The organism is Pseudomonas peli (genome assembly GCF_050563605.1).
GTDB lineage: Bacteria > Pseudomonadota > Gammaproteobacteria > Pseudomonadales > Pseudomonadaceae > Aquipseudomonas > Aquipseudomonas peli_A.
Map to the genome: position 1 here is coordinate 157 of NZ_JBNXUH010000007.1, position 226,454 is coordinate 226,610.

Here is a 226,454-nt window from a genome sequence, read left to right on the forward strand (position 1 = left end):
TTGGTACCCTGCTGATCAACAGCAACGGCAGCTTCACTTTCACCCCGGCCAGCAATTACAACGGTCCGGTGCCAACGGCGACTTATACCGTCACCGATGGCGACCTCACCGATACCGCTGAACTGAGCTTCGCCGATGTCGCACCGGTCAACGATGCACCAGTAAACACACTGCCTGCCAGCTACATCACCAACGAAGATACGTCGCTGAAGCTGACCGGCTTGTCGATCAACGATGTGGATGCGGGCACCGCCGCCATGTCAGTGACCCTTTCGGTCACCAGCGGTACACTGACTGCGGTTACTGCCGCTGGAGTAACCGTGACCGGTTCCGGGACCGGTAGCCTGGAGCTGAGTGGGTCTCAGTCGGCAATCAATGCGTATCTGGGAAACAGCAGTAATCAGCCGACTTATAATCCCTCTGCGAATGCCCATGGCACAGTTGGTTTGACTATGACCACTTCGGACAATGGCAACACCGGAGCTGGCGGAACATTAACTGACACTGACAGTGTCAACATTGTTATTACGCCCGTTAACGACGCCACTTCGCCGACTGTCACCTCTACACTGCTAGGCCAGTGGACGTTCAATGAGGCCGCGAACAGTACAACAACCACAAATCAATCTACAGGTGCCGCTGGCACACTGAGAGACACAGGTGTGGACGGTACAAACACGAACACGGCATTGCCAACTTTTAGTGCCACAGGCTCACGAAATACAGCTGCCGGCAATTACATCCAGTTTAATGATGCCGGTGATCGTGTCGATGTAGCAGCCTCAACGACGCAAGCGTTGATGGGTACTGCCAGCCTTGCTTTCTGGATCAACACCACTCAAACCGGTGGAAATGCAGGCAATGGTAACAGTTGGGATCTGCCAACTGTCTTGGGTAGTGAACAGTCCGGTGGCGGTAATGATATCCAGTGGGGTGCTATCAATAACACTGGCAAGATCGGTTTTGGCCTCGGCAATACAGCCGGGGTTTACAGCACCACCTCAGTCAACAATGGCCAGTGGCACCATGTAGTAATTACCCGAAATACGTCGACTAACCTTGTCGAAATTTATGTCAATGGTGTCCGTGAAAGTACCGGCAGCCCAACTGATTCAGCCTTTACTGGCGCGATCAATCAGCTGACCTCCATAGGGGCAAATAATCGCTTCCAAGGAAGCAACACTGATCTCAGTGACCAACAATTCTTTCAGGGCCGCCTTGACGACCTACGAATCTATAACCGTGTATTAACTGCTGACCAGATTCAAGCAGTTCGAAATGTTGAAAGCGGTTTTCAGGATACGGCATTAGCCAATGACGGCAATGCAATGTCATTTACTCTGGGAGGCAATAACTACACCGCAATTACCGTGAGCGGTTTGCTGGCGGGCATGACCATTAGTTCAGGCGCAAACATCATTACTGCAACAGGACCAGATCAAGTAATTAATCTGACCGGCTGGAACCTTAACAACCTGCAAGTAAGTGATGCTGGCACCAACTCCACCACGCTGTTGTTTACTGCGCAGAATACTCACGCTACCACTGGCGATATCGCCACCACTTACCATGCCATAACAATAGCCAATGGCACTTCAACCCTGCTTGAACTAACGACCGGGAATGATACGCGCACAGGAACAAACGCCGCTGACCTAATTCGCGGCGGGGCCGGTAACGATGTCATTAATGGTGGTGCCGGTCACGACAGGCTGGAAGGTGGCACGGGTAATGACACCTTAAACGGTGATGCCGGCAATGACCTGCTTATCGGCGACGCAGGTAATGACATCCTGTTTGGCGGTGCCGGCAACGACACGTTACTAGGCGGCTCAGGAAATGATGAACTGCGTGGCGGCAGCGGAAATGACATTTTAGTAGGTGGCACGGGGGCTGATACCTTCCTCTGGCAGAAAGACGACATTGGCAATGATGTTATCAAGGACTTTAGTTCAGCCGAGGGTGATCACATTGATCTCAGTGCGCTCCTGCAAAATGAGAACGATGGCAATATCCTTCAATACCTGCGGGTAAATACGACGAGCTCAACCCTAGAGATCAGTATCAATGGTGGGTTTGACGTAAATGGTAATGGCGCTGCCGACATGACCATCAAGCTGGAGAATGGCAGCGGCAGTAACTTCAATATCAACCCAGGTAACCTCAGCCAGGCTGATCTGGTCAACTCGCTGATTGCCGGTGCCGACCCACTGATCAAAATCGACCATAACTGATGACCACAACCCCGCTACCATAAGGAAGCGGGGTTGTTTATTCAGGGCGGCCAACAAGGCAAGGAGCGGTCGATGTTGTATGTAAAGCGCGATGCCTGGGGCAATTTGCAGCAGGTCGAGGCGGCGCCTTTCGAAGGCATGGATGGCGAGCTCCTAGCTGACAGCCAGGAAGCAGAAGCCTGGTATGCCAATCAGAGCGTAGAAAGCAGCCTGCTGCAGCTTAAGCAGAGTGACCTGGACATGATCCGGGTACTGGAAGACTTGATTACCGTGCTGATCCGCAAGGGCGTGGTGCGTATCACTGATCTACCGGAAGCGGCGCAGGGCAAGTTGGTCGGCCGTAGCAAGGCGCGGGATGCCTTGGGTGGCCTGCATCGACTGATCAACGACGACGAATCGAAACTGATCTGACCCCAGACCAGCGATACGTCAGGCTAGCAACAGCTCGCGGGCATGGCCCGCTTGTACAAAAGCGGCTCTCAGCGCCAAGGTCCCGGCTCACCGAATAGACGCCCCTGCACGCCGTTGATGCCCATGGCGCGCAGTACCTGCCACTCCCCTTCACTTTCCACACGCTCGGCAATCAGCGGTAGATCGATGCTGTTGGCTGCGCGCTGCATGGCTTCGATAAACAGGCGCTTGTCGTTTTCCTGATCGATATCGCGGATATAGCTGCCATCAACCTTGAGGTAACCAAGGCCAAGCTTGGCCAGATTGCCGATCATGCTGAAGCGTCCACCAAAGTGCTGCAAGCCGAGGCCAAAGCCCAGGCTGCGCAACCGTAAGGTCAGGTTTTCCAGCGCGGCCTGATCAGGTAATTGATCTTCATCCAGCTCCAGGGTCAGACGCGGCCCCAGTTGCCGGTGTTGCTGCAACTGGGCATACAACGCCGCCAGCGCCTGGGGATCGCGAATGCTAGTGCCGGACAGACTCAGCGCCACGGCAGCTGAATGACTGTGCAGCTGCGTCAACACCAGATTGAGCATGACTCGATCCAGTCGCGCCGCCCAGCCGAAACGCTCCACCCAAGGCAGAAAGCGCCCAGCGGGAATCACCTCGCCCTGCTCGTCAATCACCCGTGCCAGCACCTTGTGGTGCAGCACGCGTGCAGGTTCATCAGCAGCCACCACCGGCTGGAAGAACAATTGAATACGGCCCTGTTCCAGCGCTTGATCCAGCAGGTTGTACCAACTTTGCCCCTCGTCCACGGCCAGCGATTGCTCGGCCAGTTCATTAAAAGCCCAACTCGGCTGCGCCTGACTGGCGGCTAGCGCCAAGGCGGCATCCAGTGCGCGGTATAGCTCATCCTCCGCAGCGCCTGGGGCAAAGCTGGTCAGGCCGATGTGAGCCACTGGCAGGCAGTCACTGGCACCGGTCTGCTGCAGGCTGTGCAGGCTCTGCTCAAGCTGCTCGGCCAGTTGTTGCGCGTCGCTGCGGGCAAGCCCCGGTGCCAGCAGGGCAAACTCGCCACCACGGTTGCGCGCCAGAACAAAACGGCCCTGGCTGATGTGCTGCAACTGTTCGGCGATGCTGACCAGCAACTGATCCGTGCGCTGCCCGCCGAAACGCTGATTGAGGCCGCTCAGGTCATTAACCCGCAGCAACAGCAGGTAGCCACTGCAGGCCTGCTCCTCAACGTTGAGCCGTGCGTGCAGCTGCAAATCGAAATAACGTCGGTTGGCCAGCCCGGTCAGGCTGTCTTGATAGGCTTCGGCACGCAGCACTTCGCTGCGCGCGGCTTCCTCGGCAAACAATGCCTTGAGCTTGCCGACCATCTGATTCATGGCGTTGACCACCCGGCGAAACTCGGGGGTTTTCGGCAGCTCCGGCAGGCTGAGAAATTCGCGGCGGGCAATCGCATTGGACTGCGCAACCATATAGTCCAGCGGGCGCAGCTGACGTTTGAGCAGCAGCACACCCAGAGCAATACACAGCACGCCGCTCAGGGTCAGCCACAGCAGGTTGCCCAGGGTGCTCTGCCAGAGTTTGCTAACGGCAAACAGCGGATGGCTGATCACCTGCACCTCCGCGGCTTGCCGCCAGCCATCACTGACAATTGCATCGCCCTGCGCGGCTTCCAGATCGACCAGTTGGGCGAACCATTGCGGCGCTTCGCCGCTGACCGGCACGCCGCTGCGTTCGACCAGCAGCTCGCCGGTCGCAGGATCGGTCACACGAATGCTTTCAAAATAACCACTGTCGAAAATCGAGCTGACCATCAGCTCGATCATCGCGGTGTCGTTGACATGCGGGCTGAGCGACAAGCCCAGCGCCGTGGCGGCATCCTGGGCATGCGCGCGGAGCTGGTTGACCTGTTGCTCGCGCGAGCTCTCGACGCTGACCAGAAAACTGCCGGTGAAATTCACCAACATCAGCACGCAGATGGCGATAAACAACTGCTTGAACAACGACATCAACCACTCCTGTCGAGCCAACTGCAGAAAAATCCGGGCTCGATTACGCATCAACAATACAGATAGGTGCAGGCCCAAGCACTCGGCCGATACGGGGTGATACTCGGCAGCATCAGGTGCTTGGCAGATTTAGGCACGGCACTGGAAAAGTGCCGGCGGCACGACGGCCGTCATGGTGCGGGGCACGGGGACAAAACACAATGTCCACAGCAGCTGCGGGGGCAATTCGCCGATGGGGAGCAGGCTGTTTGCGATAACGGTCGCATTACCCGTTGCAGGTAAGCGACCGTTGATCGGGAGACAAAAGCAGCAATTTAGGCGCGACCCAAACCCTGCAAATGCACAAAGCCAAACAACAGCACCTGCACCCGCTGCAACCAGGGCTGTGGCTGACCAACCAGGCGGCCCTTGAACAGCAGCAGCTCGCCGAGATGCGCCAGCAGCATGCCGCCGGCAATCAGGTTGACCGCCAGGTACCAGCCCTCGCCCATGGGGTAGAGCAGGTTGAGCAGCGCCAGTAGCCAGAACGCGGCCAGTGCGCCTTTGGCGAATATCAGAACAGGCATACATCACTCCTTAATCAGCTAAGTCAGCCAGGTGAAAAACCTGATCAGTCTGCCCTGATAGCGCCTCAAGTACGTCCGCACTTTGGTCGGGTCGAGTGCCTCGGCGGCACTCAGCGCAGCGTCAGGGCAATCGGCTCATCGCTGAAATCGAAGCAGCCGAGGAAGGTCTTGATCTCCAGCAGACTGCCATCGACCTTCACGTCGCCCAGTAGCGCGCCCTTGAGCAGGCCGTTCTCGCCGCTCATCACAGTGTCCAGATACGTCTTATCGAGGGTCAGTTTAAGCGTGGTGCCTTCTGGAATGCCCTGGTGCAACTGCACCACACCGCGGCGCACTTCCAGCGCCCACTCCTCGCTGATATCCGGGAAACTGAAGCCCAGGGTCAGCTGCACATCATTGGCCTTGTCCGGGTCGACCCGGGTAATCCAGTTCTGCAGGAAGATCCGCGCCGGGAAGGTCTTCAGCATGTCCGCCGAGAGGAACGCGCTGCGCATGCTCAGCGCCATCTGCTGCACCTCGTCACCGGTAAATTTGCCTTCCAGCTCCATGGCGCTCATCAGGTACCAGTTGCGCCAGTTGATGTTCATGCTGGCGTAACCCAGTTTGCGAAAGCTGCGCGCCTTGATCTCTCGCGCCAACTTGTCTTCGTTGTCCACCTGAATGGCGTAGCTGGAAAGCTCGGCGGCCCATTGGTAATCGCCCTTGAGGTAGGCGTCACCGGCAGCCAGCAACAGTTTTTCCCGGCCACCCATCAAGGCGATCAGACGCTCGGCCTTGTCTTTCGGCGGCAGCGGATCGAGCGCCACCGGGTCGCCCTGGAACCAGCCCAGGTAGCCGTTGTAGATCTGCCGCACGCTGTGTTTCACCGTGCCGTAGTACTCGCGCAGGTAGGGTGTGTAGCCGGCCAGGTGCGGCGGCAGTTTGACCTTCTCGACCAACTCGTCCGGGGTCAGGCCCTTGTTCATCCAGCGCACGCTCTGGTCATGGATATAGGCGATGCCGTCGCGGGTCATGCGCAGCACTTCCTCGACCTGCGCCTGACCGCTGACCGGACGGCCGTGCAGCGGCACCATATGCTCCGCCTTATAGGCGCGCAGCTTGTCCAGGCTCTCAACCCACACCACCGGGTCGCGGAACTTGGTGCCGCGCAGGGTGTGGATATTTGGAAGGGTCGGGCCCTGCTCCACCTCGGCGCTGATCAGCACGCGATTATCCGGCAGGTAGACGGTGATCTCGTCCGGCGCCTCGCTGGGCACATGCAGGAACTGCAGGTCCAGACCAGCGATGCGCGTGTCGAGTTTGTCCTTGAAGGTCAGGGTCGGCGCGATAAAGGTCGAGGCCTCGACCTTGGCCAGCGGGCCAATGCCGGCGTTCATCTGCTCGTGGTCACTGTCCGGCAGGCCGGCACCAAAGCTGTAGCCGGAACGCACCGAGAGAATCGGCCCGACCAGCGCGCCCTGAGCCACCACATTGGCCAGCAGGGTTTCATGGGCGATGATCTGCACCTCGCCACTGCGCACCTGCTCTTCCGTGACGAAAGCCTTTACGCCGTTGATATGGTCCGGGTGGAAGTGGGTGTAGACCACGGCCTTGACCGGCTTGTCGCTGATCTTGCGGAACTCGGCCATGATCTTGCGTGACTCGCTGACCGCCTCGCCGGTGTCGATGATGATCAGCCCTTCCGGCGCCTCGATCATCGCCACGTTGCCCAGCTGCCAGCCGACGGCGGAATAGACGTTGCCGGCCACCTGGTAGACCTTCTGCGCGAAGTGCTTGGTGTGCTCAGCCAGCTCCGGGTGGATCGAGGCTTTGATCTGCTCTTCGGGCAAGGCCGCGTGGCCGGCCATGGGTAACGCCAGGCTCAGCAGCACGGCGGCGGTTCGGTTGAGTGAAAACATGCGAAGGCGCTCATTGTTAGTGGCAGTGCTGGAAGATTGGCCAAACGAAGTCAATAATTCCAATGCATTCCAAAACCAATAGCGATGCACAAAGCGCATGAATGATTTACGCCAGCTCCGCCACTTTGTCGCCCTCGCCGAACACGGCCATTTCGCCCGTGCCGCCGAAGCCGTGCACCTTAGCCAACCTGCCCTAAGCCGCAGTATTCAGGCGCTGGAGTCCAGTCTCGGCTGCAACCTGGTCGACCGGCACAGCCGCGGCATCAGCCTGACTACCCACGGTCAGCTGGTACTCGAGCACGCTCAGCGCCTGCTGGCCGGCAGCCGCGCATTGAAGAACGCCGTCAGCCAACTGGGTAATCTGCAAACCGGTGAACTGCGCCTGGGTACCGGCCCCTACCCAGCCGCACGCCTGGTGCCACGAGCACTGGGGCGCATGGCGCAGCGTTATCCACGGGTGCGGGTCAATCTGCAGATTGGCAACTGGCTGGAACTGCGCAGCAGCCTGCTGGATGACGCCCTGGAGCTGTTTGTCGCCGATAGCCGCGAGCTGCTCGACGATGCCTTGCTGTGCATCGAACCGTTGCAACGCCACAGTGGCGTGCTGTTCTGCCGCCCCGGGCATCCGCTGCTGGAACAACCGGCGCTGCGTATGCACGATCTGCTTGATTACCCCATTGCCGGCACCCAGCTACCGCAGACGGTCGAGCAAAACCTGCGCGCACTCAGCGGCCGTGAACAGCCGCTGAGTATTCAATGCGACAACTTTATGGTGCTCAAAGCCCTGGTGGCCGATAGCGACGTGCTGAGCATGGCGCCTTGGGATGTGGTGGCCGAGGATATCCAGACCGGACGCCTGGCCCGGCTGCCGCTGGAAGCAGGTGCGTTGACCGAGCAATCCGCTTACGCCCTGATCAGCCGCGCCGGGCATAGCCTGTCACCGGCGGCGCAGGCTATGCGGGAAGAGATACTGGCCGAAGATCGACTCTTCGGCCGTCAGCTTGAGGGCGCGCCGGATCCATAGCGCGCCTAGAAATGGTGGTCAGTTGCGCTGCCGCTCCCAACCCTTGCGCTCATCACGCCGGCCCTCGCGTCGATCATCACCACGACGATCAGCATTGCGCAGCACATCATGGCGCTGTGGGCGCTGCTGTTGATGGTTGCGCGAGTGGTCGCGATCACGGCGGCCATCCCAGCCAGCACGCGGTTGCGTTACGCGGTAGTCATGGCGCTTCTGGTATTTGTGCGTCTGATAGTGGCGCGGCTTTGGAGCCGGCACGTAATAACGCGGTGGGTGACGGTGATCATCGTAGCGCTGCGGTTGCGGCACCACGTAAACCGGGTAGCGTTGCACCTGATAATAGGTAGTCGAAGGCCCGCGATCATAGCCGCGGTGGCCATAACCACTGCCGCCGCCGTAGACCGCACAACCGCTTAAAGACAAAACCAACAACGCCAGCAGCATGGATTTGTATGACATAGCGGCCTCCTTCGACCGCGGGTGCGGCAGCGACCGTTGTCGCTGCCAGGGATTGCTCCCATTCAATAGACAACGTCACCCGCCTTTCAGTGCGTTGGCCCCCAGCGACAGATTCCATGACAAATTATTTCAAGACTGACACTGTCGTGCCGCGCAACACTCGCTTCGCCTGACCGCCGTTATAGGTCGTTTTAGCAGCGACCCTTCTTGGCCTGGCCGGGAGGACAATGAGGTGGGCCGCCACCCTCGTGACCATGGCCGCCATTGCCAATATCGACGCCGATGCCCGGCAATCGCAAGCTACAGGCTGGCAGCGAAATCAATAGAAAACCTGCCATCAACAAACCGATTAACGCTTTCATCGTAAAACCCACCTTCTTACTGTCACCACGGCAGACATGCTTGCCCGCCGTTACTGCTGCTCCAGCCACTCACACATCGAATGTGAATCGCCCGAAACATCAATATGAGCGTCATCGTCGATTCGACCTAGTAGATTCGCTGGAGTGGCAAATCGACGTTATGGCACGGTCTTCGCTTATGCGTTGCCGACGAATGGAATGCGTGTCGCTGCCCTGCTTACTAGCGGTTTGCAGCGTGAAAATTTGCAATGGCTGGCTAGGGTTCCGGTTCACGATTGATAGATCGCGAACGGCTGGTCCGAGAGCTGGCGACCTCATCCCAGCAATGCTGAGCCGGGGTTACACGGCGGGATAAAAGCCCGGGAGAACGATGCAGCGCGGCTGCACGCCTTCCTGCGCCATTTCCTGACCCCGAGGTTTCATATGCATCTTCCAGCTGTGCTCCTTCGCCGTATCTGCATCGGCCTGCTCGCCCTGACACTGACTGCCCCCGCTAGCGCAAGCGTCGAGCCGAAAACCTTCAAGCTGTGCTGGTCGATCTTCGCCGGCTGGATGCCCTGGGGCTATGCCGCCACTGAAGGCATCGTCAACAAGTGGGCCGAGCAGTACGGCATCCGCATCGAAGTCAGCGAAGTGCCAGATTACGTCGGCTCCATCGAGCGCTACAGCGCCGGGGAGTTCGATGCCTGCTCGATGACCAATATGGATGCGCTAACCATCCCAGCCGCCGCTGGCGTCGATTCCACCGCACTGATCATCGGCGACTTCTCCAACGGTGCGGATGCCATTCTGCTGCGCGGCCCGGGCCTGACGCTGAAAGACCTCAAGGGCAAGACCGTGCTGCTGGTGGAGAACTCGGTGTCGCACTACCTGCTCAGCCGCGCCCTGGAATGGGCCCTGCTCAAGCCTGAGGATGTGACCATCCAGCACGTCTCCGACACGCAGATTGCCGAGGCCTTTCTCGCGGGGCAAGGCGATGCGGTGATCACCTGGAACCCGATTCTGGCCAAGATCAAGCAGCAGACCCAGGTCAGCCAGGTGTTCAGCTCCAACCTGATTCCCGGCGAGATCGTCGACCTCACCGTGGTCAACAGCAAGGTCCTCGCTGCCCACCCAGAGCTGGGTAAGGCGCTGACCGGCGCCTGGTTCGAAACCCAGCGCCTGATGGGCATGCCCACCGACGCGGGGCGCGCAGCACGAGCGAAGATGGCCAGCGCCGCCGGCACCACGCCAGAGGATTTCAGCCAGCAACTCGACACCCTGCGCTCGTTCTACTCGCCGCGTTACGCCCTGGCCTTTGCCCGCGCCAACAAGATGCCCGAGCTGATGCAGCGGGTCGCCCAGTTCGCCGACCAGCAGAAGCTGCTCGGCAACGACGGCAAGGGCCTGGACAAGCTGGGCATCGCCTTCAGCGGCGAACGCAGCCTGGGCAATGCCGACAACATCCTGCTGCGCTTCGATGGCAGCTATATGCAGATGGCCGCAGAAAAAAATCTTTGATCAGACGCCCCGCAATGCAGCACGCAGGCACCGCTACGCACCGCCAGGGCGCACAACCCTGGCCTGGTGTCAGCAGAAACCGCGTGCCAGCGGGCTAGATCAAGCTGGCACGATGTTCGCAATACCTAGCTTGTGCAGGAACAACCCGCTTCGGCGGGATCGCGGCACCACAATTTGCAATAGCTGACTAGGGTTCCGATCCGCGATCAACAGATCTGCGGGTGACTGGTCCGAGAGTTGGCGACCTCCTTCGAGGTTACACGGCGGGATAAAAGCCCGGGAGAACGCGCCCCACCCGTGGGGAACCGCCGCGCACTCCTGCCCGTACTTTCTCGAACTGGAGGCTCCACCATGCGTAAGACCCATCTGTGTTCAGTACTCGCCGCCGGCCTGGCCGCCGCCATCAGCCTCAATAGCCACGCCGCGCCGAAATCCGACTTCAGCGTCTGCTGGACCATCTACGCCGGCTGGATGCCGTGGGAATACGGTGCCGCCGAAGGCATCGTCGACAAGTGGGCGAAAAAGTACGACATCAATATCGATGTGGTGCAGATCAACGATTACGTCGAGTCGATCAACCAGTACAGCGCCGGCCAGTTCGATGGCTGCACCATGACCAATATGGATGCCCTGACCATTCCGGCAGCTGGCGGCGTGGACAGCACCGCGCTGATCATCGGCGACTTCTCCAACGGCAACGACGGCGTCGTGCTCAAGGGCGAGAAAAAGACCCTGGGCGACCTCAAGGGCCAGAACGTCAACCTGGTCGAGCTGTCCGTTTCTCACTACCTGCTGGCCCGCGGCCTGGAAAAAGCCGGCCTCAGCGAGAAAGATCTGAAAGTGGTCAACACCTCCGACGCCGACATGGTCGCCGCCTTCTCCACCAGCGACGTCACCGCCGTGACCACCTGGAACCCGCTGCTGGCTGAGATCGAAGCCACGCCCAACGTGACCAAGGTGTTCGATTCCAGTCAGATCCCCGGTGAAATCATCGACCTGATGGTGGTCAACAGCGACACCCTCAAGGACAACCCGGCCTTCGGCAAAGCGCTGACCGGCGCCTGGTACGAAATCATGGCCACCATGAGCGCCGACACCCCAGCCGGCAAGGCCGCTCGCGAGCATATGGCCAAGGCTTCCGGCACTGACCTGGCTGGCTACGAAGCACAGCTTGCAGCGACCAAGATGTTCTATTCGGCCAAGGACGCCGTGGCCTTCGCTACCAGCCCGAAACTGCCGGCCACCATGACCAAGGTCGCGGAGTTCTCCTTCGGCCACGGCCTGCTCGGTGAAGGCGCGCAAAGTGCCGATGCCATCGGTATGGGCTTCGCCAAGGGCGTGACCACCGGCGACACCGGCAACCTCAAGCTGCGCTTCGACCCCAGCTATATGCAGATGGCGGCTGACGGCACGCTGTAACGCCTTCCCTACCTCTCCCGCTTGCGGGAGAGGCTTCGGGGGAGTGGGCCCAAGCCACACGAGAACACTCTATGCGCCTGATCAACCGCCACCCGGATCGCAGCGGTCGCCTGCTGCTGATCCTGCTGCCCTTCGCCCTGCTGCTGTTTGCCTATTTCGCAGGCTCGGCGCAGCGGCTGACGGAAAACCCCAACGACAAACTGCTGCCCAGCGCCAGCCAGATGGTGGCGGCGGTTGATCGCCTGGCCTTTACCGAGGACAAGCGCAGCGGCAACTACCTGTTCTGGCAGGACAGCGCCGCCAGCCTGTCACGCCTGGCCATGGGCATCGGCATCGCCGCCATCGCCGGGCTGTGCCTGGGCATCGCGGCGGGCATCATCCCGCTGTTTGGCGCGCCGTTGTCGCCCCTGCTCACGGTGCTGTCGATGGTGCCGCCACTGGCGATTCTGCCCATCCTGTTTATCGTTTTCGGCCTCGGCGAGTTGTCCAAGGTGATGCTGATCGTCATCGGCATCACCCCCTGCATTGCTCGCGATCTGGAACAACGCGCCCGCGAGATTCCCCAGGAAATCCTGATCAAGGCGCAGACCCTAGGCGCCAGCACCTGGACCCTGATTCTGCGTGTGGTGCTGCCGCAATTGCTGCCGCGCCTGCTGATCTCCCTGCGCCTGATGCTCGGCTCGGCCTGGCTGTTTCTGATCGCCGCCGAAGCCATCGCCAGCACCGATGGCCTGGGCTACCGGATCTTCCTGGTGCGCCGCTATATGGCCATGGACGTGATCCTGCCCTACGTGGTGTGGATCACCCTGCTCGCCTGGCTGATGGACCTGGGCCTGCGCCAGACCATCCGCGTGTGTTTCCCCTGGTACGAGGGGGCCAAGGCATGAGCGCCTTTATCGAAGTGAAGAACGTCTGGCAGGAGTACGGCGATCAGGTTGTTCTGGAGCGCCTGAACCTGAGCATCAACGAAGGTGAGTTCTGCACCTTGGTCGGTGCATCCGGCTGCGGCAAGTCGACCTTTCTGCGCCTGCTGCTCGGTCAGGAGCGCGCCAGCCGTGGCGAAATCCTGCTCGGTGGTGAGCCACTGGCTGCCGAGCCCGATAGCAGCCGTGGCGTGGTATTTCAGCGCTACTCGGTGTTCCCACACCTGACTGTGCTGGACAACGTCGCAATCGGCCTGGAGTTGCCGCGCTCGAAATTGCTCGGCCGGCTGTTCGGCGCCGCCAAGCGCGAAGCCCGCGAGCAGGCGGCGGTGATTCTGCAGAAAGTCGGCCTCGGCCACGCCTTGGACAAATACCCCAGCCAGCTCTCCGGCGGCATGCAGCAACGTTTAGCGATTGCCCAGGCGCTGATCATGCAACCGCGTGTGCTGCTGCTCGATGAGCCCTTCGGCGCCCTCGATCCCGGCATCCGCAAGGACATGCACGGCCTGTTGCTGGAGCTGTGGCACGAAACCAAGCTCACCGTATTTATGGTCACCCACGACCTGAGCGAGGGCTTCAGCCTCGGCACCCGTCTGCTGGTGTTCGACAAGACCCGCATTGACCCGCACGCGCCGAACGCTTTCGGCGCGCGCATCACCTACGACATTCCCCTTAACAGCGACCGCCGCGCCACCCGCGCCGCCGTCGAAGCGTTGCCCGCGCATATCGCCGGCAACCTGCAACCGGCCCTGTAGGAGCATCAGATGACTGCATCATTAAACCTACGCCCCACGCTCTACGAGGAACTCATTCCCGGTGGCGGCCATACCTCCTTTGTCCTCAAGCGCGGCCAATTGCTGCGCATTACCGACTTGCAAGGCGGCGCCAACGCCAGCCTGCTGCTACTCAACGCTGCCGAAAAAAGCGAACGGCTGAACCTGCCCGACAGCCTCAAATGCCAGCACACCGCCAAGCTCACCGCCGGGCACTGCCTGTATTCGGATATGGGTCGCGTGCTCGCTGCCATCACCGCTGATACCTGCGGCTGGCATGACAGCTTCGGCGGCGTGCTCAACGCCACCGAGGTGCAGGAGAAGTACGGCAACGGCAACTATCAGCAACTGCGCAACGGCTTCTTCCGCAACGGCGTGGACAACCTGCTGGTGGAAATGGGCAAGTGGAACCTCAATCTGCAAGACCTGCTGATGTGCCTCAACCTGTTCAGCAAGGTCACGGTCGACAGCGACGGCTGCTTCCACTTCCAGCCGGGCAACTCCAAGGCCGGCGACTACATCGAGCTGTACGCGCCAATGGACACCCTGGTGGTACTCACCGCCCTGCAGCACCCCATGGACCCCAACCCCGACTACGCGCCCAAGCCGCTGCAACTGAGCTGGCACAAGGTCGAAAGCGACGGCATCAGCGTGCTGTGCCGCACCTCGCGCCCGGAAAACGCCCGTGGCTTCCATAACACCGAACGTCTGTATATCTGAGGCCGGCCAGCATGACTCTTATTTCAAGCGACAAGCACCCGGAAGCTGCGGTGTACCGCGCCACCATCGCCGCTGGCGAACCCTTTCTCTGCGAAGTAAAAGCCGGCCAGACCCTGCGCCTGCTTGATCTGGAAGGCAATCAGGCGGTCGATACGCTGTTCTATTCGGCGCGCAACCCGCGCGAGCGCTATGACGTGCAACGCACCCTGCGCAAACAGAACCGCGTGTACCTGACCACCGGCAGCGTGCTGTATTCCAACCTGGGCCAGCCGATGCTGACCATCAGCGCCGACACCTGCGGCCGCCACGACACCCTCGGTGGCGCCTGCGCCCAGGAGAGCAACACCGTCAGGTACGCACTGGACAAGCGCTATATGCACAGCTGCCGCGACAACTTCCTGCGCGCCAGCCTGCACGACGGCCGCCTGAACAAAGCCGACATCAGCGCCAATATCAATTTCTTTATGAACGTGCCAGTCACCCCTGAAGGCGGCCTGACCTTTGAAGACGGCATCTCCGCCGCCGGCAAATACGTCGAGCTCAAGGCGCATATGGACGTGATCGTGCTGATCTCCAACTGCCCGCAACTGAACAACCCGTGCAACGGCTACAACCCGACCCCGGCTGAAGTGCTGGTGTGGGATTGATGGCCGCCCTTCGCCCCTGAGCGAAGGGCGAGTAAACGCCTTTCAACCACGGACGACCGTGGTGCAGACCGAATACCGCGGGACGGCCCGCCCACCCTTTCGAGGGCATCGCCATGTTCAACAAACTGCTGATCGCCAACCGTGGCGCCATCGCCTGCCGCATCCTGCGTACGCTACGCACCCTTGATGTACAGGGCGTAGCCGTCTACTCCGAAGCCGACGCCGCCAGCCTGCATATCCAGCAGGCGGACGAGGCGCACAGCCTGGGCGAAGGCCCGGCAGCCAACACCTATCTGGTGGTCGAGAAGATTCTCGCCGTGGCCAAACAGAGCGGTGCCACCGCGATCCACCCTGGTTACGGTTTTCTCTCGGAGAACGCCGCCTTTGCCGAAGCCTGCGAAGCCGCCGGTATTGCCTTTGTCGGCCCAACGCCGGAACAGCTGCGGGTATTCGGCCTCAAGCACACCGCCCGCGCCCTGGCCAAACAGCACGGCGTACCGATGCTCGAAGGCACCGAGCTGCTGGAAAACCTCGACGCCGCGTTGGTCGCAGGCGAACAGGTCGGCTACCCGGTGATGCTGAAAAGCACCGCCGGCGGCGGCGGTATCGGTATGCGCGTATGTAACAGCGCCGCCGAGCTGAGTGACGCCTTCGACGCAGTCAAACGCCTGGGGCAGAACAACTTCAGCGACAGCGGTGTGTTTATCGAGAAATACATCCAGCGCGCCCGCCATCTGGAAGTGCAGGTGTTTGGCGATGGTCGCGGCGAAGTGCTCGCCCTCGGCGTGCGCGATTGCTCGGTGCAGCGGCGCAACCAGAAGGTGCTGGAAGAAACCCCTGCGCCGAATCTGCCGGCCGGTATGGCCGATGAGCTGTGCGCCGCAGCGATCAAGCTGGCCAAGGCAGTCAGCTACCGCAGCGCTGGCACCGTGGAGTTTGTCTACGACAGCGAGGCGGCACGTTTCTATTTCCTTGAGGTGAACACCCGCCTGCAGGTCGAACACGGCGTCACCGAACAGGTATGGGGCGTCGACCTGGTGCGCTGGATGATCGAACTGGCGGCTGGTGATCTGCCTCCATTAAGCGAACTGGCGAAAGGTTTGAAACCCAGCGGCCACGCCATTCAGGCCCGCCTGTACGCAGAAGATCCGGGCCGCGACTTCCAGCCAAGCCCCGGCCTGCTCACCGCAGTCAGCTTCCCCAAGGCCGACGGCAAAGCGCTGCGTATCGATACCTGGGTCGAAGCCGGCTGCGAGATCCCACCCTACTTCGACCCGATGATCGCCAAGGTCATCACCTGGGCCGATAGCCGCGAAGCTGCCAGCGCCGCCCTCGGCCAGGCCCTGGCCGATACCCTGCTGTATGGCGTGGAAACCAATAGCCAGTACCTGCGGCAAATACTCACTGACGCGCCGTTCGCCAGCGGCAATCCCTGGACCCGCTGCCTGGAAAATTTGAATTACCAAGCCACGACCTTTGAAGTGCTAAGCGCCGGCACCCAGACCACCGTACAGGACTTCCCCGGCCGCCTCGGCTACTGGGCCGTCGGCGTACCGCCTTCCGGGCCAATGGACAGCCGCGCCCTGCGCCTGGGCAATCGTCTGCTGGGCAACGCGGCAGATGCCGCCGGCCTGGAAATCACCATGAGCGGCCCGACCCTGCGCTTTAACACCGATGCAGTGGTGGCGGTCACTGGCGCGCCTATTCCGCTAAGCGTCGATGGTATTGAGCAGCCACTGAATACCGCGCTGCTGATCAAAGCCGGCAGCACCCTGAGCCTTGGCACCATTGCCGGCGCGGGGGCACGTAGCTATCTAAGTCTGCGCGGCGGTGTGCAGTTGCCGGATTATCTCGGCAGCAAAAGCACCTTTACCCTCGGCCAGTTCGGCGGCCACGGCGGGCGCGCCCTACGGGCCGGTGACGTGCTGCATATCCCGGTGCTGAGCGACCGCCAAGCCGGTGCGCAACTGCCTGCCGAACTGTGCAGCGCCCTGCCCGCTGTGCGCGAAATTCGCGTGATCTACGGCCCCCACGGCGCGCCGGAATATTTCACTCCGGCCTATATCGAGACATTCTTCGCCACCGACTGGGAAGTGCACTTCAACTCCAGCCGCACCGGCGTGCGCCTGATCGGGCCCAAGCCCGAGTGGGTGCGCGATAGTGGCGGCGAAGCGGGTTTGCATCCGTCGAATATCCACGACAACCCCTACGCCATCGGCGCGGTGGACTTTACCGGTGATATGCCGGTGATCCTCGGCCCGGACGGCCCGAGCCTGGGCGGCTTTGTTTGCCCGGTGACGATTATCGAGGCGGATCTGTGGCAGCTGGGCCAGCTTAAGGCCGGTGACAAGGTGCGCTTTGCGCCGGTGGATATCGCCACCGCGCGGAAATTGGCCAAGGCCAGCAATGCAGAAACAAGTGACCTGGAAGCCCGGCTGCAATCCGGAGCCGATATGTCGCCGAGTTCCCCGAGTGCAGCCGAGCTACAAAGCCCCATCGTGCTCGATATCGGCGAAGCGGATAAACGCCTGGTGGCGCGTCTGTCTGGCGATACCCATCTGCTGCTGGAAATCGGCGCAGCGGAGCTGGATCTGGTGCTGCGTTTCCGTGGCCATGCGCTGATGCAGGCGCTGGAAGCCAAGCAGCTGGTTGGGGTGATCGACCTCACTCCGGGCATTCGCTCGCTGCAGGTGCATTACCAGCCGGAAACCCTCGCCCTGAGCGATCTGCTCGGCATAGTCGCCGGCGAATGGGACGCAGTGTGCGCCGCGCAGGACCTGCGCGTGCCGTCGCGCATCGTCCATCTGCCGCTGTCCTGGGATGACCCGGCCTGCCAGCTGGCGATCGAGAAATATATGACCACGGTGCGCAAGGACGCGCCCTGGTGCCCGAGCAACCTGGAATTTATTCGCCGCATCAACGACCTGCCCAATCTCGATGAGGTGTACAGAACGGTGTTTGAGGCCAGCTATCTGGTGATGGGCCTGGGCGACGTCTACCTCGGCGCACCGGTGGCCACCCCGCTGGACCCGCGCCATCGCCTGGTCACCACCAAGTACAACCCGGCGCGCACCTGGACCGCCGAGAACTCGGTGGGCATCGGCGGCGCCTATATGTGCGTGTACGGCATGGAAGGCCCCGGCGGTTATCAGTTCGTCGGCCGCACCCTGCAGATGTGGAACCGCTACCGCGAAGTGGCCGCGTTCGACGGCAAGCCCTGGCTGCTGCGCTTTTTCGACCAGATCCGTTTCTACCCGGTCAGTGCCGACGAGCTGCTGCGTATCCGCCGTGACTTCCCCCTGGGCCGCTATGACTTGCGTATCGAGCACAGTGAATTGGCCCTGGCTGATTACCAGACCTTTCTCGACCGCGAGGCTGAGGGCATCGACGCCTTCCGCAACCAGCAGCGCGCGGCCTTTGACGCCGAACGTCAGCGCTGGATCGCCTCCGGCCAGGCGCACTACGAGAGTGAGGAAGTCGCCGCCGACCTCGGCGAAGACGCCCCGCTCGGCGCCGGCCTGCATAGCATCGACAGCCATATCGCCGGCAACCTCTGGCAGGTGCAGGTGAATGAAGGCGACCAGGTCAAAGCCGGTGATACGCTGGTGATTCTGGAGTCGATGAAGATGGAAATCCCCCTGCTCGCCCCGCGTGATGGCGTGGTGCGCGAGGTGCGCGTGCAACCCGGCTCACCCGTGCGTGCGGGCCAGCGCGTAGTGGTGCTAGAGGAAGTCTAAGGGGCTAGCGCCGATAACTGAGGATGCGCCCCTTAAACGGCGCATCCGGGTTATCCAGCAGGTTCAGGCTATCGGCCAGCTGCAGATAGCCGTGCTCCAGCATATGCCGGGAAAACCGCGCGCTGTTGCCGCGACCCGGGTCGACAATCAGCACCGCCGCGTGGCGATTGCAATGGCGGTCGATAAACCCGGCCAGCAGGCTGGGGTGGTCGCGCTCGTAAAGCAGATCGCTACCAATCACCAGATCAAACAGACCCAGCTGCTGATAGTCCTCGGCCCAGTCGCAGCTCTGATAAGGCACCGGATCCAGTTGATTAAGCGCGGCATTGCGCAGCAAAAACTCGCCCGCCAGCGGGTGGTAGTCGCTGGCGGTGATATCCGCCCCCAGGCGCTGCAGCACCAGGCTGGTCAGCCCCAGACCGCAGCCCAGCTCAAGAATGCGCAGCCCATCCACCGCCATGCCGCTCAGGGTTTGCGCCAGCACTTCACCAGCCGGCCAGAGTTGGCCAAACAACGACCAGGTGGCCGAGGAGATTCCGGCTTTTTCCGCCAAGCCGTCGAGGTCAGCGAACTGCTGTTTGTCGCGCAGGGAACACAGGTGAAAATCCTCCAGCCCGATGCTCAGGGTGGAATATTTGATGCGATAGCTGGCAGGCGCGCTGGGCATGGGGGCTCGGTGTGCTGAAAGGACTGCGGTCAGGGGCAGATCAGCAAGGCGTACGAGCAGCGTACGGGTCACCAAGGAGACTCTTCGTGTTGCCGCACCTTAGCCCTCAAGACCTGGCGCAGCAAGCGCCATGGCTACTGGCAAATCAGCCAGGAACCGATGTTTCAGCAGCGCCGGCGGTTGCCGAACGCTACAATGCGGCGATTATTTAACCAGCAGAGCCTTGCATGCCTCATCCGTCCCCGCTGACCCGCCAATGGTCCTTGATTGCGCTGCTGCTGGTTCTGCTCGGTTGTGGCTTCCTTGCCACCTCCCTGGCCAGTTACTACACCGCTCTGGACTCGATCCGCGCCGGCATCATCAACACCGAACTGCCGCTGACCTCGGATAACGTCTATTCGGAAATCCAGAAGGACCTGGTTCGGCCCATCCTGATTTCCTCGATGATGTCCCGTGACACCTACGTGCGCGACTGGGTGTTGGGCGGCGAGAAGGACCCCGAGCAGATCACCCGCTACCTGCGCGAGGTGCAGGAGCATTACGCCACGGTCACCAGCTTCTTCGTCTCGGAGAAAACCCACACCTACTACCAGGCCAAGGGCGTACTCAAGCAGGTGCAGGAAGACGAGCCGCGCGATGACTGGTATTTCCGCGTGCGCGACATGCAGACCCCGTACGAGATCAATGTCGACGTCGACATGGCCAACGACGACCGCATGACTGTGTTTATCAACTACAAGGTGTTCGACTACGAGCAGCGCTTTATCGGCGCCACCGGTGTGGGCCTGACCGTGGATGCGGTGGTCAAACTGATCGACACCTACCAGCAGCGCTATGAGCGCAGCGTGTTCTTTGTCGACACCAATGGCCTGCTGGTGCTCACCGGCGCCAGCGGCGGGCCGATGGGCGCGCGGGTTGGCCAGTCACTCAGCGAAATCCCCGGCCTGGAAGAATTGCTGGCCAAGCTGCCGCATCCGCAAAGCGGCGACTTCGAGTATCAGGAACACGGCCGCGACCACTTCCTCAATGTGCGTTTTATCCCCGAGCTGAACTGGTACCTGTTTGTCGACAAGCATGAAGACGGCGCGGTCGCCGGCATCCGCAAGTCGCTGTACCTCAATCTGCTGATCTGCCTGGTGGTCACCGTTATCGTCATCAGCCTGGTCAGCCTGGTGCTGCGCCGCTATCAACGGCGCATCAGCGCCCTGGCCACCACCGACCTGCTGACCGAGCTGCCCAACCGTCGTGGCTTCGATCTGCTGGCCAACCAGGCCGTGCAGGAAGTGCGGCGCAGCCCAAGCGCGCTGTGCGCCCTGATGCTCGATCTGGACAACTTCAAACAGCTCAACGACAGCCACGGCCATATGGCCGGTGATGAAGTGCTGCGCCGCTTTGCCAGCAACCTGCGCAGCACCGTGCGCCAGTCCGACATCATCTGCCGCTGGGGTGGCGAGGAATTTATCCTGCTGCTCAAGGACACCACACCCGAGCAGGCCCGCGAGCTGGGCGAGAAGATCCGCCAGCAAACCGAGCAAAGCAGCATCAGCTTCAACGGCGCGCAGCTGCGCATCACCACCAGCATCGGCCTGGCGCAACTGCATGCCGATGAGTCGCTGGAGCAGCTGATCACCCGCGCTGACCGCGCCCTCTACCGGGCCAAACAGGGCGGCCGCAACCGCCTGTGTGAAGAAATCGCGTGAGTGATGACACCAGCCGCTGCCCCTGCTGCGGGCAGCTTAACCAGTGCGCCCAGGCTGGCGCCGACGCACCGGTGAGCGAATGCTGGTGTTTTAGCGTGCCGGTAGATGCCGAGCAGCTGGCCAAGCTGCCGCCCGAGCAGCGCAACCGCAGTTGCCTGTGTCCACGCTGCGCTCAGGGCCTGCCTGAAGCGTCTGCCGACTAGCCATGCGCCTCGACCGTTTTCTCAGCAACCTGCCCCAACTCAATCGCCAAGCCGCCCGCCAACTGTTGGCCAGCGGCCGCGTGCAAGTGGACGGCGCGGTGGTTTGCGATGGTCTGTGCGAAGTCAGCCAGTTCAGTCGTATCGAAGTCGATAACGAGCTGCTGCAAGCCGGCAAAGCCGCACGCTACTTTATGCTGCACAAACCCATCGGCGTGGTCAGCGCCACCGCGCATGAGCAGCACCGCACCGTGCTGGATTTGCTCGATGAGCCGGACAAAGTCGATCTGCACCTGGCCGGCCGCCTGGACCTGAATACCAGCGGCCTGCTGCTGATCACCAACGACGGCCAATGGTCACGCCGCCTCACCGAGCCGCGCAGCCGCCTGGGCAAGGTCTACCGCGTCGAGACCGAACAGCCGATCAGCCCGGAGTACATCGAGGTGTTCGCCCGCGGCCTGTACTTCGCCTATGAAGACCTCACCACCCTGCCCGCCGAACTGGTCATTCTAGATAGCCACAGCGCCCTGCTGACCCTGCACGAAGGCCGCTACCACCAGGTCAAGCGCATGTTTGGCCACTTCCAGAACAAGGTCATCGGCCTGCATCGCCTAAGCATGGGCGCCATCCAACTCGACCCGCAGCTAGCCCCCGGCCAATACCGCACCCTGACGGCAGCAGAAATCGCCTGCGCCTAACCCCCCTGCCCAAGTCACATACTTAGCTAGCTAACCGACAAACGGTTGTTCGATATTCCAATATTCACTTGCGCCAGCAGGAGCACGGCTGCTTAAATCAAACCATAAGGTCTTATCGTGACTGGACAGTCACGAAAGCCATCTAAGTGTTCCATCGGTTACTTGCGCACTGCGCGAAATGGGTTCCTGCCTGGTCAAAGACGCCGCTCCATACCTGCCAAAAGGTCGTGGACGGATGCTCTATTTCAGCCCTAACTGATTGAAAATAAATAACTTATAAAATCCTCCAGCCTGACATCTTGTTGTCACGTCCAGGCGCTTTCCTGATTGTCCTGCTTAGCCCGGTTTAACGGCACCGCCGTTTTGCCATGCCCACTTTTGCGCCAGGAGGAAACGACATGAAGCCAGCTACCGCTGTCGTCGATGTTCACGGAATCTACAAGATCTACACGGAGTTCTACGCCAATCCGAGCGCGCGCAAGACCATCATCCTGGTTAACGGCTCACTCTCCACCACCGCGGCCTTCGCGCAAACGGTTAAATACCTGCGTACCCAGTTCAATGTGGTGCTCTACGATCAGCCCTATGCCGGCCAGTCGAAGCCGCACAACCATCACCACCAGCCGATCACCAAGGAAGACGAGGCCAGCATCCTGCTCGAACTGATCGAACAGTTCCGCGCCCACCACCTGATGTCGTTCTCTTGGGGGGGCGTCGCCGCCATGCTCGCCCTGGCCCAGCGCCCGGCGCGTATTGAAAAGGCAGTGATCACCTCCTTCTCGCCGTTGCTCAACGAGCCGATGGTCGACTACCTGGAACAAGGCCTGGCCCATCTGCACGCCCTCGACGGCGACCAACTCGGTCACCTGGTCAACAGCACCATCGGGCGCTACCTGCCGTCGCTGTTCAAACGCTATAACCATCGCCATATCAGCAGCCTCGACAGCCACGAATACCAGCAGATGCATGCCCATGTGCACCAGGTACTGCACCTCGACGCCCATTGCCAGATGCAGTGCCTGGCAGGCATCGAGATCCCGCTGCTATTCGTCAACGGCGAACACGACGCCTATACCTCGCCAGCCGACGTGCGCCTGTTCGCCAAGCACCTGAACGACTGCCAGTTCGTCACCATCGACAACGCCGGGCACTTCCTCGACATGGAACACAAAGCCGCATGGCTGCAGAGCCAGGCCGCACTGCTGGGTTTCCTGCAGAGCAAGCCACTGCGCCAGACCCACTACCGCCCACAGATGGACGTGCTGCACGCGCTGGCCGTATGAAGCCTGTACACACCCGCGCCCGCACCGCGTTATTGCAGATAACCGGGGCGCGGACTTCATTTCAACCAAGACTTCCGGTATAAAGGCACCCGCTGCGGGCGTCGTATAGTGGTAATACCCTAGCTTCCCAAGCTAGAGCTGTGGGTTCGATTCCCATCGCCCGCTCCAAATCGCAGAATCTAAAGCCTCGAAACCAAATGGTTTCGAGGCTTTTTGCTTTCTGGGATAAACGACATAAGCGCTAAGTAGCGCGAGCATGCCACCAGGCATTTGAAACAACCTTGACGGACTGCAGTAGATGGCGTTCCCAACTGGATTCGAACCAGTATCTAGCCCTTAGGAGGGGCTTATTCTATCCATTGAACTATGGGAACCGAGGCTGGATAGACGGGCCACCAGCGGGCGGCATCTTAGGGTCTGTTGACGTTTTAGCGCAAGCCGCGTTGCCGCGCAAAATCTCGCCAGGCTAGGCGTAGGACGCAGGTAATGGTGTTCCCTTGCCAAGTCCTACAACAACGCATGGCGAGATTTTTCGCGCAACCCGAAGGGCCGGGCCTGTTTTAGCGCGATGCTGCGTTTCTCGACACTCATTTGGAACAACCAAACTTCGCGTCTCGTGCCTTGCCTCGCGCTAAAACAGGCTCCGGCGCGGTCGCGATGAAACGTCAACAGACCCTACAGGCTTGGCGGTTTTGTCATGCCGCTGCCATCATCTCGGCGCCATACTGCCAACTGACTGCCAACCGGCTGTCATAAGGAGAGGAGATCGCCATGCGCCCTGCTGCTTCGCATCATCTGCCGGATTCGCCTTTTGCCGATTTTCACCTGCGTGCGGTCAGCGTTAACGATGCTGCCGCCCTGGCGGCCTTGCTGCAACAATTGGCGCCCGATGAGCCGCGTGCCGATGCCAAGCTGTTGGCTTTGCGCCTGAGCGAGCTGCCGGTAAGCCGTGTGGTGTTGGTGGCCGAGCGTGACGGCAAGTTGCTTGGCACCTGCACGGTCAACCTGATCGAGCACCTGGCGCACAACTTTGCCCGCTCGGCGATTCTGGAAGATGTGGTGGTGGATACGGAGGCGCGCGGCTTGGGGATTGGCCAGGCGCTGATGGGCAAAGCCATCGAGCGCGCCCGCGCCTGGGGTTGTTACAAGGTTGCGCTGTCCAGCAGCCAGGGCCGTGAAGCTGCCCATGCGTTTTATGCCAACCTGGGGTTTAAGCCGCATGGGGTTAGTTTGGCGCTGATGTTGGATTAAGACGCTGTCAAAGGCTTTTGTAGGAGCGGGGGGGGACGCCTAGTCCATGCCCGCGAACCGAGGTAACCGGAAAAACATCGCGGGCAAGCCCGCTCCTACAGGTTTTGTAAAACGTACCAGTAGTGCGGGCTACGTTTAGCTGTTTTTAACGACCGAAGCGCTCTTCGGCTAGTTGATCGGCGATTTCTACGGTGGTTTTGCTCGCCGCATCGGCGCGCTGGAAGATCTGTTCCAGGGTCGCGCCGATGCCTTCGATATGCGCTTTGAGCTGTGCGGCGCTGCCACCGGTGCGTTCGTAGCAGACATCGATAATGCCGCCGGCATTGATCGCGTAATCCGGCGCGTACAGGCATTCGTTGCGGCGCAGGGTTTCCGCCAGGCTGGCATCGGCCAGCTGGTTGTTGGCGGCCCCGGCGATAATCGGCGCACGCAGGGCTTCCAGGGTTTGCTGGTTGATGATGCCGCCCATGGCGCAGGGCGCGAATACATCGACATCCAGGCCGAAAATCGCCTGCTGCGGCACAGCGGTTGCGCCCAGTTGCTCGACCGCGCGACGCACATTGGCTTCGACGATATCGGTAACCCACAGCTCGGCGCCGGCGGCTTTCAGCTGACGCGCCAGGTCGAAGCCCACCTGCCCTACCCCTTGGATTGCCACTTTCAGACCCTGCAGATCATCACGCCCCAGGCGGTGTTTGACCGCGGTCTGGATGCCGATAAACACCCCGTAGGCGGTGGACGGTGACGGGTCGCCATTGCGCGTACCGCCAGCAAAGGCTTCGCGCAGCTCGGCGCCGGATACGTGGCGCGTGCGCTCGGCCATGATCTGCATTTCCGCAACGCCGGTGCCGGAGTCGGCGGCAGTGACATAGCGGCCACCGAGGCTGTCGACAAAGTCACCCATGGCCTGGAACAGCGCCGCGCTCTTGCCGGTATGCGGGTCGCCAATGATCACCGCTTTGCCGCCACCCAGCGGCAGGTTGGCCAGGGCCGATTTGTAGGTCATGCCGCGCGACAGGCGCAGCACATCGCGCAGCGCTTCATCGTCATTGGCGTAGGGCCACATGCGGCAACCGCCGAGGGCCGGGCCGAGGTTGCTGTTGTGAATGGCGATAATCGCCCGCAGGCCGCTGGCCTTGTCGTGGCCGTAGACCACCTGTTCGTGGTGGTCGAAATCGATATGGGAAAACACGGACATAGGTGCCTCGTTTTTTTGTTGTAAGAGGTCGCCCTCTCCCGGTTAAGGGAGAGGGTGAAGGTTATAAGCGTCAGGGGTTTGTTATGCGGCCGGTTCGAACAGCTGCACCGCCTGGATTTCGCTGACCAACATGCGCGCCTTGAGCTGGCTGCTCTGCTCGCGCACCTTGGCCAGGCTGCGTTCCTTGACGTGGCCATAGCCGCGGATCTGCTCCGGCAACTCGGCCAGGGCCAATGCGGTGCGGTAGTTGTCGGCGTTGAGTTCCTTGAGCAGGTACTCCAGGTTCTGCTCGTAGTCGTCGATCAGGTCCAGCTCCAGTTTGCGCTCGGCGCTGTAGCCGAACAGGTCCAGAGGTGTGCCACGCAAAAACTTGAACTTGGCCAGTACGCCGAAAGCCTTGAGCATCCAGGCGCCAAACTGACGCTTACGCGGCTCGCCGGTGCTGGCATCCGGCTTGCTCAGCCAGGACGGAGCCAGGTGGAACTCCAGACGGTAGTCGCCGCTGAACTGCGCCTCCAGCTGACGGATAAAGCTGCCGTCGCTGTACAGCCGCGCCACTTCGTACTCGTCCTTGTAGGCCAAGAGCTTGAAGTAGTAGCGCGCCACGGCCTTGGTCAGCACTTGGTCAGCGCTCTTGTCGACCTGCTGCACCCGCGCAACCTGCTCACGGTAGCGCTCGGCGTAGGCGGCGTTCTGGTAGGCAGTCAGGCGCACAACGCGGTCAGCGACGATTTCTTCCAGGGTCTGGCAACGCGGTGCTTCGATCACTTCTGGCTTGGCCAGGCGCTCCACGGCAACCGCATCATGGGCGGCGCGACGGCCCCAGAGGAATGCCTGCTGATTGAGCTGCACGGCCACGCCGTTAAGCTCGATGGCCTTGTTGATGGCTTCGGCGGAAACCGGCACCAGGCCCTTCTGGTAAGCGAAACCGAGCATAAACAGGTTGGTGGCGATGCTGTCGCCGAGCAGGCGCGTAGCCAGGCGGCTGGCATCGACAAAGTGGGTTTTGCTCGCACCCACCGCCTCGATCAGCGCCTCACGCATAGCTGCGCCGGGCACCTGAGCATCGGGGTTGCGGGTGAATTCGGCGGTGGCCGCTTCATGGCTATTGACCACCGCATGGGCGATCTTGTCATTCAGTTTGGCCAGGGCCTCTTCACTGGCCGACACCACCAGATCGCAGCCGAGCAGCAGGTCGGTTTCCCCGGCGGCAATGCGCACGGCAAAGATATCGTCCTGTTTGGCGGCAACGCGGATATGAGTGATCACCGGGCCGAACTTCTGCGCCAGGCCAGCCTGATCGAGCACGCTGCAGCCTTTGCCTTCGATATGCGCCGCCATGCCGAGCAACGCGCCGACGGTGGTGACGCCGCTACCGCCGACACCCGGCAGGAGGATATTCCAGGGGCGATCCAGCGCCGGTTGGCGCGGCTCCGGCAAGGCGATAAATAGCGCGCCCAGGCCAACGGCCGTGGGTTTGCGCAGGCTGCCGCCGTGCACGGTGACAAAGCTTGGGCAGAAACCTTCGACGCAGCTGAAATCCTTGTTGCAGGAGTTCTGGTCGATCTCGCGCTTGCGCCCCAGTTCGGTTTCCAGCGGCAGCACTGAGAGGCAGTTGGATTTCACGCTGCAATCGCCACAGCCTTCGCACACTGCCGGGTTGATAAAGGCGCGCTTCTGCGGATCAACCAGCTTGCCGCGCTTGCGCCGACGGCGTTTCTCGGTGGCGCAGGTCTGGTCATAAATGATCACCGAACAACCCTGGAACTCGCGCAGCTCGCGCTGCACGGCATCCAGATCACGGCGATGGTGGAAGGTGACGATGGGCGCGAAAGTATTTCGGGTCGGGTATTTCTCCGGCTCGTCAGTAACCAGGGCAATGCGTTTCACCCCTTCGGCATACACCTGCTGGCTCAGTTGATCGACGCGCAGTTCGCCGTCGATGGGCTGGCCGCCGGTCATGGCCACGGCGTCGTTGTAGAGAATTTTGTAGGTGATATTCACCCCGGCGGCCACGGACGCACGCAGGGCCAGCTGGCCGGAGTGGAAGTAGGTGCCGTCGCCGAGGTTCTGGAAGATATGCGGGGTGTCGGTAAACGGCGCCTGGCCGATCCAGGTCGCGCCCTCGCCGCCCATCTGGGTAAAAGTGTCGGTGTTACGGTCCATCCACTGGGTCATGTAGTGGCAACCGATACCGCCCTGGGCGCGGCTGCCTTCCGGCAGTTTGGTCGAGGTGTTGTGCGGGCAACCGGAGCAGAAATGCGGGGTGCGCACGGTGGTGTGCTTGGGCGCGGCCAACGATGCTTCCTTGGCCGCGAGGAAGGCCAGGCGCTCTTCAATTTGCGGGCTGCTGTAGATCGGCGCAAGGCGCTTGGCGATGGCGCGGGCGATCATCGCCGGGGTTAGCTCGGAGAGGTTCGGCAGCAGCGAATGGCCAGCTTCGTCGAACTCGCCCACCACCACCGGACGCTTACCCACGGGCCAGTTGTACAGCTGACCGGTGAGTTGGTCTTCGATAATGCTGCGTTTTTCCTCGACCACCAGAATCTCGTCCAGACCTTCGGCAAATTCATGCACCGAGACTGGCTCCAACGGCCAGCTCATGCCGACCTTGAGCACACGCAAGCCCACCTGGGCGCACAGCGCTTCATCCAGGCCGAGGTCATCCAGAGCCTGACGCACGTCGAGGTAGGACTTGCCGGTGGTGATAATCCCTAAGCGCGGATTGGGCGAATCGAGCTTGATCTGGTTGAGGTTGTTGGCCAGCGCAAAAGCGCGGGCGGCGTAAATTTTGTAGGTGTTGAGGCGCGCTTCCTGGGCCAGGGGCGGGTCCGGCCAGCGGATATACACGCCGTCTTCCGGCAGCTGGAAGTCCTCGGGAATTTTCACCTGCATGCGCAGCGGATCGACGTCCACCACGGCGGATGAGTCGACGTTTTCCGCGATGGTTTTCAGCGCTACCCAGCAACCGCTGTAGCGCGACAGCTCCCAGCCGATGATGCCGTAATCGAGAATTTCCTGAACGTTGGCCGGGTTGAGCACCGGGATCGAGGCGGCGATAAACGCATGCTCGCTCTGGTTGGCGATGCTTGAGGATTTGCAGCCATGGTCGTCGCCGGCCAGTAGCAACACGCCGCCATGCTCGGAAACGCCGGCCGAGTTGCCGTGTTTGAACACATCACCGCAGCGGTCCACGCCCGGGCCCTTGCCGTACCACATGGCAAACACACCGTCGTAGCGCGCGCCGGGAAACAGGCTGGTCTGCTGGCTACCCCACACCGAGGTGGCGGCCAACTCTTCGTTGACGCCCGGCTGGAAGTGGATGTGATTTTCTTTGAGGTACTGCTTGGCGTCCCACAGGCTCTTGTCGAGGTTGCCCAGGGGCGAGCCACGGTAGCCGGAAATAAAGCACGCAGTATTCAGGCCATGAGCTGCGTCGCGTTGCTTCTGCAGCATGGGCAGGCGGGTCAGCGCCTGGGTGCCGGTCAGATAGAGGTGACCGGTAGCAAGGCGGTACTTGTCATCCAGGCGGATTTCGGCCAGAGACATGGTGGTGCTCCTGTTATTTTTATCGAGAGCTGGGTTAGCAACGGTTAATGCCACCCTTGTTAAGCCTAGTGCGGGATCACCACACAAGGCGCATGGCCAAGAATATGAACGGAGCGCGCGGCTTTTTTATTTCTTTTTGCTGGCCGTTTTGCAGATACTGCGCATGATTAATCCAACAAGAACAAAAAATTCGGAACAGTCATGCAAGAAAAACTCAGCCCCATCGACCGCAAGATTCTCCGCCTGCTGCAACACAATGCCGACCTCTCCGCCGCCGAGATCGCCGAGAAGGTGGAATTGTCACAATCGCCCTGCTGGCGGCGGATTCACCGCATGCAGGAAGAAGGCATTATCGAGCGCAAAGTTGCCCTGCTCAGCCACAAGCAACTGGGCTTCAGCATCACCGTGTTTGTCGATATCAAACTGTCGGCGCACGGGCGCAGCAACCTGGAAGAGTTCGAACAGGCGGTGGTCGGTTATCCCGAGGTGCTGGAGTGCTTCACCATGGCCGGCGGCTCGGATTACCTGCTCAAGGTGGTGGCCAAGGACATCGCCAGCTACGAACGCTTTCTGCGCGACCACCTGCTGCAACGCCCGCATGTGCACGAAGCGCACTCGCATATCGCCATGAGCGAGGTCAAACGCACCACCGAGTTGCCGCTAGATTGAAATAAACCGCGGCGGAATGGCTGGTTAAAACCGTGGGAAGGGCTTTAGCCGCGACAGCTCTAAAATCCACTGCATATCGCGGCTAAAGCCCCTCCCACAAAAGTGCTTAACTTCCTACACCGCCTCCGCACGCGGCTGTCGCAGGGCGCTTTCAGACCGCGCTTTGCCCGCCCACCAGAGCGCCAGCGGACCGAGCAGCAACATCACCCCCATCAGGGCAAACGCTGCCCACCAGCCGAGCAGGCTCTTGTCACCCAACAGATCCAGGCTGATACCAAACAGCAGTGGGCCGAGGAAGGCGCCGCTAAAACCGGTGCAGGAATACAGGGCCATGGCCGTTCCCCGATGACTGGCCGGCGCAGCGGCAATCAACCCCGCCGTCAGCGAGGCGGAATCAGCGGTGACGGTGATGCTGTAGAGCAACACCAGTACCAGCATCAGCCAGAACGGCAGGGCAGCACTCAGGCCGATAAACAGCGCCAGCATGGCCGAGCAGAGCATCACCGCGATCAGCCAGCGCTGGCGGCCGAAACGCAGCGCCAGCTCGTTGCCGAAGATGCTCGCGGGCATGCCGATCAGGGTTACCAGCATCGCCACCCAGGTGCCGGACAGCCAGGGATCGCTGCCCTGCAATTGCCCGGAGAACACCACAAAAGCCACCACCCAGGCACGCAGGGCAAACAGCTCAAGGTTATGCACCGCATAAGCCAAGCAGTAGGCGGCAACCGCGCGGTTTTTCAGCGGGGCCAGGTCCAGCAATTTGCGCGGCGCATGCTGCACCACCGCTTTTGGCTGCAAGCCCCAATAGACCATGGCCCAGGCCAGCAAGGCGCAGACGCCGCTGAGCAGAGTCGGCAGCTGCCAACCGCCGAACTTGGCCAACTCGCCGGCGAGGATAAACGACAGTGCCGTGCCCAAGCCGAAGCTCGCCGTATAGAACGCCACCGCGCGCGACTGCGCCGGCCCTTCGATACGCTCGGACAGCGCCTTAAGCCCCGGCATATAGGTGCCGGCCAAACCGACGCCCGCCAGCACTCGCCAGGCCAGGGCCGACCAGAAGCCATCGGCGAAAACAAAGCCGGCATTGGCCACAGCAGTCAGCAGCATCGCAGCCAAGTAGATCAGCCGCGCATCGTATTTGTCAGTCAGCCCGGTAAGGATCGGCACCGCAACCATATAGCCGAGAAAGAACCCGCCACCGATCCAGCCCGCCTGGGTATTACTCAGCCCCCACAGCGCCTGAAAGTCCGGCAGCAAGGCGGCAAACAGGGCAAAGCCAGCCATGCCTAGGGTTTCCGCGCCGCACAGCAGCAGAGTGATGCGGCGGGCGTTATTCATAACACCCGCCCGTCAAAGGCAAGGCTTACGCCAGCCGGTAAGGCGCCGGGGTTATCTAACAGCCAGGCGTCAAAGCTGTGGCCGATATGGGTCAGTACGGTTTCCCTTGGTTGCAGTTGCTCGACCACTTCCAGCGCACGGGTCAGGTCGTTGTGGTTGCGCGGGGCGATGGGCTGCGGTGCGGTGGAGCAGTCCAGCACCAACAGATCCAGCGGCTGCTGGCGCAGCACCTCGGCGCTGGCGGGCGGTACGCCGAGGGTGTCAGTGAGGTAGGCGATACGCCGCTGTTCGCCACTCGCCGTTAAGCCTTCCAGCAGATAGCCAAAGGTCGGTTTCGAGTGATTCAGCGGCAGCGCCGTCACGCTTAATTCACCCAGCTGCCGCCGCTCGAAGGCGGCAAACGGCTGGCTGAAATCGAGAATACCGGGGTGTTTGTACAGGTCGGCTAACCCTTCGGGATCATCCGGGCCATGCACCGGAATAATCAGCCCCTGGCCCCAGCGCAGGTGCAGCAAACCCTGGGCGTGATCAGCGTGGTAATGGGTTTGCAGAATGCCGCTCAGGCTATGGGGCGGGAAGCGCTCACACAGATCGCTCAGGCCCGAGTCGATCAGCCAGCGCTGCGCGCCGCATTCAATCAGCGCGCAACAGGGCCCACGACGACGTGCAGGATTCAGACGTGCGCTGTCGCAGGCCGCGCAGCTGCAGTTGTACACCGGCACCTGACGCGCATCGCCGGTGCCGAGCAGGGTCAGGCGCATGCGCGCGCATCGCTAAGCAGTTGCAGCAACTGGGTGACGGTTTGGTCGAGTGGGCCGGAGTTATTGAGTAGGTATTGCGAGTCGCCTTCGCCGCTATCCCCCGCCACCGAGGCGGAAGGAAGTTGCAGTTCGCGGCTGCGCGCCAGGCGTGCCTCGATCTGCTCGGTGCTTTCCCGGCCGCGCGCTTGCAGGCGCTGACGCAATGCCACTTCATCCACCTGCAGCAGGATTGCCAGCAGCTCGGGATAACGCTGGCGGGCCTGGGCCAGATGACCGCGCGAGCCATTGACCAGCACATCCCGCCCCGCTGCCAGCCAGTCATCGATCTGCCGTGGGATGCCATAAGCCAGGCCGTTGGCGCGCCAGCTCAGGGCAAAGGCGCCAGCGGCTTCCTGCTGGTCGAACTCGGCTGGCGACACGCCGATGGCGTCCTCGCCCACCGCTTCCGCCGAGCGGGTGATGACCCGGCGGGCGATCACACAATTTCCCTCGCCCAGGCGCTCGCGCGCGGCATTCAACAGGCTGTCCTTGCCCGAGCCCGAAGGCCCCATCAGATAGATCAACCGGCCTGTCATCAGAACACCCTTTTCGCTTGTCGCCATACTTGCTGGATCACCGCTTGGCCCGCATGCACCTGCGCCTGCACCAGGTCGGCACGCAGACCGACGCGGATTTCGCCGCGATCATGCAGCCCCGCCGCCTGTGCCGGCACGCGGCTGACGGTGGCAATCGCGCGCGGCAGATCATAGCCGTTATCCTGCCCGGCCAGCAGCAAAGCGGCCTGCAACAGGCTGGACGGGTAGTAGTCGCTGGAGAGGATATCCAGCACGCCATGCTGGGCCAGTTCGGCGGCGGCAATGTTGCCGGAGTGCGAACCGCCGCGCACGATATTCGGCGCGCCCATCAGCACCTTCAGGCCCAGCTCGTGGCTTGCCTTGGCCGCCTCTAGGGTGGTGGGGAATTCGGCGATGGACATGCCAAAGCTCGCCGACTCCTGCACATGGGCCAGGGTCGCGTCGTCGTGGCTGGCCACGGAAATACCACGAGCCTGGCAGTCGGCAACGATGCTGCGGCGCTGGCGGTCGCTGTACTGCCGCGAGTTGTCCACCTGCTCCACAATAAACGCATTCAGCTCCGCCTCGCTGAGGTGGTACTTGCCCATGTAGTACTCGCGGTATTTGTCTTCCTTGGCGAACTGGCGCTGGCCCGGCGCGTGGTCCATCACCGACACCAGTTGCACCAGCGGGTGCTCGACCAAATCGCGAAACACCGCGAGGGTCTCGGGGTGGCAGACCTCGCAGCGCAGGTGCAGACGGTGATCGGCGCGCATATAGCCGGCCGCTGCTGCTTCGGCAATCGCTTCGAGCATCGCCGGCAGTTGCTGCATGCGCTTGCCGCGCGGATTGACGTCGCCAATCGCCAGGGCATCGAACACCGTGGTTATGCCCGCCGAGGCGATCTGCGCATCGTGGGTCAGCACTGCCGAAGCCGATGGCCAATCCACCCCCGGCCGTGGGCTCATGTATTTTTCCAGGTTGTCGGTGTGCAGCTCGACCAGGCCGGGCAGCAGATAATCACCGCCAAGGTTCTGCGCCTGGGGCAAGCCGCTGACGCCCTCTTCCACCTGGGCAATCAGGCCGTCACGCAGCACCAGGGTGCCGACAAACTCCTGCTCGGCGGTGACGATCCGCGCGTTGGTAAGAATCTGTTCAACCGGCATATACATACTCCTGTTGCGCCGCAGCGCTCATGTCCTGACTCATATCAAGGTAACGATCAGCCACCGCCTCACGGGCAGCTCGATCGTGGAAGATGCCGATCAGCGCGCTGCCGGCGGCCTTGGCTTCATCGATCAGCTCCAGCACCACCTGGCGGTTGGCGTCGTCCAAGGAGGCGGTAGGTTCATCCAGCAGCATCAACGGCCAGGCGACCATAAAGCCACGGGCGATATTCACCCGCTGCTGCTCGCCGCCGGAGAAGGTGCCAGGGGCCAGCTGCCAGAGGGCTTGGGGGATATTCAGGCGGCTCAGCAGGCTCTTTGCCCGCGCCTCGGCGTCAGCTTTGCTCCAGCCACGGGCCAGGGCCGGTTCCATCACCACATCCAGGGTGGCGACACGGGGAATCACCCGCAGAAACTGGCTGACATAACCCAGGGTCTGCCGGCGTACCGCCAGCACCTGACGCGGTTCGGCGCCCACCAGCTCGACCCATGCGCCGTTGTGCAACACACGAATGCTGCCGCCAGCGGCCAGATAGTTGCCGTACAGGGTGCGCAGCAAGGTCGACTTGCCGGCGCCGGATTGCCCGTGCAGCACCAGGCACTCGCCGGCGCGCACACTGAAATGCAGCCCGCTCAATACATTCAGCACCACGCCGTGCTGCTGATGCAGGGTGAAGGTCTTGCTGAGGTCGGAGACCTCGATAAGCGTATTCATGGTTAACACTCTCTGCGTTTGTGGGAGGGGCTTTAGCCGCGATAACGCTGATCGCGGCTAAAGCCCCTCCCACATGACGGAACTAGGGCTGCAACACCGACGACACCAGCAACTGCGAATAGGGATGCTGCGGGTCATCGAGAATCTGGTCAGTGAGACCGGCCTCGACCACATGGGAGCGGCGCATCACCATCAGCCGATCCGCCAGCAAGCGCGCCACGGCCAGGTCGTGGGTGACGATCACCACCGCCAGGTCCAGCTCGCGCACCAGGCCGCGCAGCAGGTCGAGCAGGCGCGCCTGCACCGACACATCGAGGCCGCCGGTGGGCTCGTCCATAAAGATCAGCCGTGGGCTGGAAACCAGATTGCGAGCGATCTGCAAGCGCTGCTGCATGCCGCCGGAAAAGGTGCGCGGCAGGTCGTCGATACGCAGCGGGTCGATCTCCACCTGTTTCAGCCAGTCGATGCCGGCCGCGCGCAGCTCGCCGTAGTGGCGCACGCCCTGGGCCATCAGCCGTTCGCCGATATTGGCCCCGGCCGACACGCCCATACGCAGACCATCACGCGGGTTCTGCTCGACAAAGCCCCACTCGGTGCGCAGCAGCGTGCGCCGCTGCGCTTCGCTGGCGCTGTACAGGTCGACCCAGTTGCCGGCCGTATCGCGGTAACTGACGGAGCCGCGATCCGGCGGGCAGCGCCCGGAGAGCAGGCTAAGCAGGGTCGATTTACCCGAGCCGGATTCGCCGACGATACCGAGCACTTCGCCCGGATACAGATCGAACGACACGCCCTGACAGCCCTTCTCCAAGCCGTACAGGCGGGTCAGATCCCGCACGCTAAACAGCGGCTGCGCCGTGTCGGTGTGCAGGTGCAACTTTTCGGCAGCATTCATTGCTCGCCCTCCTCTAGCTCTTCGAGACTTAGGTCGTCACGGCGTTGCATGCAGTAGTCGGTGTCGGAGCAGACAAAACGTTTGCTGCCGGCGTCGTCGACGATCAGCTCGTCCAGGTAGGAATCCTGACTGCCGCAGAAGGCGCAGCACTCATCCCAGCGTTGGATCTCGAAGGGGTGATCTTCGAAGTCCAGACTCACCACGCGGGTGAACGGCGGTACGGCATACAGGCGCTTCTCACGGCCGGCACCGAACAGCATCAGCGCCGGACTCATGTGCAGCTTGGGGTTATCGAATTTGGGGATCGGTGATGGGTCCATCACGTAGCGCTCGTCCACCGTCACCGGGTAGGCGTAGCTGGTGGCGATATGGCCGAAGGTGGCGATGTCCTCGTACAGCTTGACGTGCATCACGCCGTAATCTTCCAGCGCATGCATGGTCCGGGTTTCGGTTTCCGAGGGTTCGATAAAGCGCAGCGGCTCGGGAATCGGCACCTGATAGACCATGATCTGGTCGCTATTGAGCGGCGTTTCCGGGATGCGGTGGCGGGTCTGGATCACCGTTGCTTCTGGCGTGCGGGTGGTGGTTTTAACCCCAGCCGTGCGGGCGAAGAAGCGACGGATCGACACCGCGTTGGTGGTGTCGTCTGCGCCCTGGTCGATCACCTTGAGTACATCGTCAGCGCCGAGAATTGCCGCCGTCAGTTGCATGCCGCCGGTGCCCCAGCCATAGGGCAGCGGCATCTCGCGCCCACCGAACGGCACCTGATAACCGGGAATCGCCACGGCCTTGAGCAGGCCACGGCGGATCATGCGTTTGGTCTGCTCATCGAGATAGGCAAAGTTATAGCCGACCTCAGTTGCATACTGTGTTTGGGCCTGGGCATTCATGCGCGTTGCTCCTCGGCGGCCGGCTGCTCGCAGGCCTGCTTGCGCAGTTTGCGGATCAGCTCCAGCTCGGATTGGAAGTCGACGTAGTGCGGCAATTTCAGGTGCGAGACAAAGCCGGCGGCCTCGACGTTGTCGCAGTGCATCAGCACAAACTCTTCCTGCTGCGCCGGGCCCTCCACTTCCTCGGCGTATTCGGCCGCGCGCAGCGAGCGGTCGACCAGGGCCATGCCCATGGCTTTACGCTCGGCATAACCGAAGGCCAGGCCGTAGCCACGGGTGAACTGCGCATCGATGCCCTTGCCGCCGACGAACTGGTTAACCATCTCGCACTCGGTCACTTCGATATCGCCCAGCGGTACGGCGAAACCGAGCTCTTCCGGCTCCAGCCAGACCTCGACCTCGCCGATGCGGATCTCCCCGGCAAAGGGGTGATTGCGCCCGTAGCCGCGCTGGGTGGAATAGCCCAGCGCCAGGAGAAAGCCTTCGTCGCCCCGAGCCAGGGCCTGCAGGCGCTGGGCGCGGCTGGCGGGAAAATCCAGCGGCTCGCGGGTGATATCCGGCACCGCAGCGCCGTCATCCGCCTCGCGGGCCATCAGGCCTTCGTCGGCGAGAAAGTCCAGCACCCGTGGGCACGGCGACAATTCAGCCTGTGGGTCGACCTGCGGCCCCGGCTGTTCACCCTCGGCCAACAGCGCGAAATCCAGCAAACGGTGGCTGTAGTCGAAGGTCGGGCCGAGCAGCTGGCCGCCGGGCAGGTCCTTGAAGGTTGCCGAGATACGCCGGGTCAGCTGCATCTGCGTGGTGTCCAGCGCGGCGCTGGCACCGAAGCGCGGCAACGTGGTGCGGTAGGCGCGCAGCAAGAAGATCGCCTCCATCAGGTCACCGGCCGCCTGCTTGATCGCCAGCGCCGCCAACTGCGGGTCATACAACGAGCCTTCGCTCATCACCCGCGCGACCGCCAGCGGCATCTGCTCGCGCACCTGCTCGACGCTGAGTTCAGGAATGGTGGTATCGCCACGGCGTTTCTTCGCCAGCAGCAAATGGGCATTGTCGATGGCGCGCTCGCCACCTTTGACGGCGACGTACATCAGGCAGCCTCCTCGGCATTCAGCAGCACGCGGGTGCTGCGCGGCAGGCCGATGACCTGCTCACCGGCAGCGAAGAAGGCATCCAGACCACGGGGAAAGGCACTGCGCGCCTGGCGCTGCTGCCAGAACGCTGCCGGCAGCGGCAGCTCGACACAGCGCACATCCTTGATGCCCGGCCCGCGCCAGCGCAGGGGCGCGCCATTGCGGAGGGCATCGAGCTGGATCAGCAAGGTGCAGGATTGGTCCGGATAGCGCTCGCTGCCATTGTCGAAGGCCGACAGGTCCGTCAGCTCGCTTTCATCGAGCAGGGCAAACAGCGCCAACTCACGCTCGGTGACAATCGGGCAACCGCAGTGGAACGCCAGGTTGGCGCGGATCGCCGGGGTGTCGAAACGCGGCGCCAGCCACAGCGGCGTGTCGCCATCGAGAAACGCCAGGCACAGGGCGTAGGTTGCCGGATGCAGGTTTTCCAGGGCCAGGGCGCGGTTCAGCGGTTGCGCCAGGCCTGGCTCGGACAGGGCCTTGAGGGCGCTGCGGAAGCTGGTCTGCGCATCCAGCACCGGGTCGTTGAAAGCCGGTTGCAGCCATTGCGAGCTATTCGCCGCGTTCATCAGTCTTCTCCTCTGACCAGGGTGAAGAATTCCACCTGGGTGGTTGCGGTTGCTGCGGCCTTGGCCGCCTGTTGGGCGTGCTGTGCAGCCGCCAGGGGTTCGATCAGTCGGATCAACCAGTGCGGCTGTTCGGCACCCTGCAAATGCGCGTCGGCCAGGGCCGCCAGTTCGGCGTGCTGCTTGTCGCGGCCAGCCACGTAGCTGTAACCGGTGCGGCCATCGGCCAAGCGCACCACGCAGCGGGTCACGCTCATCTCGCCGAGGTTGAACGGGCTGCCGGTGCCACCCATGCGTCCGCGCACCAGGGTCATGCCAATTTCCGGGGCACGGATCAGGCGGTACTCGGCTTCCTTCAACGCCGACTCGTAAGCCGCCAATTGGCCGCCGGCGCGGGCGAGTACGCCCATCCAGCGCTGGCGGGTGGCGATGTGCGGGTCGCTGTGCTGCATGTCGCTGTGCGGTCTATCGCGGTTCATCAACAAGCCTCCATCAAAGGGCGAGCTGGTACTGGAAGCGGTCGGCGCGGCTGGTCGATAACGACAGCTCCACCGGCCGTCCGGCCAGATCGCGGGAAAGGGTTTGCACGCTCAGCAGCGGCGCGTGCCGGGGCATCAACAGGCGCGCGGCCTCATCACGGCTGGGCAGGCGCGCGCCGATCAGGCTGAAAGTGCGGGTCAGCGGCATGCCGCGCTGACTGAGGTAATGGCGCAGCGAGCCGCCCTGGTAGTCGGCGAGCAGCTCGCTATGTTCGGTGCTGAAGGCATGCCGAATCAGGCTGACGGGTTGGCCTTCAATCAGGCGCAGGGTGCTCAGTTCCAGCAGTTGCGCACCGCTGGGCAGTTGCAGGTATTCACGCTCCTCACATCCGGCTGGGCGCAGGCGGCTTTCCAGCAATTGCGCCTCGACCTTGTGGCCGAGCGCCGAGAGCGAGGCGCTGTAGGCACTGCGGGCCTGCATCGGATAGATCAGCGGTTTGGCCAGCACCCGCGTGCCCTTGCCCTGCTGGCGCAGCAGGCGGCCTTCGAGCACCAGCTCATCCACCGCGCGGCGCAAGGTGTGGCGGTTGACCGCAAAACGCGCCGCCAGCTGCACCTCGGCCGGCAGGTAATCGCCGGGGCTCATGCGCTGCAGCTCATCGCGCAGCACGGCGGCCAGTTCGCGGTACAGCGGCTCGGGTTGTCTAGACAAGTGCATGGCTAATAAAGGGCATCCGCAGATGCCCGCTCTCCGTCAGATAAATTGTTTGCGCAGGCGCTGCGAGATGATGTCCAGCAGGCTGACCACCAGGATGATCACGATCAGCAAGGCGCAGGTCTGGGCGAACTGGAAGCCGCGAATCGCTTCCCAGAGAATCACCCCGATGCCGCCAGCGCCGACCATGCCGACCACCGTTGCTGAGCGCACGTTGGATTCGAAGCGGTACAGCGAGTAGGAAATCCACAGCGGCAGGACCTGCGGAATCACCCCGTAGATGACTTCCTGCAGCGCGCTGGCGCCGGTGGCGCGTACGCCTTCAACCGGGCCCGGATCGATGGCCTCGACCGCCTCGGCAAAGAGTTTGGCGAGCACCCCGGTGGTGCCGATAAACAGCGCCAGCACCCCAGCGAACGGGCCCAGGCCAACCGCCACCACGAAGAGCATGGCGAAGACCATTTCATTGATCGAACGGCAGGCGTCCATCACCCGACGGATCGGCTGGTAAACCCACCACGGCACGATGTTTTCCGAGCAGAGAATGCCCAGCGGGATAGCCAGAACAATCGCCAGCACCGTGCCCCATAGGGCGATCTGCACGGTGACGATCATCTCTTTGAGGTACAGCTCCCAGTTGCTGAAATCGGGCGGAAAGAAGTCCGCGGCAAAGGTCGCCATGTTGCTGGAGTCGCGGATCAGCGCCAGCGGATTCATCTCCGCGCCCTGCCAGGACCAGGCCAACACAACGAAGAACAGCCCCCAGCCGCTCAGCTGCAGCCAGGAACGCTTGGCAATCAGGTCGGGCGTGGGTGCGGTGGTCAAAGTGGTCATAACAACATCTCGAATCAAGCGGCAGAAAGAACCTGCCCGGCAGGTGTGCCGGGCAGGGAGCAGCTATTAACCGGCGCTGGCTGGGCTCTGCTTGGCGATTTCAGCCATGCGCTTTTCCAGCTTGGCCAGCTCGGCATCCAGCTCCTTGAGCTGAGCCTGCTTGTCAGCAGCATTGAGCTTTTCGTTGTTAGCCACTTCAGTGCGCTTCTTGAACAGTTCCAGCTGGCGGATCGGCAGCAGCTGATCGTCATCGGAAGCCTTGAACTTGGCCCACTGCAGACCTGCCAGAACTTTCTGCTCGGCCGGCTCGTCGCCGTAGGTCATAAAGAATTCACGCAGCTTGTTCTTAGTGGCGTCATCCAGGTTCTTGCGCCATACCATCGGGTCGGACGGGATCAACGGCGAGGTCCAGATCACTTTCAGTTGAGCGGCCTTGTCCGGCGCAGTCACTTCAAGACGCTCCATGCCTTCGCTGTTGAAGGTGCCGATATCGACCTGCTTGTTCGCCACCGACAGGGCGTTGACTTCATGGCTGCCGTTGAGCGCGCGCTTGAAGATCTTGTTGGCGTCGGCGTTGTTCTGCGCAAACACGTAGTAGCCCGGTACCAGATAGCCCGAGGTAGAGTTCGGGTCGCCGTTGGCGAAGGTCAGGGTCTTGGCGTTTTTCAGCATGTCCTCGATCGAATTGATCGGGCTGTCCTTGTGCGCCACCATCAGGCTGTAATAGCCCTGAGTGCCGTTAGCGGCGACGGTCTGGGCGAAGATCTGCCCATTGGCGCGGTCCACTGCTTCCATCGCGGCCTTGTTGCCGTACCAGGCCATGTCGACCTTGTCGAAACGCATGCCCTGGATGATCCCGGCGTAGTCAGGGGCGAAGAAGGCTTTGATCTTCAGGCCGGTCTGCTGGCTCATGTCCGCTAGGAAGGGGTCCCACATGCTTTTCAGGTTTTGCGACGACTCGGTGGAGATGATGCCGAAATTGATTTCCTGCTCAGCGGCTTGGGCGGCGCCCAGAACCGAACCGGCCAGCAGCGTGGACGCGGCGAGAACGCGACTGATACGTTTGAACATGCAAAGCACTCCTAGTGCAGATGGACATACAGGGGTTGGCATAACAGGGAAGCAGCTCAGGCCTTGGCCAGAGCCAGCGGGACTTTCGGCTTGCGCGCACGGCGCGGTTTCTCGGCGGTTTGCGGCTCAGCTAGCAGCTCGGCCCCGTAAAGATCGTTAAGGAAGTTGGGATGCAGCTCGGCGGCGGCGCCGTCGTAATGAATACGCCCCGCTTTCAACGCCACGGCGCGCTGGCAATAACGCATGGCGTAATCAACCTGATGCAGGGTGACCACCACGGTGGTGCCGTCTTCACGATTGATGTCGGCAAGAATCTGCATGACCTTGCGCGCGGACTCGGGGTCGAGCGAGGCAATCGGCTCGTCGGCCAGAATCACCTTGGCGCGCTGGCACAGGGCACGGGCAATCGCCACGCGCTGTTGCTGGCCGCCAGATAGAGTCGAGGCGCGCTGCTGCGCCAGATCCGCTAGGCCGACACGGGCCAGGGCCTGCAGTGCACGCTGCTTTTCTTCGGTATTGAACAGACCGAGGGTGCCGCGCCAGCGCGGCATGCGCCCCAGGCAACCAAGCAGCACGTTCTGCAGCACGCTGAGGCGGCCGACCAGATTGAACTGCTGGAAGATGTAACCGATGTCAGCGCGCAGACGACGCACTTCGCCATTCAGCCGGCCTGCGGCCTGCACTTCACGGCCCAGCACTTGAATGCTGCCACCGCCGCTGCGATCGCAGCAGGCCAGGCCGGCAACATGACGCAGCAAGGTCGACTTGCCGGAGCCCGAGGCTCCGATCAGCGCCACCATTTCACCGGGTTCTACGGACAGCGCCAGATCAAACAGCGCCTGCTTGCGGCCGAACGTTTTGTTCAGGCTCTCAACCCGGATCACTGCGTTCATGGAATGCCTCCTTTCTATTAGCGGTTACACCGCGGCGTGAAGCCGCCTTCTGGTGTAGACCAAGGTAGGCAAATCCTGTGTCAGACCGATTAATGGGCCGTGACACTTACGTGACCATTGCTTGAAGTTTTTCCTACGCGCAGCCGGTTTCCCTTGCTTTTTGCACAGTACGGCGCATTTCTGATGACTGGTGCTGGCATAACGCCTTTACCCATCGCAAAATGCGACACGCGATTGGCGTCAATTTACCGACCTCGCGACTGCAGAGTCATACTTGATCTAAGCGGCTTTCTGGCTGAACGGTTAGTGCTATAGGTGGTCAAACCGGTGACAATCCTATAGCCCATTGCCAGTATCGCTTTCCTAAACTAACCGGTTTAATGTACGCGCCCTATGAAACCAGCACTCTATTCCAGCCGCACCGCTGACAAATTCGTAGTTCGTCTGCCCGATGGCATGCGCGAACGTATTGCGGATGTCGCACGCAACCATCACCGCAGCATGAACTCGGAGATCATTGCTCGCCTCGAGCAAAGCATGCTCCAGGAAAGCTCTCTGGGTGATGACCTCAACATGCGCTTGGACAGCCCAGATCTGTCCTTGCACGAGCGTGAGCTGCTGCAACGCTTCCGCCAGCTATCACGCCGTCAGCAGAATGCCCTGGTGGCATTGATTGCTCACGACGCCGAGATGGCTGCCGAAGAAGCCTGACTGCGCTGCACAACGAAAAAACCGGCCTAGGCCGGTTTTTTTGCTGCCAATAAAAAATGGCCTGGTGCCATTTTTAACGTTGCACCGCAACGGCCTGCAAGGTGGCCGCAAGGAATGGCAGGCAATAAAAAACCGCCCTAAGGCGGTTTTTTATTGCCGTGTTAATCAGCCGACAAAGCTGAGCAGCACACCCGCCGCCACTGCCGAGCCGATCACCCCGGCCACGTTCGGACCCATGGCGTGCATCAACAGGAAGTTCTGCGGGTTGGCTTCCAGCCCAACCTTGTTCGACACCCGCGCCGCCATCGGCACCGCAGACACCCCGGCCGAACCAATCAGCGGGTTGATCTTGTTGCTGCTGAACATATTCATCAGCTTGGCCATCAACACCCCCGCAGCAGTACCGGCGCAGAACGCCAGCATGCCCAAACTGAGGATGCCCAGGGTTTTCAGCTGCAGGAAGGAGTCTGCCGACAACTTCGAACCCACGGTCAGACCTAGGAAGATGGTGACGATATTGATCAGCGCGTTGCGCGAGGTATCGGCCAGGCGCTCGACCACACCGGCCTCACGCAGCAGATTACCAAGAGCGAACATGCCGATCAGCGGCGCAGCATCGGGCAGCAGCATGCCGATCAGCAGGCACAGCACGATCGGGAAGATGATCTTCTCAGCCTGCCCAACAGGGCGCAGCTGCTGCATAACGATGGCGCGCTCTTCCTTGGTGGTCAGCGCGCGCATGATCGGCGGCTGAATCAGCGGCACCAGCGCCATATAGGCATAGGCCGCCACGGCAATCGGGCCGAGCAGATGCGGAGCCAGCTTGGAGGTCACGAAAATCGAGGTTGGGCCGTCGGCACCGCCGATGATGGCGATGGATGCAGCTTCCTTGAGGGTGAACTCAAGCCCAGGAATACCCAAGGCTGTCAGCGCCAGCGCGCCCATCAGCGTGCCGAAAATCCCGAACTGCGCCGCAGCCCCGAGCAGTAGGGTCTTGGGGTTGGCCAGCATCGGCCCGAAGTCGGTCATAGCGCCGACGCCGAGGAAGATCAGCAGCGGGAAGATACTGGTGGGCAGGCCCACCTCGTAGATCATGTGCAGGAAACCCGCACCCTCGGCCATATTGGCTACCGGGATGTTGGCCAGCAGACCGCCAAAACCAATCGGCAACAGCAGCAGCGGCTCGAAGCCCTTCTTGATCGCCAGATAGATCAGCAGGATGCACACCGCCATCATAAACAGCTGACCCGGCTCGACGTGGTACAGGCCGGTGCTCTGCCAAAGCTTGAGGAGCTTATCCATTACCGCGCTCCCTTAACCGATGGTCAGCAGGCTGTCGCCCACCGCCACCGCATCACCTACCTTGACGTTGACCGCACCAATGGTGCCGGCCTTGAACGCACGGATCTCGGTTTCCATCTTCATGGCTTCGAGGATGATCACCAGCTGCCCTTCTTCCACGGCATGACCTGGCTGCACCAGTACCTTGAAGATGTTGCCGGCCAGCGGGGCATTCTGCGGCTCGCCGGCACCAACTGGCGCAGCTACTGCTGCCGCGGAATTAGCGCCACCACCGACAGCCTTGAGCCCTTCGATATCGCCGCCTTCGTTGACTTGTACTACATAGGACTTGCCGCCCACTTCAACGGTGTAGATCTCGGGCTTGCCGGCTTCACGAGCAGGTGCTTCTTTGCCGGTCGGCGCCGGCTCGAAGGCCGCCGGGTTGCCGCGGTTTTCCAGAAACTTCAGGCCGATCTGCGGGAACAGGGCGTAGGTCAGCACGTCGTCGATTTCATCGGCGGCCAGCTTGATGCCCTTCTCTTTGGCAATGCCCTTGAGTTCGGCAGTCAGTTTGTCCATTTCGGCTTCGAGCAGATCGGCCGGGCGGCAGGTAACGGCTTCAGCACCATCCAGTACGCGCGCCTGCAACTCTTTATTGAAAGGCGCCGGCGCTGAACCGTATTCACCTTTCAAGATGCCGGCGGTTTCCTTGGTGATCGACTTGTAACGCTCACCGGTTAGCACGTTGATCACCGCCTGGGTACCAACGATCTGCGAGGTCGGGGTCACCAGCGGGATAAAGCCGAGGTCTTCACGCACGCGCGGGATCTCAGCGAGCACTTCGTCGAACTTGTCCTGGGCGCCCTGCTCTTTCAGCTGGCCTTCCATATTGGTCAACATGCCGCCCGGCACCTGGGCGACCAGAATGCGCGAATCGACACCCTTGAGGTTGCCCTCGAACTTGGCGTACTTTTTTCGCACTTCACGGAAGTAGGCGGCAATTTCTTCGAGCAGCTCCAGGTTAAGCCCGGTATCGCGCTCAGTGCCCTGGAACATCGCCACCACAGACTCAGTCGGCGAATGGCCATAGGTCATCGACAACGAGGAAATAGCGGTGTCGACATTGTCGATGCCAGCTTCCACGGCCTTAAGAATGGCCACAGACGACAGCCCAGCAGTAGCGTGGCACTGCATATGAATCGGGATTGACAGGGTCGCCTTCAGGCGCGTCACCAGTTCGAATGCGGTGTAGGGCGTCAGAATGCCGGCCATGTCCTTGATGGCCACCGAATCGGCGCCCATGTCTTCGATCTGCTTGGCCAGATCGACCCACATTTCCAGGGTATGCACCGGGCTGGTGGTGTAGGAGATGGTGCCCTGAGCATGCTTGCCCAGCTGCTTGACCGCTTTGAGCGCGGTCTGCAGGTTGCGCGGATCGTTCATCGCGTCAAACACGCGGAACACATCAACGCCATTGAACGCGGCGCGCTCGACGAACTTTTCCACCACGTCATCGGCGTAATGGCGATAGCCCAGCAGATTCTGCCCGCGCAGCAGCATTTGCTGACGGGTGTTAGGCATGGCCTTTTTCAGCTCGCGGATGCGGTGCCATGGGTCTTCGCCCAGGTAACGAATGCACGCATCGAAGGTCGCGCCACCCCAGGACTCGACGGACCAGAAGCCGACCTGATCAAGTTTGGGCGCGATTGGCAGCATGTCTTCCAGGCGCACGCGGGTGGCCAGGATCGACTGGTGGGCGTCACGCAGCACCACATCAGTAATTCCGAGTGCTTTCTTTACGGCAGTCATACAGATGCTCCCTGTCGAACCTGGCTCACCCGCGGCGGGCGCGGTGCTGGTGAATAGCGGATTGGATAGCGGCTAGCACATCAGCGCTCGGCTCGTCGGAGGCCGGCTTGACTGCCGATGGCACAGATACGGGAATTGGTGCTTTGACGGTAAAACGCTCGATAACCCACGACATCACGCGGATCATCAGCACCAATAGCATCAGAAAGAGAAATACGGTGCCCAGGCCGAACAGCATGAGCTCGACACCCTCGAGGAGGAGTTCACTAGGGGTCATCTTGGCTCCATTACCAGCTACGTGCGAGCTGCGTTAATTATTAGATAGGAGCGCCCGGGAGCTGATCCCGGGCAAAGCTGGCGAACCTTAGCGTGAAACGAGCGTTTGAAGCAAACCCAACCCTGGCTGATGAGACATTTTCTGTAGAGAAAGCGTCATCGAACTAGAGCAGGAACAGACTGGCCAAACCCAGGAAGATAAAGAAACCACCGCTATCGGTTACCGCAGTGATCATCACACTGGCGCCCAAGGCTGGATCACGGCCCATACGCACCAGCGTCATGGGGATCAACACCCCCATCAGCGCGGCCAGCAGCAGGTTGAGCACCATCGCGGCCGTCATCACCACGCCCAGCGACCAGCTGTCGTAGAGCAGGTAGGCCACCACGCCAATCACCCCACCCCAGACGATACCGTTAACCAGGCCCACGCCCAGTTCCTTGCGAATCAGGCGCGAGGTATTGCCGGTACTGACCTGATCCAGCGCCATGGCGCGCACGATCATGGTGATGGTCTGGTTACCCGAGTTGCCACCGATGCCCGCAACAATCGGCATCAGCGCCGCCAGGGCGACCAGCTTCTCGATGGAATCTTCGAACAGACCGATCACCCGCGACGCCATAAAGGCGGTGACCAGGTTGATCGCCAACCAGGCCCAGCGGTTGCGCAGGGATTTCCACACCGAGGCGAAGATGTCTTCTTCCTCGCGCAGACCGGCCATATTGAGGACTTCGCTTTCGCTCTCCTCACGGATCAGGTCGACCATCTCATCGATGGTCAAACGGCCGATCAGCTTGCCGTTCTTGTCCACCACCGGCGTAGAGATCAGGTCGTAACGCTCGAACGCCTGCGCGGCGTCGTAGCCATCCTCATCGGGATGAAAGCTCACCGGGTCGGTGGCCATGACTTCGCTGACCAGCTTCTCCGGGTCATTGACCAATAGGCGTTTGACCGGCAGCACGCCCTTAAGCACGCCGTCGTAATCGACCACAAACAGCTTGTCGGTATGCCCTGGCAGCTCCTTCAGCCGGCGCAGGTAGCGCAACACCACTTCCAGGCTGACATCTTCGCGGATGGTGACCATCTCGAAGTCCATCAGCGCACCGACCTGATCTTCCTCGTAGGACAACGCCGAGCGCACGCGCTCGCGCTGCTGCGCATCGAGGGTTTCCATCAGCTCATGCACAACATCGCGCGGCAACTCGGAGGCCAGGTCGGCCAGCTCGTCGGCGTCCATGTCCCTGGCGGCCGCGAGAATTTCGTGGTCGTCCATGTCCGCGAGCAGGGTTTCGCGCACTGCATCGGACACTTCGAGGAGGATGTCGCCGTCGCGCTCGACCTTGACCAGCTGCCAGACCGTCAGGCGGTCATCAAGCGGCAAGGCTTCGAGGATGTGGGCAACGTCGGCGGAGTGCAGCTCATCGAGCTTGCGTTGTAATTCGGCGAGGTTCTGCCGATGCACCAGGTTTTCCACCCGGTCGTGGTGCTGGCCTTCCTGACGATGAGTCAGGTCTTCGACCAGCTTGTGCCGATGCAACAGCTCGACCACCTGGGCCAGGCGATTTTGCAGGCTTTCTTGCGGCTTTTTTGCTTCTACTTCAGTCATGGCGCGCTCCACCCCCAGCGGCAGCGCACGCCACAGAGGGTCAATCAGTCAACACGTGATTGCACAATCGAGATTCAGAGTAACTACTGGGTAAGTCCATGGTGGTTTTCCACAAGCCCCGGCGGGGCTGACGCCGCGAATGATACCACCGCCCAGGCGCTTTGCATGTGACAAAAACAATCCTAGAACAAGCGCTTGCACGACAAACTTAAGCGCGCCTGCACATCTGTAACTGCGACGTGCCAGGCACTGGCAAAGGCACGCCTGGCGCGGACAAAGCCATCGACTACCCTTGCACATGGACCGTCACGGAGGACGCACCATGCATGGAATGCACTGCGCAGCTTTCTGCGCCATTCTGCTTTGCCCGCTGCCCACACTCAGCTCAACCGTATTTCGCTGCGAAGACGCCAAAGGCCACGTCACCTTCACCCGCCAGGGTTGCCCCAGCGAACACAGCCAAAGCCTGCAACAGGCCTATAACCCCACACCCGGCAGCGGTAAACCGGTGCCATTAGCCAAACCGCGCAAGGCCAGCCGCGAGAGCAAGAAGAAAGATGAACCTGAGCTGACAGTGATCGGCGTTAAGCAGCATGGCTGCGGCAACCACCTGAACAGCAGCGAACGGCGCGCCGCCATCATCAAGCAGCAGGTACGCCTGGGCATGAGCCGCAGCGATGTCGAGAGCAGCCTCGGCAAGCCTGACAAGGTCACCGAGCAGAACGGCCAGACGCGCTACGTTTATCAGGGCAAGAAAGGCAACAAGCGCAACGTCAGCTTCGATGAAGCCGGCTGCGTCAAAGGCAAGGCCAAACGAAAATCGGCGAATAAAAAATGATCGGAAGTCATTTTTAACGTCACACAGCGACGACCCGCCGGGTGGCCGCCATAAATGGCAGGCAATAAAAAAAGGGCCTGCATCGCTGCAGGCCCTTCTTGTTTGGTGCACTCAGGAGGATTCGAACCTCCGACCGCTCGGTTCGTAGCCGAGTACTCTATCCAGCTGAGCTATGAGTGCAATTGGCGCTTTTTAACCAGATCACCGCTGGTTGAAACAAAATGGCCTGCATCACTGCAAGCCATTTCGATTTGGTGCACTCAGGAGGATTCGAACCTCCGACCGCTCGGTTCGTAGCCGAGTACTCTATCCAGCTGAGCTATGAGTGCAATTGGCGCTTTTTAACCAGATCACCGCTGGCTGAAACAAAATGGCCTGCATCGCTGCAAGCCATTCCGATTTGGTGCACTCAGGAGGATTCGAACCTCCGACCGCTCGGTTCGTAGCCGAGTACTCTATCCAGCTGAGCTATGAGTGCATGTAACGCTTGCACTGTAGACTTCTAAATCAACGCCTACAGCACTAAATAATGGCGGAGAAGGGGGGATTCGAACCCCCGACACCCTTTTGAGATGTACTCCCTTAGCAGGGGAGCGCCTTCGGCCACTCGGCCACCTCTCCGCAACACGGGGCGCATGATAACCATGTTTTCCCCGTTTGCAAAGCCAAAATTTCGATAAAAATTAGTGGCTTGGTTCTTCGCCTTTCTCTTTCTGGATGCGCTGGTAAATTTCTTCGCGGTGCACGGCAACCTCTTTCGGCGCGTTAACGCCAATGCGCACCTGATTACCTTTAACGCCCAACACGGTGACAGTGACTTCGTCACCCACCATCAGGGTCTCTCCGACCCGGCGAGTCAGAATCAGCATTCCTTTCTCCTTACGGATTTCAGTTCAGGACAACAGCAGTCTGCAAAAAAGAAAATGGTGGCAGCCCCGAACATCTCAAGCAGAGCCTTCACCCAAGTATTGACTAGTGTGAGCAGAAAGAAAGTTCCTGCTCATGCCAACCAAAAAGACAAAAGGCGCGGGATAAACCGCGCCTTTCGGATAATGCCTCAGTCGCCCTGACGGGCCGGGGCATCCAGTTCAAAAGCAGTGTGCAGGGCGCGCACCGCCAACTCCAGATATTTCTCCTCGATTACCACCGAGACTTTGATCTCCGAGGTGGAGATCATCTGGATATTGATGTTTTCCTTGGCCAGCGCCTCGAACATACGACTCGCAACACCGGCGTGGGAACGCATGCCGACGCCAACGATGGACACCTTGGCAATCTTGGTGTCGCCGATCACTTCACGCGCGCCCAGCTCGCGAGCGGTGTTTTCCAGCACCTGCTGCGCCGCGGTGTAGTCATTGCGGTGCACGGTGAAGGTGAAATCGGTGGTGTTATCGTGCGCAACGTTCTGCACGATCATGTCCACTTCGATGTTCGCAGCACTAATAGGACCGAGAATTTTGAACGCCACGCCCGGGATGTCCGGTACGCCACGGATGGTCAGCTTGGCTTCGTCGCGGTTAAAAGCGATGCCGGAGATGATCGGCTGTTCCATGGATTCCTCTTCATCAAGGGTAATGAGGGTGCCCGGCCCCTCTTGGAAGCTGTGCAGCACGCGCAGCGGGACGTTGTACTTGCCGGCGAATTCCACCGAACGAATCTGCAGCACCTTGGAACCGAGGCTGGCCATTTCCAGCATCTCTTCAAAGGTGATTTTTTCCAGACGCTGGGCCTGCGGCACCACACGCGGGTCGGTGGTGTAGACACCATCAACGTCGGTGTAGATCTGGCACTCATCAGCCTTCAGCGCAGCAGCCAGCGCCACACCCGTGGTGTCGGAACCGCCGCGCCCGAGCGTGGTGATATTGCCGTGCTCGTCGACACCCTGGAAACCCGCCACCACCACCACACGACCGGCCTTGAGGTCGGCACGCAGCTTCTGGTCATCGATCTGCAGAATGCGCGCTTTGTTGTGCGCACTGTCAGTCAGGATGCGCACCTGGTTGCCGGTATAGGACACCGCCGGTACGCCAATCTTGATCAGCGCCATGGCCAGCAGGGCAATCGTCACCTGCTCGCCGGTAGAGACCATCACGTCGAGTTCACGCGGTACCGGCTGACCATCACTGACCTGTTTGGCCAGATCGATCAGGCGATTGGTTTCACCGCTCATGGCGGAAACCACAACCACAATGTCATCGCCGTTTTCGCGGAATTTCTTCACCTTCGCGGCTACCTGCTGAATACGCTCAACAGTGCCGACGGAGGTGCCGCCAAATTTCTGTACGATCAAAGCCATTTCAAAGCCGCCTCAGCCCGTGAAGGGCGCCCATTAAACATACAACTCAATACCCTGCCAAGGCCCGCCGGGCGTATACCGGGCCTTGGGCTGTAGATCTGAGGAATCAGGCGTTTACAGACCCTGCTCGGCGAAAGCCACCGCCAACGCCAGCGCACCATCGAGAGCCGCTGCATCAACGCCGCCGCCCTGAGCCATATCCGGACGACCGCCGCCTTTACCGCCAACAGCAGCAGCTGCCTGCTTCATCAGCTCACCGGCTTTCAGCTTGGCGGTCAGATCCTGGGTCACGCCGGCCACCAGCACGACCTTGTCGTCCTGCACGCCGCCAAGCAGGATCACTGCACTGCCGAGTTTGTTTTTCAACTGATCGACCATCGCAAGCAGCGCCTTGCCGTCCAGACCGTCGAGACGCGCCGTCAGCACCTTGATACCTTTGACGTCGACAGCCGAACCCGCCAGGTCATTGCCTGCCGCGCTAGCGGCCTTGGCCTTGAGCTGCTCCAGCTCTTTTTCCAGCTGACGGTTGCGTTCCAACACACCGGCAAGCTTGTCCAGCAGATTGTCGCGACTGCCTTTGACCAGCGCCGCGGCTTCTTTCAGCTGCTCTTCCGCGCCGTTCAGGTAAGCAAACGCCGCCGCACCGGTAACCGCTTCAATTCGACGCACGCCAGCCGCCACACCGCTTTCGCTGATGATCTTGAACAGGCCGATATCGCCGGTACGCTTGACGTGGGTACCGCCGCACAGTTCAACGGAGAAGTCACCGCCCATGCTCAACACGCGCACCTGATCACCGTACTTTTCACCGAACAGCGCCATGGCACCTTTGGCCTTGGCGGTTTCGATGTCGGTTTCCAGGGTTTCGACTTCGCTGTTACCGCGCACTTCACGGTTGACGATGGTTTCCAGCTCTTTCAGCTGCGCTGGAGTGATCGCCTCGAAGTGGCTGAAGTCAAAACGCAGACGCTGACTGTCGACCAGCGAGCCCTTCTGGGTCACGTGCTCGCCTAGTACCTGACGCAGCGCCGCATGCAGCAAGTGGGTAGCCGAGTGATTGAGCGCAGTGGCCTGACGCACGCTGGCATCGACTTCGGCCTTGACCGAGGTGCCGACGCTCAAACCGCCTTTGGCCGCAACGCCGTGGTGCAGGAATGCGCCGCCAGCCTTGGTGGTATCACGCACATCGAAACGCACGCCCGCGCCTTCAAGGAAGCCACAGTCACCGACCTGACCACCGGACTCGGCGTAGAACGGCGTCTGGTCGAGGACTACTACGCCCTCCTCGCCTTCGCCCAGACTGTCGACTGCCTGACCGGCCTTGAACAGGGCAATGATCTTGCCGCTGCCGCTGGTGCCCTGATAGCCGAGGAACGCGGTATCGCTGTCGACCTTGACCAGGCTGTTGTAGTCCATGCCGAACGCGCTGGCAGAACGGGCGCGCTCGCGCTGCGCCTGCATTTCGCGCTCGAAACCTTCTTCGTCCAGGGTCAACTCGCGCTCACGGGCGATGTCGCCGGTGAGGTCCATCGGGAAGCCGAAGGTGTCGTACAGTTTGAAGATCACATCGCCCGGAATCACCGTGCCTTTGAGCTCAGCCAGATCCTGCTCGAGAATCTTCAGGCCCTGCTCCAGGGTCTTGGCGAACTGCTCTTCTTCGGTTTTCAGCACGCGCTCGATATGCGCCTGCTGCTGTTTCAGTTCCGGGAAGGCATCGCCCATCTCGGCTACCAGCGCGGCAACGATCTGGTAGAAGAAGCTGCCCTTGGCGCCCAGCTTGTTACCGTGGCGGCAGGCGCGACGGATGATGCGGCGCAGCACGTAGCCACGGCCTTCGTTGGAAGGCGTCACACCGTCGGCGATCAGGAAGCCGCACGAGCGAATATGGTCAGCCACCACTTTCAGCGAAGCCTGGGCTTCATTGGCGCAGCCGATAGCCTTGGCTGCTGCATTCAGCAGGCTTTGGAACAGGTCGATCTCGTAGTTCGAGTTGACGTGCTGCAACACAGCGCTAACGCGCTCCAGGCCCATGCCGGTGTCCACACTCGGCGCCGGCAGCGGGTGCAATACGCCGTCTGCGGTGCGGTTGAACTGCATAAAGACGTTGTTCCAGATTTCGATATAGCGGTCACCATCTTCCTCTGGCGAACCGGGTGGGCCGCCCCAGATGTGCTCGCCGTGGTCGAAGAAAATCTCGGTGCACGGGCCGCACGGGCCGGTGTCGCCCATGGTCCAGAAGTTGTCGGATGCGTACGGCGCACCTTTGTTGTCGCCGATGCGGATCATGCGCTCGGCCGGGACGCCGATTTCCTTGTTCCAGATATCAAAAGCTTCATCGTCAGTGGCGTAGACAGTAACCCAGAGTTTCTCCTTGGGCAGGTTCAGCCAGTTTTCGCCGGTGAGGAATTCCCAGGCGAAGTGAATGGCATCGCGCTTGAAATAGTCGCCAAAGCTGAAGTTGCCGAGCATTTCGAAGAAGGTGTGGTGACGTGCGGTGTAACCGACGTTTTCCAGATCGTTGTGCTTGCCGCCTGCACGCACGCACTTCTGGCTGGTGGCGGCACGGGTGTAGGCGCGCTTTTCCAGGCCGAGGAAGCAATCCTTGAACTGGTTCATCCCCGCGTTGGTGAACAGCAGGGTCGGGTCATTGCCCGGAATCAGGGAGCTGGAGGCGACACGGGTGTGTCCCTTCTGTTCGAAGAAGCTGAGGAAGGCTTCACGGATTTCTGCGCTTTTCATAGGAATCTTCCAAAAACCAGCGGCCACGACAAAGCCGGCAAAGGGCCGCATTATATCGGGCCTGAGCTAGGGGGCTAGTGCCTTTATTGATAGAGAGCGACTATTCATCGCCCCAAGACAATCAATTCCGGCGAAATTCGGCGAAGGCTGCGACCACCTGATCAATATCCGCAGGGGCAATATCCAAGTGAGTGACCATGCGCAGCCGCGGCGCGGCGGTAAGCTTGATCCCGCGCTCGGCGCAGAAGGCTTTCAGCGCGTCGGCCTGCTCGCCCACCTGGGCGTAGACCATATTGGTCTGCACCGGCTCCACATCGTAACCCAGCTCGCGCAAGCCGGCAGCCAATCGCTCGGCATTGGCGTGATCCTCGGCCAGGCGCGCCACCTGATACTGCAGCGCATACAAACCTGCCGCAGCGAGCATACCGGCCTGACGCATACCGCCGCCGACCATTTTGCGCAGCCGCCGCGCCTTGCCGATCAGCTCGACCGAGCCGCACAGCACCGAGCCAATTGGTGCGCCGAGCCCCTTGGACAGGCACACCGAGACCGAATCGAAGTACTGGGTAATCTCCCGTGCCGGCACGCCCAGCTTGACCGCCGCGTTATACAAGCGCGCGCCATCCAGATGCAGGGCCAGGCCGCGTCGCGTGGTCAGTTCACGCGCCGCCTGCAGATACGCCTGCGGCAGCACCTTGCCCTGCATGGTGTTTTCCAGCGCGAGCAGGCGGGTGCGGGCGAAGTGGAAGTCATCCTGCTTAATAGCAGCTTCGACCTTGGCCAGGTCCAGCGAGCCATCGGCTTCGCCCTCAATCGGCTGCGGCTGGATCGAGCCAAGCACCGCTGCGCCGCCACCTTCGTATTTATAGGTGTGCGCCTGCTGACCGACTATATATTCGTCGCCGCGCGCGCAATGGGCCATTAGCCCGAGCAGATTACTCATGGTACCGGTGGGTACAAACAGCGCAGCTTCAAAACCGAGCTCGGCGGCCAGGTACTGCTCCAGACGGTTCACCGTAGGGTCTTCGCCATACACGTCATCGCCAAGCTCGGCGGCCTGCATGGCCTCGCGCATGCCTGGAGTCGGCTGAGTGACGGTGTCGCTGCGCAGGTCGATTACGGGCATGGCGGGCAGTCCTTAGACGGGGCTAAAGCCCGATGCTAAAGCGCGCCACTCAGGCAAACAAGGTACAGATCAGGCGAGAAAACGCAGGACAGATTGCACCAATAAATCGCTTTACGATCTCGCGAGCTAGAGCAATGCAAGGCGAAAACAGGCGAGGAAGCGGAGTGTACTGCTGTACATGAGCATTCCGAGCCTGCTTTCAACGCAGCAGGGCCGACGCGCAGCAGATCGTAACTGGCTCAGGCTAGTTGCACGTCTTCGGCGGGGACTATCAGGATGCCGGCGCGCAGGCCGTTCTTGACCTTGGGATTGGGGAAGATGATGCGTGCGCCAGGTTCATCCACCACCCAACGGGTATCAGCCAGGTCTTCAGCCAGCAGGTAGCCAAGCGGCAACTCACTGAAGTTCTCGATATCCGCTGGCAGGTGCAGTTTGAAGGCGTCGCTGTGCTTAATCACTTCGCGCGCTACGGCAAATAACTTGAGCTCGCCCAGATCATCAGTGGCACCTTCGAGCTCACGACCTTCGATCAGCGCCTGCAGGTGCAGTTCGAGCAGGTCGAGGTTGACCAGTTCGTTCTGCCCAAACGGCCGTGCCTTGCCCAGCTCCAGGGTGAAGGCTTCCGCCCCAAGCTGGGTATAGGTGTAGGCGCTGAAAGTGATCGAACTCTTGTTGTGCAGCAGCACCGCCTCAATCCCGGCAGCGCTCAAGCGCGCCAGTTCACGCTGGCTGCGCGGGCGGCCTTCCTGAAACGGGTAAAGGGCGAACTGCTCGATCTTCGACGCGCGAATCGCGGTGTGCAGGTCGTAATGCAGGCGGGTGCGCTCTGGCTTGCTGAAGAAGGTTGCGGCCAGATGTTCCAGATCACAGGCACGCAACGCTTCGGCACCGGTGTGCTGATCGTGACGACCGTTGAACAGACGGTTGATGTCCTGCTCGATATAACGCTCACCGCTGCGCATGGCAGCCGGGTTACCGAACAGAAAGAGAATGCGAGCGCGCGGTTTCAACTGGTTGCGGGCAATGCCCTGCAACAGGCGGTCGAGCAATTCAATCGGCGCGGTTTCGTTGCCATGGATGCCGGCAGACAGCAGCAGGTCCAGGCCATTGTCGCTGGCCACCGGCGGCGTTATTTCCAACGCGCCTTCGGCCAGCCAACGCAAACGCGTGCCCTCGGGGGTCAGCTGAATCTTCGCTGCCGGTTCGTGGCCGGCCAGGGTCAGTTCAAGCAGTTTGCCGAGGGCGAGCATAGGCGTTTCCTCAGAGCGTCAAAGAGCTCTTAGTGGTTGCAGTCAGGACCGTGCACGTGATCGTCGCCTTCGTCCAGGCCAGCGGCTTCCATTTCCAGCTCCAGGCTGACCAGGTTGGTGGCCAGCGGGCGCAGCAGCAGGTTAGCGTACTCAGCAGCGCCCTCCTCCACGTCCACACCGATCATCAGCTGGTTGTTGCCAACCTGCTGGAACCAGATTTCCTGGCCCTGCCAGATCACGGCAAAGCGCGTGCAGGAGGTTTCCAGCTGGGTGCCGTCAGTGTCTTCGAGGATCAGTTGCAGGGCGTCGGACATGGTAATAAGTACTCAATCAAGCTAATTGGAATGGATAAACCGCGCCCAGTTTAAGGATCTGCGTCAGTTCGTCCAAGGCCGCACGGCACTCGTTAAGCAATTGTGGGTCAGCCAGATCGTTTTCGCTCAGGCGATCACGGTAGTGCTTGTCGACCCAGACGTTGAGGCTGTCGTGCAGAGTTGGGGTCATGATCACGCCCTGATTGACCGCCGCCAGCTCGTGCTCCTTGAGCGCCACGCGCAGGCGCAGGCAAGCCGGGCCACCGCCGTTCTGCATGCTCTGCTTGAGGTCGAACACCTTGACCTCGCGAATCGGCCCATTACCGCTGGTCAGTTGCTCCAGGTAGCGCCAGACATTGCCGTTGTTGCGGCACTCTTCTGGCACGATCAGCAACATGCCGCCATCGGCGCGATTGAGCAGCTGGCTGTTGAACAGGTAAGACTTGACCGCATCCTCCACCGTCACCGCATCACGCGGCACACACACGGACTGGAAGTTGCCGCCACGGCGGGCAAGCTTGTCGCTCAGCTCGGCCAGCACCTTGTCGGTGTCGAGGAAGGCGTCCTGGTGATAGAACAGCACCTCGCCATTGCCTACCGCGATCACGTCGTTGTGAAACACGCCCTGATCGATCACCGCTGGCGCCTGCTGGGCGTAGACCACGCCGTCATCACTCAGACCATGCAGACGGGCAACCGCCTGCGAAGCTTCCAGAGTCTGCCGCGCCGGGTAGCGCTGCGGCGCCGGGAAGCGGCTGTCGAAGGCACTGCGGCCGAAGACGAAGAACTCCACACCGGCATCGCCGTAACCTTTGCAGAAGCGCGTGTGGTTGGCCGCGCCTTCATCACCGAACTGACCGACTGCCGGCAACGCCGCGTGGTGAGCGAAGTGCTGCTCGTTGGCGAACATTGCGCCGAGCACACGGCTGGTGGTCGGGTGTTCGATCGAGCGGTGGAATTTGCAGTTGAGGTTGGCGGCGGTGAAATGCACGCGACCATCCGCAGTATCAGCACTCGGGCTGACGGTGCAGGCGTTGGCCGTCCACATGCTGGAAGCCGAGCAACTGGCGACCAGCAGCGGCATGGCGTCTTTCGCGGCTTTCTGGATCACCTGCGCGTCGGTGCCGGGAAAGCCCAGGCTGCGCAGCACGGCGACATTCGGGCGTTCCTGCGGGGCCAGTACGCCCTGCTTGAAGCCCATTTCCATCAAGGCCTTCATCTTGGCCAGGCCCTGCTTGGCTGCTTCTTTCGGGTTGGACGCGGCCTGGCTGTTGCTCTGCGAGGCGACGTTGCCGTAGGACAGGCCACCATAGTTGTGAGTCGGCCCGACCAGACCGTCGAAATTCACTTCAAATGCATTGCTCACAGGCTAACTCCGGGTGTCAGGGTGGCGGGCAGGCTCAGGCTGTCGGATTCCAGCGAGGCCACCGGGTAGGCGCAATAATCGGCTGCGTAATAGGCACTGGCGCGGTGGTTGCCAGAGGCGCCCACACCGCCGAATGGCGCGGTGCTGGCGGCACCGGTCAGCTGTTTGTTCCAGTTGACGATACCGGCGCGGCTTTGCAGCCAGAACTGCTCATAGCGCGCCTTGGAGTCGGACAACAGGCCAGCGGCCAGGCCGTACTGGGTATTGTTGGCCTCAACGATGGCCGCATCGAAATCGGCGTAGCGAATCACCTGCAGCAGCGGGCCGAAGAACTCTTCATCCGGGCGATTGGCGACCTCAGTCACATCGATGATGCCCGGAGTAAGCAAGGCGGCACCGGCTAGCGGCTGAGTCATCTCCAGCAGCGGCTTGGCGCCCTGGGTCAGTAAATGCTGCTGCGCCTTGATCAGGTGCTGCGCGGCGGCCAGGGAAATCACCGAGCCCATAAAGGGCGCAGGCTGGGCGTCGAAACTGCCGACCTTGATGCTGGCGGCAACCTCCACCAGGCGCTCCAGCAGGCTGTCGCCCCAGGCGCCTTGCGGCACCAGCAGACGGCGGGCACAGGTGCAGCGCTGGCCGGCGGAGATAAAGGCCGACTGAATGATGGTGTACACGGCTGCATTGAGATCAGCGACCTGATCCACCACCAGCGGGTTGTTGCCGCCCATTTCCAGGGCAAGGATCTTGTCCGGGCGACCGGCGAACTGGTTGTGCAGCAGGTTGCCGGTACGGCTGGAGCCAGTGAAGAACAGGCCGTCGATGCCGTCATGCGCGGCCAGGGCCACACCGGTATCGCGCGCACCTTGCACCAGGTTGAGCACGCCCGCCGGCAGACCGGCTTCGATCCAGTACTTGACCGTCAGCTCGGCGACTTTCGGAGTCAGCTCGCTAGGCTTGAACACCACGCAGTTACCCGCCAGCAGCGCCGGCACGATATGGCCGTTAGGCAGGTGACCGGGGAAGTTGTACGGGCCAAACACAGCGACCACGCCATGCGGCTTGTGCCGCAGCACGGCGGTGGCGTCGGCCAGCGGGCCGCTCTTCTCACCGGTGCGCTCGCGGTAGCTCTGGATCGAGATGGCAACCTTGTTGACCATGCTGGTGACTTCAGTGGCGGTTTCCCACAGCGGCTTGCCGGTTTCTTCACCGATGCAGTGGCCCAAGGCGTCGGCATGGCTTTTCAGGGTGGCGGCAAACTGTTCGAGCACGGCGATGCGTTCATCCAGCGAGCGCGAGGCCCAGGCTGGGAATGCAGCACGCGCGGCCTGTACGGCAGCGTCAACCTGTGCGGCGCTGGCAGCAGAGCCTTGCCAAATGGCTTCCTGGCTGACCGGGTTGAGCGATTCCAGGGCTTCGCCCTGACCTGCGTGCCAGGCACCGGCAATGTAATGAGTGCTCATCTTGTTTTATCACTCCCAGCAAGGTGTAGACCCGGCCTGCGCCGGATCGGCAAATAGAGACAGCTGCGTCGCACTACTTGGGCAAGCAGCCTTTAGCCGCGGGCGGAAACCGCTACCGCACGCACCTGATCGCCCGCCGACATCTGCAGGCGCTTGGCGGTTTGCGCATCGACCACCAGGGTGCCGGCGGCCAGGCGCGCCGGCGCTGCGGTAATCCGGCAATCCTCGCGCTTGCGGTTGTGAATCAGGAAACGCGGCGCGTCATCGCCCGGGGTGCCGACGGCCAGCACCAGTACCTGGCTGTCCTGCACGGCGCGGATCTTCGCGGTCTGCGCTTCAATAGCCGGGCCGGCGTCGAAGATGTCGACATAGCCCTGATAGCTGAAACCCTCGCCCTTGAGCATGGCCAGCGCCGGCTCGGTATCCGGGTGAACGCGACCGATGATGTTGCGCGCATCCTCCGAGAGGAAGCAGGTATAGAGCGGAAACTTGGGCATCAGCTCGGCGATAAAGGCCTTGTTGCCCACGCCGGTGAGGTAGTCGGCCTGACTGAACTCCATCTTGAAGAAATGCCGACCGAGGCTTTCCCAGAATGGCGAACGGCCCTGCTCATCGGACATGCCGCGCATTTCGGCAATCACCTTGTCGCCGAACAGCTCGCGGAACTCGGCAATAAACAGAAAGCGTGCCTTCGACAGCAACCGGCCATTCAGGCCGCTGCGCTGGTCGCTGCGCAAAAACAGCGAGCACAGCTCGGAGTTGCCAGTCAGGTCGTTGGCGAGGAACAGCGTCGGCACCTGGCGGTGGATCTGCAGCTCCTGCGAGGCGCTGACGGTCAAGCCGACCCGGTAGTTGTACCAGGGCTCGCGCAGGCCAACGGCGCCAGCAACGGCGGAGATACCAACCACCTCGCCGTTGTCGTCTTCGAGCACGAACAGGTAGTCGGCATCGGCACGCGCGGCTTCGCCACGGAAGGTTTTCTCGGCCCAGCCAACGCGGTGCGCCAGGCGCTCCTCATTAGCGGGCAGCGTAGTCAGGCCAGCGCCGGTACTGCGCGCCAGCTGAAACAGGGCCGGCAGATCGGCGCTGCGGACGGGACGAACGATCATGCGCTAACTCCTTAAACCGCAACCAGGCGTACGCTGACGCCTTCGCCGACGCCCAGGGCCTCGGCGGCCGCCAAACTCAGGGTGACCGGCTTGCCAGGCACCCAATCAAGATCCACAACGATGGCGCGGAAATCCTGCAGCTGGCCGTTACTCACCAGATATGGCCGGCCGCCTTTGACCGGCTCACCGATGCGCAGCGGCACTACGCGGCTCTGGGCAATCGAACGGATGCCCGAGGTGCGCGCATGCAGAGTCGGGCCACCATCGAAGATATCGATGTAGTGGTCGGTCTCGAAGCCTTCACGCATCAGAATGTCGAAGCTGATCTGCGCCCGTGGATGCACTTGGCCCATGGCTTCTTGCGCCTCATCAGGCAGCAGCGGCACGTAGATCGGGTAATGCGGCATCAATTCGGCAAGGAAGGTGCGGCTCTTCAAACCACACAGGCGCTCGGCCTCGGTGTAGTTCATGTCGAAGAAGTTGCGCCCCACCGCATCCCAGAACGGCGAATCACCGGCCTCGTCGCTGTAACCGACGATTTCCACCACCAGCGCATCGGCAAAACGCTCCGGGTGGTTGGCGAGAAACAGCAGGCGACCACGCGAATTGAGTTCGGACCAGGCGGTGTTCACCAGCGGGCGCTCGACGTAGAAGCTGGTCAGCAGGCTGTTGCCAGTCAGGTCGTGGCACAGCGAGAGCACGTGGATCTTGTTATGGATCTTCAGCTCGCGGGAGTTGTGCACGAAAGTTTCATTACGAAAGCTGTAGAACGGCTCGGAGTAGCCGGCCGAAGCGACGATGCCGGAGCAACCGACCAGGCGACCGCTCTCAGTGTCTTCAAGAACGAAGAAGTAGCTTTCTTCACCGTTGAAGCTGACTTCGGCGGCAAACGAAGCCTCCGAGGCAGCAATCTTTTCGCGCAGACGATCAGCGTCGTCCGGCAGTGAAGTCACACCAACCGGGCTGTCCGCGGCGAGACGCTGCACTTCAGTGAGGTCGGCCATTTGCGCGGGGCGCATCACCAGCATGGTGCCACTCCTTTTGATAAAAGCTCCAAGCTGCCCAAATCGGGCGGCCTAGAGAAAACCGCAACAAACGCTGCGGCACACACAGAGACGGGCTTCCTTGCTGTTAGCTCAACCCATCCATGGGTCGAGCGGGCGCAGCCTGATCCGCCGCGTTAACGACGGATCGGGCCGGCAATCAGGCTTGAGCCAGCTTGGCCACGGCACGTTCGAAACGCGCCAGACCTTCATCGATATCGGCGTCTTCCACCACCAGGCTTGGGGCGAAACGCACCACATCCGGGCTGGCCTGCAGCACCATCACGCCTTCCACCGCAGCGGCGTCGAGAATCGCCTTGGCTTTGCCTTTCCAGGCATCGGACAGCACCGCACCGATCAGCAGGCCGAGACCGCGCACTTCGCTGAATACGCCGTACTGCTGGCCGATCTGCTCCAGCTTGGTTTTGAAACGCTGATGCTTGGCTTTAACGCCTGCCAGCACCTCAGGGGTGTTGATGGTGTCGATCACCGCCTCACCCACCGCGCAGGCCAGCGGGTTGCCACCGTAAGTGGTGCCGTGGGTGCCGACGGCCAGGTGTTTGGCCAGCTCGCTGGTGGTGAGCATCGCGCCAATTGGGAAACCGCCGCCCAGGCTCTTGGCGCTGGAGAGGATGTCCGGAGTGACGCCGTAGTGCATATAGGCGAACAGCTCGCCGCTACGGCCCATGCCGCTCTGCACTTCGTCGAACACCAGCAGCGCATTGTGCTTGTCGCACAGCTCGCGGGCCGCTTGCAGGTAAGCCAGGTCAGCCGGCAGCACGCCGCCCTCACCCTGAATCGGCTCCAGCACCACGGCGCAGGTCTTGTCGGATACCGCGGCTTTCAGCGCCTCGATATCGTTATAAGGGATGTGGCTGATGCCCTGGATCTTCGGACCGAAACCGTCGGAATACTTCGGCTGACCGCCGACGCTGACGGTAAATAGGGTGCGACCGTGGAAGCTGTTGGTCGCGGCGATGATTTCGCATTTGTCTTCGCCGAACTTATCGAAGGCTACGCGACGGGCCAGCTTGAACGCGGCCTCGTTGGCTTCGGCGCCGGAGTTACAGAAGAACACGCGCTCGGCGAAGGTGGCGTCGATCAGCTTCTTGGCCAGGCGCAAGGCCGGCTCGTTGGTAAATACGTTGGATACGTGCCAAAGGTTGCCGGCCTGCTCGGTGAGCGCTTTGACCAGCGCCGGATGGGCGTGGCCCAGCACGTTGACGGCAATGCCGCCGGCAAAGTCGATCAGCTCGCGACCGCTTTGATCCCACACGCGCGAACCGGCGCCACGTACTGGAATAAAGGCAGCGGGTGCGTAGTTGGGCACCATCACCTGGTCGAAATCGGCGCGTTGCACCGGGTCGTGCTGAACGGACATCTGAGCTCTCCTAACGAGGAACACCTGCATTCAATAGCAGGCGATGTGAAGGATTGTAGGGACTGATCCGGGGCCGGCATTGCCGCCATGCGACAACTTCTTATAGCGCCAACCCGAGGAAAACCGCAGCTTTCGCAAATGCGACAGAAAGCATCGGGAAGGCGCAGTTTAAATGCAGCCACCCGCCTTGGCGCGTTTTTATCGGCAGCGCGGAAAAGGATTTTTATGGCCTGCCATCCATGACGGCCACCCTTCGGGCCGTCGCTACGCGACGTTAAAAATAACTCCCGGTTATTTTTTATGGCCCGCCATCCATGCGGCCACCCGGTTTTAAGCAGGCACGGGGATTACCGCCGGCACCGGCGGGCTGTCCAGACAGAGAAACTCGATCAGACGGGCTTTCTGCGCCATGGCGTCCTGGTAACCCAGCTCGATCAGCTCGTTGCAGTACCCGGGCTCGAACAGCAGATAACTCAGCACCCCGGCGCCGCTGGCCTTGGTCGCCCCCGGCCCACGCAGAAACAGACGCAACGCCTTGGGCAGTTCATGCCGATGGCGCGCGGCGATCAGGTCCAGCGGCTGGCTGGGGGAAATCACCAGCACATCCACTGGCTTGAGTCCCAGGCCACGCGGGTGATTTTCGGCGGGAATCAGCCGCCCCATCTGGTTAAGCCGCTCAAGCAGCTCGATATCGCTTTCCAGGCTGTCGATAAAGGTGCTGTTGAGCATATGCCCGCTGATCTGCGCCAGGCTCGGCGGCCGACTGTGCTGCGGCCGCACCACCGGCACCGGCGCTTGCGCACCGGCCGGATTGCCACTGACCCCAACCACCAGCACCCGCGTCGCCCCCAAATGCAGAGCCGGACTGATCGGTGCGGACTGGCGCACGGCACCATCGCCGAAGTATTCACGGTTGATCTTTACCGGCGGAAATATCAGCGGAATCGAGGCGCTGGCCAGCAGATGTTCAAGGGCCAGGCGGGTTGGTACACCGACCCGACGATGACGAAACCAGGGATCGATAGTGGCGCGGCCTTGATAGAAGGTCACCGCCTGGCCGGTTTCATAACCGAATGCAGTCACCGCCACGGCGCGCAGCTGGCGGTGGCGCACAGCTGCGGCAATCCCGCTGAAATCCAGCTCCCGCCCGAGCAGATCGGCAAGCGGCGAACTGTCGAGCAGCGCCACCGGCACCTGACCGCCCAGCCCGAGCATGCTGTGGCCAATAAAGCGACTGGCCTGGCGCAGCACGCCCGGCCAATCGCTGCGATATACCTGATGAGTATGAAAGCCCTGCCAGACGCTGGTCAGCCGGCGCACGGCTTCAGTGAAGTGCAACGCCCCACAGGCCAGACCCACTGCATTGATGGCCCCTGCCGAGGTGCCGACGATAACCGGAAAAGGATTGTGCGCCGCATTGGGCAGCAGGTCGGCAATCGCCGCCAGCACCCCCACCTGATAGGCCGCCCGTGCGCCACCGCCGGAGAGAATCAGCCCGGTAACCGGCTGACTGGTTGGAGCAGTGTGCGACATAGACTACTTCCACTGTTTTTTAGCCAGTATAGGAGCCTGTCAGGCGCACACGGAACCATCAGGTGCCAAGAAAACCAACTTCAACCGAACAACCCGCCAATTGGATGGCGGGCCAAGCCAGAAGCTAACGTCTCTTTTTATAGAGCTTCGGCTCGCCTTCGGGGCGAGTCTTGAAGCGCCGATGCGCCCACAGGTATTGCTCGGGGCAGACACTGATGGCTTGCTCGATCCACTGATTGACCCGCAGGCAATCCGTCTCTTCGCTCTCAGTGGGGAAATCCGCCAGCGGCGGATGGATCACCAGGCGATAACCCTGACCATCGGGCAAACGCTGCTGGGTAAAGGGAATCACCCGGGCACGGCCCATGCGGGCGAACTTGCTGGTGGCGGTGACGGTGGCTGCCTGGGTGCCGAACAAGGGTACGAACACGCTGCGCTGAGCACCGTAGTCTTGATCAGGGGCGTACCAGACCACGCCACCGGCACGCAGCAGCTTGAGCATGCCGCGCACATCATCACGACCAATCACCCCGAGCAGGCGCTGCTCGCGACCGCGACGCTGCACGTAGTCGAACAGCGGATTCTTGTGCGGGCGGTACATGCCGTACATGTTCTGAGCCATGCCGAGCAGGCCGCCGCCCATTTCCAGGGTGGTGAAATGCAGCGCCATAAGGATCACGCCCTGGCCATCGGCCTCGGCCTGGCGCAGATGCTCCAGCCCTTCGATGCTGCCCAGGCGGCGCAGGCGCTCGGCGGGCCACCACCAGGCAATGGCCATTTCAAAGAAGGTAATCCCGGTAGAAGCGAAGTTTTCCTTGAGCAGCGCCTCGCGCTCGGCGGCTGGCATCTGCGGGAAACACAGTTCCAGGTTACGCGCGGCGATCTTGCGCCGCGAACTGGCCAGGCGGTACATCACACGACCCAGGCAGCGACCCAGCCACAACAGCACCTTATAAGGCAGCTGGGCGATCAGCCACAGCAGGCCCAGACCCAGCCACAACAGCCAGAAACGTGGATGCAGGAAATAAGCGCGAAATACAGGGCGATCCATAAAACAGGTCCGAGGCACGCAATAAAGCGCGGCATTCTATCAGGAGTTTGTTCGCCGCCTGGTTTCGCGGCGCGCAACTTGCGAGCGCGCGGCGTTCTCGCTATAAGTCCGGCTTACTTTTCCCCCAGTTTCTAAATAAGGGCCGTATCAGGCAGACCATGAGCCAAGCCGATCTCCTCGAGCAAGACCCCGTATTCCAGCTTAAAGGCAGCATGCTGGCGATCACCGTGATGGAGCTGGCGCACAACGACCTCGCCCGCCTCGACCAGCAGCTCAGCGAAAAAGTCGCCCAGGCCCCGGCCTTCTTCAGCAATACCCCGCTGGTGCTGGCCCTGGACAAGCTGCCGGAAGGCGAAGGTGTGCTCGATCTGGCCGAGCTGATGGCGGTATGCCGCAAGCATGGCCTGCGCACCCTGGCGATCCGCGCCAACCGCGAAGCCGATATCGCCGCCGCCGAAGCGCTGGATTTGCCCGTACTGCCGCCGTCCGGCGCCCGCGAGCGGCCTATCGACCTGGCACCACCGAAGCCGGAAAAACCCGCAGAACCCGAGTTCAAACCGAGCAAAATCATCACCAGCCCAGTGCGCGGCGGCCAACAGGTGTATGCCCAGGGCGGCGACCTGATCGTCCTGGCCCCGGTCAGCGCCGGCGCGGAACTTCTCGCCGATGGCAACATCCATGTTTACGCACCGATGCGCGGCCGGGCACTGGCCGGCATCAAGGGCAATCTCAAGGCGCGGATTTTCTGCCAGCAGATGGGCGCAGAACTGCTCTCCATCGCCGGCCAGTACAAGGTGGCCGAAGACTTGCGCCGCGACCCACTCTGGGGCGAAGCGGTGCATGTCAGCCTGTCGGGTGACGTGTTGAACATCACCCGCCTTTAACGGATACTGCCGCCACTTTTCAAGGACACAGACAGGGCACCCGGAAGCCTGAGATAGGCCACGGAAACCTGCGTTTTTTCTACATTTTGGGGTGAATCACCTTGGCCAAGATCCTCGTTGTTACGTCCGGCAAAGGTGGCGTCGGTAAAACCACCACCAGCGCTGCCATCGGTACCGGCCTCGCCCTGCGCGGGCACAAGACTGTCATCGTCGACTTCGACGTCGGCCTGCGCAACCTCGACCTGATCATGGGCTGCGAACGCCGCGTGGTGTACGACTTCGTCAACGTGGTCAACGGCGAAGCGACCCTCTCGCAAGCGCTGATCAAAGACAAGCGCCTGGAAAATCTCTACGTGCTGGCTGCCAGCCAGACCCGTGACAAAGACGCGCTGACTCAGGAAGGCGTCGAGAAAATCATCAACGAACTGCGTGAAACCTTCGAATACGTGGTCTGCGACTCGCCGGCCGGTATCGAAAAAGGCGCGCACCTGGCCATGTACTTCGCCGATGAAGCGATTGTCGTGACCAACCCGGAAGTCTCCTCGGTACGTGACTCGGACCGCATGCTCGGCCTGTTGGCGAGCAAATCGCGCCGCGCCGAGAAAGGCGAAGAGCCGATCAAGGAACACCTGCTGCTGACCCGCTACAACCCTGAGCGCGTGGTAAAAGGCGAAATGCTCGGTGTGGAAGACGTCGAGGAAATCCTCGCCATCCGTCTGCTCGGCGTGATCCCTGAGTCGCAAGCCGTACTCAAAGCCTCGAACCAGGGCGTACCGGTCATCCTCGATGACCAGAGCGACGCAGGCCAGGCCTACAGCGACGCGGTTGACCGCCTGCTGGGCAAGGAAGTGGCACATCGGTTCCTCGATGTGCAGAAGAAGGGATTCATGCAACGCCTGTTTGGAGGTCGTGAATGAACATTTTTGACTTCTTTCGTGAGCGCAAGAAAGAAACCACAGCGTCCATTGCGAAAGAGCGTCTGCAAATCATCGTCGCCCACGAGCGCGGCCAGCGCAGCCAGCCGGACTACCTGCCGGCCCTGCAGCAAGAACTGGTCGAGGTGATCCGCAAGTACGTGAATATCGACTCGGATCAAGTACAGGTTGCACTGGAAAACCAGGGCAGCTGTTCCATTCTGGAACTCAACATCACGCTCCCCGACCGTTAATTGGTTGAGAGCATGCAACGGCGGCCCAGGCCGCCGTTTCTATTTGTGGAAAGCCCATGCCGCTGTCGAATGTCGAAATTCTCCACCAGGACGCCGCCCTGCTGGTGATCAACAAGCCCACCCTGCTGCTCTCGGTGCCCGGCCGCGCCGAGGACAACCGCGATTGCCTGGTTACCCGCCTGCAGGAAAACGGTTACCCGGAAGCGCGTATCGTCCATCGCCTGGACTGGGAAACCTCAGGGATCATCGTCCTGGCCCGCGACCCCGACAGCCATCGTGAGCTGTCCCGCCAGTTCCACGACCGCGAAACCGAGAAGGCCTACACCGCGCTGTGCTGGGGCCAACCCGAGCTGGACAGTGGCAGCATCGACCTGCCGCTGCGCTACGACCCGCCCACCAAACCGCGCCACGTGGTCGACCATGAGCAAGGCAAACACGCGCTGACCTACTGGAAAGTGCTGGAACGCCACGCTGAACATTGCCGCGTCGAGCTGACACCGATCACCGGCCGCTCGCACCAGTTGCGCGTGCATATGCTGTCGATCGGCCACCCGCTGCTGGGCGACGGCCTCTACGCCCACGAACAAGCCCTGTCCGCCTACCCGCGCCTATGCCTGCACGCCAGCATGCTGAGCCTGACACACCCACAAACGGGCGAGCGGATGCGTTTCGAGTGCCCGGCACCGTTCTAAGGACAGACCACGTGGATAAGAACCGCTTCTACGCTGCTACCCAAGGAGCTCCTGCCCAGCCCACCTTGCTGCGTGCCCTCGACTGCTGGCAACAGCCCCCCGGCTTGGCGCTGGATCTTGGCTGCGGTGCAGGGCGCGACACCCTCGAACTACTGCGCCGTGGCTGGCAGGTAGTGGCGATTGACAATGAACCCCAGGCCCTTGAATGCCTGCATGCGCAAGTACCGGCCGAGCACCGGGAAGCGCTGGAATCCCATTGCGCAGAGTTTGAAAACTTCAAGCTCCCCGCTGCCAGCTTGATCAACAGCAGCTTCGCCCTACCGTTCTGCCCACCAGAGGCCTTCGGGCAGCTCTGGCAGCGCATAAGCGATACGCTTCTCGACGGAGGTTTGTTTGCCGGGCACTTCTTTGGCGAACGCGATGACTGGGCCAACAGCCCCAAATTGACCATCCACAGCCGCGCACACTTGCAAAACCTGCTGCACGACTGGGAAATCATTGAGCTGGAAGAAATCGACCGAAGCGGAAAAACCGCAGTCGGCCGCAGCAAACACTGGCATCTGTTTTCTGTAGTCGCCCGCCGCTAACCCATCGCCCAACAGCGTGCTGACGACTAGCCCTGCTTGCGCGGCCAGATCAGACTAAAACAGGCACCGCCCAGCTCTTCGCTGCGACTGATCTGCGCGCGACCGCCGTGCCAATAAGTAATACGCCGCACGATGGACAGGCCCAGACCATGCCCACCAGAAGCGCGGGTGCGGCTGTCGTCCAGCCGCAGGAACGGCGTGAAGATCCGCTCCCAGGCTTCTTCCGGCACGCCGGGGCCGTCATCTTCGACATCCAGCCGGCAACGCTGCTGTCCCACCTGATAACTCACCCGCACCCGTGATTCGGCATGGCGCATGGCGTTGCTCACCAGGTTCTGCAGGGCGCGGTGCAGGTAGCGCAGCTCGGCTTCAACGCAAGCACCGCCGCCATCCAGGGCATCGCGTGAAGGGCCGTGCTCGACCCGCACGCTGGCGCGCAGCGGCGCCAGCTCGGTGATCACCTGATCGATCAGCTCACCCAGGTCGACCTGCTGGAAGTTCAGCGCCGGCGCCCCCTGCTCCAGGCGCGCGTAGGTGAGCATCTCGTCGACCAGCTTGTCGAGGTCCTGGATATCGCTGTCCATGCCCTCCATATATTTGCGCCGCGCCGCATCGGTTTCCGCGTCGCCGATCATTTCCAGGCCAAAGCGCAGGCGCGCCACCGGCGTGCGCAGCTCATGGGAAACCGCGCGGACCATCTCACGCTGAATACTCAGGGAGCGCTGCAAGTGCTCGGCCATGGCGTTAAAGGCCGCTGCCAGACGCCCCACCGAGTCGCTGCCACGGGTCGGCACGCGGGCATCCAGGCGGCCGCTGGCAATATGCGTGGCGGCGCCTTCCAGATCGCTCAGACGCTGCTCCAGCGGCCGTACCAGCAGATAAACCATCAGCCCAATCAGGCTCAGACCCAGCGCGCCGATAAGCACCAGCCACTGCGCGGGGTACGGATTCATCTGATACAGCGGGCCGATTTCCAGCACCCAGGGCGTGTCGACGATGCCGGAGAACACATGAATGCTGTCGCCGCCACGACCCAAGGCCATCACCGTGTCGCCTTCGTCCACGCGGCGGCGCTGATCGGGGTCGAGGTCGGCCTGATCGAGACGCACCAGGCGCAGGTCGAAACCGAACTGTTTGTCCTGCTTCAACGCCGCCAGTCGGCGCGGCTGTTCATCCCAGGGATAGCGCACCAGCTCATCGATCAACAGAAAGCTGGTGGCGCGGGCCAGCTGTTCGCTGACCTGCTGCACATCGGCAATCAGCAGCAACGGCTGTTCATCCAACTGACTGAAGATGCGCGCCTCGTGCGGGCCGGTCTGCTGCACCAGCACCTGACCGCGACGCAGGCTATTGCGCGCACCGCTGTCCAATCCGGCACTTTCCAGCGTCTCGACGCGCAGCGGAATGCCGAGCAAGCGCCCCCACACCGTAACCGCGCGGCGCCGCTCGATATCCACCATCGGCGAGAGGTTATCGGCCATCAGGCGGAAGGTGCCCTGAGCCAGACGCTCACGGTATTGATCCACCCGCACCTCATTAAGCAGTTGCAGCGCGCCAACGCCGAGCAGCGCCACCAGCACCAGCACGGCGAGCATGCCGCCATAGATGCGCAGGAAGATCGAGTTCACGTGAGTGCTTCAGCCGCTTCGGCAACAAACAGATAGCCCTTGCTTCGCACGGTCTTGATCAGCCGGGGGTGCATCGGGTCGTCGCCGATTTTCGGGCGGATGCGCGAAATGCGCACGTCGATGGAACGGTCCTGGCCGTCGTATTCGATGCCGCGCAGGGCGTTGAAGATTTCCTCGCGAGAGAGAATCCGCCCGGCGTTGGAGGTCAGTAGCCACAGCAGGTCGAATTCGGCACTGGTCAGCTCGATACCCTGCTCGCCCAGCCAGGCTTCACGCATGGCACTGTCGATCACCAGCGGGCCGAACTGCAGACGTCGGCGCTCACCGGGCACCTGCGCCTCGCTGCCCTCATGGCGGCGCAGCAGCGCACGGATGCGCGCCAGCAGCACGCGTGGGCGCACCGGTTTGCACACATAGTCGTCCGCGCCCATCTCCAGGCCCAACACCTGGTCCATATCGTCGGTACGCGCGGTGAGCATCAGGATCGGCCCATCGTATTGCCCGCGCACCTTGCGGCAGATCGACAGGCCGTCTTCGCCCGGCAGCATCAGGTCGAGAATTACCAGGTCAGGCTGCTCCTGCAGAATCCGCACGGCGGCCTGCGCGCCGTCCATCTCGATGGACACGTTGAGGCCATTGCCCTGCAGGTACTCACGGGTCAACTCGGCCAGGCGCTGGTCGTCTTCGACAATAAGAATGTGCCACGACTGCTGCTCCACAACGGACTCCCAGACAACACGAAAACGGCCGGCATTGTAGCAACGCGGCCCGAACAGCGCTGCCTTCAGACTGCGGTTTACGGCTCAGGCTGCCACGCCGGAAAACTCGCTTAAAACGCCGCAATAGAGCGGGCCAACCACACCAGCAAAAAGACTACATATTGTGTTTATCTGATTGACTAAAAAACCACCTTAAGGGTGGCTAAAAAAGCCAAAGTCATGACGACGAACGGTTTAGCAGGGACAACACCAGTAACTACGGGGCCTTGCGAAAGTTACCCCAAAGTAACCCACAGCCTTATCCACAAGCGCGAATAATTTATCGACTTGCCTTCACCCCTACACCGCACTATCTTGTATCCCCAGCGCGATAAACACCTACATATTGGGTTTTAGCACACAGAACCACACAAGCACATTTGCCCCAAAACAGTCCAGACACCGGACTAAAAAAGTGCAAAAAAACAGCTTAGATGGGCGCTTGAGCTTTACCGATCCAGATCAGGCAGCTAAACCGCCAGAAGAGCGAGGACGCATTGGTCAGAGCAGGCCGCATTACGCGACATGCCACAACATCTAGTGGTACAGGCACAGCGCCTGTACAAGACTTGAAGAGCCAGGGAGGCACTTAGTCGTACCTTACCTGCCCTGCTTGCAAGTCCCGCACGAACGGCCTCAATGCTGTTCGCGCGGCGTTGTTGAAATGGAATGAACCAAGGTACGGCGCCCTGATCAACTGCTCAGCGCCCATCTAAAATCAAGAAAAACGGAGACTTTCATGCACACCGACACCTCCCGCGAGAACCCGCAGGCCAATGCGCCGCAGGCCACCGATGACAACCAGAGCCTGAGCGCCACCGCGCCGGGTCAACTGCGTGTGATCAAGCGTAACGGCACCGTAGTGCCGTACACCGATGACAAGATCACCGTTGCCATCACCAAGGCCTTTCTCGCTGTTGAAGGCGGCACCGCAGCCGCCTCGTCGCGTATCCATGAAACCGTTGCGCGTCTGACCGAACAGGTCAGCGCCACTTTCAAGCGCCGCATGCCGTCCGGCGGCACCATCCATATCGAAGAAATCCAGGATCAGGTCGAACTGGCCCTGATGCGTTCCGGCGAGCAGAAAGTTGCCCGCGACTACGTGATCTACCGTGAGTCGCGCAGCCAGGCGCGCAAGACCGGCGCCGCCGATATTGCCGAGCCGCACCCAAGCATTCGCGTCACCCACCTCGACGGCACTGTTGCGCCGCTAGACATGGGCCGCCTCAACACCATCGTTACCGAAGCCTGCGAAGGCCTGGCCGAAGTCGATGGCGAGCTGATCCAGAAAGAAACCCTGAAGAACCTCTACGACGGCGTAGCGCAAAGCGACGTCAGCACCGCCCTGGTGATGACCGCGCGCACCCTGGTTGAGCGTGAGCCGAACTACAGCTACGTCACCGCGCGCCTGTTGATGGACAACATCCGCGCCGAAGGCCTGGGCTTCCTCGGCGTCGCCACCAGCGCCACCCACCACGAAATGAGCGAGCTGTACGCCAAGGCCCTGCCGGCCTACATCGCCAAGGGTATCGAGTACGAATTGCTCAACCCGGTGCTGGCCAGCTTCGACCTGGAAAAACTCGGCAAGGCGATCAACCACGAGCGCGATCAGCAGTTCACCTACCTGGGCCTGCAGACCCTCTACGACCGTTACTTCATCCACAAGGACGGCACCCGCTTCGAACTGCCGCAAGTGTTCTTCATGCGTGTGGCCATGGGCCTGGCGATTGAAGAGAAGCAGAAAGAAGACCGCGCCATCGAGTTCTACAACCTGTTGTCGTCCTTCGACTACATGGCCTCGACGCCGACCCTGTTCAACGCCGGCACCCTGCGTCCGCAGCTGTCGTCGTGCTACCTGACCACCGTGCCGGATGACCTGTCGGGCATCTACAACGCCATCCACGACAACGCCATGCTGTCCAAGTTTGCCGGCGGTCTGGGCAACGACTGGACCCCAGTACGCGCTCTGGGCGCCTACATCAAGGGCACCAACGGCAAGTCGCAAGGCGTTGTGCCGTTCCTCAAAGTGGTCAACGACACCGCAGTAGCAGTTAACCAGGGCGGCAAGCGCAAGGGCGCGGTCTGCGCCTACCTGGAAACCTGGCACATGGACATCGAAGAGTTCATCGAACTGCGCAAGAACACCGGTGACGACCGTCGCCGCACCCACGACATGAACACCGCTAACTGGATTCCAGACCTGTTTATGAAGCGCGTGTTCGACGATGGCCAGTGGACCCTGTTCAGCCCATCCGAAGTGCCAGACCTGCACGACCTGACCGGTAAAGCCTTCGAAGAGCGCTACGAGTACTACGAAGCCCTGACCCAGTACGGCGGCAAGATCAAGCTGTTCAAGACCATCCAGGCCAAAGACCTGTGGCGCAAGATGCTCTCGATGCTGTTCGAAACCGGCCACCCATGGCTGACCTTCAAAGACCCATGCAACCTGCGCAGCCCGCAGCAGCACGTGGGCGTGGTACACAGCTCGAACCTGTGCACCGAGATCACCCTGAACACCAACGCCGACGAAATCGCCGTGTGCAACCTGGGTTCCGTGAACCTGCCGAACCACATCGTCGACGGCAAGCTGGACACCGCCAAGCTGGAAAAGACCATCAAGGTCGCCGTGCGCATGCTCGATAACGTTATCGACATCAACTACTACTCGGTACCGCAGGCGCGTAACTCCAACTTCAAGCACCGCCCAGTCGGCCTCGGCATCATGGGCTTCCAGGACGCCCTGTACCTGCAGCACATCCCGTACGGTTCCGATGCCGCCGTGGAATTTGCCGACAAGTCGATGGAAGCGGTCAGCTACTACGCCATCCAGGCCTCCTGTGACCTGGCCGACGAGCGCGGCGCCTACTCCACCTTCGACGGTTCGCTGTGGAGCAAGGGCATTCTGCCGCTCGACTCGCAGCAGATCCTCATCGAGTCCCGTGGCCAGAAGTACATCGACGTCGACCTGACCGAGTCCCTGGACTGGGCTCCGGTACGTGCCCGTGTGCAGAAAGGCATCCGTAACTCGAACATCATGGCCATCGCACCGACCGCCACCATCGCCAACATCACCGGCGTATCGCAGTCGATCGAACCGACCTACCAGAACCTCTATGTGAAATCGAACCTCTCCGGCGAATTCACCGTGATCAACCCGTACCTGGTTCGCGACCTCAAGGCTCGCGGTCTGTGGGACTCGGTGATGATCAACGACCTCAAGTACTACGACGGTTCGGTGCAGCAGATCGAGCGCATCCCGCAGGAACTCAAAGACCTGTACGCCACCGCGTTCGAAGTCGACACCAAGTGGATCGTCGATGCCGCCAGCCGCCGCCAGAAGTGGATCGACCAGGCGCAGTCGCTGAACCTCTACATCGCCGGTGCATCGGGCAAGAAGCTCGACGTGACCTACCGCATGGCTTGGTACCGTGGCCTGAAAACCACCTACTACCTCCGTGCCCTGGCCGCGACCAGCACCGAGAAGTCCACCATCAACACCGGCAAGCTGAATGCCGTGTCCAGTGGTGGCAACGATGGCCTGAGCGCAGCACCGGCCAAGGCCCCGGAAGTGGAAATGAGCGCAGGCCCAGCTCCAGTACCAAAAGCCTGTGCCATCGATGAACCAGACTGCGAAGCCTGCCAGTAAGGTGTTCGGCAGCGCGCGGATCTGAGCGGCATTCGCGGCGTTACCTGCCGGAGCGGCCCCCATCACGTACATGCGTACGCTCAGGGGCTCCACTCCAGCAGGTGCCTTGCGACTACTCGCTCAGCTACACGCTTGAATGTCGAGCGAAGAGCACAAGCAACACAGTCAATCCCCTCGCCCGCTTGCGGGAGAGGGTTAGGGAGAGGGCAAAAGTTCTCCCACTCATTACCTGCCCCTGCCCTTACGGGCGTGGGCATCGGGGCAACGGCCAGTCACTAGAGCCGCCCCGACCAGCGGTACCCGTTTTGCCCTTGCGCGCTGTACGCAACGGAACACAATAAAGACTGTATATCCACACAGGTCGGTTATTTCACCGGCCCGCAAGCAGGAGCCAAGCCATGCTGAGCTGGGATGAATTTGACAAGGAAGACGGCGCCGACGCCGTAGTAGCCAACAAAGCCTCTGCCCAACTGGCAGACATGAGCATCGACAAACTCGACCAGGTGGGCGGTGCTGCCGCCGTTGAAGCCCGCGCCGTAGCCGCTGACGACAGCGACGCCGTCGCCCGCGCCAAAGCCTCGCTCGACCAACTCGACATCGCCGAAGGCCTGGCCGAGCTGGAAGGCACCGCCGCGCGCGTAGCCGTCGACGAAAAACGCATGATCAACTGCCGCGCCGACCTCAACCAGCTCGTACCCTTCAAGTACGACTGGGCCTGGCAGAAGTATCTGGATGGTTGCGCCAACCACTGGATGCCGCAAGAAGTGAACATGAACGCGGACATCGCGTTGTGGAAAACCCCGGACGGCCTGACCGACGACGAGCGCCGCATCGTTATGCGCAACCTCGGCTTCTTCTCCACCGCCGACAGCCTGGTTGCCAACAACCTGGCCCTGGCCGTGTACCGCCTGATCACCAACCCGGAGTGCCGCCAGTACATCCTGCGCCAAACCTTCGAAGAGGCGATCCACACCCACGCCTACCAGTACTGCATCGAATCGCTGGGCATGGATGAAGGCGCGATCTTCAACATGTACCACGAGATTCCATCGGTCGCGAAGAAAGCCAGCTGGGGCCTCAAGTACACCCGCTCGATCTCCGACCCGACCTTCAACACCGGCACGGTCGAGACCGACAAAGAACTGCTGCGCAACCTGATCGCCTACTACTGCGTACTGGAAGGCATCTTCTTCTATTGCGGCTTCACCCAGATCCTCTCCATGGGTCGCCGCAACAAGATGACCGGCGTGGCCGAGCAGTTCCAATACATCCTGCGTGACGAGTCCATGCACTTGAACTTCGGCATCGACGTGATCAACCAGATCAAGATCGAAAACCCACACCTGTGGGATGCCCAGCTCAAAGACGAAGCCACCCAGATGATCCTCCAGGGCACCCAACTGGAAATCGAATACGCACGCGACACCATGCCGCGCGGTGTACTGGGCATGAACGCGGCGATGATGGAGGACTACCTCAAATTTATCGCCAACCGTCGTTTGACGCAGATTGGTTTGAAGGAAGAGTACCCAGGTACGTCTAACCCATTCCCATGGATGTCGGAAATCATGGACCTGAAGAAGGAGAAGAACTTCTTCGAGACGCGGGTTATTGAGTATCAGACTGGTGGGGCGTTGAGCTGGGATTGATTCCAGTCACTCACTAAAGAGATTAAGAGCGCTTTACCTGAAATGGATGTTTGGGGTGGCGAGTTAAATTAAGAGCCCCGCCTAGTGCGGGGTTTTTTTTGAGGAAAAACCTTGCTTAATCAAGTATTCAACAACACCAACGACTGGCTTAAATTCGCAGAAGCGAAATGCGCGACACTGCTCGGAGGCAACATTGCCGTAATATTTGGAATAGCCCAAGTATCAAAAGACTATCAACTCAACACCTTCATTCAATTTTTCCTTGTCGCTGCAGTAGCACAGCTTGCTGCCAGCTCAATATTTTTACTTATATCACTAATCCCATCTCTTGAAATAATGGCATTTCAACCAAAACAGCAAAAAACTGAAAATTTAATATATTTCTCAAGCATAGTAAAATTTACACCATACGAATTTGTCAAAGCACTAAACAAAGCATCTTTTAATACACAAAAAGTCACTGACTACGAAATCATGCTTGCAGAACAGATAATAAATAACGCAAAAATCGCTGCTCGAAAATATGCAATATTCAAAGCAGCTATATGGCTAACCACATCAGCACTAGCCACGCCAATCTTAGCCGCCTTTATATTCATAAATAGAGGGCACAAGTAAAGTGAAATCAGACATTGAAACAAAAGTAAAAGAAATAATAGATAGTGAAATGGATGTAACTGACGTCACATATGTTCCCGACCTAGAAAACCCAAAGCTCACATTCGGAAACACAGGTCTAAGATTCGAAGCTACAACTTTATTCATTGACATGCGGGGCTCTACAAAAACACTTAACAAGCACAACCGCCGATCAGTAGCAAAAATACATAAAGCTTACTTCCACACAATTGTCACCATCGTAAAAAGCCTATCCGGAGAAGTTAGAAGTTTCAATGGCGACGGAATGTTATGTTTCTTTCAAGGCACCACAAAAATAACCCTAACAAACGCGGTCATCGCCGCCATGAAAATAAAATACATGCTCAGCAGCGATGACTCAAAAGTAAAAAAGAGTCTCGAAAAGTATTCACCCGTAGACTTCGGGATCGGTATTGACGACGGAAAAATAATTTGTTCAAAGGTAGGAATCAGCGGAACAAACAATAGAGATCTAGTATGGATAGGAAACGCCGTAAATAAATCAGTAAAAATCGGTGACACTCGAAGCTCTCCTGAGCACATTGGAATCTCAAGCCATGTTTACTCAAATCTACTAGACAGCGCCAAATACCACATTTCAAAAGACTATTGGGGAAACGACGTCAAAACTGACATGTGGACATTAGATTACATAAAATATAATGACCAAACAGAAGCATATTACAAAACTAACTACCACTGGAGCGTATCTTAATCAACTCGAGGAATAACCAGAGACAGGCCACGGTTTCCCATAGATTGATCGTCCCCACGCTCTGCGTCGATCACTACCAAGCTCTACACCTCAGCGGGTCTCTATCACGGAACAGAAAGCAGGACGCGGAGCGTCCTCAAATGCGTAACCATGCAGAGCGCGGGCACGATCAAAACGTTTCATATACCGCAACGCATAGCCATTAAAAAACATATCGACACCACTATATATTTATATAAAATCATTTCATAAAATTAAAAACAGAAAAAACAAGGAAGTACAATGAACAAAGAGCCATCAATAGAAAAACCTTGGAACCGAATATTTTGGCTCACTGCAGCTCCAGTACTCGGAGTAATAGGGTATGCATCACTTTACCTGATTGGGCTAACATACCATGAGACCTATCTGGACCACTTCAGTGTTAATCCAGGTCTATTCCCTAAATCCTCAACAGAATTATTCACACTAGCATACCTAGCCCTACTACATATCGGAATCTCATGGCTAGGCCTCATATCAAATTACAAAGCATGGCTATACTTAACCGGCTTCACCTCACTCATATTAATAGAAATTATTATCATAAACAAATTACCAAAACTAATAAAACAAAGTAAACCAAACAACATAATAAAAAACAAAATACTGAGGAACACTCTAGTACTTTTATCCATACCCATATCTATAAGCGCATTTCTTCTACTAATCCCAATAGCCGCTAATATATTCTTACTAGCCCCAGCATTTGTTGGCGTCCATGGCGCAAAAATATCTATTAAAAACAGCGCCGAAAACTACAAAACCGAATGCGAGTCCGCAACAAAAGAATTCTGCGTCCGCTTGATGGATGAAAATAAGGAAATCTCGAGAGGATATGTGATATCTGCCTCTAACAGCCATATCGCATTAGTTCTTGGTGAACAATCTATTATTTCACCACTGAAAAACTACCGAATAGAGAAAATCACCCCTATTAAAAAAGAGCAATCAGGGACAGACCACAGTTTATCGGCCAATTGATTATCCTTTTCGCCCTTACGGCGAGTTACTTTCTCTTTGCTCGCGCAAAATAGAAAGTAACCAAAGAGAAAGCGCGCCCGGCATCCGGGTTTCGCTGCGCTCAACTCCCCTCGCTCCGGTGCTGTTCCGAGGGTCGTCACGGTGGGCCATCCCTGGCCCATCGTTCCTCGTTTGGCCTCCATGCCAAACGCCCCTCTCCACAGCACCTCCACTCGGCCTTCTGACGGGATTCGGGGACCGCGTTGTTTGGGCGATTTGTGGAAGGCAGAGCGAAAGGCAAAAGAAGAGCAACAGCAGAAGCATCGCGGGCAAGCCCGCTCCTACAGTTTGCTTTGCTTCTAAAAACACCAATCTCACAGACGACGCCAAACGCCCCATCAGGAGGCCGAGTGGAATCGTTGCGCAAGGGGTTGAGCGGCATGGATGCCGCGAGAGCCGCGATGGGCCAGGGATGGCCCTTCGCGGCGGGCCCCTGGAGCAATGATGGAGCGAGGGGACCCGACGAAGTCGGGCCGGATGCCAGGGGCAAGACTTTTTGCTTACTTTTGGGGCGTCTGCCAAAAGTGAGCCGCCGTAAGGGCGGAACCGCTCGGCCCGGCAACATATAAGCGGCGTCTGTACACAACTTGGGCCGTTTAAAAACGACAACGGCCCATGGCTAACACTCAGTTCGAAACCTGCTCCAAGAAAATGAGCTGCAATGGCTCACTGAGCAAATCATCAGCCGTGGCGGCAAACCGTTGAAAGTACGGCGTCGCAAAATGCGCATCCAGCGCCGCCTGATCCTTGAACGCTTCACGCATATAGAACGTGCCAGGCTCGTCCCGCCGTTCAAACAACACGTAATCAAGGTTGCCCGGCTCGGCCCGCGTCGGTTCTATCAGGGTCAACAAGCCCGCTTTAAGCGCCTCCTGTTTACCGGGTTTGGCTTTGAGTACAGCAAGGGATACCAGTGGTTTGTTCATGGTGTTGGCTCTTTCAGGGGGTTGGCTTGCACATCCGGCGGCGGCAGTGAACATCAGCGCACACAGCCAATAACCTAAGTGTTTGATCGTCGGTCTCATCGTTATCACTCGCTGTGGACTGGGATCATCCTGGTCGATCCCACCACGGAGAAACACCGACAAAACGCGCTAACACTTTCTTCGGCAGCTTGAAAATGACGTGCCTTGAATAGCCATTACCCTGGTTTAAGCCACAAATCAGCGCCTTTAAATGAAGAACGGGGACTAATTAATTTTCTCCCTTCCCGCCCCTGCAACTTGCTTTGCTTCTACAACACTAATCTCACAGACGACGCCAAACGCCCCATCAGGAGGCCGAGTGGAATCGTTGCGGACAGGGTTGAGCGGCATGGATGCCGCGAGAGCCGAGATGGGCCAGGGATGGCCCTTCGTCGGTGGGCCGCATCCGGTCGGGCCCCTGGAGCAATGATGGAACGAGGGAAGTCGAGCGCAGTGAGACCCGGATGCAAGGGGCAAGACCTCTTGGTTACTTCTGGGGCGTCTGCCAGAAGTGACCCGCCGTAAGGGCGGAACCATTACCCGAGAACACCACAGCAGCGGCGTGTGTATGCAAAACCAGCAAGCAGCGCTGCCTACAGCGCGCAAAGCCCCCCCGGCACTGCCATCACCCAATCCCGCACCGCCTGAATGGTCGGGTCGCTCTTACGGTTTTCCGGGTACACCAGAAAGAACGGTTTGCCTTCCAGCTCCGGGCCGAAGGGCTGTACCAGCCGCCCTTCCCTCAGCTCATCCTCGATCAACTGACGGCTCATCAACGCCACACCCTGCGCGCCAATGGCGGCCGAGACGGCATGGGTCTCGTCGGAGAACACCAGCCCGGCGCCGACATCCAGCCCTGGCACCTGAGCCTTCTTCTGCCACACGGCCCAATCAAGCGGTGAAGAAACCGCAGCCTGATTACGGAAGTGAATCAGCGAATGCTTGGGCAGCTCGGCCGCATCATGCAAGCCGAGGTGCGGGCTGCAGGCCGGGATAAAGGTGTTGTCGAACAGCTTCTCGGCCACCAGCCCTGGCCAGCGGCCGTCGCCATAACGAATGGCGATATCTGCGGTAACGCCATCCAGCGCGACCGGCTCATGCGAAGCGTGAATGCGCAGGTCAATATTCGGATGGGCATCGCGCAGCATGCACACCCAGGACAGCAGCCAACGCACCGCCACGGCAGGCGTGGTGCTGAGCGTAATGGCCTGGCGACAGGGCACCGCGCTAAGACGCACCGCCGTTGCACTGATGCTGTCGAACGCGCTTTCCAGCACCTGCTGCAGCTCGCGCCCCTGGGCGGTCAATTCGAGCTGGCGTGGCTTACGCAAAAACAACGCGACCCCGAGCGACTCTTCCAGGGCCCGTATCTGGTGACTGATCGCCGTCGCGGTCACCGAGAGTTCTTCGGCGGCCTGCTTGGCGCTCTCGTGGCGAGCGGCCGCCTCAAAGGCCCGCAGGGCAGAAAGCGAAGGTAACCAGCGCTGCGCCATACATGAGCACTCCTCATCCATACCTGAAAATAATCGTCGCTTGTCGCCCGCGCGGGCTGAACTTAGCCTGAGCTTGCAGTGAATAACAGATGAATTCAACTTCGAAAAGGAGACTCGACATGCCACATATCCTGCACCTGGACACCAGCGCCCGCCCTGGCCTCGCCGGCAAGGATCAACACGGCTCGCACAGCCGCAATCTCACTCAGCGCTTTGTCAGCCAATGGCTGGCCCGCCGTGCGCAGGACAGCCTCACCTACCGCGACATTGGCCAGAACCCACCGTCTTTTATCAGCCATGACTGGATCGCCTCCTCCTTTACCCCGGCAGAGCAGCGCGAGCCGTGGATGCAGGAAACGCTGGCAGAGAGCGACCAACTGGTCGATGAGTTGGTTGCGGCAGACGTTCTGGTGATCGGCGCGCCGCTCTACAACTTCGGCATGCCGGCCGCGCTCAAGGCGTGGATCGACCTGATCGTGCGCCCCGGCAGAACCGTGGACATCGATGAGAGCAACCCGCTCGACCCTTACGTACCGAAGCTCGCCGATCGACCACGGCACGCCGTCATTCTCAGCGCCCGGGGCGGTATCGGCTTTGGCGTCGGCGGCGAGATGGCGCATCTGAACCACTTGGAGCCCAACCTGATCACCGCCCTCGGCTTTATCGGCATTACCCAGGTGCACCAGATTGCCATCGAAGGTCAGGAAGTCGGCGGTGAGCTGCTGGCCGAGTCCGTGGCTCAAGCCCTGAACAAGGTCGACGCCTTGGTGGCGCAACTGCAGCAGACGCTGCAGGTAAACCGCACGCCAGAGCCGGCCTGAAACCAGCGGCCTGCGCCACGGTGGCTGCGATGTAGGGAGGACAACGCCTGGCTATTGCCTCTTGTCCTCATTGCCATTGGGCTTAGGGTCCAGCAGCAGCGGCACAATGTGCAGTATCAAAAGCGCCATCAGCGTGCCAAGCACAGCGGTCGCCTCATGCCCCAAGCCCACAGCCACACCTACAGCCGCCGTAGCCCATAGCCCGGCGGCAGTGGTCAGGCCTTGAACATCGGCAATATTCTCGCCTTTGAGGATGGTGCCCGCACAGAGAAAGCCGATACCGGCGACCACGCCCTGAATCACTCGGCTCATGGCGTCGTGATTCGCACCGTCCATCTCCAACAGCATGACAAAGATACTGGCCCCCAGGCACACCAGCATATGCGTGCGCACACCGGCCGCCTTGCCCTTTACCTCGCGCTCATAACCAAGCAGCCCGCCCAGCAGCAGGGCCAGGGTCAGACGCAAGGTGGCGCGGGTCAGGTTCTCTACTTGGCCAAGGTCGGAAAATTCGGCCAGCAGGGTTGTCAGAATACGCTCGGTGATGTCCATCTACCTCTCCAGCTCAGGCCCTTTAGGCTCTGAGTCGGGAGTGGCGCAATAGGTTCGACTTATCCGGCGATGCCAGCCCGATCAGCCAATCTTTACGCAGGCAAAGAGCGCATTCCCGGAATCGCCGTTCCACGGAACGATCTTCTGGTAATCATGCTCAAGCACGTGCACGTCAAAGTACGGCTGCAACAGCGCCTGTAGCTCAGTGAAATTCACCGCGACCATGGGATGTTCGTCGTGCCACAGCAGCGTTTCAGTGGCGGTCGTTTTTTCAATACTGAGTTTCAGCGCTTGCTGCTCGCCCTCGCCGCTGTAATGCCAGCCGGAGCTAAAGGTGAACAAGCCGTCGTCATGCTGGACGCTATGGCTTGCGAACAGGCGATTGTCGATCTTGCCCTTGTCGACCACGTTAAAGCAGAACAGACCATCGGTTTCGAGCGCCGCATGCACGCTGGCGATGCAGGCTTTCAGCCGTTCGATGCCGCCGCTGTAATGGATGGAATAGAGAAAGCAGGTAATCAGATCCTGCGGCTCATCCACCGTAAAACCACACATATCCTGCAGGGCAAACCGGGCTTGCGGGCAGCGAATGGCGGCCTTGTCGAGCATCGGCTGGTTGATGTCGAGGCCGCTGCTTATATAGCCGGCATCGATAAAATGGCGCACATGCGGCCCCGTGCCACAGGCCAGGTCAAGGTGGCGGCTGCCACCGTTACCGAACAGCTGCTGCAGCCTGTGGATACAGTGGCTTTGCGCCTGATAGTCGATATCCGCGCACATCAGATCGTAATAATCAGACAGGTCGGTATAGAGGGCATTAACGGACATAGTGACCTGATGATGGGCGAGCGGCTTTGGCGGGCGCGCATCATAGCCCAAGCGTGGCCGCCCTCGGTCAGATCCCGCACACTGACTCGTGGCAAGGATCAAAGCCGCAGGCGTTACAATGCCGCCCACGCCGACAGCCCAATCGTGCACGCCCCGGAGCCAGACTGACGATGTTCACCCTTGTACACCTGGATAGCCCGCCGCCCGAGTCACTGAAAAGCCAGATTCTGCAGATGGTGGTGGACTACCTCAGCGACATCAGCCCGGTATCGCTGACGCCCAGCAATCCCCTCTACCAGCTGTACCAGTACGTGATTGGCTACGAGATGCACCTGTACCTGCAGGCGATGGACAGCGCTCTGGAGACCAGCGCGCGGTTGATCCTGGCCCTAGATGATCAGGACCCCTCGCAGGTACTGGGCTTTGCCCTGTATCTGCCGGCCAAGGATGATCCCGAGGCCTGTAGCCTGGCCTATATGGCCGTGCAAGCCAGCCAGCGGCGCCACGGCATTGCCCGCGCCATGCTGCAGCAGATGATCACTCGCCACCCACACGCCGAACTGGCCTGCGTGGCAGGCAAGGTCGCGATTTTCGAGGCCATGGGTTTTCAGGTGCTGGCAGCGCGCGGCCCGCAGGTGCTGATGAATACCAGAGGCTACAGATCGGACGGCATGCTGGCCGTGCAGGACCTGGCGCCGATCTTCCAGTCCACTGAAGTCCGGCAGATCCACGCCTATCTAGTGAAGCAGCACGGCAAGCGGGCCATGAGCGATGCGGAGAAACAGCGCGACCGCCTACTCGACCAGATGGCCCAGCAGGCGCAGGCGCTGGTGCGTGAGCGGCTGATCGTGCATTGAGCCAACTCAAGTGAATGGAGCAACCATAGCGCTAGCGAACCGCGTAGACAGGGCAGTATATTCACGGCCATGACGTCAAACCCTCACTTGCCTCACGACAAACTACTGGATCTGCTGCTGGACGTTGTCTGCGTGGTGGATAAGGACGGCCGCTTTCTTTCCGTCAGCGCGGCCAGTGAGCGGGTTTTCGGTTATCGGCCTGAAGAGATGATTGGCCGCAGCGCCTTTGAATTGATGCACCCGGATGATCGCGCCGCCAGCCGGGCACTCGTAGCTAGCATCAATTCAGGCCAGCCCTCGCATGACCATGAGAACCGCTATGTCCATAAAGACGGGCATATCGTGCACATCATGTGGTCTGCGCAATGGCTTGAGACCGAACAGGTGCGGGTTGGCGTGGCGCGCGATATTACTCGGCGCAAACGTGCCGAGGCGGTGCAGGCGGCGCTGTATGCGGTATCGGAAGCGGCCCACGCGGTTAGCGATCTGCACATGCTCTACGGCCGCGTGCATGAGGTGATCGCGCAATTACTGCCGGCCAAGCACTTCTGCGTAGCGCTACACGATGCCGCGAGTGACCAACTCAGCGTTGCCTATCAGGTCGATCCGTGTGGTGCGCCGGCCGTCACCCGCGCTTTCTGCGCCGAGGTGATTCGCTCGGGCACTGCCCTGCTGTTAACCCCTGAAACAGCCACACAGTGGCTTGCCCAGCATGGCGCAGAGACTGCTGCGCATGCCCTCGATTGGCTTGGCATACCGCTGATTTCCGGCACCCAGACCATCGGTGCACTGGTGCTGCAGAACCACAGTGCCAGCGTGCGTTACAACGAGCAGGACCAGGAGCTGCTGCAGTTTGTGTCGAGCCAGGTGGCAGCGGCGATAGAGCGCAAGCGCACGCAGTCGCGCCTGGAGTTTCTCGCCCAGTACGACCAGCTGACTGAGCTGTCGAACCGCACGCTGTTTCTCGATCGCTTACGCAGTGCATTGCAGCGGGCCAAACGCGACAGCCTGCGCCTGGCGGTGCTGTATCTCGATATGGATAACTTCAAACATATCAATGACACCTTCGGCCACAGCGCAGGCGACCTGCTGCTGCAGGAAGTCGCGCGGCGCCTGCGCCAGTGCGTGCGTGAGTCCGATACGGTGGGCCGTTTGGGCGGCGACGAATTCGCGGTGATCGTCGACAACATCGGCCGCCAGGAAGATGCCACCCTGGTGGCAGAGAAGATTATTGCCGCCCTCAGCGCGCCTTACCTGCTGGAAGGGCAAAGCCTGATAAGTGCGCCAAGCCTGGGCATCGCGGTGCACCCCGAGCACGGCCAGAGTGAGCTGCAACTGGTGCGCCACGCAGATGAAGCCATGTACGTGGCCAAACGCAGTGGCGGCAAGCGTTATGTGGTGGTCGAGAAGCCGCTGAAATAAGGCTTGGCTGTTCTCACGACGGATAGCCGCCTTTCACTGCAATAAACCGCGCCTACAGATAGGCCTCGATATTGCCGAGCGCCCGCGCCACGTAAACCTCCTTCTCCCCGACCGGCGCGACATAGTGCAGCGCTTCGGCCGCCGCATCACGCCCGACCAAACGCGCCAACGTCCAGGCGGCGAGATAGATCGAGGCCAGACAACCGCCAGCAGTAGCCAGGTTACCGCGAGCGAAGAAGGGTTGTTCCAGCACCTCAATGCCAGCTTCCTGTACCCAGGGCTTGGTGGTCAGGTCAGTGCATCCCGGAATGCCTGCCAACAAACCGGCCTTGGCCAGCAGCAACGTGCCGGAACACTGCGCACCGATCAGCTGACGTGTAGGATCAAGCCGCGCCAGCCACTGCATCACGTCTGCGTTCTGAGCAATCTCGCGGGTCTTGATGCCGCTGCCGACCAGCACCGCATCGAATGATTCGATCTCATCCAGCCGCGCCTGGCGATGCAGCTTCACGCCGTTCATCGACGTCACCGTCTCGCTCGGCGCCGCCAGGGACACACGCCAGCCCGGCTGCTTGATGCGGTTGAGAATGCCCAGGGCAATCAGCGAATCCAGTTCGTTGAAGCCGTCAAAGGTGAGAATGGCGATATGCATGGCGTGGCCTGCTCGATGGAGTCCGGCCATTCTCTGCCCGGTAGCCGCCGTGGCATAGACACAGACACGCGCGGCAACAGCCATACAGACGCGTGCCGTCAGGCCGCCGGGCTAAGCATCTCGATCTGGCGAATCTCGAAATCACTGCGCAGGTAGTCCATACGCCGCTCATAAAACTCGCGCATATGCGGCAAGGCGCTGTGAATCGCCAGATGCTCCTGCGAGTGCCAGACCTCATAGAAGATAAACAGGGTCGGGTCCTGGCTATCACGCAGCATGTGGTAGGCGATGCAACCCGCCTCGGCGCGGCTGGGCTCGACATAGGCGCGGAACAGCGCCTCGAACTCGGCGGCCTTTTCCGGCCGGGTATGGGCGTGCAGGATAAATCCGTATTGATCAGGCATCTTGGGCTCCTGACAGGGTGGGTTTATTTACCCTACAACAACCAAAACCAGCCCATTCATGCCTTTTAGTCACATGTCATTTGCGCACCAGCGGCTGTTTCTACCCGCCTGCGCGCCCTAGCATGCCGCCATCAATTTACCGAGGCCCATGCCATGAAAAACATCCTGCTGCTCAACGGCGGTAAACAGTTCGCCCATTCCGATGGCCGCTACAACACCACCCTGCACGACACCGCGCTGGCCTTTCTCGACCGCGCCGGTTTTGACCTCAAGCACACCCATATCGACAGCGGCTACGACGTCGCCGAAGAAGTAGCAAAATTCCTCTGGGCCGACGTGATCATCTATCAGATGCCGGGCTGGTGGATGGGCGCGCCCTGGACGGTGAAAAAGTACATCGACGAGGTGTTTACCGAAGGCCACGGCAGCCTCTACGCCAGTGACGGCCGCACCCGCTCGGACGCCTCGCAAAAATACGGCAGCGGCGGCCTGATTCATGGCAAGCAGTACATGCTGTCACTGACCTGGAACGCCCCGCAGCAAGCCTTCGACGACCCGACTGACTTCTTCGAAGGCAAAGGCGTGGACGCCGTCTACCTGCCCTTCCACAAGGCCAACCAGTTCCTCGGCATGAGCGCCCTGCCAACCTTCCTCTGCGTCGACGTGATGAAGCGCCCCGCCATCGAGGCCGATATCGCTCGCTACGAGCAGCATCTGGCGCAGGTGCTGGGCTAAGCAACCGACCTTTAGCGGCAGAGGGGCAAAGCAAACAGCTGCGCCCCCAGCCAGCCGGCCAGGTACACACCCAGGCCGAACACCAGGTGCGTAACCAACGCACGCAGTCTGATCTGCCAGGGGTTGGGCATGCGTGAGGCTGCCAGGCCCATACCGAATGCCGGTTGCATCAGCAACAACGGCGCGGCCACGCTGACAACACCAAGCAGCAGTGCCGGTAGCAGAGTCGGCCGGCACAGCCACTGCGGCCCGACTAGCGCCACAAACAGGCCGACAAAGGCCACGCCGATCAGGTAATGGCAGCACCAGCCCAGCAGCCGCTCGCCGCGTACCGGTTGCGCCTTGCCGATGGCCGCATGCTGGAAGCGGCCATGGCGCATATGCCCGAGCCAGCGGCCGACCATGGCATAGTCCAACGAGGCAATGCCGAACAAGCGTCGCCGCGCCAGCGCCCAGGCATCCATCAGCAGCGTTGCGCCCACGCCAACCAACAGCACGTACAGGATCAATTGACTGTTCATATCCACCTCTTTTGCTTTGTCTGAAAGGCTGTTTTCATAAGCCTGCCAGTTCAAGTCAACTTGAGGTCAAGGATGAAAGAGATGGATATCGGCAAAGTCTCGCGCTGGTCCGGTCTACCGGCGTCGACACTGCGCTATTACGAAGAAAAAGGCCTGATCCGCTCCATCGGCCGCAACGGCCTCAAGCGGGTGTTCAGCGAATCGGTAATCCAGCGCCTGGCACTGATCGCGCTCGGCCGTGAGGCGGGGTTTTCCCTGGATGAAATCGCCACCATGCTCGCCGCAGGCTCTCAGCCCGCGATTGATCGCGCGCAACTGCAGGCCAAGGCCGACGAGCTGGACCGCAGCATCAAACGCCTCAGCGCCATCCGCGACGGCCTGCGCCACGCGGCGTCCTGCCCAGCGGAAAACCACCTGCAATGTCCGAAGTTCCAGCACCTCATGAGCCTGGCCGCCCGCACCACAGCCAGAACCAGGGTTCACCCGCCGATCAAATAACGAAGTCGATCAGCATTGCCGCCCTTACGGCGCGCCAAACAGCGCCGTCCAGTAAATGCCCGCGTCGCTCTTGGGATCGTTGGCGTAGGCGGCGCCCAGTTCGCTGAATTGCGGGTTCATCAGGTTGGCGCAGTGGCTGGGGCTGGCCAGCCAACCGTCGACCACTTTGCTGGCGCTATCCAGACCGGCGGCGATGTTCTCGCCAACGCGCTGGCCGCTGTAGCCGGCCAACTCTGCGCGGTCGCCAGGGGTGCGGCCGTCAGGGTCCTGGTGATCGAAGAAGTTGCCGTTGGCCATGGCCCGGCTGTGGGCTTCGGCGGTGCTGCCCAGGGTGGCATTCCAAACCAGCGGCGCGGCGGCGGCAAAGGCTTGGCCGCCGCACTGGCGTGCCGTACCGCGCGCGCTGTTGAGTTGTTCGAGCAGCTTCTGCCCTTCCGCCTGCCAGTCGCCCAGGCGCGCAGCCAATAACGGCCGGGCCAGCAGAATGCGCCATTCGCGGTCCTGCTGCTTGACGCCGATATCGACGAATTGCGGATCGAGCACGATCTTGCAGAAGCTCTCCTGCAGCACCTTCAGCGCCGCCGCCGCATCACGCGGCCCGGACAGGCTGATGGCCTGCACGTTAACCATCGGATAGCCCGCCGCACTCATCGCCTGCTGCAAATCCCCCGAGCGACCAACCGGTTGCACCAGGCGCGGATCGGCCGTCAGCGGCGGCAGCTCGGCGGAAGCCTGATCGCCACAGCGCTGCACTTCGCTGCGGTAGCTGTTGATCAAGCCAACCAGTTGCGCATCCTCGGCGGCCTGCGCACCTGCAGCGCACACCAGCGCCAACCCCAAAGCGGCGAACGCCCGAATAAATTCCTTGCTAGCCATAACCCCCCTCGACCTGAACATGCCCATCGGCGTGCCCACAACTGTGTTCGGGTGATCTTGGCGCACCTCGCGCGCTGAAACCAGCCCAATGCGCAGGCAGCGCAACTGGCGAATTCGGCGGCAGAACTCAAACGTAAGGGCTTAGCAGGCCGTTGAAAAACGTTGGCGAGGCAGCCAGCGCAAGGCAAAAACAGGCGAAAAAGCGGAGTTTACTGGTTGTAAATGAGCATTTTGAGCCTGTTTTTAACGCCGCGATGGCAACGCAGGTAGTTTTTCAACAGCCTGCTAGACGTAGATGCTGACGCCGCCTCTAGCCTGCAACCAGTCGCGGTAGGTGGTCAGCGAGTCGGTCTGCTGGTCGCCGTTGTAGCCAACAAAGCTGTCGGTCTTGTCCAGGCCGGCATCGACCAACTTGTTGATCTGCGCCAGCAGCTTGGCGGCGTCTTCGCGGTCCAGATCGGCGACATCCGGCAGGGCAATTTTCGAAGTATCGCTCTCCGGCTCAGCCGCCGGGCGAAAGCGATCACTGGCAATCGCGTTGCTGGCACCGCTGCTCTCGGCATTCATCGCGCGCAGCAGGCCGCCGCGGCTGTTGGCCACCATGCCGCTGGCAAAGCGGCGAATCTCCGCAAGCGGGTCTGGCGCGCTGGTGTTCGGTTTGTCCGTACTGCTGCCACTGCCTGCAGCCCCAGCCGTGCTGGGTTTGGCGGTGTTAGCGAAGTAGCTCGCCAGCGGCGAGTTGTTGGAAATACTGGTCATGGCGAATCCCTGCATAGGTCAGCTGGCAGGCATTTCTGCAGAATATGGGCCAACCACCTGCAGGCCAGTAAAACCGGGCTTTTCCGTCCATTCAGCCTTGAGCGCAGAGGAAACGCTTTGCCGCCGCTGGCAGGCTGTTGCCGCTGGCAGGCAGCGCACAACTTAGTGAGGCCCTGAAACGACAGCGCCCCCGCAGAAATCTGCGGGGGCGCGTGTAGTGGGTAGATGGGCAGCCAGGCTGGCCGGCTGCCCGTGGCGTTTATCTAGACCGCGCGCAGACGTTCCTCGGCAAGGAAGTCCTCTTCCAACAGTGCGTCCTGACCGGGAATATCGCTGGCCTCATCGGCGTGCAGTGGCGTGACGCGCTTGCTGCGCAGTTTGCCGAATTGATGCTCAAGGGCGTGGTGCAGTTTTTCGATGGAGCCGTCGATGGCCTGTTCCAGTGACTCGGCCTTGTGGGTGACGGAAATAGGTTGCAGGCCCTTTGGCCGTGCTTCGATCTGGCAGCGTTTGTCGTGCGCGCCGGCTTTGGCGCCGTTGTCGTCATGCAGATGGACAACGATGCGGGTCAACTCGTCATCGAAGCGCTCCAGCTTGCTGGCAACACTGGCACTCACCCACTCAACCAGACGAGCACTGCCTTCGATGTGGTTATCGCTGTGAACTTGGATTTGCATAAAGCTTTCCTTCTTCAACTGTTCGCGAAAGCGTCGCCAAGCAAGGCGACGACTCCAGCCTACGCCACTAAGCCCCCCTTTAGGCAAGCCCTAAGACGTTGGTCGTAGCCACAAATCTGCAACGCACCCGCCGGCAATTCGCTACAAGCCTTATGCCCCGTGAGTTACAAGACTACGGCTGCAAATCAAACAAAATCTTTCCGCTTTCCATATCACCCGGCATGGAGAAATGTTCGTGGGCGATCAACCATTGCCCACCCTGCAGGCGGAAACACTGGCTTACACGCATCCAGCTGCTGTGCATTTCGCCCTTGTCATCGGTGCCACCACAGTGGAACAGGTAATGCGCCACAGCCAGTTCGCCACTGAGCAGAAAGCTCGGCTGATGGATCTCGAACAAGCCCGGGCCGGGACACATTTCCATGCAGACCTGCCAATGCGCCTGATAGGCCGCACGGCCCTGGAACCGTAGCGGGCCAATGGCGTCGTAAGCCACAACATCCTCGGCGTAGTGGCTCATGATGCGGCTGACATCCTTGGATCGGCAGGCGGCGGCCCAGGAGTCCAGTTGCTGTTGAATCTGTGCTTGGGCGTTGCTCATGGTCGTGCTCCTTGTGCTTATTTCTGGGTCGAGGCGCAGCAGGCATGCGCCGCTGCCGGTTGCTGGTATTCGTCGTGCAGGCGGGTCCAGTGCATGCCCTTGCCGTCCAAATCGGGCATGCCGTCCCAACCCTCGCCACGACCAAAGGGCGTGAGGTCGAGGTAGTGGAAGCTGCTCATCAGCATTTCCAGACCACGGCCGTAACTGGAGTAGCAGTGATAAACCTGCGCACCGTCGCGCAGAAATACGCTGACCCCGGGCTGCTCGCCCTGCACGTGGTAATTCAGGCCCAGTCGCTCTAACTCGGCCTTGTCACGGTAGTTGTATTCCACCGGGGCGACCTGTTCGTCAGTGGTGGCGTGGTAGTCGTAGTTGAACGCGCTGCCCAGCGAGGAATACCAGGGCAAGTTCCAACCCATGCGCCGCTGAAACGCCTGCAGATCGGCCAATGGCGCGCGGGAAACCAGCACCAGGGTGGTGTCGCGGGCATGCAGGTGGGCCTGATGGCCGATATTGTCGACCACGCAGGAACAACCGTCGCAGCCCTCGCCGCGGTCCATGTGGTACATGAAGTGGTAGATGATCAGCTGGCTGCGCCCGGCGAACAGATCGGCCAGACCCAGCTCACCTTCAGGCCCCTGAAAACGGTAATCGGCCTCGACCTTGACCATCGGCAGCTGGCGGCGCTCGACGTTCAGCGCATCACGCTGCTGGGTCAGCGCCTTCTCTTTGGCCAGCAAGGCCTTGCGGGCAATCAGCCACTGCTCACGGCTGGCAATCTTGGGGTATTCAGGACGACTCATATGCAGTGCTCCTTTTCCGTTGCTTGATCAACGCTGGCGCGTGCGCTCTAGACCTGCAGCTCGCGCACCGGGCGGACTTCCACACAACCGACGCGCGCCGCCGGAATATGCCCGGCCAGTTGAATGGCTTCGTTAAGATCACGGGCTTCAACCAGATAAAACCCAGCCAGCTGTTCCTTGGTCTCGGCAAACGGCCCGTCGATGATCGACAGCTTGCCGCCGCGCATGCGCACCGTGGTGGCGGTCTGCACCGACTCCAGCGCTTCGGCGGCGAGCATGCGGCCGCTTTCCGCTACCGACTCGGCATAGGCGAAACACTCCTCGTCACGCGGGCTGTCGGGCGAGTTATGCAGCTCATGCTCGTTGCTGTAGACCAGGCACAGGTATTTCATGGCGTTCTCCGGTGGTGTGGCGCGGTTACTGACTAATCGAATGGCGCGATGCTGAATCGACAGCACCTCACAAAATATTTTCAGGCCCGACCAACGGTAGCCAAGCTGCGCTTATCCGCCAGGCAGATGACGGCTTAGCCGGTCGGCAATTCGTCCAGGCGCATCTGCAGAAACTGCCGATCAGCGCCCTGCTGCGCCAGTTGCAATGCCCGCTGATAGGCATCGCGCGCAGGTTCAACGCGGCCCAGGCGGCGATTGAGGTCGGCGCTGGCGGCGTGGGCCAGGTGGTAATCGGCCAGTTCGCCGCTGGCCAGCAGCGCGTCGATCAGCGCTAGGCCGGCCTCGGGACCTTGCTGCATGGCCACCGCCACGGCGCGATTAAGCTCGATCACCGGTGATGGATTCAGACGCAGCAAAGCGTCGTAAAGCCCGACGATCTGCGCCCAGTCGGTCTGCTCGGCGTGGGCAGCTTCGGCATGCACAGCGGCAATCGCGGCTTGCAGGGTGTAAGGGCCGAAACGCCGCGAATGCAGAGCCTGCAGCACCAGCGCGTCGCCTTCGGCGATCAACGCGCGGTCCCACTGGCTGCGGTCCTGCGCCTCCAACAGCACCACTTCGCCGCTGGCCGAGCTGCGCGCACTGCGCCGCGACTCGTGCAGCAGCATCAGCGCCAGCAGGCCCTGCACTTCCGGCTCGGGCAGCAGTTCCAACAGCAGACGCGCCAGGCGAATGGCCTCATCGGACAGGTGCGCGCGGGTCAGCGAGTCGCCGGAGCTGGCGAAATAGCCTTCGTTGAAAACCAGGTAGATCACCCGCAATACGGCATCCAGGCGCTCGGGCAGCTCGCTGCGTCCGGGCACTTCATAGGGGATGCGTGCATCACGAATCTTCGCCTTGGCGCGAACGATGCGCTGGGCCAGGGTGGCGGGTGTAGTGAGAAAGGCGCGGGCGATTTCCTCGGTGCCCAGATCGCAGACTTCACGCAGGGTCAGGGCCACTTGGGCATCGCTGGCCAGCGCCGGGTGGCAGCAGGTGAAGATCAGCCGCAGGCGGTCGTCTTCGAGCAGCTCGCCCTCGTCCAGCGGTGCGTCATCGGCCAACTCAACGTGGTCATCCAGCGGCTGGAAACGCCGCTGTCGACGCAAGTTATCGATAGACTTGAAGCGCCCCGCCGACACCAGCCAGGCTCGCGGATTGGCCGGCACACCGCTCTGCGGCCACTGCTCCATGGCCGCGCGAAAGGCTTCGTGCAGCGCTTCCTCGGCCAGGTCGAAATCGCCCAGCAGACGGATCAGGGTGGCCAGCACGCGGCGCGATTCATCGCGGTAGAGCTGCGCCAGCAGAGCCGGCAAGGCGGCAGAATGGTCCATTGCATTGCACTCCATAACGGCAGTGGTTGCGCGATACTCCCCTGCCGCGCAACCAGAACCGTTTCACCCTACCGCATTAGGCGCACTTCAGCTTTTCAACCGATAACCGGTTTTGAAGATAAAGCCCACGGCCAGGATGCACAGCAGCAGAAAGCCGAGAATCATCGCCAGGCTCAGGCCGACGTTGACGTCGGAGACGCCATAGAAACTCCAGCGGAACGCGCTGATCAGGTACACCACCGGGTTGAACAGGGTCACCGTCTGCCAGGCCGGTGGCAGCATGCTGATCGAGTAGAACGCCCCGCCCAAAAAGGTCAGCGGCGTGACGATCAGCGCCGGCACCACCTGCAGCTTCTCCCAGCCATCGGCCCAAACGCCGATGATGAAGCCGAACAGGCTGAAGGTCAGCGCGGTCAGCACCAGAAACGCCAGCATCCACAGCGGGTGGAGAATCTCGAAATCGACGAACAGCCGCGCGGTAATCAGAATCACCAAGCCGAGAATGATCGACTTGGTGGCCGCCGCGCCAACATAGCCGATGAGGATTTCCAGGTAGGACACCGGCGCCGACAGTAGCTCGTAGATGCTCCCCGAATACTTGGGCATGTAGATGCCGAACGAGGCGTTGGAAATGCTCTCGGTCAGCAGCGCCAGCATGATCAGCCCTGGCACGATAAACGCGCCGTAACTGACGCCCTGCACCTGGGTCATGCTCGAGCCGATGGCCGAACCGAACACCACGAAATACAGCGAAGTGCTGATTACAGGGGTGGCGATGCTCTGCAACAAGGTGCGCCAGGTGCGCGCCAGTTCGAACAGGTAGATGGCACGGATTGCGTAGAAATTCATGCGCGCGACTCCTTGACCAAAGACACAAAGATTTCTTCCAGCGAACTCTGGCTGGACTGCAAATCCTTGAAGTCGATGCCGTGCTGGGCGAGGTCCTTGAGCAATTCGGCGATGCCGGTGTGCTCGCTCTGGGTGTCAAAGGTGAACACTAGGGCATGGCCCTCGTCGCTCAGCTCCAGCGGGTAACGCGCCAGCTCGGCGGGGATGCTCGCCAGGGGCTGTTGCAGCTGCAGGGTCAGCTGTTTCTTGCCGAGCTTGTGCATCAGCGCCTGCTTGTCTTCCACCAGAATGATCCGGCCTTTGCTGATCACCCCGATGCGGTCGGCCATTTCCTCGGCCTCCTCGATGTAGTGGGTGGTGAGGATGATGGTCACGCCACGCTCACGCAGGCGGCGCACCATGTTCCACATATCGCGGCGCAGCTCGACGTCGACACCGGCGGTGGGCTCATCGAGAAACAGAATCTGCGGCTCGTGGCTCAACGCCTTGGCGATCATCACCCGGCGCTTCATGCCGCCGGACAACTCGAAAATCTTCGCGTCACGCTTGTCCCACAGCGACAGGTCCTTGAGCAGCTGCTCCAGATAGGCCGGATTGGGTTTCTTGCCGAACAGGCCACGGCTGAACTTCACTGTCGCCCAGACGGTTTCGAACACATCGCTGACCAGCTCCTGCGGCACCAGGCCGATCTGCGAGCGCGAGGCGCGGTAATCCTTGATGATGTCCTTGCCGCCCACCAGCACCCGCCCGCCGCCTGGATTGACGATGCCGCAGATGATGCTGATCAGGGTGGTCTTGCCTGCACCATTGGGGCCGAGCAGCGCAAAGATCTCGCCCTGGCGAATATCCAGATTGATGTCCTGCAGCGCCGGATGGCCGCTGGCGTAGGTCTTGCTCAGCTGTTGAATCGAGATCACCGCTTGCACAGAACCTCCTGCTCTGGGGAAAAGCGCAATTGTAGGGAAGTTGGCCGGGCTTGCGGAAATGCTGATGCAGCAACCTGGCTGATTTTCCAGGCCAACGTTGAGCTACAGCGGATGCGGCTGCTAGGCTGGACCTGGTTTTACCCAGACAAGGAAATAGACCATGGCTCTTCGTCACCACCTCGCCAGCCTCAGCCTGCTCGCCCTGCTGGCCGGTTGCAGCTTACAGCCGCCGGCGCAACAAACCGCCGAAATCACTGGCGATTGCAGCGTCGAAAACCTGCAAGGCGTGCTCGGCCAGAATGCCAGCGCCGAGCTGATCCAGCAGGTGCAGCAACAGGCCAACGCCAAGACCCTGCGCGTGCTCGCCCCCGGCGACGCCGCCACCATGGATTACAACCCGCAGCGCCTGAACATCGATATCGATGAAAGCGAAGTGATCATTCGCCTGACCTGCGGGTAAACCATCGCTGAAACGCAAACGCGTCGCGCCAGGTTCTTAGTAACGGTAACTGCCGGCAACGATGGCCGCTTGCAGCTCGCGGGTCAGTGGCACATAGCGGTCAGCACCGGGCAGCCAGGCATACAGCGGATCGCTGCAGCGATCGAGGTTATAGGCTTGCTCCTTCAGCGGCGCTTTCTTGTGTTTGAAGGTACCGGTGGTTTCCATTTCCGCACTCAAGCGCAAAAACAGCGGCACGGCGTAGGCCGGCAGTTCCTGGCGCAAATGTGTGAGCAGGGCCTGAAAGTCAAAATCCTCCGGCGCACAGGCCAGACGGATGCAGGCCATACCGGCGCGGCCGTTGGTGTTGGGCACCTCGACGCCATAGACCACGGTCTCGCTGACCTCGGCAACGCCATCCAGCACCGCTTCGACCTGGGTGGTGGAGACGTTCTCGCCCTTCCAGCGGAAGGTATCACCCAGGCGGTCGACAAACTGCGCATGGCGAAAGCCCATGTCGCGCATCAGGTCGCCAGTGTTGAACCAGGCGTCACCCGGCTCGAATACATCGCGCAGGATGCAGCGCTCGGTGTCGCGCGCATTGGTGTAACCGTGGAACGGCGACTTATCGGTGATCTTGCCCAGCAGCAGGCCAGCCTCGCCCTTTGCCACACGCTGCAGGTGGCCGTTCTCGCGCAGCGGCGCCTCGCGCTCCTGGTCGTAGCGGACGATGGCGTAGGGATAAGGCGAGAAGCCCACGGTGTTGTCGAGATTGAGCAGGTTGGTAAAGCCGATGTTGCCCTCACTGGAGGCATACAGCTCGACCACCCGCTCGACCGCGAAGCGCTGCTTGAAGGCCTGCCAGATGCTCGGGCGCAGGCCGTTGCCGACCATCACGCGGATCGGATTGGTAGCGTCGCTGGGGCGCACCGGCTGGTCGAGCAGGTAACGGCACAGCTCGCCGACGTAGCCGAAGGCGGTCGCCCGATGCCGCTCCACTTCATCCCAGAAACGGCTGGCGCTGAACTTGCGCACCATGATCAGCGCCGCCTGGCCGGCCAGCACCGAGCCCCAGCACACCACCATGGCGGTGCCGTGATAGAACGGCAAGCTGACGTACATGCGGTCCTCGCGGCCCAGGCGCACGGCAGCGAAACCGAAGGCCCCGTAGCCCTTCATAAAGCGCCCGTGGTTGAACACCACGGCTTTCGGCAGGCCGGTGGTGCCGGAGGTGTAGATATAGAAACAGGGGTCGTCGGCGCGTACTGCGCGTTCCAGCAACGGCGCATCGACGGGATAGTCGTGCAGCACGGCGGCCGGATGCTGCCAGCCTGCGGGGGCCTCGCCGGGATCGCGCCAGGTTGGGCGGTCGGCAAAGTAGTGGCAGGCATCGGCGGGCAGCGCCACCTCCGCCGCGACTTCCGTGAAAGCATCCAGCAGCTCCTCGCCCACCAGCACCATGCGCGGTGATGCCAGGCTGATGCTGTGGGCCAGCACGCGGCCGCGCTGGCTGCTGTTGATCAGCGCGCTGACCGCACCGAGCTTGGCACAGGCGACAACCCCGGCGAGCAGCTCGAAGCGGTTCTCGAACATCAGCGCCACGCTGTCGCCCTGGCGCAGACCCTGAGCACGCAGGTAGTGCGCCAGCTGGTTAACCCAGCGGTCGAACTCGGCGTAGGTAAGTTGTTCGTCGCCCTGGATCAGCGCCACGCCGTGCGGGTTATCGCGCGCGGCCTCCTCGATACAGCTGGCCAGGCTGACGGGGTAATCGCCACGGCTGCGGTTGCCAATATGCAGCCCCTTGACGATAGCAGGCAGGTCGACAAGCAGCCGCGGCAAGCGAGACAGCAGGCGCGGCAAGGTGATCAGGTCAGCATGATTCATGGTGCAGGACTCCAGGCGGTGCGAGGCACTCGTTGTTGTTTGCCGGTCAATCTAGTCAGTCAGCGCCATGCTGTTAATAGCCTGGGGTTGCATCACCATGGCAATTTGTCTCAGCGGCGGCGCACAATCGAACTCCCTCTGGCTGGAACAAGGATTGCCCATGCTGCCGGTACACACGCCTAGCGCGACCGCCTCACAGTTGCTCGATCTGTACCTGTCGCTGCAGGGGTTCGCCCTGGTCGGCCCGGACGATCTGCAGGTGCTGGGCGTCGAGCTGGAACAGCTGAAGAACCTGGAAATGCGCGTACCGGTGCGCTGGGCATTGCAGCTCTGGCAGCGCGCGGCTAGCCGTGGCGCGTGTGCGGAGATCGGCCTGCTGGTCGGCCAGCAGCGCGGCCTGCACACCCGCGGGCCGGTTGCCCACTTGGCCGCGCAGAGCGCTACGCTGGGCGAGGCCATTGAACTGTTTCGCCGCTATATCCCGGTCATGAGCGAGGGCGAGAACCTGCGCGTCGAGTCATCTGGCGGGCGGGTGCGTATCCACTTCCTGTTCAACGCGCCGCTGCTCGGCCACGCCGTCGTCTGCGAACACAGCATCAGCTCAGCGCTGTGCTGGGCGCGCCAGCTCACGGGGGTGAGACTGATGCCGCAGGCCGTGGGTTTCCGCCATGCGCCGCTGGCGGCACCGGCGATCTATCGACAGGTATTCGGAGTACCGCCACGCTTCGCCGAGGGATTCGATTACCTGGATCTGCTGGAGAGTGATCTGCTACTGCCGGTGCCTGGGGCCAATGCCTATCTCAAAGGGCTGATGCAGCAACGCGTGAGTGCCATGCAGGCCCAGCTGCCGGCGCAGCACAGTACCCGCCTGCAGGTGCTGCAGCTGATCGAACAGAGCCTGCTCAGTGGTGAACTGTCGGCAGAGGGCGTGGCGCGGCATCTGGGTATCAGCCGGCAAACCCTGCATCGCCACCTGCGCGAGGAAGACTGCTGCTTCTCCGAACTACTGACTCAAGTACGCCGCCAGCATGCACTGCAACGTCTGCAGCAACCGGATTGCCGGATCGAGGCGCTCAGCCGCGAACTGGGCTTCAGCGAGCCGAGTGCCTTCTACAAGGCCTTCAAAGGTTGGTACGGCCTGTCGCCCAAGGCCTACCAGCAGCACGCCGGCAGCGAGCCGACAGATTTAACTAAGCCAGGCAGACCGGGCATACTGGCGCACCCGTAAGCAAGTCGGCCGCCCGTTCCCATGCGTATTCACGTCACCTTTATCGACCGCGTTGGTATCACCCAGGAAGTGCTGGCCCTGCTCGGCGGGCGCAATCTCAACCTGGATGCGGTGGAGATGGTGCCGCCCAACGTCTATATCGACGCGCCAACCCTGAGCCCCGAGGTGCTCGACGAGCTACGCGAGGCGCTGTTCAAGGTGCGTGGCGTGCAGGCGGTAACCATTGTCGACATCCTCCCCGGCCAGCGCCGCCATCTGCAGCTCGACGCCCTGCTTGCGGCCATGACCGACCCGGTATTGGCGGTCGACAGCCAGGGCCGCGTGTTGCTGGCCAACCCGGCGCTGATCGAACTCTGTGGCCAACAGCCTGATGGTCTGGGTATTGGTGAGCTATTCGCCGACAACGACCTGCACCAGGCGCTGCTCGACCAAGGTTTTCGTCTGCCGATGCGCGAAGTCACCCTCAAGGGCCAGGCCCTGCTGCTGGATGCGCAACCGATCACCGAAGGCGTAGACGGCGGCGCACGCCATCTGGCCGGCGGCCTGCTCAGCCTCTACGCACCGAGCCGCATCGGCGAACGCCTGGCGGCGCTGCACCATGATCACGCCGAGGGTTTTGACTCGCTACTCGGCGATTCCGCACCGATTCGCAACCTGAAAACCCGCGCCCAGCGCGTTGCAACCCTGGATGCGCCGCTGCTGATCCAGGGTGAAACCGGCACCGGCAAGGAATTGGTGGCGCGAGCCTGTCACGCCATCAGCACGCGGCGCACCGCGCCGTTTCTTGCGTTGAACTGCGCGGCATTGCCGGAGAACCTCGCCGAAAGCGAGCTGTTCGGCTACGCCCCCGGCGCCTTTACCGGCGCCCAGCGCGGCGGCAAGCCGGGGCTGCTGGAGCTGGCCAACCAGGGCACAGTGTTTCTCGATGAAATCGGCGAGATGTCGCCCTATTTGCAGGCAAAGCTGCTGCGCTTTTTAAGCGACGGCAGCTTCCGTCGGGTCGGCGGGCAGAGCGAGGTCAAGGTCAATGTGCGCATCCTCAGCGCCACCCACCGCGACCTGGAAAAGATGGTCGGCGAAGGCGCATTCCGTGAGGATCTGTTCTATCGCCTCAACGTGCTCAACCTGGAAGTGCCGCCGCTGCGCGAGCGCGGCCAGGACATCCTGCTGCTGGCGCGGCACTTTATGCAGCAGGCCTGCGCGCAGATCCAGCGCCTGCCCTGCCGCCTGACGCCGGACACCTACCCGGCGCTGCTGGGCAACCGTTGGCCGGGCAATGTGCGTCAGTTGCAGAACGTGATCTTCCGCGCGGCGGCGATCTGCGAAAGCAATCTGGTGCAGATCGATGATCTGGATATCGCCGGCACCGCAGTGGCCGCACAGCAAGCCGATGGCGAAGTCAGCAGCCTGGAAGCGGCAGTAGACCAGTTCGAAAAAGCCCTGCTGGAAAAGCTCTATCCCAGCCATCCCTCGACCCGGCAACTGGCGACCCGTCTGCACACCTCGCACAGCGCGATTGCCATGCGCCTGCGCAAATACGGGATTCCGGGCAAGAGTTAAACTCTGCGGTCAAAAGCTGCCGTGGCGCCCCGTGCCACCCTTGAAGCGCTGCGCACCGGCCTGGGTTTCACCACTGGCGACCACCGTCATACCGCCGACAAACTCATTAGCCATGGCCTGGGTAAACGGCAAGTCCCACTGCGCATAGGCGCTGGCGCGATCAGCCAGCATGCAGCGTTGCGGGAAGCCGGCGATCTCCAGCGCCAACTGCTGGGCGGCGGCCAAGGCAGTGCCGGCTGCGACTACACGGTTGACCAGGCCCATGCTCAGCGCCTCACCGGCCAATACCGGGCGGCCGGTGAGGATCAGGTCCAGCGCGCGGCCCTGACCAATAATCCGTGGTAACCGCACGGTGCCGCCGTCGATCAGCGGCACGCCAAAACGTCGACAGAACACTCCCAGTACGGCGTTATCGGCCATCACCCGCAGATCGGCGAGCAGCGCCAGCTCCAGCCCACCAGCCACCGCATGGCCTTCGATCGCGGCAATCAGCGGTTTGCTCAGCTGCATGCGACTCGGCCCCATCGGTCCGTCACCCTCGGCTTCCAGGCGATTGGCGCGCTCAGCGCCTGCGGCCACCGCGCCCAGATCAGCGCCCGCACAGAAGGTCCCGCCAGCCCCTGCCAACACCGCCACCCGCGCCTGCTCGTCCGCTTCAAAGGCACGCAAGGCAGCGGCCAGCGCCTCGGCAGTCGGCCGATCAACCGCGTTGCGCACCTCGACGCGGTTGATGATCAAGGTGGTGACCGGGCCGTTCTTTTCGATGATGACGCGCATAACCTGCTCCCTAAAAAGCCAAAGGCCGGCATTTAGCCGGCCTTCACCTTAAAGCCCTGTGCGGTGGAAATCAGCCTGCTGACCGATCTCCCCGCCAGAGTGGCGCAATCAGAGGGCGAACTTCTGCAGGTTGGCCATCATCTCTTTTAGCGCTTCGAGGTTGTCTGCCGGATGGGCCGCGCCTTCAAAGTCGCAGATCTGCGCGAAGTTGGCCGCCACATCTTCCGGGCTGTAGCCTTCACGCGGATCGAAGCCGGCACCCAGGCTGCGCTCCCAACGCACTTTGCCCATCCAGCCGCCACCAACTTCGAACAGGCCGGAGGTTTCTTCGCAGGCGCTGCTCGCCAGGTACACCACCAGCGGGCTGACCAGCTCAGGCTTGAGCTGGTCGAACACCTGCGGCGGGATCAAGCCTTCGGTCATGCGCGTGCCGCCGGTAGGGGCAATGGCGTTGACCAGGATGTTGTTCTTGCGCCCTTCGATGGCCAGGGTGCGGGTCAGGCCATACAGGCCGAGCTTGGCCATGCCGTAGTTAGACTGGCCAAAGTTACCGTAGATGCCCGAAGTGGACGCGGTGAAGATGATGCGGCCATAGCCCTGCTCGCGCATATGCGGCCAGGCGGCGCGGGTGACCTTGTAGGCACCCTCGACGTGGACTTTGTAAACCAGGTCCCAGTCGGAGTCTTCCATCTTGTGGAAGGTCTTGTCGCGCAGGATCCCGGCGTTGTTCACCACCACATCGATACGGCCAAAGGTATCCAGTGCGCACTGCACGATCTTCTCGCCGTCGGTCACCGAGTCGTGGTTGGCCACGGCCGTGCCGCCCGCCGCGCGGATTTCCTCAACCACCTTATCCGCCGCCGAGGCATTGGCGCCTTCCCCGTGGGTGCTGCCGCCCAAGTCATTCACCACCACCTTGGCACCGTGTTTGGCGAACAGCAGCGCATGAGCGCGGCCCAGACCACCACCGGCCCCGGTGACGATTACAACCTGATCTTGAAAACGGATGGCGTCGCTCATGCAGCATTCCTCGGCAGATTAACAATACCCTGAGTGTCCAGCAGACGTGCTCTGGTCACAATAGACACGAGCAGCGCTGAATGGTGCGCAATAAAGCAGCGGGATAGTCAGGCAGGCCGAATAAGGCTGAGGTGGTTATACAGATGCAGCACATGGGCCTGGGCGTAATCGGTATGGCTTAACGCGCCATAGGCAAAGTGCGGCTGCAACTCGCCCTGAAACGCAGCGAAATCAGCAAAGGCCTGCTGCAAACGCTGCAGCGCTTGGGCTTGCGTGGCTGGCGTATTTAGCGGTGCTGCGCCCGGGATGGCCTCATCCAGCGGATGACGCATGGCCCCACGCGCGGCAAAGACGCTGAACGCCAGCGGACCGACGCTGCTGCGAAACCAGCCTGGCTTGAGTTCGGGATAACCGCTGATGGAGTACTCGATGCTCTGCGCGCAGTGGTTGAACACCTCAGCCGGAGTCCAGCCCTTGAGACTCGACAACGGTTTATCGACCAGCCCGGCCAGCACCTGCTGCGCGCCGCCCAGGCTCAGGGCCGCCGGTGCCTCGCCGCTGGGCAATGCCCAGAACCCGGCGCCCAGAGCCGCCACACCGCCCAAGGCGGCTCCTTTCAGGACAGTGCGTCGCTGCATATTGCGGCCTCCAGCCGTTCACGGAATTGCAGATAATGAGCGAGCACCTGATCCGGCGCTTCGGTCTGCGGGTAATGGCCGATCAGCTCCAGCAGCACGGTGTCCGGTTGGGGGATCAGCTCGCGGTAGCGCGCAACCATATGCGCGCCAGAAATCGGGTCAACAGCGCCGTCGATCACCCGCATCGGCACCGCAGTAGCCTGCATCGCCGCAACCCAACGATCGCGGTTGACGCGGCGGTCGAGGATATAACGGATCAGTCGATGCATCACTGCGGGGCCATTATTGGCGGCAATCAGGCTCCAGAAATCATCCAGCTCGCGGGCGCTTGGCTGGGTGTGCGGCCCGAATACCTGGGCAAAGCTCTGCGCCAGCTTCTTGCGGCTGAACAACCGGCCGATCAGCGGGCCAATGGGGCTGAGCAGCAACTTCTGCACCAGTACCGGATGATGGGTTTCCGGAAACAACCCGCCGTTGAGAAACACACAGCTGGCCAGCGCGATGCATCCGTCCTGATGACGCGCCAGCAGCTCCTGCGCCACGCTGTCGCCGTAGTCATGGGCCAATACATGCAGCGGGCGCGACTCGCCCAGATGCGCCAACAGCGCCTGTTGCAGATCGGCCTGCTCAAGCAGGCTGTAATCATGGCCACGTGGCTTGGCCGAGTCACCGAAACCGAGCATATCGCAGGCAATCAGCCGGTAACGCGCGGCCAGCGGCGCCCACAGGTAATGCCAGTCCCAGCTGGCAGTGGGAAAGCCATGGATCAGCAACAACGGCTCGGCAGCGGGATCGCCCGCCGTCCAGTAGCGAATAGGTTGACCGTTAAAGCTGAAGTCGCGGCCCTGAACGCGCCAGGCCTCCAGGGCGATGCCTGGCAGCGCACTCATGCGGCGTAACCAGGCATCTGCTGATCGAGCTTGCGCAGCAGCGCCGGCCACGGCAATGCGCCGCCCATGCCCTGCGGGCTTTTCATCACCCCGGCGATCATCGCGCGGGCACCGTCGAGCACCTGTTGCGGGATATGGATCAGCTCAGAGCCGCCGCTCTGCGCCATCACCTGAATCTCGCAGGCGCGCTGCAGGGTGAACATGCCGAGGAAGGCATCGGCGATGCTGCCGAAGGCGGTGAGTAGGCCGTGATTGGGCAGGATCATAAAGTTCTTGTCGCCCAGGTCCGCCTGCAGCCGCGACTTCTCGTCATGGTTCAGCGCCACGCCTTCATAGCCGTGGTAAGCCAGGCTGGCGAGGACGAACAGCGACTGCTGCGACAGTGGCAGCAAACCCTGCTTCTGCGCGGACACCGCAATCCCCTGCGGGGTGTGAATATGCAGCACGCAACCAACATCGTGGCGCACCTCGTGCACGGCGCTGTGGATGGTGTAGCCGGCCGGGTTGATGTCGAACGGACTGTCCATCAGCTTGTTGCCGGCCAGGTCGATCTTCACCAGGCTGGAGGCGGTGATCTCATGGAACATCAGGCCGTAAGGGTTGATCAGGAAATCTTCGCTGCCGGGAATCTTCGCCGAGATATGGGTGAAGATCAGGTCATCCCAGCCATACAAGGCGATCAGCCGGTAACAGGCGGCGAGATCCACCCGGGCCTGCCATTCGGCGGCGGAGACCTGATCCTTGAGGCTTATAACAGGCAGAGCGTGGGCTACGGTCATGGTGAATTCCTCGGCTGTTCTTGTTATGGAGTGCCAAGGAGTCTAGCGAGGGATGCCGCAAAGGTGAGTCGCTCTGGCGGCCAGCATGGTGGCCTTGCGAGTCAAACCAGCTCGGGATGCAGCTGCGCCAGCATGGGCCAGTCGCACTGCGCCTGAGGGTCATCACTGAGCAACTGGAAGCCGGCGAAGTCAAAACCTGGCGCCACCGTGCAGCCAACCAGAGTAAATGCCCCGGTACTGCGCGCCGCCTGCCAGGCGTGGGCCGGCGCCAGGCGCTGCGGCAGTTGACCGATAGCCACCGGGCCCAGGCGCGCGCAACGCACCGCATCAGGTTGCTCGGCGATCAGCAGCTCCAGCGGCGCGCCTTCATAGAAGTGCCAGAGCTCATCGGCATCCACCCGATGCCAACGGCTGACCGCGCCGGCCGGCAACAGAAAGACGATGGCCGTGGCACACAAGCGGCCACTGTCCAGCCGCGCAGAGGATTCGAACAGCCGGCGGTAATAGCCGCCTTCGGGATGCGCCTGTAGTTGCAGCGCCTCGATTAGCTCCAGCGCGCGCGGATGCATCAGCCTTGCAGCGCCGTAATAAAGTCCGCCAGCCAGGGCTCGGCGTCGCTTTCCGGGGTCACGCTTTCGCTGCTGTCGAGGCGCAGCATCGGCTGCACTTCACGGATGCCCAGCTCGGCATACAGTTCGCGCACCAGTTCGCCACCGCCACAGAAGGTATCGCCATAACTGGAATCGCCCAGGGCAATCACCCCGCCCGGCAGCCCGCTCCAGGCCGGCAGATGGTCACGGATAGCGAAGTACAGCGGCTGCAGGTTATCCGGCAGTTCGCCCATGCCGGTGGTCGAGGTCACAGCCAGAAATGCTTCAGGGGCAAAGGCCTGAATATCCGCCAGGCTGGCGCGCGGATTATGCCAGGCCTCATGGCCGGCGGCCTTGAGCAGACGCTCGGCGTGGCGGGCAACTTCCTCGGCGGTGCCGTACACCGAGCCGGAAAGAATGGCGATTTTCATGCAGAACTCCGAAACAGTCAGAACCAAATCGATAAGCCCGGCATTATGCCGCAAGTAGACAGCCCGCCCGGATGTTTTAGAATGCAGCCGACATAGCCTGGGAAATCGCCTCATGATCAACGCCAAACTGCTGCAACTGGTGATCAACGCCTCCAACGACGGCATCGTGGTGGCCGAACAGGAAGGTGACGACAACATCCTGATCTATGCCAACCCCGCCTTTGAAAAACTCACCGGCTACGCCAGCGAAGACATCCTTTATCAGGACTGCCGCTTCCTCCAGGCCAATGACCGTGACCAGCCAGGCCTGGCCGCCATCCGCGAAGCGGTCAAGGCGCACCGCCCGTGCCGACAGATCATCCGCAACTACCGCAAGGACGGCACGCCGTTCTGGAACGAGTTGTCGATTACCCCGGTGGTCAACGACGCCGACCAGCTGACCTACTACATCGGCATCCAGAAAAACGTCACTGAACAGGTCCAGGCCCAGGAGCGCGTCAAGGAACTGGAAGCCGAATTGGCCAGCCTTAAGGCCGAACTGGCGCGTCTGCAGCCGACGACCGGCCGTAACTAATCCCCAGACCAGCGGTCACAACAGCTTCTAGGGATTGATGTAGACCGCTTCCATGCAAGAACAGGCACTCCTGACCCAGGCAGAATTGGCCTTTATCCGCCAATTGCACCAGCCCGCAACGACCGAGCAGCGCAGCCAACCGCGCCTGCCGATGGATATTGCCAAGCAGCTCAGCGAACTGCTGTCGCACTACACGGCCAATGAGCCGCTGAGCCTGCACGCGCATATCGCCAACCAGCATCTGACCTTTGATCTGCACGTCCGCCAGGACGAGCAGAACGCACCTTGCCTGCAACTCAGCGCTCCGCAGATTTTCGATGAAGGTGAAATCAACCGCGCCTGGCGCTCGCCCCTGCCTGAGCCTTTGCCGCTGCACACGCCCAATGCGCGGCCCAGCGACCTGTGGATTCATCAGCTGTCGATGAATGGCGCACTGATCGAACACCGTGCGCGGAATAAAGCGCCCAAGCGTTTTCAGCTGTTATTGCCGGTGGACGAATACACACCAATCGCCGTGAACGGGGTTTTCGTCCGTGAAACCGAGAACGGCCTGCTGGCCTACCAGCTGCACACCCTGGACTCGCACAGCGATGAGCTGCTACGTCAGTTTATCTACCAGCAGCATCGCCTGCAGGAACAGCGCCAGCCCTCGCTCTAACCCTCAGCCTTTATTTCAGGCAAAAAAAGACCCGCAATCAACGCGGGCCTAAAGTGCAGGCGAAACGCCTGCAGCAGGGATAAAAAAATCCGATAGCCGAAAATGGGCGGAACTGATGGCTACCGGATTGCGCAGTCGTTAGGCAGCGAACTCCTCTTCGCTAAACGCCATCAATGTCGATTTACCGGCCTTGACCTCCGCCAGCAGGCTGTCGGTTTCAGTCAGGATGCGCGCCATAAAGAAATCCGCAGACTTCAACTTGGCGCCGTAAAACAGGGTTTCCGTGCTGCCGGCTGCCAGTTTGGCCTTGGCCACCGCCGCCATGCGCGCCCACATCCAGGCCAGGCTGGTCAGGGCAAACAGACGCAGATAAGGCGTAGCGGCCGCACCGGCCTGCTCGGGGTCTTTCATGCCCTCGCTGGCAATCCAAAGAGTGGCCTGCTGCAACTGCTTGAGCGCCGCGCCCACTGCGGCAACGTGCTCAGCCTCGGCGTTGGCCTTGAGCCAACCCTCGACCAGGGCAAAGTAATTACGCACCGCGCGACCGCCGCCCAGGCCTAGCTTGCGCCCGACCAGATCGAGCGCCTGAATGCCATTGGTGCCTTCATAGATACGGGTAATCCGCGAATCACGCACCAGTTGCTCGATGCCCCAGTCCTCGGTGAAACCGGAGCCGCCCAGCACCTGCAAGCCTTCATTGGCGCAGTTGAAACCTTCATCGGTGAGGAAGGACTTCACCACCGGCGTCAGCAGTTGCACCAGATCATCGGCCTGCTCGTGTACCGCAGGGTCTTCGTGATCATGGGCGACGTCTTCATGCAGACCGGTGAAATACGCCAGCGCGCGGCAACCTTCGATCATCACCTTCTGGCGCAGCAGCATACGACGCACATCCGGGTGGACGATGATCGGATCGGCCGGTTTGTCCACCGCTTTCGGGCCGGACAGCGAGCGACTTTGCAGGCGCTCCTTGGCGAAGCCCAGGCTGACCTGATAAGCACTTTCGGCAATACCAAGGCCCTGCATGCCGACCATCAGGCGCGCCGAGTTCATCATGGTGAACATGCACTTGAGGCCCTTGTTCGGCTCGCCAATCAACCAGCCCTGAGCGCCTTCGAAATTCATCACGCAGGTGGCCGAGCCCTTGATGCCCATCTTGTGTTCCAGGCCGCCGCAGAACGCCGGATTACGGCTGCCGTCTTCAAGAAACTTGGGCACCAGAAACAGCGAAATGCCTTTCACGCTGTCCGGGGCATCGGGCAGTTTGGCCAGCACCAGGTGCAGGATATTGTCGACCAGGTCGTGCTCACCACCGGTGATCCAGATCTTGGTACCGCTGATGGCATAGCTACCGTCGGCCTGTGGTACGGCACGGGTGCGGATCAGGCCCAGGTCGGTGCCGCACTGCGGCTCGGTCAGGCACATGGTGCCGGTCCACTCGCCGCTGATCAGTTTCGGCAGGTAGCGCTCCTGCAGTTCACGCGCGCCATGGGCGGTCAGCGCATTGATCGCACCATGGGTAAGCCCGGGGTACATGCCCAGCGACAGGTTAGCCGAGCAGACCATCTCCTCGACCATCATGTTCAGTACATGGGGCAAGCCCTGGCCGCCGAACTCAGGCGAGCAGGCCAGCGCGGTCCAGCCGCCTTCAGCGAACTGCTGGTAAGCGGCGCGGAAACCGTCCGGCGTCTTCACCGATTTGCTCTGCGGGTCGTACGTGCAGCCCTGCTTGTCGCCGGAACCGTTGAGCGGAGCCAGTACGTTTTCCGCCAGCTTGGCGGCTTCCTCCAGAATGGCGCCACCGAGGTCGTCTCCGAACTCGCGCTGACTAGGCAGCGACTGCAAGGTGGCATAAGCGTCGAGCACCTCGTCAAAAACGAAACGCATATCACGAAGGGGTGCGCGGTATTGGGTCATTTTGCTGAGTCCTCAAGCTGTACAAATGGCTACAAGCTGTACACAAACAAACAATGTATAGCTTTTGTACAGCCTAAGCATTCAGGTAGCAAGCAATTTTCTGTACAAGCTGTACAACTATTAAGAATCAACGGCAAATCGCAGGCACGCGAAAGCGCGGTCGCCAGATGGCGACCGCAACTATTCAGACGTGCTTAATAAGAGGAATCAGGTATCCAGGTGCCCAGCCAGAAACTGCTGCAGGCGGCGCTGCATCAGGCGCCCTTCGTTACCCAGGCAGGCAATTGGTGAACCGCTGAGGCTTTCCTCAGCCAGGTCGGCACCATCGCCGGCCATCACCAGCGGACAATCCAACGCCAGCGCAAGGCGGGACAACTGCTTGGGCAGGTCTTCACTAGGCGGCTGATTGGAGAACAGCACCAGCGCCTGAGGCTGCATTTTTTCGCAGATCAGGGTCAGCTCTTCCAGCGGCTGGCCCAGCCCCAGCACGCTGACGGCGGTATCGGCGCTGCTCAGCAGCAGCCCGGCCACCAGCAGCTCTAGCTCGCGGCAGTGGCCCGGCAAAGCCGCCAGCAGCACTCGCTCCTCGACCTGGGCGCGCAACACCTGCAGGCGCTGCAATGTACGGGCTCGCAGGAAGGTATCGAGAAACAGCCATTCACTGGTCTGGCCGTACTCGTCCTGCCGCAGCAACAGCTCTTGCCACAGCGGCATCAGGATGTCCTGAAACACCACGGGCAGCGGGTAGCTAGAGAAAATCTGGCCGTATAAGCGATCCAGGCGCACCTCATCGAAGGCGCTGATGGCGCGGCGCAACTGCGCTTGCCACTCGCCCCACTCACTGGCGCTGACCTCTTCATAAACTGGCGCGCTGGCGGATTTGATCGAGCTGCTTTTGGCGAGAATCTTGCCAACCTTACTCACCGCCACGCCGCGCTCGATCCACGCCAGAATGCTGCGCACCGATTCGATATCCACCTGCGAATACAAGCGATGACCGCTGTCAGTGCGGGTCGGCTGGATCAGCCCATAACGCCGCTCCCAGGCTCGCAAAGTGACCGGATTGACGCCGGTCAGGCGCGCCACCTCACGAATAGGAAATAACTCTTCCTGCTTGAGGGCACTCGAAACGAGGGACACAGCACCAACGTGATCGGACATGGGCGGAGGTATCACAGGAAAAATGTTACACGCATTGTAACTCAGCTCTTTCCGGCATACTTTGTACAAGACTTATACAAAGAGTTAGACCATGAACAAGCAACCGTGCTGGCCCCTGACCCTTTACTACGATGGCGACTGCCCACTGTGCGCTCGCGAAATTCAACTGTTGCGCCAGCGCGCAGATGTGCAGCGTCTGTGCCTGGTTGATATCGGCCTCAACGACTTCCATCCAGAGTCCATCGGCCATACCCGAGAAGCCCTGCAGAACCGTTTGCATGCCCGTTTTGCCGATGGCCAATGGGTTACCGGCCTGGATGCCACGCTGTGGAGCTGGCGCGCAGCAGGCCTTGAGCGTTGGGCTATGCCTCTGACCTGGCCGGCACTGCGGCCTTTGCTGGAACTGAGCTACCGCGCGTTCTGCTGGCTACGCCCACATCTCGACTGGCTGCCCCATCCGGATGCCAGCCGGCGCTGCAAAAACGCTGCGTGCGCCGCCAATAAAACTCCGCGTTGAAAACATCAACTCAGCTTGATCCATAGCCCCGGATCAGGCTCAAGCAGCTCGGCGCGGCCGATAAGTTCATCGTGGCTTTCCGGCTGCAGCAACAGCATCTGCCGCACTCCGCAACGGCGTAAACGCGCCTTGAGCAGCGCCAAGCCAGGCCAGAGTGAACACCCGGACGCATACTCCAGCGTGCGCATGCTGCCAGCCTGGCTGACCACCTGTACCTGATAACCACAGCAGCGCAGCGTTCGCACCTCAACATGGCTAACGCGACCACGCAGCACTGCAATACTCAACTGCCAAGGTTTCATGGCGGCGATACCTGTACAAGAAAACCAACCTTGTACACGATAAAAACAATTTTATTCAGACCTTATCTGCAAAAAATACCGATGCAGCTCAATGAAATAGGGCAAAACGCAGGAAATAGCTTAGTACCCGCACAGGGCGCATGGTTGTACAAAGCACGCTGCTGGTATAACTTTACCTCTGGTTCAGTCGAGGCCGCGCCGTACTGGTCAGGTATCCCGACGCAGCGTCGCTGAACCCACCCTTTTCTTCTGTCGAGTCAACCATGAGCGCCAGCGCCGCCCCTATCCTGATAACCGGAGCCAGCCAGCGCATCGGCCTGTACTGCGCCGAACGCCTGCTGGATGACGGCCACTCGCTGATCATCACCTACCGCAGCGAGCGCGACGGCATCGAAGCACTGAAGCAGCGTGGCGCTCTAGCCTTGCCGGCGGATTTTTCCAGCGAAGCCGGCATCCTGGCATTTATCGAACAGCTCAAGAGCCACACCGACAGCCTGCGCGCCATTGTGCACAACGCCTCCGACTGGCTGGTGGAAACGCCCGGTGAAGAGGCGGCAGCCTTTCAGCAGTTGTTTGCCGTGCATATGCTCGCGCCCTATCTGATCAATCTGCACTGCGAGACATTGCTCCATCGCTCGACGCCTGCCGACATCGTGCATCTCAGCGATGACGTCGCCCGCAAAGGCAGCGCCAAACGCCCGGCCTACTGCGCCAGCAAGGCCGGGCTGGACAGCCTGACCCTGTCGTTTGCCGCACGCTTCGCCCCGCTGATCAAGGTCAACGGCATTGCCCCGGCGCTGATCATGTTCAACCCGGAAGATGACGCCGACTACCGCAATAAAACCCTGAATAAATCGGCACTGGGCATCGAACCCGGGCCTCAAGTGATCTACCAGAGCTTGCGCTATCTGCTCGACAACCCTTACGTCACTGGCACAACACTGACTGTCAACGGCGGCCGCCACCTCAAGTGAGGTGCACCGCGAGGACCCTGTAATGAATTCTCAGATGCTTGACCACTACCGCGAAATCATCGTCGGCGTTGGTGAAAACCCCGAGCGCGAAGGCCTGCTGGACACCCCCAAGCGTGCTGCCAAGGCCATGCAATACCTGTGCAACGGCTACCACAAGAGCCTGGAAGAAGTGGTCAACGGTGCGCTGTTCGAGTCGGATAACGACGAGATGGTGATCGTCCGTGATATCGAGCTGTACTCGCTGTGCGAGCACCATATGCTGCCGTTTATCGGCAAGGCTCACGTGGCCTATATCCCGACCGGCAAGGTGCTCGGCCTGTCCAAAGTGGCGCGCATCGTCGACATGTTCGCGCGGCGCCTGCAGATTCAGGAAAACCTCACCAAGCAGATCGCCGACGCGATCCAGCAGGTCACCAACGCTGCCGGCGTGGCCGTAGTGATCGAAGCCAAACACATGTGCATGATGATGCGCGGCGTAGAGAAGCAGAACTCTGTGATGACCTCCTCGGTGATGCTTGGAGCCTTCCGCGAATCCTGCAACACTCGCCACGAATTCCTGCAACTGATCGGACGGAGCAAGTAATGCCGCGACTGGAACCTGGGATGGCGCGCATCCGCGTCAAGGACCTGCGCCTGCGCACCTACATCGGCATCAAGGAAGAGGAGATCAACAACAAGCAGGACGTGTTGATCAACCTGACCATCCTCTACCCCGCCGTTGAAGCGGTGCGCGATAACGATATCGACCACGCCCTCAACTACCGCACCATCACCAAAGCAGTGATTCGTCACGTCGAAGAAAACCGCTTCGCTCTGCTGGAGCGCATGACCCAGGAGATTCTCGACCTGGTAATGGCCAACCCGGACGTACGCTACGCCGAAGTGGAAGTGGACAAGCTGCACGCCCTGCGCTTTGCCGAGTCGGTGTCGATCACCCTCGCCGGGCACCGCTAGAAAGGCTGCTGAGAAACTCTCTGCAGATTCCCGGCGCGTCCTGCGCCGGGGCCGTTGCCGCCGGGCGGGCATGCTTCTATCATCGCCGCCAACGCCTCCCCGCCTGCCATTAGAGAGCATCGCCATGACCGAGCAAGAACGACTCGAACTTGAAGCCGCCGCCTTTCGCAGCCTGGTGCAACACCTGCGCTCACGCCCCGACGTGCAGAACATCGACATGATGAACCTCGCCGGTTTCTGCCGTAACTGCCTGTCCAAGTGGTTCAAGGCCGCCGCCGACGACATCGGCGTCGCCATCACCCCGGACGAGGCGCGTGAAGAGGTGTACGGCATGCCGTATGCCGAATGGAAAACCAAATACCAGAAGGAAGCCAGCGCCGAGCAGCAGGCCGCCTTCAGCAAAGGAAAAAAGTAATGAGCAGCCTCAACGACTTTCGCGCCAAGCTGCGCGGCGAGCACTTCACCTTCGCCGAAACCCTGGCGTTTATTGCCGAGCACTACCAGTACCAGCCCAGCGCCTTCAGCAATGGCAATGTAGCCAACGCGGCCGGGCAGAACGAAGGCTCGTGCAAAACCCTCGGCCTGGCCCTGCTCGAAGGCCTGAGCCTGGAAGAAACCCTGCTGTGCTTTGGCGAGCATTACCGCAGCGTATTGGCCACCCCGAGCGGCAGCGACCACGGCAATATCCGCGCACTGATGGACACCGGCCTGGCGGGCGTGCGCTTCGAACAGCCGTCGCTGCAGCGCAACAGCCTGTAATCACACGCGCAGAAACTTGCGCAACTGTCGGCAAAAGCTGACAGACATCACACTTAAATCCCCCTATGCTGCGCGCCATTACTTGAACGAGAACACCAGGGAAGGTGCTCCGTGCAGCGTCATTGCCGCGCCTCCCCGGTTTCTCCAACCTTACCTGGCTTGGAGTCGCTGAAATGCAGCAGACCTTGGTATGGAAACCATGGCACAACCCCGGCGTGGAAAATCTGCGCCTGAACATCGATGAACACGGCATCAACGCCACCAGTCATCTGATGCAGAGCCTGCAAGGCCACAGCATCGCTGCCACATACGTGCTCAACTGCGACCCACGCTGGCGCTTTCGGCGCCTGTGGCTGAAGGTCGACAACCACGGCCAACGTAGCCTCAACCTCAAGCGCGATATCCGTGGCAACTGGTTCCATAACGGCGAACCACGCCCGGACCTCAGCGAATGCCAGCAGGTCATGCTCTCCGAGTCACCCTTTACCCACACCCCAGCTCTGCAGCGCTGCGCCCTGGAAACCGGCCAGAGCGAACTGATGCAAGTCGCCTATGTCGACCTGCTGACGCTCAAGGTGGAAGCACGCAGCCAGCGCTACCAGCGCCTGCGCGAAGAAGGCGGGACAACCCTGTACCGCAGCGAAGCGCAGGGCAAAAAGAGCAGCGAGCTAACCGTCGATGAACACGCCTTGCTGGTCAAAGCCAGCGACCAGTTTCTGCGCATGAGCTCGCGGGACTTGAAGCTGAACACCTGGGTCTAAGAACCTGCTTACGATCTGCTGCGCGTCGGCCATCCGGCGTTAAAAACAGCCTCGGAATGCTCATTTACAACTCGTAAACTCCGCTTCCTCGGCTGTTTTTGCCTTGTCTGGCTCTAGCTCGCAAGATCGTAAACAGATTCTAAGCAGACCGCAGACAGCAAAAAGCCCCGATTCAATCGAGGCTTTTTGCATTCTCAGGCTTATTGACCGTCGAGATAACGCTCCACATCCAGCGCCGCCATGCAGCCGGCACCGGCCGAGGTGATCGCCTGGCGGTAAACGTGGTCAGCCACATCGCCGGCAGCAAACACGCCCGGCACGCTGGTGGCGGTGGCATTGCCTTCACGGCCGCCGTTGACCACCAGATAGCCGTCCTTGAGCGCCAGCTGACCCTCGAACAACGAGGTGTTCGGCGTATGGCCGATGGCGACGAACAGGCCGTCAACGCTCAACTCATCGAAGCTGCCATCGTTGTTCTTCACCCGCACGCCGGTCACGCCCATGTTGTTGCCGAGCACTTCATCCACCTCGGCATTCAGCTTGAGGACGATCTTGCCTTCGGCGACCCGCGCCTGCAGCTTGTCCTGCAGGATTTTCTCGGCGCGGAAGGTTTCACGGCGGTGCACCAGGGTCACCTTGCTGGCGATATTGGCCAGGTACAGCGCCTCTTCCACCGCCGTATTGCCGCCACCCACCACTGCTACATCGCGGTTGCGGTAGAAGAAACCATCGCAAGTGGCGCAAGCGGAAACACCCTTGCCCATAAAGCTTTCTTCACTGGGCAAGCCCAGGTAACGGGCGCTGGCACCGGTGGCGATAATCAACGCATCGCATGTGTAGGTACCACTGTCGCCGACCAGGGTGAATGGCTTGCCAGCCAGGTCCACGGCATTGATATGGTCATAGACAATTTCCGTCTCAAAGCGCTCGGCATGCTCCTGCATGCGCTGCATCAGCGCAGGGCCCGTCAGACCATGTACATCGCCCGGCCAGTTATCCACCTCGGTGGTGGTGGTCAGTTGGCCGCCGGCCTGCAGGCCGGTGATCAGTAGCGGCTTGAGATTGGCCCGCGCGGCGTAGACCGCAGCGCTGTAGCCGGCAGGGCCGGAGCCCAGAATGATCACGCGGGCATGACGATCAGCAGACATCAACAGCTCCTCCCGGCAATGCCGGCAGCAATAAAAAGGGACTTCCGCGAGTACCTAGGGGAAGGCAGTAAGATTGGAAGCCCCGCAAAGGGATGACGCGCAGCCTATGCCCGCCCAGTACATGGCGGAAATATGCTTTGCCAATCCCTTGCATAGGCAAACGCTATAACGCGCCCCGGCAATCATTAGCGCCCGTTGCAGAGGCTTTCACCTGCCACACAAAGCCGGTAAGGTCGGCGCGACTTCAACCTCGCGGAGACTCCCACCCATGCCTGCTCCCGTACTGACCGGCCCGCAATACCTCAGCGAAGGCCTGAAACTGGTCCTGAGCCCTGGCTTGCGGCTGTTTGTGCTGCTGCCCCTGACGATCAACCTGATCCTCTTCGTCGGCCTGATTTACCTGGCCATGCAGCAGTTCGGTGGCTGGGTCGACACCTTTATGCCCAGCCTGCCGAGCTGGCTGAGTTTTCTCGAATACGTGCTGTGGCCACTGTTTGTGGTACTGGTGCTGCTGATGGTGTTTTTCAGCTTCACCCTGCTGGCCAATATCATCGCCGCACCGTTTAACGGCTTTCTCGCGGAGAAAGTCGAGGTGGTGGTGCGCGGCGAAGACCCTTTCCCAGCATTCCGCTGGGGCGAACTGATTGAAATGGTGCCACGCACCCTGGGCCGCGAGATGCGCAAGCTGGGCTATTTTCTGCCGCGCGCCATTGGCCTGCTGATCCTGACTTTTATTCCGGTGGTCAATCTGATCGCTGCACCGTTGTGGCTGCTGTTTGGCGTATGGATGATGGCGATTCAGTACATCGATTACCCCGCGGACAACAACAAGATGAGCTGGCAGGACATGCTCGCCTGGCTGCGGGAGAAACGCTGGCAGAGCCTGGGCTTTGGCGGCATCACCTACGCTGCATTGCTGGTGCCAGGGCTGAATATCCTGATGATGCCGGCAGCAGTGGCCGGCGCCACGGTGTTCTGGGTGCGTGAACGCCAGGAGCAGGCGCTCACGTCCACTCGTTGAGTCCTATTGGGTAGGCTCGCTGCGCTCGAGCACCGCGCGCAGCGCCTGCATCGAGGCCTGGGATTCGCGCTCGATACGCCGGCTCAGCAACAGACGGTTGGCCAGGCGCATCAACACACCGTCGAAGCCGTATTCCAGAGTGCGGACAAACTCGCAACCGCCCTTGCCGTCCAGGCACTCGTAGGTCAGCAGCAGCCCTAGGCCGTGATCGCCTCGGGCGCTGGCCTGCCAGCGGCGTGCCGGTTGGTAGTCGAGCACATCCCAGCGCAGATGGCCGGTGCGCCCGCCAGCGTGGATATCTTCCTCAAATACTTCACCGGCGAGCAACGCGCCCTCGCGGCCCCCATCACTTACATAGATGCGCAACGAGGACGGGTGCCATTCGGGCCAGTGAATGGGGGCGGCGGCATAACTCAGCACCGCGTCGGCCGGGCGGGCGATATGCACGCGATGCTGCTGGCGGTTCTGCTGATACGCCGGCTCAGGCTCCCAGTGCAGGGTGCCGTACAGCCAGTCCATCAGTGGATGAACGATGCCGAAGTTGCGCGAATGCATCAGCTCACGACGATGGTGCAACGCATGCAGGCGGCGCATCTGGCGAATCCACGGCAGCTGCGCGACGGGGTGCTCGGCCGGCAGATGCTCGCAGGCGTGCACCACCTCGTAGCTCATATACCCCAGCAGCATGCTGCCGGCGAACAGCGCGGCAAGGTTGCCGTCGATAGGTGCCAGCAACCACCAGATGCCCAGCAGCGGCAGGCTGTAAAGCACGATCAGCCAGGCCGGAAAGAGGATCACCCGCCAGTCGCGCGGCGTCTCGTAGCGCATCTGGCCTTCGACGAAAAAGCTGTGGTGATCGCCGGTGTGGCGCTTGTAGAACAGCTGGCCGAAGCGCGTCTTGTTGTGCCCAAGGCGCTTGTGCACCTGGTACTCGCCCCAGCTGAAGAACACCAGGCTCAGCGGCACCAGCAGCCACTGCCAGAGCGCCACCGCATCCAGGGTGCGCCACAGCAGGCTGACGCAGGTCAGGCCGTAGGCCAGCACAAAGGCGGCATGCAGCCAGGGGTTGTAAAGCGGGTGGATGGCATCCCGATAACGTATGCGGAAAGCCTGGGCATTGTCGTTGTTATAGGCCACGGCGTTACTCCTGTGCGGATTGACAGCAGTCTAGGCGCGGCCAGATCATTCGAATAATGGATATTTAAAAAGAGCATTATTCTTGATAACGAATTTGCGTCAGCTGGACCTCAACCTGCTGCTGGTCTTCGATGCGCTGATGCAGGAAGGCAACCTGACCCGCGCCGCCGAGCGCCTGCACCTGAGCCAATCGACGGTGAGCAACGCCCTCGCCCGCCTGCGCCAACAGCTGGGCGAAGAGCTGTTCCAGCGCACCGCCCGCGGCATGACACCCACCGCCCGCGCCCAGGCGCTGTATGTACCAGTGCGCCAGGCCCTGCGCCTGCTGCAGACAGGCCTGGGCCCGGCCGAGCCGTTTGACCCGCAGACGCCGCATGCCTTCAGCCTGTCGCTTAACGACTACGCGCAAGCCGCGCTACTGCCCATGTTGCAGGCGCATCTGACGCGAGTCGCCGCGCAGGTCGAGCTGCTGGTGCAAGCCGATGATGCCGACAGCCTGGTGCAACGCCTGGAAAGCGGTGCTCTGGACCTGGCCATCGACTACCTGCATTTCGATTCGCCCGACCTGCACTACACGCCGCTGCGCGAAGAGCCGCTGGTGGCCATCGGCCGCGCCGGGCATCCGGCCTTTATCGGAGGGCTAAGCCTGGAGGATTACCAACAGGCGCGGCATATCACGGTAACGCCACGCGCCGGGCGTGGCTCGCCGCTGGAAATCGTCCTCGGCTCGGCCAGGGTGCGGCGGCAAGCGGCGCTGCATTTGCCCAACTACCTGCCGATCCCAGCCATCGTCGCTCAGACCGATCTGCTCGGCACCGTGCCCGCGCGCCTGGCCGAGGCTTTCGCCCCGGTGCATGCGTTGGAAATCGCGCCGCTGCCTTTCGATATGCCGCCGGTGCAGGTCAGCCTGATCTGGCATCAGCAACAGCACCTCGACCCTGCGCACGCCTGGCTGCGCCAGCAACTGATCGAGCTGCTCGACTGAAATACAAACGCAATCAAAGCGTCACAGTCATTACATAGCGGCAGCGGACACTGCTGCCATGAGCACAGCTTCCCTGCATATCGCGCTAATCAGCGAAACCTTCCCGCCGGAAATCAACGGCGTGGCCAACACCCTCGGTCGCCTGGTCGATGGCCTGCGCGGCCGTGGCCATCGCGTGCAACTGGTGCGTCCGCGGCAGAGCGTCGACCCGCGCGGCGCGGCCGATCAGGATTTATTGCTAACCCGTGGCTGGCCGCTGCCCGGCTACCCCGGTTTGCAATGGGGTCAGTCGTCGATGCACAAGCTGTTGCGCAACTGGCAACGGCAGCGCCCGGATGTGCTGTATATCGCCACCGAAGGGCCGCTGGGGCTGTCTGCCCTGCGCGCCGCGCGGCGCCTGCAGATCCCTGTAGTCAGCGGTTTTCACACCAACTTCCAGCAATACACCGGGCATTACGGCTTTGGCCTATTAACCCGCCTTCTGACCAATTACCTGCGCTGGTTCCATAACCGCTCGCAGATGACCCTGGTGCCCAGCGTCAGCCAGCAGATCGAGCTGCAGCGCCGTGGCTTCGACAACCTGGAACTGCTCTCAAGAGGTGTCGACAGCCAGCTGTTCCACCCGGCCAAACGTTGCGCGGCCTTGCGCGAGCGCTGGGGCCTGGCGGAACAGGACATCGCCATCCTGCATGTCGGCCGCCTGGCCGCAGAAAAGAACCTAGCCTTGCTCAGCAAGAGCTTTCAGGCACTGCAGCAAGCGCACCCGCAGCGGCGGCTGAAACTGATTCTGGTAGGCGATGGCCCGCAGCGCACCAGCCTCCAGCAGCAACTGCCCGAGGCGGTGTTCTGCGGCCTGCAGCGTGGAGAAGAACTGGCCGCTCATTACGCCTCGGGCGATCTGTTTGTGTTTCCCAGCCTGTCGGAAACCTTCGGCAATGTGGTGCTCGAAGCCCTGGCTTCCGGGCTTGGCGTGGTGGCGTTTGATCAAGCGGCGGCCGCGCAGCATATCCGCCACGGGCATAACGGCGCGCTGGCGGTGGCCGAGGACGAACAAGGCTTTATCGACGCCGCCAGCTGGTTGCTGACCGACCACGAGGGCCTGCGCCGGGTGCGCCTGAATGCCCGGCTGCATGCCTCACGCCAGGGCTGGCCGGCGATTGTCGAGCTGTTCGAGCAGCATCTGCGCAGCGCCATGCAGCCTGCGCAAGAGTTGCCGGCCGGCAGAACGCAGCATTGAAGAGGAACGGAAAGCTCCGTTCCTACAACCGCACATCCAGACGCTTGATCAGCTGCACACCCTGAGCGCTGATCGCCGCGCCGTAAGCCAGCACTTCAACACCGGCGCTCACCGCCTCACGCAAAGCGGCGGCATAGGCCGGGTCGATTTCTTCGGCCGGGCGCACTGCGTCGATGTCCGTCAGGTTGACGCAATACAACTGCACCGCGCGAACTCCCTCACGGGCCAGTGCAGCCAGTTCACGCAGGTGTTTACTGCCACGCTCGGTGCGCGCATCGGGAAAGGCGGCGACGCGGCTATCGGCGAACCCCAGGGTGACGCTCTTAACTTCGACAAACGCCGCGCCTGTCGGGTAGTCCAGGCGAAAATCGATGCGGCTGCGTTCCTGGCCGTAAGGCACTTCGCGCTTGAGGCTGGTAAAGCCGTTCAGCTCGGCAATCAGCCCGGCACGTAACGCCTCCTCCACCAGGGCATTGGCGCGCCCGGTGTTGATCACCGCCAGACGCCCGTGGAGCGTCTCACCGATCTCCCAGGTGCCCGGCAGCTTGCGCTTGGGGTCGTTACTGCGACTGAACCAGATGCGCGCGCCTTCACTCATGCAGTTGAGCATCGAGCCGGTATTGGCGCAGTGGATGGTCAGCAGCTCGCCGCTGGCGGTCTCGATATCGGCGAGAAAGCGCTTGTAGCGGCGCAGCAGACGGCCTTCTTCTAGCGGCGGCTCAAACTGCATGGGCCTGCCAACTGATCAGGCCACGCTTGATGCGATCCACCGCCTGCTGCAGACGCGGTAGATCCTGGGTGTAGGCAAAACGCACATGCTGCGTGGCCTGATAGCGGCCAAAATCCAGGCCAGGGGTAAAGGCCACATGCTCGGTTTCCAGAAAGTGCTGGCAGAAAGCAAAGGCATCACCGCCGAAGGCGCTGATATCGGCATATAAATAGAAGGCACCCTCCGGCTCCACAGCGATCTTGAAGCCCAGCTCACGCAGCGCGGGCAGGAGGAAATCGCGGCGGCGCTGGAACTCATGGCGGCGCTGCTCGAGGATGTCCAAGGTCTGCGGCTGGAAGCACGCCAAGGCAGCATGCTGGGCCATGCTTGGCGCGCTGATATAGAGGTTCTGCGCCAGCTTCTCCAGTTCCGGCACCGCAGCCGGTGGCGCCACCAGCCAACCCAGACGCCAGCCGGTCATGCCGAAATACTTGGAAAAACTGTTAAGTACAAAGGCCTCATCGTCCACTTCCAGCACGCTGGCAGCGTCCACGCCGTAGGTCAGGCCGTGGTAGATCTCATCCACCACCAGATGGCCGCCGCGCGCCTTCAGCGCCTGGGACAACCCGCCCAGCTCATCTCGGCTAAGCAAGGTGCCGGTCGGGTTGGCTGGCGACGCCACAAGTGCGCCGACGCTATCCTGATCCCAATAACGCTCGATCAGGTCGGGCGTCAGCTGATAACGCACATCCGGGCCAACCGGCACCAGCTGCGCCGCGCCTTCGACCAGGCGCAGAAAGTGGCGATTACAGGGGTAACCGGGGTCGGCCAGCAGCCAGTGCTTGCCGGGGTCAACCAACAAGCTGGTGGCCAGCAGCAAGGCGCCCGAGCCGCCCGGGGTGATCAGAATGCGCTGCGGATCGATATCCAGACCGTAACGTTGGCCATAGAAACTGGAAATCGCCTCGCGCAGGGCCGGCAGGCCGCGCGCGGCGGTGTAACGAGTATGCCCATCGGCCAGGGCCGCCTGCCCTGCAGCGACAATCGGCGCGGCGGTGGTGAAGTCCGGCTCACCGATTTCCAGGTGAATCACATCATGGCCGTCGGCCTGCAACTGATTGGCACGAGCCAGCAGCGCCATCACGTGAAAAGGTTCTATGGCGCGGCTGCGCGCACTGTAGGACTGGGCCATGGGACTGTCTGCGTGGGAGATAAGCCGCGGATTCTAAAGCATACCCGGCGCAACCACGACAACCGGGAGTGGCGCGGCGGGAGTTGTTCTGGTAAGTTCGCCCGCTTGCAGCCGCAGGGCCAGTTCTACTCGACGTAGAACGGGCAAGGGACACCGTCCTGCGCAGTGGATTAGAAGAGTGAGAGGCGGTCATCCATGCCCACCAAAGCAAAAGCAAAAAGCAGCCAACTGACTCGTGGTTTCGAGCCCTATAAAGAAACAAAGGGTGAGGAATACATGGGTGAGCCGATGCGCGCCCACTTCACCGGCATCCTCAACAAGTGGAAGCTGGAATTGATGCAGGAAGTTGATCGTACTGTGCACCATATGCAGGACGAAGCAGCCAACTTCCCCGATCCGGCGGATCGCGCCAGCCAGGAAGAAGAATTCAGCCTGGAACTGCGTGCCCGTGATCGCGAGCGCAAGCTGATCAAGAAGATCGACGAAACCCTGCAACTGATCGAAGACAACGATTACGGCTGGTGCGATTCCTGCGGCGTCGAAATCGGCATCCGCCGCCTCGAAGCCCGCCCCACCGCCACCCTTTGCATTGATTGCAAAACCCTGGCGGAAATCAAAGAAAAGCAGATCGGTTCCTGATCTGACCCAGAGGGTGCTTCGGCACCCTCTGTTGTTTCTGTCTCCCTGTGTGTGCCAGACATGAACACACCCGCCTATATTGGCCGCTTCGCCCCCACCCCTAGCGGTTATCTGCACTTCGGCTCACTGGTCGCAGCTCTTGCGTCATACCTCGACGCGCGGGCGGTAAATGGCCGCTGGCTGCTGCGTATGGAAGACCTCGACCCGCCACGGGAAGTCGACGGTGCCCAGGCCGGCATTCTCAGCACCCTGGAAAGCTACGGCTTCGAATGGGATGGCGAGCTGGTGCGGCAAAGCGAGCGCCACGGCGAGTACGCCGCGCTGGTCGAACGCCTGCTCAGTCAGGGCCTGGCCTATGCCTGCACCTGCTCACGCAAGCAACTGGAAGGCAGCCAGGGCATTTATCCCGGCACCTGCCGCAACGCTGGCCACGGTTTTGCCGATGCCGCGATTCGCCTGCGCGTGCCGGAACTGACCTACCACTTTGTCGACCGGGTGCAGGGCGACTACCGCCAGCACCTGGGCCGCGAGGTGGGCGACTTTGTGATTCGCCGCCGTGATGGCCTGTATGCCTACCAGCTGGCCGTGGTGCTCGACGATGCCTGGCAGGGCGTGACCGACGTGGTGCGCGGCGCCGACCTGCTCGACTCCACCCCGCGCCAGCTGTACCTGCAGGAGCTGCTCGGCTTCGCGCAACCGCGCTACCTGCATGTGCCGCTGATTATCCAGCCGGATGGCCACAAGCTGGGCAAATCCTACCGCTCGCCACCGCTGCCAGCCGACCAGGCCACTCCGCTGCTGATCCGCGCCCTGCGCGCGCTGGGCCAGACCTTGCCGGACGGCGCCAGTTTCGGTCAGCCCGCTGAGCTGCTGCGCTGGGCCAGCCAGCATTGGGATGCCACTCGCATTCCGCGCAGCCTGACGCTCGCAGAAGCCCAACTTCGCTAAGCGCCTAAGCATTTCGTTCTATGTCCTCTAGCGAACAGACGCCAGCTAGAGCCCTGCTGTAGGGTGCTGGGAATGCTGCGACAGCATTCTTCCCGATAGCGTAGGTTTACCACGCCATCGCGGTACCCGGGTCTTGGGTGTTGGCCGGTCACACCAGCCTCTACGGCCAATACGCAAAATCAGCACGACGAAGCAACAGGGGCACGCCAGTCGTGACTTCGTAGGTTCGCTGTCGCGGCCTCTCAGATGGGCCTCGCACCTCGACGCCCATCGCGCATGCCAATGATGGCTGGAACCGCGCCCCATGACCTCAGTGTTCACTGCTCTATTCAGCTCTGCCGCTGCACCCTCACCATGGCTCGATCACGCCCCGGTACGCGAAGAGCTGTTCGGCATCGAGCGCCTCGAACAACATGCCTGCACCCTGGCTGCGGCCCAGCCGATCAGCGCCAAGCCGCCATCGGTGCTGTCGCTGCATCGACGGTTGAACGACAACGCTAAGGTGCTGCTCGCAGCCTACCGCGCCAGCGCCGCCGAGCTGGCCAATGGCCGCAGCGTCGTGCCGGCCGCCGAGTGGCTGCTGGACAACTACCACCTTGTCGAAGAGCAGATTCGCGAGATCCGCGATGACCTGCCGCCTGGCTATTACCGCCAGCTGCCGAAACTGGCCAGCGGTCCCTTTGCCGGTTACCCACGGGTGCTGGGCATGGCCTGGGCGTTTATCGCCCACACCGACAGCCACTTCGACCCGGACATCCTGCAGCGCTTTATCGTCGCCTATCAGCAGGTGCAGCCGCTAACCATCGGCGAGCTGTGGGCGGTGGCGATCACCCTGCGCATCGTGCTGATCGAGAACCTGCGCCGCCTTGCCGACCAGATGACCGCCGGGCGCAGCGCACGGGCCGATGCCGACGCCCTGGCCAACCGCCTACTGGGTCCAGACGCGCCCCACGCGGCGCTCGACAAGGAGCTGCACGAGCGCGCCCGCACACCGCTGAGTGAGCCGTTTGCCGCGCAACTGGCCAAACGCCTGCGTGACCACGACCCGCTCACCACCCCCGCACTGGGCTGGCTGGAAGCGCGCCTCGGCGCCCAGGGCAGCAGCATCGAAGAAGTGGTGCAGCACGCCCTGCAGCGCCAGGGCGCGTCCAACCTCACGGTGCGCAATATCATCAACAGCATGCGCCTGATTTCCTCCATCGACTGGGCGCAGCTGTTCGAGAACGTCAGCCTGGTAGATGCGTGCCTGGCCGAGCGCAGCAACTTTGCCGCGATGGATTTTGCCACCCGCAACCAGTACCGCAGCGCCATTGAGCAATTGGCCCGTGGCAGCGCCTGCAGTGAACTGGAGGTTGCCGAACAGGCGCTGCAGGCTACGCAGCAGGCCAGCGAAACCCAGAATGCCGACCCGCGCACCAGCGACCCCGGTTACCACCTGATCGCCGAAGGCCGCCTGGCGCTGGAACAACGCATCAACTTCCGCCCGCCGCTGCGCCTGCGCATCAGCCGTGGCCACATGCACCTCGGCATGCCCGGCTACGTCGGCGCCATCGTCGGCCTCGCCAGCCTGCTCCTGGGTCTTGCGCTATACAGCCTGGCCGGCCAGGGCGTCACCGCTGGCTGGCTGCTGGCGCTGGGTGTGCTGGGCTTTCTGCCAGCGACCGAAGTGGCCACCGCGCTGGTCAATCGCGCGGTCAGTACCAGCTTCGGCGCCATGGGCCTGCCGGGCCTGGAGCTCAGCGAAGGGGTGCCCAGCAGCCTGCGCACGCTGATTGCCGTACCGACCCTGCTGGGCAGTGAGGCTGATCTGCTGGAGCAGATCGAGCGCCTGGAAGTGCATCACCTGGCCGGGCATGGCGGCGACCTGACCTTCGCTCTGCTGACCGACGGCCTGGATGCCGACCAGGAAAACCTGGCCAGCGACGCCGAGCTGTTGCAGCTGGCCAGCACCGCCATCGGCCAGCTCAACCTGCGATATGGTCCCGGCATCGCCGGCAGCCGTTTTCTCTTGCTGCACCGGCGGCGCCAGTTCAACCCCAGTGAAAACGTCTGGATGGGCTGGGAACGCAAGCGCGGCAAGTTGCATGAACTCAATCGCCTGCTGCGCGGTGCCGATGACACCAGCTTTACCGAGGTGCCTGGGCTAAGCCAGCGCGTACCGACTGATGTGCGCTATGTCATCACCCTGGATGCCGACACCCGCCTGCCGCGTGATGCGGCGCTGCGCCTGATCGGCAAGATGGCTCACCCACTGAACCAGCCGCGCTTCAACACCGAGCTACAACGGGTGGTCGGCGGCTACGCGATTCTGCAGCCCCGGGTCACCCCTTCGCTGCCCTTGCAGCGCGAAGGCTCGCTGTACCAGAAGGTCTTCTCCAGCCCCGGCGGTATGGACCCCTACGCCGCGGCCGTCTCCGATGTGTACCAGGACCTGTTCGGAGAAGGCTCCTTTACCGGTAAAGGCATCTACGATATCGATGCCTTCGAGGCCGCACTGGCCGGCCGGGTCGGCGAAAACAGCATGCTCAGCCATGACCTGTTCGAAGGCGTTTTCGCCCGCGCAGGCCTGGCCTCGGATGTGGAAGTGGTCGAGGAATTCCCCTCGCGCTACGACGTGGCCGGCAAGCGCCAACACCGCTGGACCCGTGGCGACTGGCAGCTGCTGCCGTGGATTCTCGGGCCTTTCAGCGGCAAACAGGCGCTGCCGAGCATCGGCCGCTGGAAGATGCTCGACAACCTGCGCCGCTCCCTGCTGGCGCCAGCCACCCTGGCGGCGCTGGGCATGAGTTGGTTGCTGCCGTTACCAGCAGCACTGAGCGCCAGCCTGCTGCTGATTGCCAGTGTGCTGATCCCAGCCCTTTTTCCGCTGTGCTTCGGCCTGCTGCCGGCGCGCGCCGGTATTCGCTTGCGCAGCCACCTCGGCAAGCTGCGTGATGACCTGCTGCTGGCCCTGCTGCAAAGCGCGCTGAACCTGACGTTTCTCGCTGATCAGAGCTGGCGCATGCTCGATGCGATCAGCCGCACCCTGACCCGCCTGCTGATCACCCGGCGCAACCTGCTGGAATGGACCACCGCCGCACAAGCGTCGATCAGCCCGCGTCTGAAGCTGCTGGGTTTCTACTGCGGCATGGCCGGCGGCACCCTGCTTGGCCTGCTGCTGTGCGCCATGGCGCTGTTCTGGTCGCCGGCCATCTGGCCGCTGGTGCTGCCGTTCGCCCTGCTCTGGCTTAGCGCGCCGGCAATCGCCATGCGGGTTAGCCGTTCGCCCCGCGTCTCCAAGCGTCTGCTGATCGACCCGTCGCAAACCACTGAGCTGCGGCTGATCGCCCGGCGCACCTGGCGCTTCTTCGAAACCTTTGTCAGCACGGCAGACAACCAGCTGCCACCGGATAATTTTCAGGAAACCCCCAAAGCGGTCATCGCCCACCGCACCTCGCCGACCAATATGGGCCTGTACCTGCTCTCAACCATCGCTGCGCGCGATTTCGGCTGGGCCGGCACCCAGCGCAGCCTCGCCCGCTTGCAAGCCACCCTGGCGGTCATGGAGCAACTGCAGCGCCATCGCGGGCACTTCTTCAACTGGTACGACACCCAGGACCTGCGCCCGCTGGCGCCGGCCTATGTGTCGTCCGTGGACAGCGGCAACCTGGCCGGCCACCTGCTGGTGGTCGCCAATGCCTGCGAGGAATGGCTCAAGGCGCCGGTCAGCGCGGATGCCCGCCTTGGTCTGCACGACAACCTGGAACTGGCATGCGCCACCCTGGCCGCCCTGCCTGCGGCCGCCAGCGAACGCGGCAAGCAGCTGGATGAATTGCTGCAACAGATCAAGGCTGGGCTGCATGGCAATCAGCTGCTGCCCAGCCTGCTGCCAACCCTGCTACGCCTGAGCGACAAGGCCGCCCAGCTGGCCAACGGCATCGCCCAGCTCGACGACGCTGGCCAGGCCAATGACCTGCTGTTCTGGCTGCAGGCCCTCGCCCATGCCATCGGCGACCAACTGCAGGATGCGCAACTGACCGACAGTCAACGCATGCAGTTGCATGCCGATCTACGCAGCACTGCCGAACAGTCACGTGGCATGGCTCTAGCCATGGATTTTGCCTTCCTGCTGGAGCCGGAGCGCAAACTGCTGTCGATCGGCTTCTGCCTGGCTGACAACAGCCTGGACAGCAGCTGCTATGACCTGCTCGCCTCGGAAGCGCGCCTGGCCAGCCTGTTCGCCATCGCCAAAGGCGATGTCAGCACCCGCCACTGGTTCCGCCTGGGCCGCACGGCCACGCCGCTGGGCAGCGGTTCGGCGCTGATTTCCTGGTCCGGCTCGATGTTCGAGTACCTGATGCCTTCACTGGTGATGCGCGCCCCGGCCGGCAGCCTGCTGGAGCAGACCAACCGTCTGGTGGTGGCGCGCCAGGCCGCCTATGGCAATGCCCTGGGCATCCCCTGGGGGATTTCCGAATCGGCCTACAACGCCCGCGACATGGAGCTGACCTACCAGTATTCGAACTTCGGCGTACCGGGCCTGGGCCTCAAGCGCGGGCTATCCGCCAACCGGGTGATTGCCCCTTACGCCACCGGGCTGGCAACCATGGTCAACCCGCAAGGTGCACTGGCCAACTACCGCCGCCTGGCGCAGATGGGTGCGCTGGGGCGTTATGGCTTCTACGAGGCGCTGGACTTCACCCGCACGCGCCTGCCGGACGACCAGCCGTTTGCCATCGTGCGCAACTTTATGGCCCACCATCAGGGCATGAGCATCGTCGCCATTGCCAACACCCTGCATGACGGCCAGATGCGCGCCCGCTTCCACCGCGAACCGATGATCCAGGCCTGCGAACTGCTGCTGCAGGAGCGCATGCCACGCAATGTCGCGGTCGCCCACCCGCGTGCCGAAGAGGTCAGCGCCTGCGCCGCGGAAACCGCCAGCGAGCTGCACAGCGAACGCCGCCTGAGCCACTTCAACGGCAATCCGCCGGTCACCCACCTGCTCAGCAACGGCCGTTACAGCGTGATGCTCACCGCCAGCGGCGCGGGCTACAGCCGCTGGCGCGACATCGCCATCACCCGCTGGCAGGAAGACAGCACCCGCGACCGACATGGCTCTTTCATCTTTCTCTCGGACACCCGCAACGGCACCCGCTGGTCCCTGGGCGCGCAGCCGAGCAGCAGCAACCCGTACGACGAAGTGGTGTTTGCCGAGGACTACGCCAGCTACAGCCGCCACGACGGCAACCTCACCACCAGCCTGGAAGTGTTGGTCTCCGGCGAGGACGACGGTGAAGTGCGCCGCGTCTCGCTGACCAACAGTGGCCGCATCACCCGGGAGATCGAACTGACCTCCTACGCCGAACTGGTACTTGCCAGCGCCGCCAACGACAACGCCCACCCGGCGTTCTCCAAGCTGTTTGTGGTCACTGAATACCTGCCTGCCTTCGGCGCGCTGATTGCCACGCGCCGCCCGCGCAGCGCCAGCGAGCCGTCGTTGTGGGCCGCGCACTTTGCCGTGGTTGAAGGTGAAGTGAGTGCCGAGCCGCAGTACGAATCCGACCGCGCGAAGTTTCTCGGGCGCAGTTGCGCGCTGCACGCTGCAGCAGTGATTCGCCAGGGCCAACGCCTGTCGAATACCGTCGGCACGGTACTCGATCCGATCTTCTCGCTGCGCCAACGCCTGCTGGTCGAGCCGGGCAAGATCGCCCGCGTGGCGTTCTGGACGGTGGTCGCCTCCTCCCGTGAAGCACTGCTTGATCTGATCGACAAACACCATGACCGCAGCGCTTTCGAGCGCGCGAAAACCCTGGCCTGGACCCAGGCCCAGGTGGAGTTGCGCCACCTCGATATGCTTGCCGCCGAAGCGGCCGACTTTCAGCGCCTGGCTGCGCCCATCCTGTACGCCGACTCACGCTTTCGCGCACCGCCGGCCAGCATGCTGCGCGGCCTCGGCAGCCAGTCCGGGCTGTGGTCCCAGGGGATTTCCGGCGACCTGCCAATAGTCCTGCTGCGCATCAGTGACGCAGAAGACATCGCCCAGGTGCGGCAACTGCTGCGCGCCCATGAATACTGGCGGATGAAGCGCCTGGCCGTGGACCTGGTGATCGTCAACGAGCATGCCTCCTCCTACCTGCAGGACCTGCAGGTGGCCATCGAAACCGCCGTGCGCAGCAGCCAGTCGCGCCCGCGCTTTGCCGCTGAACTGGCGCAGGGCTCGGTATTCGTGCTGCGCGCCGATCTGCTCAGCGGTGAATACCGCGAACGCCTGCAGGCCGTCGCCCGAGTGTTGCTGGTGGCCCATCGCGGGCCGATTTCCGAGCAGCTGGCGCGTATTCCGCCCTGCCCCAGCCCCGTACCGCCAAGCGCCAGCAACCATAGTGCGCAGCCCATTCCGGTATTCCACGCACCGCCGCCCAGCCCGCTGGAGTTTGCCAACGGCCTGGGCGGTTTCGACCTGGATGGCCGCGAGTACGTGGTGCGCCTGGACGCCTGGAGCAACACCCCGGCGCCGTGGATCAACGTGATCGCCAATCCGCAGTTCGGCTTTCAGGCCTCGGCCGAAGGCAGCGGCTACACCTGGGCCGACAACAGCCGGGAAAACCAGCTCACGCCCTGGTCCAACGACCCGGTCAGCGACCCGCCGGGCGAAGCCCTGTATATACGCGACGAGGACAGCCTGGCGCTGTTCAGCCCCACCGCCCAACCGCTGCGTGACAGCGGCCACTATGAAGCCCGCCATGGCTTTGGCTACAGCCGCTTCAGCCACCAGGCCGGCGGGATTGCCATGGAGTTGCTGCAATACGTGCCGCTGGAAGACCCGATCAAGATTTCTCGGCTGACCCTGCGCAACCTCTCCGGCCGGCCACGCCGCCTGAGCGTTACTGCCTATGCCGAATGGGTGCTGGGCAGCACGCGGGCGGCCAGCGCGCCGTTTATCGTCAGCCAGCAGGACAGTGCCACCGGCGCCATTCTGGTACGCAACCCGTGGAGCATCGCCTTTACCGGGCGCAGCGCATTCAGTGACCTGGGCGGCCGACAAAGCAGCTGGACGGGGGATCGCAGCGAGTTTATCGGGCGTAACGGCAGCCTCACGCAACCCGCCGCCCTGGCCCGCCTGGCGCCGCTGAGCGGCCACCTCGGTGCGGGGCTCGATCCCTGTACCGCGCTGCAATGCCAACTGGAGCTACAACCCGGGGAAAGCGTGGAAGTGCTCTGGCTGCTGGGCCAATGCGCCAGCGAGCAGCAGGCCAGCACGTTGATTGCGCAGTACCGCGAGGCCGATCTGGACGCCGTGCTACTCAAGGTGCAGGCGCACTGGCAGCGCGTGCTCGGCGCGGTGCAGGTGCAAACCCCGAGCCGCGCCATGGACATCATGCTCAACGGCTGGCTGCTCTATCAGACCCTGGCCTGCCGCGTCTGGGCGCGCTCGGCGTTCTACCAGGCCAGCGGCGCCTACGGTTTCCGCGACCAGCTGCAGGACGGCATGGCGCTGACCTTCGCCAGCCCGTCGATAACCCGCGGGCATATCCTGCGCGCGGCCAGCCGCCAATTTGTCGAAGGCGACGTGCAGCACTGGTGGCTGCCGCATTCCGGCCAGGGCGTACGCACGCGCATCTCCGATGATCGGGTGTGGCTGGCTTACGCCACCGCGCAGTACATCCAGTGCAGCGGCGATGCGGCGATTCTCGATGAACAGTTGGACTTTCTCGAAGGCCCGCTGCTGGCCGCCGGCGAGCACGATGCGTTCTTCCAGCCGATGCAGGCCGATGCGCCGGCCTCGCTGTTCGAGCACTGCGCCCGTGGCCTCGACCAATGCCTGCAACTGACCGGCGAGCTGGGCCTGCCGCTGATTGGCGGCGGCGACTGGAACGACGGCATGAACCGCGTGGGTGAGCACGGCAAGGGCGAAAGCGTGTGGCTGGGCTGGTTGCTGCTGCGCACCATCGCGCTGTTCGCACCCTATGCCGAGGTGTATGACAGCCCCCGCGCGGCGCGCTGGCGAGCGCATGCCGAGCAGCTGCGCTTGGCGCTGGAGACCTATGCCTGGGATGGCAAGTGGTACCGCCGCGCGACCTTCGATGACGGCACCTGGCTCGGCTCGGTGCAAAGCAGCGAGTGCCGGATCGACTCAATTGCCCAGTCCTGGGCGGTGCTGTCGGCCAGCGCCGATCCGCTGCGGGTGAACATGGCGATGGCCTCCATGCAACGCCAGTTGATCCGCGAGGACGACGGCATCGCCCTGCTGTTCACCCCGCCATTCGACAAAACGCACCTGGACCCCGGCTATATCAAGGGTTACCCACCGGGCCTGCGCGAGAACGGCGGGCAATACAGCCACGCGGCGATGTGGGCGATTCTGGCGTACTGCCAGCTCGGCTCTGCGCAGCAGGCCTTTGCCCTGTTTGACCTGGTCAACCCGATCAACCACGGCAACAGCCCTGAGGCCTGCCAGCGCTACAAGGTCGAACCTTATGTGCTGGCCGCCGATGTTTACGCGGTGGCGCCGCACAACGGTCGCGGCGGCTGGACCTGGTACACCGGGGCGGCCGGCTGGATGCACCGCGCAGGTGTAGAAGGGATTCTCGGTATTCGCCGCGAGGGTGACTGGTTGCTGCTCAACCCGTGCATCCCGGCCGAGTGGCCAGGCTTTAGCGCACGTATCGCCCTGGCCGGCAGCCACTACCAGATCGAGCTGAGCAACCCGGCGCAACGCAGCCAGGGCATTCGCCAGGCCTGGCTGGACGACCAGCCCATCGACTGCTCGCAAGGGTCATTGAGAGTGGCCCTGGATGGCGCGGCGCATCGCTTGCGGATCGAGTTATAGGTCGTTGTTAGCGCAAGGTTCGGCCAGCAGCTCGGCCAGCTCGTCACAACCACTCTGCACCGCTGCCATGGCGGCGGTGCAGAGGGTGCGGTAGCGCTGCAGAACCAGCTCACCGGTAGCGGTGAGCTGGGTGCCACCGCCCTGCTTGCCGCCAGCCAGGGTGCTGACCAGCGGCTGCTTGAAGCTGCGGTTCATGGTTTCCACCAACAGCCAGGCACGCCGATAGGACATGCCCATGGCGCGCGCGGCGGCGCTGATCGAACCATGCTGGGCGATAGCCGCCAACAGCTCGGCCTTGCCGGGGCCGATGGCAATATCAGCACCGTTATACAGGCGGATTTTCAGATCAAGACGGTACATGCGGCGACCACAGCAGGGGATACGCTGCGCAGACTAACGCCTGATTCACTCAGGCGAAAGCGGCAAACCACTTGCTGCGCAGCGGCCGTGGGACATGTCAGGTAGCGGTTATATTCGGCCCATTAATAGCAGCACCAATAGCACCACCACCACTACGCCCAAACCGCCCGTAGGCCCGTAACCCCAGCTTCTGCTGTGTGGCCAGGCCGGTATGGCGCCGATCAATAACAGCACCAGCACGATCAATAGAATGGTACCCAGGCTCATGGCGTTCTCCTTGATGAGTCACTGCAGCACGCCGGAACAACAGGTGCCGAGATGGCACCCAAGCGCTCCATCATGCTGCGCGCCACTGCTGCAGCCGTCGGTGCGTTATCGAACCGACAGACGCACCCCTATTCGGCGACCAGTGCCCCATCAACTATCTGCTGCGCCTCGCTGAAGATACGCTGCAGGTGCGCGGCATCGCGAAAGCTCTCGGCGTAGATCTTGTAAATGTCCTCGGTGCCCGATGGCCGCGCGGCGAACCAGCCGCCTTCGCTGATCACCTTGATCCCGCCAATCGCCGCGCCATTGCCCGGGGCCTTGTCGAGCACCTGGGTGATGGCATCACCGGCCAGTTCGCGGCTGCTGATCTGCGCGGGCGAGAGTTTGCCCAGGGCTTTCTTCTGCGCAGGGGTCGCCGGTGCATCAACGCGGTCGGCATAAATCGCGCCGAACTCATCGCTCAGGCCCTGATACAACTCGCCTGGGTCACGCCCGCTCACTGCGGTCATTTCGGCAGCCAGCAGGGCCAAAGCGATGCCGTCCTTGTCGGTGGTCCAGACCCGGCCATCACGGCGCAGGAAGGTCGCTCCGGCGCTCTCCTCGCCGCCAAAACCCAGGGAGCCGTCGAATAGGCCGCCGGCAAACCATTTGAAGCCCACCGGCACTTCCTGCAGCGGCCGACCCAGGCGCGTAGCGACACGGTCAATCATCGCGCTGCTGACCAGGGTCTTGCCCACCGCTGCTGTGGCGTTCCACTGCGGGCGATGCTGGAACAGGTAATCGATGGCCACGCTGAGGAAGTGGTTGGCCGGCAGCAGGCCCACGCTCGGCGCGACGATGCCGTGGCGGTCGTAGTCGGTGTCGCAGGCAAAGGCGATGTCGTAGCCATTCTTCAGGCCGATCAGGCGCTGCATGGCATGGCTGGAGGATGGGTCCATGCGGATCTGCCCGTCCCAGTCCAGGCTCATAAAGGCGAATTGCGGATCGATAATCTCGCTCACAACATCCAGATTGAGGCCGTACTGCTCGGCGATGCGTGCCCAGTAATGCACCCCGGCGCCGCCCAGCGGGTCGACACCCAGGCGCAGGCCAGCCGCGCGGATCGGCGCGAAGTCGATGACGTTGCCCAGATCACTGACATAGCTGCCGAGGTAATCGTATTCCTGCACATTGGCCGCCTGCCGCGCCTGCGCCAGGGGCATGCGCTTGACCTCACGCAGACCGCCTTCGAGCAGCGCATTGGCGCGGTTCTGCACCCAGGTGGTGATATCGCTGTCGGCCGGGCCGCCGTTACTGGGGTTGTACTTGAAGCCGCCGCTGTCCGGCGGGTTGTGCGAGGGGGTGATGACGATGCCATCGGCCAGGCCCGAACTGCGGCCCTGGTTGTGCACCAGGATGGCCTGGCTGATCGCCGGCGTCGGGGTGAACTCGCCGCCAGCGGAGATCATGGTCTGCACGCCATTCGCCGCCAGCACTTCAATCGCGCTTTCCAGCGCCGGTTGCGACAGCGCGTGGGTATCGGCGCCGATAAACAGCGGGCCGCTAATGCCCTGGGCCACCCGGTAATCACAGATCGCCTGGCTGATCGCCAACACATGCGCCTGATTGAAGCTGCAAGCCAGGGAACTGCCGCGATGCCCGGAGGTGCCGAATGCCACGCGCTGGCTGGCCACGCTCAGGTCCGGCTGCATATCGTAATAGGCCGCCAGCAGCGCAGGGATATCAGTCAACAGGGACGCAGGTGCCGGCTGACCGGCCAAAGGGTGAATACGCGGGCTCACAAGGGGCTCCAGACAATGATCGGGCGGTGAAAAGTGCGCCAGTTTAGCAGCCCGGCCGGGTAATCCAGACAGGCTTTATGCCAAAACGCGCTAGGTGCGGTAGCGCACGGACAAAGGCTCTGCAATAGGGGTATCAAAGGCTTCGCCCCCCGTATTTGCGCCAGCATGGGATTTGCTCAGAGGTAATTATGGACAGTCCAACCCAGCGCCACCCCGCCTCCACGCCCGAACGGCCAGGCTCAATCACAGGTCATGCGGCGCGCCCCAAATAAAAGCCCGAGTAACGGGCTGTAGCAAAGTTGCAGTTGTCGACGTTAGCGCGGCTTAACCCCCGCGGCCGGACGTTGTGCGTTGGAAAAAGCACGTGAGAAGCGTCCATGAACAGGGAGAGATGACATGCACAAGCTTGGCTACGCACACGCTATTGCCACCAGCAGCGCCCTGATACTGGCGGCGCTACTAAGCAGCAACGTTTCTGCCGAGGTATTTGCGCCTGAAGTGTTCAGCCACGCACCGCTGCACACGACAACCGCAGAACCTGCGCAGAACAGCAACCTGCACAACGCCAGGCTGCAACCTGAAAAAAACAATACTGAACTTGCCAGTAGCGCCGCGCCTCTAAACAGCCGCTGGATCAGCCTGCCCGCTAAAGCGCCACAGCTCGAACAGCCGCCCCCGCCGGGGCTGCGTTTCTGAGCGCGCAGCAGCACTGCAGCTCCAACGATGATTAACGCCGTATCGGCAACGCAGCGCCTTACCTGCCCTGCGTAATGTTGCGCAAGGAAGATAGCATCATGGCTAATCGCGTTCTGATCATTACCGGCAACACCGACGACGCTGCCACCCTGGAAGAAGTGTTGGAAAGGGCCCAGGACGGCCCGTTTCTGATCGAATGGGTGACCAGCCTGGCGAACGCCCTGCAGCGCCTGGAAACCCACCGCAAAGAGCCTATCGACGCGATCATGGTTGACCTGGACCTGCCGGACAGCCAAGGCCTGGACACCTTCGACCAGCTGTTCGCCGTCGCCTCGAGCATTCCGATCCTCACCCTGACGACCCTGAATGATGACCAGCAAACCTGGGACGCCATCCAGCGCGGCGCCCAGGGCTGCCTGTCCAAGGGCCACTTCAGCAGTTATCTGGTGCCGCAATCGCTGCGCAATATCATCCAGCGCAAGGCCGTGGAAGAAGCGTTGTTTGTCGAAAAAGCCCGTGCCGAGCTGACCCTCAACTCGATCAGTGACGCGGTGATCAGTACCGATCTGCAAGGCAACGTCGACTACCTGAATAACGCCGCCGAACAGATGACCGGCTGGTCACTCGAGGACGCTCTGGGCCTGCCAATCGACGAGGTGATGCACCTGGTCAACGGCAAAACTCGCAAAACAGTGCCCAACCCGATCCTCAAGGCGCTGGAACACGATGAGAGCAAACTGCTGGCGGCCGGCACGATCCTGATCCGCCGTGATGGCAGCGAGGCCGCCATCGAGGACTCCGCCGCGCCGATTCACGACTCGGCCGACCGCCTTAAAGGTGCGGTGATGGTCTTCCACGATATGACAGCGACCCATGCCATGACCGAGAAAATGGCCCACCTGGCGCAGCATGACGCCCTGACCAACCTGCCCAACCGCGCCCTGCTCAATGACCGGATCAATCAGGCAATTGCCCTGGCCGAGCGCAGTGGCAACAGCCTGGCATTGCTGTTTCTCGATTTGGACAACTTCAAGCAGATCAACGACTCACTCGGCCATGGCATCGGCGACCAGCTATTGCAAGCGGTAGCGCTGCGCCTGAGCGACTGCGTACGCAGTTCCGACACGGTCAGTCGTTTAGGCGGCGACGAATTTGTTGTGCTGCTGAGCGAAAGCCAATCGGCCGAAGATGCCGCGCGCACCGCCGAAAAAATCCTCAGCGCCCTGGCCGCAACCTACAGCATTGGCGAGCAACAGCTGCATATCACCTCGAGCATCGGTATCAGCATCTACCCCAACGACGCCAAGGATGCGGAAAGTCTGATCAAGAATGCCGACACGGCGATGTACCAGGCCAAGGAAGAAGGCCGCAACAACTACCAGTTCTTCCATCAGGAGATGAATGTTCACGCGGTCGAGCGCCAGTTGATCGAAGCGCACCTGCGCACGGCCATGGAGAACAACGAATTCACCCTTCACTACCAGCCGAAGATCGACCTGCACAGCGGCAGAATCACCAGCGCCGAAGCGCTGATCCGCTGGCAGCACCCGGCCTGGGGCATGGTCCTGCCAGCGCGTTTTATTCCGGTGGCCGAGGCTTGCGGCCTGATCATCCCCCTAGGCCGCTGGGTGCTGCTGCAAGCCTGCGGCCAGGCCAAGCGCTGGGAGAACTGCGGCTATGTCCTGGATTCGATTGCGGTGAACATTTCAGCCCTGGAGTTCCGCCGCAAGGACTTTGTCGACAGCGTGGAAAGCGCCCTGAGAGTCACCGGCCTTAACCCCAACAACCTGCAACTGGAGATCACCGAAAGTGTGTTGATGCGTGACGCCCAGGCCAGCGCCGCGATTCTGCAACAGCTCAAGACCCTCGGCGTGCAAGTGGCAGTGGACGACTTTGGCACCGGCTACTCCAGCCTCAGCTACCTCAACCAGTTCCCCATCGATGTGCTGAAAATTGATCAGTCCTTTGTTCAGGACATTCACAGTAGCAACGGCATTATCGTTAGCGCGGTAATTGCCATGGGCAACAGCCTGAAACAACGGGTGATAGCCGAAGGTATCGAGGAAGCCGCGCAGCTGGAATTTCTGCGCCATCACCACTGCGCCGAAGGCCAGGGCTTTCTATTCAGCCACCCGGTCAGCGCGCACGACTTCGCCAACCTGCTGCGCCTCGGCATCAGCTCGCCGATCAATACGCTGCACCAGGCAACCGGCTCCTGAGCGCTATTCCCGTCGCGTTGCTCAGCGCGACGAAACGGGAACAACCGCAGCGTTAGCAGGCCGTTGAAAAACGTTTCCGAGGCAGCCAGCGCAAGGCAAAAACAGGCGAAAAACGGACTGGGCTCGCACGCGAGTTTACGAGTTGTAAATGAGCATTTTGAGACGCCGCGTCCCGGCCTGTTTTTTAACGCCGCGATGGCAACGCAGGTAGTTTTTCAACAGCCTGCTAGAACTGCGCGAGGTAGTCTGCCTGCAGCACGGCATAGCACTCGCAAGCGGCCTGCTCCAGCCCGGCACGATCCAGGATTTGTATCTCACCCCGGCTGTAGCTGATCAATCCGCGCGTTTGCAATGCTGCGGCGGCAATCGATACGCCACTGCGGCGCACCCCGAGCATATCGGCGAGATACTCATGGGTCAGGTGGAAATGATCGGCATGGGCGCGGTCATGGGTCATCAACAGCCAACGCGCCAGGCGCGGCTCAATTTCATGAAAATGCGTGCAAGCCGCGCTCTGTGACAGTTGCGTCATCACCACATATAGATAGCGCTTGAGCGAGCGCAACAGCGCCGGGCTACTCAGCAGCTCTTGCTTGAACAACTGACTGCTGATGCGCAAGGCACTGCCCGAGCCTTGTACTACCGCACGCATGGGTGCCTGGCCAATGCCCAGGGCGAGGGATGCGCCAAGCATGCCTTCATTGCCGATCAGGCCCATTTCCAGGGGTTGATGGCCATCCAGAGTGGTGACCAACGAGATAAAGCCGCTTAGCGGAAAGTACACATGGCGAATCGGCTGATTGGCCTCCTGCAGCACATTGCCGAAAACCAGGTTCACTGGTTCGCAGCCATTTAGCAGTTGTTTGCGTTGTTTGCTCGGTAGCCCTTCGATCAAACGACTGAGAATTTGCAGCGGTGCTTTAACAGACATTCACTTGTCCCGAGCACGACGCTTGCCAAAAAATGGCACGACAACGGTGCTTGACGCTCTCGCCGCTGCAGTCTGCCCTAGGTAGCGGCAAAGCTCTGTGCGCTGCGGCACTCAGGCCAAGCCATTAAATGGCTAACCGCGCGCGCAACAGGTTATTACGCCAGTTGCGCCACTTTATAAGGAAGCAGGCGGTCGGTTTCGCACTTGACTACCGCGTAACACTCGCAGCTCAGGCTCTCAAGCTTCTCGCGATCGAGCACGGTGATCAGCCCGCGGCTGTAATCGATCACGCCCTGGCGATGCAGCTTGCCAGCGGCTTCGGTGACGCCCTCGCGGCGCACGCCGAGCATATTGGCGATCAGTTCCTGGGTCATGGCCAGCTTGCTGCCGGACAACCGATCAAGCGACAGCAGCAGCCAGCGGCACAGTTGCTGATCAATCGAATGGTGACGGTTGCACACTGCCGTCTGCGACATCTGGGTGATCAGCGCCTGGCTGTAGCGCAGCATCAGCTGCAGCATGTCGCCATGCCGGTTGAACTCTTCTTTAAAGCGTTTGCCAAGCACGCGATAGGCGCTGCCGGCACTTTGCACAATGGCGCGACTGGTGGTGCTTTCACCGCCCATAAACAGCGCCACGCCAATCACCCCGTCATTCCCCACCACGGAAATTTCCGCCGACGCACCGCTTTCCATTACATACAGCAGGGACACAATCGAGTCGGTGGGGAAATACACATGCCGCAGGGTGTCGCCCGATTCGTAGAGCACCATACCCAATGGCATATCCACCAATTCGAGGTGCGGTAGAAGGCGTTCCAGCACATCGCTGGACAATGCGGCCAGCAGGTGGTTTTGCACGGGATTAGGGGCTGCGGACATCACTGTCTCCGGTATTCTTAGGCCTGTTGGCGATAAATGTGCGCTCGCTACAGAGCCTGAACTGCACATGCCAGCATAAGCCAATCTGTGTTTTTATCTGTACGGTAACGTACAGACAGTCTCCTGCAGGCCAGTTATAAGAGAGTGCAAACTGGCTACCGTGCAGCCCGACAAAAAGCGCACGAATGCAGCGTTTGCGGCCATTTCAGGCTATCCTGGCCGGCCTTTTTGCGCCGCAGGATGACCCCAATGAAAGCCCAGCTTGAAGAACTGATCAGCAAAATAAGCTCGGGCTGCATGCTGCCGGAAGAAGTCGCGCGCATCGCCGATGAGGCCGCCCAGGCCTACGCCGACCCGCAGGCGTTTCTCGCCGCCAACCCGGATATCAATTTCGACGACAGCTTCCCAATTCCGCTAGGCGAATGGGTGGTGGTCGGCAGCCTGCCGGAAACCGTTTTGTTCCAGGCTGATAGTTATGATGCGCTGTTTCAGCAGATCGTCGAATCGTTCGGACCAGAGGTGAGCTTTGTGCTCAAAGCCAAGCAACTGGCCAAGGTCGAGCCGCTGAAAGCGCTGAATCGCATCCAGGTGCAACTCGCCAGCCTCAGCCCGGAAACCAAGGGTTATGTATTGCTGGATTTCAGCGAGCCACTGGATGACGAGCTGCAAGCCGTGCTGGTGTACAGCAGCGACTTGGCGCGGGTGATGGAGCTGGCAGTGGAAGTCGGCATCTACGCCGCGCCGGCTTATGAAGCGCTAAAAGCCGCGCAAGAAGCCGAGTAAAACGAGAAGTAAGCCAGGCCAACGGCCTGGCGATCAGGAATGCTTGCGGCGCAACTCCGCCAGCTTGGCGGCCAAGGCATCCAGCTCGGCGCTCTGCCCGGGCGGCAGTTGGCGTAGCACAGCCTGGCTCAGGCGCATCTGACGGATAAACCGCCGGCAGTGCTGACACATTGCCAGGTGCAGACGCACCGACATGCGCCTGCGCAGGCCCAGCTGACCATCAAGAAATTCGCTGGAGTGGGCCACCAACTCCTTACAACTCAACATTGGCCGGTCTCCTCAAAATGCTCCAGGGTGGCGAATACCTTGAGACGCGCGCGGTGCAGCAGCACCCGCACATTGGAGAGCGAGACCTGCAAAAGATTACAGATCTCCTCCAATTCCAGCCCTTCGCGCTCACGCAGATGCAACACGCTGCCCTGCAGTTCAGACAGGCTGGCGAGGGTTTTCTCCAGGCATTCACGCAACTCGTCCTCGGTCAGCAACGCTTCCGGGGAGTCGTGATGCCAGGCATGCGGCGCCAGCAGCCAATGGCCATCTGAGCTGAAGCGCTCATCGCCAATGCTGCCGTGGGGCGAGGGGATATCGTCGAGTAGCACTTCGCGGCGATTGCCCTTGAGGCGGGTTTTCGCGGTGTTGGCGGTGATGGTCAGCAGCCAAGTCTTCAAGCTGGAACGCGCCTGAAAACCATCGAGGCTGCGCACCACAGCCAGCCAGGCGTCCTGCACCACTTCATCGGCATTGCGGCTGCCGACAATGGCAAAGGCCACCGCGCGCATCGCCCCCTGATAGGTAGCGACCAGCTCGCGATAGGCCTTCTGTTCACCCGCCCGCAGGCGAGTCAGCAACGCCTGATCGGCCGGGTAATCCATTAGTGCTTACGCAGAATCACGCTACCAATCGAATAACCGGCGCCGAACGAGCTGAGCACGCCCAGGGCGCCGCTCGGCAGGTCTTCCTGGTATTTGTGCAGGGCGATTACCGAGCCGGCCGAGCTGGTGTTGGCGTAGGTGTCGAGAATTACCGGCGCTTCGCCTGGCTCGGCATCACGGCCCAGCAGCTTGCGAGCGATCAGCAGGTTCATATTGAGGTTGGCCTGATGCAGCCAGAAGCGCTTCACGTCGCCGACATTCAGCTTGTTCTCCGCCAGGTGCGCGGCAATCAGCTCGGCGACCATCGGGCAGACATCCTTGAACACCTTGCGGCCTTCCTGGACGAACAGCTTGTCGCGGGCACCAACGCCCTCTTCCGCACAGCGGTTGAGAAAGCCGAAGTTGTTGCGGATGTTGTTGCTGAACTGGGTGATCAGCTTGGTGCCGACGATATCGAACTGATAGTTCGAGGTGGCCTGGTCGGCGCGCTCGATGATTACCGCGGTGGCGGCGTCACCGAAGATAAAGTGGCTGTCGCGGTCACGGAAGTTCAGGTGGCCGGTGCAGATTTCCGGGTTGACCATCAGGATCGCGCGGGCCTGGCCCAGTTGCACGCTGTTGGCCGCAGCCTGGATGCCGAAGGTGGCCGAGGAACAGGCGACGTTCATGTCATAGCCGAAACCCTGAATGCCCAGCGCGGCCTGCACTTCAATCGCCACGGCCGGGTAGGCACGCTGCAGGTTGGAACAGGCAACGATCACCCCATCGATATCGGCGGCTGTTTTGCCGGCGCGGGCCATGGCGTCCTTGGCGGCGCCTACGGCCATTTCGCAGAGGATGCCCCACTCGTCATTGCTGCGTTCTGGAATGCGTGGCGCCATGCGCTTGGGGTCGAGGATGCCGGCCTTGTCCATGACAAAGCGGCTCTTGATGCCCGAAGCTTTTTCAATAAAGCCGCTGCTCGATTCGCTCAGCGCTTCGACTTCCCCACTGGCGATGGCTGCCGCGTTTTCGGCATTGAACAGCTGGACAAAGGCGTTGAACGACTCGACCAACTCATCGTTGGAAATACTGTTTGCCGGGGTATAGAGGCCGGTACCACTGATCACGACGTTATGCACAGTCATTCCTCTTGTTCTTCGCCGCAGGCAGCGGCCAGTTATGCAATACGCCCAGGGCAGGCTAGGCCATGGGCAAAAAAACGGCTGACAGGCTCAGCAAACTCGATCCATGAAACGTCCTGTTACGAGCCACGGAGTTTGCCACAGCCTGGGGGTCTTCGTCCGCTCAGCACGTCAGGACAACTGCAACAAGCTGTCGCCTATTGAGGCAAAGATGCTCACAACGTGGCGCAAGACACATCCCGCCAGGCCCCGCGAGCCGGCGCTTGAACGGCCTCACCCGTCCGGGTGATAGATGATTGTCGGACAATCTATATGCTCGCCTTTCCCTAATAACAAGAAAGGTTTCCGTCATGCGCAAGCTGCTTCTATTGCTGGTGCTGAGTTTTGCCCCCTTGAGCCAGGCCGCCGTGGGCGTGTTCCCCGACAGCACCTTCCAGAATCTCGACCACGGCCTGTACTGGTTCGGTTACGGCGACAGCTGGCAGAAGGCCGTGCCCGGCCAGAGCAACGCCTATTACGTGGCCAGCAAACCGACCCTGATCTATATCCACGGCTGGCAGAACGGCGCCACCCAGAAGAAGAACCGCGAAACCTTCAACCGCAAGGATGCCGGCGGCCCAGACCTGGATCTGGCCCACGCCTGGCTCGCCGCCGGTTACAACGTCGGCGTGCTGTACTGGAACCAGTTCGCCGATGAAGGCGAAGTGAAGGATGCCGAAGCCAAGATCTGGACCGCCAGCGGCCCGCGCGCCATGCGCTGGCGCAACAGTAGCGGCGTTTACGCCACCGGCCCAAGCCAATCGGCCAGCGACCTGCTGTTCAACAGCTACAAAGCCAACCTCGCCGGCTACAGCGGCAGCAATATCCGTATTGCCGGGCACTCACTGGGCAACCAGATGGCCATCGTCCTGACCAAGAAGATCAGCGATGCGGTAACTGCCGGCACGGTTAACAGCAAGCTGCTGCCCAAGCGCGTCGCTCTGCTCGATCCCTTCTACTCCAACAACGCGAAAAGCTTCCTGGGCAACAAGTGGGTCGGCGAAGTGTGCCGTACCTATGTCAGCGAGCTGAAAACCAAGGGCGTGATCTTCGAGGTCTACCGCACCTCCGGGGCCAGCAGCACCGGCTTTATCGGTGACAGCAACACCGGGCTGATGAACATGACCGCCTTCAGCGAGCTGAAGCCTTGGTACTTCGGCGCCACGCAATTGACCGAGAAGCACAACGCAGCCGTGTGGCACTACCTGTGGTCATTCAGCAGCAACCCACCGTTGATTACCGGCACCAGCAACCAGGCCGCTTCGGCGAAAACCAGTGACAGCCGCATCACCACCTTGATGAATGGCAGCAAGAAACTGGTGCACGACCAGGGTGCCTACACCAAGGAACCGTCCGACGATAACTTCAAGGAAGCCAACCGCTGATAGCGCCGGTCCTGCCTTCGCGGGCAGGACCGCTGCATCTGCATATCCGCCCTGCGACTTTAAGGCAGCTTGACTATCCAGTCACAGCATGAAAAAACAGAGGCACGCAGGCTCTGTCCTGCACTCTCCCGCTTCTGGATACCTGCTTTATGGCGCTGCATACCTGGCTGATCTTTCTTACCGCAGTATTGGGCCTGTCGCTGACGCCTGGCCCCAACGGCCTGCTCGCGCTTAGCCATGGCGCCTTGTACGGCCATCGCAAAACCCTGTTTACCGTCAGCGGCGGAGTGCTTGGTTTTACCCTGCTGATGGGCTTGTCGATGCTCGGTATCGGCACCTTGCTGCAAGCCTCGGCACAGGCCCTGACCATTCTCAAATGGCTTGGCGGTGCCTACCTGATCTGGCTCGGCATTCAGCTCTGGCGCGCGCCGCCCTTGCACCTCGCAATGGCCGAGAAGGCAACAGAGACCAGCGCTTTCAAGCTGTTTCGCCAAGGCCTGCTGTCGGCGCTGTCGAATCCCAAGGTGATCCTGTTTTTCGGCGCGTTTCTGCCGCAGTTTCTCGACCCGCGCGGCGACCTCTGGCTGCAGTTCGCCATCATGGCGCTGACCTTTGCGGTGGTCGAAGGCAGCGTCGAATACCTGCTGGCACGCATGGCCCACCGCGTTCGCCCCTGGTTGCAACGCACTGGCAAAGGCTTCAACCGTTGCTGCGGCGGAATGTTTGCACTGATGGGCGCAGCCCTGCCGATGACCCGCTGAACCGCCTAAAGCGCAAAGGATCTATCCTGGTGCACAAGCTGTTGCCTGCCCTGCTGTTGCTCACCCTGAGCTGCGCATCACTCGCCACCGAACGGGCGCTGCGCTTCTCGATCAACGACAGCTGGGCCATGCCCATGGTGCGTATAGAAGACGGCAAGGCAGTGGAAGGCATTCTGGTCGACCTGCAACAGCGCATGGCCGCCAAGGTTGGGCGCAAAGCCGAGCTGGTGGTAATGCCGCGCATGCGCGTGCAGCACGCGCTGGATACCGGCGACATCGATGTGCGCTGCTACGTCAGCCCGAACTGGGTCAACAGCGGCCACTATCGCTATATCTGGAGCCTGCCCTTTATGACTCAGCGTGATGTGCTGACAGGCGTTAATCCCGAGAACCTGGAACCTGAACAACTGCTCAATGTGCGCCTGGGTACCGTACTGGGCTTCACCTACCCGCGCCTGGAACCGCTGTTCGCCAGTGGGCAGATCCAGCGTGAGGACGCCCGCACCCAGGATCAGGTGCTGCTCAAACTAAGCGCCCGGCGCTACCGCTACGCCATCAGCAACGAACTCTCGCTGCAATGGTTCAATCGCCACCAAGCAGCCGGGCAAAAGCTGCACAACCTCAGCGAAGTAGCCTCCGACCCGATTGCCTGCATCGTCCGCGACGCCCCGGATGTCCCGACCATGGCCCTGCTGAGCGCCATGGTGCAGATGAAACAGGCTGGCGAATTCGACGAAATGCTTGCTCGGTATCGCTGAAGCGCCAAGTGCTTAGCGTGGTAAAGCCAGGTACTCCAGCACTTGCTCGACACGCTGGGAGAGCGAACCACTTAGCAGCGTGTAGGCCCAACCTCGACGCTGCAACTCATCCTCGTACCAGCAGTTCTGCCGATGACGGAATGACTCGCCCTGTCGCGTACCATCCTGAACGAAGGGAAAATCGTCGGCGCAGAGAAACAGATGCGCATAGCGGCGCTCTGCCAGACATTCCAACTCTGCCTCAGCCGCGCCAAACAGTTCGCGAGAATAAAAGAGAGTGGTCAACGGCGTGGTATCACAGACCAAATAACGTCGACATTGTGCAGCCAACGCATGCTCACGCGCGACCTGGCTACGACCGATATGCAGCAGGTCGTCGTAGGCCAGATCGCCACCGCGAATCTCCCACAGTTCACGGCCGAATTCTGCGGCATAAAGGGTCTGCAGAGACTCAGCCAGGGCCTGGGCGAGACTGCTTTTGCCGGTTGACTCGCCGCCTAACAGGCCAATGCGCTCGACAAAATCGCCGTACACCTCAGGCGCCAGATAATCGCGTAAGCCGTGCACATCGGCGCGCAGACGCGAGGCCGAGATCGGCACCCGCTGGCGCGCTCGGTCCAGTTCCACATGCCGGACTGGGCGACCAAAACAACTTGCCAGGTGCGCGGCAAAACCATCGCCATAAGCCTCGCTGGTAAATACCGCCTCAACCGGCTCGCGCAGCACCTGCAAGCAAAAATCGGCCACGAACTGACGCTGATGCGCCTCAGATTCATTGTTGTACGGCAAAGACGGCAGCTGCAGCCCCTCACTCTGCCAGCCCGCCACCCGTTCAGGCGTCACGACCCAACAGGGCAAGTCAGGAAAACGCACATGCAACCAGCGCGCGCGGCGATCGGCAGCACAGCCGTCGAACTCCGGCAGCGACCAACTAAGCAGATAGAGGCGCTCGCACTGCGCCTGTGCCTGCTGAATCAGCCACTCATGGCCCAGATGCAGAGGCGCGAACTTGCCCACCACCAGCCCACTGGCAAACGCCTTGGCCATACTCAGGCTCGCTGCCCGGCAGCGGCGACTGAAGAATCCAGCGCGGACAACTCACGCCGCCAGCGATACAAGCCATACCAGGCGTTACACCAGAACAGGCCATAGATAAAGGCCGTCAGATACAGTTCACGAGAGGCGAACAACGGCACAGCAAGGCTGTTGACCAATAGCCAGCAGTACCAGTTTTCCAGTTTGCGGCGCATTAACAGCAACTGCGCCAGCACGCTGAACGTCAGTACCAGAGAGTCGATAAAGGGCGCATAGGCATTGGTGAAATGATGCAGCAGCGCTCCATAGCCCAGCGCAACCAGTAGCGCGATCAACATGGCCAGCAGCAGCCCATACCAAGGTGTACGCGTGATTGATAAAGCAGCACCGCTCTGCCCATGCAGCCAGCCCCACCAGCCAAGCAGACTGGTAGCGATGAAAAAAACCTGCAGGGTTACATCGGCATATAACTGCACGTCGAAGAACAACCAACCGAACAGCAAACAACCGACCAATCCGACCGACCAGGTGTGGACTGAGTTGCGCGCCGCCAGGAGCACGGCAACCAAGTAAAACAGATTGGCAAATATCTCCAACGATGACGGCATGTACGCATCCTTATGAACATGAACTCAGCCAGCGCAGCCTACCAGCCAGGCCAGCTGTGATCCACGCCACAGCCACCATGGCGGCTCCTGACAAGCAGCTATCATCCGTGATCTGATAGCCACGTTTGCGCGACTTATCTCTATTCCAAAGGACTGGATCATCACCATGCCCCTACTCGCTCTGCTGGTTATCGCCTGCCAAGTCACCTGTGGTCTGCACGTGGTGCGCAGTGGCCAGGAACGCTACTGGATCTACCTGATCATCGCCCTGCCTGGCCTCGGCTGCCTGATCTACTTCCTCGGCATCATGCTGCCCGACCTGCTCAGCAGTCATCGTGGGCGCCGGACCATCAACCGCCTGCACGACAGCATCGACCCCGAGCGCCATCTGCGCGCCCTGCGTGATGAGCTGGAGATTCGTGACACCCGTGACACGCGCGTCAACCTCGCCGATGAACTGTTGCGCATGGGCCAGGCCGAAGAAGCGGCCAAGCACTATCAGATAGCCTTGCGGGGGATTCACAGCGACGCGCCGGATATTCTTCTCGGCTTGGCCAAGGCCCGCTTTGCACACAACGATTTCGCCGGCTGCCGAGAAAGCCTCGAGCAGTTGATCAACAAAAATCCAGATTTCCGTTCAGCCGACGGTCACTTGCTCTATGCGCGCACGCTCGAAGCCTTGGGCGAAACCCTCAAGGCTGAAGAGGAATACCAAGCGCTGAGTAGTTACTACGCAGGCCCCGAAGCCGCCTATCGCTACGCTTTACTGCTACGCAGCCTGGGCCGCCAACGTGAAGCGCGTGAAATGCAGCAACAGATCCAGACCTACGCTCGCCGCGCTGCCAGGCACTACCGCACATTGCATAAGGAATGGCTGGAGCTCAGCCAGCAGGAACTGCGCAGTCTGCAACAGGACTGACAACTCAAACCGCTTGCGTAACCTTGAGTACCAGACGAATGCCGCGCAGCCCCTGCTCGCGCTCACGCTGCAAGGCATAACTGGCCAGGTCGGCCATGGCCCGACGGTGCACATAGGCCAGGCTGTCGATCAGCGTGGCGCTGTTGCGCAGGAATTCGACCGGCTCGCCGGCCTGGGCATTCAGCCGTGGACAGCGCAGGCGCAGATAACCGCCCAGAGTGCTGCCATCGAGCACGGTCTGTGGAATCTGATCCGCCGCTTTGAGCAAGCGCAGAGCCAGATCCTGATAGCGCGACAAGGCGTCCTGGCTCAAGCGCTCAGTCAGGCTGTCGGGAGTCTGCTGATGCCAATCCAGCAAGCGTTCGGCCAGCTCACGGGCCTCCAGCAGGCGCGCATAGTCGACATACAGCTTGCTCAAATGCAGCGCCAGACGTGCTGTTTCACGCAGCGCCGTGGTTGCGCCCGCCAGGCTCAGTTCCAGGCGGCGCCGGTATAACGAAGCGGCCTGAAGCAACTGCAGCTGCGCTGGGGTCTTACCGGCGTCAATCTGCTGATACAACGGCAGGTGCTTGCTGGCATCAAATGCCTCGCTTTCACTAAGCCGCGAATTCACGCCATTGCGCTGCAACTCGCCGCACCAGGCCAGCGCCACACGCTGGTCTTCCTGCGCTTCAGCCTGAGTCCAGGCCTGAGTAATTTCCGGAGACAGGCGCCGCAATTCGTCAATCACGGCCTGCCAGCCCAGTGTGGCATGGGCCGCCTGAACCGGCTGGTGCAGCGCCAGCCAGGGCAGATTGCGCCATTGCCGACCTGTCCACTCCCAGAGCTGATCAAGCGCCTCTTCACGCTGGGCGCTGATCTGGAAGATCTGCTGGCTGTCCTGTAACTGCTGCTCGTCATACTCCAGGCCCAGCTCCGCGTAGTAAGCCTCGGTGACACTCTTACAATGCTCGGAGAAGTGCTCGAACAGAACTGCCGCCGGGCGGGCGTCATGCAAGTAGCCGGGCGCCTGCAGGGCTTCACTGTGCTGGATACGCGCCAGATCGGCAGGGTGCGTGTGCCAGTAGCGGGTACTGCCCTCTTCGAGGCTCTGCTCCATCTGCTGCCGAGTGGCCTGGCTCATGCTGGAGGTCTTCTCGGCAGTGGCGTGCGGCATATCGCGCAGCAGTCGACGCTCGCGCCAGGTACGGGAATTCTGCTGATCCACTTCACGCCAGGCCCAGGACAACGCACGCAGTTGCAAGGCACTGCCACGAAACGCCGCACTCCCGGCCAGCAAACTCTCGTACCGATCGGCGTCGAACTCCATCTGCCGCGACAGCGAGCGGGACAGGCGAAAGCTCAGCCAGAAACAGCCACGCATCAGCAGCCGCGACAACTCGATACCTTGCTGTGCCACCCAGATTGCCAGCTGCAGAATCCACCAGGGATCGTTTTCCAGCCACTCCTGCAGGCGATCATCCCAAGGGTCGCGGCTATTGCTGCGCATTTCCAGCCAGGCATTGACCGAGTTGACCAGGAAGTTACAGCGCATGCCCAGACGCTGAGCAAAGTGGCCAAGCTCGTGCCCCAGTACGCCGACAAACTGCTGCACGCTCATCCCGGCAACCAGTGGCATGCCTATGGTCAGCACCTTGCGGCCAGAGAAGAATCCGCTCCAGCCATTCTCGAAATGCACGCTGGCATTCACTTCATTGGACAGTTGCACCGCCACCGGTGGGCGCAGGCCAATCGCCTGACACAACTGGTTGATCACCAGCTGCAAACGCGGTTCGCAGGCCAGGTCCAGTTCCAGCGGTTCATCACCACGCTGGCTAGGTAGAAAGAATGGCCGAGCCATAAACAGCAGCAGAATGCCGCCGCTGATTGCGGGTACGCCATAGATGCAAAGCAGCAACCAGATATTGCGCAAGCCACCCAGGTATTCGTGAATATGCATCAGGTACCAGGCAAGCCCCACGCCCAGGCCAATCACCAACCCCGCATAAAGCGTCGGCACCAAGAGGCAGCAAAGCGTGACCAGAAACAGCTGCAAGGCGTAGGCCGGGCTGGGCCGGGCGCGCTTAAGCCCCTTCTGGGCTAACTCCTGCAAAACCGTCAGAGGGTCGACCGCCGCAGGCGCAGCAACTTCCTCGACCGAGACAGCCAGGCCCGCCTGCTGCAACCGACTGCACCAGCGCTCGGCACTGGGCCGATCCAGACCACTTTTGACCACCCGCCGTGCCGGCGGCAGCAAGGCCTTCACCTGGGCCTCAGAGAACTTAAGCTGCGTCTGTAGATGCTGAGCAATCTGCTCAGGCGTATACCCAGGCAAGGCCCGGCCACTCAGCACAACACGGAACGACACGGCGATCCCTCGCTACAAATTTAAATTGGCGGGCAGCTTAACAAAGTGTTCAGCGCCCGCAGTACGTCACGCACAGCTCAAACCACCGGCAGCTGCCCAGCCTGTGAAGCAGTTGTAATCTCATCTAAAGCTGTAACTTCCGGCAACCCATTCCAGACCTGCAACGGTCGTTCGGCACCGGCCAGCAGCCAGCCACTTCGCCCACCCACCAGGGTGCTGACCGCATGCGCACGGCCAAATGGATTGTGCCGCGCCAGCAACAGCACGCTGTCACGTAGCCAGGCCAGACTGCGGCTGTGGGATTGGAACAGTGGGGTGAGCAAGCGGCTGGCTTGGCGGTAATAACGCAGGTGATCACGCCGGCTGCTGGCATAGGCGGCGAATACTGCTGACCAGTCGCAGTCCGTCAGTGTGCTCTGTGCGGTAACGGCTGCGGATAAAGCAGCCGCATCCACCAGGGCCATATTCGCGCCCTGGCCCAGTTGCGGGCTCATGGCGTGGGCGCAGTCGCCGATAGCGATCACCCGGCCATCGTGCCATTGCTGCATGCGCACATCGGCATACACCGCCTGGCTCAGTTGCTCGGGGCGTTCGATCAACTCAATAAAGGGCTCGGCCGCGCTGCCGGCCAGTTGCCGTACCTGAGTTTTCCAGGCTGCCAGCCCGCCCTCACGCCAGGCCGTAAACTGCGCCACCGGCAGGCTCCAGAACAGGCTGCTCAGGGCCTGCTCGCGGTTCAGGTGGGTACGCCCGGTGGGCATGATGCCGAACATCTGTGCGCAGTCCCGATACCACTGGCGCAGGTCCGTGGCATCCGGTGCGTTTGGCGACGAAACCGGAGTCGGCACAATGCTCCACAGCGCGCCCCAGGGGTAAGGCTGCAGCCACTGTTTGACCTGCATCTGCCCGCGCAGGGCCGAGCGCACGCCATCGGCCAGCACCAGCGCGGCGAACTCGCCGAATGGCTGCTCGACGCCCTGTTCGTCCTGGCGATACAGCTGCACATGGCTGCTGTGCTGGCTGAAGCGACAGATATGCACACCGGTTTCAATCTGCACCCCAGCTTGCCGCGCCGCGTTGAGCAAAGCCGTGAGCAATACGCTGCGGTGAATGCCCATACCGAAACTGCCGGGTTGCCAATGCGCGTAACGGGTATCGAGAATCACCCGGCCATTGGCCGAGGTGCCGTACAGGCGGCTGACCGCCGCGCCCAAACCGCTGCACTCGGCAAACAACCCCAGTTGCTGCAACACCGCCAGCCCCGAGGGCTGCAACAACACCCCGGCACCGACCGGCTGCAGCTCCGCTACGCGCTCCAGCAGACGCACGCTGAAACCCTGGCGGACGAGAAATAGCGCCGTGGCCAACCCCGCCGTACCGGCCCCAACAATGGCAATCGGCAATCCCTTCACGACCCGTCTCCGTTAATTAACCGAGCGGATTCTACCCTTGCCACTTACCCGCGCCGCCAGACGTAGCAATAGATTGCCGCCAGTCTGAGCGCCAGCGCACATCAGCGCTTCACAGAAACATGCCGCCAGACGCCTCAATCCGCTGCCCGGTGATCCAGCGGCCGCCGTCGCTTAGCAGCATGGCAATCGCGCCGCCGATATCGTCCGGCAGGCCGACCCGGCCCAGGGCCGTGTTGGCGGCGATAAAGGCGTTGACCTGGCTGTTGTCGCGCACCACGCCACCGCCAAAGTCAGTCTCGATAGCGCCTGGAGCCAGCACGTTGACGCTGATACCGCGCGGCCCCAGCTCCTTGGCCAGATAGCGCGTCCACACCTCGATGCCGCCCTTCATCGCCGCATAGGCGGCATAACCCGGCAGGCTGAAACGCGCCAGACCGGTGGAGATATTGACGATGCGGCCCTGCTCAGCGAGCAGCGGCAGCAGTTGCTGAGTGAGGAAGAACGGCCCCTTGAGCTGGATATTCACCAGTTGATCGAACTGCGCCTCGCTGGTTTCGGCAAAGCTGGCGTGGATGCCGATACCGGCATTGTTGATCAGAAAATCGAAATCACTGCGGCCAAAAGTGCCCTGCAACCCAGCCGCCACTGCTGCGGCAAACGCGGCAAAGCTGCTGCTCTGGCTGACATCCAGCTGCAGCATCAGTGCACGCGCGCCGAGTTGTTCGATCTCGGCTGCCAGGCTCTGCGCATCAGCCGCCTGGCTGTGGTAGGTGCCGATGATGTCGATGCCCTGCGCCGCCAGATGCAGGGCGGTGTTGCGCCCCAGGCCGCGGCTTGCGCCAGTGATCAGTGCGATTTTACGGGTCATATGCGTGCTCCCTTTAGTTGACTAGCAGTGCAGTGGTTGAATCAGTGAGCACAGGTTATTGCTCGCTTTAAGCTGGATAAACTCAGCAAAATTGAAAACACTGATCATCAATCACGAACAATTTAGCGGAGCTGCTGCCCATGAATACCCTGGAACTGCTGCGCACCTTTGTCCGCGTCAGTGAGCTGGCCAGTTTTACCCAGGCCGCCGACAGCCTTGGGTTGCCCAGGTCGAGCGTGTCGCAGCAGGTGCAAAGCCTGGAAGCCTTGCTCGGCACGCGTCTGCTACACCGCACCACACGCAAGGTACAACCGACTCAGGATGGCCTGGTGCTGTATGAACGCAGCAAGGACATGCTGGCCAATATGGATGAACTGGAGGGCCTGTTCCGCCAGGACGGCGCGCAGCTTAGCGGCCGCCTGCGCATCGACATGCCCACTGGCCTGGCGCGACGTCTGGTGGCACCGCGTCTGGGGGAATTTACTGCGCTGCACCCAGGTATCGAACTGGAGATCAGCAGCAGTGATCGGCGCGTTGACCTGGTGCGTGAAGGCTTCGACTGCGTGCTGCGCATCGGCGTGGTCAACGAGCCCAACCTGATCGTACGACCGCTCGGCCAATTGCCCATGGTCAACTGCGCCAGCGGCGCCTACCTGGCACGCTACGGAACGCCGCAGAGCCTTGATGACCTGGCTCAGCATCGGCTGATCCATTACGTGCCGGTGCTCGGCAGTCGCTCAAGCGGTTTCGAATATTTGGCCGGCGGCGTACTGCAGCAGCTGCCGATGGCGGGGAATGTCACGGTGAATAACGTCGATGCCTATGAAGGCGCGTGCCTGGGAGGCCTGGGAATTATTCAGGCGCCGCTGATCGGGGTCAGCGAGCTGCTGGCCAGCGGGCATCTGCACAGTTTGTTGCCAGACTACTTGCCGCCGCCCATGCCGATCAGCCTGCTCTTCGCCCAGCGCCGTCATCAGCCGCAGCGGGTGCGGGCATTTATGCAGTGGCTGGAAGCGTTGCTGAGCGAGCACACCGGCACCTGACTGGCAGGCACCGGCGCGTTGCGAGTTACTGGGTAATCGGCAGGATGTCGAAACCTTTGCGGTTATCGCTGACGATGCGGAAGTTCTGCTGCGAGCCCGGCTCAACCTTCACCGCCAGTTCACGACGCAGACGGCCCATGCCGCACAGAGTGTCGTCCATCTCGTCGATACCGATGCTCAACACCCGCGTGCCGACCGGCACCTGAAAACGCACCTGCTCACCCACGCCAATGCGTGCGGCCACCTTGCGGTCGACCAGAACAGCTACATAGCAACCGCCGCCCATGCCGCCGACATCACGATTGACCTGCAACTCTCCGCCCCGCCCCAGCGGCTCCTGATAACCCAACAAACGGTCCGCCGGCACAGGTTTTACATCCTCTGGCGCGGGCTTCCAGGACGAACAGCCGGCCAACAGCAACAGCGGTAAAACGGCACAAATCAATCGCATGGGAGCCCTCCATGGGCGCAGAAAACAGTAAAGGAAAACCGCAAAACGGCTTGAGTATTGCCCCTGGCGCGGCTGGCCTCAAGTGCAGACTGATGCGCCGCCACAACCAGGCCTTTATCAACCAGCGATGCGCTTGAGCAGACGCGCCTGCAACGCCGCCAGCTCTTCCGGCTCGGCCTTGCCGCCGGCGTGCACGCTGAGCTTCTCGCCGACGTAGCGCGGCACGATATGCATATGAATATGGAACACCGTCTGCCCGGCTGGCGCACCATTAAACTGCGCCACCTGCACCCCAGCTGGCTCCAGCTCGTCGATGATCACCCCAGTCAGCGTCTGCACCACAGCCATCACCTTGCTCAGGCTGTCGCTGTCGATTTCCAGAATATTGCGCGCCGCCGAGCGCTTGGGGATCACCAGGGTATGGCCAAAGGACTGCGGAAACACATCGAGGAAGGCCAGCACATCCTCATCCTCGTAAAGCTTGTAGCAAGGGGCTTCGCCGCGGATGATCTGGGCAAAGATATTCTGGTTGTCGTATTCGCCGTGCAGGCTCATCAGGGTTCTCCAGTGGGCTGGGGTTGAGATGGCCCCAACCATACCGATTTCTGCGCGCGGGGAAAAACCTGCAACCTGACCAAATGGCCAATCACCGTTATCCTGCGCCTTTCGCCACCTTAATCCGGAGCGCCCATGTCAGACCTTTCCGCTTACCCAATTACGCACAAATGGCCCGCCCAGCACCCAGAGCGCCTGCAGCTGTATTCGCTGCCCACGCCCAACGGCGTCAAAGCCTCGATCATGCTGGAAGAGATCGGCCTGGCCTATGAGCCGCACCTGGTCAGCTTCGACACTAACGATCAGCTCAGTGAAGAATTCCTCTCGCTCAACCCCAACAACAAGATCCCGGCGATCCTCGACCCCAATGGGCCAGGCGGCAAACCGCTGGCGCTGTTCGAGTCCGGGGCGATTCTGATCTACCTGGCGGAAAAGACCGGCCAGCTATTGGCCCAGGACGCCGCCACGCGCTATGAAACCCTGCAGTGGCTGATGTGGCAGATGGGCGGCATCGGCCCGATGTTCGGCCAGCTGGGTTTCTTCCATAAATTCGCCGGCAAGGATTACCCGGACAAACGCCCGCGCGACCGCTACATCGCCGAATCCCAGCGCCTGCTCGGGGTACTCGAACAACGCCTGCAAGGCCGCAGCTGGATCATGGGCGAGGACTACAGCATCGCCGATATCGCCGTGTTCCCCTGGGTGCGAAACCTGGTGGGTTTCTACGAGGCCGGCGAGCTGGTGGAGTTCGAGCGCTTCACTAATGTGCAGCGGGTGCTGCAAGCCTTTGTCGCCCGCCCGGCAGTAATCAAGGGCCTGGTCACCCCGGCACGCGGCTAAAATAGACGCCAGCAGCCCAGTCAACGCATCAGAACAGCGCCACGAGAACTGATATGAACAACTCTCTTCAACAGCCAGCGGTGACAGCATGATCGAGGTAACCGAGGTTTCCATTGCCGAACTGCGCGCCGCGCTCGAAGCCGGCCAGACCACGGCGGTCGAACTGGTGCAGGCCTACCTCGCCCGCATCGACGCCTACGACGCTGCCGGCACCCCGACCAAACTTAACGCAGTCGTCGTGCGCAATCCCGATGCGCTCAAGGAAGCCCAGGCATCCGATGCGCGCCGCGCCCGTGGCGCAACGCTTGGCCCGCTTGACGGCATCCCCTACACCGCCAAGGACAGTTACCTGGTCAAGGGCCTCACCGCCGCCTCCGGCAGCCCGGCCTTCAAGGGCCTGGTCGCCTATCGCGATGCCTTTACCGTCGAGCGCCTGCGCGGGGCCGGGGCCATCTGCCTGGGCAAAACCAATATGCCGCCCATGGCTAACGGCGGCATGCAGCGCGGCGTCTATGGCCGCGCGGAAAGCCCTTACAACGCCAGCTATCTCACCGCGCCCTTCGCTTCCGGCTCATCCAACGGTGCCGGCACCGCCACTGCCGCGAGCTTTGCTGCCTTCGGCCTGGCCGAGGAAACCTGGTCGAGCGGTCGCGGCCCAGCCTCGAACAATGGCCTCTGCGCCTACACGCCATCGCGCGGGGTGATTTCGGTGCGCGGCAACTGGCCGCTGACGCCGACCATGGACGTGGTGGTGCCCTATGCGCGAACCATGGCCGACTTGCTCGAAATACTCGATATCGTGGTCGCCGACGACCCGGACAACCGTGGTGACCTCTGGCGCCTGCAGCCCTGGGTAGCGATCCCGAAAGCCTCCGATGTACGCCCGGCCGCCTATGCCGACCTCGCCGCCAAAGCCGATGCTTTAGCCGGTAAACGCTTTGGCGTGCCACGTATGTTTATCAACAAGGATAACGCCGCCGGCACCAGCGAAAACCCCGGCATCGGTGGCCCGACTGGCCAGCGTATCCACACCCGCGCCTCGGTGATCGACCTGTGGGAAGCCGCACGCAAGGCGCTGGAAGCCGCCGGCGCCGAAGTGATCGAAGTGGACTTCCCGCTGGTCTCCAACTGCGAAGGCGACCGACCCGGCGCGCCGACCGTGTACAACCGTGGCATCGTGACCCCAGAGTTTTTGCATGACGAGCTGTGGGAGCTGAGCGGCTGGGCCTTTGACGACTTCTTGCGCGCCAACGGCGACCCCAAACTGAACACACTGGCCGACGTCGACGGCCCGCAGATTTTCCCCCACGACCCCGGCACCCTGCCAAACCGCGAGGGCGACCTGGCCGCTGGCATGGACGAGTACGTCAACATGGCCAAACGCGGCCTGAAGACCTGGGATCAGATCGAAACCCTGCCCGATGGCCTGCGCGGCCTGGAACACACCCGCAAGCTCGACCTGGAAGACTGGATGGATAACCTCGGCCTCGACGCCGTGCTGTTCCCCACCGTCGCCGACGTCGGCCCGGCGGATGCCGACGTCAATCCAGAGTCTGCAGATATCGCCTGGAGCAATGGCGTCTGGGTGGCCAACGGCAACCTGGCCATCCGCCATCTGGGCGTGCCCACCGTCACCGTGCCGATGGGCGTGATGGCCGATATCGGCATGCCCGCCGGCCTGACCTTCGCCGGCCGCGCCTATGACGACTCCGCCCTGCTGCGCTTTGCCGCCGCGTTCGAATCCACCGGCTCGAAACGCCTGGTGCCACCACGCACGCCGCCTTTGCAGGGTGGCTGAAAACGCAAAACTGTGAGCCCGTCAGGAGCTGTATGCAATGGGTAGGCCGGCGCTAAGCGCAGCGAAGCCCACCGCAAGCCCTGATGGGCATCGTTTTACTCCACCCAAATTGCGGGTGCGCGAGAGTCGGAGCCCTGATAGTGATGCTGAGGGAGGACCGCTGTTATCCGATTTCTGTCTATGTCTAGCGACAGCTTTGGGCAGTAAATCAGTCCGTTCTTATCAGCTGAGCGGCGCGTAAGGCACTCGGAAACAGGCGCTCGAACTCGTTTCTAACCACCGCATAACACTCGCAGGAACGCCCCTCCAGACCCGGCCGATCGAGCAGCGTAATACAACCACGGCTGTAGCTGATGAGCCCGGAGCGCTGGAGATTGCCGGCCATTTCGGACACCCCGCCGCGCCGCACCCCGAGCATGCTGGCGATCAACTCTTGAGTCATCCGTAGTTGATTCACCGGCAAGCGATCAAAGCACTGCAATAACCAGCGGCATAATTGCTGGTCCAGTGAATGCACTCGGGTGCACACCAGGCGCTGGGCCATTTGCGTAAGCAGCGCCTGGGTGTAGCGCAGCAGCAACTGTTGCAGCGGGGCGGCGTGATCGAAGGGCGACATAAGCACCTGCCCTTTCAAGCGGTAGGCCGAGCCCGAACTCTGCACGATAGCTTGGCTGAGGGTGGTCTCGCCGCCCATGTACAAGGCCATGCCCACTACGCCTTCATTACCGACTAAGGCGATTTCCACCGAAGAACCATCCTCGACGCCGTACAGCAACGAAACGATAGAATCGGTTGGGAAATAGAGATAACGCATGGGCTCCCCAGGCCCGTAAAGCACACTGCCGCTGAGCAATGGAATCAGTTCGAGAAAGGGCAGCAGGCGTCCTAGCTCCTCGTCAGGTAGGGCGGCCAACAGGTGGTTTTCGCGTGGATTGGCAGCGATCGACATAGCATCCTTTGAGCAACGGCACAGCTCTCTTTTGCAGGCCGATGGCATCATGGCGATAAACGCCAAGGAGTTCTGTCCGTTTGCGTACACAGCGCGAAAAGTTCCATTTCGCCGGCCGCGGCTATGACGACTCAGCCATGCTAAATTTTGCTGCTGTCGAGTCCATTGGTTCGAAGTGCCCGATGACGCCTCTATCACGAGCCTGAAAGCAAAAACGGGATTGGCGCGCAAGGCGTCAATCCCGTTTTGTCTTACTCGAGCGGCTTAGGTCGATGCCGTTATAGCCCCAACTGCGAAAGCCCCGGATGGTCGTCAGGCCGACGCCCCAATGGCCAGCGGAATTTGCGCTCGGACTCTTGAATGGGCAGGTCATTGATGCAGGCAAAGCGGTGGGCCATCAGGCCGTTTTCGGTGAACTCCCAGTTCTCGTTGCCGTATGAGCGAAACCAGTTGCCCGAGTCGTCGTGCCATTCGTAGGCATAACGCACGGCGATGCGGTTATTGGTAAACGCCCATAGCTCCTTGATCAAGCGGTACTCCAGCTCTTTGTGCCATTTGCGCTGTAAAAACGCCTGCGCCTCGGCACGGCTGGTGACGAACTCCGCGCGGTTGCGCCATTGGGTATCAGGGGTATAAGCCAGGGCCACTTTGGCCGCATCGCGGCTGTTCCAACCATCTTCGGCGAGGCGAACTTTCAACAGCGCCGACTCGCGGGTAAAGGGTGGAACCGGTTGGCGAATTTCAGCGGTAGACATGGCGGTGGCTCCTGCATGGGGTGAGGGATGGCGTAACGGGTGGCACGACGCGGGGTGCCCGTAAGCCGGCAAACAGCCGCTTCAACACACGCATCAGCGCAGCATTTACGTCGTGGCCCGAGAAGTCAGGACCAGACAGCAACTGCGGCAGTAAATAATTCACCTCCCAGTGCCCTGGCGTTTCACTCGATGCGTCGGGCGCGTCGTAACGGTCCACTGTTTCGCGGTTCATGTCGCAGCACCTCGTTAGAGATCAAGCACCAGGGGTTGGATACCGTCTTCCTGCTGCGCAGGTATGGCGCAGCAGATCAATACGCTGTCGCTCTCCGGCATTTGCGCCGGTGGGTTGGGGTAATGCACGTTGCCGCTGACCAGGCGCGTTTTGCAGGTGCCGCACGAGCCGCCACGGCAGCTGAAGTCGGGGTTCAGGCCACGGCTTTCCGCCAGATCCAACAGGCTGCCACTGCCCGGCGTCCAACGCCCCTCCTTCGCCGAAGAAGCGAAATAGACCGGTACAGGCGCGCTGGCGGCGGGCAACTGAACGGGTGCGGCAAGCGGTTCGACCGCCAGGCGTTGCAGCGTCGAAGGGCCGAATGCTTCGGCATAGATGCGCTCATCAACAATGTTCAGCCCACGCAACCCGTCGTACATGGCCTGCAGAAAACCGCCGGGGCCGCACAGGTAAAAGTCGTAGTCATCCAGGGGCAGCCGCGCCTTTACCTGGGCGAAGTCGAGGCGACCGGTTATCTCGAAGTCACGGCCCACAACCGCCTCAGTGCCTGGGCTGCTTAATGCGCGGTGGATATGCAGGTGCTCGGCATCACGTTGCTGCAGCGCCTTGAGTTCGGCCTGGAACGGCAAGTCCTGCAGGGTTCTGGCGCTCTGGAATAGATACACATGGCGTTGCCGCTGCTGCTGAGTATTCTGCGCGGCCAACTCCCGGAACATCGAGAGCAAAGGCGTGATGCCAACCCCGGCAGCGATCAACACCACCGGGCGCTCGCTTTCCTCGGTCAGGGTGAAGCTGCCCATGGGCGGGCGAACCTCCAGCACATCGCCCACCTGTACATGCTTGTGCAGGTGATGCGAAGCCGGCCCCTGGGCTTTGACGCTGATGCGGATATGCCCGTCAGACGGTGCGTTGGAGACGCTGTAGGTACGGATCAGCGGCGCCTCGGCACCAGGGATATGCAGGCGCACCGGCACGTGCTGGCCCGGGGTAAACGTCACTGCCGTCTTATCCAGCGGCTGGATAAAGAACGAGCGAATGTCCTTACTTTCCTGCTGTACCTGCGTCACTCGCCATTGTTGCCACTGCCGGCGTTGCTCGCTCTGGTGCAGCTTTTCGTCCGCTTCTGCCCAGGTGCCGGTGGCCAAACTGGTCGGTGCGTAATCGTGAAATTCCCAGCGCAGCGATGTTGCAGCCGGACGTAATACTGCCTGCTCGACATCGAAGGTCCACAGGCGCTCGGCACTTTCAAACGCGTTGATCATCGGGCTATCGAGAATCAGCTCGGTGCGCCCGGTGAGTTGCAGCATGTCGCCAGTGGAGAAATCGACAAACAGCAAGCCCGCGACAGGATTTGCCTGCAGGTTGCCCAGGGTGTTGAAGAACAGGTTGCCGGCGTAATCGGGAATCGTCAGCCGATTGCCTTCGACTTTGACAAAGCCGGCGCGGCCGCCGCGATGCGAAACATCCACCGAGCGACTGTGCGCGTCATGGTCGAAATAGCTGGCGATAAAGAAGGTATCCGCCGCGCGGATCATCTCGGTGGTACGGGCATTCAGCGCGCTGAAATCCTCGCGCACAGCGCGGTTCTTCAGCAGCTCAGTAGTGCGGCTATAGCCGCGTGCCTGGATGTACTTGGGGCAATTGCCGTAGGAGTGTTCGACCGCAATGGCCAGGCCATCGGCAGCAACCTGCTGGATCACCCCGTTAATGCGATTGCGCCGGCGCGTATGCAGTTCGATACCGAGCAAGCCGACGGCGTGACCGGGTTGCAGGCCGCTGGCGGCAGGGTCCTGCGCGTCGGGTTGTACGGCCAATAGCAACTGCTGCGGGTCGGGCGAGGTGACGAAACCTTCCGGCCCCTCCAGCAGGGTCGCCCAGGGCCGCTGCTGTGCATCGACCGCACCGACCAGCATAAACGGCAGTTGCTGGTAGAACTCGCGGTGCTGGTCGGGCATGTAATCACGAATGACCTTCTGCCCGATCACCTCCATGCGCTCGGTGACGCCGTAGATGTCCTGCAGCGTTTTTTCCCCGGTATGCCAGGGCGAGTGGCGGTGTTTGGGCAGATGATCCATGGAACGCGCTCCTCCGAGAAGGCTGCCGGGTACCCGGCAGCCAGTGCGGGCTCAGTTGGCTTGCAAGCCGGCAGCAGTACGCTGCATGGGCACAAAACCTGGCAGTGCTTCGACCCGCTCCAGCCAAGCGCGCACATTCGGATAGGCCTGCAGCGATACATTGCCTTCCGGTGCATGGGCGATATAGGTGTAGTTGGCGATATCGGCGAGGGTGGCAGTATCGCCCGCCAGGAAAGGCGTGTTGGCCAGTTCGCCGTCCATCACCTTGAGCAGGGCGTGGGAGCGCGCGATCACTTCCTCGGCATTCAATGGCGCGCCGAACACCGTGATCAGCCTTGCAGATGCCGGGCCGTAAGCCAGTTGGCCGGCCGCCACCGACAGCCAGCGCTGAATGCGCGCTGCAGCCAAAGGCTCTTCAGCCAGCCACTTACCGTCGCCATATTTCTTCGCCAGATAAACCAGAATGGCATTCGAGTCACTGAGGATGGTGCCGTTGTCATCGATAACCGGCACTTGCCCAAAGGCGTTGAGGGCCAGGAATTCAGGCTTTTTATGCGCCCCATTGGGGATGTCGACAAATACCATCTCGGTGGGCAGCTGCAGCAGTGAGAGCAACAGCTCGACGCGATGGGCATGGCCTGAAAGAGGGACACGATAGAGTTTGATGGCTGGCTGAGACATGGGGTGGCTCCGTGTGAGGTCAGGGTAGTCAGCGGCGTCAAACCAGGTCGGTGGCTCTTGCGCTGGTGGAACCATGCTGCGCCTGCTCGCGGCCAAGCAGAATCCCCATGCAGAGCAATGCATAATTTCGTTTTCTAAAAGAATACGGCTGTCAGCTGAGGTGACAACCTTGCGGCGTTAGCCAATAAATGCGGGATGAGCGCGCAGCCTGGGCGTGGCGAAATCGATAAAAGTGCGCACCCGCGCCTCGGCCCGGCGCCCATCGCGGTAGATCAACTGCGCGGGCAGGTCCTGACTGGCAAAGTCACTCAGTACCGGTTCAAGCAAACCGTTCTGCAACTCATGGTGCGCCTCGTAACTCATGCAGCGAATCAGGCCCAGCCCCAGGGTTGCGGCATGGATGGCGGCGCGCTGAGTCGTACAGGTCAACACGGGTGCAGGTTTCACCAGGCGCGTGGCGCGCTCGTACTGAAAGCGCCATTCGCTTTGTTGGCCGCTGGCTGTGGTCAGCACGCTGCGGTGCACTTTGAGATCGTCAGGCGTCTGCGGGCGCCCCCACTTGGCCAGGTAGTCGGGAGAGCCGCAGACAATCGGCCGCACCCTGCCCACCGGCATGGCGAAGCCGGAAGAGTTCGGCAAATGGCCCACCACCAGGGCGATATCAATGCCTTCTTCAAGCAGTTTGGGCACACCTTCGCTGGCCCGGGTAACCAACTGCACCTCGGGGAACGCCGCCAGATAGTCGAGGGCGATCGGCATAAACACCTGCTGATCCATCAGCATCGGTAACGACAGGGTCAACCGGCCGGCAGGGCTTGCATGCAGGCCGGCGGCGGAACGTTCGGCAACTGCGGTTTGTTCGAGGATCTGCCGACAGCTGACGGCAAACTGCTCACCCACGGGGCTCAGTTCGACGCCGCGCGGCCCGCGAATAAGCAGGCTGTTGTTCAGGCGTGCTTCCAGTGAGGCAATGCTGCGCATGATGGTCGCGGGGGAAAGCTCCAGCTGCCGCCCCGCCGCTGCCAGGCTACCGGCTTGCACCACAGCAGCGAACACCTGCATCTGCTGATAGCGGCTCATGCGCTAGGCGCTCCCGACCTTTTGCAGCGCCGGGTCTTGCAGGAAGCGGCTGGCACAAAAGTCGACAAAGGTACGCACCTTGGCCGGCACCCGTCCGCCGCCTTGATAGAGCACATGCACCGGCAGTGCCGCGGCCTCAAAGGTATCGAGGATGATCTCCAGCTCGCCCTTCGCAACCAGCTCGGCCACCTGATACGACAGCACCCGCGTCAGCCCCCAGCCCAGGCGGGCAGCATTGATCGCCGCCTGATTGGAACTCACCAGCAGGCGCGGTTTGGGATGCAGGGTCAGAGAGCTTGTGCCCAGGTTGAACTGCCAATCGGTGAGCAGACTGCTGGCCGAGGACATCACGATGGGCGCCGCCAGTACCTCCTTGGGCTCCTGCGGTCGACCAAAGCGTTCGAGAAAGGCCGGCGCGGCGCAGATAACCGGGCGAATCTGCCCAACCTTGATGGCCTGCAGACCGGTTTCCGGCAACTGACCGATGCGGATGGCGACGTCCACGCCTTCATCCACCATGTTCACCAAGCGATCCACCAACAGCGCATTGATCGTCACCTGTGGATGGGCCGACAGGTACTCGGTAATCAGCGGGATCAGATACAGCTCACCGAACATCACCGGCGCCGTCACGGTCAGGTTACCCCGTGCACGAATGCTGCTGCCGGTGGCCAACTCTTCGGCCTCTTCCAGCTCCAGCAGGATGCGCTTGCAGTCCTCCACATAGCGCCGCCCCGCTTCGGTCAGGCGCAGACTACGTGTGCTGCGCGCCAGCAACAGCGTGCCCAGACGCTTCTCCAAGCCGGCAATCACCCGAGTCACGCTGGGCGGCGACATACCCACCAGCTTGGCGCCACCGGCAAAGCTTTCCGCCTCAGCAACGGCCAGCAGCACCTTCATCTCCTGAAACCTATCCACACTCACCGCCCAACGTCGAGATTGGCTTTAAGAATTGCATAAAGCGCTACTAGCGTAGCGCCTGCTCACAGCCTACTGCTGAAACTATGCAGTGGCTGCGAGCACATCCGGGAGAGGTTAAGCGCTTAATTATTCAGGTCATAGGCCGTGAGCATGAAACCGTATTTCCGATCACTGCTCGCCAACACTGCGTACCGCGTTGAGAATCACCTTGGCCACTTCGCCAGGCTGCGACTGCTGCGGCACATGGCTGGCGCTTACTTCTGTCAGGGTGGCGCCGATACGCTTGGCACTGGAGCGCTGGACGTCAGGGTGGATCATGCGGTCTTCGCTGGCGAGCAGGTACCAGGACGGCTTGGTCTTCCAGGCAGCGACCGTGGTCCGATCATCGAAGGCGGATGCCTTGATCGGGCCTTGGGTAGCGGTCATCACCGCGGTCTGTGCCGCCGGGAGATCCTGGGCGAAGTCCTTGGCCATGCCTTCTGGCGTCAGGTAGAGGAAGCCATTGCCGTCTGCCTTGATCTGGCTGATGCCAGGCGGGGTAGGCGCGCCCTTGCCCTGTTCGCCACTGAACTGGCCTGCATCAGGTGCGAAGGCGGCGACGTACACCAGAGCACTGACTTTCTCGTGGGCGCCGGCTTCGCTGATCACGGTACCGCCCCAGGAGTGGCCGACCAGCACCACGTTGCCCGACTGGTTGTTCAGCACGCGTTGCGTGGCGGCAACGTCGTCGGCCAGCGAGGTGAGCGGGTTTTGTACGACCGTGACCGCAACCCCTTCGGCCTGCAGGTACGGCACCACCTTGGCCCAGTCAGAGCCGTCGGCGAAGGCGCCGTGTACGATGACCACCGAAGGCGTTGCCTCAGCAGCCTGGCTGACACTCACCATAAGGGTGCTGGTCAGGGCGAAGGCGGCGGTGACGAGTTGCGACTTGAATGTTTTCATGGGCTGAACTCCTGTGTTGGGAGTTCAAATTCTGCGGACCCACATAGTTGGCGGGTATCGGTCATTTATCCGACCCTGGGGCTTTTTTCATGGATAGCGCATTGCGATTCGACATCTCATTGAGCGGCGCACTGGGGGCTATCTCCCAGGTCGGCGACCTCAGCATGGGCCAGCCCCTTGGCCACTCCCAGCGCGTTGCCCGCTTGGCGCAGATGCTGGCCCGCGCCATGCACGGCGAAGGCGAGCACCTGATGACGGCGCAGCAGGTCGCCTTGCTGCGCTGGTCCGGCTGCACCGCCAACGCCGATGGCTTCGCCCATCTGCTGGGCAATGATGTCGATGGCCGCCGCGCGATGCTCGACCTGACCCTGGGCGCCGAACAGATGAACGCCGTACACCAGGCGGCGCCACTCGCCATGGTGCATTGCGAGGTGTCTGGCCAGATCGCGAAAACCCTCGAACTCGGCGCAGCGGTCGAAGCCGGCTTGTGCCGGATATTCGAAACCTATGACGGAACCGGCCGGCCATTTGGTGTGAGCCATGCGCATATTCCAGACGTGGCCTATCAGGTGGTGCTGGCCGGAGACCTGGACATCCTCAGCCGTGCCCATGGCCTGGATGCGGCGCTGAGCTGGATCAGCGAACAGGCCGACCGCCGCTATCCTGCCGCCCTCGCCGCCTTGCTGGTGCGCAATGCCAAGGCATGGTTAGCGGAACTGGAAACACCTGCCGAGGCGCAGGACGACACCCGACTCGAACGCCCCGTGTCACTGACCCTGGTGGGAGACGTGATCGATCTGAAGTTGCCCTGGCTGGCAGGTTATTCCCGGCAAGTGGCGCAGATCGCCGTCGAGGCCGCACGTTTGTGGGGGCTGCCGGAGCTAGATCAAACGGAGATTGGCAAAGCCGCGCTGATCCATGGCCTAGGCCGGGCAGCTGTCTCCAATCAGCTGTGGAACACCGCCGGGCCGCTACCCTACGGCGCCACAGAACGTATCCACCTCGTCCCTTACTGGACGCACAAGGCATCACGGCAGATAACTGAGCTAACCATCCCTGGCGAAATTGCTGCCCATGCCTACGAACGACTCGACGGCAGCGGCTACTTTCGCGGTGCGCTGGCCGATGCCCAGTGCGCTGCGTATCGCCTACTCGCCAGCGCAGTCGCCTGGGTGGCGTTAAGGAGTGACAGACCCTGGCGGCCCGCCCATAGCGAATCGGAGGCGGCGCGGCTGCTCAAACAGGACGCCAGCCGTGGCCTGTTCGACGCAGAAATCTGCGCAGCGGTGATCGCAGCCGCACGCGGCGAACGCCGCTTGCCGCAGCCGAAAAACGCGCTGCTCACCACCCGTGAGTGCTCCATCCTCTTGGAAATCAGCCGTGGCGCCAGCAACAAGGAAGTGGCGCGACGGCTGGAAATCAGCCCGAGCACCGTGCGCACCCACATGGAAAGCATCTTCCGCAAACTGGGTTGCTCCACCCGCGCGGCCGCCACCTTGAAGGGGCTGACCCTGGGCTTGATCGCCTGATAGCAGGCGCTTGTGGGCAGTCGGTGAATTACCCCAGCTGGTCTTTGCTCGGCAGATTGCCGCGCGCCAGGGCAGTGAATGCCTTAAGCGCAGCGGAGGGATTGCGGCGGTTCGGGTAGTACAGGCACAGGTTGTCACGGGGCGGCGTCCACTCTTCCAACACGCGCTCGAACTGCCCGGTGTCGAGTTCAGCCTGAACGTCCTGTTGCATAAAAAAACCCAGCCCCACGCCTTCCTGCACCACCGCCTTGGCGACACTTGACTCGTCCAGGGTGAGCTGGCCGGTCACATCAAGCCGGATCACCTCCCCCGCGCGCTCAAAATGCCAGGGGTAGATCGCCCCATTGGGCAGACGGATGCGCATGCACTGATGCTGGAGCAGGTCCGCTGGGCTACGCGGCCGACCGTGCTGGGCGAAGTACGCAGGCGAGCCAACCACGGCGTAGCGTTGCGGCTGGCCGAGCGGAATCACGATCATGTCGCTGGGCACCAGATTCGCAGAACGTACGCCCAGATCGAAACCGTCCGCGACGATGTCCACCAGGCGGCCTTCGGTCACCAGATCGATATGCACCTTCGGGTAACGCTGCAGAAACTCCAGCACCAGCGGCAGCAACGCGGCGCGAGCGGCACTGGCAAACGCATTGATGCGCAACACACCCGACGGCCCGGCATTGTGCGAACGCACCGCCTCCAGCGCCGCACGCACTTCCTGCAACGCCGGACCGACCTGCTGCAGGTACATCGCACCCGCCTCGGTCAGCGACACGCTGCGGGTGGTGCGGTTGAACAGCCGCGTTTCGAGGCTCGCCTCCAGCTTGGCAATGGTGTTGCTCAATGCCGTGGTCGAAACATCCAGATCGATGGCTGCCTGTCGAAACGACGCCCTCCGCGCCACGGCCAGTACAGCTTCCAGCTCATTGAGACCAAGGCGCGGATCTGACATGGAATTGTCCTGATATTCGGGATAGGTCGTTAACGTCTATCCCAGTTGAGCAAACTATCAACTGAGCGGCAAGATCACAGTCGTGAATCCCAACCCACCGTGAGAGGAGATCAGGCCATGAACCTGCAACTGCCTGACGCCGTACAGACCTACTTTGATGTCAGCAATGGCGGCGACATCTCGCGCCTTGCCGCCTGCTTCTGCGCGGACGCCAGCGTGACCGATGAGAACCGCACACATCAGGGCATTGCCGCCATCGAAGCTTGGCAACAGCAGGCCCGCCAGGCATTCACCTACCAGGTCGAGCCGTTGGCGGCGACGCAGGAAGACGGCAGGCTGAGCGTCACGGCGCGCCTGCTCGGCAACTTCCCCGGCAGTCCGGTACTGCTGAATCATCTGTTCCTGCTGCAGGACGGTCAGATCCGCTCACTGGAGATTGCGCCATGAACCTCGACCTGAGTGGCAAGCGCGTGCTGGTCACCGGCGGCACCAAAGGCGTCGGCCGCGCGGTAGTCGAGCTGTTCCTTGCGGAAGGCGCACAGGTGCTGACCTCGGCTCGACAGGCGAGCAGCGATCTGCCGGCTGAGCTGTTCGTACAGGCCGATCTCTCGACCCGGGAAGGCTGCGAAGCACTGGTGGCGGCGAGCAAACAGCGCTTGGGCAGAGTGGACATCATCGTCCACGTCCTGGGTGGCTCATCGGCACCCAGCGGCGGCTTCGCGGTGTTGGACGACGCGCAGTGGCAACGCGAATTCGACCTCAACCTGCTGCCGGCCGTGCGCCTGGATCGCGCCCTGCTCCCGGCGATGCTGCAGCGCAAGAGCGGCGTGATCATCCATGTAACCTCGATTCAGAACCGCCTGCCCTTGCCCGAAGCCACTACGGCCTACGCAGCGGCCAAGGCGGCACTGTCGACTTACAGCAAAAGCCTGTCGAAAGAAGTCTCGCCACAAGGCGTGCGTGTTGTACGGGTATCGCCGGGCTGGATCGAGACCGAAGCGTCGGTGGCCTTGGCCGAGCGACTGGCGCAGGAAGCCGGTACCGATTACGCAGGCGGAAAACGCATCATCATGGATGCCCTCGGCGGTATTCCGCTCGGCCGCCCTTCCAAGCCGTCAGAGGTTGCTGAGCTCATCGCGTTCCTCGCCTCGCCTCGTGCGGCATCCATCACCGGGAGTGAGTTTGTAATTGACGGCGGGACAGTGCCAACGGCCTAGCTGTGGTTGGCTCGCACAAAGGCGTCAATCACGCCAACCGCAATTAGCCTGTGACCGCTCCTGCTGTCCCGGACGTGCTAACAGTGGCTGCTCAGCGCTCGCCTAAACGCGGGCGCCTTGGGCGCCGCGAGCGTTCTTCTTCTGCAGGATCATCGACGCGTCGTTGTAAGCATGCTGGAAGGCGTCGCAGCCGATCCACTCCACGGCCGTGTCTTCGTCTTCATCGTGGAAGATCCCGCGATAGACGATCAACAGGCCCATCATAAAGTCCGTGGCCGCGTCTTCCGCCTCCTCAGCGACCACCAGCTCCAACACCGGGTACTGCAGGAACACCAAGCACATCGCCAGCAGGCTGATGCCTTCGCCGACTTTCATCGCCTGGAACAGGTCGTCGAAATGCGCCGGGTCGAAACCGTTCTCTTCGATGTCTTTAAAGTCGAAAGTACTCAGGTCGATTTCAACATCATCGAACGGCTCGTTGATCAGCGGATTGGCCAACAGCGGATGGACGACATTGGCTTTGGCCTTACCCGAACGATTCTGCTTGGCCTTGGCTTTGGCCCGCTGGGCGCGTTTTTGCTGTTTATCTGGGGAGGCCATGGAGGCGAGTTCCTTGTTCGAGGCAGCCATATTTATGGCCCAGGGTAATCGGGGGCAAATTGTATTCGGTCTTGGCTGAGGTCGTCGGCCAGAGGTGGCAGATTTTTCCTGGTATCAATGTCCGATTTCAGCCAAAAGCAGCCATATAAAACCATTTCGCGGTGCTGCGGCGAGCAGACTGGAGCTCTGGCCGTGAAGAATCATTTTTGCAGAGACGCGGAATAGCGCGTGTACCAACTTTGGACGGTTCCAGACGAAACACTCCTGCCGCAAACAGGTCTTGGCTTTCCTTTCCGTGAGACAGATTAGGGAGCTGCGCTTTTTTGCTTGACCTTGCCACGATGGTAAGGAGGAAAGTCGAATCATCAAACACTACCCTTAGTTGGAGCGAGCGATGACTACCTTCGAAGTAAAAGATATGACCTGTGGACACTGCATAAAAGCTATTACCCAGGCTGTAATGACCGTGGACTCGACTGCCAAAGTGCAGATAGACCTATCTTCTCACCGAGTCCAGATCGAGTCGGTAAGCGCCGAAGCTGAACTAAGCCATGCAATTGTGAAAGCGGGATACTCACCGATCGCGAAAGCGGCCGAGCACGCTTCTTACGCGCCGGTCAAGACAACAGGTCGCGCTTGCTGCTGCCATTGAGTACCACATAAGTTCAGGACGAGGTGCCACCCGCAAGTCTTAATGTGGCGAAAGCAACAACTAACCCGCGAAAGCGGTTTTTTCAAGACCATTCCGACTGGACTATCCCCGCTCCGGTAGACCTCCCCGGCCTATGCTTGGCAAAAAACGCGATGGGACTTTCTCAACAGAATCGGCCGCCCCCAGCCATTCGTAACCGCCCGGTAACGCTATTGCACACCCAGGTATGCGACAGAGCCGCGTGCCCTTATCGCCTCAGTGCCACGGCAACCGCCTTGGCCGCTTCCTCTATTGCCCGCTCATCGTAAGGTGCAAAACCCAGCACCAGCCCCGGTGCGCGCGGCGCCACGCAATAGCGCGCCAGCGGCAGTACATCGATACCCGCCGCCTGCAGCCGAGCGAAGGCGTCCTGTTCACTTTCCAGCTGCAGAGTGCAGGTGATATCCAGCCCTGCGCGGATCTCCGGTACGTCGATCAGCCCCTGCCAGTGACGTTGGGCTGACTCGGCGAAGGCCTCGGCACGTGAGGCGTATATCTTGCGCATGCGCCGCACGTGGCGGTCGAAATGCCCTTCATGGATAAAGTCAGCCAACACCGCCTGCGACAGGCTGTTGGCGTGGCGTGACATCAGCGCAGCGGCACGGGTAAAGCTCTCCAGCAGATGCTCTGGTAACACCAGGTAGGCCAGGCGGATGGAGGGAAACAGCAGCTTGCTAAAGGTGCCGGCGAGGATCACCGACTGCTCCGCCGCCGGCATCGAGCGTAGCGCCGGAATCGGCTTGGCGATAAAACGGTATTCGCTGTCGTAGTCGTCCTCGAAGATGTAGCTGCCCTGCTGCTCCGCCCACTGCAACAAGGCCAGGCGCCGCGCCGGTGACAGCTCGCCGCCCAGTGGGGCCTGACGCGACGGCGTGACGTAAGCCAGCCGGGCACCAGGGGCCAGGCGCACGCCCTCTGCCACCTGAATGCCGAAGGCGTCCACCGGCACATCCACCCGCCGTACGCCAGACACATCGATCAGCTGGCGTGCCCCCGGATAGCCGGGGTCTTCCATCCATACCTGGGAGTCGCCAGGCGCCAACAGGCGCAGGCACAGGTCGAGCCCTTGCTGCACGCTATTGAGCACCAGAATACGCTCGGCGGGCACCTGCACACCGCGAGCGATGGCCAGGTAACCGGCGATGGCTTCACGCAGCGCCGGCAGCCCAGCAGGGTCAGAATCGAGCAGGATGGACAGGCGCGACGCTCGCAGCTGCTGAATATGCAGCTTGCGCCACAGATCGACCGGAAACGCCTGAGTGTCGCCCCGGTGCGGAAAGAACGGCCGCAACCCTGGCATCACCGGGCGCCGCGCAAACACCGGATTTATCGCCTCCAGCCGCTCGACCCACGGCGTGGCCGGTGGCGTGCGCGGCACCTCTTGCGTGGCCACGATTTTGCGCCGCACATAGCCGGCGTTCAGCGTGGCATCCGGCAACACGGCACACACCCGCGTACCGCTGCCGGTCTGCGCCTCCAGATAACCTTCAGAAAGCAACTGCTGATAGGCCGCCTGGGCGGTACCCCGCGCTAGCTGGTAATGCTCGGCCAGGGCACGCGTGCTGGGCAGTTTGCTAGCGGCCGGCAAACGCCCCGCGAGAATGGCGCCGCGCAGCGCCTCATACAGCCAACGCTGCAGACTGACACCCGGCTCAGGCGTACCCAGTGGCAGGAAGACCACCTGCGGTGGCGATTTCTCGGGGCGCATGGCCGCTCCAAAATGGATCAATGAGTTCAAGCAAGAATGGATCAATACCTTGATCCAAGCCAGATGCAGAATCACTCCCGTCGTCAGCCAACAGCCTTTCTCTTCACTACGAGAACCTACCAATATGAAACAGCAAATCCTGATCATCGGTGCCGGCTTTGCCGGCATGTGGAGTGCACTCAGCGCCGTGCGCCTGCTCGATCAACAGCAGCGTCTGGACATCGATGTCACCCTGCTTGCGCCACAGGCGGAACTACGCGTACGCCCACGCTTTTATGAGCCCGACCTGGCGAGCACTGTCGCCCCGCTTGGCCCACTGTTCGAGGCAGTAGGTGTGCGCTTCGTCCAGGGCAGTGCCACGCAGATTGATGCCACGAGCAAGCGCGTCAGCTACCGCGACGCTTCGGGTGCCGAGGCCGAGCTGATCTATGACCGCCTGATTCTCGCGTCCGGCAGCCAAGTGGCCCGCCCACCGCTGGAAGGTATCGAGCGCTTTACTTTCGATGTCGACAGCCTGGAGTCGGCGCAGCGTCTCGAAGCCCATCTGCAGAGCCTGGCCCAACAGCCAGAGAGCGCAGCGCGCAACACTGTAGTGGTGGTCGGCGGCGGCTTTACCGGGATCGAAACCGCCACAGAAATGCCGGCGCGGCTGCGCGCCATCCTCGGTGAGCAGACCGATATCCGCGTGATCGTGGTGGATATGGCCAAGCAAGTTGGCGCAGCCATGGGCCAGGAGATCGCCGAGATCGTCGCCGAAGCCAGCACCAGCCTGGGCGTCACCTGGCGACTCGGCAGTCCGGTGTCCAAGGTCGATGAGCACGGCGTGCAGCTGGGTAATGGCGAACGCATTGCCACCAGTACGGTGATCTTTGCCGTGGGCGTGAAAGCCTCGCCACTGACCCAGCAAATCAACGGCGAACGCGACCCGCATGGCCGCCTACACGTGGACCGTAACCTCAAAGTGCTCGGCCAGGATGCCATCTATGCCACTGGTGACACCGCCTACGCCGCCGTGGACGACCTGGGCAACCACGCCCTGATGACCTGCCAGCACGCCATTGCCCTGGGCCGCTCGGCCGGCAACAACGCGGCCGCGGATCTGCTCGGCGTGGCACCGATTGCCTATAGCCAAGCCAAGTACGTCACCTGCCTGGACCTAGGCGGCTGGGGCGCGGTATTTACCGAAGGCTGGGAGCGCAAGGTGCTACTGACCGGCCAGGAAGGCAAGGCGCTGAAAACCCAGATCAACACCCAGTGGATCTACCCGCCGGCGGCAGATCGCGACATCGCCCTGGCTGCAGCCGACCCGCTAATCCCGGTTGTGGCTTAAGCCCTTTACCCAGTATCTGCAACCCGCTCGGCGCGCTCATAGGTGCTCTCGGAGAAAATCGACGAAAGCCATCGTCCGCGCCGAGCGTCGCCGCTCTGGACTGAGCACTGCGCTTACAGGCAGCGCAGTAGTCTGATAATCGTCGAGCACGGTGGAAACATTGCCCTGCTCGACATCGGCGGCGAAAAGCCATTCAGGAGACAGGGAAATGCCCAGGCCGGAGAGAACCATCTCGCGGATGGCCTCGCTGCTGTTGCTGGTGGTGTTGCCTTTGATGGAAATATCGAGCCCTTTAGCATCGCGCTTGAAGTGCCAGATGTCGTAATGCTCCAGCAAGGTGAAAGCGATGCAGTTGTGACCTGTCAATGCGCCAGGCTCGCGTGGCATACCGTGACGATCCAGATAGGCGGGCGCGGCATAGACCCGCCGTGTGCTGGTGCCGAGAGGCACCGCTACCAACCCCTCGTTCTTCACCACGCCGATACGGATGGCCAGGTCGATATTCTCCTTGAGCAGGTCTTCGTTGTGATCGCTCAGCCGCAGGTCAATTCGCACATCGGGATAGCGCTGCAGAAAAACCCCTAGCAGCGGCGCGATACACAGCCTCCCGTAACTGACGGGTGCGGCTACGCGCAGCGGGCCAGCGATCTGCTCCTGGCCGCTGGCGAAGCTGCGCGTGGCGGCCTCGAGGTTGGCGAGAATTTCCTGGCAGTGACCGTAGAACCGTTGCCCCTGGTCGGTCAGGGACAGTTGGCGGGTACTGCGGGCGAATAATGGCCCGCCGAGATGCTGCTCCAGAGCGCGGATCTGCTTGCTCACTGCCGGCTGCCCCATGTTCAGCTCTCGCGCCACCGCAGAAAACGACCCGCGCTCCACTACGCGGACGAAGATGCGCATGCTGTCGAACAGATCCATCGCGAATTAGGCCTCTTTGAGGAATAAGTAATATGCAAATTTAGTTTCTTATCGGAATACTTAAAGCGCGGCAACCTGTAGGCGTTCACTTCATCGAGGCCCTACATCATGAATCACACCATGTTTGCCGCTGTCGCTGAGTCCGCCCAGGCCCCACTGGTCGTACGCCACATCGCTCGTCCCATTCCCGGCAAAGGCCAGGTACTGGTCAAGGTCCATGCCGCCGGGGTCAACCCTCTCGATAGCAAGATCGCCTCCGGCGCGGCGGCCCACGCTCGCCAGGAACTGCCCGCAGTGCTTGGCCTGGATCTGGCCGGTACGGTCATCGAACTGGGAGAAGCGGTTGAAGGTTTCGCGCTTGGCGAAGAGGTCTTCGGTATGGCCGGCGGGATCGGTGGTGCCCAGGGCGCCATGGCCGAATACATAGCTGTCGACGCCCGGCTGATCGCACCCAAACCACACACACTGAGCATGCGCGAGGCTGCCGCCTTGCCGCTGGTATTTATCACCGCATGGGAAGGTCTGGTGGATCGCGCCAATGTCCGCGCAGGTCAACGCGTACTGATTCATGGCGGCGCTGGCGGGGTCGGTCAAGTGGCCGTGCAACTGGCCAAGGCCCGCGGTGCCGAGGTCTACGCCACCGGTTCGGCGGCGAGTCTGGACTTCATTCGCTCGCTGGGGGCTACGGCTATCGACTATCAGGCGGAGAGCGTGGATAGCTATGTCGAGCAGCATACGGCCGGGGAAGGTTTCGACATCGTCTACGACACGGTAGGCGGCACCACGCTGGATGCGGCGTTCAAGGCAGTGAAGCCCTATACCGGGCACGTACTGAGCTGCCTGGGTTGGGGGCAACACAGCCTCGCGCCGCTGTCGTTTAAAAGTGCTACCTACTCGGGCGTATTCACCCTGACGCCGTTACTCACCGGCAAAGGCCGCGAACACCACGGGGCTATTCTGCGCGAGGCCGCCACGCTGGCGGATGCCGGGCAACTGAGGATCCGCGTAGACCAGCAGCGCTATAAGCTGCATGAGGTCAACGAGGCGCTTCGCCAGGTCGCGGAAGGTCGCGGCAAGGGCAAGACGGTAATCGAGTTGCTGAGCAACCCCTCTTCCCTGTAGTAGCAGCCAGGAGCGTCATCGGCTACGTAACCCTGAGCGTTTGCATTTCAGCGGTTGTCCTCGCAGGCGCATGTCGAGGACAACCGCTTGGTTATTTGCGCCGTTAGTATCTGGCCTCTGCGGGTATGCCCGCAGGCTTCACACAAGGTTACGCTGCATCCATTCACGCGGACTTGCGCCGAGCTTACGACGAAACGTACGGGCAAGCGCTGAAGGGCTTTCGTAGCCGACCTCGTCGGCAATCAGTGCGATAGGCCGTCCCTCACGCAAACGCTTTTGCGCCAAGCTGATTCTCCAGTTCGCCAAATAATCCGCAGGTGTGGTGCCTACGGTCTTGCGAAAGTGCGCCGCAAAACTTGCGCGCGACATACTGGCAATGTCAGCCAGATCAGCCACAGACCAGTTGCGCTGTGGCTCGCTGTGGATACAGGTAAGCGCGCGCGACAGGCGAGCGTTGGCCAATCCCGCCATCATCCCCGAGGCAATGCTGCGGCTGGCGATGAGGTGGCGAAGCAGCTGAATCACCATCAGTTCGAACAGGCGATTGAGGACGACATCACGGCCGCATTCGTCGCCGAAGGCTTCTTCAAACAACCAGTCGAGGTTGCCCGTGAGGCCCGGCAATTCTCGAAGTGGTTTGACGATGTAGTCCGGCAAGGCAAGGGTCAGGGGGTTATTGGCACCGCCATCGAACAGCAAGGTGGCGCACACCAACTCCGCCTCATCGACCTCTGTTGCCACCAGTTGATGTTCTAGCGGACGAGCCACGAGCACCAGGCTTGGCTCTGCCAACTCGATAAGCTGATTGCTCTTATCCCTGAAGGTCAGGCGTCCCGATCGCAATAAGTGCGCGTGCCCGTAGCTGCCCTGACCGTAGATGTCGGTTGTTCCGCAAAAACCGCCCTTGTGAAATGTGGTGGCATGCAGGTTGAAGTGTTTAAGCAGCGTTGATAAACGGTCCATAGCCGGCTCGATTTAGACGATCTGTTGCATAACATCGACGATCTGAATCCGAAAATAAAGCCTCGGTCCCTAGTATTAGCTCCAAGCTTGATCGACAAGCTCCTTGCTCAAACTACTGGAGAACCACCATGACTCGTATCGCCGCTCTCACTTTGGAACAAGCACCTGCTGGCTCGCGCGCTGCCCTCGAAGGCATTCAGAAAGGCCTCGGATTTATTCCCAATGCCTTCAAAACATTGGCGCATGCACCTGCTGCATTAAATGGCTATCTGGGCCTCGCTCAAGCGCTGGGCAAAATCTCGCTGAATGCTGCCGAGCGTGAAGTGGTTGCCCTGGCCACCTCAGAAATCAACGGCTGCGACTACTGCATCGCTGCCCACTCGTTCTTCGGGGCAAAGTCTGGTTTGAGCGAAGAGGACATTCGCCAGGCCCGCTCAGGCACGCTCAACGCAATTGCCGCGCTGGCACACCAGATCACCGAGAGCCGTGGTCAATTGAGTGATGCTCAGATAGCCGCTGCGCATGAGGCAGGCCTTACCGATAGCAAGATCGTGGAAGTGGTCGCGCAGGTAACGCTGTTAACCCTGACCAACTACCTGAACAACATCGCCGCTACCGATATCGACTTCCCGCCATCGGCACACTAGGAGGCAACCGCTATGAGCCAAGTAACCGTCTACACCACACAGCATTGCCCTTATTGCCTGAGCGCAAAGAGCCTGCTGGCGCGCAAGGGGGTCACTGCAATCGAAATTGATGTTGAGACGTCACCCCAGCGACTTGCGGAAATGCTGCAGCGATCCCAGCGCAGAACCGTCCCGCAGATATTTATTGGGGACAGGCATGTCGGCGGCTTTGACGATCTGGCAAGCCTTGATCGCAAGGGCGAACTGGATGCGCTGCTACACGCTTGATGTTCTCTAATGCTCCGTATGGCAAACCCATCCGGAGCATTTTTATTGTTGCCCTGACTCAATCACCAACTGGATAAGCTCTGGCACGTTATCAGCCGTAGTGTTGACTGAAGGGCTAAAAGGGGTCGACCGACATACTGCAATCGGTCAGAGAAAGTCACTCGTAAAGGCCAAGGAAATAAAGGTTCAAGCCAGCAGTTCAGTAATCCACTGCGTCTGTTGAGCGACCTTCTGCACCTTATCCTCGGGCACCGCCTGCCGCGCCTGAGCGAAATCGGCCAGGGTCTGCTGCTTCAGCCGCAGCATGCGTTGCCACTTGGCCAGGAACGCCGGGCTGCGCGTCTGCATCTGCAGCGGGCCAAAGTACAGTTCCTCGGCGCTGTACAGCACCGGCCCAGAGCGTTCCGCAACGATGATCTCGTAGGCAAAGCGGTTTTCCCGCAGCAGTTCCTCGCAAAGGATGCGGTAGCCATTTTCCATCAGCCATTGGCGCAGCGGCTGCTCACCGCCATTAGGCTGCAGGATCAGACGTTCCTGCCCACTCAGGCGGGCTTTACCGCTGTCGAGGATGTCGCGAATCCTCTCGCCGCCCATACCGCAGATGCTGATTGCAGTTATGGCGTCTCCCGGCTCGATTGCCGCCAAACCATCGGCCAGGCGCACGCTGATCTGTTGGCCCAGGTCACTCTCGCGCACGGTACGTTCCGCCGCGTGAAACGGGGTCAAGGCCACCTCGCCAGCCACCGCAGTCGCGATAACACCACGGTTCATCAACGCCACCGGCAGATAGCCGTGATCCGAGCCAATATCGGCTAGCCGCGCGCCCGCTGGCACATGCGCTGCCACACGCTCTAGGCGCATCGACAATGTCTGTTCGTTCAACTGCGGCCCTTTTTCACCATAGGCGTCCGGCGCCTTTGGCCGAATCGGAGCGCGATTCTGTCGAGCAACGCCGTGCATGGCAAATCCCTGCGACCAGCGCTATGGATCTACCCGAACCTACCTCTCGGCAATCACCCACCGCGAACCTTATTGTCGGGCTGTTTTCAGCCAGAAACGACGCTTAGATGAAGGAGAATAAGACGGCCCAGGCACTCAAGGCCAATCAACTACAACCGCTTGCGGGTCCCCCTGACGCATCTGGGTCAACTCAGCATCCGCCTTGGCTTGTGTTGCGTGACAGAACTCGAAAGCATTCTGAGTTTTGCCGGTCGGCCCCTTGGCTTCGGCCATGCAAACCACAGCACCCGGGGCGCAGACCGCGGTATTGAGTTTGAAATCACCCCAGACACCAGGCTGCGCCTGTTTCACGTGGGCGATGTAGCTCTTGAGAGAAGGTTGCATGTCGTTAGCGGCCCCAGCGATCAATTTGACCGGGCTGGCGGTAGCGCCATAGGTATGTTGAGTAGCCAACACGGCGGTGCAGTACATGGCTCCTGCCAGAGTCGCTGATTGTTGCACCGGTGACGCGGCTGTAACACCGTTCGCTGGCACTGGTGGCGCCACCGCGACTTGAGATTCGCCAGGGCCCACTACGACAGGAACGATATTAAACGCGCTGCCTCGCCACACCTTCAAATTCACTCGCGAACCGATTGCGGCTTTTGCGACCGCCACTCTGAAATCGATGGAGTCGGCGATAGGCTGGCCGTCGACTGCCACGATCACGTCCTGCGACAATATCCCCGCTTGTTGAGCGCCACTGCTAGGAACAGTCGCTAGCACCACTACTCCGGCTGGCGGCTGTGACAAGGCCATTGCCCGCTGGGGGTCGATGGTATCCATGCTGATGCCGACCTTGCCGCGGGGCAAATTGGCCAACTGGCACCCTTTTTCAAGCCACACCTGGCTGGCCACTTCTTTTCGCGCATTCCCGACCTGCCTCAACACGGGATCGGCGCTCGCCTGGTACATCGGCACCTCGCTCAAGGACATCTCAATGTAGTCACACGCCTTGGAGCGATACCGGTCGGGTGTTTCTCGGCTCACCAGTTTCTGCAGGTCAATGGGTGGCAGGCCTTGAGGCACTGCCGTGACAGAGGTCACAGGCGCAACGGCGGCGGAGTCCGCGCTTGCTACAGAGGAGACCACATAGGCACCTGCCGCAACGCCAACCGCAGTGGTAACCAGGCTGCTATCCACGCCACCCGGCATCGGCAGAAGCATCGCCCCGATCACGACGGCCTCGCCAAGCCCGCCATCGGACGCGCATCCGACTAGACCGCTGAGCGACAGGGCAATAGCAAGCCGGGTACTTGATTTGAAGGCGTTCGCGAACATCGCGCGTCCCTATGCTGAAGGTCGAGTGGATTATTCGGCATCATGGCAAAGTGCCTTCATCCTGTATATCAAAGGACGATGGTTGGTCGGATAGCATTCGCTAGATCGCTACGATAGCGACACGCTTGAAGTTGCCGTTGGACAGTGTGGGGGGCAAATAGTAGCTTGCCAGGACTTGCCTAAACGCCACCAGCGCCAGGGAAAACCATGTCGATAACACACTTTGCCTTAGCGCTTGCCTTCGTCCCGTTGCTCACGGCTTGCGTCAATCCCATGTACAGCGCGGCAGAGCGAGCCGAAACGGCAGAGTACCTGCGAAAAGTAAGAGACCCTGCCACTTACTACGCAATGGATTGCGAGACTTTTCTGGCAACCAAAAGAGGCTATGACCAATACCCCAGCATGGCGGCAGACCCCGTCAACCTGGTTATCCAGCAAGTGGCCCGGGAACGCGATTGCTCAGCCAGCAGTGTTCCTGCTCCAAGCGTTGCCATTGCGCCCCCCACTGCAGTAACGCCGCTGGCAGCACCTGCACCCGTGACAGCCCAGACGGGAACCTTGGGTTTGCATGTCACTGCAGTCACTCCGACGGTTGTGCAACAGTTCGGGTTACCTACTGTCAGCGGCGTATTGGTCTTGGGGCCTGTGCCGGGAAGCGGAGCCGAAAAGGCAGGAATGTTAGCAGGCGATATCATTCTGGAGATCGCCGGTACTCAGGTTAATAGCCCATCTGAACTGACCGCGATAACCAGTCGTATTCGACCTGGCTTCACGGCGCCGCTTAAAGTGTGGCGTTATCGTGCAGCCATCGACGTGCTGGTGGAGGTAGGCGACTCATCAAGCACTGCACAACCGCTAGCGCCACAACCTGCGGCTGCCGCTGGGCAGCCACCGAGCCCATCCATGGCCGCGCCGATTGCCGCTCCCGCCGGTAATAGCGCAACCAACACCAGCTTCTGCTTGGCCATGTTTGAAGCTAAGCAGGTCCAAGGACTTGGTGACTATCCGCCGAGGGGGCTGATCACCCAAATCTGGCAAGGCCCAGGACTGAGCACTACACCCGCGCGCCTTACCATGCCCGAATTCCAAGCATTCACTCGACTCCAAGGCTATAACGTGGCGATGCAACCGATGTTCTGCCAACCCATAGGCACTATCGAGCAATGCCAAGCGTTGGGCTCGGAAGACTTCATGCTGACCATGCGCAGCTTCTCCGCAGTAGTTGCTTGCACAGAGACCTCGCAGGATGCAAAAAGCTTACGCGCGAATCTGCTCAAGCAATGGCCTTACCTACAGGCCAGCACCTGGCGCCCAATAGCGAGTCAGTGATGATGCCAAGGGCCGTGCATAGCCGAACAAACCAGCCTCGTTGCTGTGCAGAAGAACGTGAGGGCCCTGCGTGGGTAAGTACCAACGTATCTTCTGTGTGGTCTTAAACCTTACCCAGCTGGATGATTGAGTTTTTGCACTAGCGTGTCTTCAATCATCCATTGCATCTTCATATAGCTCGTTGAAATGTTTCTGCTGAACCTGCCTCTTACATCAATACACAAGTACAGACCCGCAACTTCGAACAATGAACTCTGGATAAACACCTTGATCACCGGCTTTACTAATCAACTAATAGTTCAAAGCCGCAGACAGCCACAAACATCAATAGTTTTTAATTTCCCTTCGCGAGAATAATGTTTTAGCTGCTGTTAGCTGAATGGGCTCGCCGGTAAAGGTCGGTAAATCGCGCCTTATCCAAGGGCTATCTTTGCCTTGCCAGGTAACCTCGCCGCTGGCCAATTTTAGATCCCGGGTCAATTCATTGATAATTGCGTGAACCCCCGTCTCAGAGCTAACCGCTTCGCCGGGGAATACTTTACGCAGGGTGAAAACACTGCCCATACATAGCGTTAGCAATACATTCCCATCGGGTCGCGGCGTGAGCGTGACGGTATGCCCTGGAAAGGCGTTATAGATTTCGTTGATAAATTTCACGACTGACTCTCCCTGAGTGAGCCTAGTCAGGTGCATTGATTATGCCGACTGCATATAAAATCTATGCAGTTGTTTTTAATCAGTTATTTAAATTCGCCTATGCGCTATATCTTGCAAAACGCATGATCGCCTTTAGTTGAGATTGCAAAGTGCACACCCGAGCGTAGTGGCTGCCACCTGCGGGTTAATACTCTGCAGCACTGTCTTGGCAGTGGTGTTATCTCAAGGTGCCGCGCTGTTTAGTGGCCAAACGCCAGCGTTTGCTGGCGCACAGACGCCCCCGCGCATTGCGTCCAAGTTAGGGGTTCACGGCGCCAGTCGAACTCGCTTGCGAGCCACTGCGCACTCGTCGCCTTGCGACAGCTGGATCGATAACAGGAGTCACCATGCATAATCCAACTCATACGGGAAATTCCGGTGTTGACAGTCTCGGCGGCGGCGTTGGTCCTATCGTCGCGGGCCCCACTGCACGAGGCGAAACAAGCTCGTCAGCGGCAGATGTGTCGCAGCAGTTCCATACGTTTCTCGCTGACATTGAGGAACTGGTCAAGGATGTCACCTCCCTTAACGGCGACGAGCTGGCCCAGGCCAAGTTCAAGCTGAACGCACGCATCGCCACGGCCAAATCGGCCACGGAAAAAGGCGCTGGCAACATGATGCAGCGTGCCCGGCATACTGCCGTGGCGACCAATAGCTTTGTGCATAAGCAACCCTGGAAAGCCGTGGGTACCGGTGCCGCGCTGGCCTTCCTGCTGGGCCGCGCCTTCACTAAACGCTGAAAACGCAGCAACCGGCCGCCCCTCTTTCTGGAGGGGCGACCGGTTGATATCCACAGCACAGACAGTCGCCAAGGCTAAGCCCCCGCCCCCGAGCCGTCAGGCCACGATTGCATCCATATCCGGCCGTTCTGTCACCCGGTGCTTGGCGATAGCGGCGAGAAAGATTTCGACAAAATCGCCATTGGCCATCTTTCCGGACGCGGTAATTACCCCAGGGCCTTGAAAGGCTGCACCCTGATTACCGTTGGAGCGCGCAGCTTTTTCGATCAGCATCGCGCCGTCGTCGGTAGCGGCGATGGGCTTGCCGTGCTTGTAAGCCTCTTTGACGAACAGCAGGGCGTGGGCATTGTTGCAGAGCGCATCCACGCTCTTGGCGCCACCCGGCACATAGACCGCATCGAACAGCACGGAGCCAACGGTTGGCAGGCTGTGATCCACCTTCAGGGTTTTCCCCGCGCTGTTGCACATCTCACCCAGCTGCGGAGCAATCACTTTCAGCGTGGCACCGGCAGCGACCAGCGCGGTGCGCAGGGTTTCGATGGTCGTACCATCGACGTCGTTGTTGGCCACCAGCACCGCGACTTTGCGGCCGCCGATCGAGCTGGTGCGGGGGATAGCCATGCTGAGCGCGGCATCCATATCGGGTTTATCGGTGCGCGGCAGGTTTTCTGCGCCAGCCGGCGGCGGTGGCACGGGCATACCCAAACCATCGGCAACCCGTTGAGCGAGCGTGGCGTCGACCTGAGTCAGGTTCGCCAGCATGAGCTCGCGGATGGCCGGCACGCTGACCTTGCCCAGCTCGAAGCAGAAGGCATCGACAATATGCGCCTGCTCCCAGTCTGCCTGGCTGCGCCAGAACAACCCCGGCTGGGAGAAGTGATCGGCAAAGCTTGCGCTGCGCGCACGGATTTTTTCACCCTGCATCGACTCGGCATGGCTGACGAAACCGCCCTGCTCCCACGGCCGCTGCATCGGGCAACCGCCGCCCAGGGTGTTGGGCTCGTAGCTGACGCGCCCGCGAACAATCGCCTGGCGCATATGGCCGTCACGCTGGTTATTGGCCACCGCAGCGATAGGCCGATTGATCGGCAGTTCATGAAAGTTCGGGCTACCGAGGCGCGACAACTGGGTATCCGTGTAGGAGAACAGCCGACCCTGCAGCAGCGGGTCATTGCTGAAGTCGATACCGGGCACCAAGTGGCCTGGATGGAAGGCCACCTGCTCGGTTTCCGCAAAGTAATTGTCGGGGTTGCGATTCAGGGTCAGCTTGCCAATCAATTGCACCGGCACCAGGGATTCGGGGATCAGCTTGGTGGCATCGAGCAGATCAAAATCGAACATATGCTCGTCCGCGGCGGCGACGATTTGCACGCCCAGTTCCCACTCGGGATAACGCCCCTCGTCGATGGATTCCCACAGGTCGCGGCGGTGGAAGTCGGCGTCTTTACCCGCCAGTTTGACCGCCTCATCCCACACCAGGGAATGCACGCCAAGCACAGGTTTCCAGTGGAATTTGACGAAACTGGCGCTGCCTGCGGCGTCGATAAAACGGAAAGTGTGCACGCCGAAACCTTCCATCATCGCGAAGCTGCGCGGGATGGCGCGGTCCGACATCAGCCACATCACCGTGTGGCTGGTTTCCGGCACCATCGAGATAAAGTCCCAGAACGTGTCGTGGGCGGACGACGCCTGCGGTATCTCGTTATGCGGCTCGGGTTTAACCGAGTGCACGAGGTCGGGAAACTTGATCGCATCCTGAATGAAAAATACCGGCATGTTGTTGCCGACCAGGTCGAAGTTACCCTCTTCGGTGTAGAACCTGACCGAGAAGCCGCGCACATCGCGGGCCGTATCGATCGAGCCACGCGAGCCGGCCACCGTGGAGAAGCGCACAAACACCGGGGTTTTCAGGCTAGGGTCCTGCAGAAAGCCGGCCTTGGTCAGGTCGCTCATCGACTCATACACCTCAAACACGCCATGGGCGCCGGCACCACGGGCATGCACCACACGCTCAGGGATGCGCTCATGGTCAAAGTGCATGATTTTTTCGCGCAGGATGTGATCTTCCAGCAGCGTCGGGCCACGCTCACCGGCGCGTAGCGAGTTCTGGTTGTCGCTGATCAGCAAACCCTGGTTGGTCGTCAGCGACTCGCCAGGCTGTTCGGCGAGCACGGCTGCCGCCTGCTCGGAGCGATTGGCATCGGCTGGGGACAGATCGAGACCGGTCAGGTTCTGCGTAACGGGTTCGTCTTTAGTGCGCTTGCTCATGGGAACGCTCCTGAAAATTTGAGTGTGGCGAGCGTTCCCCTCAAACAGCAGGGTGACGGGCTCCACGCGATATGGGCGGCGGTATGGGGAGCATGCTTAGGCCAATCAGCGACAGGCTGATTACCCACATCAAGCGACTACAAAAAAGCCAGGGACATGCGGCTGCGGGTCAATTGCTGACACCTTTCACCACGCGCTCTTTGATGCTCAGGCGAAAGCTGGTTTCTTGCGGTTGCAACACATGGGTACGCAAATGCCGGTTGCAGATAAACCAGATTTCGTCGCGATCATTGGAAAGCACAAAATAGGCATCGCTGGTTTCCGAGGGGTTGTACAGCCCCATTGCCCGGTAGGCGTTGCCCGTTGAAAACCCACTTTCCAGCGGCAAGGGTTTGGGGCCATCGGGCAGCTCCTCGACACGCAGATAAAGACCCTGTTCAAAGAACATCATGTCGCTGACTCAGCGGCATCGAGCTTCCAGGCAGGAGGTAGCTCGACGCAGAGCATCCCCGGCTTTGCGGGCGGCACATGGGCGCCAAACACCGAACTCAGTAGCGCAAGCAGGCGCGCCATCAGACTCGGCTCGGCCTGCCAGTAAACCGCAGATTGCGGGGTGAACTTGAGTAACGCCGAGTTATCCAGCGGCGCTTGCGCATTAAAGTGCGGGGAGTTGAGACGCCCCAACCAGATCGACCCCAGCAGGTACTCGGAGCACAAATCCTCCGCGTACAGCTCACCGCGACCGGACAGCGACACCCGCCGGCCGCCCGCCGCATCGGCAAAGCTCAAGTTGAGGCTCGGCATATGCGCGGCAGGCAGGCAGAGTGGATCGGTGAAGAACCACAGTGCGCCACAGTCGTCCATTTCCCAGCGCGACATACGGCAGCTGAGCAAGGTGCCGTGCTCGTCAATACTGCTGAGCGTGGCCACAGACATACTTTCCATCATGCTGCGCAGCTGCGACAGCGGCGCGCCGGCTTGGCTCTGAGTATTCACGGACGACTCCTGTATTGGGGTAGAAGCGAACCTTAGGTTTGAGCAACTACGTGGAATGCTCACTGCGCGATGTATCTAAGGAAGTACTGGGGAGACTGCCTCGCGAGAAGCAGTCAGGCCGCCAGGTTCCTAGAACACAAAGATGGCTAGCAGGATGATGATGGGGATCGGAATCCCGAGAAATAACAGCAGTAGTGAGCGCATGGCAGTCTCCGGTCATTGAGTAAAAGGGCTGATCAAGCGTCGCGCTGACGGCCGCCATAAGGCGCGGCGAAGCTGGCAACGAAGGCACCAATCAGCAGCGAGATAAACAACCAGATCGCGGCATAAGCCGATGCTTCGCGGGCGCTATCGGCGGCCTTACGGGCGCTGGTTTCTGCTTCGTTGAGCGCGGCTTGCACACGGGTAAAGGTCTCGCTTACCCGTTGCTCGGCTTCTGCCTGAGTCAGGCCGGTGCGCTGGGCGACAACCTGGCCTAGATAACTGACATCCTCTGCAGGCATGGCGTCGGTGCGCAGCGAATTCATAAAGATGCGCGTAACTTCGCCCATGGCGACCGCCGTTTCTTGCTGCGAGGTCAATGCGCCTTGCTCACTGCTCATTGGACCGGACATCGCGTTAACGTCGCGGCGAAACAGGGTGTCGAGGAAGTAGCCAACCGAGCCACTGTTAGTCTCGTCAGTCGCCATTTCCGAACCGGCAGCCACACCACCAGCAGTCGCCACCATGGCGGTCGTGGCAACCCCACCGGCCACCGAAGCGCCGGCGTGCACACCACCGTTGACGATGGCGCCGATCACCGAGGTGAGCAAGGTAGCGGTTGCCAGCGAGGCGACAGCCCAAGCCAGAAAGCCATGCGCGGTATCGCGGAAGAACACCTCATCGGTGTGCAACTCAATCCACTTGGTACGCAGACGCCCCGCCAGGTAACCACCCATACCGGCGGCCAGCAGCTGGGTCAGAGTGATCCAGATAATCGTGCTGACGCCGAACGTCGTGGCGCTGACCCCGTCATTGGCCCAAGGCGATATCGAAGACAGGCCCAAACCGGTGCCCAGAATCAACAGGATCAAGGACAACGCAGCCGCAGCCGCAGCACCGGCAAAGATGGCACCCCATGAAACAGCACTGGCTGAAAGCTGCTGCGTATCGACGGCCGTTCTCACGGAGCCGTATATCGCGTTCTGTTCGCTTGCTGTGTTCATGGCAATCTCGATTGAACCCAACATCGCGCGAGATTGCAGCGAGCCGGGACCCAAACCATTGCATCGGCCAGACACAGTGTCGGTGCGCTAACGCGCAAAGGCATTTTGATATTGCGTGGCTCTACGTGGCGGGCGGGGAGCGCACGGAAGCGGTTTATCGTGGCAGTTGCAGGCGCCCTCCCGCAGAAAACTGCGCAGGCAATTGCCCGATATCGCACGGTGATTTTTAGTGATTTATTGAACCGAGATTTCGCAGGCGACGCTAAACGCCCCATTGGGAGGGTGAGCGAAGCGAGTCGTGAAATCGTTGTGGAAGGCAGCGAGCCCCGGACACAGGGGGCAAGACCTCTTGGTTACTTTTAGCGGGGCGGCCATCCGGGCGTCTGCCAGAAGTGAGCCACGCGATCCACAGCAAAGCAGATGTCGTCATTCACTTAGTCGGGAAAACGCTCGATATGCGTCTCGCCATTGCGTCCGAAGTAGCTCACATGGCGGCCCTGTAGCCAGGCCATGTAACCGATGCAACCTGCAGCTTGAGAGCGACGTTTGAACTCCGGATACAGCACCTCACCCTGCTGCGCGGCGCGAATAGCAGCCTGGATCGCTGGGGCGGAAAACGGCCGGTCAATCCCCGCTTCCGGTGCATCCATGCCCAGGCTGTGGGTTTGTCCACTGGGCAGGTAGTAGGTGGCGCGGCACGCACGGTAATCCACCCAGTAAGACTCCACGCCTGCTGCGAGCAAGGCTTCCACGACCTGACCAAAGTGGATACTGCCCTCATTCGAGCGGCTAAAGGTTATCTGGATGATGGATTCAATCGCGTTACTCATGACGGCTCCGGGCAGGCTCAGTGCTTAGTTAATCGGGACTTGTTTGAGGTTCTGACGTTGCACGATGTCCTTCATCAGGGACATCAACTCTTCGCGCTGGGCGTCGTTTAGGTGGCCAAAGAACATCTGGTCATTCTCATCTGCCAACGCCGCGAGCTTGGGTACCAGGCGATTGCCCGCGGCGGTCAGCAACAGGCGCTGCTCCCTGGCGCGGTCTTCGGCTAGAGGTCGCTCGGCCAGCCCTTTGCTTTGCAGCTTGGTAACCACCTTCGAGGCGGCCCCTTTGGTCATTCCCAGCGCAGCAATCAACTCTGCATGGGTGGTTTCCGTACGCTCATACAGCGTGCGCATGGCAACCCACTCGGACAGGGTGATGTCGTGCTGCTCCAGCTGCTTTTCAAAACGACCGGATACCTGGTTGGAAACAAAACGCAGCCAGAAACCAAGGTGGGCATCCAGCGGGCTGACAGTGAGTGGTGGTATTTTTTTCATATTGGTTTCCCTGGAAACAAAGCAATACTAGTTTCCAGGGAAACCTGATGTCAACTCAATGAAGAGTCCCGCCAGGAAAGAGATCGGCTGCTCCTGCAACGCAGGCTTCGCGTAGGCCAATAGATGCAAGAACGAGAGAACCCAGAGCAACTGCATCGCGGCCATAGGCCTTCTATAGGGGATGCTGCGGTCGCGACTACGGCTTTACATAGCGCTGCACAATCCGCTCATAACTCCCATCCACCACCAACTCGCGCAGCGCATCGGAATAGGCCTGAACAAAATCGGACTCGGTCGAGCGTTTGCTGATGGCCACTTCCGCCGCATCACTGGACACCACCACAGCCGTGGGCTTAATTCGGTCGCTGAGACCGAGTTGCTGGATTTCGTAGGCGCCGGTGTTTTCGTCGGCAATCACGCCATCGATACGGCCCTTACCGACCATGCGCCAGAGATTGCTGCGATTGGCCACCATCGACACCCGCGCGGCAAAAGCCGGATCACTCATCAGTTGCTCATAGTCCGTGCCGTAGGCCACGTTGATCTGCGCGCCCAGGCGAAACTCGGTGTGCTGCAACTCCAGTAGCCGCGTGGCTGGCCAGCGCTGCATGGCTTGCGGGTGCATAAATAGGATATTGCGCGACGGCGGTAAAACCGGGCCGGAGAAATGCGCATAGGCCTCACGCTCTGGACGGCGAAAGGCGCCGGGCAGAATGTCCAGCCGGCCCAGTTCCAGCTCCTTAAGCGCCCGCGCCCAGGGCAACTTGCGCAACTTGATCTGGCAGCCCAGGCGGGCCAGCGCCGCGCGGTTGATTTCAACGTCGATACCGACCACCGCGCCATCGTCCGCCTGCATGCTGAAGGGCGGATCATCGTCCCAGCGCAGGGTCTTCTCGCACGCAGCTAGCGCCAGGCAGGGCACGCAGGCCAGCAGCAACAGGGCAAGCAATAAGCGGTGGCGCGGTAAAGGCGAGCGGCGTACATCGACTGCAATCAAGGTCATCACTCACGCTGGCTCGATGGGATCTCAGCTGAGTCTAGCAGTACTGTTCCTCGATCAAGCAAGCCGGCGAGCCGCGCCAATACAGCGTGGCTCGCTTACCCCTCGACGCTACTCCACTGCTTGCTCAGGCGCTTATCCGACACCGGCAGCTTGGTGCCCAGTTGCTGAGCGAACAGCGACACGCGGTATTCCTCCAGCAGCCAACGATACAGAGCAAGCTGCGGGTCGCGCTTGCCTTCCTGGCTGTGTTTGCCCAGGCGCGCCTGGTACTGCTCCCAGTAGCCCGCCAGCTCGCCGCTCCATACACGGTCGCGCTGCACCTGGCCGGCGATCTTGTCCAGGCGCTGCTCGATGGCCTTGAGATAACGCGGCACTTCCTTCAGCCACTGCGCCGGGGTTTCGCGAACAAAACCGGGATACACCAGGTTGCTCAACTGCAGCTTGATGTCATTCAGCGCCATGGCCTGGGCCAGATCGATCTTGCCTTTGAAGCGTTTCTGCAGACCGTGCCACAGCTTGAGAATTTCCAGCGTCAGCCTGGCCAGGCGTTCCGCCTCGCCAGTCCAGTCGCCACGCTTGCGTTCGGCCAGGGCGGCAAGGCCAGCACCGTCACGCGGCAGCGGCTCGCTACCTTCAAGGATGCAGCTGTCGAGACTGGCCAGCAGAATGTCTTCGACCAGGGCATCGACCCGGCCCATGTCTCGATAGAGCAGCGCCAGCTCAGTTAGCCCCGGCAACTTGCCGCGCAGAAACTTGGCTTGCTCGGCCAGCTGCTGCAGCAGCAAGCGCTGCAAGGCACGGCGATGTTGGAACTCGGCTTCGGCCAAAGTCGGGAAGCGCCCTTCCTTGACCACGCCGGCCTCTTCCACCAGCGCCGGGTATACCGTCATGGACAACCCAGCGACCTGCTGCTGGGTCTTCGCCGCCACTTCGCTAAAGGCCTTGGCCTCCACCGGCTGCTGGCTCTTGGCGGTTTTCGGCAGGGCCAGACCGGCTTGGGTTGCCTCGCTAAAGCGTGCAGTCAGCTCGGCCAAGTCGCGGCCTTCACCGAGAGGTTTGCCCTGGTTGTCGACCACCTCGATATTCATCCGCAGGTGGCTTTCGATCTGGGCCGCGGATTCGGTCCAGGCTTCCTCGCTGACCCGCGTACCGGTCATCCGCGTCAGCTCGCGACCCAGAGCTTCGGGCAGGCTGCCGTCGGCAAAACTGATCTTGCCCAGGGCGGCGCCGACAAAATCCGGTACCGGCACAAAGTTCTTGCGCAGCGCCTTGGGCAGGCCACGCACCAGGGCCATGCATTTGGCCTCCAGCAGACCCGGCACCAGCCATTCCAGGCGCTCGGGCGGCAGTTGCGGCAACAACGGCGCGGGTACGCGCAGGGTGACGCCGTCACGCGGGTGATTGGGCTCGAAGTGATAACTCAGCGGCAGGGTCAGCTCACCCAGACGAAGACTGTCCGGGTACTGCGCGGCGGTGACTTCCTTGGCATCGCGGGCGAGCACGTCCTCTTCGCGCATGATCAGCAACTGGTGGTTCTTCGCGCTTTCGGTCTTGTACCAGCTGTCGAAGGTCGCGCTTTGGTAGATATCCGCCGGCAGGCGCGCCTCATAGTAGGCGAACAGGGTTTCATCGTCGGCAAGAATGTCGCGCCGGCGCGCCTTGGCTTCCAGCTCGTCGAGCTTTTCCAACAGCAGGCGGTTAGCGGTCAGGCACTTGGCGCGCGAGTTGATTTCGCCACCGACCAGACCTTCGCGGATAAACAGCTCGCGGCAGACCACCGGCTCGATGGGGCCGAAATGCACCGGGCGGCGACCGACCACGATCAGGCCGTAGAGGCTGATCTGCTCGAAGGCCACCACCTGGCCGCGTTTCTTCTCCCAGTGCGGTTCCAGGTGGTTTTTCTTGATCAGGTGGCCGGCCAGCGGCTCGATCCAGTCCGGCTCAATCTTGGCCACCATGCGCGCAAACAGCTTGGTGGTTTCCACCAGCTCGGCGGCCATCAGCCAGCTGGGCTTCTTGCGGCCAATCACCGAGGACGGGTGCACCCAGAAGCGCCGCTGACGGGCGCCGAGGTAGTCGCCGTCTTCGGTCTTCTGGCCGATCTGGCTCAGCAGGCCGGCGAGAATCGCCTTGTGCACGGCGGCGTAGCCTTTGGCGCGTTGGGCGGCTTCGTCCTTGTCGGCCAGTTCCTTCTCCTTGTAGGAGCCAGCTTGCTGGCGATCATTTGTAGGACTTGATGACTTATTTGCCTGAGCAACCGGATCGCGAGCAAGCTCGCTCCTACCCTTCACGCTGTTGCCCGGCGACAGTTGTAGATCACGGGTAATCAGCACCAGCTGGCGATGCGCATCCCTCCACTCGCGAAGACGTAAATAGTTAAGGAAGTTCTTGCGGCACCAGCTGCGCAGCGCGCTGGAGCCCAGTTCCTGGCGCTGCTCTTCGAAGCCGCGCCACAGGTTGATAAGCGCAGCAAAGTCGGAATCCACATCCTTCCACTGCGCATGGGCCTGGTCGGCGGCCTGCTGGCGGTCGGACGGGCGTTCGCGCACATCCTGCACCGACAAGGCGCTGGCGATAATCAGGATTTCTTCCAGGCTGCCCTGCTTGGCCCCTTCCAGCACCATACGACCCAAACGCGGGTCCACCGGCAGGCGCGCCAACTGACGACCCAACGGCGTCAGCTGACCTTCGCGGTTAACCGCCGAGAGCTCCTGCAGCAGGTTGAAGCCATCGCTGATGGCCTTGCCATCCGGCGGCTCGATAAAGGGGAAGGCCTCGATCTCGCCGAGACGCAGATGGAGCATCTGCAGGATCACCGCCGCCAGGTTGGTACGGAGGATTTCCGGGTCGGTAAAGGCCGGGCGACCGTTGAAATCTTCCTCGCTGTACAGGCGAATGCAGATGCCCGGCTCGACCCGCCCGCAACGGCCCTTGCGCTGGTTGGCGCTGGCCTGAGACACGGCTTCGATGGGCAGGCGCTGCACCTTGGCGCGGTAGCTGTAACGGCTGATTCGCGCCGTACCGCTGTCGATAACATAGCGGATGCCCGGCACGGTCAGCGAGGTCTCGGCGACGTTGGTAGCCAGGACGATCTTGCGTGCGCCCATGGGCGCAAAAATCTTCTGCTGCTCGGCCGGGGTCAGCCGCGCATACAGCGGCAGCACTTCGGTCAGGCGCAGGTTGGCCTTGCGCAGCACTTCGGCGGCGTCGCGAATTTCGCGCTCGCCGGGGAGAAAAACCAACACGTCGCCGGGGCGCTTGCCCTCGGCCTTCTCGAAGGCGCTGATTTCATCGAGGGTGGCGAGAAGCGCCTGATCGACAGAGAGGTCTTCCTCGACGCGGTTGCCGTCTTCATCCTGCTCGGCGGTCAGCGGCCGGTACCAGGTGTCCACCGGGAAGGTGCGCCCGGACACTTCGACAATCGGCGCACCATCGAAATGTTCTGAGAAGCGCTGCAGGTCGATGGTCGCCGAAGTAATGATCAGCTTGAGATCAGGGCGGCGCACCAGCAAGGTCTTCAGAAAGCCCAGGAGGAAGTCGATATTCAGGCTGCGCTCGTGGGCCTCGTCGACGATGATGGTGTCGTACTTTTCCAGGTAGCGGTCGTGCTGAGTCTCGGCCAGCAGGATGCCGTCGGTCATCAGCTTGATCAGGCTGCGCTCGTTGCTCTGATCCTCGAAACGCACCTGATAGCCGACCAGCTCGCCCAGCGGCGTGCCAATTTCCTCGGCAACCCGAGTGGCCACGCTGCGCGCGGCGAGGCGCCGTGGCTGGGTGTGGCCGATCAGGCCATGTACGCCACGGCCCAGCTCCAGGCAGATCTTCGGCAGCTGAGTGGTCTTGCCCGAACCGGTTTCCCCGGCGATCACCACCACCTGATGTTTGCTGATGGCAGTCTTGATCTCGTCGCGCTTGGCGGCAATCGGCAGCGCATCGTCGTAACGCATCGGCGGCACGCTCAGCCGGCGCGCCTCAACCTTGGCGCGGGACGCCTCGAAGCGCTCCAGCCACTGCGCCAGCTTGGCCTCGTCCACCGGGCTCTGCTTGCGCAATTCATGCAACTGACGGCGCAGGCGATGACGGTCGCCGAGCAGCGTCTGGTCGAGGTTTTTCAGCAGTTGGTCAACGGCGGGCGTGGCTTCGGTCATCGGGTAATCGCGGGGTGGGGTCAAGGGGAAGAGCAGGAGGGTGGCGATTGTCGCAGATTTGACCGGGGGAAAACGACCGAGGGGCACAAAGCAAAAAGCCCATCGACGATGGGCTCTTTGCTCAGAGCAAAGGTTTAAACCGCGGAAACATCATCGGCCTGCAGGCCTTTCTGCCCCTGGGTTACCGTGTACTCGACCTTCTGTCCTTCGAGCAGGGTGCGATGGCCTTCGCCACGGATGGCGCGGAAATGCACGAATACATCCGCGCCGCTCTCGCGCTGAATAAAGCCATAGCCCTTGGAATCATTGAACCACTTGACGGTGCCTGTCTCGCGCTCAGCCATTACCTGTATCTCCAGCGTGCAGTTTTTATTGTTTGGCGCAGCCTGCAGGCGAGTGCCCGGCCATCACCGAAGGCCGAGTATAAAATAGCGCTTATGACTGAAAAGGACTTTTTGCCGGCAGGTTACAGGCCATACAGGACAAGCTATGCAGCGATATTTACGGAGAAGAAAGCAGGCAACAGGATGGGCTTACCGTGCAACGGATAACCCATCCCCGGCTCAGCGCTAGTCGCGCTCAGACCACATCACGCCACCGGTGGCCCAGTCGCCCTTTTTCACTTCCTCGAAGATCACATCAACCGCGCTGGCATCGCAGCCAAGCACTTTGGTCGAGGCATCGGTCAGGGCTTTGGCGTACTCACGTTTGATCTCATCGCTGCGGCCTTCGAATATTTTGACCAGGAGGGTAGGCATCTAGTTAATCCTCAAAACAGTGGAACAGGACTGGTTAGATCGGTCACGGCGATCCGCTTGGCGCATTTGCGCGCGGGCATTATCTGACCGGGACGACAGAAAAACAAAGGGCCGCATCAAGCGGCCCTTTGCAGGTACAGGCGGGATCAGCCGTGCTTGCGGCGACGCCACAGCCACAGCGCCATCACGCCGAGGGTCAGCACCAGCGGTACCAGGGCAATATTGAGGAACTTGAGCTTGCTGCCCAGGGCCTCGATATCGGCATTCAGCTGGTAACGCACATCGCGCAGTTCCTTGCGGATCGCCAGTTTCTGCTGCACAAACTGCTGCACCGCGGCCTGCTGCTCGGGGGTCAGCTCCAGGGCTTTGCTCGGATCGTCGCTCTGCTGCAGGGCCGCGAGTTTCTGCTCGGTGTCGGCCAGCTGGGTTTGCAGAGTCTGTTCCTTCTCGCGGAACTTGACCTCGGCTTCACGCTGAATGGCGTCCACCACCTCGAACGGACGGGTAAAGCGACCGCGCGAACGCACGCTGATCAGCGCTTCGGAGCCGGCCAGGTTGTCCAGGGCGTTGATCGCAAAACCGGCGTTATCCGCCCAGGGCTGCGGAATACGCTGACCGAAGAAGTCCTGCACCTGCACCCACATGCGGTCGGTGAGCATGTCGGTGTCGGCGACGACGATCACGTTGATATTGTCAGCCTGCTTGAGGCCATCCTTCTGCCCTTCGATGCCATCCGGGAAGGCCGACTGCGCCGGGCCGCTGATACGCGCCGCCAGGGTGTAGCGCTCGCCGGTAGGTTCCAGCTCGCGGATCAGCTCTTCCGGGTTGGCCAGCATGCCGAAGCGTTTGGCATCAAACGGCATGGCGTACTGCGAGCTGCGAATAAGCGGAGTGAACTGGGTTTTCGCGCCTTCCAGGGGCTCCAGTATGCCGGCGGTGGCCACCGTGACGGTTTCCAGCGAGGCGGTGCTGATGTCCTCAGCATCCAGGGCACGCTTCGGCAGCGTCAGCCAGGCGGCGTGGCGCACAGGGCGCTGGCCCTCGCCCATGCTCACCGACATGGCATACGAGCCGTCGCCCAGCACCTGATCCGGCACCATGCGCAGGCCCCAGGCCTTGAACAGTTCCGGCAGGTCGGAGGCCTTGTCGACCACCATCTCGCCGGGCATTTCGGCCTGGGTATCGGCCTCGCTGAACGGGTCGACAAAGGTCAGCAACTTGCCGCCGCGCAGGACGAACTGGTCAATCGCGTACAGGGTCTGCTCGGGCAGCTGCTTGGGATGAATCAGCAGCAGTACCGAGACGTTCTCAGGGATCAGGTCAACATCGCGCTTGAGGCTTTCGATCTGGAACAGCTGACGAATTTCCTCGATCAGCATCCAGGCCGGCGTCGGCTGGCGCGCGGCCATGTCGAAACCACCGTTGACCTGCAGACCGGCGAGCACACCGACCACCGGCCGCTCTGGTTTGGCCAGGCTTTGCACCAGACGGCTGAGTTCGTATTCGAGGAACTCTTCCTGATCCAGGGCGAAGAACGGGATCACTTGGGTCAAGCCCTCGGCGTTCTTGCCGGCCAGGCCGAAGTAGATCGAGTCGCCGCCCTGCTGCAGCGGAATGCCCTGCAGACCGAACTCGGCAGCCTTGTCTTCGTCCTCAGAGAACGGTGCCGGGTCGATGATCGTCAGCTTGAGCTTGTCACCGGCCTCGCGCTGATAAGCCTTAAGCATTTCCTCGACGCGCTTGGCGTAGGTGCGCAGCGCCGGCAGGTCCTTGGTCGCGGTGTCGGAGTAGAAGAAGTTCAGCTCCACCGGCTCGTCCAGCTCGGCAAGAATCTGCTCGGTGCCGCTTGAGAGGGTGTAGAGCTTCTGCTCGGTCAGATCCAGCCGTACGCCACTGAGGCTGACGCTGGAGAACAGGTTGAAGGCGAGAAACGCCAGGGCAATGAGTGCAAGCCCGGCGCTGGAAACCATCAGCTTTTTCATGGGCGGCCTCAGTCAGCTTTCTTCAAGTCGATAACCACCGCCGTCGCAGCCAACCAGGCGGCGATCAGGGTGAGGAAATACAGCAGATCGCGCAGGTCGATCACGCCCTTGCTGATCGCATCGAAACGGGTCAGGAAGCTCAGCGAAGCCACGGCATCCACCAGCCATTGCGGCGCCCAGCCACTGAAACCGTCGAGCACCATGGGGAAGCCGCTGACGATAAACAGAAAGCACACGCTGACCGCGAGGATAAAGGCGATCACCTGATTCTTCGCCAGCGCCGACATGCACGAGCCAATCGCCAGATAAGCGCCGGCCAGCAGCCAGCTGCCGATATAACCGGTGATGATCGCGCCGTTGTCCGGCTCACCCAGGTAGTTGACGGTGATGATCATCGGGAAAGTCAGCAGCAGCGCCAGGCCGGCAAAGGCCCAGGCGGCGAGGAACTTGCCAGTGACCGCGTCGAAACGGGTGATTGGCAGGGTCATCAGCAGCTCGATGGTGCCGCTCTTGCGCTCCTCGGCCCACAGGCGCATGGCAATCGCCGGCACCAGAAACAGATACAGCCAGGGATGGAAATTGAAGAACGGCGACAGGTTGGCCTGGCCGCTCTCGAAGAAGCCGCCAAGGTAGAAGGTGAACACCCCGGACAGCACCAGAAAGATCAGGATAAATACGTAAGCCAGCGGCGTGGCGAAGTAGCTCGCCAGCTCGCGCTTGAAGATCACCGACAACTGACTCATACCACCTCCCCACGGGTCAGGCTGCGGAACACTTCGTCCAGCCGACCGCGTTCGACATTCAACTCCTTGACCTTCCAGCCACGCGCGGCGATCAGCGCATTGACCTGCGGGAAGATCACCTCGCCCGGCTTAGCCAGGATGCTCAGGCTGTGTTCCAGGGCGTTTTCTTCCACCCCGGCAACGCCCGGCAAGGCAGCCAACGCGGCCTGATCAAGCGGCTCGGCAGCCACCAGGGTGACGGCCTGGTGATAACGCGAACGGCTTTCCAGCTCCAGCGGCGTGCCATCGGCCAGCAACTTGCCGTGGGCAATCACCACCGCGCGGGTGCACACCGCCGAGACTTCTTCAAGAATGTGGGTGGAAATGATCACGATCTTGTCGTAAGCCAGGCTCTGGATCAGCTTGCGCACCTGGTGCTTCTGGTTCGGATCGAGGCCATCGGTGGGCTCGTCGAGGATCAGCACCTTGGGGTCATGCAGAATCGCCTGGGCCAGGCCGACACGGCGCTTAAATCCCTTCGACAGCGTCTCGATCGACTGTTCCAGCACGCCTTCCAGCTCGACCTGAGCGACCGCCTTGGCCACCCGCTCACGCTTCTCGGCACCCTTGAAGCCGCGCACCTCCGCAATAAATTCGAGGAAGCCACGCACCGTCATATCGCCGTAGCACGGCGCGCCTTCGGGCAAATAACCGATCTGCCGCTGGGCCTTGAGGGTGTCTTTCTGGATATCGAAACCAAGGATGCTGGCGCTGCCGGACGTCGGCGCAAGAAAGCCGGTGAGCATCTTCATGGTGGTGGATTTGCCGGCACCGTTGGGGCCGAGAAAGCCCAGCACTTCACCGGGCTGAACGCTGAAGGACAGGTCGTCCACCGCGGTGTGCTGCGCAAAACGCTTGGTTAGGTTTTTTATTTCGATCATGGCCTCTCACCATTGCGGTAACAGGCCCTGCTTGCAGCCGGTACTGACGCAAGCCGGGCGCTTAAGTGCCGGCGGACTATAAGGAGTCACGCGCAGGCAGCGCAAGCCAAGAACCGTCAGGTCATGTATCTGTTCGCTACAGCGCTGCTCGCCCAAGCGAGCAACGCTGGCAAGGCAAGCGATTAGAGGGTGCCGCGCAAGGCTTTCTCGAACAGCTGGCTATATTGCGCAGCCGTAAAGGCAATTGGATTGGTGCCGGCGGAGGGATCGACCGCAGCCATCTGCCCGACCTGTTCGATACGCCGGTCATCAATGCCGATCTCGCCCAGGCTGTGCGGGATACCGACCTGTTCACGCAGCGCCATCACCCACTCCAGTACGCCGCTGAAACCGGGTTTGGCCAGGTTCAGGTAGCGCGCCATTTTCTCCATCTGCGGCTCGATGCGCTCACGGTTGGCCACCAGCACGTAAGGCATCAGCACTGCATTGAGCAGGCCATGGTGCGCGTCGTACAGCGCGCCGAGCGGATGGGCCAGGGCATGCATGGCGCCGAGGCCGCGCTGGAATGCAGTGGCGCCCATGCTCGAGGCCACCAGCATCTGTAATCGCGCTTCCACATCACTGCCCTGCGCCACCGCACGCGGCAGATACTGCTGCACTAGGTGCATGCCTTCCAGGGCAATGCCCTCGGCCATGGGGTGGAACAGCGGTGAGCAGAACGCCTCCAGGTTATGCGACAGCGCATCCATGCCGGTGGCAGCGGTAATCTTGGCCGGCAGGCCGACAGTCAGCTCAGGGTCGAGGATCACCAGCGCCGGCAACATGCGCGCGTGAAAGATGATGCGTTTGATATGCGCGTCGTCGTCGGTGATCACCGAGGCGCGCCCCACTTCCGAACCGGTGCCAGCGGTGGTTGGTACCGCCACCACCGGGGCCATGCCGGCAACATTGACGCGGTTGCAGTTGTCGCCGATGTCCTCGAAATCCCACAACGGCCGATCCTGGCCGACCATCAGGGCGATGGCCTTTCCGGCATCCAGCGCCGAGCCGCCGCCAAAGGCGATCACTCCGTCATGTGCGCCGGCCTTGAATGCGGCCACCCCATCCATCACGTTCTGCCCGGTGGGGTTGCCCTTGATACCGTGGAACAAGCCAGCCTTGAGGCCATCATCGCGGCAGTGCAGCAGCGCACGGTCGATCATTGGCAAGGCAGCCAGGCCAGGGTCGGTGACCAACAGCGGTGCGCTCATGCCCAGTTGCCGGCAAGCCGCCGGAAGCTCGCTGATACGGCCAACGCCGACGCGCACCGAAGTCGGGTAATTCCAGTTCATGCGGTAGTGATTCAGGTCCATGGCGCGCCTCACAACTGAGTCTTGAAATGGAAGGATTTCGGCCGGGTGACATGCTCGAAGCCGACACTGGACAGGGTGCAACCGCGTCCGGAGTTCTTCACCCCGGTCCAGGCCAGTGCCGGGTCAAGGTAGTCACAGCGGTTGAGAAACACCGTGCCCGCCTCCACCCGATCGGCCAGGGCCATGGCAGCGTCGACATCACGACTGAAGATCGCGGCAGTCAGGCCGAACTCGCTGTCATTCATCAGCGCCAGGGCTTCTTCGTCATCCTTGACCTTCTGGATGCCCACCACCGGGCCGAAGGATTCCTCGGTCATCACCCGCATGCCGTGGTGCACGTTGGTCAGCACCTGCGGCGCCAGGTACTGCGAGCCGGGATGGTCCATGGCAAAGTCGGCCGGCACCAGATGGGCGATGGCGCCCTGCTCGACGGCATCGTGAATCTGCCCACGGACAAAATCCGCAGCCTCGGCACGTACCAGTGGGCCGAGGGTGGTATCCGGGTCATCGGAGCGGCCGAGCTTGTACTGTTTCACCAGTGCCACCGCCTGCTCGACGAAGGCGTCATACAGCGATTCGTGCACATAGATGCGTTCGATGCCGCAACACGATTGCCCGGAGTTGAAGAACGCCCCATCGATTGTGGTTTCCACCGCGTGGGCCAGATCGGCATCAGCCCGTACATAAGCCGGATCCTTACCGCCCAGTTCCAGACCGATGCTGAGAAAGCGCCCCACCGCTACCCGTTCGACCATGGTGCCGCCGGGTACCGAACCGGTGAAGGCCACATGGGCGATGGTCGGGGCCTGAATCAGCGCCTCGGTTTCACCGTGGCTCAGGTGCAAATACTGGAAAACCCCGTCCGGCAAGCCAGCTTCACTGAAAGCTTCGACCATACGCTCGGCGCAAAGCGGAGTTTGCGCTGAATGCTTGAGCAGCACCGCATTGCCGGCCAGTAGCGCAGGCATCACCGCATTCACTGCCGTCAGGTAGGGGTAATTCCACGGTGCGATCACCAGCGCCACGCCCAGCGGTTCACGGCGGATAAAGCGAATAAACCCGGGCTTTTCCGGCACCTGGATATCCGCCAGGGCCTGTTCGGCGATATCCGCCATATAGCTGGCGCGCTCGACAAAGCCGCGCACTTCGCCTGCGGCATAGCGGATCGGCCGGCCCATCATCCAGCACAGCTCTTCAGCCAGCTGAGTTTCCTTGGCGGCGAAGGCGGCAATCGCCTTGCGGCCGATGGCGATGCGCTCGGCCAGCGGGGTGTTCTTCCAGGCCTGCTGCGCCAGTTCGGCCTTGACCAGCGCCACCTGAATTTCCGGGTTGGAGGCCAAATGGCGTTCGACATACACCGAGCCATCGATGGGTGAAATGCATTGCAGTTTGCTCATTGAAGAAACTCCATAAGCCCAATCAGCCGGGGCTGCGCGCTAGATAATTTCGAAGTAGCGATCCAATTCCCAGTCGCTGACATGCCGGCGGTATTCGCGCTCTTCCCACTCGCGGCTGGCGGCGAAGTGCTCGACAAACTCATCGCCAAACAACTCCCGCGCCGCCGTCGAGGCCTTCAGGCGCTGGGCCGCATCCCACAGGGTGCGCGGCAGGGCCAGCTCCTCGGGGTGCTTCATCGCGTAGGCATTGCCCACCACCGGCTCGGTCGGCTCCCACTGCTGCATCACGCCATACAGACCGGAGCCGAGGGCCACCGACAGAGCCAGAAACGGATTGCCATCGGCCGCACCCAGGCGATATTCCTGGCGCTGGGATTTATCACTGCCGGGGATTACCCGCAGCGCGGCGGTGCGGTTTTCCACGCCCCAGGTGGCATCGGTGGGAGCCCAGAAACCGGGGATCAGCCGGCGGTAGCTGTTCAGCGTCGGCGCGACCATGCACAGAAATTCCGGCATCAGGCGCTGCTGACCGGCGAGAAAGTGGCGCTGAATCTTGCTCATATTGTGCGCCTGGCTCGGGTCATAGAACGCCGATTTGCCGCTGGCCAGATCGCGCAGGGACACATGGATATGCCCGCTCTGCCCCGGGTACTTGCCCGACCACTTGGCCATAAAGGTGGCCATCAGGCCGTTGCGCTGGGCCAGTACCTTCATAAAGGTTTTGAACAGCGCGCCCTTGTCGGCTGCGGCTTCGGCGCGGTCATAGGCAATCGCCGCCTCCAGCACGCCAGGGCCGGTTTCGGTGTGCAGGCCTTCGATGGGAAAGTCCATGCGCTCGGCCATTTCCAGGATCTCGTGGTACAGCTCGGCATGCACCGAGTTGCGAATCATCGAGTAGCCAAACCAGTCCGGAGTGAACGGTTTGAGATTGCGAAAACCCTTCTCGCGGGCCGACTCCGGGGTTTCATCGAACATAAAGAATTCATATTCCAGCGCCGCAAAAGCATCAAAGCCCATGGCCTTGCAGCGCTCAATCACCCGGCGCAGGGTGCCGCGTGGGCAGACCTTCTCGGCCGCCTCGGCAAACTCGCAGATAAACAGCAGCATGCCGTTTTCGAAGGGTAGATCTCGGCAGGTGTGTGGCAAAACCCGCACGGGAGCATCCGGGTAGCCGGTGTGCCAGCCGGTGTATTGAGCGTTGTCGTAGAGCTGGTCCTTCACGTCCCAGCCGAGCACCACATCGCAGAAGGCAAAGCCGCTGTCGAGAGCAGAAAAGAACTTGCTGCGGCTGAGGTATTTGCCACGCATCACCCCATCGTTATCGAACACCCCAACCTTGATATGGCTAAGGCCGCGTTCCTCGACAATGCGCTTGGCATCCAGAACGGTTTTCACGTCTCGCGGATTGAGCATAAATGCACCTGTCTCTTGTTGTTATGGCCGACATCCGGTGTCAGTCCTGCAGGCAACAACAGAGTATCAAGCGCATCCCCACAACAACCGCACAACGCGCCCTGACTACCACCCACGCCTGTTAGAACACCCGGCAAAAAGCTTGTTCAGTGTGGTACAGGATTGAGGAGTTGGCTGGCTGATCCGGGAAATATCTGCTGCCTGCCGCAGCCGCTGCGCTGCACACAGCAAAACGCCCGCACCTTGCGGCGCGGGCGTGGTTTTGCAGGCGGATCGACGCGATCAACGATAAGGCGCGCCAGCCTTGGCCATGAGGGCGTTGTACTTCTTGAAGATTTCCACCACACGAGCGCAACGTGGGCTGGTTTTGGCGATTTCGTCCCAGAACTTCAGCGCCTCGGCTTCCACCGTGGCCCACTCCTCGGCCGGGATGGATGTCAGTTGCAGCTTTCCGCCTTCGACCCGTAGTTGCGCTTCACCACCCCAGTACCAGTGCTGGCGGTAGTAGTTGGAGCTGTCCATGCACAGTTTGAACAGGGTTTTCAGGTGCTCGGGCACCTCGGCCCATTTGTCCGAATTGGCGAAGTAGGAACCGCACCAGGCGCCGGAGATGTTGTTGGTAAGGAAGTATTTGGTCACGTTGGCCCAGCCGACGGTGTAGTCCTCGGTGATGCCGGACCAGGCAATGCCATCCAGCTCGCCGGTCTGGATCGCCACCTCGACATCTTCCCAAGGCAGGGTTACCGGGATCACGCCAAAGCGGGTGAGGAACTTGCCGGCCGTAGGGAAGGTGAAAATGCGCTTGCCCTTGAGCTGTTCAAGCTTGGTGATCGGCTCGACCGTGGCGAAGTGGCAAGGGTCCCAGGCGCCGGCACCGAGCCAGGTCACGCCTTTGACTTCGCCATAGGCCTCGGCCCAGATTTCATTGAGGCCGTACTGATTGAACAGCACCGGGATATCCAGGCTGTAGCGGGTGGCGAACGGGAAGTAGCCGCCAAACACCGAGATATCCACGGGTGCGGCGATGGAGTCGTCATCGCTTTGCACCGCATCGATAGTGCCCTTCTGCATGGCGCGAAACAGCTCGCCGGTAGGCACCAGTTGGTCGGCGTAATACAGCTGGATTTCCATCTCGCCATTGGCAGCCTTGTTGAAGGCATCGATGGACGGTTTGATCACATGTTCGCCCAGGGCCGCGCCGGCATAGGTCTGCAGGCGCCAAACGATTTTCTTCGGCTCGGCGGCGTAGATATGCGCCGGGCCTAGTGCCGTTGCCCCTGCTGCCCCGGTGGCCACCGCGGCGGTTTTCAGAAAACTGCGTCTCGTACTCATGCTGTTATCTCCAGACTTGTAGATTCAGATGGCATACAACCGCACTGCCTGGCCCACGGGGCGCTGGCAGGGTTTTCAGAGGGGCGACCTGCACCTGATTGCTAAAAAGCCCTTGAGGATTGCGTACGGCATAAGCGGCACTGCGCCGCGGCAATCCTCACTGGCTTCTACAGATACGACTGCACTGGCCTACTGCTGAAATTCATGTGCTCACCCGCCGTAATGCCACTGCGGCAGCCACAGGGCGATCTGCGGGAAGACCATGACCAGCACCAGCGCCAGGACCATGATCAGCACGAATGGGGTAACCGAAACGTAGATGTCACGCAGCGAGACTTCCGGCGGAGCCATGGCGCGCATCAGGAACAGGTTGTAGCCGAAGGGCGGCGTCATATAGGCGATCTGGCAGGTGATGGTGTAGAGCACGCCATACCAGACCAGGTCGAAGCCCAGCGCACCGACCAGCGGAATATAGAGAGGCGCGACGATCACCAGCATGGCGGTGTCATCGAGGAACATGCCCATGAGGATGAACGACAGCTGCATCAGGATCAGCACCTGCCATGGCCCCAGGCCGAGGCTATCGAGAAAGAACGCTTCAATTGCCTTGACCGCGCCGAGACCGTCGAACACCGCACCGAAACACAGCGCAGCGAGGATGATCCACATAAACATGCAGCTGATGCCGAGCGTCTTGCGCAGGGTTTCTTCCATCACGCTGCGGGTCAAACGACCCTTGACCAATGCCATCAGGGTGGCCGCCGCAGCGCCCACCGCCGAGCTTTCCACCAGGCTGGTGATACCCATCAGAAACAGTCCGGTCATGCAGAAGAAGATAAACAACGGCGCAATGCCAGCCTTGAGTAGCAGCAGCTTCTCGCGTCGGCTGATCTGCCCACGCTCTTCCTCGGACAACGCCGGCCCCAGCTCAGGCTGCAAGCGGCAACGTATGGCGATATAGAAGATAAACAGCCCCGCCATCAGCAGACCGGGAAACACCCCGGCCAGCCACAGCTGGCCGACCGGCTGGCGGGCGATCATGCCGTACAGCACCAGCACCACGCTCGGCGGAATCAGGATACCCAGGGAGCTGCCGGCCTGAATCACCCCGGTGACCATGATCTTGTCGTAGCCACGACGCAGCAGTTCCGGCAAGGCGATGCTGGCGCCGATGGCCATGCCGGCCACGCTCAGGCCATTCATCGCCGAGATCGCCACCATCAGGCCGATGGTGCCGATGGCCAAGCCGCCATGCAGCGGGCCCATCCAGACGTGGAACATTTTGTAGAGGTCTTCGGCCAGCCCCGACTCGGAGAGCATGTAACCCATAAACACGAACAGCGGCAGGGTCAGCAGCGGGTACCACTTCATCAGTTTCATGGCCGCGCTGAAGGCCATTTCCGAACCGCCATCGCCCCACAACATCAGCGCTGCCGCCACCGCGACAAAGCCGATCGCGCCAAATACCCGCTTGCCGGTAAGCAGCAGCAACATCATCGAGGAGAACATCAGCAGGGCTATCAGCTCGTAATCCATTACAGCGGTTCCCCCCGCGCGGCGGCGATGTCCTTGAACAGGGTAGCGATGGCCTGCAGCAGCATCAGGGCGATGCCGATGCACATGATGATCTTGATCGGAGCCATGGGGGGCGACCAGGCCGAGTAGCTGGTTTCGCTGTATTCAAGGGCGTACTGGGTCGAGGAAATACCGCCGTAAAGCAAAAACACCAGGTAGAAAATCAGAAAGCCGATGGTGATCGCATCGATGATCGCGCGGGCCCGTGGCGACCAGCGGCTGTAGAACAGGTCCATGCGCACATGGGCATCAAGCTGCATGGAATAGGCACCGCCAAGCAGGAAGTAGGCGACCATCAAAAACTGCGCCGACTCCAGCGTCCAGGCGGCTGGCATAAAGAAGGTCTTGCTGATTGAGGAGTACAGCAGCACGCCGAGAATGGCGAAGATCAGGTACATGGCGAAGCGCCCGACAACGCGGTTAAGCGCCTCCACTGCGTGCACAAACAGCCTGATGGCCTTGGGCATACTGCACCTGCCGAATAATTGTTATTCCGAGAGCCTAGACCAAGATTGGCCAAAGCCAATCAGCGCAAAGTGCGTTAGCACAAAGCACGCCAGCTCTTTTACGCAGGCAATCTCTCTCGAAATATCAGCAGCTTAGTGCAGGGCAAAAAGCTGCCGTATACCCCGGCTAGCCCTCTAGAAAGCCTATCAGCACCGCCACGGTGCGTGCAGGGCCCTCTTCTTGGGGCACATGGCCCAGGTCGTCAAACAGCACCAGACGGCTGCCCTTGATATCGCGCTTGAAACGCTCGGCATTGACCGGCGGAATCAACTCATCGCGGCCGCCCCAGATAATCAGCGTCGGCACCTTGAGCTCGGCGATGCGGCTGTGGCTCTGCCCCGCGTCGACCTGAATAAAACGCTGGCGCAAGGCTTCGCGATTACCGGCGCGCAGTGTCAGCTCGTAGTAGCGATCAATCAGATCATCGCTGACCTTGCTCGGGTCGCCATAGACGTTACGGATACTCGCCTCGATCATTTGTCGTGGCAGCACGTTGGCCATCAACGGCGCCAACGCGGGGATCTGCGCCAGGCGAAAGCCAATGGGGATAGACGTGGCATTGCGTGGGTAACCGGCAGCGTCCACCAGCACCAATCGTTCGACCCGCTGCGGATGGTCCAGGGCAAATTGCCAGGCCAGTTGCCCGCCAAAACTGTTGCCCGCCACCACCGCGCGCGGCACCTGCAACTGGTCCAGCACATGGCCGAGGAAGGCGCTGTAGTGGGCCATGCGGTAGTCGCCATCGGGGAAAGGCCCGGTCAGGCCGAAACCCGGTAGATCGAGACTGATCACCCGACGCTTAGTCTGCAACGCCGCCACCCAGCCTTCCCAGGTGTGCAGGCTGGCCGAGGTGCCATGCAGCAGCACAATCGGCGCAGGATCATCCCGCGGGCCCTGATCACGCAGGTGTACGAGCATACCGTCGATGGCGAGAAACTGTGACGGTGGCAAGGCCCAACGCGGTTTGAGGTCCGCCAGGGGGCGATCCGGCGCCCAGTTCCAGGCCACCGCTGCGGCCAGGCTGATAAGCAACAGCAGGACAAGGGATACGGCGATCTGCACAACACGCTTCATAGTCGGTACCTAATGGCGGGGCACTGGCAATACTAGTCAACGACGCGCAGCTTGCCTGTGACCGTCGTGCACCACACGGTTGCAGGAGCGGTCCATGGCCGCGATAAGGGCTTAGCGGGCATTGAACTAGGCGTCCCCCCGCTCCTACAAGCAGGCCGATATGCAGACGAAAAAAAGCCCCGATGTGCCGGGGCTTGAGGAGTGTTGCGCCGTTTTGCGGCGCACACGATAAAACGGGTTTTAAACCAGGCTAGTCAGCGCATCACGACTAAACGGCAGAATGTCCTGCTCGCGGCCATCGCGTACTTTTACCGCCCAATCCGGATCGACCAGCAGCGCGCGGCCTACGGCAACCAGGTCGAACTCCTGCTTGTTCAGGCGCTCCAGCAGGTTTTCCAGGCTGGCCGGCTGAGCCACCTTGTCGGTGTTGACCATAAACTGGAGGAACTCGCCATCCAGGCCGACGCTGCCGACGGTGATGGTTGGCTTGCCAGTCAGCTTGCGCGTCCAGCCAGCCAGGTTCAGCTCGGAGCCGTCGAACTCCGGCTCCCAGAAGCGGCGGGTCGAGCAGTGGAAGATGTCCACGCCAGCATCGCTCAGCGGCTTGAGGAAGGCTTCCAGGGCTTCCGGGGTTTCCACCAGACGGGCGCTGTAGTCCTGCTGCTTCCACTGCGAGAAGCGGAAGATGATCGGGAACTCCGGGCCGACTGCGGCGCGCACGGCCTGGATCAGTTCGATGGCAAAGCGCGAACGCTGCGCCAGGTCACCGCCGTATTCGTCGGTGCGCTGGTTGCTGCCGGCCCAGAAGAACTGGTCGACCAGATAGCCGTGGGCACCGTGAATTTCCACGCCGTCCATGCCGATGGCTTTGGCATCTTTGGCGGCTTGGGCGAAGGCAGCGATCACTTCCTTGATGTCGTCCTGGGTCATGCCGTGCACAACCACGTTGCCTTCTTTGATTTTCTCGCTCGGGCCGTAGCCTGGGACGCTGGCGTCCGGCTCGGTGCCCAGCTTGCGCACATTGCCTACGTGCCACAGTTGCGGAACGATCTTGCCGCCTTCGGCATGCACTGCATCGACCACTTTTTTCCAGCCGGCCAGAGCGTCTTCACCGTAGAAACGCGGCACGTTCGGGTAACCGTTGGATGCCTTGTGGCCAACGGTGGTGCCTTCGGTGACGATCAGGCCAACGCCAGCAGCAGCGCGGCGACGGTAGTACTCGATGACCTTGCTATTCGGTACGCCGCCCGGGGAGAAGGAACGGGTCATCGGCGCCATGACCACACGGGTCGGCAGCTCCAGGTTGCCCAGGGTAAAGGGTTGGAACAGCGCTTTAACGGGATCGGTCATCATCATTCCTCGGGGCGGCCAGAGCGCCGCAACTGGTTAAAGGGGGGAGGCCTGCAACAACAGCTGCAGGCGTTGGATAAAGTCCGTCAGGGCGCGGGTGTTGTTTGCCACCTTGAGCCGGGTCAGCGCACCTTGCCAGGCATTGGCGATAAAGCTCGCCAGGTTGCGGCAATCTTCATCGGCCGGCAGTTCACCGGCCGCCTGCGCCTGTTCGAGGCACACCTGCAGGGTGTCCGCCGAGGCTTGCAGAATCGCATCGACCTGCGCGCCCAGCGTCGGTGACAGCTCGGCCATCTCGAAGCTCAGGCTGCCAATAAAGCAGTGGTATTCCAGACGCTCCTGGCGAGCGAAGTGCTCAACCAGCTCAGCGTAATAACCAAGGATGCGCTCACGCGGGCTTAGCGCCGAATTGCTGAGGGCTTCGGCATAACGCGCCAGACGTGGCTGATAGACCTGCTGCAAGGCCTGCAGGGCAAAGTCTTCCTTGCTGGCGAAGTAGTGGTAGAAGGAGCCTTTCGGCACCCCCGCCGCCTGCACGATTTCCTGCACGCCGGCACCGTGATAACCACGACGGGTCATCACCTCGGCGCCTTTGGCGAGGATCAGGTCACGCTTGTCGAGTCGGATGCTGGAATTCATGCCGGCAAGAATATGACCGGTCGTCTCGCCCCGCCTAGCACTATTGATTTGCGTGATTATCAGTAAGAAGCAGAGCGGGTTTTAGAAACGACAAAGCCGCGAACAGGTCGCGGCTTTGTGGGAGAGGAAGATGCAGAACCTGCTCAACGTCTCGCGAGCTAGAGCCATGCAAGGCAAAAGCAGGTGAGGAAGCGGAGTTTACTGGCTGTAAATGAGCATTCCGAACCTGCTTTTAACGCAGCAGGGCCGACGCGCAGCAGACGTTGGGCAGGTTCTTAGCCGCGGGCGGCTTTGATCACTTCGATATAGGGTTCGGCAAAGCGTTGATCCTGGATCAGCGCAATAAAGTCATTGCCCTGGGCGTCCTTGGCATTCAGGTCGTAGCCGGCGGCAACGAAGAAGCCGACAAAGCGCTCGAAATCATCGATACGCAGGCCGCGGTAGGCCTTGACCAGCTTGTGCAGCGACGGCGGCGTGGCATCGGCCGGTTCTACGCTGAGGAACAGCTTGATCGGCTCGTCACCAATCTCTTCGCCAATCACCTGTTTCTTGTCTTTACGCATCGTTCACTCCAGCTAACCAGGCCACACGGGGCCGGCAGTGTACCTCCGGGGTGACAAGGGCTCAACGGATGCAGCTCAGCCAAACTTTCTAACACGCACTGACCACGAGCAATAGCCGACTTAGGTCAAGTCTGCCTTCACCATGCAGCCCTTATACTGCACCCAGCCACCTGGGAGTCATTATGTCGCTGCCCTTACCGCCGCTGTTCTCCGCCTGGCGCCAGACCTTGCGCGCCGGCTACGGCTGGAAAAACCTGCGCAGCGACCTGAGCGCCGGCGTCACGGTGGGCATCATCGCCATTCCGCTGGCCATGGCCCTGGCGATTGCCGTCGGTGTAGCACCGCAGCATGGACTGTATACGGTGCTGGTGGCCGGCACGCTGACAGCCCTGTTTGGCGGCTCGCGCTTTAACGTCTCCGGGCCAACCGCCGCCTTTGTAGTCATTCTGCTGCCGGTCACCCAGCAATTTGGCCTCGGCGGGTTGCTGCTGTGCACGCTGATGGCCGGATTGATCCTGATTGCCCTCGGGCTGATGCGCGCCGGGCGGCTGATCGAATTTATCCCCTACCCAGTCACGCTGGGCTTTACCGCCGGTATCGGCATTGTCATCGCTACGCTGCAGATCAAAGACCTGTTCGGCCTGCAGCTCAGCAGTCAGCCGAACAACTACATCGAACAGCTCAACGGCCTGCTGCATGCCCTGCCCAGCCTGCAACTGGGTGACAGCCTGGTGGCGCTGGTATGCCTGGCGACGCTGCTGATCTGGCCGCGCTGGGTGCCGAAAATACCAGGCCACCTGGTCGCACTGACGGTCGGCGCATTGCTCGGGCTGCTGCTGGAAAGCCTGCAGATTCCCGTGGCGACCATTGGCGAGCGCTTCAGCTACAGCCTGAATGGCGTTGAGCACCCAGGCATTCCGCCATTTCTGCCGAGCTTTATCTGGCCCTGGCACTTGCCAGGTGCCGATGGCCAGCCACTGGTGGTGAGCTTCGAGCTATTCCGTCAGCTGCTCGCACCGGCCTTTGCCATTGCCATGCTCGGGGCGATTGAATCGCTGCTCTGCGCCGTGGTTGCCGATGGCATGACCGGCAGCAAGCACGACCCCAATGGCGAGTTGATCGGCCAGGGCATCGGCAACCTAGTAGCACCGCTGTTCGGCGGTATCACTGCAACCGCCGCGATTGCCCGTAGCGCCGCCAACGTGCGCGCCGGGGCTTACTCGCCACTGGCCGCGATTGCCCACGCCGGCGTGGTGCTGATCGCCATCCTGTTTCTCGCGCCCCTGTTCAGTTACTTGCCGATGGCCGCGCTGGCGGCCTTGCTACTGGTGGTGGCGTGGAACATGAGCGAGCCGCGGCATGTGCACCACACCCTGCGCATCGCCCCACGCAGTGATGTGCTGGTGCTGCTGACCTGCCTGATTCTTACCGTGTTGTTCGATATGGTGCTGGCTGTGGGCGTCGGCCTGCTGCTGGCCGCCGGGCTGTTTATCAAGCGCATGAGCGATCTGACCGATACCGAAGCGCTGCCCAAGCACTTTCACCAGGCGCTTAATGACCTGCCCGAACATGTGCTGGCCTACGCGATTCGCGGGCCGCTGTTCTTCGGCGCAGCGGAAAAGGCCCTGAGCGTGCTCAGGCGGTTTACTCCAGGGGTGAAGGTGGTGATCGTCGATATCAGCGCCGTACCACTGCTGGACATGACCGCCATCGCCGCGCTGGACAATGTGCTGCGCGACTATCGCGAGCAGCAGGTCGGACTGATATTGAGCGGGCCGACGGCCCAGGTACGCCTGCAATTGCGCCGCGCGGGGATAGTGCGAGTGGAAGGACAGCTGGCCTATGTTCGCGACCTGGCCCAGGCCAGGGAAAAGGCTCTGCGCTGGTTACAGGAGAGCTGAAAAAAGCTTATCGCGGCCAAGGCCGCTCCTACACCAACGCGGCGATCTGTAGCAACGTAGGGTGGATAACGCGCAGCTTATCCACCGTGGGCCTTGAGCCGTGTAGCCCGGATGCAATCCGGGCTACGTAAGTTGCGTGCGCATCCAGTATCGAGGGTGCTTACAGACCTTTAACTGCGTAGATGCCCGGCGCATTGCGCCAGTAGCCCTTGTAGTCCATGCCGTAGCCAAACACGTAGCGATCGACGCAGGGCATGCCGACGTAATCAGCCTTGAGGTCGGGGCGAGCCTTGCGGTCGTGGGTTTTGTCTACCAGCACGGCAATGCGAACGTTCTTAGCGCCGGCATGCCGGCAAAAATCGATGATGGCACCGAGGGTGTGCCCTTCATCGAGGATGTCGTCGATGATCAGCACGTCGCGGTCAATAAAGGAGATTTCCGGTTTGGCCTTCCAGAACAGCTCGCCGCCGCTGGTTTCATTGCGGTAGCGAGTGGCGTGCAGATAGGACAATTCCAGCGGGAAGTTGAGCTTAGGCAGGAGCTTGCCGGAGAAGATCAGCCCGCCGTTCATCACGCAGAACACCACGGGATTGCTGTCGGCCATCTCGTTGTTGATGGCCGCCGCCATGGCGTCGATAGCCACTTCGACCTCGGCATTGCTGTGCAGGCAATCGGCTTCGGCCATAACTTGGCGGATGTGCGCGAGATCGACGGACATGCTGTTTCCTCTTGGGAGCGGGACGGCCAGATCAGAAAGCTGATCAATGCGTCAAAATAAAAGCCGGCAAAGGTACCCATCTGCGTAGAGCAGAGCAAGGGTTGCCAGACAAACAGGGCAATTTGTCGGCAACAGGAGAAATTTAGACGCTAATTGCCGATTTCACCCGAGCCCGAGGCAGCACTTGGACTAGCCAATGCTTTAATCTAACGCAATTTTTCGCCCGTCCTGCCGGAGACCCCACCATGCCCATTCTCGAGATCCGCCACCCGCTGATCCGCCACAAACTCGGCCTGATGCGCCGCGCCGATATCAGCACGAAGAACTTTCGCGAGCTGGCCCAGGAAGTCGGCGCGCTGCTGACCTACGAGGCGACCAAGGATCTGCCGCTGGAAGACTGTGAGATCGAAGGCTGGTGCGGCACCGTGAAGGTGGAAAAAATCTCCGGCAAGAAAATCACCGTAGTACCCATCCTGCGTGCCGGCATCGGCATGCTCGAAGGCGTGCTCAGTCTGATTCCGGGGGCCAAGGTCAGCGCCGTGGGCGTGGCGCGCAACGAAGAAACCCTGCAAGCGCACACCTATCTGGAAAAGCTGGTGCCGGAAATCGATGAGCGCCTGGCGATGATCATCGACCCGATGCTGGCCACCGGCGGCTCGATGGTCGCCACCATCGACCTGTTGAAAAAAGCCGGCTGCAAGGACATCCGCGCCATGGTCCTGGTCGCTGCCCCGGAAGGGATCAAGGTGGTCAACGACGCGCACCCGGATGTGCTGATTTTCACCGCTTCCATCGACGAGCGCCTGAACGAGCACGGCTACATCATTCCCGGCCTCGGTGATGCCGGCGACAAGATCTTCGGCACCAAGCAGAAGGATGCCTAGGGTCTGCTCCCGTTTCATTCGTGGCCGCGCCGAAGCCTATTTTAGTGCGAGGCAAGGCACGAGACACGAAGTTTGGTTGCTCCAAATGAGTGTTGAGAAACGTAGCATCGCACTAAAACAGGCACGGCCCTGCGGGTTGCGCGAGAAATTGCCCCCGCTGTTGTTGCAGGACTTGGCAAGGGCGCGCCATTACCCGCGTCCTGCGCCTAACCGGGGGCAATTTCTCGCGGCAACGCGGCTCACTAATGAAACAGGAACAGACCCAAATGCAGGACGAATACAACGACCCACTCTGGCGCCAGGGTATTTCCGGCGCGCAGATGCTGTTTGTGGCCTTCGGCGCACTGGTGCTAATGCCACTGATCACCGGCATGGACCCCAACGTCGCACTGTTCACCGCCGGTATCGGCACCCTGTTGTTCCAACTGGTGACCGGCCGCCAGGTACCGGTATTCCTGGCCTCCAGCTTTGCCTTTATCGCGCCGATTCTCGCCGCCAAAGGTGAGTTCGGCCTGCCGGCCGTGCTCGGCGGCATCGTTGCCTCGGGCCTGGTGTATATCCTGCTCAGCGCCGTAGTGCGGGTTAAAGGCGCGGGCTTTATCGACCGTCTGTTGCCGCCGGTGGTGATTGCCCCGGTGATCATTTCCATCGGCCTGGCACTGTCGCCAGTGGCGGTGAACATGGCCATGGGCAAGGCCGGTGATGGCAGCGCGCAGCTGGTGCCGTATGAAACCGCGATGTTGATTTCCATGTCGGCGCTAATCACCACCGTACTGGTCGCCGCCATGGGCCGTGGCCTGCTGCGCCTGGTGCCAATCCTCGCGGGGATTATCGTCGGCTGTATCGTCGCGGCGTTCTGCGGGGTGATCGACACCAGTAATGTCGCGGCCGCACCCTGGCTGGCGATTCCGGCGTTCGTGACGCCTGAGCTGCATTGGGGCGCGATTCTCTACATCGTCCCGGTCGCTTTGGCTCCGGCTATTGAACACATCGGTGGCGTGGTGGCGATCGGCAGCGTGACCGGTAAGAACTTTATCAAGAAACCCGGCCTACACCGCACCCTGCTTGGCGACGGCCTGGCCACCTCGGCCGCTGGCCTGTTCGGCGGCCCGCCCAACACCACCTATGCGGAAGTCACTGGCGCGGTGATGCTGACCAAGAACTACAACCCGAAGATCATGACCTGGGCAGCCTGCTTCGCCATCGGCCTGGCCTTCGTCGGCAAGTTCGGCACCGCACTGCAGAGCATTCCGGTACCGGTCATGGGCGGCATTCTCTGCCTGCTGTTCGGCTCCATCGCAGTGGTGGGCCTGAATACCCTGATCCGCCATCAGGTCGACCTGTCCGAGGCGCGCAACCTGATCATCGTGTCGGTGACCCTGGTGTTCGGCATCGGCGGCATGGTGATTGGCAACAGCGACTTCGCCCTCTCCGGCATTTCCCTGTGCGCCATCTGCGCCCTGGTACTTAACCTGGTGTTGCCGGGTGGCCAAGGCTGGCGCAGCAAGACCGTGCTGGAAGAGCCGGACCTGTAAACCGCATCCAGTAAAAAGCCCCGCATCTGCGGGGCTTTTTTATGCCATGTGGCATGACTTAAGCCGGGTTGGCCGACCACCCCTGCAACCGCACCACACTCTCGCGATACGGTTTGAGGCTCATGCTCAGCAGCACGATGGAGCTGAATACCGCCAGCGAGGTAACAATCAGCAGCGAATAACGCAGCGCCATGTCATCGGCAAACACGTAGTCAGTCACCAGCGCCACCGCCGTCGGGCCGATGCCCAGACCGATCAGGGTGATCACGAACAGGTAGATCGCCGAGGCCTGGCCGCGCATCGAGTTGGGCATGATTTCCTGAATCGCCGCCGGCGCCACGCCAAACGGCATGCTCAGGAAAAATACCGCAGGCGCGGTGAGGACTGCCGCCCACAGCGCAGTTTCCATCAGTGGGAAGGCCAGCACAAAAGGCACCGCACCAATGGCCGCATACAGGCCGACGCGCATATTGGCGTCGCTGCTGCCGCGCTTGGCCATCCAGTCGGCCAAACGGCCGCCGAAGACGATACCCAGGCAACCGAAGACCGCAACAATGCTGCCGTAGATAATACCGACCTGGCTGGCGTCCCAGCCGTAGGTGCGGATAAAGAAGGTCGGGATCCAGGCCGCGCTACCGTAACCGGCAAACGCCAGGCCGGCAAAGCCGAAGTTATGGCACAGCACGGTGCGGCGATTGGCGCGGATATAACGCCCAACATCCGCCAGCGGCACCGCGATACCGGCGCCTACGCCGCGCCGCGCCGGCTCTTTCACTGCCAGCATCAGCAAGGTAAACAGCACCCCAGCCGCGCCGAGAATCAGGAAGATCAACTGCCACGGACGCACTTCACCGAACACCGGCAGCACCACATCGCCCTGCGCCGAAGCGAATTGAATCACCAGGCCGCCGAGCAGAAAGGCCAGACCGGAGCCGAGGTAAACCCCCATGGAATACACGCTGATCGCCGTAGCACGGCGCTCAGCCGGGAAGCTGTCGGCAATCAGCGAATAGGCCGCAGGCGACAGCGCCGCCTCGCCCACACCGACGCCAATGCGGCAGATCAGAAATTGCCAGTACAGCTTGGCCATGCCGCAGGCAGCGGTGGCCGCACTCCAGAACAGCACGCCGATGGCAATCAGCCCACGGCGGCTCTTGGTATCGGCCAGACGGCCCAGAGGAATGCCGCAGACGGTGTAGAACAGTGCGAATGACAGGCCCATCAGCAGGCTCATCTGCGTGTCACTGATCATCAGGTCACGGCGAATCGGGCCAACCAGCAGATTGAGAATCTGCCGATCGATAAACGACAGCACGTACGCCACCATCAGGATGGCGACAGTTACCCAGGCGCGGGTAGCTGAGGGATAGCCGTTATTGTTGTTGGGCACTGGCAGTCTCCTCGGCACCGTTGGTGCGGTGCACGACGGTTGAAAGAACTGCCAGCTTAGGCCGATATACAGGGCGATGAGTATCGCCCTTAGGTGTTATCAGTGAGGCGAATGCGCGGCATCCCTTCGAGCGAATGACAGCCGCGCCGCATTCGGTTAGCGGGCCGTTGAAAGCGTAGGCGAGGCAGGCAAGACAAGGCAGAAACGGCCGAGAAAGCGGAGTTTACGTGTTGTAAATGAGCATTTTGAGGCCGTTTCTAACGCAGTATTGCCAACGCAGGTAGCTTTCAAAGGTCTGCTAGAGCATCAGCGGGGCACGCTCGCTAAGGGTCTTCAAAGCCGCAACCCAGCTTGGATGATCATTCAGGCACGGCACCAGCTGCAGGCTCTCGCCGCCGGCTTCGACAAACTGCTCGCGGCCACGGTCGCCGATTTCTTCCAGGGTTTCGATGCAATCGGCGACAAAGGCCGGGCACATCACCAGCAACTTCTTCACGCCCTGCTTAGCCAGCTCGTCGAGACGCGCCTCGGTGTAGGGCTCGATCCACTTGGCCCGGCCAAGGCGCGACTGGAACGACACCGACCACTGCTCAGGCTTAAGCCCCATGCGCTGAGCAAACAGCTCGGCGCTGCGCAGGCACTGGGCGCGGTAACAGGTAGCGAGCACTTCGGGCGCGGCCGTGCGACAGCAATCGGCACCTTTCAGGCAGTGATTGCTGGGATCGAGCTTGTGCAGGTGACGTTCCGGCAGGCCGTGAAAGCTCAGCAGCAGATGGTCGAAATCCTGCTCCAGATAAGGCTTGGCGCTGTCGACCAGAGCATCCAGGTATTCCGGTTGGTCGTAGAACGGCGGCAGGATGGAAAAGCGCATTGGCAATTGCTGCTCACGCACCACCCGCCGCGCCTCTTCGATCACCGTGGTGGTGGTGCTGTCGGCAAATTGCGGGTACAGCGGCGCCAGGGTGACCTGTTTGATGCCCTGGGCGGCCAGGCGAGTCAGCACGGTTTGCAGCGACGGCTCGCCATAGCGCATGGCCAACTCCACCGGGCCGTGGGTCCAGGACGCCTTCATCGCCTGATGCAGACGCTTACTCAGCACCACCAGCGGCGAGCCTTCGTCCCACCAGATCGAGGCGTAGGCATGCGCCGAGGCCGCCGGGCGCTTGATCAGAATCAGCGAAACCAGCAGACGCCGCAGCGGCCAGGGCAGATCGACGACATAGGGGTCCATCAGAAACTGGTTGAGGTAACGGCGCACATCGGCCACTTCAGTGGAAGCCGGCGAGCCCAGATTTACCAACAGCAAGGCGTGATCGGTCATGCAAAGTCCTAGTCAGGTTGGCCCAGCAGATCCGCCAGAGCCACATCCAAATGAGTAAAACGAAAACTGAAGCCAGCCTCCTGCAAGCGCGTCGGCATCGCGCGCTGGCCACCGAGCAGCAGCACCGACAGTTCACCCAGCAGCACACGCAGGACAAACGTCGGGGCAGGCATCACGGCCGGCCGATGCAGCTCGCGGCCCAAGGCCTGGCTGAAGGCGCGGTTACGCTCAGGCGTCGGCGCGCAGGCATTATAAGGACCGCTGGCCTGCTCCTGCTGCAGGAGAAAATCAATCAGGGCGATTTGATCGCTGAGATGAATCCACGGCATCCACTGACGACCATTGCCCAGCGGGCCGCCCAAACCGAGCTTGAACGGCAGCAGCAGACGCTTGAGCAGCCCACCGTCACTGGCCAGCACCAGCCCGGTGCGCAGCAGCACCACACGGATACCCAAATCCTCGGCGCGTTGGGCAGTTTCTTCCCAGGCGCCACACAGCTGCGCGGCAAAATCCTCACTTACTGGCGGCGAATCCTCATGCAGCTCGCGCTCGCCACCATCGCCGTACCAACCCACTGCCGAACCGGACAACAACACCTTCGGCTTGTGCTCGCGGCTCTCCAGCCAGGCCAGCAGTTGCTCAGTCAGGCCAATCCGGCTGGCCCACAGCAGCGCCTTGCGCTTGCGCGTCCAGGGCCGGTCGGCAATCGGCGCCCCGGCCAGATTGACCACGGCATCCAGCGGCTCTTCGCCCAGCTCATCGAGCTGGCCAATACCGCGCACCGCGTCGCCACACAGGGCCGCGACCTGCTCGGGCCTGCGGCTCCACACCGTCAGCTGATGGCCTTGTTGCAGCCAGTGGCGGCATAACGCCCGCCCGATCAAGCCGGTACCGCCAGTCAGAAGTATGTGCATCACAGTGCCCTCGCATGACCTTTGCATAATTCACAACCGCGGACTGATTTATGCCTGTTTGTGGCTTCAATCCGTCTGCAGGTTGTCTTAACTATAGGAAGGCAGGATCGACTCCGGCATAGCTTATACACAAAAACCATATTGTATAGCTTTTGTCTAAAGCGTAGCCTAACGCTTGAAAACACGAGGTAGACCATGACCGCTCTACACCCCATCGCCATCATCGGCACCGGCATCGCCGGGCTGTCTGCCGCACAGGCGCTGCATGCCGCCGGACATCCGGTGCAACTGTTCGACAAGAGCCGCGGCAGTGGCGGCCGCATGGCCAGCAAGCGCAGTGATGCCGGCGCGCTGGACCTTGGCGCGCAGTACTTCACCGCCCGCGACCGTCGCTTTGTCGAGGCGGTGCAGCAGTGGCAAGCGCGTGGCTGGGTCGCCGAATGGACCCCCAGCCTGTACAACTTCAATAACGGCCAGCTCAGCGCCTCACCGGATGAACAAGTGCGCTGGGTCGGCAGCCCGCGCATGAGTGCGATCACCCGCGCCATGCTCGGCGCATTGCCGGTGACCTTCTCCTGCCGCATTACCGAAGTGTTTCGCGGTGAGCAGCACTGGCACCTGCAGGATGCCGAAGGCAACAACCACGGCCCGTTCAGCCATGTGATCGTCGCCACCCCGGCGCCACAGGCCACCACGCTGCTGTCCAGCGCACCGAAACTCGCCGGCGCCGCCGCCAGCGTGGCCATGGACGCAACCTGGGCGGTGGCCCTGGCCTTTGCCAACCCGCTGGAAACCCGCGTGGAAGGCTGCTTTGTACAGGACAGCCCGCTCGACTGGCTGGCGCGCAACCGCAGCAAACCCGGCCGTGACACCAGCCTCGACACCTGGGTGCTGCATGCCACCAGTCAGTGGACCAAGCAGCACCTGGATATGCCCAAGGAAGCGGTGATCGAACACCTGCTCGGCGCCTTCGCCGAACTGATCGGCTGCGCCGTACCCGCCCCAGCTTTCAGCCTGGCGCACCGCTGGCTTTATGCCCGTCCGGCCAGCGCACACCAGTGGGGAGTACTGGCCGATGCCGATCTGGGCATCTATGCCTGCGGCGACTGGTGCCTGTCCGGCCGGGTTGAAGGCGCCTGGCTAAGCGGCCAGGAAGCGGCGCGGCGCTTGCTCGAACACCTGCAATGAGCATTCAGGCCCGCGCGCCGGCCAAGCATCGGTTCAATCCGCGCAAGCTGCTGCTGTCGAAATGGACAGCAGCGCAGCCGCAGAACCGTGAGAAACATTTTCTCGTTACCGAACTGTTTTGCGACGAAGACGGCACTGTGTTGCAGATCGAATTGCAGGCCGTGCTCAACCAGCGTTGCCAACGCCTGGACTGGCGCGTACTGGAAAATCCCGAGCACTGGCGCATGGGCTGGAAGTAACAGGTTTACACACAAAACCCTACAGTAGTTGTACAAAGATATTGACTTGTACAATTACAAACCTATGATGAACTCAAGTTGTACATCCATCAGGATCTGTACAAGTCGTACATCAGAGGTTGCCCATGAGCCCATCCGAAACCGCCACCGGCAAACCCAAACTGGGCATCAGCGCCTGCCTACTCGGTACCGAGGTTCGCTACAACGGCGGCCACAAGGAATCGCGCCTGTGCAGCCGCACCCTCAGCGAATATTTCGACTTCGCCCCGCTGTGTCCGGAAGTGGCCATCGGCATGGGCATCCCCCGTGAGCCGATCCGCCTGGTCGGCGATCCGCTAGCACCGCGCGCAGTGGGCACGGTCAGACGCGAGGTGGATGTCACCGAACCCCTGGCCGCCTATGGCGAGCGCATGGCCGGTGAGCTGACCGATATTTGCGGCTACATCTTTATGCAGCAGTCGCCGTCCTGCGGCCTGCATCGGGTCAAGGTTTATCAGGACAACGGCCGCCCCAGCGAGCCTGGCCGTGGCATCTTTGCCCAGGCCTTCTGCGCGCGGCATCCCAACCTGCCAGTGGAAGAAGATGGCCGTCTGAATGATCCGATCCTGCGCGAAAACTTTATCACCCGCGTGTTCGCCTATTCGGAATGGCAACAGCTGCTGCGCGACGGTCTGACACGCAAGCGCCTGATCGACTTCCACTCGCGCTACAAATACCTGCTGATGGCCACCAATCCCATGCAGTACAAACTGCTCGGACGCATGCTCGGCAACCTCGGCCAGCACGACATCAACGAGCTGGCGCCGCGCTATTTCAGCGAGCTGATGAGCGCGCTGAAAAGCTGCGCTACCCGCCGTACCCACAGCAACGTGCTGCAGCACCTCAGCGGCTACCTCAAGCAGTCGCTAAGCAGCGACGAGAAGCAGGAAATGCAGCAGCTGATCGGCCAGTACCGCCATGGCGTGGTGCCGCTAGTCGTACCCATGACCCTGCTCAAGCACCATTTCCGCCGCCATCCGGACAGCTACGTCGCGCAGCAGGTTTACCTGCAACCGCACCCGGAAAACCTCAGCCTGCGTAACGCCCTATGAGCCTGGAGCCAATCAGCACAGGCGCGGCCGACGACTACCAGGCGGCCATCGCCCAGGGTTTTATGCCGATCCGCGATGTGGCGCGCATCACCGGGGTCAACGCCGTCACCCTGCGCGCCTGGGAGCGCCGTTATGGCCTGATCGTGCCGCACCGCACGCCCAAGGGTCATCGCTTGTATGCCGATGAGCATGTGCTGCGTATTCAGGCGATTCTCACCTGGCTCAATCGCGGCGTTTCGGTCAGTCAGGTCAAGGGCTTGCTGCGTTCCAATCAACCGGCGTTTGCCGAAGCCAGTTCACAGTGGGAAGCCCGGCGCCAGCAGTTGCAGGAAGCCATCTGCAACCTCAATGAGCGGCGCCTGGACGAGTGTTTCAACAGCGAACTGGCGCTCTACCCGCCGCACACCCTGTGCCAGCAATTGCTGTTGCCGCTGCTGAGTGATCTGGAGCTGCGCTGGCGCAACCAGTTCGGCGCCCAGGCCGAGCGGGTGTTCTTCTATTCCTGGCTGCGCAGCAAGCTCGGTGCGCGCCTGTACCACAACAACCGCCAGTGCAACGGCGCCCCACTGCTGCTGATCAACGTCTCCGACCTGCCGATGGCCCCCGGCCTGTGGCTCACCGCCTGGCTAGCGAGCAGCGCCGGCTGCCCGGTGGAAGTCTTCGACTGGCCACTGCCACCGACCGAACTGGCCCTGGCGGTCGAGCATATTCAGCCGCGTGCGGTGCTGCTGTATTCCAGCCAGGCGCTGAACAGCACCCACCTGCAACGCCTGCTCGGCGGTTATGACTGCCCCTGCCTGCTGGTCGGTCAGGTGGTGCAGATCCACGCCGAGGAATTAGTCGCCATCACCGCGCAGAACGCCGAACTGAGCCTGGCCGCCGACCCGCTGGCCGCGCTGCACAGCCTTACCGACCTTAATTTGCTGCACAGCCAACGGGATTGAACATGCTGCAATTGATCTGGTTTCGTACCGACCTGCGCGTGCAGGACAACAGCGCCCTCGCTGCCGCCATGAGCAGCGGCCCGACCGTGGCGCTGTACCTGCTCAGCCCCGGTCAGTGGCTGAGCCACGATGATGCGCCGAGCAAGGTCGACTTCTGGCTGCGCAACCTCAAAGAGCTGGCCACTGAACTGGGCAAACTCAATGTGCCGCTGCTAGTGCGTGAAGCCGATAACTGGAGCGCCGCGCCGCAGGTGATCGGCGAGCTGTGCCAGCAGTTGCAGATCGGCACAGTGCAGGTCAACGAAGAGTACGGCGTGCATGAAACCCGCCGCGACCAGGCCGTAGCGAAAACGCTTGATGGTTTGGGGATAAATTTCCGCAGCCATCTGGATCAGCTGTTCTTCAAGCCCGGCAGCGTGCTGACCAAATCCGGCGGTTACTTTCAGGTCTACAGCCAGTTCCGCAAGGTCTGCTATCAGCGCCTGCATACCGCATTGCCCACGCTGATCGCCACGCCTAAAGCGCAGGCGCCGCAGGCGATTCAAAGCGATGCCATTCCTGAACAAGTTGCAGGCTTCGCCCTGCCCGCTGCCGAACTGCGTGAGCTGTGGCCCGCCGGTGAAGCCGAGGCGGCGCGGCGTTTGGATGACTTTGCCGCGCAGCAGATCGACTTCTACCAGAGCGCCCGCGACTTTCCGGCCAAGCCCGGCACCAGCCAGCTCTCCACCTATCTGGCCGCCGGGGTGATTTCACCGCGCCAGTGCCTGCATGCAGCCTTGCAGGCCAACCAGGGCGAGTTCGACAGCGGCAATGTCGGGGTCATCACCTGGATCAACGAGCTGCTCTGGCGCGAGTTCTACAAACATATTCTGGTCGGTTACCCGCGCGTTTCCATGCACCGCGCCTTCCGCGCGGAAACCGAGGCCGTGGCCTGGCGTAATGCGCCGCAGGAGCTGAAAGCCTGGCAAGAAGGCCGCACCGGTTTCCCGATTATTGATGCAGCGATGCGTCAGTTGCTGGCCACCGGCTGGATGCACAACCGCCTGCGCATGATCGTGGCGATGTTCCTGACCAAGAATCTGCTGATCGATTGGCGCGAAGGCGAGCGCTTCTTTATGCGCCACCTGATCGATGGCGACCTGGCGGCGAACAACGGCGGCTGGCAGTGGAGTTCTTCTACCGGCACCGATTCGGCGCCGTACTTTCGCATCTTCAACCCGCTCAGCCAGTCGCAGAAGTTCGACCCGGATGGCCGCTTTATCAGCCAGTGGCTGCCCGAACTGGTCGGCCTGAATAAAACCAATATCCATAACCCGGCGGCGATCGGCGGATTGTTTGGCATCGCCGATTACCCCGCGCCGATTGTCGACCTGAGCAAGAGTCGTACGCGTGCCCTGGCAGCGTTCAAGAGCCTGCCGCACTTTGCCGGCGAGGAGGTGCTGTGAGCGACTTTCTGCGCCAGTTCGCCCAGGACTTTGCCGGGCTGAACAAGGACAACCTCGACCGCCTGGGCCAGCTCTACAGCGACGACGCACTGTTTTGCGACCCACTGCACGAGGTACGCGGACTGGCCAATATGCAGCGCTACTTCGGCGAGATGTACGCCAACGTCAGTGAACTGCGCTTCGACTTCTACGGCTTTGATCAGGTGCGCGACGGTGAAGGCTACCTGCGCTGGACCATGAGTTACCGCCACCCGCGTCTGGCCGGTGGCCAGCTGATCCGCGTGGAAGGCTGCTCTCACCTGCTGTGGCACAGCAAGGTCTATCGCCACCGCGACTATTTCGATGCAGGCAGCCTGCTCTATGAGCACCTGCCCTTACTCGGCTCGGCAATTCGCTGGCTGAAACGGAGGTTGGCATGAACGCGAACGCACGACGTATCTGGCTCACCGGCGCCAGCAGTGGCATCGGCGCCGCCCTGGCCGAACAGTTGCTCGAGCAAGGCCATCGTTTGGCCCTCAGCGCCCGCAGCATCGAGCCCTTGCAGGCACTGGCCAAACGTTACCCGTTGCAGGTGCTGGTGGTTGCCGGTGACCTCGGTGATGCTGGCCAAGTGCGCGGCATCGGCGAGCATATTGGCCAGGTTTGGGGCGCGCTGGATTGCGCGATTCTCAATGCCGGCACTTGCGAGTATGTCGAGGTCAGCGCCTTCGAGGCCGCGATGGTTGAACGGGTAATGCGCGCCAACCTGCTCTCTGCCAGTTACTGCATCGAAGCCGCCCTGCCCTTGTTGCGCCTGGGCAACCGCGCGCATCTGGTGGGCGTCGGCAGCTCGGTGACCTTTATGCCGCTGCCGCGCGCCGAAGCCTACGGCGCGTCCAAGGCCGCCATGCGCTACCTGATGGAGGCATTGCGCATCGACCTGCACGCCGAAAACATTGCCGTCACCCTGGTCAGCCCCGGCTTTGTCGACACCCCGCTGACGCAGAAGAACGACTTCCCCATGCCCATGCGCTGGCCGGTGGACAAAGCCGCCCGCTATATCGCCGAACGCCTGCAGCAGCAGCCCTTCGAAATAAGCTTCCCCGGCCCCTTTATCGCCATGCTCAAGCTGCTCGGTCATCTGCCCAAGCGCTTGCAGGTGGCCATTGGTGCCCGTATGGCCCGCACTGAAGCCAAGACCAAGGACAGCCCATGAAGATCGCCATTATCGGCAGCGGTATCGCCGGTTTGACCAGCGCCTACCTGCTTAACCGCAGCCACGACATCACCGTGTTCGAGGCCGGCGACTGGATTGGCGGGCACACCCACACCGTGGATGTGCAGATTGCTGGCCAACGCTACGCCGTGGACACCGGTTTTATCGTGTTCAACGACTGGACCTACCCGAACTTTATCCGCTTGCTCAGCCAGCTCGGCGTCGGCTTCAAGGCCACCGAGATGAGCTTCTCCGTCAGCGACCCGATTAGCGGCGTGGAATACAACGGGCACAACCTCAACAGCCTGTTCGCCCAGCGCCGCAACCTGCTTTCGCCAAAATTCTGGGGCATGGTGCGCGACATCCTGCGCTTCAATCGCGAGGCGCTGAATGACCTCAATCTGCAGCGCATCGCCAGCGATATGACCCTGGGTGATTACCTCAAAGCCAATGGGTACAGCGAGCGCTTTATCCAGCATTACATCGTGCCAATGGGCGCGGCGATCTGGTCGATGTCGCTGGACGATATGCTCGGTTTTCCGCTGCAATTCTTCGTGCGTTTTTTCAAAAACCACGGCCTGCTGTCAGTCAGCGATCGCCCGCAGTGGTGCGTGGTCGAGGGCGGTTCCAGCAGCTATGTCGCTCCGCTGACCGAGTCCTTCAAGCAGCATATCCGCCTCAATTGCGCAGTGACCCGCGTAGAACGTGATGCCGACGGCGTGATCCTGCATAGCGCCGCCGGAGCCGAGCGCTTCGACAAGGTGATCTTCGCCTGCCACAGCGACCAGGCCTTGGCGTTGCTGGCCGAACCGACCCGGATCGAGAAGGAAATCCTCGGCGCGCTGCCCTATGCCGACAACGATGTGGTGCTGCACACCGACACCCGTCTGCTACCAAAACGGCCACTGGCCTGGGCCAGCTGGAACTATCGACTGGGTGGCCCGGTGGATCAGCCGGCAGCCGTGACCTATGACATGAATATCCTGCAGGGTATTAAGAGCGACACCACCTTCTGCGTCAGCCTGAACCAGACCGCCGCCATCGACCCGAGCAAGATTCTGGCGCGCTACACCTATGCCCACCCGCAATACAGCCTGGCTGGCATGGCCGCGCAGGCGCGCTGGGAAGAACTGCTCGGCGCCAACCACAGCTACTTCTGCGGGGCCTACTGGGCCAATGGCTTCCACGAAGATGGCGTGGTCAGCGCGTTGCGCGTGGCCCGTGAATTCGGTGAGGCCCTGTAGTGAACAGCCCAATGGTATTGAACAGCGCCCTGTACAGCGGCTGGGTGCAGCACCGGCGTTTTGCGCCGCGCCTGCACAACTTCCGCTATCGCATGGGCCTGCTCTACCTCGACCTGAGCGAGCAGGAGGCCGTGCTCGCGCTGTCGCCGCTGGCCGGCCGTGGCCGTTTCGCGCCCTTTGCCTTTCGCGAAAGCGATTACCTGCCGCAGCTCACCGGCGCAGGTATCAGCCTGATCGACGCCGTGCGCCAGCGCGTCACCGAAGCGCTGGGTCGCACGCCGCTGGGGCATATCTGTTTGCTGACCCAGCCACGCAGCTGGGGTCTGGCCTTCAACCCGGCAAGCTTCTTCTACTGCCATGAAGCCGATGGCCAACTGGCGGCGATTCTCTGCGAGGTGAGCAACACGCCTTGGCGTGAGCGCTACCACTACGTACTGCCGGCCGAAGGTACGGGGCATCAGCACTTCGCCGTGGCCAAGGCGTTTCACGTATCGCCGTTTCTGCCGCGCGAGCTGGAATACCGCATGAGTTTCAGCCCGGTTGGCGAGCGCTTGGGGCTGCATATGGCCGACTGGAGCGGCGAAGAGAAAGTCTTCGACGCCAGCCTCAGCCTGCAACGCACTGAACTGAACCGCGCCAGCCTGCATCGTTATCTGCTCAGTTTTCCCTGGATGACCGGCAAGACCGTGGCCGCCATCTACTGGCAAGCCCTGCGCCTGCTGCTCAAACGTATTCCCCTGTTCACCCATCGGGCCGCTGAAGGTGATTTCCGCGTCGCCCGCCCCGCATCAAAGGAAGTCCCCCATGAAAAGCTCTAGCCTGGCTTCTGCCAAACATGTTGTGCGCGCCGGCAGCGGCATCGGTGCCAGCCTGCTGCGCCGTGCGGTGCTGCGTCAGCTGAAACAGCTGCGCCATGGCCAGTTGGTGATAGTCGAAGGTGACGAACGCATGGAGTTCGGCGATGCCCACTCCAGCCTCAGCGCCGAGATCCAGGTGCAGGACGGCGCGGTCTGGGGGCTGGTGGCGGGCAACGGCTCGATCGGCTCGGGCGAGGCCTATATCCACGGTTACTGGACCACCCCGGACCTGACCGCGGTAATCCGCGTATTCGTCAGCAACCTGGATGTGCTCGACGCCATGGAAAGCGGCCTGGCCCAACTTGGCCGCCCGCTGATCCAGGGCCTGCACTGGCTCAACCGCAACACCCGTAAGGGCTCACGCAAGAACATCTCGGCGCATTACGACCTGGGTAACGACCTGTTCGAGCAGTTCCTCGACCCGACCATGATGTACTCGGCGGCGATGTTCCAGAGCGCCGATGACAGCCTGGAACAGGCGCAGCTGAACAAGCTCGAACGCATCTGCCAGAAGCTGGCGCTGAAACCCAGCGACCACCTGCTGGAAATCGGCACCGGCTGGGGCAGCATGGCGATTTACGCCGCCACCCACTACGGCTGCAAGGTGACCACCACCACCCTGTCGCGTGAACAGTTCGCCTACACCCAGCAGCGCATCGCCGAACAGGGCCTGCAGGGGCAGATCACCCTGCTGCTGGAGGATTACCGCGACCTGGCCGGCCAGTACGACAAGCTGGTGTCGATCGAGATGATCGAAGCCGTCGGCCATCGCTTCCTGCCCACCTATTTCGAGCAATGCGCCAGCCTGCTCAAGCCCGACGGCCTGATGCTGCTGCAAGCCATCACCATCCGCGACCAGCGCTATGAGCAGGCGAAAAACGCTGTGGACTTTATTCAGCGCTATATCTTCCCCGGCGGCGCGCTGCCGTCGGTAAACAAGATGCTGGAAATCATCACCGCCAAGACCGATATGAACCTGCACCACATGGAAGATTTCGGCCTGCACTACGCCCGCACCCTGCGCATCTGGCACGACAACCTGCGCCACGCGCGGCACAAGCTGGAGCAGCAGGGTTACGACGATTACTTCTTCCGCCTGTGGGAGTTCTACCTGTGCTATTGCGAGGGCGGCTTTATCGAGCGCACCATCGGCACCGCGCAATTGCTGCTGGCGAAACCGGCGGCACGTCCTGCTCCGCTACTGGGAAATCTCAATGCCTAAATTGATCGTCAACACCCTGCTATTTCAGCTCGGCTGGTTCGCCTGCGTCTTCGGCGGCGACAGCCTGTGGCTGCTGATTGTCGCAGCGGTGCTGGCGGTACATCTGCTGTGGACCAGCAGCTGGGCGGCGGAAGGCAAACTACTGATCACAGTGTTTCTCGCTGGCAGCGCGCTGGACAGCTTTCTGCTCAACCTCGGCGTATTCGACTTCGGCGAGCCCCGCACGCTGATTCCTCTATGGCTGGCCTGCCTGTGGCTGCTGATGGCGACCACGCTCAACCACTGCCTGGCCTGGACCGCGCAACCCTGGTGGCGCGGCAGC

At 61.3% G+C, this 226,454-nt stretch carries 214 protein-coding genes, 6 tRNA genes and 2 riboswitches (2 of these 222 only partly in view); of the genes, 86 read left to right on the plus strand and 134 right to left on the minus strand.

Annotated features, from left to right (window positions below):
- Both ACQ4LH_RS09995 and ACQ4LH_RS10000 read left to right on the plus strand, forming a co-directional pair.
- Positions 1-2,234 carry the 3' portion of a LamG-like jellyroll fold domain-containing protein gene (locus tag ACQ4LH_RS09995; RefSeq protein WP_430697257.1) on the plus strand. The gene continues 109 nt to the left of window position 1, outside the view, so the window shows 2,234 of its 2,343 coding nt (coding positions 110-2,343); its start codon lies beyond the left edge, outside the window; it ends in the stop codon at positions 2,232-2,234.
- A 72-nt stretch (positions 2,235-2,306) separates the two neighbouring features.
- Positions 2,307-2,645 carry a tryptophan synthase subunit beta gene (locus tag ACQ4LH_RS10000; RefSeq protein ID WP_304868046.1) on the plus strand — a complete coding sequence of 113 codons (339 nt, stop codon included), beginning with the start codon at positions 2,307-2,309 and terminating at the stop codon, positions 2,643-2,645.
- A gap of 68 nt (positions 2,646-2,713) precedes the next feature.
- Here ACQ4LH_RS10000 and lapD read toward each other — a convergent pair whose 3' ends face one another.
- The 3 genes from lapD to ACQ4LH_RS10015 form a co-directional block, all read right to left on the minus strand.
- Complete coding sequence (lapD, locus tag ACQ4LH_RS10005) at positions 2,714-4,648, minus strand: cyclic di-GMP receptor LapD (RefSeq protein WP_430697040.1); 1,935 nt, start codon at positions 4,646-4,648, stop codon at positions 2,714-2,716.
- Positions 4,649-4,962: 314 nt separating this feature from the next.
- Entirely contained in the window at positions 4,963-5,214 is a 252-nt protein-coding gene (locus ACQ4LH_RS10010; RefSeq protein WP_430697041.1) for a DUF1145 domain-containing protein, read from the minus strand.
- A 110-nt stretch (positions 5,215-5,324) separates the two neighbouring features.
- Positions 5,325-7,112 carry an alkyl/aryl-sulfatase gene (locus ACQ4LH_RS10015; RefSeq protein ID WP_430697042.1) on the minus strand — a complete coding sequence of 596 codons (1,788 nt, stop codon included), beginning with the start codon at positions 7,110-7,112 and terminating at the stop codon, positions 5,325-5,327.
- Between the two features lie 97 nt (positions 7,113-7,209).
- Here ACQ4LH_RS10015 and ACQ4LH_RS10020 point away from each other — a divergent pair, with 97 nt between their 5' ends.
- The gene (locus ACQ4LH_RS10020) at positions 7,210-8,136 is read left to right on the plus strand and encodes a LysR family transcriptional regulator (protein WP_430697043.1); all 927 of its coding nucleotides are present in this window, start codon (positions 7,210-7,212) and stop codon (positions 8,134-8,136) included.
- A gap of 18 nt (positions 8,137-8,154) precedes the next feature.
- Here the strand turns inward: ACQ4LH_RS10020 and ACQ4LH_RS10025 are convergent, their stop codons facing one another.
- A complete protein-coding gene (locus tag ACQ4LH_RS10025) occupies positions 8,155-8,592 on the minus strand; it encodes a hypothetical protein (protein WP_430697044.1) in 438 nt (145 codons plus the stop codon).
- A gap of 191 nt (positions 8,593-8,783) precedes the next feature.
- Complete coding sequence (locus tag ACQ4LH_RS10030) at positions 8,784-8,954, minus strand: hypothetical protein (RefSeq protein WP_430697045.1); 171 nt, start codon at positions 8,952-8,954, stop codon at positions 8,784-8,786.
- A 245-nt stretch (positions 8,955-9,199) separates the two neighbouring features.
- A riboswitch (guanidine-I (ykkC/yxkD leader) is annotated at positions 9,200-9,322 on the plus strand.
- A 55-nt stretch (positions 9,323-9,377) separates the two neighbouring features.
- Here ACQ4LH_RS10030 and ACQ4LH_RS10035 point away from each other — a divergent pair.
- From ACQ4LH_RS10035 to uca, 7 genes are all read left to right on the plus strand, one after another.
- The gene (locus ACQ4LH_RS10035) at positions 9,378-10,454 is read left to right on the plus strand and encodes a putative urea ABC transporter substrate-binding protein (protein ID WP_430697046.1); all 1,077 of its coding nucleotides are present in this window, start codon (positions 9,378-9,380) and stop codon (positions 10,452-10,454) included.
- Positions 10,455-10,630: 176 nt separating this feature from the next.
- A riboswitch (guanidine-I (ykkC/yxkD leader) is annotated at positions 10,631-10,739 on the plus strand.
- 66 nt (positions 10,740-10,805) lie between these two features.
- Entirely contained in the window at positions 10,806-11,873 is a 1,068-nt protein-coding gene (locus ACQ4LH_RS10040) for a putative urea ABC transporter substrate-binding protein (RefSeq protein ID WP_430697047.1), read from the plus strand.
- Positions 11,874-11,944: 71 nt separating this feature from the next.
- Positions 11,945-12,760 carry an ABC transporter permease gene (locus ACQ4LH_RS10045; RefSeq protein ID WP_305593067.1) on the plus strand — a complete coding sequence of 272 codons (816 nt, stop codon included), beginning with the start codon at positions 11,945-11,947 and terminating at the stop codon, positions 12,758-12,760.
- The gene (locus tag ACQ4LH_RS10050) at positions 12,757-13,551 is read left to right on the plus strand and encodes an ABC transporter ATP-binding protein (protein WP_430697048.1); all 795 of its coding nucleotides are present in this window, start codon (positions 12,757-12,759) and stop codon (positions 13,549-13,551) included. Before ACQ4LH_RS10045 ends, ACQ4LH_RS10050 begins: the two co-directional genes overlap by 4 nt.
- Before the next feature lie 9 nt (positions 13,552-13,560).
- Entirely contained in the window at positions 13,561-14,289 is a 729-nt protein-coding gene (locus tag ACQ4LH_RS10055) for an urea amidolyase associated protein UAAP1 (RefSeq protein ID WP_430697049.1), read from the plus strand.
- Positions 14,290-14,300: 11 nt separating this feature from the next.
- Positions 14,301-14,936, plus strand: coding sequence for an urea amidolyase associated protein UAAP2 (locus ACQ4LH_RS10060; RefSeq protein ID WP_170048079.1), 636 nt, complete (start codon positions 14,301-14,303; stop codon positions 14,934-14,936).
- Positions 14,937-15,049: 113 nt separating this feature from the next.
- On the plus strand, positions 15,050-18,673 hold the full coding sequence (gene uca, locus ACQ4LH_RS10065; protein ID WP_430697050.1) for an urea carboxylase: 3,624 nt from the start codon (positions 15,050-15,052) through the stop codon (positions 18,671-18,673).
- Positions 18,674-18,677: 4 nt separating this feature from the next.
- Here uca and ACQ4LH_RS10070 read toward each other — a convergent pair whose 3' ends face one another.
- Positions 18,678-19,340: a class I SAM-dependent methyltransferase gene (locus tag ACQ4LH_RS10070; protein WP_430697051.1), complete on the minus strand. Its 663-nt coding sequence runs from the start codon at positions 19,338-19,340 to the stop codon at positions 18,678-18,680.
- Between the two features lie 227 nt (positions 19,341-19,567).
- On the opposite strand from ACQ4LH_RS10070, the gene ACQ4LH_RS10075 reads away from it, so the two are divergent.
- The 5 genes from ACQ4LH_RS10075 (at position 19,568) to ACQ4LH_RS10095 (ending at position 23,389) form a co-directional block, all read left to right on the plus strand.
- Positions 19,568-21,040, plus strand: a complete 1,473-nt coding sequence (locus ACQ4LH_RS10075) for a sensor domain-containing diguanylate cyclase (RefSeq protein ID WP_430697052.1) — start codon at positions 19,568-19,570, stop codon at positions 21,038-21,040.
- Positions 21,037-21,243 carry a cysteine-rich CWC family protein gene (locus ACQ4LH_RS10080; protein ID WP_430697053.1) on the plus strand — a complete coding sequence of 69 codons (207 nt, stop codon included), beginning with the start codon at positions 21,037-21,039 and terminating at the stop codon, positions 21,241-21,243. Before ACQ4LH_RS10075 ends, ACQ4LH_RS10080 begins: the two co-directional genes overlap by 4 nt.
- Positions 21,244-21,245: 2 nt before the next feature.
- Positions 21,246-21,938 (plus strand): pseudouridine synthase, encoded by a 693-nt coding sequence (locus ACQ4LH_RS10085; protein ID WP_430697054.1) that lies wholly within the window; start codon positions 21,246-21,248, stop codon positions 21,936-21,938.
- A gap of 398 nt (positions 21,939-22,336) precedes the next feature.
- The gene (locus tag ACQ4LH_RS10090) at positions 22,337-23,221 is read left to right on the plus strand and encodes an alpha/beta fold hydrolase (protein WP_339412269.1); all 885 of its coding nucleotides are present in this window, start codon (positions 22,337-22,339) and stop codon (positions 23,219-23,221) included.
- A gap of 94 nt (positions 23,222-23,315) precedes the next feature.
- Positions 23,316-23,389 (plus strand) — tRNA-Gly (locus ACQ4LH_RS10095).
- Positions 23,390-23,520: 131 nt separating this feature from the next.
- Here ACQ4LH_RS10095 and ACQ4LH_RS10100 read toward each other — a convergent pair.
- Positions 23,521-23,595: transfer RNA gene (locus ACQ4LH_RS10100), tRNA-Arg, on the minus strand.
- 397 nt (positions 23,596-23,992) lie between these two features.
- On the opposite strand from ACQ4LH_RS10100, the gene ACQ4LH_RS10105 reads away from it, so the two are divergent.
- A complete protein-coding gene (locus ACQ4LH_RS10105) occupies positions 23,993-24,472 on the plus strand; it encodes a GNAT family N-acetyltransferase (protein WP_430697055.1) in 480 nt (159 codons plus the stop codon).
- Between the two features lie 145 nt (positions 24,473-24,617).
- On the opposite strand, the gene ACQ4LH_RS10110 is transcribed toward ACQ4LH_RS10105, so the two are convergent.
- Both ACQ4LH_RS10110 and ACQ4LH_RS10115 read right to left on the minus strand, forming a co-directional pair.
- A complete protein-coding gene (locus ACQ4LH_RS10110) occupies positions 24,618-25,670 on the minus strand; it encodes a Glu/Leu/Phe/Val dehydrogenase dimerization domain-containing protein (RefSeq protein ID WP_430697056.1) in 1,053 nt (350 codons plus the stop codon).
- An 81-nt stretch (positions 25,671-25,751) separates the two neighbouring features.
- Positions 25,752-29,219 carry an indolepyruvate ferredoxin oxidoreductase family protein gene (locus ACQ4LH_RS10115; protein WP_430697057.1) on the minus strand — a complete coding sequence of 1,156 codons (3,468 nt, stop codon included), beginning with the start codon at positions 29,217-29,219 and terminating at the stop codon, positions 25,752-25,754.
- A 201-nt stretch (positions 29,220-29,420) separates the two neighbouring features.
- Between ACQ4LH_RS10115 and ACQ4LH_RS10120 the strand changes: the two genes are divergently transcribed.
- Entirely contained in the window at positions 29,421-29,888 is a 468-nt protein-coding gene (locus ACQ4LH_RS10120) for an Lrp/AsnC family transcriptional regulator (RefSeq protein WP_136665833.1), read from the plus strand.
- Positions 29,889-30,002: 114 nt separating this feature from the next.
- On the opposite strand, the gene ACQ4LH_RS10125 is transcribed toward ACQ4LH_RS10120, so the two are convergent.
- From ACQ4LH_RS10125 to phnC, 14 genes are all read right to left on the minus strand, one after another.
- The gene (locus ACQ4LH_RS10125) at positions 30,003-31,226 is read right to left on the minus strand and encodes an MFS transporter (RefSeq protein WP_430697058.1); all 1,224 of its coding nucleotides are present in this window, start codon (positions 31,224-31,226) and stop codon (positions 30,003-30,005) included.
- Positions 31,223-31,987, minus strand: a complete 765-nt coding sequence (gene phnP, locus ACQ4LH_RS10130) for a phosphonate metabolism protein PhnP (protein ID WP_430697059.1) — start codon at positions 31,985-31,987, stop codon at positions 31,223-31,225. Before phnP ends, ACQ4LH_RS10125 begins: the two co-directional genes overlap by 4 nt.
- A complete protein-coding gene (phnN, locus tag ACQ4LH_RS10135; protein WP_430697060.1) occupies positions 31,978-32,562 on the minus strand; it encodes a phosphonate metabolism protein/1,5-bisphosphokinase (PRPP-forming) PhnN in 585 nt (194 codons plus the stop codon). Before phnN ends, phnP begins: the two co-directional genes overlap by 10 nt.
- Positions 32,562-33,707 carry an alpha-D-ribose 1-methylphosphonate 5-triphosphate diphosphatase gene (locus tag ACQ4LH_RS10140; RefSeq protein WP_430697061.1) on the minus strand — a complete coding sequence of 382 codons (1,146 nt, stop codon included), beginning with the start codon at positions 33,705-33,707 and terminating at the stop codon, positions 32,562-32,564. The genes phnN and ACQ4LH_RS10140 overlap by 1 nt, the downstream gene beginning before the upstream one ends.
- Positions 33,697-34,422, minus strand: coding sequence for a phosphonate C-P lyase system protein PhnL (gene phnL / locus ACQ4LH_RS10145; RefSeq protein WP_430697062.1), 726 nt, complete (start codon positions 34,420-34,422; stop codon positions 33,697-33,699). Before phnL ends, ACQ4LH_RS10140 begins: the two co-directional genes overlap by 11 nt.
- Before the next feature lie 82 nt (positions 34,423-34,504).
- The gene (phnK, locus tag ACQ4LH_RS10150; protein ID WP_430697063.1) at positions 34,505-35,314 is read right to left on the minus strand and encodes a phosphonate C-P lyase system protein PhnK; all 810 of its coding nucleotides are present in this window, start codon (positions 35,312-35,314) and stop codon (positions 34,505-34,507) included.
- Positions 35,311-36,204, minus strand: a complete 894-nt coding sequence (locus tag ACQ4LH_RS10155) for an alpha-D-ribose 1-methylphosphonate 5-phosphate C-P-lyase PhnJ (protein WP_430697064.1) — start codon at positions 36,202-36,204, stop codon at positions 35,311-35,313. The genes phnK and ACQ4LH_RS10155 overlap by 4 nt, the downstream gene beginning before the upstream one ends.
- Positions 36,201-37,292, minus strand: coding sequence for a carbon-phosphorus lyase complex subunit PhnI (locus tag ACQ4LH_RS10160; protein WP_430697065.1), 1,092 nt, complete (start codon positions 37,290-37,292; stop codon positions 36,201-36,203). The genes ACQ4LH_RS10155 and ACQ4LH_RS10160 overlap by 4 nt, the downstream gene beginning before the upstream one ends.
- Positions 37,292-37,903 carry a phosphonate C-P lyase system protein PhnH gene (gene phnH, locus ACQ4LH_RS10165; protein ID WP_430697066.1) on the minus strand — a complete coding sequence of 204 codons (612 nt, stop codon included), beginning with the start codon at positions 37,901-37,903 and terminating at the stop codon, positions 37,292-37,294. Before phnH ends, ACQ4LH_RS10160 begins: the two co-directional genes overlap by 1 nt.
- The gene (gene phnG, locus ACQ4LH_RS10170; protein ID WP_430697258.1) at positions 37,903-38,352 is read right to left on the minus strand and encodes a phosphonate C-P lyase system protein PhnG; all 450 of its coding nucleotides are present in this window, start codon (positions 38,350-38,352) and stop codon (positions 37,903-37,905) included. The genes phnH and phnG overlap by 1 nt, the downstream gene beginning before the upstream one ends.
- A 40-nt stretch (positions 38,353-38,392) precedes the next feature.
- Complete coding sequence (gene phnF, locus ACQ4LH_RS10175) at positions 38,393-39,097, minus strand: phosphonate metabolism transcriptional regulator PhnF (RefSeq protein WP_430697067.1); 705 nt, start codon at positions 39,095-39,097, stop codon at positions 38,393-38,395.
- A gap of 36 nt (positions 39,098-39,133) precedes the next feature.
- A complete protein-coding gene (gene phnE / locus ACQ4LH_RS10180) occupies positions 39,134-39,928 on the minus strand; it encodes a phosphonate ABC transporter, permease protein PhnE (protein ID WP_430697068.1) in 795 nt (264 codons plus the stop codon).
- A 66-nt stretch (positions 39,929-39,994) separates the two neighbouring features.
- Positions 39,995-40,999, minus strand: a complete 1,005-nt coding sequence (gene phnD, locus ACQ4LH_RS10185) for a phosphonate ABC transporter substrate-binding protein (RefSeq protein WP_430697069.1) — start codon at positions 40,997-40,999, stop codon at positions 39,995-39,997.
- 56 nt (positions 41,000-41,055) lie between these two features.
- On the minus strand, positions 41,056-41,892 hold the full coding sequence (gene phnC / locus ACQ4LH_RS10190) for a phosphonate ABC transporter ATP-binding protein (protein WP_430697070.1): 837 nt from the start codon (positions 41,890-41,892) through the stop codon (positions 41,056-41,058).
- Positions 41,893-42,285: 393 nt separating this feature from the next.
- Here phnC and ACQ4LH_RS10195 point away from each other — a divergent pair, with 393 nt between their 5' ends.
- Positions 42,286-42,603: an Arc family DNA-binding protein gene (locus ACQ4LH_RS10195; protein WP_136665818.1), complete on the plus strand. Its 318-nt coding sequence runs from the start codon at positions 42,286-42,288 to the stop codon at positions 42,601-42,603.
- Between the two features lie 165 nt (positions 42,604-42,768).
- Here the strand turns inward: ACQ4LH_RS10195 and ACQ4LH_RS10200 are convergent, their stop codons facing one another.
- The 4 genes from ACQ4LH_RS10200 to mgtE form a co-directional block, all read right to left on the minus strand.
- Complete coding sequence (locus ACQ4LH_RS10200; RefSeq protein ID WP_411175206.1) at positions 42,769-43,905, minus strand: sodium ion-translocating decarboxylase subunit beta; 1,137 nt, start codon at positions 43,903-43,905, stop codon at positions 42,769-42,771.
- Between the two features lie 12 nt (positions 43,906-43,917).
- Positions 43,918-45,693, minus strand: coding sequence for a sodium-extruding oxaloacetate decarboxylase subunit alpha (oadA, locus tag ACQ4LH_RS10205; protein WP_430697071.1), 1,776 nt, complete (start codon positions 45,691-45,693; stop codon positions 43,918-43,920).
- 25 nt (positions 45,694-45,718) lie between these two features.
- Positions 45,719-45,970: an OadG family protein gene (locus ACQ4LH_RS10210; RefSeq protein ID WP_430697072.1), complete on the minus strand. Its 252-nt coding sequence runs from the start codon at positions 45,968-45,970 to the stop codon at positions 45,719-45,721.
- A 163-nt stretch (positions 45,971-46,133) separates the two neighbouring features.
- Complete coding sequence (gene mgtE, locus ACQ4LH_RS10215) at positions 46,134-47,576, minus strand: magnesium transporter (RefSeq protein WP_160088107.1); 1,443 nt, start codon at positions 47,574-47,576, stop codon at positions 46,134-46,136.
- 322 nt (positions 47,577-47,898) lie between these two features.
- On the opposite strand from mgtE, the gene ACQ4LH_RS10220 reads away from it, so the two are divergent.
- The gene (locus ACQ4LH_RS10220) at positions 47,899-48,414 is read left to right on the plus strand and encodes a DUF4124 domain-containing protein (RefSeq protein ID WP_430697073.1); all 516 of its coding nucleotides are present in this window, start codon (positions 47,899-47,901) and stop codon (positions 48,412-48,414) included.
- A gap of 103 nt (positions 48,415-48,517) precedes the next feature.
- On the opposite strand, the gene ACQ4LH_RS10225 is transcribed toward ACQ4LH_RS10220, so the two are convergent.
- The 17 genes from ACQ4LH_RS10225 to ACQ4LH_RS10305 form a co-directional block, all read right to left on the minus strand.
- Positions 48,518-48,594: transfer RNA gene (locus tag ACQ4LH_RS10225), tRNA-Arg, on the minus strand.
- A 72-nt stretch (positions 48,595-48,666) separates the two neighbouring features.
- Positions 48,667-48,743 (minus strand) — tRNA-Arg (locus tag ACQ4LH_RS10230).
- Between the two features lie 72 nt (positions 48,744-48,815).
- Positions 48,816-48,892, minus strand: a tRNA-Arg gene (locus tag ACQ4LH_RS10235).
- A 52-nt stretch (positions 48,893-48,944) separates the two neighbouring features.
- Positions 48,945-49,035: transfer RNA gene (locus ACQ4LH_RS10240), tRNA-Ser, on the minus strand.
- A 62-nt stretch (positions 49,036-49,097) separates the two neighbouring features.
- Entirely contained in the window at positions 49,098-49,283 is a 186-nt protein-coding gene (csrA, locus tag ACQ4LH_RS10245) for a carbon storage regulator CsrA (RefSeq protein ID WP_025165378.1), read from the minus strand.
- 188 nt (positions 49,284-49,471) lie between these two features.
- On the minus strand, positions 49,472-50,710 hold the full coding sequence (locus ACQ4LH_RS10250) for an aspartate kinase (RefSeq protein ID WP_304868001.1): 1,239 nt from the start codon (positions 50,708-50,710) through the stop codon (positions 49,472-49,474).
- Between the two features lie 114 nt (positions 50,711-50,824).
- Positions 50,825-53,449, minus strand: coding sequence for an alanine--tRNA ligase (alaS, locus tag ACQ4LH_RS10255; protein ID WP_430697074.1), 2,625 nt, complete (start codon positions 53,447-53,449; stop codon positions 50,825-50,827).
- A 121-nt stretch (positions 53,450-53,570) separates the two neighbouring features.
- On the minus strand, positions 53,571-54,575 hold the full coding sequence (gene ltaE, locus ACQ4LH_RS10260) for a low-specificity L-threonine aldolase (protein ID WP_430697075.1): 1,005 nt from the start codon (positions 54,573-54,575) through the stop codon (positions 53,571-53,573).
- A gap of 239 nt (positions 54,576-54,814) precedes the next feature.
- On the minus strand, positions 54,815-55,825 hold the full coding sequence (gene astE / locus ACQ4LH_RS10265) for a succinylglutamate desuccinylase (protein WP_430697076.1): 1,011 nt from the start codon (positions 55,823-55,825) through the stop codon (positions 54,815-54,817).
- Between the two features lie 29 nt (positions 55,826-55,854).
- Positions 55,855-56,139, minus strand: coding sequence for a topoisomerase II (locus ACQ4LH_RS10270; RefSeq protein ID WP_430697077.1), 285 nt, complete (start codon positions 56,137-56,139; stop codon positions 55,855-55,857).
- 16 nt (positions 56,140-56,155) lie between these two features.
- Positions 56,156-57,505: an N-succinylarginine dihydrolase gene (gene astB, locus ACQ4LH_RS10275; protein ID WP_430697078.1), complete on the minus strand. Its 1,350-nt coding sequence runs from the start codon at positions 57,503-57,505 to the stop codon at positions 56,156-56,158.
- On the minus strand, positions 57,502-58,965 hold the full coding sequence (astD, locus tag ACQ4LH_RS10280) for a succinylglutamate-semialdehyde dehydrogenase (protein WP_430697079.1): 1,464 nt from the start codon (positions 58,963-58,965) through the stop codon (positions 57,502-57,504). The genes astB and astD overlap by 4 nt, the downstream gene beginning before the upstream one ends.
- 92 nt (positions 58,966-59,057) lie before the next feature.
- Entirely contained in the window at positions 59,058-60,074 is a 1,017-nt protein-coding gene (gene astA, locus ACQ4LH_RS10285; protein ID WP_305590020.1) for an arginine N-succinyltransferase, read from the minus strand.
- 11 nt (positions 60,075-60,085) lie between these two features.
- Positions 60,086-61,102 (minus strand): arginine/ornithine succinyltransferase subunit alpha, encoded by a 1,017-nt coding sequence (gene aruF, locus ACQ4LH_RS10290; RefSeq protein WP_305590019.1) that lies wholly within the window; start codon positions 61,100-61,102, stop codon positions 60,086-60,088.
- 175 nt (positions 61,103-61,277) lie between these two features.
- Positions 61,278-62,498 carry an aspartate aminotransferase family protein gene (locus ACQ4LH_RS10295; protein WP_275963279.1) on the minus strand — a complete coding sequence of 407 codons (1,221 nt, stop codon included), beginning with the start codon at positions 62,496-62,498 and terminating at the stop codon, positions 61,278-61,280.
- A gap of 330 nt (positions 62,499-62,828) precedes the next feature.
- Positions 62,829-64,031, minus strand: coding sequence for a patatin-like phospholipase family protein (locus ACQ4LH_RS10300; RefSeq protein WP_430697080.1), 1,203 nt, complete (start codon positions 64,029-64,031; stop codon positions 62,829-62,831).
- 124 nt (positions 64,032-64,155) lie between these two features.
- Positions 64,156-65,082, minus strand: coding sequence for a lipid A biosynthesis lauroyl acyltransferase (locus ACQ4LH_RS10305; protein WP_430697081.1), 927 nt, complete (start codon positions 65,080-65,082; stop codon positions 64,156-64,158).
- Positions 65,083-65,240: 158 nt separating this feature from the next.
- On the opposite strand from ACQ4LH_RS10305, the gene minC reads away from it, so the two are divergent.
- The 5 genes from minC to ACQ4LH_RS10330 all read left to right on the plus strand — a co-directional run bounded on the left by minC (position 65,241) and on the right by ACQ4LH_RS10330 (position 68,413).
- Entirely contained in the window at positions 65,241-65,966 is a 726-nt protein-coding gene (gene minC / locus ACQ4LH_RS10310) for a septum site-determining protein MinC (protein ID WP_275963282.1), read from the plus strand.
- Between the two features lie 101 nt (positions 65,967-66,067).
- The gene (minD, locus tag ACQ4LH_RS10315) at positions 66,068-66,883 is read left to right on the plus strand and encodes a septum site-determining protein MinD (protein ID WP_304867988.1); all 816 of its coding nucleotides are present in this window, start codon (positions 66,068-66,070) and stop codon (positions 66,881-66,883) included.
- Entirely contained in the window at positions 66,880-67,134 is a 255-nt protein-coding gene (gene minE / locus ACQ4LH_RS10320) for a cell division topological specificity factor MinE (protein ID WP_025165363.1), read from the plus strand. Before minD ends, minE begins: the two co-directional genes overlap by 4 nt.
- A 56-nt stretch (positions 67,135-67,190) precedes the next feature.
- Positions 67,191-67,826: an RluA family pseudouridine synthase gene (locus tag ACQ4LH_RS10325; protein WP_430697082.1), complete on the plus strand. Its 636-nt coding sequence runs from the start codon at positions 67,191-67,193 to the stop codon at positions 67,824-67,826.
- Positions 67,827-67,837: 11 nt separating this feature from the next.
- Positions 67,838-68,413, plus strand: a complete 576-nt coding sequence (locus ACQ4LH_RS10330; protein WP_430697083.1) for a class I SAM-dependent methyltransferase — start codon at positions 67,838-67,840, stop codon at positions 68,411-68,413.
- Positions 68,414-68,439: 26 nt separating this feature from the next.
- Here the strand turns inward: ACQ4LH_RS10330 and ACQ4LH_RS10335 are convergent, their stop codons facing one another.
- Positions 68,440-70,041: an ATP-binding protein gene (locus ACQ4LH_RS10335; RefSeq protein WP_430697084.1), complete on the minus strand. Its 1,602-nt coding sequence runs from the start codon at positions 70,039-70,041 to the stop codon at positions 68,440-68,442.
- Complete coding sequence (locus ACQ4LH_RS10340; protein ID WP_430697085.1) at positions 70,038-70,760, minus strand: response regulator; 723 nt, start codon at positions 70,758-70,760, stop codon at positions 70,038-70,040. Before ACQ4LH_RS10340 ends, ACQ4LH_RS10335 begins: the two co-directional genes overlap by 4 nt.
- A gap of 778 nt (positions 70,761-71,538) precedes the next feature.
- Here ACQ4LH_RS10340 and ACQ4LH_RS10345 point away from each other — a divergent pair.
- The 5 genes from ACQ4LH_RS10345 (at position 71,539) to ACQ4LH_RS10365 (ending at position 78,471) form a co-directional block, all read left to right on the plus strand.
- Positions 71,539-74,445 carry a ribonucleoside-diphosphate reductase subunit alpha gene (locus tag ACQ4LH_RS10345; protein ID WP_430697086.1) on the plus strand — a complete coding sequence of 969 codons (2,907 nt, stop codon included), beginning with the start codon at positions 71,539-71,541 and terminating at the stop codon, positions 74,443-74,445.
- A 398-nt stretch (positions 74,446-74,843) separates the two neighbouring features.
- Positions 74,844-76,094, plus strand: coding sequence for a ribonucleotide-diphosphate reductase subunit beta (locus ACQ4LH_RS10350; protein WP_090251759.1), 1,251 nt, complete (start codon positions 74,844-74,846; stop codon positions 76,092-76,094).
- Between the two features lie 111 nt (positions 76,095-76,205).
- Positions 76,206-76,712 carry a Pycsar system effector family protein gene (locus ACQ4LH_RS10355; RefSeq protein ID WP_430697088.1) on the plus strand — a complete coding sequence of 169 codons (507 nt, stop codon included), beginning with the start codon at positions 76,206-76,208 and terminating at the stop codon, positions 76,710-76,712.
- Between the two features lies 1 nt (position 76,713).
- Entirely contained in the window at positions 76,714-77,448 is a 735-nt protein-coding gene (locus ACQ4LH_RS10360; protein ID WP_430697089.1) for an adenylate/guanylate cyclase domain-containing protein, read from the plus strand.
- 282 nt (positions 77,449-77,730) lie between these two features.
- On the plus strand, positions 77,731-78,471 hold the full coding sequence (locus tag ACQ4LH_RS10365; protein WP_430697090.1) for a hypothetical protein: 741 nt from the start codon (positions 77,731-77,733) through the stop codon (positions 78,469-78,471).
- A 665-nt stretch (positions 78,472-79,136) separates the two neighbouring features.
- Here the strand turns inward: ACQ4LH_RS10365 and ACQ4LH_RS10370 are convergent.
- Together ACQ4LH_RS10370 and ACQ4LH_RS10375 are read right to left on the minus strand one after the other, a co-directional pair.
- Positions 79,137-79,436, minus strand: a complete 300-nt coding sequence (locus ACQ4LH_RS10370) for a putative quinol monooxygenase (RefSeq protein ID WP_397495158.1) — start codon at positions 79,434-79,436, stop codon at positions 79,137-79,139.
- Between the two features lie 632 nt (positions 79,437-80,068).
- The gene (locus ACQ4LH_RS10375; RefSeq protein WP_430697091.1) at positions 80,069-80,968 is read right to left on the minus strand and encodes a LysR substrate-binding domain-containing protein; all 900 of its coding nucleotides are present in this window, start codon (positions 80,966-80,968) and stop codon (positions 80,069-80,071) included.
- 119 nt (positions 80,969-81,087) lie between these two features.
- On the opposite strand from ACQ4LH_RS10375, the gene ACQ4LH_RS10380 reads away from it, so the two are divergent.
- On the plus strand, positions 81,088-81,789 hold the full coding sequence (locus ACQ4LH_RS10380; RefSeq protein WP_430697092.1) for an FMN-dependent NADH-azoreductase: 702 nt from the start codon (positions 81,088-81,090) through the stop codon (positions 81,787-81,789).
- A gap of 51 nt (positions 81,790-81,840) precedes the next feature.
- On the opposite strand, the gene ACQ4LH_RS10385 is transcribed toward ACQ4LH_RS10380, so the two are convergent.
- A complete protein-coding gene (locus ACQ4LH_RS10385) occupies positions 81,841-82,341 on the minus strand; it encodes an MgtC/SapB family protein (RefSeq protein WP_430697093.1) in 501 nt (166 codons plus the stop codon).
- Between the two features lie 81 nt (positions 82,342-82,422).
- Positions 82,423-83,169 carry a class I SAM-dependent DNA methyltransferase gene (locus ACQ4LH_RS10390; protein ID WP_430697259.1) on the minus strand — a complete coding sequence of 249 codons (747 nt, stop codon included), beginning with the start codon at positions 83,167-83,169 and terminating at the stop codon, positions 82,423-82,425.
- Positions 83,170-83,339: 170 nt separating this feature from the next.
- Here ACQ4LH_RS10390 and ACQ4LH_RS10395 point away from each other — a divergent pair, with 170 nt between their 5' ends.
- Both ACQ4LH_RS10395 and ACQ4LH_RS10400 read left to right on the plus strand, forming a co-directional pair.
- A complete protein-coding gene (locus ACQ4LH_RS10395) occupies positions 83,340-84,026 on the plus strand; it encodes a GNAT family N-acetyltransferase (protein WP_430697094.1) in 687 nt (228 codons plus the stop codon).
- Positions 84,027-84,095: 69 nt separating this feature from the next.
- On the plus strand, positions 84,096-85,448 hold the full coding sequence (locus ACQ4LH_RS10400; protein WP_430697095.1) for a diguanylate cyclase domain-containing protein: 1,353 nt from the start codon (positions 84,096-84,098) through the stop codon (positions 85,446-85,448).
- A gap of 52 nt (positions 85,449-85,500) precedes the next feature.
- Here the strand turns inward: ACQ4LH_RS10400 and ACQ4LH_RS10405 are convergent, their stop codons facing one another.
- Positions 85,501-86,100 (minus strand): DJ-1/PfpI family protein, encoded by a 600-nt coding sequence (locus ACQ4LH_RS10405; RefSeq protein ID WP_430697096.1) that lies wholly within the window; start codon positions 86,098-86,100, stop codon positions 85,501-85,503.
- 98 nt (positions 86,101-86,198) lie between these two features.
- Positions 86,199-86,504 carry a putative quinol monooxygenase gene (locus ACQ4LH_RS10410; protein WP_430697097.1) on the minus strand — a complete coding sequence of 102 codons (306 nt, stop codon included), beginning with the start codon at positions 86,502-86,504 and terminating at the stop codon, positions 86,199-86,201.
- A gap of 153 nt (positions 86,505-86,657) precedes the next feature.
- On the opposite strand from ACQ4LH_RS10410, the gene ACQ4LH_RS10415 reads away from it, so the two are divergent.
- Positions 86,658-87,239 (plus strand): NAD(P)H-dependent oxidoreductase, encoded by a 582-nt coding sequence (locus ACQ4LH_RS10415; protein ID WP_430697098.1) that lies wholly within the window; start codon positions 86,658-86,660, stop codon positions 87,237-87,239.
- Positions 87,240-87,250: 11 nt separating this feature from the next.
- Here the strand turns inward: ACQ4LH_RS10415 and ACQ4LH_RS10420 are convergent, their stop codons facing one another.
- Entirely contained in the window at positions 87,251-87,760 is a 510-nt protein-coding gene (locus tag ACQ4LH_RS10420) for a DUF2938 domain-containing protein (protein ID WP_430697099.1), read from the minus strand.
- 72 nt (positions 87,761-87,832) lie between these two features.
- Between ACQ4LH_RS10420 and ACQ4LH_RS10425 the strand changes: the two genes are divergently transcribed.
- Entirely contained in the window at positions 87,833-88,258 is a 426-nt protein-coding gene (locus ACQ4LH_RS10425; protein ID WP_430697100.1) for a helix-turn-helix domain-containing protein, read from the plus strand.
- 24 nt (positions 88,259-88,282) lie between these two features.
- On the opposite strand, the gene ACQ4LH_RS10430 is transcribed toward ACQ4LH_RS10425, so the two are convergent.
- The 9 genes from ACQ4LH_RS10430 to ACQ4LH_RS10470 form a co-directional block, all read right to left on the minus strand.
- Positions 88,283-89,134, minus strand: coding sequence for a CAP domain-containing protein (locus ACQ4LH_RS10430; RefSeq protein ID WP_430697101.1), 852 nt, complete (start codon positions 89,132-89,134; stop codon positions 88,283-88,285).
- A gap of 285 nt (positions 89,135-89,419) precedes the next feature.
- Positions 89,420-89,893 carry a hypothetical protein gene (locus ACQ4LH_RS10435; protein WP_430697102.1) on the minus strand — a complete coding sequence of 158 codons (474 nt, stop codon included), beginning with the start codon at positions 89,891-89,893 and terminating at the stop codon, positions 89,420-89,422.
- Between the two features lie 263 nt (positions 89,894-90,156).
- Positions 90,157-90,570 (minus strand): HPF/RaiA family ribosome-associated protein, encoded by a 414-nt coding sequence (locus tag ACQ4LH_RS10440; RefSeq protein ID WP_430697103.1) that lies wholly within the window; start codon positions 90,568-90,570, stop codon positions 90,157-90,159.
- Between the two features lie 172 nt (positions 90,571-90,742).
- Positions 90,743-91,171, minus strand: a complete 429-nt coding sequence (locus tag ACQ4LH_RS10445; RefSeq protein ID WP_430697104.1) for a YybH family protein — start codon at positions 91,169-91,171, stop codon at positions 90,743-90,745.
- Between the two features lie 17 nt (positions 91,172-91,188).
- Entirely contained in the window at positions 91,189-91,974 is a 786-nt protein-coding gene (locus tag ACQ4LH_RS10450) for a DUF899 domain-containing protein (protein ID WP_430697105.1), read from the minus strand.
- A 47-nt stretch (positions 91,975-92,021) separates the two neighbouring features.
- Positions 92,022-92,366, minus strand: coding sequence for a YciI family protein (locus ACQ4LH_RS10455; protein ID WP_160013537.1), 345 nt, complete (start codon positions 92,364-92,366; stop codon positions 92,022-92,024).
- 134 nt (positions 92,367-92,500) lie between these two features.
- Positions 92,501-93,736: an RNA polymerase sigma factor gene (locus tag ACQ4LH_RS10460; protein ID WP_430697106.1), complete on the minus strand. Its 1,236-nt coding sequence runs from the start codon at positions 93,734-93,736 to the stop codon at positions 92,501-92,503.
- An 87-nt stretch (positions 93,737-93,823) separates the two neighbouring features.
- On the minus strand, positions 93,824-94,585 hold the full coding sequence (locus ACQ4LH_RS10465; protein ID WP_090375288.1) for an ABC transporter permease: 762 nt from the start codon (positions 94,583-94,585) through the stop codon (positions 93,824-93,826).
- On the minus strand, positions 94,582-95,511 hold the full coding sequence (locus ACQ4LH_RS10470) for an ABC transporter ATP-binding protein (RefSeq protein WP_430697107.1): 930 nt from the start codon (positions 95,509-95,511) through the stop codon (positions 94,582-94,584). The genes ACQ4LH_RS10465 and ACQ4LH_RS10470 overlap by 4 nt, the downstream gene beginning before the upstream one ends.
- Positions 95,512-95,671: 160 nt before the next feature.
- Here ACQ4LH_RS10470 and ACQ4LH_RS10475 point away from each other — a divergent pair, with 160 nt between their 5' ends.
- Positions 95,672-95,971, plus strand: a complete 300-nt coding sequence (locus ACQ4LH_RS10475) for an I78 family peptidase inhibitor (RefSeq protein ID WP_430697108.1) — start codon at positions 95,672-95,674, stop codon at positions 95,969-95,971.
- Between the two features lie 36 nt (positions 95,972-96,007).
- On the opposite strand, the gene ACQ4LH_RS10480 is transcribed toward ACQ4LH_RS10475, so the two are convergent.
- Positions 96,008-97,834: a long-chain-acyl-CoA synthetase gene (locus ACQ4LH_RS10480; RefSeq protein WP_430697109.1), complete on the minus strand. Its 1,827-nt coding sequence runs from the start codon at positions 97,832-97,834 to the stop codon at positions 96,008-96,010.
- 160 nt (positions 97,835-97,994) lie between these two features.
- Here ACQ4LH_RS10480 and ACQ4LH_RS10485 point away from each other — a divergent pair, with 160 nt between their 5' ends.
- Together ACQ4LH_RS10485 and ACQ4LH_RS10490 are read left to right on the plus strand one after the other, a co-directional pair.
- A complete protein-coding gene (locus ACQ4LH_RS10485) occupies positions 97,995-99,062 on the plus strand; it encodes an AraC family transcriptional regulator ligand-binding domain-containing protein (RefSeq protein WP_430697110.1) in 1,068 nt (355 codons plus the stop codon).
- A gap of 21 nt (positions 99,063-99,083) precedes the next feature.
- The gene (locus ACQ4LH_RS10490; protein WP_430697111.1) at positions 99,084-100,622 is read left to right on the plus strand and encodes a sigma-54-dependent transcriptional regulator; all 1,539 of its coding nucleotides are present in this window, start codon (positions 99,084-99,086) and stop codon (positions 100,620-100,622) included.
- 9 nt (positions 100,623-100,631) lie between these two features.
- Here ACQ4LH_RS10490 and ACQ4LH_RS10495 read toward each other — a convergent pair whose 3' ends face one another.
- The 7 genes from ACQ4LH_RS10495 to ACQ4LH_RS10525 form a co-directional block, all read right to left on the minus strand.
- Positions 100,632-101,399 (minus strand): crotonase/enoyl-CoA hydratase family protein, encoded by a 768-nt coding sequence (locus tag ACQ4LH_RS10495; RefSeq protein WP_430697112.1) that lies wholly within the window; start codon positions 101,397-101,399, stop codon positions 100,632-100,634.
- A gap of 108 nt (positions 101,400-101,507) precedes the next feature.
- Positions 101,508-102,419, minus strand: a complete 912-nt coding sequence (locus ACQ4LH_RS10500; protein WP_430697113.1) for an SDR family oxidoreductase — start codon at positions 102,417-102,419, stop codon at positions 101,508-101,510.
- A gap of 107 nt (positions 102,420-102,526) precedes the next feature.
- Complete coding sequence (locus ACQ4LH_RS10505) at positions 102,527-103,057, minus strand: DUF1569 domain-containing protein (protein ID WP_430697115.1); 531 nt, start codon at positions 103,055-103,057, stop codon at positions 102,527-102,529.
- Positions 103,036-103,947 (minus strand): alpha/beta fold hydrolase, encoded by a 912-nt coding sequence (locus ACQ4LH_RS10510; RefSeq protein ID WP_430697116.1) that lies wholly within the window; start codon positions 103,945-103,947, stop codon positions 103,036-103,038. The genes ACQ4LH_RS10505 and ACQ4LH_RS10510 overlap by 22 nt, the downstream gene beginning before the upstream one ends.
- Positions 103,944-104,726: a class II aldolase/adducin family protein gene (locus ACQ4LH_RS10515; RefSeq protein WP_430697117.1), complete on the minus strand. Its 783-nt coding sequence runs from the start codon at positions 104,724-104,726 to the stop codon at positions 103,944-103,946. Before ACQ4LH_RS10515 ends, ACQ4LH_RS10510 begins: the two co-directional genes overlap by 4 nt.
- A gap of 101 nt (positions 104,727-104,827) precedes the next feature.
- A complete protein-coding gene (locus ACQ4LH_RS10520) occupies positions 104,828-105,295 on the minus strand; it encodes a cupin domain-containing protein (RefSeq protein ID WP_430697118.1) in 468 nt (155 codons plus the stop codon).
- Positions 105,295-105,747, minus strand: a complete 453-nt coding sequence (locus ACQ4LH_RS10525; protein ID WP_304867009.1) for a flavodoxin — start codon at positions 105,745-105,747, stop codon at positions 105,295-105,297. Before ACQ4LH_RS10525 ends, ACQ4LH_RS10520 begins: the two co-directional genes overlap by 1 nt.
- 112 nt (positions 105,748-105,859) lie before the next feature.
- On the opposite strand from ACQ4LH_RS10525, the gene ACQ4LH_RS10530 reads away from it, so the two are divergent.
- Positions 105,860-106,321, plus strand: a complete 462-nt coding sequence (locus tag ACQ4LH_RS10530) for a PAS domain-containing protein (RefSeq protein WP_430697120.1) — start codon at positions 105,860-105,862, stop codon at positions 106,319-106,321.
- Between the two features lie 52 nt (positions 106,322-106,373).
- A complete protein-coding gene (locus ACQ4LH_RS10535) occupies positions 106,374-106,979 on the plus strand; it encodes a hypothetical protein (RefSeq protein ID WP_430697121.1) in 606 nt (201 codons plus the stop codon).
- A gap of 138 nt (positions 106,980-107,117) precedes the next feature.
- Here the strand turns inward: ACQ4LH_RS10535 and ACQ4LH_RS10540 are convergent, their stop codons facing one another.
- Together ACQ4LH_RS10540 and ACQ4LH_RS10545 are read right to left on the minus strand one after the other, a co-directional pair.
- Positions 107,118-108,896, minus strand: a complete 1,779-nt coding sequence (locus tag ACQ4LH_RS10540; RefSeq protein ID WP_430697122.1) for an acyl-CoA dehydrogenase C-terminal domain-containing protein — start codon at positions 108,894-108,896, stop codon at positions 107,118-107,120.
- Between the two features lie 207 nt (positions 108,897-109,103).
- The gene (locus tag ACQ4LH_RS10545) at positions 109,104-110,057 is read right to left on the minus strand and encodes a MerR family transcriptional regulator (protein ID WP_430697123.1); all 954 of its coding nucleotides are present in this window, start codon (positions 110,055-110,057) and stop codon (positions 109,104-109,106) included.
- Between the two features lie 91 nt (positions 110,058-110,148).
- Here ACQ4LH_RS10545 and ACQ4LH_RS10550 point away from each other — a divergent pair, with 91 nt between their 5' ends.
- Positions 110,149-110,574, plus strand: coding sequence for a thiol-disulfide oxidoreductase DCC family protein (locus tag ACQ4LH_RS10550; protein ID WP_430697124.1), 426 nt, complete (start codon positions 110,149-110,151; stop codon positions 110,572-110,574).
- A gap of 5 nt (positions 110,575-110,579) precedes the next feature.
- On the opposite strand, the gene ACQ4LH_RS10555 is transcribed toward ACQ4LH_RS10550, so the two are convergent.
- Entirely contained in the window at positions 110,580-110,876 is a 297-nt protein-coding gene (locus ACQ4LH_RS10555; RefSeq protein WP_430697125.1) for a DUF6482 family protein, read from the minus strand.
- A gap of 263 nt (positions 110,877-111,139) precedes the next feature.
- On the opposite strand from ACQ4LH_RS10555, the gene folM reads away from it, so the two are divergent.
- The 6 genes from folM to ACQ4LH_RS10585 all read left to right on the plus strand — a co-directional run bounded on the left by folM (position 111,140) and on the right by ACQ4LH_RS10585 (position 114,324).
- Complete coding sequence (folM, locus tag ACQ4LH_RS10560; protein WP_430697126.1) at positions 111,140-111,850, plus strand: dihydromonapterin reductase; 711 nt, start codon at positions 111,140-111,142, stop codon at positions 111,848-111,850.
- A gap of 34 nt (positions 111,851-111,884) precedes the next feature.
- A complete protein-coding gene (folE, locus tag ACQ4LH_RS10565; protein ID WP_430697260.1) occupies positions 111,885-112,433 on the plus strand; it encodes a GTP cyclohydrolase I FolE in 549 nt (182 codons plus the stop codon).
- On the plus strand, positions 112,433-112,804 hold the full coding sequence (folX, locus tag ACQ4LH_RS10570) for a dihydroneopterin triphosphate 2'-epimerase (RefSeq protein ID WP_090375336.1): 372 nt from the start codon (positions 112,433-112,435) through the stop codon (positions 112,802-112,804). The genes folE and folX overlap by 1 nt, the downstream gene beginning before the upstream one ends.
- Positions 112,805-112,928: 124 nt before the next feature.
- Positions 112,929-113,219 (plus strand): DUF1244 domain-containing protein, encoded by a 291-nt coding sequence (locus tag ACQ4LH_RS10575; protein ID WP_397495014.1) that lies wholly within the window; start codon positions 112,929-112,931, stop codon positions 113,217-113,219.
- Positions 113,219-113,563 carry a HopJ type III effector protein gene (locus tag ACQ4LH_RS10580; RefSeq protein WP_430697127.1) on the plus strand — a complete coding sequence of 115 codons (345 nt, stop codon included), beginning with the start codon at positions 113,219-113,221 and terminating at the stop codon, positions 113,561-113,563. Before ACQ4LH_RS10575 ends, ACQ4LH_RS10580 begins: the two co-directional genes overlap by 1 nt.
- A 173-nt stretch (positions 113,564-113,736) precedes the next feature.
- Positions 113,737-114,324, plus strand: a complete 588-nt coding sequence (locus ACQ4LH_RS10585) for a putative glycolipid-binding domain-containing protein (RefSeq protein ID WP_430697128.1) — start codon at positions 113,737-113,739, stop codon at positions 114,322-114,324.
- A 200-nt stretch (positions 114,325-114,524) separates the two neighbouring features.
- Here the strand turns inward: ACQ4LH_RS10585 and trxB are convergent, their stop codons facing one another.
- Positions 114,525-115,472, minus strand: coding sequence for a thioredoxin-disulfide reductase (gene trxB / locus ACQ4LH_RS10590; protein WP_430697129.1), 948 nt, complete (start codon positions 115,470-115,472; stop codon positions 114,525-114,527).
- A 268-nt stretch (positions 115,473-115,740) separates the two neighbouring features.
- Here trxB and cysZ point away from each other — a divergent pair, with 268 nt between their 5' ends.
- The gene (cysZ, locus tag ACQ4LH_RS10595) at positions 115,741-116,493 is read left to right on the plus strand and encodes a sulfate transporter CysZ (RefSeq protein WP_430697130.1); all 753 of its coding nucleotides are present in this window, start codon (positions 115,741-115,743) and stop codon (positions 116,491-116,493) included.
- A 3-nt stretch (positions 116,494-116,496) separates the two neighbouring features.
- Here the strand turns inward: cysZ and ACQ4LH_RS10600 are convergent, their stop codons facing one another.
- On the minus strand, positions 116,497-117,630 hold the full coding sequence (locus ACQ4LH_RS10600) for an SRPBCC family protein (RefSeq protein WP_430697131.1): 1,134 nt from the start codon (positions 117,628-117,630) through the stop codon (positions 116,497-116,499).
- A gap of 82 nt (positions 117,631-117,712) precedes the next feature.
- On the opposite strand from ACQ4LH_RS10600, the gene ACQ4LH_RS10605 reads away from it, so the two are divergent.
- Both ACQ4LH_RS10605 and ACQ4LH_RS10610 read left to right on the plus strand, forming a co-directional pair.
- Positions 117,713-118,615, plus strand: coding sequence for a LysR family transcriptional regulator (locus ACQ4LH_RS10605; RefSeq protein ID WP_430697132.1), 903 nt, complete (start codon positions 117,713-117,715; stop codon positions 118,613-118,615).
- 58 nt (positions 118,616-118,673) lie between these two features.
- Complete coding sequence (locus ACQ4LH_RS10610) at positions 118,674-119,852, plus strand: glycosyltransferase family 4 protein (RefSeq protein ID WP_430697133.1); 1,179 nt, start codon at positions 118,674-118,676, stop codon at positions 119,850-119,852.
- 22 nt (positions 119,853-119,874) lie between these two features.
- On the opposite strand, the gene sfsA is transcribed toward ACQ4LH_RS10610, so the two are convergent.
- Both sfsA and ACQ4LH_RS10620 read right to left on the minus strand, forming a co-directional pair.
- Positions 119,875-120,582 (minus strand): DNA/RNA nuclease SfsA, encoded by a 708-nt coding sequence (gene sfsA, locus ACQ4LH_RS10615; protein WP_430697134.1) that lies wholly within the window; start codon positions 120,580-120,582, stop codon positions 119,875-119,877.
- Positions 120,572-121,753, minus strand: coding sequence for a pyridoxal phosphate-dependent aminotransferase (locus ACQ4LH_RS10620; RefSeq protein WP_430697135.1), 1,182 nt, complete (start codon positions 121,751-121,753; stop codon positions 120,572-120,574). Before ACQ4LH_RS10620 ends, sfsA begins: the two co-directional genes overlap by 11 nt.
- Positions 121,754-121,948: 195 nt before the next feature.
- On the opposite strand from ACQ4LH_RS10620, the gene dksA reads away from it, so the two are divergent.
- The 3 genes from dksA to ACQ4LH_RS10635 all read left to right on the plus strand — a co-directional run bounded on the left by dksA (position 121,949) and on the right by ACQ4LH_RS10635 (position 132,149).
- Positions 121,949-122,392, plus strand: coding sequence for an RNA polymerase-binding protein DksA (gene dksA / locus ACQ4LH_RS10625; RefSeq protein WP_090251641.1), 444 nt, complete (start codon positions 121,949-121,951; stop codon positions 122,390-122,392).
- A 60-nt stretch (positions 122,393-122,452) separates the two neighbouring features.
- Positions 122,453-123,340: a tRNA glutamyl-Q(34) synthetase GluQRS gene (gene gluQRS / locus ACQ4LH_RS10630; RefSeq protein WP_430697136.1), complete on the plus strand. Its 888-nt coding sequence runs from the start codon at positions 122,453-122,455 to the stop codon at positions 123,338-123,340.
- 304 nt (positions 123,341-123,644) lie between these two features.
- Positions 123,645-132,149: a GH36-type glycosyl hydrolase domain-containing protein gene (locus ACQ4LH_RS10635; RefSeq protein WP_430697137.1), complete on the plus strand. Its 8,505-nt coding sequence runs from the start codon at positions 123,645-123,647 to the stop codon at positions 132,147-132,149.
- Here the strand turns inward: ACQ4LH_RS10635 and ACQ4LH_RS10640 are convergent.
- From ACQ4LH_RS10640 to pgm, 3 genes are all read right to left on the minus strand, one after another.
- Positions 132,144-132,509, minus strand: coding sequence for a winged helix-turn-helix domain-containing protein (locus tag ACQ4LH_RS10640; RefSeq protein WP_430697139.1), 366 nt, complete (start codon positions 132,507-132,509; stop codon positions 132,144-132,146). The two genes, ACQ4LH_RS10635 and ACQ4LH_RS10640, sit on opposite strands and share 6 nt — an antisense overlap.
- A 108-nt stretch (positions 132,510-132,617) precedes the next feature.
- Complete coding sequence (locus ACQ4LH_RS10645; protein ID WP_090251631.1) at positions 132,618-132,776, minus strand: DUF3309 family protein; 159 nt, start codon at positions 132,774-132,776, stop codon at positions 132,618-132,620.
- 128 nt (positions 132,777-132,904) lie between these two features.
- Positions 132,905-134,557, minus strand: coding sequence for a phosphoglucomutase (alpha-D-glucose-1,6-bisphosphate-dependent) (gene pgm / locus ACQ4LH_RS10650; protein ID WP_430697140.1), 1,653 nt, complete (start codon positions 134,555-134,557; stop codon positions 132,905-132,907).
- 396 nt (positions 134,558-134,953) lie between these two features.
- On the opposite strand from pgm, the gene ACQ4LH_RS10655 reads away from it, so the two are divergent.
- Positions 134,954-135,253, plus strand: coding sequence for a hypothetical protein (locus ACQ4LH_RS10655; RefSeq protein ID WP_430697141.1), 300 nt, complete (start codon positions 134,954-134,956; stop codon positions 135,251-135,253).
- A gap of 98 nt (positions 135,254-135,351) precedes the next feature.
- A complete protein-coding gene (locus ACQ4LH_RS10660; RefSeq protein ID WP_430697142.1) occupies positions 135,352-137,472 on the plus strand; it encodes a putative bifunctional diguanylate cyclase/phosphodiesterase in 2,121 nt (706 codons plus the stop codon).
- Between the two features lie 226 nt (positions 137,473-137,698).
- On the opposite strand, the gene ACQ4LH_RS10665 is transcribed toward ACQ4LH_RS10660, so the two are convergent.
- Together ACQ4LH_RS10665 and ACQ4LH_RS10670 are read right to left on the minus strand one after the other, a co-directional pair.
- Positions 137,699-138,403, minus strand: a complete 705-nt coding sequence (locus tag ACQ4LH_RS10665; protein ID WP_430697143.1) for a Crp/Fnr family transcriptional regulator — start codon at positions 138,401-138,403, stop codon at positions 137,699-137,701.
- A gap of 155 nt (positions 138,404-138,558) precedes the next feature.
- Positions 138,559-139,284, minus strand: coding sequence for a Crp/Fnr family transcriptional regulator (locus tag ACQ4LH_RS10670; protein WP_430697144.1), 726 nt, complete (start codon positions 139,282-139,284; stop codon positions 138,559-138,561).
- A gap of 249 nt (positions 139,285-139,533) precedes the next feature.
- Between ACQ4LH_RS10670 and ACQ4LH_RS10675 the strand changes: the two genes are divergently transcribed.
- A complete protein-coding gene (locus ACQ4LH_RS10675; protein ID WP_430697145.1) occupies positions 139,534-140,067 on the plus strand; it encodes a hypothetical protein in 534 nt (177 codons plus the stop codon).
- A gap of 33 nt (positions 140,068-140,100) precedes the next feature.
- Here the strand turns inward: ACQ4LH_RS10675 and ACQ4LH_RS10680 are convergent, their stop codons facing one another.
- Genes ACQ4LH_RS10680 through ACQ4LH_RS10690 form a run of 3 tightly spaced genes read right to left on the minus strand, consistent with a single transcriptional unit; the run spans position 140,101 to position 142,060 of the window.
- On the minus strand, positions 140,101-140,334 hold the full coding sequence (locus tag ACQ4LH_RS10680) for an anti-sigma factor family protein (RefSeq protein WP_430697146.1): 234 nt from the start codon (positions 140,332-140,334) through the stop codon (positions 140,101-140,103).
- Positions 140,328-140,939, minus strand: coding sequence for an RNA polymerase sigma factor (locus tag ACQ4LH_RS10685; protein WP_282876503.1), 612 nt, complete (start codon positions 140,937-140,939; stop codon positions 140,328-140,330). Before ACQ4LH_RS10685 ends, ACQ4LH_RS10680 begins: the two co-directional genes overlap by 7 nt.
- Positions 140,939-142,060 carry a beta-ketoacyl-ACP synthase III gene (locus ACQ4LH_RS10690; RefSeq protein WP_430697261.1) on the minus strand — a complete coding sequence of 374 codons (1,122 nt, stop codon included), beginning with the start codon at positions 142,058-142,060 and terminating at the stop codon, positions 140,939-140,941. Before ACQ4LH_RS10690 ends, ACQ4LH_RS10685 begins: the two co-directional genes overlap by 1 nt.
- A 353-nt stretch (positions 142,061-142,413) precedes the next feature.
- On the opposite strand from ACQ4LH_RS10690, the gene ACQ4LH_RS10695 reads away from it, so the two are divergent.
- From ACQ4LH_RS10695 to ACQ4LH_RS10705, 3 genes are all read left to right on the plus strand, one after another.
- The gene (locus ACQ4LH_RS10695) at positions 142,414-143,487 is read left to right on the plus strand and encodes a hypothetical protein (RefSeq protein WP_430697147.1); all 1,074 of its coding nucleotides are present in this window, start codon (positions 142,414-142,416) and stop codon (positions 143,485-143,487) included.
- Positions 143,488-143,636: 149 nt separating this feature from the next.
- The gene (locus tag ACQ4LH_RS10700) at positions 143,637-144,248 is read left to right on the plus strand and encodes a LysE family translocator (protein ID WP_430697148.1); all 612 of its coding nucleotides are present in this window, start codon (positions 143,637-143,639) and stop codon (positions 144,246-144,248) included.
- Positions 144,249-144,277: 29 nt separating this feature from the next.
- On the plus strand, positions 144,278-145,006 hold the full coding sequence (locus tag ACQ4LH_RS10705) for a substrate-binding periplasmic protein (protein WP_430697149.1): 729 nt from the start codon (positions 144,278-144,280) through the stop codon (positions 145,004-145,006).
- Between the two features lie 12 nt (positions 145,007-145,018).
- On the opposite strand, the gene ACQ4LH_RS10710 is transcribed toward ACQ4LH_RS10705, so the two are convergent.
- On the minus strand, positions 145,019-146,053 hold the full coding sequence (locus tag ACQ4LH_RS10710) for an AAA family ATPase (protein ID WP_430697150.1): 1,035 nt from the start codon (positions 146,051-146,053) through the stop codon (positions 145,019-145,021).
- 2 nt (positions 146,054-146,055) lie between these two features.
- Positions 146,056-146,649 (minus strand): nicotinamide riboside transporter PnuC, encoded by a 594-nt coding sequence (pnuC, locus tag ACQ4LH_RS10715; RefSeq protein WP_430697151.1) that lies wholly within the window; start codon positions 146,647-146,649, stop codon positions 146,056-146,058.
- A 166-nt stretch (positions 146,650-146,815) separates the two neighbouring features.
- Between pnuC and ACQ4LH_RS10720 the strand changes: the two genes are divergently transcribed.
- Positions 146,816-147,568 carry a tetratricopeptide repeat protein gene (locus ACQ4LH_RS10720; protein WP_430697152.1) on the plus strand — a complete coding sequence of 251 codons (753 nt, stop codon included), beginning with the start codon at positions 146,816-146,818 and terminating at the stop codon, positions 147,566-147,568.
- Positions 147,569-147,572: 4 nt separating this feature from the next.
- Here the strand turns inward: ACQ4LH_RS10720 and ACQ4LH_RS10725 are convergent, their stop codons facing one another.
- From ACQ4LH_RS10725 to ACQ4LH_RS10735, 3 genes are all read right to left on the minus strand, one after another.
- Entirely contained in the window at positions 147,573-149,915 is a 2,343-nt protein-coding gene (locus ACQ4LH_RS10725; protein ID WP_430697153.1) for a M48 family metallopeptidase, read from the minus strand.
- A 77-nt stretch (positions 149,916-149,992) separates the two neighbouring features.
- Complete coding sequence (locus ACQ4LH_RS10730) at positions 149,993-151,327, minus strand: FAD-dependent oxidoreductase (RefSeq protein ID WP_430697154.1); 1,335 nt, start codon at positions 151,325-151,327, stop codon at positions 149,993-149,995.
- Between the two features lie 109 nt (positions 151,328-151,436).
- Positions 151,437-152,195 (minus strand): SDR family NAD(P)-dependent oxidoreductase, encoded by a 759-nt coding sequence (locus ACQ4LH_RS10735; RefSeq protein WP_430697155.1) that lies wholly within the window; start codon positions 152,193-152,195, stop codon positions 151,437-151,439.
- 140 nt (positions 152,196-152,335) lie between these two features.
- Between ACQ4LH_RS10735 and ACQ4LH_RS10740 the strand changes: the two genes are divergently transcribed.
- Positions 152,336-153,238, plus strand: coding sequence for a LysR family transcriptional regulator (locus ACQ4LH_RS10740; RefSeq protein WP_430697156.1), 903 nt, complete (start codon positions 152,336-152,338; stop codon positions 153,236-153,238).
- 25 nt (positions 153,239-153,263) lie between these two features.
- Here ACQ4LH_RS10740 and ACQ4LH_RS10745 read toward each other — a convergent pair whose 3' ends face one another.
- Positions 153,264-153,689, minus strand: a complete 426-nt coding sequence (locus ACQ4LH_RS10745; RefSeq protein WP_305593614.1) for a 3-isopropylmalate dehydratase — start codon at positions 153,687-153,689, stop codon at positions 153,264-153,266.
- Positions 153,690-153,806: 117 nt separating this feature from the next.
- On the minus strand, positions 153,807-154,244 hold the full coding sequence (locus tag ACQ4LH_RS10750) for an HIT family protein (RefSeq protein WP_430697158.1): 438 nt from the start codon (positions 154,242-154,244) through the stop codon (positions 153,807-153,809).
- Positions 154,245-154,379: 135 nt separating this feature from the next.
- On the opposite strand from ACQ4LH_RS10750, the gene ACQ4LH_RS10755 reads away from it, so the two are divergent.
- Positions 154,380-155,084, plus strand: coding sequence for a glutathione binding-like protein (locus ACQ4LH_RS10755; RefSeq protein WP_430697159.1), 705 nt, complete (start codon positions 154,380-154,382; stop codon positions 155,082-155,084).
- A gap of 88 nt (positions 155,085-155,172) precedes the next feature.
- Positions 155,173-156,882, plus strand: coding sequence for an amidase (locus ACQ4LH_RS10760; RefSeq protein WP_430697160.1), 1,710 nt, complete (start codon positions 155,173-155,175; stop codon positions 156,880-156,882).
- 208 nt (positions 156,883-157,090) lie between these two features.
- Here ACQ4LH_RS10760 and ACQ4LH_RS10765 read toward each other — a convergent pair whose 3' ends face one another.
- The 7 genes from ACQ4LH_RS10765 to ACQ4LH_RS10795 form a co-directional block, all read right to left on the minus strand.
- Positions 157,091-157,831: a Crp/Fnr family transcriptional regulator gene (locus tag ACQ4LH_RS10765; protein ID WP_430697161.1), complete on the minus strand. Its 741-nt coding sequence runs from the start codon at positions 157,829-157,831 to the stop codon at positions 157,091-157,093.
- A gap of 278 nt (positions 157,832-158,109) precedes the next feature.
- Complete coding sequence (locus ACQ4LH_RS10770; RefSeq protein ID WP_430697163.1) at positions 158,110-158,586, minus strand: DUF1348 family protein; 477 nt, start codon at positions 158,584-158,586, stop codon at positions 158,110-158,112.
- Positions 158,587-158,832: 246 nt separating this feature from the next.
- Positions 158,833-160,893, minus strand: coding sequence for a pyridoxamine 5'-phosphate oxidase family protein (locus ACQ4LH_RS10775; protein ID WP_430697164.1), 2,061 nt, complete (start codon positions 160,891-160,893; stop codon positions 158,833-158,835).
- A 51-nt stretch (positions 160,894-160,944) separates the two neighbouring features.
- Positions 160,945-161,574 carry a glutathione S-transferase gene (locus ACQ4LH_RS10780; RefSeq protein WP_430697165.1) on the minus strand — a complete coding sequence of 210 codons (630 nt, stop codon included), beginning with the start codon at positions 161,572-161,574 and terminating at the stop codon, positions 160,945-160,947.
- A gap of 177 nt (positions 161,575-161,751) precedes the next feature.
- Positions 161,752-162,654 (minus strand): LysR family transcriptional regulator, encoded by a 903-nt coding sequence (locus ACQ4LH_RS10785; protein ID WP_430697166.1) that lies wholly within the window; start codon positions 162,652-162,654, stop codon positions 161,752-161,754.
- Between the two features lie 3 nt (positions 162,655-162,657).
- Positions 162,658-163,554 carry a LysR family transcriptional regulator gene (locus tag ACQ4LH_RS10790; RefSeq protein WP_430697167.1) on the minus strand — a complete coding sequence of 299 codons (897 nt, stop codon included), beginning with the start codon at positions 163,552-163,554 and terminating at the stop codon, positions 162,658-162,660.
- A 189-nt stretch (positions 163,555-163,743) separates the two neighbouring features.
- Positions 163,744-164,517, minus strand: coding sequence for an alpha/beta hydrolase (locus ACQ4LH_RS10795; RefSeq protein ID WP_430697168.1), 774 nt, complete (start codon positions 164,515-164,517; stop codon positions 163,744-163,746).
- 89 nt (positions 164,518-164,606) lie between these two features.
- Here ACQ4LH_RS10795 and ACQ4LH_RS10800 point away from each other — a divergent pair, with 89 nt between their 5' ends.
- On the plus strand, positions 164,607-166,046 hold the full coding sequence (locus ACQ4LH_RS10800) for an HD domain-containing phosphohydrolase (RefSeq protein WP_430697169.1): 1,440 nt from the start codon (positions 164,607-164,609) through the stop codon (positions 166,044-166,046).
- 28 nt (positions 166,047-166,074) lie between these two features.
- On the opposite strand, the gene ACQ4LH_RS10805 is transcribed toward ACQ4LH_RS10800, so the two are convergent.
- Positions 166,075-166,992: a LysR family transcriptional regulator gene (locus ACQ4LH_RS10805; protein WP_430697170.1), complete on the minus strand. Its 918-nt coding sequence runs from the start codon at positions 166,990-166,992 to the stop codon at positions 166,075-166,077.
- 117 nt (positions 166,993-167,109) lie between these two features.
- Here ACQ4LH_RS10805 and ACQ4LH_RS10810 point away from each other — a divergent pair, with 117 nt between their 5' ends.
- Positions 167,110-167,439 (plus strand): nuclear transport factor 2 family protein, encoded by a 330-nt coding sequence (locus ACQ4LH_RS10810; RefSeq protein WP_430697171.1) that lies wholly within the window; start codon positions 167,110-167,112, stop codon positions 167,437-167,439.
- Positions 167,436-168,209 carry an SDR family oxidoreductase gene (locus tag ACQ4LH_RS10815; RefSeq protein WP_430697172.1) on the plus strand — a complete coding sequence of 258 codons (774 nt, stop codon included), beginning with the start codon at positions 167,436-167,438 and terminating at the stop codon, positions 168,207-168,209. Before ACQ4LH_RS10810 ends, ACQ4LH_RS10815 begins: the two co-directional genes overlap by 4 nt.
- A gap of 102 nt (positions 168,210-168,311) precedes the next feature.
- Here the strand turns inward: ACQ4LH_RS10815 and ACQ4LH_RS10820 are convergent, their stop codons facing one another.
- Positions 168,312-168,809 carry a hypothetical protein gene (locus ACQ4LH_RS10820; RefSeq protein WP_430697173.1) on the minus strand — a complete coding sequence of 166 codons (498 nt, stop codon included), beginning with the start codon at positions 168,807-168,809 and terminating at the stop codon, positions 168,312-168,314.
- Positions 168,810-169,203: 394 nt separating this feature from the next.
- Between ACQ4LH_RS10820 and ACQ4LH_RS10825 the strand changes: the two genes are divergently transcribed.
- Positions 169,204-169,461 (plus strand): heavy-metal-associated domain-containing protein, encoded by a 258-nt coding sequence (locus tag ACQ4LH_RS10825; protein WP_430697174.1) that lies wholly within the window; start codon positions 169,204-169,206, stop codon positions 169,459-169,461.
- A gap of 247 nt (positions 169,462-169,708) precedes the next feature.
- Here ACQ4LH_RS10825 and ACQ4LH_RS10830 read toward each other — a convergent pair whose 3' ends face one another.
- Positions 169,709-171,208 carry a PLP-dependent aminotransferase family protein gene (locus ACQ4LH_RS10830; protein ID WP_430697175.1) on the minus strand — a complete coding sequence of 500 codons (1,500 nt, stop codon included), beginning with the start codon at positions 171,206-171,208 and terminating at the stop codon, positions 169,709-169,711.
- A gap of 124 nt (positions 171,209-171,332) precedes the next feature.
- On the opposite strand from ACQ4LH_RS10830, the gene ACQ4LH_RS10835 reads away from it, so the two are divergent.
- The gene (locus ACQ4LH_RS10835) at positions 171,333-172,538 is read left to right on the plus strand and encodes an NAD(P)/FAD-dependent oxidoreductase (protein ID WP_430697176.1); all 1,206 of its coding nucleotides are present in this window, start codon (positions 171,333-171,335) and stop codon (positions 172,536-172,538) included.
- Positions 172,539-172,574: 36 nt separating this feature from the next.
- Here ACQ4LH_RS10835 and ACQ4LH_RS10840 read toward each other — a convergent pair whose 3' ends face one another.
- Positions 172,575-173,453: a LysR family transcriptional regulator gene (locus ACQ4LH_RS10840; protein ID WP_430697177.1), complete on the minus strand. Its 879-nt coding sequence runs from the start codon at positions 173,451-173,453 to the stop codon at positions 172,575-172,577.
- A gap of 108 nt (positions 173,454-173,561) precedes the next feature.
- Between ACQ4LH_RS10840 and ACQ4LH_RS10845 the strand changes: the two genes are divergently transcribed.
- Positions 173,562-174,575 carry a zinc-dependent alcohol dehydrogenase family protein gene (locus ACQ4LH_RS10845; RefSeq protein ID WP_430697178.1) on the plus strand — a complete coding sequence of 338 codons (1,014 nt, stop codon included), beginning with the start codon at positions 173,562-173,564 and terminating at the stop codon, positions 174,573-174,575.
- 138 nt (positions 174,576-174,713) lie between these two features.
- Here the strand turns inward: ACQ4LH_RS10845 and ACQ4LH_RS10850 are convergent, their stop codons facing one another.
- Positions 174,714-175,538 (minus strand): cupin domain-containing protein, encoded by an 825-nt coding sequence (locus tag ACQ4LH_RS10850; protein ID WP_430697179.1) that lies wholly within the window; start codon positions 175,536-175,538, stop codon positions 174,714-174,716.
- Positions 175,539-175,666: 128 nt separating this feature from the next.
- Here ACQ4LH_RS10850 and ACQ4LH_RS10855 point away from each other — a divergent pair, with 128 nt between their 5' ends.
- On the plus strand, positions 175,667-176,185 hold the full coding sequence (locus ACQ4LH_RS10855) for a carboxymuconolactone decarboxylase family protein (RefSeq protein ID WP_430697180.1): 519 nt from the start codon (positions 175,667-175,669) through the stop codon (positions 176,183-176,185).
- Between the two features lie 12 nt (positions 176,186-176,197).
- Entirely contained in the window at positions 176,198-176,452 is a 255-nt protein-coding gene (gene grxC, locus ACQ4LH_RS10860; RefSeq protein WP_430697181.1) for a glutaredoxin 3, read from the plus strand.
- Positions 176,453-176,638: 186 nt separating this feature from the next.
- Here grxC and ACQ4LH_RS10865 read toward each other — a convergent pair whose 3' ends face one another.
- Positions 176,639-177,334 (minus strand): tRNA (adenine(22)-N(1))-methyltransferase, encoded by a 696-nt coding sequence (locus tag ACQ4LH_RS10865; RefSeq protein WP_430697182.1) that lies wholly within the window; start codon positions 177,332-177,334, stop codon positions 176,639-176,641.
- 213 nt (positions 177,335-177,547) lie between these two features.
- On the minus strand, positions 177,548-178,732 hold the full coding sequence (locus ACQ4LH_RS10870; protein ID WP_430697183.1) for a PDZ domain-containing protein: 1,185 nt from the start codon (positions 178,730-178,732) through the stop codon (positions 177,548-177,550).
- 207 nt (positions 178,733-178,939) lie between these two features.
- Between ACQ4LH_RS10870 and ACQ4LH_RS10875 the strand changes: the two genes are divergently transcribed.
- Positions 178,940-180,061, plus strand: a complete 1,122-nt coding sequence (locus ACQ4LH_RS10875) for a S1C family serine protease (RefSeq protein WP_430697184.1) — start codon at positions 178,940-178,942, stop codon at positions 180,059-180,061.
- A 324-nt stretch (positions 180,062-180,385) separates the two neighbouring features.
- On the opposite strand, the gene ACQ4LH_RS10880 is transcribed toward ACQ4LH_RS10875, so the two are convergent.
- The gene (locus ACQ4LH_RS10880) at positions 180,386-180,718 is read right to left on the minus strand and encodes a DUF3509 domain-containing protein (protein WP_430697185.1); all 333 of its coding nucleotides are present in this window, start codon (positions 180,716-180,718) and stop codon (positions 180,386-180,388) included.
- A gap of 500 nt (positions 180,719-181,218) precedes the next feature.
- On the opposite strand from ACQ4LH_RS10880, the gene ACQ4LH_RS10885 reads away from it, so the two are divergent.
- Positions 181,219-181,497: a DUF883 family protein gene (locus ACQ4LH_RS10885; protein ID WP_430697186.1), complete on the plus strand. Its 279-nt coding sequence runs from the start codon at positions 181,219-181,221 to the stop codon at positions 181,495-181,497.
- A gap of 96 nt (positions 181,498-181,593) precedes the next feature.
- On the opposite strand, the gene ACQ4LH_RS10890 is transcribed toward ACQ4LH_RS10885, so the two are convergent.
- The 23 genes from ACQ4LH_RS10890 to ACQ4LH_RS11000 form a co-directional block, all read right to left on the minus strand.
- A complete protein-coding gene (locus ACQ4LH_RS10890; protein ID WP_430697187.1) occupies positions 181,594-183,765 on the minus strand; it encodes a catalase in 2,172 nt (723 codons plus the stop codon).
- Between the two features lie 169 nt (positions 183,766-183,934).
- Entirely contained in the window at positions 183,935-184,216 is a 282-nt protein-coding gene (locus ACQ4LH_RS10895; RefSeq protein WP_430697188.1) for a hypothetical protein, read from the minus strand.
- On the minus strand, positions 184,213-184,761 hold the full coding sequence (locus ACQ4LH_RS10900; RefSeq protein WP_430697189.1) for a hypothetical protein: 549 nt from the start codon (positions 184,759-184,761) through the stop codon (positions 184,213-184,215). The genes ACQ4LH_RS10895 and ACQ4LH_RS10900 overlap by 4 nt, the downstream gene beginning before the upstream one ends.
- A 236-nt stretch (positions 184,762-184,997) precedes the next feature.
- Complete coding sequence (locus ACQ4LH_RS10905) at positions 184,998-185,966, minus strand: hypothetical protein (protein WP_430697190.1); 969 nt, start codon at positions 185,964-185,966, stop codon at positions 184,998-185,000.
- A 434-nt stretch (positions 185,967-186,400) separates the two neighbouring features.
- On the minus strand, positions 186,401-186,796 hold the full coding sequence (locus tag ACQ4LH_RS10910) for a hypothetical protein (RefSeq protein WP_430697191.1): 396 nt from the start codon (positions 186,794-186,796) through the stop codon (positions 186,401-186,403).
- 24 nt (positions 186,797-186,820) lie between these two features.
- Positions 186,821-187,288: a MarR family winged helix-turn-helix transcriptional regulator gene (locus ACQ4LH_RS10915; protein ID WP_430697192.1), complete on the minus strand. Its 468-nt coding sequence runs from the start codon at positions 187,286-187,288 to the stop codon at positions 186,821-186,823.
- Between the two features lie 196 nt (positions 187,289-187,484).
- Positions 187,485-188,291: a substrate-binding periplasmic protein gene (locus ACQ4LH_RS10920; protein WP_430697193.1), complete on the minus strand. Its 807-nt coding sequence runs from the start codon at positions 188,289-188,291 to the stop codon at positions 187,485-187,487.
- 95 nt (positions 188,292-188,386) lie between these two features.
- Positions 188,387-192,439, minus strand: coding sequence for an ATP-dependent RNA helicase HrpA (gene hrpA / locus ACQ4LH_RS10925; protein WP_430697194.1), 4,053 nt, complete (start codon positions 192,437-192,439; stop codon positions 188,387-188,389).
- Between the two features lie 134 nt (positions 192,440-192,573).
- On the minus strand, positions 192,574-192,783 hold the full coding sequence (locus ACQ4LH_RS10930; protein ID WP_430697195.1) for a cold-shock protein: 210 nt from the start codon (positions 192,781-192,783) through the stop codon (positions 192,574-192,576).
- A gap of 225 nt (positions 192,784-193,008) precedes the next feature.
- On the minus strand, positions 193,009-193,197 hold the full coding sequence (locus ACQ4LH_RS10935; protein ID WP_090251538.1) for a 4-oxalocrotonate tautomerase: 189 nt from the start codon (positions 193,195-193,197) through the stop codon (positions 193,009-193,011).
- A 146-nt stretch (positions 193,198-193,343) separates the two neighbouring features.
- Positions 193,344-195,179: a GldG family protein gene (locus ACQ4LH_RS10940; protein WP_430697196.1), complete on the minus strand. Its 1,836-nt coding sequence runs from the start codon at positions 195,177-195,179 to the stop codon at positions 193,344-193,346.
- Positions 195,180-195,187: 8 nt separating this feature from the next.
- On the minus strand, positions 195,188-195,922 hold the full coding sequence (locus ACQ4LH_RS10945) for an ABC transporter permease subunit (protein WP_430697197.1): 735 nt from the start codon (positions 195,920-195,922) through the stop codon (positions 195,188-195,190).
- A complete protein-coding gene (locus ACQ4LH_RS10950; protein ID WP_430697198.1) occupies positions 195,919-196,842 on the minus strand; it encodes an ABC transporter ATP-binding protein in 924 nt (307 codons plus the stop codon). Before ACQ4LH_RS10950 ends, ACQ4LH_RS10945 begins: the two co-directional genes overlap by 4 nt.
- A gap of 182 nt (positions 196,843-197,024) precedes the next feature.
- Positions 197,025-198,194, minus strand: coding sequence for an iron-containing alcohol dehydrogenase (locus tag ACQ4LH_RS10955; RefSeq protein WP_430697199.1), 1,170 nt, complete (start codon positions 198,192-198,194; stop codon positions 197,025-197,027).
- An 8-nt stretch (positions 198,195-198,202) separates the two neighbouring features.
- Entirely contained in the window at positions 198,203-199,591 is a 1,389-nt protein-coding gene (locus ACQ4LH_RS10960) for an aldehyde dehydrogenase family protein (protein WP_430697200.1), read from the minus strand.
- A 39-nt stretch (positions 199,592-199,630) separates the two neighbouring features.
- Positions 199,631-201,004, minus strand: a complete 1,374-nt coding sequence (locus ACQ4LH_RS10965; RefSeq protein WP_430697201.1) for a glutamine synthetase family protein — start codon at positions 201,002-201,004, stop codon at positions 199,631-199,633.
- Positions 201,005-201,286: 282 nt separating this feature from the next.
- Complete coding sequence (locus ACQ4LH_RS10970; RefSeq protein ID WP_430697202.1) at positions 201,287-202,336, minus strand: TRAP transporter substrate-binding protein; 1,050 nt, start codon at positions 202,334-202,336, stop codon at positions 201,287-201,289.
- 210 nt (positions 202,337-202,546) lie between these two features.
- Complete coding sequence (locus ACQ4LH_RS10975) at positions 202,547-203,872, minus strand: TRAP transporter large permease (RefSeq protein ID WP_430697203.1); 1,326 nt, start codon at positions 203,870-203,872, stop codon at positions 202,547-202,549.
- Positions 203,872-204,378: a TRAP transporter small permease subunit gene (locus tag ACQ4LH_RS10980; protein WP_430697204.1), complete on the minus strand. Its 507-nt coding sequence runs from the start codon at positions 204,376-204,378 to the stop codon at positions 203,872-203,874. The genes ACQ4LH_RS10975 and ACQ4LH_RS10980 overlap by 1 nt, the downstream gene beginning before the upstream one ends.
- Before the next feature lie 166 nt (positions 204,379-204,544).
- Complete coding sequence (locus ACQ4LH_RS10985; RefSeq protein ID WP_430697205.1) at positions 204,545-205,492, minus strand: alpha/beta fold hydrolase; 948 nt, start codon at positions 205,490-205,492, stop codon at positions 204,545-204,547.
- A 240-nt stretch (positions 205,493-205,732) separates the two neighbouring features.
- Positions 205,733-206,842, minus strand: a complete 1,110-nt coding sequence (locus ACQ4LH_RS10990; RefSeq protein ID WP_430697206.1) for an NADH:flavin oxidoreductase — start codon at positions 206,840-206,842, stop codon at positions 205,733-205,735.
- A gap of 36 nt (positions 206,843-206,878) precedes the next feature.
- Positions 206,879-207,481 carry a TetR/AcrR family transcriptional regulator gene (locus tag ACQ4LH_RS10995; protein WP_430697207.1) on the minus strand — a complete coding sequence of 201 codons (603 nt, stop codon included), beginning with the start codon at positions 207,479-207,481 and terminating at the stop codon, positions 206,879-206,881.
- Between the two features lie 275 nt (positions 207,482-207,756).
- A complete protein-coding gene (locus tag ACQ4LH_RS11000) occupies positions 207,757-208,044 on the minus strand; it encodes a PA4642 family protein (protein ID WP_090251504.1) in 288 nt (95 codons plus the stop codon).
- Between the two features lie 182 nt (positions 208,045-208,226).
- Between ACQ4LH_RS11000 and dauA the strand changes: the two genes are divergently transcribed.
- On the plus strand, positions 208,227-209,945 hold the full coding sequence (dauA, locus tag ACQ4LH_RS11005) for a C4-dicarboxylic acid transporter DauA (RefSeq protein ID WP_430697208.1): 1,719 nt from the start codon (positions 208,227-208,229) through the stop codon (positions 209,943-209,945).
- Between the two features lie 160 nt (positions 209,946-210,105).
- Here dauA and ACQ4LH_RS11010 read toward each other — a convergent pair whose 3' ends face one another.
- Complete coding sequence (locus tag ACQ4LH_RS11010; RefSeq protein ID WP_430697209.1) at positions 210,106-210,663, minus strand: hypoxanthine-guanine phosphoribosyltransferase; 558 nt, start codon at positions 210,661-210,663, stop codon at positions 210,106-210,108.
- A 245-nt stretch (positions 210,664-210,908) separates the two neighbouring features.
- On the opposite strand from ACQ4LH_RS11010, the gene upp reads away from it, so the two are divergent.
- Positions 210,909-211,547, plus strand: a complete 639-nt coding sequence (upp, locus tag ACQ4LH_RS11015) for a uracil phosphoribosyltransferase (protein ID WP_430697210.1) — start codon at positions 210,909-210,911, stop codon at positions 211,545-211,547.
- A gap of 266 nt (positions 211,548-211,813) precedes the next feature.
- Entirely contained in the window at positions 211,814-213,082 is a 1,269-nt protein-coding gene (locus ACQ4LH_RS11020) for a uracil-xanthine permease family protein (RefSeq protein WP_430697262.1), read from the plus strand.
- 58 nt (positions 213,083-213,140) lie between these two features.
- On the opposite strand, the gene ACQ4LH_RS11025 is transcribed toward ACQ4LH_RS11020, so the two are convergent.
- The 3 genes from ACQ4LH_RS11025 to ACQ4LH_RS11035 all read right to left on the minus strand — a co-directional run bounded on the left by ACQ4LH_RS11025 (position 213,141) and on the right by ACQ4LH_RS11035 (position 216,707).
- A complete protein-coding gene (locus ACQ4LH_RS11025; protein WP_430697211.1) occupies positions 213,141-214,472 on the minus strand; it encodes a spinster family MFS transporter in 1,332 nt (443 codons plus the stop codon).
- Positions 214,473-214,770: 298 nt separating this feature from the next.
- Positions 214,771-215,793 (minus strand): ferrochelatase, encoded by a 1,023-nt coding sequence (gene hemH / locus ACQ4LH_RS11030; RefSeq protein ID WP_430697212.1) that lies wholly within the window; start codon positions 215,791-215,793, stop codon positions 214,771-214,773.
- An 8-nt stretch (positions 215,794-215,801) separates the two neighbouring features.
- Complete coding sequence (locus tag ACQ4LH_RS11035) at positions 215,802-216,707, minus strand: TIGR01777 family oxidoreductase (protein WP_430697213.1); 906 nt, start codon at positions 216,705-216,707, stop codon at positions 215,802-215,804.
- A gap of 195 nt (positions 216,708-216,902) precedes the next feature.
- Here ACQ4LH_RS11035 and ACQ4LH_RS11040 point away from each other — a divergent pair, with 195 nt between their 5' ends.
- The 11 genes from ACQ4LH_RS11040 to ACQ4LH_RS11090 all read left to right on the plus strand — a co-directional run.
- Positions 216,903-217,895, plus strand: a complete 993-nt coding sequence (locus tag ACQ4LH_RS11040; RefSeq protein WP_430697214.1) for an NAD(P)/FAD-dependent oxidoreductase — start codon at positions 216,903-216,905, stop codon at positions 217,893-217,895.
- On the plus strand, positions 217,892-218,134 hold the full coding sequence (locus ACQ4LH_RS11045; RefSeq protein ID WP_430697215.1) for a TIGR02450 family Trp-rich protein: 243 nt from the start codon (positions 217,892-217,894) through the stop codon (positions 218,132-218,134). Before ACQ4LH_RS11040 ends, ACQ4LH_RS11045 begins: the two co-directional genes overlap by 4 nt.
- Before the next feature lie 125 nt (positions 218,135-218,259).
- Positions 218,260-219,225, plus strand: a complete 966-nt coding sequence (locus tag ACQ4LH_RS11050; RefSeq protein WP_430697216.1) for a YbgA family protein — start codon at positions 218,260-218,262, stop codon at positions 219,223-219,225.
- The gene (locus tag ACQ4LH_RS11055; RefSeq protein ID WP_430697217.1) at positions 219,222-220,169 is read left to right on the plus strand and encodes a MerR family transcriptional regulator; all 948 of its coding nucleotides are present in this window, start codon (positions 219,222-219,224) and stop codon (positions 220,167-220,169) included. The genes ACQ4LH_RS11050 and ACQ4LH_RS11055 overlap by 4 nt, the downstream gene beginning before the upstream one ends.
- A 5-nt stretch (positions 220,170-220,174) precedes the next feature.
- Positions 220,175-221,614 (plus strand): deoxyribodipyrimidine photo-lyase, encoded by a 1,440-nt coding sequence (gene phrB / locus ACQ4LH_RS11060; protein ID WP_430697263.1) that lies wholly within the window; start codon positions 220,175-220,177, stop codon positions 221,612-221,614.
- Positions 221,611-222,033 carry a nuclear transport factor 2 family protein gene (locus ACQ4LH_RS11065; RefSeq protein ID WP_305593599.1) on the plus strand — a complete coding sequence of 141 codons (423 nt, stop codon included), beginning with the start codon at positions 221,611-221,613 and terminating at the stop codon, positions 222,031-222,033. Before phrB ends, ACQ4LH_RS11065 begins: the two co-directional genes overlap by 4 nt.
- The gene (locus tag ACQ4LH_RS11070; RefSeq protein ID WP_430697218.1) at positions 222,030-222,809 is read left to right on the plus strand and encodes an SDR family NAD(P)-dependent oxidoreductase; all 780 of its coding nucleotides are present in this window, start codon (positions 222,030-222,032) and stop codon (positions 222,807-222,809) included. Before ACQ4LH_RS11065 ends, ACQ4LH_RS11070 begins: the two co-directional genes overlap by 4 nt.
- A complete protein-coding gene (locus ACQ4LH_RS11075; RefSeq protein ID WP_430697219.1) occupies positions 222,806-224,053 on the plus strand; it encodes an NAD(P)/FAD-dependent oxidoreductase in 1,248 nt (415 codons plus the stop codon). Before ACQ4LH_RS11070 ends, ACQ4LH_RS11075 begins: the two co-directional genes overlap by 4 nt.
- Positions 224,054-224,070: 17 nt before the next feature.
- The gene (locus ACQ4LH_RS11080; RefSeq protein ID WP_430697264.1) at positions 224,071-224,871 is read left to right on the plus strand and encodes a DUF1365 domain-containing protein; all 801 of its coding nucleotides are present in this window, start codon (positions 224,071-224,073) and stop codon (positions 224,869-224,871) included.
- Positions 224,858-226,132 carry a class I SAM-dependent methyltransferase gene (locus tag ACQ4LH_RS11085; protein ID WP_430697220.1) on the plus strand — a complete coding sequence of 425 codons (1,275 nt, stop codon included), beginning with the start codon at positions 224,858-224,860 and terminating at the stop codon, positions 226,130-226,132. The genes ACQ4LH_RS11080 and ACQ4LH_RS11085 overlap by 14 nt, the downstream gene beginning before the upstream one ends.
- Positions 226,125-226,454, plus strand: the 5' portion of a protein-coding gene (locus ACQ4LH_RS11090; RefSeq protein ID WP_430697221.1) for a DUF2878 domain-containing protein. It continues 198 nt past the right edge of the window; the window shows 330 of its 528 coding nt (coding positions 1-330); it begins with the start codon at positions 226,125-226,127; its stop codon lies off the right edge, out of view. Before ACQ4LH_RS11085 ends, ACQ4LH_RS11090 begins: the two co-directional genes overlap by 8 nt.

Bases quoted from the DNA above. Each gene is read 5' to 3' on its own strand.
- ACQ4LH_RS10000 (WP_304868046.1), top strand. From the start codon at position 2,307: ATGTTGTATGTAAAGCGCGATGCCTGGGGCAATTTGCAGCAGGTCGAG.
- lapD (WP_430697040.1), bottom strand. From the start codon at position 4,648: ATGTCGTTGTTCAAGCAGTTGTTTATCGCCATCTGCGTGCTGATGTTG.
- ACQ4LH_RS10010 (WP_430697041.1), bottom strand. From the start codon at position 5,214: ATGCCTGTTCTGATATTCGCCAAAGGCGCACTGGCCGCGTTCTGGCTA.
- ACQ4LH_RS10015 (WP_430697042.1), bottom strand. From the start codon at position 7,112: ATGTTTTCACTCAACCGAACCGCCGCCGTGCTGCTGAGCCTGGCGTTA.
- ACQ4LH_RS10020 (WP_430697043.1), top strand. From the start codon at position 7,210: ATGAATGATTTACGCCAGCTCCGCCACTTTGTCGCCCTCGCCGAACAC.
- ACQ4LH_RS10025 (WP_430697044.1), bottom strand. From the start codon at position 8,592: ATGTCATACAAATCCATGCTGCTGGCGTTGTTGGTTTTGTCTTTAAGC.
- ACQ4LH_RS10030 (WP_430697045.1), bottom strand. From the start codon at position 8,954: ATGAAAGCGTTAATCGGTTTGTTGATGGCAGGTTTTCTATTGATTTCG.
- ACQ4LH_RS10035 (WP_430697046.1), top strand. From the start codon at position 9,378: ATGCATCTTCCAGCTGTGCTCCTTCGCCGTATCTGCATCGGCCTGCTC.
- ACQ4LH_RS10040 (WP_430697047.1), top strand. From the start codon at position 10,806: ATGCGTAAGACCCATCTGTGTTCAGTACTCGCCGCCGGCCTGGCCGCC.
- ACQ4LH_RS10045 (WP_305593067.1), top strand. From the start codon at position 11,945: ATGCGCCTGATCAACCGCCACCCGGATCGCAGCGGTCGCCTGCTGCTG.
- ACQ4LH_RS10050 (WP_430697048.1), top strand. From the start codon at position 12,757: ATGAGCGCCTTTATCGAAGTGAAGAACGTCTGGCAGGAGTACGGCGAT.
- ACQ4LH_RS10055 (WP_430697049.1), top strand. From the start codon at position 13,561: ATGACTGCATCATTAAACCTACGCCCCACGCTCTACGAGGAACTCATT.
- ACQ4LH_RS10060 (WP_170048079.1), top strand. From the start codon at position 14,301: ATGACTCTTATTTCAAGCGACAAGCACCCGGAAGCTGCGGTGTACCGC.
- uca (WP_430697050.1), top strand. From the start codon at position 15,050: ATGTTCAACAAACTGCTGATCGCCAACCGTGGCGCCATCGCCTGCCGC.
- ACQ4LH_RS10070 (WP_430697051.1), bottom strand. From the start codon at position 19,340: ATGCCCAGCGCGCCTGCCAGCTATCGCATCAAATATTCCACCCTGAGC.
- ACQ4LH_RS10075 (WP_430697052.1), top strand. From the start codon at position 19,568: ATGCCTCATCCGTCCCCGCTGACCCGCCAATGGTCCTTGATTGCGCTG.
- ACQ4LH_RS10085 (WP_430697054.1), top strand. From the start codon at position 21,246: ATGCGCCTCGACCGTTTTCTCAGCAACCTGCCCCAACTCAATCGCCAA.
- ACQ4LH_RS10090 (WP_339412269.1), top strand. From the start codon at position 22,337: ATGAAGCCAGCTACCGCTGTCGTCGATGTTCACGGAATCTACAAGATC.
- ACQ4LH_RS10105 (WP_430697055.1), top strand. From the start codon at position 23,993: ATGCGCCCTGCTGCTTCGCATCATCTGCCGGATTCGCCTTTTGCCGAT.
- ACQ4LH_RS10110 (WP_430697056.1), bottom strand. From the start codon at position 25,670: ATGTCCGTGTTTTCCCATATCGATTTCGACCACCACGAACAGGTGGTC.
- ACQ4LH_RS10115 (WP_430697057.1), bottom strand. From the start codon at position 29,219: ATGTCTCTGGCCGAAATCCGCCTGGATGACAAGTACCGCCTTGCTACC.
- ACQ4LH_RS10120 (WP_136665833.1), top strand. From the start codon at position 29,421: ATGCAAGAAAAACTCAGCCCCATCGACCGCAAGATTCTCCGCCTGCTG.
- ACQ4LH_RS10125 (WP_430697058.1), bottom strand. From the start codon at position 31,226: ATGAATAACGCCCGCCGCATCACTCTGCTGCTGTGCGGCGCGGAAACC.
- phnP (WP_430697059.1), bottom strand. From the start codon at position 31,987: ATGCGCCTGACCCTGCTCGGCACCGGCGATGCGCGTCAGGTGCCGGTG.
- phnN (WP_430697060.1), bottom strand. From the start codon at position 32,562: ATGACAGGCCGGTTGATCTATCTGATGGGGCCTTCGGGCTCGGGCAAG.
- ACQ4LH_RS10140 (WP_430697061.1), bottom strand. From the start codon at position 33,707: ATGCCGGTTGAACAGATTCTTACCAACGCGCGGATCGTCACCGCCGAG.
- phnL (WP_430697062.1), bottom strand. From the start codon at position 34,422: ATGAATACGCTTATCGAGGTCTCCGACCTCAGCAAGACCTTCACCCTG.
- phnK (WP_430697063.1), bottom strand. From the start codon at position 35,314: ATGAATGCTGCCGAAAAGTTGCACCTGCACACCGACACGGCGCAGCCG.
- ACQ4LH_RS10155 (WP_430697064.1), bottom strand. From the start codon at position 36,204: ATGAATGCCCAGGCCCAAACACAGTATGCAACTGAGGTCGGCTATAAC.
- ACQ4LH_RS10160 (WP_430697065.1), bottom strand. From the start codon at position 37,292: ATGTACGTCGCCGTCAAAGGTGGCGAGCGCGCCATCGACAATGCCCAT.
- phnH (WP_430697066.1), bottom strand. From the start codon at position 37,903: ATGAACGCGGCGAATAGCTCGCAATGGCTGCAACCGGCTTTCAACGAC.
- phnG (WP_430697258.1), bottom strand. From the start codon at position 38,352: ATGCAGCACAGCGACCCGCACATCGCCACCCGCCAGCGCTGGATGGGC.
- phnF (WP_430697067.1), bottom strand. From the start codon at position 39,097: ATGCACTTGTCTAGACAACCCGAGCCGCTGTACCGCGAACTGGCCGCC.
- phnE (WP_430697068.1), bottom strand. From the start codon at position 39,928: ATGACCACTTTGACCACCGCACCCACGCCCGACCTGATTGCCAAGCGT.
- phnD (WP_430697069.1), bottom strand. From the start codon at position 40,999: ATGTTCAAACGTATCAGTCGCGTTCTCGCCGCGTCCACGCTGCTGGCC.
- phnC (WP_430697070.1), bottom strand. From the start codon at position 41,892: ATGAACGCAGTGATCCGGGTTGAGAGCCTGAACAAAACGTTCGGCCGC.
- ACQ4LH_RS10195 (WP_136665818.1), top strand. From the start codon at position 42,286: ATGAAACCAGCACTCTATTCCAGCCGCACCGCTGACAAATTCGTAGTT.
- ACQ4LH_RS10200 (WP_411175206.1), bottom strand. From the start codon at position 43,905: ATGGATAAGCTCCTCAAGCTTTGGCAGAGCACCGGCCTGTACCACGTC.
- oadA (WP_430697071.1), bottom strand. From the start codon at position 45,693: ATGACTGCCGTAAAGAAAGCACTCGGAATTACTGATGTGGTGCTGCGT.
- ACQ4LH_RS10210 (WP_430697072.1), bottom strand. From the start codon at position 45,970: ATGACCCCTAGTGAACTCCTCCTCGAGGGTGTCGAGCTCATGCTGTTC.
- mgtE (WP_160088107.1), bottom strand. From the start codon at position 47,576: ATGACTGAAGTAGAAGCAAAAAAGCCGCAAGAAAGCCTGCAAAATCGC.
- ACQ4LH_RS10220 (WP_430697073.1), top strand. From the start codon at position 47,899: ATGCATGGAATGCACTGCGCAGCTTTCTGCGCCATTCTGCTTTGCCCG.
- csrA (WP_025165378.1), bottom strand. From the start codon at position 49,283: ATGCTGATTCTGACTCGCCGGGTCGGAGAGACCCTGATGGTGGGTGAC.
- ACQ4LH_RS10250 (WP_304868001.1), bottom strand. From the start codon at position 50,710: ATGGCTTTGATCGTACAGAAATTTGGCGGCACCTCCGTCGGCACTGTT.
- alaS (WP_430697074.1), bottom strand. From the start codon at position 53,449: ATGAAAAGCGCAGAAATCCGTGAAGCCTTCCTCAGCTTCTTCGAACAG.
- ltaE (WP_430697075.1), bottom strand. From the start codon at position 54,575: ATGCCCGTAATCGACCTGCGCAGCGACACCGTCACTCAGCCGACTCCA.
- astE (WP_430697076.1), bottom strand. From the start codon at position 55,825: ATGCTCGCCCTCGGCAAACTGCTTGAACTGACCCTGGCCGGCCACGAA.
- ACQ4LH_RS10270 (WP_430697077.1), bottom strand. From the start codon at position 56,139: ATGTCCGACGCCCTGCAACTGATCCTCGAAGACACTGACGGCACCCAG.
- astD (WP_430697079.1), bottom strand. From the start codon at position 58,965: ATGAGCACTCATTACATTGCCGGTGCCTGGCACGCAGGTCAGGGCGAA.
- astA (WP_305590020.1), bottom strand. From the start codon at position 60,074: ATGATCGTTCGTCCCGTCCGCAGCGCCGATCTGCCGGCCCTGTTTCAG.
- aruF (WP_305590019.1), bottom strand. From the start codon at position 61,102: ATGCTGGTGATGCGCCCCGCGCAAATGGCCGACCTCACTGAAGTGCAG.
- ACQ4LH_RS10295 (WP_275963279.1), bottom strand. From the start codon at position 62,498: ATGTCCGTTCAGCACGACCCGGTGCAACGCGCCGATTTCGACCAGGTG.
- ACQ4LH_RS10300 (WP_430697080.1), bottom strand. From the start codon at position 64,031: ATGTCGCACACTGCTCCAACCAGTCAGCCGGTTACCGGGCTGATTCTC.
- ACQ4LH_RS10305 (WP_430697081.1), bottom strand. From the start codon at position 65,082: ATGGATCGCCCTGTATTTCGCGCTTATTTCCTGCATCCACGTTTCTGG.
- minC (WP_275963282.1), top strand. From the start codon at position 65,241: ATGAGCCAAGCCGATCTCCTCGAGCAAGACCCCGTATTCCAGCTTAAA.
- minE (WP_025165363.1), top strand. From the start codon at position 66,880: ATGAACATTTTTGACTTCTTTCGTGAGCGCAAGAAAGAAACCACAGCG.
- ACQ4LH_RS10325 (WP_430697082.1), top strand. From the start codon at position 67,191: ATGCCGCTGTCGAATGTCGAAATTCTCCACCAGGACGCCGCCCTGCTG.
- ACQ4LH_RS10345 (WP_430697086.1), top strand. From the start codon at position 71,539: ATGCACACCGACACCTCCCGCGAGAACCCGCAGGCCAATGCGCCGCAG.
- ACQ4LH_RS10350 (WP_090251759.1), top strand. From the start codon at position 74,844: ATGCTGAGCTGGGATGAATTTGACAAGGAAGACGGCGCCGACGCCGTA.
- ACQ4LH_RS10365 (WP_430697090.1), top strand. From the start codon at position 77,731: ATGAACAAAGAGCCATCAATAGAAAAACCTTGGAACCGAATATTTTGG.
- ACQ4LH_RS10370 (WP_397495158.1), bottom strand. From the start codon at position 79,436: ATGAACAAACCACTGGTATCCCTTGCTGTACTCAAAGCCAAACCCGGT.
- ACQ4LH_RS10375 (WP_430697091.1), bottom strand. From the start codon at position 80,968: ATGGCGCAGCGCTGGTTACCTTCGCTTTCTGCCCTGCGGGCCTTTGAG.
- ACQ4LH_RS10380 (WP_430697092.1), top strand. From the start codon at position 81,088: ATGCCACATATCCTGCACCTGGACACCAGCGCCCGCCCTGGCCTCGCC.
- ACQ4LH_RS10385 (WP_430697093.1), bottom strand. From the start codon at position 82,341: ATGGACATCACCGAGCGTATTCTGACAACCCTGCTGGCCGAATTTTCC.
- ACQ4LH_RS10390 (WP_430697259.1), bottom strand. From the start codon at position 83,169: ATGTCCGTTAATGCCCTCTATACCGACCTGTCTGATTATTACGATCTG.
- ACQ4LH_RS10395 (WP_430697094.1), top strand. From the start codon at position 83,340: ATGTTCACCCTTGTACACCTGGATAGCCCGCCGCCCGAGTCACTGAAA.
- ACQ4LH_RS10400 (WP_430697095.1), top strand. From the start codon at position 84,096: ATGACGTCAAACCCTCACTTGCCTCACGACAAACTACTGGATCTGCTG.
- ACQ4LH_RS10405 (WP_430697096.1), bottom strand. From the start codon at position 86,100: ATGCATATCGCCATTCTCACCTTTGACGGCTTCAACGAACTGGATTCG.
- ACQ4LH_RS10410 (WP_430697097.1), bottom strand. From the start codon at position 86,504: ATGCCTGATCAATACGGATTTATCCTGCACGCCCATACCCGGCCGGAA.
- ACQ4LH_RS10415 (WP_430697098.1), top strand. From the start codon at position 86,658: ATGAAAAACATCCTGCTGCTCAACGGCGGTAAACAGTTCGCCCATTCC.
- ACQ4LH_RS10420 (WP_430697099.1), bottom strand. From the start codon at position 87,760: ATGAACAGTCAATTGATCCTGTACGTGCTGTTGGTTGGCGTGGGCGCA.
- ACQ4LH_RS10425 (WP_430697100.1), top strand. From the start codon at position 87,833: ATGAAAGAGATGGATATCGGCAAAGTCTCGCGCTGGTCCGGTCTACCG.
- ACQ4LH_RS10430 (WP_430697101.1), bottom strand. From the start codon at position 89,134: ATGGCTAGCAAGGAATTTATTCGGGCGTTCGCCGCTTTGGGGTTGGCG.
- ACQ4LH_RS10435 (WP_430697102.1), bottom strand. From the start codon at position 89,893: ATGACCAGTATTTCCAACAACTCGCCGCTGGCGAGCTACTTCGCTAAC.
- ACQ4LH_RS10440 (WP_430697103.1), bottom strand. From the start codon at position 90,570: ATGCAAATCCAAGTTCACAGCGATAACCACATCGAAGGCAGTGCTCGT.
- ACQ4LH_RS10445 (WP_430697104.1), bottom strand. From the start codon at position 91,171: ATGAGCAACGCCCAAGCACAGATTCAACAGCAACTGGACTCCTGGGCC.
- ACQ4LH_RS10450 (WP_430697105.1), bottom strand. From the start codon at position 91,974: ATGAGTCGTCCTGAATACCCCAAGATTGCCAGCCGTGAGCAGTGGCTG.
- ACQ4LH_RS10455 (WP_160013537.1), bottom strand. From the start codon at position 92,366: ATGAAATACCTGTGCCTGGTCTACAGCAACGAGCATGAGCTGCATAAC.
- ACQ4LH_RS10460 (WP_430697106.1), bottom strand. From the start codon at position 93,736: ATGGACCATTCTGCCGCCTTGCCGGCTCTGCTGGCGCAGCTCTACCGC.
- ACQ4LH_RS10465 (WP_090375288.1), bottom strand. From the start codon at position 94,585: ATGAATTTCTACGCAATCCGTGCCATCTACCTGTTCGAACTGGCGCGC.
- ACQ4LH_RS10475 (WP_430697108.1), top strand. From the start codon at position 95,672: ATGGCTCTTCGTCACCACCTCGCCAGCCTCAGCCTGCTCGCCCTGCTG.
- ACQ4LH_RS10480 (WP_430697109.1), bottom strand. From the start codon at position 97,834: ATGAATCATGCTGACCTGATCACCTTGCCGCGCCTGCTGTCTCGCTTG.
- ACQ4LH_RS10485 (WP_430697110.1), top strand. From the start codon at position 97,995: ATGCTGCCGGTACACACGCCTAGCGCGACCGCCTCACAGTTGCTCGAT.
- ACQ4LH_RS10490 (WP_430697111.1), top strand. From the start codon at position 99,084: ATGCGTATTCACGTCACCTTTATCGACCGCGTTGGTATCACCCAGGAA.
- ACQ4LH_RS10495 (WP_430697112.1), bottom strand. From the start codon at position 101,399: ATGCGCGTCATCATCGAAAAGAACGGCCCGGTCACCACCTTGATCATC.
- ACQ4LH_RS10500 (WP_430697113.1), bottom strand. From the start codon at position 102,419: ATGAGCGACGCCATCCGTTTTCAAGATCAGGTTGTAATCGTCACCGGG.
- ACQ4LH_RS10505 (WP_430697115.1), bottom strand. From the start codon at position 103,057: ATGCAGCGACGCACTGTCCTGAAAGGAGCCGCCTTGGGCGGTGTGGCG.
- ACQ4LH_RS10510 (WP_430697116.1), bottom strand. From the start codon at position 103,947: ATGAGTGCGCTGCCAGGCATCGCCCTGGAGGCCTGGCGCGTTCAGGGC.
- ACQ4LH_RS10515 (WP_430697117.1), bottom strand. From the start codon at position 104,726: ATGACCGTAGCCCACGCTCTGCCTGTTATAAGCCTCAAGGATCAGGTC.
- ACQ4LH_RS10520 (WP_430697118.1), bottom strand. From the start codon at position 105,295: ATGCATCCGCGCGCGCTGGAGCTAATCGAGGCGCTGCAACTACAGGCG.
- ACQ4LH_RS10525 (WP_304867009.1), bottom strand. From the start codon at position 105,747: ATGAAAATCGCCATTCTTTCCGGCTCGGTGTACGGCACCGCCGAGGAA.
- ACQ4LH_RS10530 (WP_430697120.1), top strand. From the start codon at position 105,860: ATGATCAACGCCAAACTGCTGCAACTGGTGATCAACGCCTCCAACGAC.
- ACQ4LH_RS10535 (WP_430697121.1), top strand. From the start codon at position 106,374: ATGCAAGAACAGGCACTCCTGACCCAGGCAGAATTGGCCTTTATCCGC.
- ACQ4LH_RS10540 (WP_430697122.1), bottom strand. From the start codon at position 108,896: ATGACCCAATACCGCGCACCCCTTCGTGATATGCGTTTCGTTTTTGAC.
- ACQ4LH_RS10545 (WP_430697123.1), bottom strand. From the start codon at position 110,057: ATGTCCGATCACGTTGGTGCTGTGTCCCTCGTTTCGAGTGCCCTCAAG.
- ACQ4LH_RS10550 (WP_430697124.1), top strand. From the start codon at position 110,149: ATGAACAAGCAACCGTGCTGGCCCCTGACCCTTTACTACGATGGCGAC.
- ACQ4LH_RS10555 (WP_430697125.1), bottom strand. From the start codon at position 110,876: ATGAAACCTTGGCAGTTGAGTATTGCAGTGCTGCGTGGTCGCGTTAGC.
- folM (WP_430697126.1), top strand. From the start codon at position 111,140: ATGAGCGCCAGCGCCGCCCCTATCCTGATAACCGGAGCCAGCCAGCGC.
- folE (WP_430697260.1), top strand. From the start codon at position 111,885: ATGCTTGACCACTACCGCGAAATCATCGTCGGCGTTGGTGAAAACCCC.
- folX (WP_090375336.1), top strand. From the start codon at position 112,433: ATGCCGCGACTGGAACCTGGGATGGCGCGCATCCGCGTCAAGGACCTG.
- ACQ4LH_RS10575 (WP_397495014.1), top strand. From the start codon at position 112,929: ATGACCGAGCAAGAACGACTCGAACTTGAAGCCGCCGCCTTTCGCAGC.
- ACQ4LH_RS10580 (WP_430697127.1), top strand. From the start codon at position 113,219: ATGAGCAGCCTCAACGACTTTCGCGCCAAGCTGCGCGGCGAGCACTTC.
- ACQ4LH_RS10585 (WP_430697128.1), top strand. From the start codon at position 113,737: ATGCAGCAGACCTTGGTATGGAAACCATGGCACAACCCCGGCGTGGAA.
- trxB (WP_430697129.1), bottom strand. From the start codon at position 115,472: ATGTCTGCTGATCGTCATGCCCGCGTGATCATTCTGGGCTCCGGCCCT.
- cysZ (WP_430697130.1), top strand. From the start codon at position 115,741: ATGCCTGCTCCCGTACTGACCGGCCCGCAATACCTCAGCGAAGGCCTG.
- ACQ4LH_RS10610 (WP_430697133.1), top strand. From the start codon at position 118,674: ATGAGCACAGCTTCCCTGCATATCGCGCTAATCAGCGAAACCTTCCCG.
- sfsA (WP_430697134.1), bottom strand. From the start codon at position 120,582: ATGCAGTTTGAGCCGCCGCTAGAAGAAGGCCGTCTGCTGCGCCGCTAC.
- ACQ4LH_RS10620 (WP_430697135.1), bottom strand. From the start codon at position 121,753: ATGGCCCAGTCCTACAGTGCGCGCAGCCGCGCCATAGAACCTTTTCAC.
- dksA (WP_090251641.1), top strand. From the start codon at position 121,949: ATGCCCACCAAAGCAAAAGCAAAAAGCAGCCAACTGACTCGTGGTTTC.
- gluQRS (WP_430697136.1), top strand. From the start codon at position 122,453: ATGAACACACCCGCCTATATTGGCCGCTTCGCCCCCACCCCTAGCGGT.
- ACQ4LH_RS10635 (WP_430697137.1), top strand. From the start codon at position 123,645: ATGACCTCAGTGTTCACTGCTCTATTCAGCTCTGCCGCTGCACCCTCA.
- ACQ4LH_RS10640 (WP_430697139.1), bottom strand. From the start codon at position 132,509: ATGTACCGTCTTGATCTGAAAATCCGCCTGTATAACGGTGCTGATATT.
- ACQ4LH_RS10645 (WP_090251631.1), bottom strand. From the start codon at position 132,776: ATGAGCCTGGGTACCATTCTATTGATCGTGCTGGTGCTGTTATTGATC.
- ACQ4LH_RS10655 (WP_430697141.1), top strand. From the start codon at position 134,954: ATGCACAAGCTTGGCTACGCACACGCTATTGCCACCAGCAGCGCCCTG.
- ACQ4LH_RS10660 (WP_430697142.1), top strand. From the start codon at position 135,352: ATGGCTAATCGCGTTCTGATCATTACCGGCAACACCGACGACGCTGCC.
- ACQ4LH_RS10665 (WP_430697143.1), bottom strand. From the start codon at position 138,403: ATGTCTGTTAAAGCACCGCTGCAAATTCTCAGTCGTTTGATCGAAGGG.
- ACQ4LH_RS10670 (WP_430697144.1), bottom strand. From the start codon at position 139,284: ATGTCCGCAGCCCCTAATCCCGTGCAAAACCACCTGCTGGCCGCATTG.
- ACQ4LH_RS10675 (WP_430697145.1), top strand. From the start codon at position 139,534: ATGAAAGCCCAGCTTGAAGAACTGATCAGCAAAATAAGCTCGGGCTGC.
- ACQ4LH_RS10680 (WP_430697146.1), bottom strand. From the start codon at position 140,334: ATGTTGAGTTGTAAGGAGTTGGTGGCCCACTCCAGCGAATTTCTTGAT.
- ACQ4LH_RS10685 (WP_282876503.1), bottom strand. From the start codon at position 140,939: ATGGATTACCCGGCCGATCAGGCGTTGCTGACTCGCCTGCGGGCGGGT.
- ACQ4LH_RS10695 (WP_430697147.1), top strand. From the start codon at position 142,414: ATGCGCAAGCTGCTTCTATTGCTGGTGCTGAGTTTTGCCCCCTTGAGC.
- ACQ4LH_RS10700 (WP_430697148.1), top strand. From the start codon at position 143,637: ATGGCGCTGCATACCTGGCTGATCTTTCTTACCGCAGTATTGGGCCTG.
- ACQ4LH_RS10710 (WP_430697150.1), bottom strand. From the start codon at position 146,053: ATGGCCAAGGCGTTTGCCAGTGGGCTGGTGGTGGGCAAGTTCGCGCCT.
- pnuC (WP_430697151.1), bottom strand. From the start codon at position 146,649: ATGCCGTCATCGTTGGAGATATTTGCCAATCTGTTTTACTTGGTTGCC.
- ACQ4LH_RS10720 (WP_430697152.1), top strand. From the start codon at position 146,816: ATGCCCCTACTCGCTCTGCTGGTTATCGCCTGCCAAGTCACCTGTGGT.
- ACQ4LH_RS10735 (WP_430697155.1), bottom strand. From the start codon at position 152,195: ATGACCCGTAAAATCGCACTGATCACTGGCGCAAGCCGCGGCCTGGGG.
- ACQ4LH_RS10740 (WP_430697156.1), top strand. From the start codon at position 152,336: ATGAATACCCTGGAACTGCTGCGCACCTTTGTCCGCGTCAGTGAGCTG.
- ACQ4LH_RS10745 (WP_305593614.1), bottom strand. From the start codon at position 153,689: ATGCGATTGATTTGTGCCGTTTTACCGCTGTTGCTGTTGGCCGGCTGT.
- ACQ4LH_RS10750 (WP_430697158.1), bottom strand. From the start codon at position 154,244: ATGAGCCTGCACGGCGAATACGACAACCAGAATATCTTTGCCCAGATC.
- ACQ4LH_RS10755 (WP_430697159.1), top strand. From the start codon at position 154,380: ATGTCAGACCTTTCCGCTTACCCAATTACGCACAAATGGCCCGCCCAG.
- ACQ4LH_RS10760 (WP_430697160.1), top strand. From the start codon at position 155,173: ATGATCGAGGTAACCGAGGTTTCCATTGCCGAACTGCGCGCCGCGCTC.
- ACQ4LH_RS10765 (WP_430697161.1), bottom strand. From the start codon at position 157,831: ATGTCGATCGCTGCCAATCCACGCGAAAACCACCTGTTGGCCGCCCTA.
- ACQ4LH_RS10770 (WP_430697163.1), bottom strand. From the start codon at position 158,586: ATGTCTACCGCTGAAATTCGCCAACCGGTTCCACCCTTTACCCGCGAG.
- ACQ4LH_RS10775 (WP_430697164.1), bottom strand. From the start codon at position 160,893: ATGGATCATCTGCCCAAACACCGCCACTCGCCCTGGCATACCGGGGAA.
- ACQ4LH_RS10780 (WP_430697165.1), bottom strand. From the start codon at position 161,574: ATGTCTCAGCCAGCCATCAAACTCTATCGTGTCCCTCTTTCAGGCCAT.
- ACQ4LH_RS10785 (WP_430697166.1), bottom strand. From the start codon at position 162,654: ATGAGCCGCTATCAGCAGATGCAGGTGTTCGCTGCTGTGGTGCAAGCC.
- ACQ4LH_RS10790 (WP_430697167.1), bottom strand. From the start codon at position 163,554: ATGAAGGTGCTGCTGGCCGTTGCTGAGGCGGAAAGCTTTGCCGGTGGC.
- ACQ4LH_RS10795 (WP_430697168.1), bottom strand. From the start codon at position 164,517: ATGAAAACATTCAAGTCGCAACTCGTCACCGCCGCCTTCGCCCTGACC.
- ACQ4LH_RS10800 (WP_430697169.1), top strand. From the start codon at position 164,607: ATGGATAGCGCATTGCGATTCGACATCTCATTGAGCGGCGCACTGGGG.
- ACQ4LH_RS10805 (WP_430697170.1), bottom strand. From the start codon at position 166,992: ATGTCAGATCCGCGCCTTGGTCTCAATGAGCTGGAAGCTGTACTGGCC.
- ACQ4LH_RS10810 (WP_430697171.1), top strand. From the start codon at position 167,110: ATGAACCTGCAACTGCCTGACGCCGTACAGACCTACTTTGATGTCAGC.
- ACQ4LH_RS10815 (WP_430697172.1), top strand. From the start codon at position 167,436: ATGAACCTCGACCTGAGTGGCAAGCGCGTGCTGGTCACCGGCGGCACC.
- ACQ4LH_RS10820 (WP_430697173.1), bottom strand. From the start codon at position 168,809: ATGGCCTCCCCAGATAAACAGCAAAAACGCGCCCAGCGGGCCAAAGCC.
- ACQ4LH_RS10825 (WP_430697174.1), top strand. From the start codon at position 169,204: ATGACTACCTTCGAAGTAAAAGATATGACCTGTGGACACTGCATAAAA.
- ACQ4LH_RS10830 (WP_430697175.1), bottom strand. From the start codon at position 171,208: ATGCGCCCCGAGAAATCGCCACCGCAGGTGGTCTTCCTGCCACTGGGT.
- ACQ4LH_RS10835 (WP_430697176.1), top strand. From the start codon at position 171,333: ATGAAACAGCAAATCCTGATCATCGGTGCCGGCTTTGCCGGCATGTGG.
- ACQ4LH_RS10840 (WP_430697177.1), bottom strand. From the start codon at position 173,453: ATGGATCTGTTCGACAGCATGCGCATCTTCGTCCGCGTAGTGGAGCGC.
- ACQ4LH_RS10845 (WP_430697178.1), top strand. From the start codon at position 173,562: ATGAATCACACCATGTTTGCCGCTGTCGCTGAGTCCGCCCAGGCCCCA.
- ACQ4LH_RS10850 (WP_430697179.1), bottom strand. From the start codon at position 175,538: ATGGACCGTTTATCAACGCTGCTTAAACACTTCAACCTGCATGCCACC.
- ACQ4LH_RS10855 (WP_430697180.1), top strand. From the start codon at position 175,667: ATGACTCGTATCGCCGCTCTCACTTTGGAACAAGCACCTGCTGGCTCG.
- grxC (WP_430697181.1), top strand. From the start codon at position 176,198: ATGAGCCAAGTAACCGTCTACACCACACAGCATTGCCCTTATTGCCTG.
- ACQ4LH_RS10870 (WP_430697183.1), bottom strand. From the start codon at position 178,732: ATGTTCGCGAACGCCTTCAAATCAAGTACCCGGCTTGCTATTGCCCTG.
- ACQ4LH_RS10875 (WP_430697184.1), top strand. From the start codon at position 178,940: ATGTCGATAACACACTTTGCCTTAGCGCTTGCCTTCGTCCCGTTGCTC.
- ACQ4LH_RS10890 (WP_430697187.1), bottom strand. From the start codon at position 183,765: ATGAGCAAGCGCACTAAAGACGAACCCGTTACGCAGAACCTGACCGGT.
- ACQ4LH_RS10895 (WP_430697188.1), bottom strand. From the start codon at position 184,216: ATGATGTTCTTTGAACAGGGTCTTTATCTGCGTGTCGAGGAGCTGCCC.
- ACQ4LH_RS10905 (WP_430697190.1), bottom strand. From the start codon at position 185,966: ATGAACACAGCAAGCGAACAGAACGCGATATACGGCTCCGTGAGAACG.
- ACQ4LH_RS10910 (WP_430697191.1), bottom strand. From the start codon at position 186,796: ATGAGTAACGCGATTGAATCCATCATCCAGATAACCTTTAGCCGCTCG.
- ACQ4LH_RS10915 (WP_430697192.1), bottom strand. From the start codon at position 187,288: ATGAAAAAAATACCACCACTCACTGTCAGCCCGCTGGATGCCCACCTT.
- ACQ4LH_RS10920 (WP_430697193.1), bottom strand. From the start codon at position 188,291: ATGACCTTGATTGCAGTCGATGTACGCCGCTCGCCTTTACCGCGCCAC.
- hrpA (WP_430697194.1), bottom strand. From the start codon at position 192,439: ATGACCGAAGCCACGCCCGCCGTTGACCAACTGCTGAAAAACCTCGAC.
- ACQ4LH_RS10930 (WP_430697195.1), bottom strand. From the start codon at position 192,783: ATGGCTGAGCGCGAGACAGGCACCGTCAAGTGGTTCAATGATTCCAAG.
- ACQ4LH_RS10935 (WP_090251538.1), bottom strand. From the start codon at position 193,197: ATGCCTACCCTCCTGGTCAAAATATTCGAAGGCCGCAGCGATGAGATC.
- ACQ4LH_RS10940 (WP_430697196.1), bottom strand. From the start codon at position 195,179: ATGAAAAAGCTGATGGTTTCCAGCGCCGGGCTTGCACTCATTGCCCTG.
- ACQ4LH_RS10945 (WP_430697197.1), bottom strand. From the start codon at position 195,922: ATGAGTCAGTTGTCGGTGATCTTCAAGCGCGAGCTGGCGAGCTACTTC.
- ACQ4LH_RS10950 (WP_430697198.1), bottom strand. From the start codon at position 196,842: ATGATCGAAATAAAAAACCTAACCAAGCGTTTTGCGCAGCACACCGCG.
- ACQ4LH_RS10955 (WP_430697199.1), bottom strand. From the start codon at position 198,194: ATGGACCTGAATCACTACCGCATGAACTGGAATTACCCGACTTCGGTG.
- ACQ4LH_RS10960 (WP_430697200.1), bottom strand. From the start codon at position 199,591: ATGAGCAAACTGCAATGCATTTCACCCATCGATGGCTCGGTGTATGTC.
- ACQ4LH_RS10965 (WP_430697201.1), bottom strand. From the start codon at position 201,004: ATGCTCAATCCGCGAGACGTGAAAACCGTTCTGGATGCCAAGCGCATT.
- ACQ4LH_RS10970 (WP_430697202.1), bottom strand. From the start codon at position 202,336: ATGAGTACGAGACGCAGTTTTCTGAAAACCGCCGCGGTGGCCACCGGG.
- ACQ4LH_RS10975 (WP_430697203.1), bottom strand. From the start codon at position 203,872: ATGGATTACGAGCTGATAGCCCTGCTGATGTTCTCCTCGATGATGTTG.
- ACQ4LH_RS10980 (WP_430697204.1), bottom strand. From the start codon at position 204,378: ATGCCCAAGGCCATCAGGCTGTTTGTGCACGCAGTGGAGGCGCTTAAC.
- ACQ4LH_RS10985 (WP_430697205.1), bottom strand. From the start codon at position 205,492: ATGAAGCGTGTTGTGCAGATCGCCGTATCCCTTGTCCTGCTGTTGCTT.
- ACQ4LH_RS10990 (WP_430697206.1), bottom strand. From the start codon at position 206,842: ATGACCGATCCCGTTAAAGCGCTGTTCCAACCCTTTACCCTGGGCAAC.
- ACQ4LH_RS10995 (WP_430697207.1), bottom strand. From the start codon at position 207,481: ATGAATTCCAGCATCCGACTCGACAAGCGTGACCTGATCCTCGCCAAA.
- ACQ4LH_RS11000 (WP_090251504.1), bottom strand. From the start codon at position 208,044: ATGCGTAAAGACAAGAAACAGGTGATTGGCGAAGAGATTGGTGACGAG.
- dauA (WP_430697208.1), top strand. From the start codon at position 208,227: ATGTCGCTGCCCTTACCGCCGCTGTTCTCCGCCTGGCGCCAGACCTTG.
- ACQ4LH_RS11010 (WP_430697209.1), bottom strand. From the start codon at position 210,663: ATGTCCGTCGATCTCGCGCACATCCGCCAAGTTATGGCCGAAGCCGAT.
- upp (WP_430697210.1), top strand. From the start codon at position 210,909: ATGCCCATTCTCGAGATCCGCCACCCGCTGATCCGCCACAAACTCGGC.
- ACQ4LH_RS11020 (WP_430697262.1), top strand. From the start codon at position 211,814: ATGCAGGACGAATACAACGACCCACTCTGGCGCCAGGGTATTTCCGGC.
- hemH (WP_430697212.1), bottom strand. From the start codon at position 215,793: ATGACCGATCACGCCTTGCTGTTGGTAAATCTGGGCTCGCCGGCTTCC.
- ACQ4LH_RS11035 (WP_430697213.1), bottom strand. From the start codon at position 216,707: ATGCACATACTTCTGACTGGCGGTACCGGCTTGATCGGGCGGGCGTTA.
- ACQ4LH_RS11040 (WP_430697214.1), top strand. From the start codon at position 216,903: ATGACCGCTCTACACCCCATCGCCATCATCGGCACCGGCATCGCCGGG.
- ACQ4LH_RS11045 (WP_430697215.1), top strand. From the start codon at position 217,892: ATGAGCATTCAGGCCCGCGCGCCGGCCAAGCATCGGTTCAATCCGCGC.
- ACQ4LH_RS11050 (WP_430697216.1), top strand. From the start codon at position 218,260: ATGAGCCCATCCGAAACCGCCACCGGCAAACCCAAACTGGGCATCAGC.
- ACQ4LH_RS11055 (WP_430697217.1), top strand. From the start codon at position 219,222: ATGAGCCTGGAGCCAATCAGCACAGGCGCGGCCGACGACTACCAGGCG.
- ACQ4LH_RS11070 (WP_430697218.1), top strand. From the start codon at position 222,030: ATGAACGCGAACGCACGACGTATCTGGCTCACCGGCGCCAGCAGTGGC.
- ACQ4LH_RS11075 (WP_430697219.1), top strand. From the start codon at position 222,806: ATGAAGATCGCCATTATCGGCAGCGGTATCGCCGGTTTGACCAGCGCC.
- ACQ4LH_RS11085 (WP_430697220.1), top strand. From the start codon at position 224,858: ATGAAAAGCTCTAGCCTGGCTTCTGCCAAACATGTTGTGCGCGCCGGC.